The sequence below is a fragment of the Candidatus Giovannonibacteria bacterium genome (assembly GCA_016432405.1).
GTDB lineage: Bacteria > Patescibacteriota > Minisyncoccia > UBA11713 > 2-01-FULL-45-33 > MFHE01.
Genome location: CP066687.1, coordinates 445086 through 651449 on the forward strand (window position 1 = coordinate 445086; position 206364 = coordinate 651449).

The 206364-nt window shown below is 47.1% G+C and carries 214 protein-coding genes, 13 tRNA genes, 2 other RNA genes and 1 pseudogene (1 of these 230 cut by a window edge); 80 read left to right on the forward strand and 150 right to left on the reverse strand.

The window, feature by feature from the left end; all coding sequences use genetic code 11:
- From HYW15_02690 to HYW15_02705, 4 genes are all read left to right on the forward strand, one after another.
- A protein-coding gene (locus tag HYW15_02690) for a matrixin family metalloprotease (GenBank protein QQG42395.1) crosses the window boundary here: on the forward strand, positions 1 to 3 show its 3' end. 966 nt of this gene lie to the left of the window's left edge; only the last 3 of its 969 coding nucleotides appear in the window; the start codon falls outside the window, past its left edge; the stop codon is at positions 1 to 3.
- Between the two features lie 307 nt (positions 4 to 310).
- Positions 311 to 1735 (forward strand): mercury(II) reductase, encoded by a 1425-nt coding sequence (gene merA / locus HYW15_02695; protein QQG42396.1) that lies wholly within the window; start codon positions 311 to 313, stop codon positions 1733 to 1735.
- Entirely contained in the window at positions 1732 to 2154 is a 423-nt protein-coding gene (locus tag HYW15_02700) for a MerC domain-containing protein (protein QQG42397.1), read from the forward strand. Before merA ends, HYW15_02700 begins: the two co-directional genes overlap by 4 nt.
- Positions 2147 to 2722 (forward strand): hypothetical protein, encoded by a 576-nt coding sequence (locus tag HYW15_02705; protein ID QQG42398.1) that lies wholly within the window; start codon positions 2147 to 2149, stop codon positions 2720 to 2722. The genes HYW15_02700 and HYW15_02705 overlap by 8 nt, the downstream gene beginning before the upstream one ends.
- A gap of 113 nt (positions 2723 to 2835) precedes the next feature.
- On the opposite strand, the gene HYW15_02710 is transcribed toward HYW15_02705, so the two are convergent.
- The 3 genes from HYW15_02710 to HYW15_02720 all read right to left on the reverse strand — a co-directional run bounded on the left by HYW15_02710 (position 2836) and on the right by HYW15_02720 (position 5692).
- Positions 2836 to 2907 (reverse strand) — tRNA-Thr (locus HYW15_02710).
- A 15-nt stretch (positions 2908 to 2922) separates the two neighbouring features.
- Positions 2923 to 3007, reverse strand: a tRNA-Tyr gene (locus tag HYW15_02715).
- Positions 3008 to 3010: 3 nt separating this feature from the next.
- Positions 3011 to 5692 (reverse strand): AAA family ATPase, encoded by a 2682-nt coding sequence (locus tag HYW15_02720; protein QQG42399.1) that lies wholly within the window; start codon positions 5690 to 5692, stop codon positions 3011 to 3013.
- 77 nt (positions 5693 to 5769) lie between these two features.
- On the opposite strand from HYW15_02720, the gene HYW15_02725 reads away from it, so the two are divergent.
- Positions 5770 to 6069: a hypothetical protein gene (locus HYW15_02725; GenBank protein ID QQG42400.1), complete on the forward strand. Its 300-nt coding sequence runs from the start codon at positions 5770 to 5772 to the stop codon at positions 6067 to 6069.
- A gap of 75 nt (positions 6070 to 6144) precedes the next feature.
- Here HYW15_02725 and HYW15_02730 read toward each other — a convergent pair whose 3' ends face one another.
- The 14 genes from HYW15_02730 to HYW15_02795 all read right to left on the reverse strand — a co-directional run bounded on the left by HYW15_02730 (position 6145) and on the right by HYW15_02795 (position 16499).
- Positions 6145 to 6426, reverse strand: a complete 282-nt coding sequence (locus tag HYW15_02730) for a type II toxin-antitoxin system RelE/ParE family toxin (protein QQG42401.1) — start codon at positions 6424 to 6426, stop codon at positions 6145 to 6147.
- Between the two features lie 237 nt (positions 6427 to 6663).
- Positions 6664 to 6996 (reverse strand): hypothetical protein, encoded by a 333-nt coding sequence (locus HYW15_02735; protein QQG42402.1) that lies wholly within the window; start codon positions 6994 to 6996, stop codon positions 6664 to 6666.
- Positions 6993 to 7328 carry a hypothetical protein gene (locus HYW15_02740; protein ID QQG42977.1) on the reverse strand — a complete coding sequence of 112 codons (336 nt, stop codon included), beginning with the start codon at positions 7326 to 7328 and terminating at the stop codon, positions 6993 to 6995. Before HYW15_02740 ends, HYW15_02735 begins: the two co-directional genes overlap by 4 nt.
- A gap of 39 nt (positions 7329 to 7367) precedes the next feature.
- A complete protein-coding gene (locus HYW15_02745; GenBank protein QQG42403.1) occupies positions 7368 to 8618 on the reverse strand; it encodes a trypsin-like peptidase domain-containing protein in 1251 nt (416 codons plus the stop codon).
- A 9-nt stretch (positions 8619 to 8627) separates the two neighbouring features.
- Positions 8628 to 8840, reverse strand: a complete 213-nt coding sequence (locus tag HYW15_02750; protein ID QQG42978.1) for a NifU family protein — start codon at positions 8838 to 8840, stop codon at positions 8628 to 8630.
- Positions 8841 to 8851: 11 nt separating this feature from the next.
- Positions 8852 to 9454 carry a superoxide dismutase gene (locus HYW15_02755; GenBank protein ID QQG42404.1) on the reverse strand — a complete coding sequence of 201 codons (603 nt, stop codon included), beginning with the start codon at positions 9452 to 9454 and terminating at the stop codon, positions 8852 to 8854.
- 10 nt (positions 9455 to 9464) lie between these two features.
- A complete protein-coding gene (locus HYW15_02760; GenBank protein QQG42405.1) occupies positions 9465 to 9692 on the reverse strand; it encodes a ferredoxin in 228 nt (75 codons plus the stop codon).
- Positions 9685 to 10332, reverse strand: a complete 648-nt coding sequence (locus HYW15_02765) for an iron-sulfur cluster assembly scaffold protein (protein ID QQG42406.1) — start codon at positions 10330 to 10332, stop codon at positions 9685 to 9687. Before HYW15_02765 ends, HYW15_02760 begins: the two co-directional genes overlap by 8 nt.
- Positions 10329 to 11663: a cysteine desulfurase gene (locus HYW15_02770; protein ID QQG42407.1), complete on the reverse strand. Its 1335-nt coding sequence runs from the start codon at positions 11661 to 11663 to the stop codon at positions 10329 to 10331. Before HYW15_02770 ends, HYW15_02765 begins: the two co-directional genes overlap by 4 nt.
- Before the next feature lie 12 nt (positions 11664 to 11675).
- Positions 11676 to 11957, reverse strand: coding sequence for an Rrf2 family transcriptional regulator (locus tag HYW15_02775; protein QQG42408.1), 282 nt, complete (start codon positions 11955 to 11957; stop codon positions 11676 to 11678).
- 340 nt (positions 11958 to 12297) lie between these two features.
- Positions 12298 to 12567 carry a winged helix-turn-helix transcriptional regulator gene (locus tag HYW15_02780; protein ID QQG42409.1) on the reverse strand — a complete coding sequence of 90 codons (270 nt, stop codon included), beginning with the start codon at positions 12565 to 12567 and terminating at the stop codon, positions 12298 to 12300.
- Positions 12568 to 12642: 75 nt separating this feature from the next.
- A complete protein-coding gene (locus tag HYW15_02785; protein QQG42410.1) occupies positions 12643 to 13908 on the reverse strand; it encodes an FAD-dependent oxidoreductase in 1266 nt (421 codons plus the stop codon).
- On the reverse strand, positions 13905 to 14438 hold the full coding sequence (locus tag HYW15_02790; protein ID QQG42411.1) for an NYN domain-containing protein: 534 nt from the start codon (positions 14436 to 14438) through the stop codon (positions 13905 to 13907). Before HYW15_02790 ends, HYW15_02785 begins: the two co-directional genes overlap by 4 nt.
- 279 nt (positions 14439 to 14717) lie before the next feature.
- Complete coding sequence (locus HYW15_02795; protein ID QQG42412.1) at positions 14718 to 16499, reverse strand: trypsin-like peptidase domain-containing protein; 1782 nt, start codon at positions 16497 to 16499, stop codon at positions 14718 to 14720.
- A gap of 60 nt (positions 16500 to 16559) precedes the next feature.
- Here HYW15_02795 and HYW15_02800 point away from each other — a divergent pair.
- Positions 16560 to 16631, forward strand: a tRNA-Thr gene (locus tag HYW15_02800).
- Here the strand turns inward: HYW15_02800 and HYW15_02805 are convergent.
- Genes HYW15_02805 through rpsB form a run of 3 tightly spaced genes read right to left on the reverse strand, consistent with a single transcriptional unit; the run spans position 16631 to position 18154 of the window.
- Entirely contained in the window at positions 16631 to 16975 is a 345-nt protein-coding gene (locus HYW15_02805; GenBank protein ID QQG42413.1) for a hypothetical protein, read from the reverse strand. The two genes, HYW15_02800 and HYW15_02805, sit on opposite strands and share 1 nt — an antisense overlap.
- Before the next feature lie 7 nt (positions 16976 to 16982).
- Positions 16983 to 17435, reverse strand: coding sequence for a translation elongation factor Ts (tsf, locus tag HYW15_02810; GenBank protein QQG42414.1), 453 nt, complete (start codon positions 17433 to 17435; stop codon positions 16983 to 16985).
- Positions 17432 to 18154 carry a 30S ribosomal protein S2 gene (gene rpsB, locus HYW15_02815; GenBank protein ID QQG42415.1) on the reverse strand — a complete coding sequence of 241 codons (723 nt, stop codon included), beginning with the start codon at positions 18152 to 18154 and terminating at the stop codon, positions 17432 to 17434. Before rpsB ends, tsf begins: the two co-directional genes overlap by 4 nt.
- Before the next feature lie 63 nt (positions 18155 to 18217).
- Between rpsB and rpmE the strand changes: the two genes are divergently transcribed.
- The gene (rpmE, locus tag HYW15_02820) at positions 18218 to 18427 is read left to right on the forward strand and encodes a 50S ribosomal protein L31 (protein QQG42416.1); all 210 of its coding nucleotides are present in this window, start codon (positions 18218 to 18220) and stop codon (positions 18425 to 18427) included.
- Positions 18428 to 18430: 3 nt separating this feature from the next.
- Positions 18431 to 19399 carry a PCRF domain-containing protein gene (locus tag HYW15_02825; GenBank protein QQG42417.1) on the forward strand — a complete coding sequence of 323 codons (969 nt, stop codon included), beginning with the start codon at positions 18431 to 18433 and terminating at the stop codon, positions 19397 to 19399.
- Here HYW15_02825 and HYW15_02830 read toward each other — a convergent pair.
- Entirely contained in the window at positions 19365 to 20804 is a 1440-nt protein-coding gene (locus tag HYW15_02830; GenBank protein ID QQG42418.1) for a GPI anchored serine-threonine rich family protein, read from the reverse strand. The two genes, HYW15_02825 and HYW15_02830, sit on opposite strands and share 35 nt — an antisense overlap.
- Before the next feature lie 97 nt (positions 20805 to 20901).
- Entirely contained in the window at positions 20902 to 21276 is a 375-nt protein-coding gene (locus HYW15_02835; protein ID QQG42419.1) for a hypothetical protein, read from the reverse strand.
- 56 nt (positions 21277 to 21332) lie between these two features.
- On the opposite strand from HYW15_02835, the gene HYW15_02840 reads away from it, so the two are divergent.
- Positions 21333 to 21500: a hypothetical protein gene (locus tag HYW15_02840; GenBank protein ID QQG42420.1), complete on the forward strand. Its 168-nt coding sequence runs from the start codon at positions 21333 to 21335 to the stop codon at positions 21498 to 21500.
- Positions 21497 to 21742, forward strand: a complete 246-nt coding sequence (locus HYW15_02845) for a hypothetical protein (GenBank protein QQG42421.1) — start codon at positions 21497 to 21499, stop codon at positions 21740 to 21742. Before HYW15_02840 ends, HYW15_02845 begins: the two co-directional genes overlap by 4 nt.
- Before the next feature lie 77 nt (positions 21743 to 21819).
- On the opposite strand, the gene HYW15_02850 is transcribed toward HYW15_02845, so the two are convergent.
- Genes HYW15_02850 through HYW15_02860 form a run of 3 tightly spaced genes read right to left on the reverse strand, consistent with a single transcriptional unit; the run spans position 21820 to position 24821 of the window.
- A complete protein-coding gene (locus HYW15_02850) occupies positions 21820 to 23157 on the reverse strand; it encodes a lytic murein transglycosylase (protein QQG42422.1) in 1338 nt (445 codons plus the stop codon).
- The gene (locus HYW15_02855) at positions 23150 to 23824 is read right to left on the reverse strand and encodes a 50S ribosomal protein L25 (protein QQG42423.1); all 675 of its coding nucleotides are present in this window, start codon (positions 23822 to 23824) and stop codon (positions 23150 to 23152) included. Before HYW15_02855 ends, HYW15_02850 begins: the two co-directional genes overlap by 8 nt.
- 25 nt (positions 23825 to 23849) lie before the next feature.
- The gene (locus tag HYW15_02860; GenBank protein ID QQG42424.1) at positions 23850 to 24821 is read right to left on the reverse strand and encodes a D-glycerate dehydrogenase; all 972 of its coding nucleotides are present in this window, start codon (positions 24819 to 24821) and stop codon (positions 23850 to 23852) included.
- Positions 24822 to 24912: 91 nt separating this feature from the next.
- On the opposite strand from HYW15_02860, the gene HYW15_02865 reads away from it, so the two are divergent.
- A complete protein-coding gene (locus HYW15_02865; protein ID QQG42425.1) occupies positions 24913 to 25182 on the forward strand; it encodes a hypothetical protein in 270 nt (89 codons plus the stop codon).
- A gap of 128 nt (positions 25183 to 25310) precedes the next feature.
- Here the strand turns inward: HYW15_02865 and HYW15_02870 are convergent, their stop codons facing one another.
- The 19 genes from HYW15_02870 to HYW15_02960 form a co-directional block, all read right to left on the reverse strand.
- Positions 25311 to 25853 carry a hypothetical protein gene (locus HYW15_02870; GenBank protein QQG42426.1) on the reverse strand — a complete coding sequence of 181 codons (543 nt, stop codon included), beginning with the start codon at positions 25851 to 25853 and terminating at the stop codon, positions 25311 to 25313.
- Positions 25854 to 25935: 82 nt separating this feature from the next.
- Positions 25936 to 26847, reverse strand: a complete 912-nt coding sequence (locus tag HYW15_02875; protein ID QQG42427.1) for a class II fructose-bisphosphate aldolase — start codon at positions 26845 to 26847, stop codon at positions 25936 to 25938.
- Positions 26844 to 27833 carry a carbohydrate kinase family protein gene (locus tag HYW15_02880; protein ID QQG42428.1) on the reverse strand — a complete coding sequence of 330 codons (990 nt, stop codon included), beginning with the start codon at positions 27831 to 27833 and terminating at the stop codon, positions 26844 to 26846. The genes HYW15_02875 and HYW15_02880 overlap by 4 nt, the downstream gene beginning before the upstream one ends.
- Position 27834: 1 nt before the next feature.
- Positions 27835 to 28836 (reverse strand): transketolase family protein, encoded by a 1002-nt coding sequence (locus HYW15_02885; protein ID QQG42429.1) that lies wholly within the window; start codon positions 28834 to 28836, stop codon positions 27835 to 27837.
- A 1-nt stretch (position 28837) separates the two neighbouring features.
- Positions 28838 to 29698, reverse strand: a complete 861-nt coding sequence (locus HYW15_02890; protein ID QQG42430.1) for a transketolase — start codon at positions 29696 to 29698, stop codon at positions 28838 to 28840.
- Positions 29670 to 30320 (reverse strand): hypothetical protein, encoded by a 651-nt coding sequence (locus HYW15_02895; GenBank protein ID QQG42431.1) that lies wholly within the window; start codon positions 30318 to 30320, stop codon positions 29670 to 29672. The genes HYW15_02890 and HYW15_02895 overlap by 29 nt, the downstream gene beginning before the upstream one ends.
- 120 nt (positions 30321 to 30440) lie before the next feature.
- Complete coding sequence (locus tag HYW15_02900; protein QQG42432.1) at positions 30441 to 30881, reverse strand: RpiB/LacA/LacB family sugar-phosphate isomerase; 441 nt, start codon at positions 30879 to 30881, stop codon at positions 30441 to 30443.
- Positions 30878 to 31888 carry a type I glyceraldehyde-3-phosphate dehydrogenase gene (locus HYW15_02905; protein ID QQG42433.1) on the reverse strand — a complete coding sequence of 337 codons (1011 nt, stop codon included), beginning with the start codon at positions 31886 to 31888 and terminating at the stop codon, positions 30878 to 30880. Before HYW15_02905 ends, HYW15_02900 begins: the two co-directional genes overlap by 4 nt.
- Before the next feature lie 382 nt (positions 31889 to 32270).
- Positions 32271 to 32909: a transposase gene (locus HYW15_02910; GenBank protein ID QQG42434.1), complete on the reverse strand. Its 639-nt coding sequence runs from the start codon at positions 32907 to 32909 to the stop codon at positions 32271 to 32273.
- A 40-nt stretch (positions 32910 to 32949) separates the two neighbouring features.
- Positions 32950 to 33918: an FAD-dependent oxidoreductase gene (locus HYW15_02915; protein ID QQG42435.1), complete on the reverse strand. Its 969-nt coding sequence runs from the start codon at positions 33916 to 33918 to the stop codon at positions 32950 to 32952.
- 19 nt (positions 33919 to 33937) lie between these two features.
- Entirely contained in the window at positions 33938 to 34453 is a 516-nt protein-coding gene (locus HYW15_02920; GenBank protein ID QQG42436.1) for a DUF3105 domain-containing protein, read from the reverse strand.
- Complete coding sequence (locus HYW15_02925) at positions 34434 to 35108, reverse strand: DsbA family protein (GenBank protein QQG42437.1); 675 nt, start codon at positions 35106 to 35108, stop codon at positions 34434 to 34436. Before HYW15_02925 ends, HYW15_02920 begins: the two co-directional genes overlap by 20 nt.
- Entirely contained in the window at positions 35109 to 38027 is a 2919-nt protein-coding gene (locus HYW15_02930) for a hypothetical protein (protein QQG42438.1), read from the reverse strand.
- Positions 38024 to 39298: a hypothetical protein gene (locus HYW15_02935; GenBank protein QQG42439.1), complete on the reverse strand. Its 1275-nt coding sequence runs from the start codon at positions 39296 to 39298 to the stop codon at positions 38024 to 38026. The genes HYW15_02930 and HYW15_02935 overlap by 4 nt, the downstream gene beginning before the upstream one ends.
- A 65-nt stretch (positions 39299 to 39363) precedes the next feature.
- Positions 39364 to 40533: a putative glycoside hydrolase gene (locus HYW15_02940; protein QQG42440.1), complete on the reverse strand. Its 1170-nt coding sequence runs from the start codon at positions 40531 to 40533 to the stop codon at positions 39364 to 39366.
- Positions 40508 to 41650, reverse strand: coding sequence for an FAD-dependent oxidoreductase (locus tag HYW15_02945; protein ID QQG42441.1), 1143 nt, complete (start codon positions 41648 to 41650; stop codon positions 40508 to 40510). The genes HYW15_02940 and HYW15_02945 overlap by 26 nt, the downstream gene beginning before the upstream one ends.
- Before the next feature lie 8 nt (positions 41651 to 41658).
- On the reverse strand, positions 41659 to 41823 hold the full coding sequence (locus tag HYW15_02950) for a hypothetical protein (GenBank protein ID QQG42442.1): 165 nt from the start codon (positions 41821 to 41823) through the stop codon (positions 41659 to 41661).
- 69 nt (positions 41824 to 41892) lie between these two features.
- Positions 41893 to 42192, reverse strand: coding sequence for an RNA-binding protein (locus HYW15_02955; GenBank protein ID QQG42443.1), 300 nt, complete (start codon positions 42190 to 42192; stop codon positions 41893 to 41895).
- Positions 42193 to 42272: 80 nt separating this feature from the next.
- On the reverse strand, positions 42273 to 42989 hold the full coding sequence (locus HYW15_02960; protein QQG42444.1) for a PD-(D/E)XK nuclease family protein: 717 nt from the start codon (positions 42987 to 42989) through the stop codon (positions 42273 to 42275).
- Positions 42990 to 43124: 135 nt separating this feature from the next.
- Between HYW15_02960 and HYW15_02965 the strand changes: the two genes are divergently transcribed.
- Positions 43125 to 43805 (forward strand): transposase, encoded by a 681-nt coding sequence (locus tag HYW15_02965; GenBank protein QQG42445.1) that lies wholly within the window; start codon positions 43125 to 43127, stop codon positions 43803 to 43805.
- Positions 43806 to 43829: 24 nt separating this feature from the next.
- On the opposite strand, the gene HYW15_02970 is transcribed toward HYW15_02965, so the two are convergent.
- Positions 43830 to 45020 carry a hypothetical protein gene (locus HYW15_02970; GenBank protein QQG42446.1) on the reverse strand — a complete coding sequence of 397 codons (1191 nt, stop codon included), beginning with the start codon at positions 45018 to 45020 and terminating at the stop codon, positions 43830 to 43832.
- A gap of 8 nt (positions 45021 to 45028) precedes the next feature.
- On the reverse strand, positions 45029 to 46729 hold the full coding sequence (locus HYW15_02975; protein QQG42447.1) for a glycosyltransferase family 39 protein: 1701 nt from the start codon (positions 46727 to 46729) through the stop codon (positions 45029 to 45031).
- A gap of 18 nt (positions 46730 to 46747) precedes the next feature.
- On the opposite strand from HYW15_02975, the gene HYW15_02980 reads away from it, so the two are divergent.
- The 5 genes from HYW15_02980 (at position 46748) to HYW15_03000 (ending at position 49099) form a co-directional block, all read left to right on the forward strand.
- On the forward strand, positions 46748 to 48079 hold the full coding sequence (locus HYW15_02980; protein ID QQG42448.1) for a DUF2079 domain-containing protein: 1332 nt from the start codon (positions 46748 to 46750) through the stop codon (positions 48077 to 48079).
- A 100-nt stretch (positions 48080 to 48179) separates the two neighbouring features.
- Positions 48180 to 48440 carry a GIY-YIG nuclease family protein gene (locus tag HYW15_02985; protein QQG42449.1) on the forward strand — a complete coding sequence of 87 codons (261 nt, stop codon included), beginning with the start codon at positions 48180 to 48182 and terminating at the stop codon, positions 48438 to 48440.
- Positions 48431 to 48502: transfer RNA gene (locus HYW15_02990), tRNA-Asn, on the forward strand. Before HYW15_02985 ends, HYW15_02990 begins: the two co-directional genes overlap by 10 nt.
- 99 nt (positions 48503 to 48601) lie before the next feature.
- Complete coding sequence (locus HYW15_02995; GenBank protein ID QQG42450.1) at positions 48602 to 48856, forward strand: helix-turn-helix domain-containing protein; 255 nt, start codon at positions 48602 to 48604, stop codon at positions 48854 to 48856.
- 21 nt (positions 48857 to 48877) lie between these two features.
- Positions 48878 to 49099, forward strand: a complete 222-nt coding sequence (locus HYW15_03000; GenBank protein ID QQG42451.1) for a Fic family protein — start codon at positions 48878 to 48880, stop codon at positions 49097 to 49099.
- Positions 49100 to 49415: 316 nt separating this feature from the next.
- Here HYW15_03000 and HYW15_03005 read toward each other — a convergent pair whose 3' ends face one another.
- Positions 49416 to 49718 carry a hypothetical protein gene (locus tag HYW15_03005; GenBank protein ID QQG42452.1) on the reverse strand — a complete coding sequence of 101 codons (303 nt, stop codon included), beginning with the start codon at positions 49716 to 49718 and terminating at the stop codon, positions 49416 to 49418.
- A gap of 206 nt (positions 49719 to 49924) precedes the next feature.
- On the opposite strand from HYW15_03005, the gene lexA (HYW15_03010) reads away from it, so the two are divergent.
- The 15 genes from lexA (HYW15_03010) to HYW15_03080 all read left to right on the forward strand — a co-directional run bounded on the left by lexA (HYW15_03010) (position 49925) and on the right by HYW15_03080 (position 59808).
- Complete coding sequence (gene lexA / locus HYW15_03010) at positions 49925 to 50563, forward strand: repressor LexA (protein QQG42453.1); 639 nt, start codon at positions 49925 to 49927, stop codon at positions 50561 to 50563.
- Between the two features lie 6 nt (positions 50564 to 50569).
- Positions 50570 to 52543: an N-6 DNA methylase gene (locus tag HYW15_03015; GenBank protein QQG42454.1), complete on the forward strand. Its 1974-nt coding sequence runs from the start codon at positions 50570 to 50572 to the stop codon at positions 52541 to 52543.
- A gap of 4 nt (positions 52544 to 52547) precedes the next feature.
- Positions 52548 to 53852, forward strand: coding sequence for a hypothetical protein (locus HYW15_03020; GenBank protein ID QQG42455.1), 1305 nt, complete (start codon positions 52548 to 52550; stop codon positions 53850 to 53852).
- 5 nt (positions 53853 to 53857) lie between these two features.
- Positions 53858 to 54430, forward strand: coding sequence for an SLATT domain-containing protein (locus HYW15_03025; protein QQG42456.1), 573 nt, complete (start codon positions 53858 to 53860; stop codon positions 54428 to 54430).
- Positions 54431 to 54493: 63 nt separating this feature from the next.
- Complete coding sequence (locus HYW15_03030) at positions 54494 to 55072, forward strand: hypothetical protein (protein QQG42457.1); 579 nt, start codon at positions 54494 to 54496, stop codon at positions 55070 to 55072.
- Positions 55069 to 56397, forward strand: a complete 1329-nt coding sequence (locus HYW15_03035; GenBank protein ID QQG42458.1) for a restriction endonuclease subunit S — start codon at positions 55069 to 55071, stop codon at positions 56395 to 56397. The genes HYW15_03030 and HYW15_03035 overlap by 4 nt, the downstream gene beginning before the upstream one ends.
- Before the next feature lie 7 nt (positions 56398 to 56404).
- Positions 56405 to 56617 carry an HNH endonuclease gene (locus tag HYW15_03040; GenBank protein QQG42459.1) on the forward strand — a complete coding sequence of 71 codons (213 nt, stop codon included), beginning with the start codon at positions 56405 to 56407 and terminating at the stop codon, positions 56615 to 56617.
- 165 nt (positions 56618 to 56782) lie between these two features.
- Positions 56783 to 57124 carry an HTH domain-containing protein gene (locus tag HYW15_03045; protein ID QQG42460.1) on the forward strand — a complete coding sequence of 114 codons (342 nt, stop codon included), beginning with the start codon at positions 56783 to 56785 and terminating at the stop codon, positions 57122 to 57124.
- A gap of 44 nt (positions 57125 to 57168) precedes the next feature.
- Positions 57169 to 57456, forward strand: a complete 288-nt coding sequence (locus HYW15_03050) for a winged helix-turn-helix transcriptional regulator (protein QQG42979.1) — start codon at positions 57169 to 57171, stop codon at positions 57454 to 57456.
- A 19-nt stretch (positions 57457 to 57475) separates the two neighbouring features.
- Positions 57476 to 57625, forward strand: coding sequence for a hypothetical protein (locus HYW15_03055; protein QQG42461.1), 150 nt, complete (start codon positions 57476 to 57478; stop codon positions 57623 to 57625).
- A 9-nt stretch (positions 57626 to 57634) separates the two neighbouring features.
- Complete coding sequence (locus HYW15_03060; GenBank protein ID QQG42462.1) at positions 57635 to 58132, forward strand: tryptophan-rich sensory protein; 498 nt, start codon at positions 57635 to 57637, stop codon at positions 58130 to 58132.
- Positions 58133 to 58289: 157 nt separating this feature from the next.
- Positions 58290 to 58433: a hypothetical protein gene (locus tag HYW15_03065; GenBank protein ID QQG42463.1), complete on the forward strand. Its 144-nt coding sequence runs from the start codon at positions 58290 to 58292 to the stop codon at positions 58431 to 58433.
- A 286-nt stretch (positions 58434 to 58719) separates the two neighbouring features.
- Entirely contained in the window at positions 58720 to 58908 is a 189-nt protein-coding gene (locus HYW15_03070) for a hypothetical protein (protein QQG42464.1), read from the forward strand.
- Positions 58909 to 59053: 145 nt separating this feature from the next.
- Positions 59054 to 59548 (forward strand): peptidylprolyl isomerase, encoded by a 495-nt coding sequence (locus tag HYW15_03075; GenBank protein ID QQG42980.1) that lies wholly within the window; start codon positions 59054 to 59056, stop codon positions 59546 to 59548.
- Positions 59549 to 59586: 38 nt separating this feature from the next.
- Positions 59587 to 59808 (forward strand): DUF378 domain-containing protein, encoded by a 222-nt coding sequence (locus HYW15_03080; protein ID QQG42465.1) that lies wholly within the window; start codon positions 59587 to 59589, stop codon positions 59806 to 59808.
- Here the strand turns inward: HYW15_03080 and HYW15_03085 are convergent.
- The 18 genes from HYW15_03085 to uvrA form a co-directional block, all read right to left on the reverse strand.
- Positions 59805 to 61298 carry a hypothetical protein gene (locus tag HYW15_03085; protein QQG42466.1) on the reverse strand — a complete coding sequence of 498 codons (1494 nt, stop codon included), beginning with the start codon at positions 61296 to 61298 and terminating at the stop codon, positions 59805 to 59807. The two genes, HYW15_03080 and HYW15_03085, sit on opposite strands and share 4 nt — an antisense overlap.
- Complete coding sequence (locus tag HYW15_03090) at positions 61288 to 62517, reverse strand: sigma-70 family RNA polymerase sigma factor (protein QQG42467.1); 1230 nt, start codon at positions 62515 to 62517, stop codon at positions 61288 to 61290. Before HYW15_03090 ends, HYW15_03085 begins: the two co-directional genes overlap by 11 nt.
- On the reverse strand, positions 62514 to 64277 hold the full coding sequence (locus tag HYW15_03095) for a toprim domain-containing protein (GenBank protein QQG42468.1): 1764 nt from the start codon (positions 64275 to 64277) through the stop codon (positions 62514 to 62516). The genes HYW15_03090 and HYW15_03095 overlap by 4 nt, the downstream gene beginning before the upstream one ends.
- A gap of 32 nt (positions 64278 to 64309) precedes the next feature.
- Positions 64310 to 64822: an NUDIX domain-containing protein gene (locus HYW15_03100; protein ID QQG42469.1), complete on the reverse strand. Its 513-nt coding sequence runs from the start codon at positions 64820 to 64822 to the stop codon at positions 64310 to 64312.
- 60 nt (positions 64823 to 64882) lie between these two features.
- Positions 64883 to 65194, reverse strand: a complete 312-nt coding sequence (locus HYW15_03105) for a cupin domain-containing protein (protein ID QQG42470.1) — start codon at positions 65192 to 65194, stop codon at positions 64883 to 64885.
- A 46-nt stretch (positions 65195 to 65240) separates the two neighbouring features.
- Positions 65241 to 65480, reverse strand: coding sequence for a hypothetical protein (locus tag HYW15_03110; protein ID QQG42471.1), 240 nt, complete (start codon positions 65478 to 65480; stop codon positions 65241 to 65243).
- Between the two features lie 706 nt (positions 65481 to 66186).
- Positions 66187 to 66276: transfer RNA gene (locus HYW15_03115), tRNA-Ser, on the reverse strand.
- Complete coding sequence (locus HYW15_03120) at positions 66263 to 66517, reverse strand: GIY-YIG nuclease family protein (protein QQG42472.1); 255 nt, start codon at positions 66515 to 66517, stop codon at positions 66263 to 66265. The genes HYW15_03115 and HYW15_03120 overlap by 14 nt, the downstream gene beginning before the upstream one ends.
- Before the next feature lie 109 nt (positions 66518 to 66626).
- Positions 66627 to 67361 (reverse strand): hypothetical protein, encoded by a 735-nt coding sequence (locus HYW15_03125; GenBank protein ID QQG42473.1) that lies wholly within the window; start codon positions 67359 to 67361, stop codon positions 66627 to 66629.
- A 6-nt stretch (positions 67362 to 67367) separates the two neighbouring features.
- Positions 67368 to 68255, reverse strand: a complete 888-nt coding sequence (locus tag HYW15_03130) for a M48 family metallopeptidase (protein ID QQG42474.1) — start codon at positions 68253 to 68255, stop codon at positions 67368 to 67370.
- Positions 68256 to 68265: 10 nt separating this feature from the next.
- The gene (locus HYW15_03135) at positions 68266 to 68991 is read right to left on the reverse strand and encodes a hypothetical protein (protein QQG42475.1); all 726 of its coding nucleotides are present in this window, start codon (positions 68989 to 68991) and stop codon (positions 68266 to 68268) included.
- A complete protein-coding gene (locus tag HYW15_03140; GenBank protein ID QQG42476.1) occupies positions 68991 to 69224 on the reverse strand; it encodes a hypothetical protein in 234 nt (77 codons plus the stop codon). The genes HYW15_03135 and HYW15_03140 overlap by 1 nt, the downstream gene beginning before the upstream one ends.
- Positions 69224 to 69781, reverse strand: a complete 558-nt coding sequence (locus HYW15_03145; protein QQG42477.1) for a LemA family protein — start codon at positions 69779 to 69781, stop codon at positions 69224 to 69226. The genes HYW15_03140 and HYW15_03145 overlap by 1 nt, the downstream gene beginning before the upstream one ends.
- A 79-nt stretch (positions 69782 to 69860) precedes the next feature.
- Complete coding sequence (locus HYW15_03150; protein QQG42478.1) at positions 69861 to 70187, reverse strand: hypothetical protein; 327 nt, start codon at positions 70185 to 70187, stop codon at positions 69861 to 69863.
- A 68-nt stretch (positions 70188 to 70255) separates the two neighbouring features.
- Positions 70256 to 71932 (reverse strand): chaperonin GroEL, encoded by a 1677-nt coding sequence (gene groL / locus HYW15_03155; GenBank protein QQG42479.1) that lies wholly within the window; start codon positions 71930 to 71932, stop codon positions 70256 to 70258.
- A gap of 1 nt (position 71933) precedes the next feature.
- Positions 71934 to 72257, reverse strand: a complete 324-nt coding sequence (locus tag HYW15_03160) for a co-chaperone GroES (protein ID QQG42480.1) — start codon at positions 72255 to 72257, stop codon at positions 71934 to 71936.
- 231 nt (positions 72258 to 72488) lie between these two features.
- Positions 72489 to 73049: a hypothetical protein gene (locus tag HYW15_03165; GenBank protein QQG42481.1), complete on the reverse strand. Its 561-nt coding sequence runs from the start codon at positions 73047 to 73049 to the stop codon at positions 72489 to 72491.
- A gap of 131 nt (positions 73050 to 73180) precedes the next feature.
- On the reverse strand, positions 73181 to 76189 hold the full coding sequence (gene uvrA / locus HYW15_03170; GenBank protein ID QQG42482.1) for an excinuclease ABC subunit UvrA: 3009 nt from the start codon (positions 76187 to 76189) through the stop codon (positions 73181 to 73183).
- 146 nt (positions 76190 to 76335) lie between these two features.
- Here uvrA and HYW15_03175 point away from each other — a divergent pair, with 146 nt between their 5' ends.
- The 9 genes from HYW15_03175 (at position 76336) to trpS (ending at position 84800) form a co-directional block, all read left to right on the forward strand.
- Positions 76336 to 77706, forward strand: a complete 1371-nt coding sequence (locus HYW15_03175; protein ID QQG42483.1) for a GIY-YIG nuclease family protein — start codon at positions 76336 to 76338, stop codon at positions 77704 to 77706.
- A gap of 510 nt (positions 77707 to 78216) precedes the next feature.
- The gene (secG, locus tag HYW15_03180) at positions 78217 to 78435 is read left to right on the forward strand and encodes a preprotein translocase subunit SecG (GenBank protein QQG42484.1); all 219 of its coding nucleotides are present in this window, start codon (positions 78217 to 78219) and stop codon (positions 78433 to 78435) included.
- A gap of 9 nt (positions 78436 to 78444) precedes the next feature.
- A complete protein-coding gene (locus tag HYW15_03185) occupies positions 78445 to 80031 on the forward strand; it encodes a peptide ABC transporter substrate-binding protein (protein QQG42485.1) in 1587 nt (528 codons plus the stop codon).
- Positions 80006 to 80722, forward strand: a complete 717-nt coding sequence (locus HYW15_03190; GenBank protein ID QQG42486.1) for a hypothetical protein — start codon at positions 80006 to 80008, stop codon at positions 80720 to 80722. The genes HYW15_03185 and HYW15_03190 overlap by 26 nt, the downstream gene beginning before the upstream one ends.
- A 5-nt stretch (positions 80723 to 80727) precedes the next feature.
- Positions 80728 to 80809: transfer RNA gene (locus tag HYW15_03195), tRNA-Leu, on the forward strand.
- A gap of 19 nt (positions 80810 to 80828) precedes the next feature.
- Positions 80829 to 81308, forward strand: a complete 480-nt coding sequence (locus HYW15_03200) for an NUDIX hydrolase (GenBank protein ID QQG42487.1) — start codon at positions 80829 to 80831, stop codon at positions 81306 to 81308.
- A gap of 10 nt (positions 81309 to 81318) precedes the next feature.
- A complete protein-coding gene (locus tag HYW15_03205; GenBank protein ID QQG42488.1) occupies positions 81319 to 83103 on the forward strand; it encodes a ribonuclease J in 1785 nt (594 codons plus the stop codon).
- A gap of 50 nt (positions 83104 to 83153) precedes the next feature.
- A complete protein-coding gene (locus HYW15_03210) occupies positions 83154 to 83801 on the forward strand; it encodes a hypothetical protein (GenBank protein QQG42489.1) in 648 nt (215 codons plus the stop codon).
- A gap of 9 nt (positions 83802 to 83810) precedes the next feature.
- Positions 83811 to 84800 carry a tryptophan--tRNA ligase gene (gene trpS / locus HYW15_03215; protein QQG42490.1) on the forward strand — a complete coding sequence of 330 codons (990 nt, stop codon included), beginning with the start codon at positions 83811 to 83813 and terminating at the stop codon, positions 84798 to 84800.
- Here trpS and HYW15_03220 read toward each other — a convergent pair.
- Complete coding sequence (locus tag HYW15_03220) at positions 84786 to 86027, reverse strand: phosphomannomutase/phosphoglucomutase (GenBank protein ID QQG42491.1); 1242 nt, start codon at positions 86025 to 86027, stop codon at positions 84786 to 84788. The genes trpS and HYW15_03220 overlap by 15 nt on opposite strands.
- 145 nt (positions 86028 to 86172) lie before the next feature.
- On the opposite strand from HYW15_03220, the gene HYW15_03225 reads away from it, so the two are divergent.
- From HYW15_03225 to HYW15_03250, 6 genes are all read left to right on the forward strand, one after another.
- A complete protein-coding gene (locus HYW15_03225; GenBank protein QQG42492.1) occupies positions 86173 to 86634 on the forward strand; it encodes a hypothetical protein in 462 nt (153 codons plus the stop codon).
- Positions 86635 to 86792: 158 nt separating this feature from the next.
- Positions 86793 to 87359 carry a CRISPR-associated endonuclease Cas2 gene (gene cas2 / locus HYW15_03230; GenBank protein QQG42981.1) on the forward strand — a complete coding sequence of 189 codons (567 nt, stop codon included), beginning with the start codon at positions 86793 to 86795 and terminating at the stop codon, positions 87357 to 87359.
- 95 nt (positions 87360 to 87454) lie between these two features.
- Positions 87455 to 88489, forward strand: a complete 1035-nt coding sequence (gene ychF, locus HYW15_03235) for a redox-regulated ATPase YchF (GenBank protein QQG42493.1) — start codon at positions 87455 to 87457, stop codon at positions 88487 to 88489.
- A gap of 19 nt (positions 88490 to 88508) precedes the next feature.
- The gene (gene rpsF / locus HYW15_03240; GenBank protein QQG42494.1) at positions 88509 to 88967 is read left to right on the forward strand and encodes a 30S ribosomal protein S6; all 459 of its coding nucleotides are present in this window, start codon (positions 88509 to 88511) and stop codon (positions 88965 to 88967) included.
- A 3-nt stretch (positions 88968 to 88970) separates the two neighbouring features.
- On the forward strand, positions 88971 to 89417 hold the full coding sequence (locus tag HYW15_03245) for a single-stranded DNA-binding protein (GenBank protein ID QQG42495.1): 447 nt from the start codon (positions 88971 to 88973) through the stop codon (positions 89415 to 89417).
- The gene (locus HYW15_03250) at positions 89401 to 89613 is read left to right on the forward strand and encodes a 30S ribosomal protein S18 (protein QQG42496.1); all 213 of its coding nucleotides are present in this window, start codon (positions 89401 to 89403) and stop codon (positions 89611 to 89613) included. Before HYW15_03245 ends, HYW15_03250 begins: the two co-directional genes overlap by 17 nt.
- 4 nt (positions 89614 to 89617) lie before the next feature.
- On the opposite strand, the gene recA is transcribed toward HYW15_03250, so the two are convergent.
- Both recA and HYW15_03260 read right to left on the reverse strand, forming a co-directional pair.
- Complete coding sequence (recA, locus tag HYW15_03255; GenBank protein QQG42497.1) at positions 89618 to 90640, reverse strand: recombinase RecA; 1023 nt, start codon at positions 90638 to 90640, stop codon at positions 89618 to 89620.
- Positions 90641 to 90647: 7 nt separating this feature from the next.
- Positions 90648 to 90977, reverse strand: coding sequence for a hypothetical protein (locus tag HYW15_03260; GenBank protein ID QQG42498.1), 330 nt, complete (start codon positions 90975 to 90977; stop codon positions 90648 to 90650).
- A gap of 250 nt (positions 90978 to 91227) precedes the next feature.
- Between HYW15_03260 and HYW15_03265 the strand changes: the two genes are divergently transcribed.
- Positions 91228 to 91584, forward strand: coding sequence for a hypothetical protein (locus tag HYW15_03265; protein QQG42499.1), 357 nt, complete (start codon positions 91228 to 91230; stop codon positions 91582 to 91584).
- 180 nt (positions 91585 to 91764) lie between these two features.
- Here HYW15_03265 and HYW15_03270 read toward each other — a convergent pair whose 3' ends face one another.
- The 10 genes from HYW15_03270 to HYW15_03315 all read right to left on the reverse strand — a co-directional run bounded on the left by HYW15_03270 (position 91765) and on the right by HYW15_03315 (position 109059).
- Positions 91765 to 94005: a hypothetical protein gene (locus HYW15_03270; GenBank protein ID QQG42500.1), complete on the reverse strand. Its 2241-nt coding sequence runs from the start codon at positions 94003 to 94005 to the stop codon at positions 91765 to 91767.
- Between the two features lie 27 nt (positions 94006 to 94032).
- The gene (gene rpoC, locus HYW15_03275) at positions 94033 to 97677 is read right to left on the reverse strand and encodes a DNA-directed RNA polymerase subunit beta' (protein ID QQG42501.1); all 3645 of its coding nucleotides are present in this window, start codon (positions 97675 to 97677) and stop codon (positions 94033 to 94035) included.
- Complete coding sequence (locus tag HYW15_03280) at positions 97659 to 100958, reverse strand: DNA-directed RNA polymerase subunit beta (protein ID QQG42502.1); 3300 nt, start codon at positions 100956 to 100958, stop codon at positions 97659 to 97661. The genes rpoC and HYW15_03280 overlap by 19 nt, the downstream gene beginning before the upstream one ends.
- Positions 100959 to 101277: 319 nt before the next feature.
- On the reverse strand, positions 101278 to 101613 hold the full coding sequence (locus HYW15_03285; GenBank protein QQG42503.1) for a hypothetical protein: 336 nt from the start codon (positions 101611 to 101613) through the stop codon (positions 101278 to 101280).
- A 169-nt stretch (positions 101614 to 101782) separates the two neighbouring features.
- The gene (locus HYW15_03290) at positions 101783 to 102595 is read right to left on the reverse strand and encodes a DUF3800 domain-containing protein (protein QQG42504.1); all 813 of its coding nucleotides are present in this window, start codon (positions 102593 to 102595) and stop codon (positions 101783 to 101785) included.
- Positions 102596 to 102597: 2 nt separating this feature from the next.
- On the reverse strand, positions 102598 to 103479 hold the full coding sequence (gene secF, locus HYW15_03295) for a protein translocase subunit SecF (GenBank protein QQG42505.1): 882 nt from the start codon (positions 103477 to 103479) through the stop codon (positions 102598 to 102600).
- Between the two features lie 2 nt (positions 103480 to 103481).
- On the reverse strand, positions 103482 to 104138 hold the full coding sequence (locus HYW15_03300) for a hypothetical protein (protein QQG42506.1): 657 nt from the start codon (positions 104136 to 104138) through the stop codon (positions 103482 to 103484).
- A 70-nt stretch (positions 104139 to 104208) separates the two neighbouring features.
- On the reverse strand, positions 104209 to 107889 hold the full coding sequence (locus HYW15_03305; GenBank protein QQG42507.1) for a peptidoglycan-binding protein: 3681 nt from the start codon (positions 107887 to 107889) through the stop codon (positions 104209 to 104211).
- Between the two features lie 387 nt (positions 107890 to 108276).
- Entirely contained in the window at positions 108277 to 108819 is a 543-nt protein-coding gene (locus HYW15_03310) for a hypothetical protein (GenBank protein QQG42508.1), read from the reverse strand.
- A gap of 96 nt (positions 108820 to 108915) precedes the next feature.
- Positions 108916 to 109059, reverse strand: a complete 144-nt coding sequence (locus HYW15_03315) for a hypothetical protein (GenBank protein QQG42509.1) — start codon at positions 109057 to 109059, stop codon at positions 108916 to 108918.
- Positions 109060 to 109140: 81 nt separating this feature from the next.
- Here HYW15_03315 and HYW15_03320 point away from each other — a divergent pair.
- A tRNA-Gln gene (locus HYW15_03320) sits at positions 109141 to 109214 on the forward strand.
- 332 nt (positions 109215 to 109546) lie between these two features.
- On the opposite strand, the gene HYW15_03325 is transcribed toward HYW15_03320, so the two are convergent.
- Positions 109547 to 110812 carry a glycosyltransferase gene (locus HYW15_03325; protein ID QQG42510.1) on the reverse strand — a complete coding sequence of 422 codons (1266 nt, stop codon included), beginning with the start codon at positions 110810 to 110812 and terminating at the stop codon, positions 109547 to 109549.
- A 55-nt stretch (positions 110813 to 110867) separates the two neighbouring features.
- Here HYW15_03325 and HYW15_03330 point away from each other — a divergent pair, with 55 nt between their 5' ends.
- The 5 genes from HYW15_03330 (at position 110868) to HYW15_03350 (ending at position 113778) form a co-directional block, all read left to right on the forward strand.
- A complete protein-coding gene (locus HYW15_03330) occupies positions 110868 to 111008 on the forward strand; it encodes a hypothetical protein (protein ID QQG42511.1) in 141 nt (46 codons plus the stop codon).
- A 55-nt stretch (positions 111009 to 111063) separates the two neighbouring features.
- Entirely contained in the window at positions 111064 to 111312 is a 249-nt protein-coding gene (locus HYW15_03335; GenBank protein QQG42512.1) for a hypothetical protein, read from the forward strand.
- Complete coding sequence (locus HYW15_03340) at positions 111305 to 112543, forward strand: DEAD/DEAH box helicase (GenBank protein QQG42513.1); 1239 nt, start codon at positions 111305 to 111307, stop codon at positions 112541 to 112543. Before HYW15_03335 ends, HYW15_03340 begins: the two co-directional genes overlap by 8 nt.
- A 102-nt stretch (positions 112544 to 112645) precedes the next feature.
- Positions 112646 to 113002 (forward strand): hypothetical protein, encoded by a 357-nt coding sequence (locus tag HYW15_03345; GenBank protein QQG42514.1) that lies wholly within the window; start codon positions 112646 to 112648, stop codon positions 113000 to 113002.
- 230 nt (positions 113003 to 113232) lie between these two features.
- Positions 113233 to 113778 (forward strand): hypothetical protein, encoded by a 546-nt coding sequence (locus HYW15_03350; GenBank protein ID QQG42515.1) that lies wholly within the window; start codon positions 113233 to 113235, stop codon positions 113776 to 113778.
- Positions 113779 to 113846: 68 nt separating this feature from the next.
- On the opposite strand, the gene HYW15_03355 is transcribed toward HYW15_03350, so the two are convergent.
- From HYW15_03355 to prfB, 3 genes are read right to left on the reverse strand one after another with little or no spacing between them, the layout of a single operon-like run.
- On the reverse strand, positions 113847 to 114785 hold the full coding sequence (locus HYW15_03355) for an ABC transporter permease (protein QQG42516.1): 939 nt from the start codon (positions 114783 to 114785) through the stop codon (positions 113847 to 113849).
- A gap of 7 nt (positions 114786 to 114792) precedes the next feature.
- Positions 114793 to 115473 carry a cell division ATP-binding protein FtsE gene (gene ftsE, locus HYW15_03360; GenBank protein QQG42517.1) on the reverse strand — a complete coding sequence of 227 codons (681 nt, stop codon included), beginning with the start codon at positions 115471 to 115473 and terminating at the stop codon, positions 114793 to 114795.
- A complete protein-coding gene (prfB, locus tag HYW15_03365) occupies positions 115460 to 116464 on the reverse strand; it encodes a peptide chain release factor 2 (protein QQG42518.1) in 1005 nt (334 codons plus the stop codon). Before prfB ends, ftsE begins: the two co-directional genes overlap by 14 nt.
- Before the next feature lie 122 nt (positions 116465 to 116586).
- Between prfB and HYW15_03370 the strand changes: the two genes are divergently transcribed.
- Together HYW15_03370 and HYW15_03375 are read left to right on the forward strand one after the other, a co-directional pair.
- A tRNA-Thr gene (locus HYW15_03370) sits at positions 116587 to 116659 on the forward strand.
- Between the two features lie 8 nt (positions 116660 to 116667).
- Positions 116668 to 116738, forward strand: a tRNA-Gly gene (locus HYW15_03375).
- A 4-nt stretch (positions 116739 to 116742) separates the two neighbouring features.
- Here the strand turns inward: HYW15_03375 and HYW15_03380 are convergent.
- From HYW15_03380 to HYW15_03430, 11 genes are all read right to left on the reverse strand, one after another.
- Positions 116743 to 117315 (reverse strand): hypothetical protein, encoded by a 573-nt coding sequence (locus tag HYW15_03380; GenBank protein QQG42519.1) that lies wholly within the window; start codon positions 117313 to 117315, stop codon positions 116743 to 116745.
- A 7-nt stretch (positions 117316 to 117322) separates the two neighbouring features.
- Positions 117323 to 117712 (reverse strand): septum formation initiator family protein, encoded by a 390-nt coding sequence (locus tag HYW15_03385; protein ID QQG42520.1) that lies wholly within the window; start codon positions 117710 to 117712, stop codon positions 117323 to 117325.
- Between the two features lie 119 nt (positions 117713 to 117831).
- Positions 117832 to 119679: an elongation factor 4 gene (gene lepA, locus HYW15_03390; GenBank protein ID QQG42521.1), complete on the reverse strand. Its 1848-nt coding sequence runs from the start codon at positions 119677 to 119679 to the stop codon at positions 117832 to 117834.
- Positions 119680 to 120317: 638 nt separating this feature from the next.
- Positions 120318 to 122009 (reverse strand): oligosaccharide flippase family protein, encoded by a 1692-nt coding sequence (locus HYW15_03395; GenBank protein ID QQG42522.1) that lies wholly within the window; start codon positions 122007 to 122009, stop codon positions 120318 to 120320.
- Complete coding sequence (locus HYW15_03400; GenBank protein ID QQG42523.1) at positions 122006 to 124318, reverse strand: tetratricopeptide repeat protein; 2313 nt, start codon at positions 124316 to 124318, stop codon at positions 122006 to 122008. The genes HYW15_03395 and HYW15_03400 overlap by 4 nt, the downstream gene beginning before the upstream one ends.
- A 52-nt stretch (positions 124319 to 124370) precedes the next feature.
- Positions 124371 to 124867: RNase P RNA component class A (gene rnpB / locus HYW15_03405), an RNA gene on the reverse strand.
- A gap of 40 nt (positions 124868 to 124907) precedes the next feature.
- Entirely contained in the window at positions 124908 to 128519 is a 3612-nt protein-coding gene (locus tag HYW15_03410; protein ID QQG42524.1) for a lamin tail domain-containing protein, read from the reverse strand.
- Positions 128498 to 129040, reverse strand: coding sequence for a hypothetical protein (locus HYW15_03415; protein QQG42525.1), 543 nt, complete (start codon positions 129038 to 129040; stop codon positions 128498 to 128500). The genes HYW15_03410 and HYW15_03415 overlap by 22 nt, the downstream gene beginning before the upstream one ends.
- A 122-nt stretch (positions 129041 to 129162) precedes the next feature.
- Entirely contained in the window at positions 129163 to 129978 is an 816-nt protein-coding gene (locus HYW15_03420; protein QQG42526.1) for a hypothetical protein, read from the reverse strand.
- A gap of 66 nt (positions 129979 to 130044) precedes the next feature.
- Positions 130045 to 130263 (reverse strand): hypothetical protein, encoded by a 219-nt coding sequence (locus HYW15_03425; protein ID QQG42527.1) that lies wholly within the window; start codon positions 130261 to 130263, stop codon positions 130045 to 130047.
- Positions 130264 to 130496: 233 nt separating this feature from the next.
- Positions 130497 to 130730 (reverse strand): DUF2188 domain-containing protein, encoded by a 234-nt coding sequence (locus tag HYW15_03430; GenBank protein QQG42528.1) that lies wholly within the window; start codon positions 130728 to 130730, stop codon positions 130497 to 130499.
- 117 nt (positions 130731 to 130847) lie between these two features.
- Between HYW15_03430 and lexA (HYW15_03435) the strand changes: the two genes are divergently transcribed.
- Complete coding sequence (lexA, locus tag HYW15_03435; GenBank protein QQG42529.1) at positions 130848 to 132371, forward strand: transcriptional repressor LexA; 1524 nt, start codon at positions 130848 to 130850, stop codon at positions 132369 to 132371.
- Positions 132372 to 132387: 16 nt separating this feature from the next.
- Here lexA (HYW15_03435) and HYW15_03440 read toward each other — a convergent pair whose 3' ends face one another.
- From HYW15_03440 to HYW15_03500, 13 genes are all read right to left on the reverse strand, one after another.
- Positions 132388 to 133056, reverse strand: coding sequence for a hypothetical protein (locus tag HYW15_03440; protein QQG42530.1), 669 nt, complete (start codon positions 133054 to 133056; stop codon positions 132388 to 132390).
- Positions 133057 to 133132: 76 nt separating this feature from the next.
- On the reverse strand, positions 133133 to 133396 hold the full coding sequence (locus HYW15_03445) for a winged helix-turn-helix transcriptional regulator (protein QQG42531.1): 264 nt from the start codon (positions 133394 to 133396) through the stop codon (positions 133133 to 133135).
- A gap of 149 nt (positions 133397 to 133545) precedes the next feature.
- Positions 133546 to 134004 (reverse strand): hypothetical protein, encoded by a 459-nt coding sequence (locus HYW15_03450; GenBank protein ID QQG42532.1) that lies wholly within the window; start codon positions 134002 to 134004, stop codon positions 133546 to 133548.
- A gap of 95 nt (positions 134005 to 134099) precedes the next feature.
- The gene (locus HYW15_03455) at positions 134100 to 136868 is read right to left on the reverse strand and encodes a vitamin B12-dependent ribonucleotide reductase (protein QQG42533.1); all 2769 of its coding nucleotides are present in this window, start codon (positions 136866 to 136868) and stop codon (positions 134100 to 134102) included.
- A 63-nt stretch (positions 136869 to 136931) separates the two neighbouring features.
- The gene (locus tag HYW15_03460) at positions 136932 to 137750 is read right to left on the reverse strand and encodes an NUDIX domain-containing protein (protein ID QQG42534.1); all 819 of its coding nucleotides are present in this window, start codon (positions 137748 to 137750) and stop codon (positions 136932 to 136934) included.
- A 3-nt stretch (positions 137751 to 137753) separates the two neighbouring features.
- On the reverse strand, positions 137754 to 140237 hold the full coding sequence (gene gyrA / locus HYW15_03465; GenBank protein ID QQG42535.1) for a DNA gyrase subunit A: 2484 nt from the start codon (positions 140235 to 140237) through the stop codon (positions 137754 to 137756).
- A gap of 362 nt (positions 140238 to 140599) precedes the next feature.
- On the reverse strand, positions 140600 to 141028 hold the full coding sequence (locus tag HYW15_03470) for a hypothetical protein (protein ID QQG42536.1): 429 nt from the start codon (positions 141026 to 141028) through the stop codon (positions 140600 to 140602).
- A complete protein-coding gene (locus HYW15_03475; GenBank protein ID QQG42537.1) occupies positions 141025 to 141567 on the reverse strand; it encodes a type II secretion system protein in 543 nt (180 codons plus the stop codon). The genes HYW15_03470 and HYW15_03475 overlap by 4 nt, the downstream gene beginning before the upstream one ends.
- A complete protein-coding gene (locus tag HYW15_03480; GenBank protein ID QQG42538.1) occupies positions 141564 to 142052 on the reverse strand; it encodes a type II secretion system protein in 489 nt (162 codons plus the stop codon). Before HYW15_03480 ends, HYW15_03475 begins: the two co-directional genes overlap by 4 nt.
- Entirely contained in the window at positions 142053 to 142643 is a 591-nt protein-coding gene (locus HYW15_03485) for a prepilin-type N-terminal cleavage/methylation domain-containing protein (GenBank protein ID QQG42539.1), read from the reverse strand.
- A 7-nt stretch (positions 142644 to 142650) separates the two neighbouring features.
- The gene (locus HYW15_03490) at positions 142651 to 143451 is read right to left on the reverse strand and encodes a prepilin peptidase (protein QQG42540.1); all 801 of its coding nucleotides are present in this window, start codon (positions 143449 to 143451) and stop codon (positions 142651 to 142653) included.
- Positions 143452 to 143460: 9 nt separating this feature from the next.
- Positions 143461 to 143952, reverse strand: coding sequence for a prepilin-type N-terminal cleavage/methylation domain-containing protein (locus HYW15_03495; protein ID QQG42982.1), 492 nt, complete (start codon positions 143950 to 143952; stop codon positions 143461 to 143463).
- A gap of 111 nt (positions 143953 to 144063) precedes the next feature.
- Entirely contained in the window at positions 144064 to 145284 is a 1221-nt protein-coding gene (locus tag HYW15_03500; GenBank protein ID QQG42541.1) for a type II secretion system F family protein, read from the reverse strand.
- A gap of 56 nt (positions 145285 to 145340) precedes the next feature.
- Here HYW15_03500 and HYW15_03505 point away from each other — a divergent pair, with 56 nt between their 5' ends.
- Positions 145341 to 145802, forward strand: a complete 462-nt coding sequence (locus tag HYW15_03505; protein QQG42542.1) for a hypothetical protein — start codon at positions 145341 to 145343, stop codon at positions 145800 to 145802.
- A 22-nt stretch (positions 145803 to 145824) separates the two neighbouring features.
- On the opposite strand, the gene HYW15_03510 is transcribed toward HYW15_03505, so the two are convergent.
- From HYW15_03510 to HYW15_03525, 4 genes are read right to left on the reverse strand one after another with little or no spacing between them, the layout of a single operon-like run.
- Complete coding sequence (locus tag HYW15_03510; GenBank protein QQG42543.1) at positions 145825 to 146898, reverse strand: PilT/PilU family type 4a pilus ATPase; 1074 nt, start codon at positions 146896 to 146898, stop codon at positions 145825 to 145827.
- 12 nt (positions 146899 to 146910) lie between these two features.
- On the reverse strand, positions 146911 to 147339 hold the full coding sequence (locus tag HYW15_03515; protein QQG42983.1) for a response regulator: 429 nt from the start codon (positions 147337 to 147339) through the stop codon (positions 146911 to 146913).
- Entirely contained in the window at positions 147336 to 147782 is a 447-nt protein-coding gene (locus HYW15_03520; GenBank protein ID QQG42544.1) for a type II secretion system protein, read from the reverse strand. The genes HYW15_03515 and HYW15_03520 overlap by 4 nt, the downstream gene beginning before the upstream one ends.
- A gap of 5 nt (positions 147783 to 147787) precedes the next feature.
- On the reverse strand, positions 147788 to 149500 hold the full coding sequence (locus HYW15_03525; GenBank protein QQG42545.1) for a type II/IV secretion system protein: 1713 nt from the start codon (positions 149498 to 149500) through the stop codon (positions 147788 to 147790).
- 84 nt (positions 149501 to 149584) lie between these two features.
- Between HYW15_03525 and HYW15_03530 the strand changes: the two genes are divergently transcribed.
- Positions 149585 to 149839, forward strand: a complete 255-nt coding sequence (locus tag HYW15_03530; GenBank protein QQG42546.1) for a hypothetical protein — start codon at positions 149585 to 149587, stop codon at positions 149837 to 149839.
- Positions 149840 to 149985: 146 nt separating this feature from the next.
- On the opposite strand, the gene HYW15_03535 is transcribed toward HYW15_03530, so the two are convergent.
- The 4 genes from HYW15_03535 to pilM are packed head-to-tail and all read right to left on the reverse strand — an operon-like array spanning position 149986 to position 152473.
- The gene (locus HYW15_03535; GenBank protein ID QQG42547.1) at positions 149986 to 150264 is read right to left on the reverse strand and encodes a hypothetical protein; all 279 of its coding nucleotides are present in this window, start codon (positions 150262 to 150264) and stop codon (positions 149986 to 149988) included.
- Positions 150265 to 150266: 2 nt separating this feature from the next.
- Entirely contained in the window at positions 150267 to 150824 is a 558-nt protein-coding gene (locus tag HYW15_03540) for a hypothetical protein (GenBank protein ID QQG42548.1), read from the reverse strand.
- Complete coding sequence (locus HYW15_03545; GenBank protein ID QQG42549.1) at positions 150821 to 151351, reverse strand: hypothetical protein; 531 nt, start codon at positions 151349 to 151351, stop codon at positions 150821 to 150823. The genes HYW15_03540 and HYW15_03545 overlap by 4 nt, the downstream gene beginning before the upstream one ends.
- A 3-nt stretch (positions 151352 to 151354) precedes the next feature.
- Positions 151355 to 152473 (reverse strand): type IV pilus assembly protein PilM, encoded by a 1119-nt coding sequence (pilM, locus tag HYW15_03550; protein ID QQG42550.1) that lies wholly within the window; start codon positions 152471 to 152473, stop codon positions 151355 to 151357.
- 37 nt (positions 152474 to 152510) lie between these two features.
- Here pilM and HYW15_03555 point away from each other — a divergent pair, with 37 nt between their 5' ends.
- Positions 152511 to 153272: a ComF family protein gene (locus HYW15_03555; GenBank protein QQG42551.1), complete on the forward strand. Its 762-nt coding sequence runs from the start codon at positions 152511 to 152513 to the stop codon at positions 153270 to 153272.
- An 89-nt stretch (positions 153273 to 153361) separates the two neighbouring features.
- Here the strand turns inward: HYW15_03555 and HYW15_03560 are convergent, their stop codons facing one another.
- Positions 153362 to 153655 carry a hypothetical protein gene (locus HYW15_03560; GenBank protein ID QQG42552.1) on the reverse strand — a complete coding sequence of 98 codons (294 nt, stop codon included), beginning with the start codon at positions 153653 to 153655 and terminating at the stop codon, positions 153362 to 153364.
- Between the two features lies 1 nt (position 153656).
- On the reverse strand, positions 153657 to 153965 hold the full coding sequence (locus tag HYW15_03565; GenBank protein QQG42553.1) for a hypothetical protein: 309 nt from the start codon (positions 153963 to 153965) through the stop codon (positions 153657 to 153659).
- Positions 153966 to 154161: 196 nt separating this feature from the next.
- On the opposite strand from HYW15_03565, the gene HYW15_03570 reads away from it, so the two are divergent.
- Positions 154162 to 155151, forward strand: a complete 990-nt coding sequence (locus HYW15_03570; GenBank protein QQG42554.1) for an ABC transporter substrate-binding protein — start codon at positions 154162 to 154164, stop codon at positions 155149 to 155151.
- 117 nt (positions 155152 to 155268) lie between these two features.
- Here the strand turns inward: HYW15_03570 and HYW15_03575 are convergent.
- Positions 155269 to 155356 (reverse strand) — tRNA-Ser (locus HYW15_03575).
- A 50-nt stretch (positions 155357 to 155406) separates the two neighbouring features.
- On the opposite strand from HYW15_03575, the gene HYW15_03580 reads away from it, so the two are divergent.
- The 3 genes from HYW15_03580 (at position 155407) to recG (ending at position 158492) form a co-directional block, all read left to right on the forward strand.
- Positions 155407 to 155892, forward strand: coding sequence for a hypothetical protein (locus HYW15_03580; GenBank protein ID QQG42555.1), 486 nt, complete (start codon positions 155407 to 155409; stop codon positions 155890 to 155892).
- An 8-nt stretch (positions 155893 to 155900) separates the two neighbouring features.
- A tRNA-Arg gene (locus HYW15_03585) sits at positions 155901 to 155972 on the forward strand.
- A gap of 402 nt (positions 155973 to 156374) precedes the next feature.
- Positions 156375 to 158492 carry an ATP-dependent DNA helicase RecG gene (gene recG, locus HYW15_03590; protein QQG42556.1) on the forward strand — a complete coding sequence of 706 codons (2118 nt, stop codon included), beginning with the start codon at positions 156375 to 156377 and terminating at the stop codon, positions 158490 to 158492.
- A gap of 2 nt (positions 158493 to 158494) precedes the next feature.
- Here the strand turns inward: recG and HYW15_03595 are convergent, their stop codons facing one another.
- From HYW15_03595 to HYW15_03605, 3 genes are all read right to left on the reverse strand, one after another.
- On the reverse strand, positions 158495 to 160024 hold the full coding sequence (locus tag HYW15_03595; protein ID QQG42557.1) for a glycosyltransferase family 2 protein: 1530 nt from the start codon (positions 160022 to 160024) through the stop codon (positions 158495 to 158497).
- 56 nt (positions 160025 to 160080) lie between these two features.
- On the reverse strand, positions 160081 to 160608 hold the full coding sequence (locus tag HYW15_03600) for a hypothetical protein (GenBank protein ID QQG42558.1): 528 nt from the start codon (positions 160606 to 160608) through the stop codon (positions 160081 to 160083).
- 96 nt (positions 160609 to 160704) lie between these two features.
- Complete coding sequence (locus tag HYW15_03605) at positions 160705 to 161145, reverse strand: hypothetical protein (protein ID QQG42559.1); 441 nt, start codon at positions 161143 to 161145, stop codon at positions 160705 to 160707.
- A gap of 95 nt (positions 161146 to 161240) precedes the next feature.
- Here HYW15_03605 and HYW15_03610 point away from each other — a divergent pair, with 95 nt between their 5' ends.
- Positions 161241 to 161783 (forward strand): RNA polymerase sigma factor, encoded by a 543-nt coding sequence (locus tag HYW15_03610; GenBank protein ID QQG42560.1) that lies wholly within the window; start codon positions 161241 to 161243, stop codon positions 161781 to 161783.
- Between the two features lie 236 nt (positions 161784 to 162019).
- Here the strand turns inward: HYW15_03610 and HYW15_03615 are convergent, their stop codons facing one another.
- From HYW15_03615 to HYW15_03645, 7 genes are all read right to left on the reverse strand, one after another.
- Positions 162020 to 164815: a hypothetical protein gene (locus tag HYW15_03615; GenBank protein QQG42561.1), complete on the reverse strand. Its 2796-nt coding sequence runs from the start codon at positions 164813 to 164815 to the stop codon at positions 162020 to 162022.
- A gap of 6 nt (positions 164816 to 164821) precedes the next feature.
- Positions 164822 to 165478, reverse strand: a complete 657-nt coding sequence (locus HYW15_03620; protein QQG42562.1) for a hypothetical protein — start codon at positions 165476 to 165478, stop codon at positions 164822 to 164824.
- A complete protein-coding gene (locus tag HYW15_03625; GenBank protein ID QQG42563.1) occupies positions 165475 to 165699 on the reverse strand; it encodes a hypothetical protein in 225 nt (74 codons plus the stop codon). The genes HYW15_03620 and HYW15_03625 overlap by 4 nt, the downstream gene beginning before the upstream one ends.
- A 182-nt stretch (positions 165700 to 165881) precedes the next feature.
- Positions 165882 to 165955, reverse strand: a tRNA-Ile gene (locus HYW15_03630).
- Complete coding sequence (locus HYW15_03635) at positions 165933 to 166619, reverse strand: helix-turn-helix domain-containing protein (protein ID QQG42564.1); 687 nt, start codon at positions 166617 to 166619, stop codon at positions 165933 to 165935. The genes HYW15_03630 and HYW15_03635 overlap by 23 nt, the downstream gene beginning before the upstream one ends.
- A gap of 69 nt (positions 166620 to 166688) precedes the next feature.
- Positions 166689 to 168518 (reverse strand): ATP-dependent zinc metalloprotease FtsH, encoded by a 1830-nt coding sequence (gene ftsH / locus HYW15_03640; GenBank protein QQG42565.1) that lies wholly within the window; start codon positions 168516 to 168518, stop codon positions 166689 to 166691.
- Between the two features lie 99 nt (positions 168519 to 168617).
- Positions 168618 to 169511 carry a hypothetical protein gene (locus tag HYW15_03645; GenBank protein ID QQG42566.1) on the reverse strand — a complete coding sequence of 298 codons (894 nt, stop codon included), beginning with the start codon at positions 169509 to 169511 and terminating at the stop codon, positions 168618 to 168620.
- Between the two features lie 206 nt (positions 169512 to 169717).
- Here HYW15_03645 and HYW15_03650 point away from each other — a divergent pair, with 206 nt between their 5' ends.
- Complete coding sequence (locus tag HYW15_03650; protein QQG42567.1) at positions 169718 to 170599, forward strand: cold shock domain-containing protein; 882 nt, start codon at positions 169718 to 169720, stop codon at positions 170597 to 170599.
- A gap of 80 nt (positions 170600 to 170679) precedes the next feature.
- Here HYW15_03650 and HYW15_03655 read toward each other — a convergent pair whose 3' ends face one another.
- Positions 170680 to 170955 carry a hypothetical protein gene (locus HYW15_03655; protein QQG42568.1) on the reverse strand — a complete coding sequence of 92 codons (276 nt, stop codon included), beginning with the start codon at positions 170953 to 170955 and terminating at the stop codon, positions 170680 to 170682.
- A gap of 55 nt (positions 170956 to 171010) precedes the next feature.
- Here HYW15_03655 and dprA point away from each other — a divergent pair, with 55 nt between their 5' ends.
- From dprA to HYW15_03670, 3 genes are all read left to right on the forward strand, one after another.
- On the forward strand, positions 171011 to 171898 hold the full coding sequence (gene dprA, locus HYW15_03660; protein QQG42569.1) for a DNA-protecting protein DprA: 888 nt from the start codon (positions 171011 to 171013) through the stop codon (positions 171896 to 171898).
- 2 nt (positions 171899 to 171900) lie between these two features.
- Positions 171901 to 173910 (forward strand): type I DNA topoisomerase, encoded by a 2010-nt coding sequence (topA, locus tag HYW15_03665; GenBank protein QQG42570.1) that lies wholly within the window; start codon positions 171901 to 171903, stop codon positions 173908 to 173910.
- 78 nt (positions 173911 to 173988) lie between these two features.
- Complete coding sequence (locus tag HYW15_03670) at positions 173989 to 175701, forward strand: bifunctional (p)ppGpp synthetase/guanosine-3',5'-bis(diphosphate) 3'-pyrophosphohydrolase (protein QQG42571.1); 1713 nt, start codon at positions 173989 to 173991, stop codon at positions 175699 to 175701.
- On the opposite strand, the gene HYW15_03675 is transcribed toward HYW15_03670, so the two are convergent.
- Complete coding sequence (locus tag HYW15_03675; protein QQG42572.1) at positions 175694 to 176548, reverse strand: ParB/RepB/Spo0J family partition protein; 855 nt, start codon at positions 176546 to 176548, stop codon at positions 175694 to 175696. The genes HYW15_03670 and HYW15_03675 overlap by 8 nt on opposite strands.
- Before the next feature lie 42 nt (positions 176549 to 176590).
- On the opposite strand from HYW15_03675, the gene HYW15_03680 reads away from it, so the two are divergent.
- From HYW15_03680 to HYW15_03690, 3 genes are all read left to right on the forward strand, one after another.
- A tRNA-Leu gene (locus HYW15_03680) sits at positions 176591 to 176674 on the forward strand.
- Between the two features lies 1 nt (position 176675).
- A complete protein-coding gene (locus HYW15_03685) occupies positions 176676 to 177257 on the forward strand; it encodes an LAGLIDADG family homing endonuclease (protein ID QQG42573.1) in 582 nt (193 codons plus the stop codon).
- Between the two features lie 83 nt (positions 177258 to 177340).
- The gene (locus HYW15_03690; GenBank protein QQG42574.1) at positions 177341 to 178135 is read left to right on the forward strand and encodes a class I SAM-dependent methyltransferase; all 795 of its coding nucleotides are present in this window, start codon (positions 177341 to 177343) and stop codon (positions 178133 to 178135) included.
- An 89-nt stretch (positions 178136 to 178224) separates the two neighbouring features.
- Here HYW15_03690 and HYW15_03695 read toward each other — a convergent pair whose 3' ends face one another.
- The 12 genes and pseudogenes from HYW15_03695 to recO all read right to left on the reverse strand — a co-directional run bounded on the left by HYW15_03695 (position 178225) and on the right by recO (position 193047).
- Positions 178225 to 178710, reverse strand: coding sequence for a phosphatase PAP2 family protein (locus HYW15_03695; GenBank protein QQG42575.1), 486 nt, complete (start codon positions 178708 to 178710; stop codon positions 178225 to 178227).
- A 9-nt stretch (positions 178711 to 178719) separates the two neighbouring features.
- Complete coding sequence (locus tag HYW15_03700; GenBank protein ID QQG42576.1) at positions 178720 to 179541, reverse strand: bifunctional 5,10-methylenetetrahydrofolate dehydrogenase/5,10-methenyltetrahydrofolate cyclohydrolase; 822 nt, start codon at positions 179539 to 179541, stop codon at positions 178720 to 178722.
- A 107-nt stretch (positions 179542 to 179648) separates the two neighbouring features.
- Positions 179649 to 179903 (reverse strand): AbrB/MazE/SpoVT family DNA-binding domain-containing protein, encoded by a 255-nt coding sequence (locus HYW15_03705; protein QQG42577.1) that lies wholly within the window; start codon positions 179901 to 179903, stop codon positions 179649 to 179651.
- Positions 179900 to 181226 (reverse strand): annotated as a pseudogene (locus HYW15_03710) (serine hydroxymethyltransferase). Before HYW15_03710 ends, HYW15_03705 begins: the two are co-directional and overlap by 4 nt.
- Positions 181223 to 184162 carry a leucine--tRNA ligase gene (locus tag HYW15_03715; GenBank protein ID QQG42578.1) on the reverse strand — a complete coding sequence of 980 codons (2940 nt, stop codon included), beginning with the start codon at positions 184160 to 184162 and terminating at the stop codon, positions 181223 to 181225. Before HYW15_03715 ends, HYW15_03710 begins: the two are co-directional and overlap by 4 nt.
- A gap of 21 nt (positions 184163 to 184183) precedes the next feature.
- The gene (locus HYW15_03720; protein ID QQG42579.1) at positions 184184 to 184954 is read right to left on the reverse strand and encodes a TatD family hydrolase; all 771 of its coding nucleotides are present in this window, start codon (positions 184952 to 184954) and stop codon (positions 184184 to 184186) included.
- Complete coding sequence (locus HYW15_03725) at positions 184951 to 186552, reverse strand: methionine--tRNA ligase (GenBank protein ID QQG42580.1); 1602 nt, start codon at positions 186550 to 186552, stop codon at positions 184951 to 184953. The genes HYW15_03720 and HYW15_03725 overlap by 4 nt, the downstream gene beginning before the upstream one ends.
- Positions 186521 to 187561 (reverse strand): AI-2E family transporter, encoded by a 1041-nt coding sequence (locus HYW15_03730; protein QQG42581.1) that lies wholly within the window; start codon positions 187559 to 187561, stop codon positions 186521 to 186523. Before HYW15_03730 ends, HYW15_03725 begins: the two co-directional genes overlap by 32 nt.
- A gap of 2 nt (positions 187562 to 187563) precedes the next feature.
- Complete coding sequence (locus HYW15_03735) at positions 187564 to 188835, reverse strand: insulinase family protein (GenBank protein QQG42582.1); 1272 nt, start codon at positions 188833 to 188835, stop codon at positions 187564 to 187566.
- Positions 188836 to 189466: 631 nt separating this feature from the next.
- Positions 189467 to 190684 (reverse strand): glycine--tRNA ligase, encoded by a 1218-nt coding sequence (locus tag HYW15_03740; GenBank protein ID QQG42583.1) that lies wholly within the window; start codon positions 190682 to 190684, stop codon positions 189467 to 189469.
- Positions 190685 to 190693: 9 nt separating this feature from the next.
- Complete coding sequence (locus HYW15_03745) at positions 190694 to 192568, reverse strand: hypothetical protein (GenBank protein ID QQG42584.1); 1875 nt, start codon at positions 192566 to 192568, stop codon at positions 190694 to 190696.
- Positions 192547 to 193047 (reverse strand): DNA repair protein RecO, encoded by a 501-nt coding sequence (gene recO / locus HYW15_03750; protein ID QQG42585.1) that lies wholly within the window; start codon positions 193045 to 193047, stop codon positions 192547 to 192549. The genes HYW15_03745 and recO overlap by 22 nt, the downstream gene beginning before the upstream one ends.
- Before the next feature lie 19 nt (positions 193048 to 193066).
- Between recO and HYW15_03755 the strand changes: the two genes are divergently transcribed.
- On the forward strand, positions 193067 to 193711 hold the full coding sequence (locus HYW15_03755) for a dienelactone hydrolase family protein (GenBank protein ID QQG42586.1): 645 nt from the start codon (positions 193067 to 193069) through the stop codon (positions 193709 to 193711).
- An 89-nt stretch (positions 193712 to 193800) separates the two neighbouring features.
- Here the strand turns inward: HYW15_03755 and HYW15_03760 are convergent, their stop codons facing one another.
- Entirely contained in the window at positions 193801 to 194049 is a 249-nt protein-coding gene (locus HYW15_03760; GenBank protein QQG42587.1) for a type II toxin-antitoxin system YoeB family toxin, read from the reverse strand.
- Positions 194046 to 194258, reverse strand: a complete 213-nt coding sequence (locus HYW15_03765) for a hypothetical protein (GenBank protein QQG42588.1) — start codon at positions 194256 to 194258, stop codon at positions 194046 to 194048. The genes HYW15_03760 and HYW15_03765 overlap by 4 nt, the downstream gene beginning before the upstream one ends.
- A 129-nt stretch (positions 194259 to 194387) precedes the next feature.
- Between HYW15_03765 and HYW15_03770 the strand changes: the two genes are divergently transcribed.
- Complete coding sequence (locus HYW15_03770) at positions 194388 to 194717, forward strand: hypothetical protein (protein ID QQG42589.1); 330 nt, start codon at positions 194388 to 194390, stop codon at positions 194715 to 194717.
- A 49-nt stretch (positions 194718 to 194766) separates the two neighbouring features.
- On the opposite strand, the gene HYW15_03775 is transcribed toward HYW15_03770, so the two are convergent.
- The 4 genes from HYW15_03775 to HYW15_03790 all read right to left on the reverse strand — a co-directional run bounded on the left by HYW15_03775 (position 194767) and on the right by HYW15_03790 (position 200892).
- Positions 194767 to 198252, reverse strand: a complete 3486-nt coding sequence (locus HYW15_03775; GenBank protein QQG42590.1) for a class I tRNA ligase family protein — start codon at positions 198250 to 198252, stop codon at positions 194767 to 194769.
- Between the two features lie 21 nt (positions 198253 to 198273).
- Positions 198274 to 198531 carry a GIY-YIG nuclease family protein gene (locus tag HYW15_03780; protein QQG42984.1) on the reverse strand — a complete coding sequence of 86 codons (258 nt, stop codon included), beginning with the start codon at positions 198529 to 198531 and terminating at the stop codon, positions 198274 to 198276.
- A 69-nt stretch (positions 198532 to 198600) separates the two neighbouring features.
- Complete coding sequence (locus HYW15_03785; protein ID QQG42591.1) at positions 198601 to 199287, reverse strand: hypothetical protein; 687 nt, start codon at positions 199285 to 199287, stop codon at positions 198601 to 198603.
- A gap of 27 nt (positions 199288 to 199314) precedes the next feature.
- Positions 199315 to 200892 carry an arginine--tRNA ligase gene (locus tag HYW15_03790; protein ID QQG42592.1) on the reverse strand — a complete coding sequence of 526 codons (1578 nt, stop codon included), beginning with the start codon at positions 200890 to 200892 and terminating at the stop codon, positions 199315 to 199317.
- 99 nt (positions 200893 to 200991) lie between these two features.
- Here HYW15_03790 and HYW15_03795 point away from each other — a divergent pair, with 99 nt between their 5' ends.
- The 6 genes from HYW15_03795 (at position 200992) to rplT (ending at position 203393) form a co-directional block, all read left to right on the forward strand.
- The gene (locus HYW15_03795; protein QQG42593.1) at positions 200992 to 201294 is read left to right on the forward strand and encodes a hypothetical protein; all 303 of its coding nucleotides are present in this window, start codon (positions 200992 to 200994) and stop codon (positions 201292 to 201294) included.
- 42 nt (positions 201295 to 201336) lie between these two features.
- On the forward strand, positions 201337 to 201783 hold the full coding sequence (smpB, locus tag HYW15_03800) for an SsrA-binding protein SmpB (protein ID QQG42985.1): 447 nt from the start codon (positions 201337 to 201339) through the stop codon (positions 201781 to 201783).
- Positions 201784 to 201794: 11 nt separating this feature from the next.
- Positions 201795 to 202124: a transfer-messenger RNA gene (ssrA, locus tag HYW15_03805) on the forward strand.
- 76 nt (positions 202125 to 202200) lie between these two features.
- Positions 202201 to 202659 carry a translation initiation factor IF-3 gene (infC, locus tag HYW15_03810; GenBank protein QQG42594.1) on the forward strand — a complete coding sequence of 153 codons (459 nt, stop codon included), beginning with the start codon at positions 202201 to 202203 and terminating at the stop codon, positions 202657 to 202659.
- Between the two features lie 95 nt (positions 202660 to 202754).
- A complete protein-coding gene (locus HYW15_03815) occupies positions 202755 to 202943 on the forward strand; it encodes a 50S ribosomal protein L35 (protein QQG42595.1) in 189 nt (62 codons plus the stop codon).
- Positions 202944 to 203033: 90 nt separating this feature from the next.
- Positions 203034 to 203393 carry a 50S ribosomal protein L20 gene (gene rplT / locus HYW15_03820; GenBank protein ID QQG42596.1) on the forward strand — a complete coding sequence of 120 codons (360 nt, stop codon included), beginning with the start codon at positions 203034 to 203036 and terminating at the stop codon, positions 203391 to 203393.
- Here the strand turns inward: rplT and HYW15_03825 are convergent.
- The 3 genes from HYW15_03825 to polX form a co-directional block, all read right to left on the reverse strand.
- Positions 203383 to 204186, reverse strand: a complete 804-nt coding sequence (locus HYW15_03825; GenBank protein QQG42597.1) for a metal ABC transporter permease — start codon at positions 204184 to 204186, stop codon at positions 203383 to 203385. The genes rplT and HYW15_03825 overlap by 11 nt on opposite strands.
- Positions 204134 to 204811 (reverse strand): metal ABC transporter ATP-binding protein, encoded by a 678-nt coding sequence (locus HYW15_03830; protein QQG42598.1) that lies wholly within the window; start codon positions 204809 to 204811, stop codon positions 204134 to 204136. Before HYW15_03830 ends, HYW15_03825 begins: the two co-directional genes overlap by 53 nt.
- Before the next feature lie 5 nt (positions 204812 to 204816).
- Positions 204817 to 206364 (reverse strand): DNA polymerase/3'-5' exonuclease PolX (gene polX, locus HYW15_03835; protein ID QQG42599.1); only part of this gene is annotated, 1548 nt, incomplete at its 5' end.

A 206364-nucleotide genomic window follows, 5' to 3' on the forward strand; every position in this document is an offset into this window, starting at 1 on the left:
TAAAAGGTGGCGGCACATAGCCGCCCGCTTCAGATTCTTTTTACAAACCGGGGCTGATTAAAAATAAGCGGTTTGATCTCGCTCTATGTCTCATAATTGCGCTCCTTCCAACGAACAAATACTAAAACAAGTTTAACGCGCAGCGCCGAGAAAGTCAATTGCTAAAATTGTTGTGTTTTTTATTTTGGTTTGCTATCATTTGAATGTATATGCAAACGAAAGATATTCAGAAAATTAAAAAAAACTGAAAGACCGAAAGGCAATTCTCCGATGCACCAATGCTTAAGGAGCGACTTGTAACCTAAACACTATGAAAAATTTTGACTTAATCATCATCGGCGGCGGAGCGGGCGCGTTTGCCGCCGCTATCCGCGCCAATGAGCTAAAAGCGAAAACGGCGATTGTGAATGCCGGACTGCCGCTCGGCGGCACCTGCGTCAATGTTGGGTGCGTACCGTCAAAGACGCTTCTTTACGCTGGTGAAGTGTTACATCACGCCAAACATCACGGCGTTCCCGGCGTTGAGCTTGAAGTGAAAAATTTTGATTTTCAAAAAGTCGTGCAAGACGAGCTCTCGCTTGTGGAAAAATTGCGTCAAGAGAAATACGAAAAAGTATTAAAAAATTTAGAGCATGTAACCGCCATCGAGGGCAAAGCAAAATTTGTTTCTCAAAACGAGGTAGAGGTGAATGGAGAAAAGTTGAGTGCGGAAAAATTTATTATCGCTGCCGGATCAACAGCAACAGTGCCGCCCATAGAAAATATCCGCGAAGTCGGATTCGTTACGCATATTGAAGCGTTGCGACTTCCGCGCCAGCCGAAAGAGCTAGTTATCATCGGCGCGGGACCGCTTGGCTTAGAGTTTGCCCAGATGTTCGCTCGCTTTGGCACGAAAGTAACTGTTTTACAGCGCGGCGATTCAATTTTACCGCACTCTGAAAAAACTCTCACCGATCGTCTCACCGAAATCCTCTCAAAAGAAGGAATTACTATCAAAACAAATGTTGAGGTAAAAAGCGCCCGCCTGCGCCAAGGCTCCGGCGGGCAAGCGCGCAAAGTATTGACATGCACACAAACCGACCTGTCCGCCGAAACTTCAGTGGAGGCGGATGAAATACTTTTAGCGGCAGGCAAAACGCCCAACACGCAAGGACTCGGTCTCGATGTTGTTGGCGTTGAAATTGATAAACGGCAAGCAATCGTTGTCAATCAAAATTTCCAAACAACCGATAAAAACATTTTTGCAGTCGGCGATGTTACAAACGGCCCCTTGCGGCTTGAGCCGACCGCCGGACGCGAGGGCACGCTTGCGGCAGAAAACGCACTCAAAGGTGCGGCACTTTCGATTGATTACAACGCCGTACCCTACACCATTTTTACCGACCCCCAACTTGCGGGTGTCGGCTTTACCGAAGACGAGCAGATGAAGCAAATGGGCGTTTGTGCCTGCCGCACGGTTTCGTTTGAAAATGTGCCGAAAGCGATTCTAATGCACCGCACCGAGGGAATGATAAAAATGGCAATTCACCCGCAAACAAAACAAATTCTCGGCGTGCATATTCTTGCGCCGAACGCCGGTGAGCTGATCGCCGAAGCGATGATGCTGGTAAAAAACAAAAATACGATTGACGATGTGGTGAATTCTCTCCCGATGTTCCCGACGCTTTCCGAGGCGATAAAGATTGTCGCACTCTCATTTACCAAAGATATTTCCAAATTAAGCTGTTGTATATGAAAAAATTTTTAAATCTTTTTGGAACCGGGGCATCTGGTATTATTGCCGTAGCAGTGTGTCCTTCCTGCATACCCGCTTTAGCTTCACTCGTTACCTCATTGGGGATTTGGCCATTCTTTCAACTGAAATATATGCAGCCATTGGCGATTATTGCCTTTCTTATCGGGCTTTTTGGCCTCATCTATTCTTGGCGGCGACATAAAAACTTCGTTCCTCTTATAATTGGAATCGTCAGCATCTTTTGGCTTTATGTTGCTATATTCATCAAATTTTATACCATTCTTTACTGGCAGGTTTGGTTTCCTACGCTTTTACTAATTTTTTCTTCCGCGATGAATCTCTACTTTGAAAAAACCTGCGCTTCTTGTAAAATATCTGCAGAGGTCGGGAAAAGCAATCAAGAAAAAATCTATGAATAAAAAAGTGCAATTTATAGTCGTTGGACTTTTCCTGCTATTTATCGGGGGCGTTTTTGTCCTTTCTTCAAAAGAAAAGGCTACCCCCTCTAATGTTTTAGTTCCTCAAACCTTGGCTGCAAAATTTGACTACCTTTCCAAAAACGGCAATTCGTCTTGCTCGGCCACATTCAGAGAATCAATTCCGTCAATGCCGGATACTGCTCGTCTTCAAGGTTCATGTTGCAGTCCTATGAGCATGCACCGCTACAACGAACAGATTGAAGGATTGAAAAAATATAGCAACATACCGGAAATTCCTCCTGACCCTTATGATGTTGAGGTCGGCCTCGCAAAAAAGCTGATGGGTTACTACGATATGAAACTCACGCCAGAAGAACAAAAGGTGTATGAATATGCAATGCAAAACTCCGATGAAAAAGGGCCGTGCTGTTGCAAGTGCTGGCGATGGTATGTGTATGGAGGACTGGGAAAACTTCTTATCCAAAAGTACGGTTTTACTGGCGAGCAAGTTACGGAAGTATGGAATTTGTCTGATGGCTGTGGAGGTGCAGACGATCATTTGCATTGATTGAAACTTTGTAAGCCCGCCAAAAAATCGTCAGCCAAGCGAGTGCATGGCGGAAAAGAGGGAGGGTATGGGGGTCACAGCACCAGAGCAAAGCTCGGAAAGTCTAATTCCGGAGCCAACGGCCGGGATTGAACCGGCGACCTACTCCTTACCATGGAGTTGCTCTACCGCTGAGCTACGTTGGCCTAAAAAATAATTTTTGCGCAGGGCAGGATTCGAACCTGCGTAGCCCTTCCGGGCGCGCGGTTTACAGCCGCGTGCGATTGACCACTCCGCCACCTGCGCCTATTACGCAACTATTTTAACCTTTTTCGGCTTTTCTGGCAAAGGTGCAGACAGTTTTTGGGCGGAGATTATAAACTCGCCGTTTTTGAACTCCACCGAAGCTACGTCTCCTTCCTTGATTTCTTTGGAGATAATTTTCTCCGCCAAGGGATTTAAAATCCTGTTTTGAATAAGGCGGCGCAGCGGCCGCGCGCCGTAATTTGGGTCGTAACCCTCTTTGGCCAGCGCGTCCTCGGCGGACTTCTGCACCAAAATCTCAATGCCCCTGCCGCTTACGCGCCGGGCGAGCTTCATAATCTGTATTTTGGCGATTTGCTTCAGCATCTCCGGCGTCAGGGAATTAAATATGATTATCTCGTCCAAGCGGTTTAAAAATTCCGGACGGAAATGGTTCTCCAGCGCGCGCTGGATTTTGGTTTTAAGCTCGTCTCCACGCTTGGCGGCTTTCCTGTCGCTCTCCGAAACAAACCCCAAACTCCCCATCTCGCGGATAAATTCCCCGCCTATATTGGAGGTCATGATTATAACCGTGTTTTTAAAATTTACGTGCCTTCCTTTGGCGTCGGTGAGGGTGCCGTTGTCCAAGATCTGGAGCATTATGTTGAATACCTCCGGATGCGCTTTTTCAATCTCGTCAAAAAGCAAAACGGCGTAAGGCCTGTGGCGGATGGCTTCAGTAAGATGTCCGCTTTCTTCATAGCCGACGTATCCCGGCGGCGAGCCGATGAATTTGGAGACGGCGTGCCGCTCCATGTATTCCGACATATCCACCCGCACCAGCGCTTTTTCATCGTTGAAAAGAAACTCAGCCAAGGCCAGAGCCAGCTCGGTTTTTCCAACCCCCGTCGGCCCCAAAAACATGAATGATCCTATGGGCCGCTTCTCGTCCGCGATGCCGGCGCGCGAGCGGCGGATGGCCTGGGACACTTTTTCAATAACCTCTTCCTGGCCCACAACGCGCTTTTTAAGCTCGCCCTCCATTCTCAAAAGTTTTTTGGCTTCGGATTCAAGCATCCGGCGCACGGGTACGCCCGTCCATTTTGAAACAATGTCGGCAATGTCCTCTTCAATGATTTCTTCGCGCAAAATGCGTTTTGACCCCTGCAGTTTCCGGAGCTTGCCCTCTTCGGCAAACAGCTTTTTTTGGAGTTCCGGAACGCGTCCGTAGCGGATTTCGGCGACTTTCGCCAAATCTCCCTTCCGCTCCGCCGCCTCCGATTCCTGGCGCAAAACGTCCAAATCCTTTTTCAGCTGGCGGATGGAATCTATGGTTTCCTTCTCATGCTTCCAGCGGAGCTCCAGCCCGCCGGTTTTTTCCTTAAGCTCTCCGAGCTGTTTGTGTATTTTTCTCACTTTTTGCTTATTGTCCGCGACATTTTCTTCCTTTTTCAGCGCCTCCTTTTCAATCTCCAGCCGCATCGTTTCCCTCCTGGTTTCCTCCAGTTCGTTCGGCATGCTGTCCATCTGAAGGCGCAAGGAAGAGGCGGCTTCGTCTATAAGGTCAATGGCTTTGTCCGGCAGAAAGCGGTCGGTGATGTAGCGCGCGGAAAGATTTACTGCCGCGGTTATCGCCGCATCGGTAATTTTTATGCCGTGGTGCAGCTCGTACTTGCTTTTGATGCCGCGAAGAATTGAAATCGTGTCCTCGGTTGAGGGCTCCTCCACGTAAACCGGCTGGAAACGTCTGGCCAGCGCCGCGTCCTTTTCTATATATTTCTGGTATTCCTTTAAAGTCGTGGCGCCGATCGCGTGCAGCTCTCCGCGCGCCAAAGCGGGTTTTAACATATTGGACGCGTCCATAGACCCCTCGGCGGCTCCGGCGCCCACAAGCGTATGGAGTTCGTCTATGAATAATATGAATTTGCCGGAGGCGCGCTCCAACTCTTTCATTACCGCCTTTAAACGTTCCTCAAATTCTCCCCTGTATTTCGTCCCGGCCACCAAAGCGCCCAAATCAAGTGAAATCAATTCCCTGTCTTTCAGGCCTTCCGGAACGTCTCCGGAGGCGATGCGCAGAGCCAAGCCCTCAACGATAGCGGTTTTTCCCACGCCGGCCTCGCCTATCAAAACCGGATTGTTTTTCGTCCGGCGGGAAAGCACCTGCATCACCCGCCTGATTTCGCCGTCCCGGCCGATAACCGGGTCAAGCTTGTCTTCGCGCGCGAGACGGGTCAGATTTCTGGCGTATCTTTCAAGCGCGCGGTATTTGTGTTCCGGCTCGGCGTCCGTAACCCTCTGGGTTCCGCGTATGTCGGCAAGCGCCCGCAAAACCATTTCGCGGTTTAAAGAAAATCTGGAAAGCAAATCTTTCGCGCGCGACGGCGCTTCCAAAATACCCAAAAACAGGTGCTCGGTTGAAATGAATTCGTCTTTTAAAAAGATAGCCGACTTGTGGGCTTCTTCCAAAATTCTGGCCAGCTCCGGCGTCAAATAAATCTGGTGCGCCGGGGAAAGCACGCTGGAGCGGATGGGGCTCTCAAGCTCGCCCATCATCAAATCCAAAAGGCCGGCGTGGTCTATTTCCAATTTGTCCAGCAAAGACGGCACGACGCCTTCTTCCTGCAAAATCAGCGCGGCCAAAAGGTGCGAGCCGTCTATCTGGCTGGACCCGCGCTCTATCGCCAGCTCATGCGCCTTTTTCAAGGCCTCCTGCGCCTTTATCGTAAATTGTCCTAATGGAGGCATTGTTTTTTTATTAACTCTATGCTAGCATAAAAATCAGAGTAAATCAAACCTTAAGGAGGTGTACTATGCTACCAGAAGTGAAATGTGAGGTCGCGAAAGAAGAATGCGATTTTGTATGGCTGAATGCAGAGGCATGTGGGCCAGTTGATCCTATGTGTCATTCTAAGTCGTTGGTAATCCTGGCATACGAGCACTATGAGGACCATCGTTGCTTTTCGCATGCGGCATATGATTTAGCAGAGACCCTCTGCAAACAAATCGGTATTCCGAGAACCGACGTACCCACAAAAGCTTTCAAGTCGCTACGTTTCTTTTTCGCGGCGTATATTTTAAAAAAACTTCATCCACTAGCAATAAAAACACCGCGCGCCTCATAATTATTCTCACCACAGGCTTACCAAGTTTGATAAGCCCTTTTTTTATTTTTATCTACGCCATGATACTTTTTATATTTATTTCTTATACAGTCGTTTGTAAATCTCATCGCGATGTTCAACAAAATATAAAACTATCTCTTTCTTCTCATGGTTTACCCAAAAGAAAACACGCCAGTCGCCAACGCGTGTTTTATGAAGGCCAATTAAATCTTTCGGCAGCCCGCCCATTGGCCTTGGTATCAAAGCAGGATTTTCTGCCAGCCGATCGAGTTTTTCTATAACCCGCCTGGAGATATTGTTATCAAGTTTATCAAGGCTCTTATCAAAAGTCGGAAGAGGCCTAAGGTTATATGCCATATCTCGATCTGACTTTCTCCCAATCAAGAAATTGGCCCTTTTTATGTTCATGGCGCGCCTTGCGAGCTTGGGCGATAAAGTTCTTATTTCGGCTCAACATATAATTCTCGAGTTCGTCTTGGGCTCGCTCAAAATGCTCGGTGGCTTTAACTAAGTCATCAAAAACTTTTTTAGGCAATGTTATAGTCGTTCCATTCATATTATAAAATTAGCACGGAAGAATGAGAAAATCAAGTTTTATGCCCCAAGCCGGACGGCGTAAGCGAATTGCAGGAAGTATTTTTCCAAATCCTCAAGCGAACTTTTGTATTCCGCTCCGCCGGAAATTGCATCGCAAAAAACTTCCCTGGCCCGTGCGATTTCCAAAAGTCGGCCGCGCCAGCGCTTGTCTTCAAGCGTCAGGTCAAAAAGCTCAAGCGCCCGCTCCACAGCGCCGTCATACAATTTTTTATCTTTTGCCCGCCAACTTGCAGCACGCGACACCTCGCTGCCGATATTTCCCATCTGCTCCTTAAGCGAGAGCCGCGACCATCCTCCGTTCGCGAGTTCTTTGTGCGTAAATTTCCTCACGGCTTTACCAATCTGCGCACAATCGCCTTAATTTGCTCTCTGATAGCCGGGCTTTCAATCCCGCGAGAACGGTTCCCAAAAGCCGGCTTTATGTTAACCATTGAATCAAACTCAATAAACTCATCGCCGGATTTTTCAGTGTATAAATTTACCCCCCACGTATTTTCGCGGCTTGAACCTTCGCGCTCAACAAGCAAGGCCTCTTCGTCCGCGTGCAATTCGCCGCCAACCGCCATTATTCCTTGTTTAATGTCCACTACCGCTTTTACAAAATTCCCGAACCCAGCTTTGGCGACTGCTTGAAATTCATTTTTGCCTGTTGGCTCTTTAATTATCTTTACATCCATAATTTTAATCCGTAAACAATAAACTCAAAAATTCTTGCGCTCTTCAAGAGTCAGCTCCAGTTTTATTTCGCGTCCGTCGCGCAAAATTTTGATTGTGACTTTATCGCCGACGCTGTGAAGCTGAATAAGCTTGTTCAAAGGATTATCTATATTTACTTTAATCCCGCCGAATTCCAGAATAATGTCGCTCTCCTTTATCCCTGCCTTGGACGCCGGCGAATTTAAAAGCACTGCATCCTCGCCCCCCGCGCCTTGGGTAATCAGCGCGCCATAATCAACGGACAATTTATTTTTCTCCTTAAGCTGGGGCGTAACAAGCACGTATCTCACGCCGACGTACGGATTTACTATCCTGCCTTTTGTCTGGACGTCGCGGAGCGCGCGCTTGATTTGGTTTATGGGAATCGCAAACCCCACATTTTCCGCGTTTTGGGCTTTGGCCGTGTTTAAACCGATCGCCCCGCCTCTTAAATTCAAAAGCGGCCCGCCGGAATTGCCCAGATTGATTGCGGCATCCGTTTGAATCAACTGCGAAAGTTCCTCCGGCCCGGAAAGCGCGCCGGAAGCGATAATTGTCCGGCGGAGCCCGGAGATTACGCCTATGGAAACCGTGTTTTGAAATTCCCCCAGAGCGTTCCCGATGGCTATCGCCGTCTGGCCTATCCGCAAAGATTCGGAATCGCCCAAATCAATGGGGACATACGTTCCGTCCACCTTAAGTACGGCTGCGTCGTTCAAAACGTCGCGCGCCAAAACTTTCGCTTTTAACTTTCTCCCGTCGTTCATGATAACCGAATATTCCGCTTCGGCGTCTTCAACAACATGCCTGTTGGTCAGGATATATCCGTCAGAAGAAACAAAAAATCCGCTGCCGGAGGAAACCTGTCGCCTCTCCGTGCCGCGCTGGCGGTACTGCGGTATCCTGATGTCGCCGAAAAAATCGTCGTTCGGAAACGGATTTATAAAATACTGCTCAATTACCGGTATATCCTTTGCGGCAACAATGCTCACCACCGACGGAGAGACCCTTTGCACGATGTCTTCAATTAAAACATCTCTGGCCATGGCGTTCGCCTCCAGTTCTTTTTTCTCGTCTTTCTTTAAGGGCTCCGGCAAAGAGCCGATGGTTTTTTCAATGACGCGCTGGACGGTCTGGGTGATGGGCTGCGGCGCCTGGTTAAGCAAGGTCACGGCAACAATGCCTGTAACCAAAGCGGTCACGAAGCTTACCAAAAGCACCAAAAGGACAAGCTGCTGTTTAGACATGTCGTTCATAGATTTATTTTAGTCAACTGCCTCCACTTTTTCAACTCCTCTCACCTTTTCTTTAAGCAACGCTTCAATGCCGGTTTTGAGCGTAAGATTTGAAAGCGGGCATCCCTTGCATGTGCCCTGAAATCGCACCGAAACCACACCATTTTCAAAACCGACAAAATCCAAAGACCCCAAATGCAATTTCAGCATCGGCTTTATCTCTTTTTCCAAAATTTCCTTGATTTCCGCCTCCATTATTTTTTCAAAAAAAACAGGCTGTATTCCGAAATTCGCATGTCTACGTATTTCCAGTCAATGTTTTTGAAAAACGCCTCAATGTATGCCTTGCGGCCCGTGGCGTAGTCAATAAAATACGCATGCTCGTAGACGTCCATGATAAGCAGCGCGAGCATGTTCCACGGAGCGCCTTGATTGTGCGAATCGCAAAGGATGTTTTTTAATTTTTTCTCGTCCAAATCATACCCCAAAACAACCCAGCCGCGCGCGCATAGCCCCATCGCCTTAAATTCTTTCTCCCAATTTTCATAAGAGCCGAAATCACGCTCTAACATTTCCCTAATTTTACCGGAGGGAAGATTGCCCGCACTCACCATGTTATCAAAATATCCCTCGTGCAATTTTACGCCGTTTAGCGCGAAAGTTTCCTCCATTTTTAGTTCCCTAAGTTCGGAGTAGGTCGCATTTGCCGACGAGATATCGACGCTTTTTAATTTTTCTTCAATCTCCCCTATTTTTTTGACGTATCCGGCGTAGAGCACGTCGTGGTGCTCACGCAACTGCTTCTCCGAAAGCCCGTCTAACTCGGTGTATTTTAATTTTTTTATTTCTCGTGCCATAAATTTATAATTATTCCGGATAAATTTTGTTTCCATCCTTGTCATAAAGCGAAATCGCGCGCGTGGGGCAGGACTGCGCCGCCAAAAGAATGGTCTCATCGTCCGCGCCTTCTGAATTAACCACATAGGCCTTGTTTTCATTATCCAGCGCGAAGACCCCGGGGGCAATGGCCACGCAGCTTGCCGCACCAATGCAAAGCTCCCGGTCAACATAAATTTTCGCGATTTTTTTATCCATAATATTTATCCTTGTAAAATCTAACCAACTGCTCAACTTCGGTGATGATTTCCGGAGAGCCGATGCCGACTTTCAACTTTTTCTGGACGTCTTCAAGATTTTGCGCGCCCTCCAGAACCGCTTCCTCTATATCTTTGTCCGTGATATTTAACCGCGCGTCAATCACCCGCGCGCCTTCCACGATAATTTTATCATATTGGCCGATTTTTCTGAAATAATCGTTGGCGGTTTTTTGGAACGCCTTGTCCGCCAAAACCGAGCAGTGGATTTTGCGGTTTGGAAGCCCTCCCAATCTTTTCATCACATCCTGCGGGCGGACTTTGAGCGCCTCGTCAATCGGCAAGCCGCCGTTTTCAGTAACCATCACCGAAAACATTGAGGTCGCGGCGATCGCCGAGGCACACCCGAATGTTTTCCATTTTAAATCTTGAACGCGCGCCGTCGCCGGATCAATCTTCATCCACATCTCCATCATATCCCCGCAAGCCGGGCTTCCCACCATCCCATGCGCGTCGTATTCATTTTCATCTTTCGGCCGTTCCCAAAGCAAATTCCTTGGATGAAAAAAATGCTCTTTTACGATATCCGTGTAATACCACTTCTCCCCGGTGTATTGATTGATAACGTCTATGTCTTTCATTTGTAACTTTGCGATTTCGCTTTAACTTTTAAATTTTCTCCCGCGAATGCCTCGGGGTGGCTCATTGATTTGGCGCCGAGTTTAAGATTTAACGGAGAAACCTTGCGGAGCCATTCCACCGCGCTCGGAAGCTCGCTTAAAACATAATCCACCTCCTCTTTTGTTGTCCCGCGGCCCATTGTAAAACGCATAGACGCGTGCGCGAATTCGTAGGGCTTGCCCAAAGCCAAAATAACGTGCGACGGCTCCAGCGACTCCGAAGTGCAAGCCGAGCCGGTTGAAAAAGAAATTCCCTTCGCGTCCAGATAAAGCACCAGCGCCTCGCCTTCAATATCCAAAATGGAAACATTTATATTGTTTGGGAGCCGCTTCGTCGGATGTCCGTTTAAGATAACTTTTGGAACGCGCTTTTGAAGTTCTGCAATAAAATAGTCGCGAAGCGGCGTCAGGCGCGCCGACTCGGCAAACCGCTCGGCTTGAGCAATCTCCAGCGCCTTGGCCAAACCGACAATCAAAGCCACCGGTTCCGTGCCGGAGCGCATCCGCATCTCCTGCCCACCGCCGATAATCTGCGGTTTTATTTTTACTCCCATTTTGCGGTATAAAAATCCAATTCCTTTCGGCCCGTAAATCTTTGAGCCGTTCACCGTCATCAAATCAACACCCAATCCGCCAGCTGGCGGATTCACGTTCAAATCCAAATACCCCGCCGCCTGGCAGGCGTCGGTATGGAAATAGGGATAAGCTGATTTATTTTGTGCCCTAAATTCTCTAATAATATTCCCGATCTCCGCGATCGGCTGGACTGTGCCGATTTCGTTATTGGCGTACATTATGGAAACCAAAATCGTTTCTGGCCGCAAAGAACGTTTGACGTTCTCCGGTTTTACAATCCCGTCTTCACCGACATCCAAAAAGGTTACGTCAAAATTTTCTTTCGCTAATTGCTGGCATGGCTCCAAAACCGCGTGATGCTCAAATTTTGTGGTTATGATGTGTGGTTTTATCGCGCCGCTCGGGAAAAAACCAGGTTTTTTTGCAGATTCAAAACCTGGTTTTGAGGAGAGCGGCGCGGCCCCAAAAGCAACCCCGAAAATCGCGAGATTATCCGACTCGGTCCCGCCGGAGGTAAAAATAATCTCCTCCGGCCGCGCGCCGATTATTCTCGCAATTGTTTCGCGAGATTTTACTAAAGCATTTTTCGCAAGGCGGCCCTCTTCATAAAGCCCCCCGGCGTTGCCGAACTCTTCCGTCCAAAAAGAATTCATCGCTTCCTTAACGCGCTGGTCCGTTGGAGTCGTCGCAGCATGGTCTAAATACACTCTACGCATAATTTTTAATTTTCAATTTCTAATTTTTAATCTAGTAATCGGGCAAATATTGTAAGGCCTTTCAAAAAAATTAATCAGCTCCGAAACCTGCAAATCTTTTTTAATCAATCTATATCCGCCGCCGATGCCCCGGCGCGCCTCAAGCCACCCCGCACGCCGAAGTTCCTGCGCCACCTTTTCCATATAAGCGGTAGGTAAGCCGTGTTCTTTTGCTACGCTTTTCGCGTCCAAATAAGCCCCATCCGCAACTTTCAGGCGCTCAATCAAAATAACCCCGTAATCAAACTTTTTCATAAATCGGACACTTATAGTCCGATTATAATCCACACTAAAAGCCATGCAATATTGACAAACGCTAATTAAAACTATATTCTAAATATTAGAATAAGATTTGTGAAGGAGGGCTCAATCAATGGCTATTGAAGAATTTGGAGATTGGATGACCGATCATATCTTATTGATATCCTTCCTGGGGCTTATAGCATGGATACTGCTAATAGTAGGCGGGATATGGGTGTATCACTCATTCACTTATTTTTTTTAAAGCCGATATTTCGGCGGCGGACCCTAGACGGAGCACCGCCTATTTTTTTACTTGTGATTCTACAATTCGCGCGAATCGTAGAGTAATAGATTAAAATATTCTTCGCAAAATTTCTTTTACTTTCGGGTGGGAACTCAAATCAATTTTGTACCACACTCTCCCATTCTTGCCGGAGCTTTCAAGAAATCCGAGGTTGTCCAGCGAAATTAGGTGCTTTGAAGTCGCTTTCAATGATATCCCAATCTCGTCTTTAATCTCTGAAACCGTCCGTTCCTTGCCGTCAAAAAGAAACTTTAAAATCTTAATCCGGCCTTCATTCCCCAACGCCTTGAAAATCTTAACCCAAGTTTTTATATTCATATTTTTATATGAAACATAGCACTTTATTATCTGTCTACAATTCGCGCGAATCGGCGGCTCAATATATATCCGATCTTAATCGTTCCGCGAGTGGATTTCAAGCCCTTTTCTCCACAAGCCATATGCCCTCTGCCAGCCCAGAAGCCCGGCCCAATAGCGGAGCGCGATAAATTCTTTTAAAAACCATGGCAAAAAGCCGGAAAAACGGACGCCGTAAAGCTCTAAAAGGGCGTATTTGCCCCCCAGTGGGATTATAAAGCCGGGATGATTTACGCGATAGTGAAGAAGCGTTTTCCTGGCAGCCGTCCTTTTTATATTTTCCGCAACGCATTTCGCTTCCCTTAAAGCGACCGAAGCCGTCATAGGCAGCGATTTGCCGGTTGCCTCGTCAACGCAGTAAGTAATATCCCCCACTCCGAAAACGTTTTCGTAAGGCGCGATTCTTAAATTTTTATCAACCGCGACGCAAGAGGCCTTTTCAAATTTCACGCCCTCCAGCGCCTTGACGGATTCGCTGGCTTTGACTCCGGCCGTCCAAACGAGCAAATCGTATGGGACTTTAGGGCATGCCTCGCCGGCAGGCGGGCCGCCACCCAAAATAATTTCTTTTTGCCCGATTTCTTTTATGGCGCTTTTGAACATAAATTTCACGCCGAGTTTTTGGAGCCGCGCTTTGGCTTTTTTTTGAACCCACGGGCTCGCGCTGCCCAAGAGCGCCTCCGCCGCCTCAACAATCAAACATTCCGCGTAGTAGCGCGGCCTGCCGTGGATTTGGGAGAGCTTATCCATGTATCCCATGAGCTCGCCGGCCAGCTCGCAACCGGTGAACCCCCCTCCGCCTATCACGATTTTTATGAGATGGTTCTTCGGCGCCCTGAAAAAAAGCTCGTCAATTGCGTTTCGGAGCGCGAGCGCGTCAAAAAAATTTTTAAGCGGCAGGGCTTTTTCCGTCATTCCGGGGATGCCGAAATAATTCGTCTCGCTGCCCATCGCGAGCACTAAAAAATCATACCGCAATTTTCCGGTTCTTTTTAAATTTACAAAATGTTTTTTAAAATCCGCGCCCAAAAACTCGTCTTCCAGCACGGAAACGTTCAGGTCATCCAAAAAAATATCCTCCAGAGGATAAATGACGGAAGATTTCAGGTCAACAAAATCAATCGGCAGATGGCCGAAAACCTCCGGCAGATGCGCAGTAGCCACCTCGTAAAGATTGGGATAAAAAGTATGGTAGCGGCTTTTGTCCACCAAAGTAACGCGCAGGTTTTTCTCATCTGCCAAAATTTTCGCGATTTTGACCCCCCCAAACCCCCCGCCGATTATCACGACATCGTGGATCATAGAAATTGATTAATATCTTCTTTTGTCAAAAGTCTTCTTATATCCGAATGTGTAATCAAGCCATAAGATGGTTTATGGCTAAACCCGATATATTCAACTTTCTTTTTCATTGAGCGTACTTTAGCTAATGCCGGAATCAAATCGGTATCGGAGCTAACCAAAATTGCGGTATCATAAAGATTTTCGTAAGCTCCAATCAACAAATCAACAGCGATTTGAACATCAACTCCTTTTTCGTGATAACCGTCGGTTTTAAGCATATGACCGAATTTAACTATCCAGCCGTCTCTTTGAAGTATGCCTGTCAATTTTTGCTGCCCAGTCATTAACTCCTTGCTTTTTGGATTATTGTGTTCTTCGCGGATAGCGCCGATGTAATAATTTTTTGACATCAAAAACCTGCGACCGACAAGAAACCGAGTAATTTTTTCATAATCAAAAGATAATAGATTAGTCAACTTTAACTCTTTCAGTCGGTGATAAAAATTATTGCCGTCAATAATTATAAAAATTCTCTCTTTTTCATCCACAAAATCATTTTAACATAAACAAAACCCCGCACCTACAAGTAAGCGCGGGGGTGGTTAATAGTTCTAGAGTAACAAGCCCTCCAAAAAAGTCAATAGGGCATTATCCACACCCTTCATTTTTCCCGCCCGCCGAAAATCTGCTGTTTTGCTCTCAACAACATTCCAACATTCTGCAGAATGTTGGAATGTTGTTTGTTAATAATTCGCACTTAGCAATCGGATTGCTAAGTGACTGGCGTCTTATTTCTAACGCGGCCCGCCGGAAATCTGCAGATTTTCTCAATCAATAACCTGCCAATTATAACTATCCTTTTTAGTTCGGTATAATTTGCATTTATCCAACTCTAAAGCATCGAGACCTAATTGAGCGCATTGGAGTTCTGGATTGAAATCAGATGAAAAAATAGTGCTTCGTTTAATTGTAATTGTGCTACCAAAAGTTGGCAGAAAGTTAGATAATACTTTATCGCTTATTGCTTGGTTTATGTTATCTGTGTATTCATTTACCTCTACCCATACATAATTTTTTGGAAAGGAACGGTATAAATTACAGGCAAATAAATCTTTGTCAGTAAAACCCAACATAGAACAGCTTAATGATGGATTGAGGTCCACTCTAACCTTAACATCTGTACGAATCTGCACTTCACTTCCTACCGGCGGGGCAGGCTGACCTTGATAATCAATTTTATTTTCTCCTTGTTTGAGCTTTGGGATTATACTTTTGATAAAGTTTATTGGTACAGCGAAGTTAAGCCCTACATCTATTTTAATGCCCTGAATTTTGGGCCCTATACCTGCTACGTGTAATCCAATAAGTTTTCCGTGTTCACTAACCCACCCACCTCCACTACTGCCTGGTTGTGTTTTTGCGTCTGTTTGTAAGAAGGTAAAATTATTGCCGGGCTGCTTGCCACCAATTATCCCAGTCGAAAGCACTGCGCTTGGAAGGTCTAGGGGGTGTCCAAATACTAAAACTTTATCACCAATCATTATGTGGTCTGAATCACCAAACACCACAATGGGCAAATTATTTTTACTTATTCGAACCAGCGCCATATCATTAAACTCATCTCTTCCTATAATTTTTCCTATGTGTGTTTCGCCGTTGCTTAAATAAACTTGCACACTGTCAAAACCTTTCACAACATGCGCAGCTGTTAATATCAAACCATCAGATTCAATTGTTACTCCGCTTCCTACGCTCTCTGAATCCGTAGTAAATGTTTTAATCCGTGTTATTGCAGGTATAATCCTATTAGCTATTTCTGTAACAGTGAGTACACCATTTTCTGTTTTGATTTTATCTTCAGATTTTGGAATACTAATAATATTTCCATACCGATCAACAACCACACCAGTAGAAAGAATGAAGTTTCCTGACTCCTGTGAATTTTGCTGAGTTGTTTTTGCCCCCGCAGTTGATTGGCTTTGTATTTTATTCTCCAACTCTTCCCGCTTTTTTCGTTCTTGCAACAACAAATTACGAAGTTCATCTAACTCTTTTTTTGTTAAGTTCACTTCATTCGATCCCATTTCTGACCCGCCGCCTTCAGATTTATTTAACTCGGCGATTTTGTTGAGTGCTTCTTCTTGGCCTTTTTTGCTGGCTTCAAGAGCTTTCGTTATCGCCTCTTTGGCTTCGTCGGGGACTTTAGACAAAACATCAGCCAAAATTTCTTGGTGCTTTGAGGTATTATTCGCGATTAAATTAAGCAAACTTTCGGCTTTGGTTTCGTCTTTAACTTTTTTTGACGCCTCCGCCGCGAGAGCGATGTTTGCTTCATAGCCCGAAATCGCCGTTTTAACCGCGTCTGAATTTTTATCTCCGGCAACCGCCTCGGCTTCGGTGAGCCGCTTTTCGGCGTATTTAAGCGCCTTCTCCGCTTTTTTCTCGGGATTGAAAGTGAAAAAGAGATTTATCTTTTCAAAAGTCGTAACAAAACCGTATAAAAAACTGCCGGGCTTAATTCCGGTGCTTTGGGCGGCCGAAACAGAAAGAGGAGCTACGAAAACAGCCGTTAGAAGCAAAAAGGAAACAACAAAAGAGAGCTTTTTCATTGGCTTAATTATACGCGATTTATTGCTTTTTCGCAATACGCGGTGTAAAATTAAAAAATTGCCGGAGTAGCTCAATGGCAGAGCAACGGTTTTGTAAACCGTAGGTTGGAGGTTCAAATCCTCTCTCCGGCTTAGCGATTTATATCGGCGTTGTCTCCGTGGCCGTCACCGCTCGCGCCGTTCCCGTTTTCGGGGTTTCCGTTCCCATTCCTTTCTTTTATCCCGCGTATTTTGCTGGCCGTGCGGAAAAGCATGCTTTCGGTCTTCAAAACCCAAATTCTCGCTTCCCTAAGGCGCTTTTCCAAAAACGTGAATGACCTTTCGCGCAAGTGCAAATGCCACGCCTCCGCGGCGTCGTCCACAAGCCCCTCCATAAACTCCGCGAAATTAAACGCGGCGAATTCCTCGCGGTTGCGGCGGATAATCGCGATTATCCCGCCGGCGCTCAAAAGAAAAATTATGGAGTAAAAGATCATGTCAATTTTACACCTCGTACCTTGTAAACCGCGCTACTTCTATTTTTTCCCCGAAACGCCCGATGGCGCGCTTGATTAATTCTTCAATGCTTGTGCTCGGGTCTTTGACATAGGGCTGGGCCATAAGCGCAATAACATCCTCCGGAGCCATTCCAGCGATGTGCAGGGCCAAATCATGCGCCAGGGCCTGAAACTCCGCGTTTTTGGCCACAAAATCTGTTTCGCACCGAAGTTCAAGCAAAACCCCCACGCGCCTGTTTACGTGGATATAAGAATCAATAACGCCGGCGCCGGTTTTGCGCTCCGCTTTTTTAAGGGCTACCGCTTCGGAAGATTTTTGGAGCAGCGCTATTGCTTTGTCCGTGTCTCCTTCCGCTTCTTCCAGCGCCTTTTTACAAAGCGCCACGGACGCCCCAGTGAGCTCCCTTAGACGTTTAACTGAATCCGCGGATACGGTCATAATTGTGTTGTTTGTGCTGTTTGTTCTTTCTCCCTGAGGCCCGCCTCGTAAGCCAAGGCAAGGCGGTCCAAAACCAAAGCGATTGCGGCCGAAGAGTTGTCGTTTAATGGTATGGGGTAATTTACGTCCCGGGGGTCGCAATCAACGTTGAGCAAGGCCACAACCGGAATATTTTTTCTTTCGGCTTCCGCCAGAGCAGTTTTTTCCTCGCCCGGGTCAACAATCACCAGCGCCCCAAGGAGGGATTTAAGGGGCCTTAACCCTCCAAACATTCTAGCAAGTTTTTTGATTTCTATCGTCTTCATCATTTTTTCTTTCTTGGAGTATTTTTCAAATTCTCCGGCTTTCTCTTCCGCTTCAAGCTTCACCAGATGCCCCAGCCGGCCCTCAAAGATTTTGAAATTAGTCAATGTCCCGCCAAGCCATCTCTCAAAAACGTAAGGCGATTTTGTTTTTTTGCCGGCGGCCTCAACATGCGCCCTGGCCGGGGCCTTTGTGCCAACCCACAAAACCGTCCCACCGGCTTTGCCCAGCGCCCTTAAAAATTCTTCCGCCTCCTTGAGCTTGGCTTCGGTTTTAACCAAATCAAAAACCTCCACATTGTTTCTGGTCCCGAAAACAAATTCGGACATTTTGGGATGGCGGCGCGATTTCGTATATCCGATGTGCGCACCGGCGACAAAAAGCTGCTCAATTCCGGCATTTTCCGTAATTTCCATAATACGGTTAAGTATACGCGAAAAACGTTGCAAAAGCAAGCGCGGCGTGTTAAAATGACATTTATGAAAACCGATATACATCCGAAATACCACAAAGCAAAAATAGAGTGCGCCTGCGGCGCGGTTTTTTCAGTCGGCTCCGCGAAAGAAAAAATGTCCGTTGAAATCTGTTCAAATTGCCATCCCTTCTACACCGGGAAGGAAAAATTGGTTGACGCAGCCGGCAGAGTGGAAAAATTCAGGGCGAGAGCCGCTAAAAAATCTAAAAAATAACTCATGGACTTCGAACTGCAAAAAAAACTCGATGAAGCCCTTCGAGAATACGATGCCTTGGAGATGGATGTCGCCGAAAGCTTTAAGTGGACCAAAGATAAAGTGGTGAAGTTCGGAGAGCTCTCAAAACTGAAAGTCATGGTTGACGAATACGAAAAAGCGGACGAGGCCGGAAAAAAAGATATTGAAGAAAAACTGAAAGGCATGCTGGGTCTGGCAACCGGCGAAGACGGTAAAGAGAGAAACAAAGCGATTTTGGAAATTCGTGCCGGCGTCGGCGGAGACGAAGCCGCACTTTTTGCGTCCGACCTTTTAAACATGTATAAAAATTATGCCCAAAAACAGGGCTGGTGCTTTTCCGTTTTGGACGAGTCAAAAAATGATTTGGGCGGGCACAAAGAAGCGGTCGCCGAGATAAAAGGCAAAGACGTTTACAGCGCACTGCGCCACGAATCCGGCGTGCATAGAATCCAGCGCGTGCCGGCTACGGAGAAATCCGGCAGAATCCATACCTCAACCGCTTCCGTGGCCGTTTTACCTGCGGCGGAAGAAAAAGAAATAGAAATAAAAGAGTCAGAATTGGAAGTGAGTTTTTCAAGGGCCGGAGGGCCGGGCGGGCAGAATGTGAATAAGGTGGAAACGGCGGTGCGCCTGCTTCACAAGCCGACCGGAATTATAATATCCTCGCGGACGGAACGGTCCCAGCAGGCAAACCGCGAGCGCGCTATGGAGATTCTTCGCGCCAAACTTTTGGATGAAAAATTGAGAAAAGAAGAAGAGATGCTCCGTAAGGAAAGAAAAGAGCAAATCGGCACTGCCGACAGAAGCGAAAAAATCCGCACCTACAATTTTCTGCAGGACCGCGTCACCGACCACCGCCTTAAAAAATCCTGGCACAATATAGAGCGTATTCTGGACGGCGATTTAGACCCGATCGTTAAGGCGTTGGGGAAGTTTCAACAGGAACCATAGGTTCAGCAGGCAAAGCGTCAATGATACTAAACGGCGCATCGCTGTCATCCACAGTGCAGGAATAATCAGCGCACTCAACAAATATAACGTAATTACCAGAGGGGGGTAAAGATTGGCCATTTTTATCGATTAATTCAGCAAGCGGCGCGACTTTCCAGTCAACAAAACCGCTATTCGGGATGTTTTGAAAAATAATTTGTCCGAATCTGGTCGGCTCATCCAAAAGCCAAATGTTCAAATTGGCAGAAGCGGGAACATCAGAAGAAACCCATTTAATGGTATAAGATTCGCCCGATACTAGATTCTCACCGCCATTCGGTGAGAGAATTGTTAAATAAGGATATCCCTTGGGGGGTTCAAGAGGTTCAACAGGAACGGAAGGAGGAACGGTTTTCACAATGTCTATTCTTGCATGGTCATCGACTCGCCAAGGTTTACTCTCAAGATCAACGGCTCTATAACCAAATACATCAATTACATAGTTGCCTTCTGTTAAATCTTGTGGACAATTCTCCCGAACACAAGCGAGCGTGGAGCCAACTACCCATTCAAAAGAATTTGTGCCTTTGGGAAGTTCTGGCGAAATTGACCAGACGCTGACGGTTTGTGCGTCGCCTACATAGCCAGAAATTTCTATCCCATAGGTTACAAGGTCGCCGCTGTCCTCCCATTGAAAAGTTTGTTTCTCGCCCAATGTCCAAGTTTCCCCGCCGACGGGATAAGAAAGGGTAATAAAAGAGGAAGGTAGGATATAAAAAATGCTGTCGCTGTCATCGAAGACATCATTTTGAGGAGCATCTTTATCTACAACCCGGATTGAATAATCCTTGCCGGCCGGAAGCGTATCTGGAATTTTCCACTCAAAAAAACCTTCGTTTTTAATTACATCAGAAATCATCCCTTCCGGTCCAGCATAAGTATCGTCACCCTTGCGAAGTTTTATATAAACCTGCGGAACTTGCTCGGATTCCCATTTGATAGTATAAGTTTCGCCGCCCTTCAACTTCTCACCGCCATTCGGAGTCAAAACTTTTATAAAAGCTTTCGGACGGGGAGTTTCCTCGCTCTTGGCATTTCCTCCACCTCCTCCACCTCCCCCGCCACCACCTCCGCCGAAACCAGCATAAGGAAGAGCAACCATAAAGCTGCCGCTTGCTGGCTCGTCCTTTCCGGTTTTGTTGCGCAAAACATCTTTGAGCGGTTTCGGCTCCGGCGGCCTGAAAGCCGCGGATTCAATGGACTGCGGAGCCGTTACCTTCAGTCCGGAGGGCAGGGTAAATTCTTTCATCACTAAGTCGAAAAACGCGGCTTCGGCAGGCACAACAAAAACCGCGAGCATAATGATTAAAATCGCTGGGAAATACGGGAAATAAAGGCTTTTTTGACTAAAACTCATATTGGCCATATGATAGCAAACTCACCCCAAAATGTCAACAACAAAAAAGAGGGCCTCCTAGATATGCCGGGGGAAGCCCTCATAAATTATGAAACTGGCGCAAAAATCATTTTTCTACTATTACACTAACTTTTATGAAGGTCCCTCCTTTCCCATCTGTCATGAACTTCACCAGATAAGGGACCATCTTCCCACAGCGCCACAATTGCCAGCGCTCGGTCCACCCGCCTGTACGCAAGCCACCACCTGGGAAACGTTTGCCCTTGGGCGGTTCAATGACATCAGCCCAAAGGATTACTCTTTCTTGGCGGCAGCTTGAGTAAGCCGCCATATCTGCCAAGATTAAAATCCGTGTTGCGTCTCTCTGTAATAAAGTATCTGCCACGGAACCAGGCAATGTCCTCGGTGCCTCGCTTTGTGCTATAGAATCATCCCCCACCATTAGCGCCAGCAAGCAAAAAACCCAAACAGCCACTTTCATGGGATTCTCCTTTCTTAAGATCAAATCCCGTTCATTATTTAGGATATTTAGAAATTTTGCAAGGGGCGCTAACGCTGGGCGAATTGCTGGAGAAGATCAATCTGCTCCTGATATTTCTGCAGGACCGCGTCACCGACCACCGCATCAAAAAATCCTGGTACAATATCCAAAATATTATGGCAGGAAACCTTGACATAATTGTTGACGAAATAATCAGTCGTTGATAGAACGCAAGTTTGTCTTTTCCGAAGATGGGCTTTTAGCCCTAGAAAAGCTAGGTGACGAACTTGGTCTAAAAGATAAAGGCGAGGTAATCAACCACGCGCTTGGGGTGTTAAAAAGCACCGTTGCGCAGATAAAAAGTGGGGGGTTGATAATCTACACCAACCCCGATACCTGCGTCGCCAAAACGATAATTTTTGACGAGCTTGAGGCTTTACTACGCAAAGTGCCCACCACTGCTTAAACCGCGGTGGTTTTTATTTTTAGTTCTATAACAAAATCGACCGATCGGTCAGAAATGTTATATCGAATTAATTTTATCTATCTTTGCGCTAGCTCTTGGAGCAAATCAATCTGCTCCTGGTATTTTTTGGCAATGGCCATGACGTCGTCGCCATAGAAGCGGTAGGCCTTTTTATTCCAATTGCTCCCGGCCAGGTATTTCATAGCGGCTGTCCACTCAGCGTTGTAATTTCCCGCTTTGGCGCCGTTGTCTTTTAGAAGCAAAGCCGCGGCCATAAACGCGTCTTTTGGTTCCCATGGCGAGGGCGGATTATTTCCGGTGCGCCTGGCAACGGCGTTTTTATAAAGCTGCCAAGTCGTTGGGATAAACTGCGCCGGACCCATCGCTCCTCCGCAATATCCGTACCACGCTTTTTTTGAAACCGGCATAAGGTCGGGGTCCAAGCCAAGTTCCGAAGTTATCTGTAAAAACGCCTCTCTTTGCTTGGCGCACCTCGCGTGCGATAAATCTATTCTCCAGTTTCCCTTGCCGACGTTTTGCCCAAGATTTGATTCTTCTGTAATCAGCCCCAGAAGAAACGCCGGCCGCACGCCCGTAGCTTTCTCGGCCAAATCGGCGTATTCCAAGGCCTTTTCAAACGGGATGGACGGCGACCCGACCAAAAGGAAAAGCTGGCTCCGGATGCTTGCCGCGTTTTTTTGCTTGTCTTTGAGGACTTTTTGGTATTCGGATTCTTTCCCCTTGGTGTCTTTGAGCAATTTTTGTTTTTCTTTTTCGTTTTTCTCCAAGGCCTTTTTCTGCAATTCCTGCAAAGCCCGCAGTTCCAACTCTTCCCGCTTCTGTTCTTCCAGCTCGTCTCTGACTTTTTCCTCTTCTATTTTTAAACTGCTGAATTTCGCGAAGGCCTGCTGCAAAGACGCCTGCAGATTGTTAATTGACTGCAATTCCCCGAAGAATTCCGATACGTTGTCGTAAATCAAGGCGAGCTCCAAGGCGGAAAAATTATCGTTTTGCCTGACCTTGCGCAAAAATTCCGTAAGCGACTGCCGGGACGCGTTTATCTCGGCGACCAGCTCTTCAATATTTTTTGATTTTTGGTTTATATCTCCGATTAATTTTTGGATGTTTAAAGTTCTGGCTTTGATTTCCAGTTTGGCTTTGGATATTTCGGCGTTCAAAATGTCTATCTCCCGCTTCAGCGAATCCGCTTCCGCCTGTTTGGCCTGAATCAATCCTTGATATTGGTCTATCTGCGTTTCGTACTCGCGGAGCTGCGTTTCCAGCTCCGCGCGGCGCGAATTAACCAGCGCTGGGTCAATCCCGTTAGAGGCGATGCCTCTAACGGGATCAACCTGGGCGTTGGCCAAAGACGCGGCAAGCAAAAAAACGCTTATTAAATTTATCAGATTACTCATTTTTTGGAGCGGCTTTGCCCGCCACGCCTTCTTCGGCTTCGGCTTTGGGCTTCTTGCTCAAAACTTCAATGGACTCCAAAGACGGCTCTGCGGCGGTTTCAGCCGCCTTTGGCTCTTCCTCTGCCCTCGGGGCTTCAACCACGGCAACCGTCTCAGACCGGCTATCCAACAAAGAAACCGCTGCCGGAATTTTTAAATCGCTTATTAAAATGGAATTCCCTATGGTTTTGATGGCGGATATGTCAACGGAGATTGAGTGAGGCAGGTCATTCGGCAAGGCCTCGATTTTAAGAGAGTGCAAGACTTTAACCAAAACTCCCCCGGCTTTCACAGCCTCCGACTCTCCGACGAACTCCAAAGGCACGTCAACACGGATTTTTTTGTGCATATCCACCGCGTAAAAATCAGCGTGAACGGGCGTATCTTTTAAAGGGTCAATGGCAACGTCGTGTATCAGCACGTTTCTTTTATGCCCGCCTAAAACCAGCTCAATAACGGTGGATTCTCCGGCAAACCTCCAAGTCCTGTTGAAATCCGACTCTTTTACCGAAATCGGCTCCGCCGCCTTGCCGCCGCTATAAACCACGGCAGGCAAAAAGCCCTTGCTGCGCAAGATTTTTACTTTTTTACCCAAAATATCCCGCTTTTCGGCAGTTATTGACTGCATAAACTCAATATTACCCCGAAACGCGCTATTTTACAATATTAGGCGGTTCTTTGCCGGAAAGCGCCGCGATGATATTTTCGGCAGCCAACTCCGCCATCTTATCGCGCGTTGCTTCCGTGGCGGAAGCGATGTGGGGAGTCAAAATAATATTTTCCAATTTTAAAAGCTCGGGTTCAATCACCGGCTCATTTTCAAAGACGTCAAGTGCGGCGCCTTTTATAATATTATTTTTCAAAGCTTCCGCTAAAGCTTTTTCATCAATTACTGGCCCGCGGGAAGTGTTAATCAGATACGCTGTGGGTTTCATAATCTTCAAACTCTCCGCGTTAATCAAATGATGTGTCATCGGCAAAAGAGGGACATGGACGGAAACGAAATCCGCTTCTTTTAAAACTTCCTCCGCGCTCGCCCGAAACTGGGCGTTGAACTCTTTTTCAAAATTCTCGTTTCGCTTCACGTCGTAATAAACAACTTTCATGTCAAAACCGCGAACGGCATGGTGCGCCACTCTGGAACCAATTCTACCGAGACCCAAAATCCCGAGCGTTTTTTTAGAAACATCCGCCCCCAAAAGCATCATCGGCTCCCAACCGTGGTATTTTCCCGCGCGGACAAATCTATCGGCCTCGGCAATGCGGTGAGCAATGGCAAGCATCAAAGCGAAAGTGTGTTCGGCCACGGTGTCAGTAAGCACGCCCGGCGTATTTGAAATCATAATCCCCGCTTTTTTGGCGGCTTCCAAATCAACATTATCAAAACCCACAGCCATATTGGCAAAAATTTTAACGCTTTCTTTTGCCGCCTCAAAAACATCGGCGTCCAATTTATCGGTAAGTAAAGCCAAAACCGCGTCCGGCTTAACTCGCTTAACTTGCTTAATTAGCTCGTCCTTAGTAAGCGCTCTGTCTTCCGGATTTACCTCCACCTCATATCCGGCGCTTTTTAGCTTACTTATCCCCGCCTCCGGAATTTTTCTGGTCACAAATATTTTAGGCATAAGTTTATTGTATCAAATTCAAAACCGCTTCACCTCTTGACAAATTATGCTTTATTTTGCTAGTATTGTAGCTGGAAAGGAGGTGATAAAAATGAAAAAGAGCTTGCGTTTTTTGCTAGTTCCGGTTTCTATTCTTGTGGTTTTTGGAGTGGTTTTTGGAGCCATTTGGACCGGAATTACTTTGACCGGTAGGCGAGCTTACGCCGCGCAAGAAAACTGCGAGAAGCTTTATCAAGAAGCCCAAAAAGCGCTAGAACTAAGTAAAAGTCCGCACATTTCCCATAATACCCACCGCATAGCGGACGGTATCTCAAAGGGCCTTGAATACATCAGATGCCTAGATAAGCTGATTAAGCGCTAAACGCGTCCACGCTGCCGAGGAGAATAGCGATCCTCCCGGCAGTTTTTTTATTTTATTTAGAAATTTATAACACGATAAAACAGCGATACATCGTTTTCTTCCGATCGTGAGAAAACAGTGTATGTATATTAAAGACTAAAAAAATTACGTAAATTTTCGTCTTCAGTAATTTTCGCGGACTCTATCGCTACTAAATGGTTATCCAGATTAAAATCGCTCCACAAATCAAAGAAGTCTTTGGGCAAAGGATATGGATACGCCCAAACGCTTTTTTGAAGCTGGTAAAATCCAAAATCTTGCAATTCTTTTCTGAAAAAATCCCGACGCGCGCGGATACGCTCCGGAATATCAAAAATTAAGAGCCGCCATTTGCCGTCCCACTTCTTCGCTTTAGCCAGTTTTAGTTTGAGAAAAATCCTATCTGCTAATTTTTGACCCCTCTTCGTAAGAGAAAACGCTACTCGCCCGCCTTTCTGTCTTTCGCCAACTATTAAATCACGACTTCTTAGGCGATCAATGGCATTGCGGAAAGAACGTTTATTGGCGTGTTCGCAAAAAGTATGATAATAAGGATGCGGCCAAAATGATTCAATAAAAATTTTACTTACCCCGCCGAGTATTAAAAGCGCGGCATCAGATAAAGTTGGCTCATAGATTATCCTTTTTCTCATGCAATTTTATGATACACTGAAATCCTCCGATCGTACAAATTCAGTGCACTATTGACAACTTATCATAGCTTATAGATAATTTTTATATTCGATCTTCTGCGCAGAATAAAATAAGTTTTTCTTTTACGATTTTTTTGACGGCTTCTCTGGCGGAAGAGTCAAATTTGTATGGCGCGACTTCATCGGGATTTTTGGAAAATTCTTCGCGTAAGGCCATCGTATAAGCCACGCGGATATCTGTGTTTATGTGGATATTCGCGATGCCCGCTCCGATCGCCGCCTTAATCTGTTCATCCGGTATTCCAGACCCCCCATGCAACACCAGCGCGACATTTTTCGGCACTGCTTCCCTTATTTTTTTTATTCTTTCAATATCTAGAGTCGGCTCCCCCAGAGAAAGCCCGTGTATATTGCCGACGGCAATGGCTAGCCGGTTCACGCCGGTGCGCGAAATAAAGTTCTTAGCCGTGTCCGGATTGGTTAAATCTTCCGGCTTGACCGTTATTTTTTCTTTCTGTATTTTTGACTCCCCTCTCAAATACCCCAGCTCGCCCTCAACGCTTATCTGGAAATTTTTTCCACCCGAGGCGGATCCGCCTATGGCGGAATTTTTCGCGTACTCAACAATTTCTTTGGTGCCGGCAACATTCTCTTCATACGGCTCCGCGGATAAATCAATGTGGATTGAATCGTACCCGGCATCCACCGCTTTTTTTGCGGCCTCCACGCTTTTATGATGGTCGGAATTTAAAAAAACCGGAGTGCCAAGCTCTTTTCTAAAGGCATCGCGCAAAGCAACCGCCTCAAAATAACCCAGATGTTTTGCCTCGCCTTCAGATGTTCCGATTATTGCAGGAATTTCGATATTTCGATATTTCGATATTTCGAGTGCTGCTTCGCAGATTGCCCGGAATTGGTCGGACTCCGACGCGTTAAAATGCCCCGTCGCCCAACCTTCTTTCAGCGCTTTATTTAAATAATCATTCAGATTCATATCAACTTAGGAATATAGTCAGCCGGGGCTTCTGATAAATATTTTTCCAATTTATAGCGGGTGAGCAACCCTTCGCGCGCGCCGACATACTGCACAACCGACATGGAATTTATCGGCGCCCAACGGAGTGCTTCTTCAACGCGAAGGCCAAGGCAAAGCGCGACGATAAAAGTGGAAGAAAAAGCATCGCCCGCCCCCGTCCGCTCAAAGGGCGGCTTGGGGTCTGGGTAAGGAGGCATAAACCAAGCGGATGCGCCATCGTAAGCGCAAGCGCCCGCCGGGCCATCCGTAACCACGACGATTTTCGGGCCCAAATCCGCCAGATTCTTCATTAATTTTTTCACGTCTTTCTCGTTTGACTCTAAAATTCTCTGCGCCTCTTCTTTATTGCAGACAAAAACTTCCGTCCGTTTGTAAATGCCCACCAATTTTTTTCTTCCGAATTTCATCTGGAAAGTTCCCGGCTGGAAAGCTAGTTTTACCTTCGGGTGCTCGTTCATATATCTTTCAAAAACTTCGTGAAACGGAAGAGAATTTTCAGCCATTGAGGAAAAATAAACCCACTTGGGGTCGTTAAAATACGGCAGTTTATAATCGTATTCTTGGTGCTTGATTAAAAGAGTGCGGTCGTCTTCGTACCAAAGCACGTAGTGATAATTAGTTTTTTTGCCCGGGTGAGCTATAACAAATTCCGTCCCGACATTTTCTTTTTTAAGAGCGTCCAGGGCTTCCTGGCCAAAGTAATCGTCACCAACATTGGAAATCAGCGCGCTTTGAAGCCCCAAGCGCGAAGCGGCAACCGATGCGTTCGCGGCATTACCAACAGCAGGCACGACATAAACTTCTTCGTAAGGAATTTTGTCCTTGAATCGCAAACAGATCTCGCACTTTTCCTTGTTAATATTGCAATGCACCGACGCGTCTTTCAATTTAATAAACGCGTCGGTCGTGGAATCCCCTATCGCGATAAAATCATACTGCTTCATTTTATTTTTTTCTTTTTAAAACCCTTTTAACCGCCTCTTTGATGTGCGAAACGCCCATGCCAAATGCTTCCACAAGTTCGTTTGGCGCGCCAGATTCTCCGAAGCGGTTCTGCACTCCGATAAATTCCATCGGCACCGGACAATTTTTCGCCAAAACTTCCGCCACCGCCGAACCCATTCCTCCCTGAACCTGATGTTCTTCAACCGTCACCACCGCGCCCGCGTCTCTGGCGGCCTGAATAATAGTTTTTTCATCCATCGGTTTAATTGTGTGATTATTTATCACGCGGATTTTCAGCCCTTCTTTTTCCAAATCCGCCGCGGCTAAAATCGCGTTATACACCAAAGGACCACAAGCAACTATGCTCACGTCCAACTTCTCACTAGAGCCAAAGAGCACTTCGGCTCGTCCCACTTCAAAGGGCGACTCTATTGTAGTAAACACGGGCGTCTTTTCACGTGCGAAACGGAGATAAACCGGCCCATTTATGTCGACTGCCGCCATCGTTGCTTTTCTGGCCTCGTGCACATCGCACGGATTGATTACGGTCATATTCGGAATCGGCCGCATAAGAGCGATGTCTTCAATCGCCTGATGCGTCGCGCCGTCCGGCCCCACGGAAACCCCGGCATGCGATCCGGCAATTTTCACAGGAACATCATTGTAGCAAATCGTTGTCCGGATCTGCTCCCAGTTTCTCCCCGGAGAAAACATCGCGTAAGAAGAAATAAATGGAATCTTGCCGTAATTCGCGAGCCCCGCCGCAACGGTTGCCATATTCTGCTCGGCAACCCCCATCTCAATAAACCTTTGCGGAAATTTCTTTGCGAACAGATGCATCTGCGTTGATTCGGTGAGGTCGGCGCAGAGCGCGACAACTTTTTCATTCGCCTCGCCGGCAGCCAAAAGCCCCTCGCCGTAACCCTTTCTCGTCGGCGCCTGTTCAATTGTTTTGAACTCCAGAATGTTCAGTACTAATTTTACTTTCGGATTTATCGGCATATTATTGGTGCTCGCTTTTTATTTTACCGCCCAGCGTGCGGAGCTCCGCTAAAAATTTCGCGGCCTGCTCTTTATTTGGCGGAATGCCGTGCCATTTGTAATCAAACTCAATTTCTTTAATCCCCTTTCCGGGAATATTGTGCGAAATTATAACCGTTGGCTTTTCATAGATTGCTTTGGCTTCCTCCACAGCGTTTACGATTTCTTCAAAATCGTGGCCGTTGATTTCCAAAACATGCCAGTTGAAAGCTTCATATTTTTCTTTGAGGGGCTCTAAAGGCATAATATCCTCGGTCATCCCGTCAATCTGAATGTTGTTGCGGTCAATTAAGGCGGTCAAATTGTCCAGCTTTAACTTGCCGGCAAGCATTGCGGCCTCCCATGTGTTTCCCGCTTCCTGCTCGCCGTCCGACATCAGGCAATAAACTTGATTTTTCTTTCCATCCATTTTAAACCCGATCGCCATGCCGACCGCCTGCGAAAGACCGCTGCCAAGCGGCCCCGAGGTTATTTCAATCCCGGGCAAAGAGCCGCGGTGCGGGTGCCCCTGAAGACGCGTACCGAATTTTCTTAAAGTTTTGAGTTCTGATATCGGAAAATACCCGGCGTGCGCCATCGCAGCATAGTGCACCGGGCAGATGTGCCCATTGGATAAAATCAGGTGGTCTCTTTCCTCCCAAAATGGATTTTTCGGGTCGTGGTTTAAAATATGAAAATAAAACGCGGTAAAAACATCCGCCATCCCCAAGGTACCGGCCGTATGCCCGCTCCCAGCTTCCAAAAGCATCTCAATAATCGACTGCCTCACAGCATTCGCCTTCTCCTCCAAAAATTTAATTTTTTCTTCGTGCAGATGAAACATTTTCTAGTTCTGCGATTGCTTTTTTAATATTTTTTGACTCAAAAATTGCTTTGCCGGCGACGAGCAGATTCGCACCTTCTTTTATCAGCCGCGCGGCGACGCGCTTGTTCACCCCGCCGTCAACTTCTATTATACACTTTTTGCAAAGCGAGCGGATATGCCCTATTTTGTGGAGAATTTCTTCGCTAAACTCTTGCCCCGAGGGGCCGGGGGGCACAGCAAGCAATTGCAAAACCTCAACTTTTCCTAAGTAAGGAAACAGCTTAAGCCACGGCGTGTCGGGTTTTATAGCAATCCCGGCCTCTTTTTTAGCTTCGTGAATTTTATCTATCAATAACGCGTGCTCCTTAGTCGCTTCTTGGTGAAAAATAACACTAGAGACCGGCTTCACCAGCCATCCATCAATTGTTCTTTCCGGCCGGTCAATCATCAAATGAACCTCCAGTTTTAGTTTGGTTTTAAGCCCCACCAAATCTTTCGGCTCATGCCAGCTGACGTGTTTTGTAAAAACTCCGTCCGACACGTCCAAATGCGCCCATTTTACATATGGTTCAACTTTTTTTATCCGCTTTTTTAACTCCTCAAAATCGGAAACGTTGATTGACGGGATAATTTCGAGCATGTTTTCAGTATAACATAAAAGCAAATGAGCCTTTGAGCGGGTTTTGCCAGCAGGCAACCCCGAGAGCTCCGACGGCTTGGCGTCGGAGCTGCGAGGAAAGCGAAGAGGCTGCATTTGCTTTTAAGAATCTAGTTTAGCAATTCTGCGTTCATGCCGTCCACCTTCAAAATCGGTCTCTAACCATAGCTTCACCGCTTTTTTGGCAATTTCATCGTCAATAAACCGCGCGCCCAATGACAAAATATTGGCGTTATTGTGTTTGCGCGATAATTCCACGATTTCTAGAGTCCCTCCGTAATATACCGCCGCGCGCGCGCCTGTTACTCGGTTAGCCGCCATCGCCTCGCCTTGGCCGGAACTGCCGATGACAACCCCTCGACTATGCTCGGGGTCGTTCGCCACAGCTTCTGCCACTGGGCGAACGAAATCCGGATAATCATCCTCCGGCTCATATTTAAACGCTCCATTGTCTTCAACATCATGCCCCAAACCCGCGAGATATTTTTTTAGCATCTCTTTCATCTCATACCCCGCATGATCCGCCCCGATATAGATTTTCATAAATTCTCCGCCACTCTCCTCACATGCTCCACCAAAGTCGCCGTGTAGCCGGATTCATTGTCGTACCACGAGAAAACTTTTACAAGGTCGCCTGCCCCGACAGAATCATCGGGGCCGCCTAAAACTTGGGTCAAAGATAAATCAATAATCGCGCCGTAGGGCTCGCCGACGATGTCGGTGACTACAATCTGGTCTTCCGTAACTTTTAAAACATGCGCCCAGCGGGGTTTCGCCGCTTCTTTTTTGAAAAGCTCGTTTACTGCCTCGCGCGTAGTTTTTTTCTCAACCAATGCCGTGGTCACGCTAATTGAGCCGGTAATCACCGGCACGCGGAGAGATTCCGCCTGGAATTTTCCTTCAAGCTCCGGGATGGATTGAATCACGGCTTCCGCCGCTCCGGTTGTGGAAGGAACAATATTTAACGCGGCAGCGCGACCGCGCCTCGGGTCTTTCGCGTCCGGCCCGTCCACCAGCTTTTGCGTGGCAGTATATCCGTGGATAGTTGTCATCACCGCCCTTTTAATTCCAAAATTTTCCAGCAAAATTTTAAGAACCGGCGCGACGGAATTTGTGGTGCAGGAAGCATTGCAAGTGAGAGGGTGTTTGTTGTTTTTAAATAAATCGTCGTTTACGCCAACCAGCGCGGTAACCACATCTCCCGTTGCCGGCGCGGTAATGACCACGCGTTTTGCTCCGGCATCCAAATGCGCCTTGGCCTTTTCGCCATCCGCAAAAAGACCGGAAGATTCCACAACAATATCTATACCCAATTTTCCCCAAGGCAATTTCGCCGGGTCTTTCTCCGCCAAAAATTGGACGCCTTGCGGCTCCTTTAAATATCTTCCGTAAACAGAATCGTATTTAAGAAGATAATGGAGAGTTTTTTCATCCGCCAAGTCGTTTACCGCAATAATATCCAATCCGCCAGCTGGCGGACGGGCATCGTAAGCCGCCCGGAAAAACGACCTGCCAATCCTCCCAAACCCATTTATCGCGATTTTAGCCATATTTGTAATTATAGCGCGTTAAATAAATTAAGTGAAATATACTCTGCTAACTTTTGGAGTCAAGATTAAGAGCTTGACAAACTCTATACTAATTACTAAACTGCGCTTAGGAGGGATACAAAAATGGAGTTTTTAATCGACTTTTGGCCTTTGTTATTGATTTGGTTATTTGCTCTTCTGCCCTTGCCCTTCATGTATCGTTGCTATAGAAAGAGTCGAAAAGCAAACGAATCTTTCGGAAAATTCGCAGTCCGTATGGGCTGGAAAGTTTACTAAGCCAAGTTCGATTTCCCTTAAAGCCGCCTAAATAAAGGAGGCTTTCTTTTTTTGCCAAAAATTAGCATCAAATGTTTTGCCACTTGGCAACCGGGTTGCCAAGTGGCTATTCTAGCAACATTTCTTTCATTTCTTCATATATTTTCTTACGCCCTAAAATATCCTGTAGAGAACTTTCTGCAAATTCCTTATATTCGCTTGGCTTATTGAACTGCTCCAATATGATTGATTTAAAACACACATCGTCTTTGTCATCGACATATTCTTTCCAACTCGATCTAAATGACTCGCCTTTTATGCGATGGACTTTATTATTTAAATTTATGTAAGCGCTTAAATGCAAAAAATATTCATTAGAATGGATATGGAGCGCTTTAAATTTTCCCTGGAAAAGACTGCCACTTCTTTTGTATTTAATATTGAAAGATTGAGTATAACCAGTACCCAATCTGTGCATAAATCCGCTTATGCCATTTTCAATACGCTGCCTAAGCATTAAATGATAATGATTGTTATTTAAACAGTAACTAACAACATCGACCAACTTGGCAACTCGGTTGCCAAGTTTAGTTTTATCGCGAAAAGAATTTTCAAATAAACTGCCTATTGGCTTTTGGCTATTAAATTCACGCATGCTTTGCAAAAAACGCTCGAAATCATGAGAGTCCAAAAACACAGAGCGTTTATCCACTCCGCGATTATAAATGTGGTAAAATTCCCCGGTAGCAAAACGGATTTTCCGCATGAGTAAAATTTAGCACTTGGCAACCCGGTTGCCAAGTGGATTAACCAGCAGCGGGGGGTTGTTTTTCGCGTTTAAGTAAATAATTATATGCGGCGAGAGCGGCTTTTACGGCGTCGCCCACCGAAATATTGTTTTGCTTGTAAGGGTCGTCGGTGACATCTCCAGCCGCGAAAATTCCCGGGTGCGAGGTTGAGCCGTGCCGCGGGTCAATTTTTATCTGCCCCCACTGGTCAAACTCCACCAAATCTTTTACTATCTCTGAATTTGGCCGTGAGCCGATTTCTACGAAAACCCCTTCAACGCTCAGCGCTTTTTCTTCTCCAGTTTTTGTATTTTTGTATTTAATCCCCGTTACAAACCCGTTCCCTAAAATTTCCAATGTTTCCGCGTTTAAGATTATCTCTTTAAGTTTCGGATTTTTCTTGATTTCTTCCTGCTCCGCCGGGTCCCCTTTTAAAGCGTCTCCGCGGTGGATTAAATAAATTTCAGAAGCATAAGGAAAAAGGTCAACTACCGCTTCCAGTCCGGCGTTGCCGCCGCCCACAACCGCGACTTTTTTGCCGGAAAAAAGCGGCGCGTCGCAGGTTGAGCAATAAGCCACGCCTTTGCCTTCAAATTTCTTTTCTCCGGGCACTCCGAGTTTTTTTCTTCTTGCGCCGATTGTTAAGATAAGCGTTCTTGCCTCATAAACATTATTTTGGCCGGTCTTGACCTCAAAATCGCAAATTCTATCTTCATCGCACTTGATACTGCGAATCGCAGTTGCTCTCTCCGGCGTCTTTATCTCAACGGCGTCCGGAAAAGCGCGCACGTGCGCTTCAAGTTTTTGCGCGAGGTCAAATCCGGAAATATGCGGCTCGCCTATCCAGTTTTGGATATCGCTGGAAACAAGCGATTGCCCGCCGAAAGAATCGGTAATTAAAAGCGTTTTAAGTTTTTTTCTGGCGGAATACACCGCCGCCGCCGCTCCGGCAGGTCCCCCGCCGATGATTATTGTGTCATACAGCATAAAACATTATGGCTTATGGCTAATCCGGCACCAATTCCGGTCCGGTGTTTTTATATTTTAATATAAAATTTTTAATTATCTCTCCGTTAAAAGAATCAATTTTATGAATTCTCCCCCAACTCACAAGCGCTATGGAAGAATCGTTTTTTTCTCTGGGCGTTAAAATCACTTTGCTTTTGTAACTCCGCACCAAATCTTTAAGCTTTTTTATTTCGTCCGCTGAAATTGACGGCCTGTAAGAAATCCATACTCCGCCGTGTTCTAAATTATGCACTAAATTTCCATCCGAAAGCGCATTATCATAAACTCCCCAACGAGCCGATTTGGCGTAATGAGCGCCGGAAGACGGCGGGTTTGTGCGATATTCAACTTTTGTTCCCTCCGCCACGTGCGCCGCGCCTTCTATCGGAAATGCTTCGCCAATTTCCGGAATGGAAACCAATTTTGAAAAATAGTTAAAAACAAAATATCCGGCCGCGGCCAGAATCAAAATAATTACTGGCCAAACAACAAAATTATTTTTTGAGCTCTTCATCAATAATTTTTTGAAAAACCGGGAACGGCTGGGCTCCGGAAATCAACTGCCCGTTTACGAAAGTTGCCGGAGTGCCGTTCACTCCAACCGCTCTGCCCGTATTTGACGTTTCCTCAACTGCTTTGCGGTACTTCCCCGAATCAAAGCAGGAATTAAATTTTGTTTTGTCCAATTTCAGCTCTTCCGCGAAACGTTTCAAATTTTGGTCGGAAAACGCTCCCTCGTTTTCCCCCCGCTGGCTGTTAAAGAGATGGTCGTGATATTCCCAAAACTTCCCCTCATCCCCGGCGCAGCGGGCCGCCTCGGCCGCCCGGAACGATTCTTCTCCCAAAAACGCGAAATCGCGCCATGAAAACACAGCTTTCCCGGTTTTAACATATTTGTCTTTAATTTCCTGCTCCGCGGTTTGAAAAAATCTTCCGCAAAACGGGCACTGGAAATCCCCGTATTCAATAATGGCGACTTTCGCGGCGGGGTTTCCCAAAACAAAATCGTCTTTTTGGATTTTTAAGGCGTCTGCGCCATCTTTAATCACCTCCCCTTTCCCCTCCTTACCAAGGAGGGGATTTTTGGGGAGGTTAGAATACAAAACCGCCCCGGCGACTATCACGCCGGCTAAAATAATCGCTCCAGGAATTAAAACTTTTTGGTCCATCTATATCTCTCTAAACTCGGGGCTTGTAGAATTTACTTTAAGGTTAACGTTGACCGTGCGGATAAGTCCTCCGCCTTCGCCTTTGATAGTTACTATGTAATTCCCCGGAGCGGTCGTGCCGGGGACGATTACTTTAAACGTCGAGCCGGAAGAGTATTGATTGGAAGGCAAAGTTGTGGGATTAAAAATGTAAACGTCGCTGGGAATCGACGGGGAAACGGAGTTAAATGAAAGAGTAACCAGCTGACCAAATTGGTCGAAAGGCGTGACGGTTATTTTACTTGTGTTGCTGCTTCCGGTGCCGACGCCGGTTACGTTGACGATGACATTATTGGAAGAATTGAGCGAGAAATCAGGCACCAAGCAGTTTGCCGGAGTCGTGAAGTTCGCCGAAGAAGACCAGTCGGACCAAGCACCGGTTGAATCTTTTACCGCAACCCTGAAATAATATTTTGTGCCGAAAGCGAGAACGTTGGCGGGAGTGATGTAGAGTTTATCAGAAGCATCTTTATAGACATCAATCAGCATTGAATTGAAACTTGGATTGTCATCCAGCTGGAGCCGGAAAGACGCCTGTGGATTGTTGTTAGGGTCTGAATAACTCCAGCTTGTCTGAACCTGATTAGACGGGCAGAAGAAACTGATATCCGAACTCAGTCCTGAAGCGCTGGGATTAGTCGCCGAAGGGCAAGATACAGGATTTGTGCAACCGCCTCCGCCGCCACCTCCGCCTCCTCCGCCGCCGCAGTTGCCAATACATCCACCTCCGCCGCCTCCTCCGGGACAACCGGCGTTAGTTAAACAGCTTGTTCCGCCTCCGCCAAAGACGCACTGATTTTGGCCGTTGCAAGAAAATCCTTCGGGAGCCAGAACCGTCACCGAAACAGTGTCTATGTTAGACTGGGCATTTTGGCGGTCAGTTATTCGCAAAACCTGGTAAGTGTAAGTGCCGGGGGCGTCGTTAAAGGTTTTCGTTCCTAAAGAAACATTGCAGGCGGAAGGCGAAGATGGATTATTGATTGTTTGCTCAAAAGTTGGCGATGTTTGTTCAAGGTCAGCATTCCATTCGCATTTGCCGCCGTTGGATACTCCGTTTGCGGCGTCCGTCCATCCATTTGGGTCGGAGCTGCCGGAAGCGGAAAGGTAAATGGCAGTCGGCACTCCCTTTATTACCGTGATTGAATCTGTGAAATTGGAATTGGCTGCGGAAATTTTAGCATCCGCCACCGGGGATTGATTTGCAAACCCAACAGAAACTGTATTAGAGCAAGAGACGGTTTTCTCCTGTGTGCCGGACGTAACTTTGACCGAAGCCGATTTTGTTCCCGTGGTTTGGTAAGTTTTAGTGACGTCTTTTGTGCTGCCGGTGAGATCATCCGTGCCAGACCAGGAGTAAGAGTAAGAGCCGGTGCCTCCGGTTGGAGCCGCTGACCACGTCGCGCTCTGGCCAGTGGTGATGGAAGTCGGCGAAACGGAGCAGGAAGCCGAAAGTATGGGAATTACGGTAAGATTAACGCTCGCGGAAACGCTGCCCCCGGGCCCTGAACAAGTCAGGGTGTAAATGGTGGTAGAAGATGGTGAAACATTTTCAGAACCGGAAATGGCTTTGGAACCCGACCAACCGCCCGAAGCAGAACAACTCGTTGTATTTTGAGAACTCCAGGAAAAAGTGGACGATTGGCCCTGAACAATAGTAGACGGATTTTCGGTGAAGGTGAGAGTGGGCGCAGGAATAACTTCCGGAGCAACATCAATGTTCCAGGAAAAAGTTTGAGAGGAAAACGGAGGGAAAGTATTAGTAACCACGGCAACAGATTCTCTCGCCTCCCCGCCCTCTCCGGAACAAGTAAGGGTGTAGAGCTTGGCTTGATTATAAAGAGCGCCGGTTGGTTCGGAGCCAGAAGTCGGGCGCGAGCCGCTCCAGGCGCCGGAGGCCGTGCAGCTTGAAACCCTTTGGGTACTCCACTGCAAAGTGGCCGAGCCACCGTTGGGAACCGAAGCCGGAGAAGCAGTTAAAGAAATAGAGGCGCCGCATTGATTCGTGCAATTTACGAAGTCGCCCTCATTATCACGCTCGCAAGAAGCATTGCAAGTTTGTTCACTTGGATCGCACCAGTTATAGACTGTGTAGCCAGACTCGGAGTCTTCATAGCTTCTCACATTGCAAGCCGGCCCGGAATAAGAAGGTGGGGGCGTCGTTCCGCTGCTAAGCCGAAAATAGAAGTAATTTCCGCCAAAAGCCGCAAAAGGCGCCGCGCCGATATTTATGCCGAGTGTTGCCGCAGGACCAGCAGTGGTCACCGTGCATTTAGTCGTAAGCTCCCTTATACCCGTGCCCAAAACCTCGCTTTTCACGGCAAAAGGGTCGCAGGAAAGCCCCGAAGCAGAAATAGAAACCTGGGGACGCTGAATTCCAACCACGTAACAATTCCAGTATCTGCCAATGCGGGTTTGGTAAGCCCTGCCATCCGGGCCGCCGCAAAGAGTTTGGGCATCTGTGTGCGCGGAAGAACCATATCTGTCAGAAACCTGCGAAGGGTCAACCGTATTCGCCCACACCGCGGGCGGAGAATCGCCATAGCTTCCCAAAACATTGTAGCTGCCGAGCAGTGTAAGGGTAACGTTCAATCTGTCCCCCGGCTTCAAAACGTCTCCGGAGGCAAGCAACGAACCACCGGCTTTTCTTACTTCCCCCGTGTAAACCACATTGGCAAGAGTGTTGATATGCCCAGCGCACACGCCGCCGCAAGTGCGGTCGTTTTCAAAGCCAAAGCCCTCGGAGCTTGACTGCTGCCCCGGAGTCGTCGCGGCGACCGCGGAGTCTGGCACTCTTGCCTCAAAAGAACCTACAATCAAAAGCGCGCCGATTAAAAACAGGGTTACAAGAAAAGTATGATGATGTTCGCGAATTAAATTCATGGCGTTGGCTGAATGTCTTTATTTCTAAAATGTTTAAGCAGGAAATACAAGGCGGCCGCGGCAATCAAAATGCCCGCGCTCAAAAGATACCAGTTAATTTTTGATTTTAAACAAAGTGGTTCGCTGAACGCGGAGCAGTCGTATAAGATTTCTACGGCGTCCACTAAATTATTTTTGTCGTCGTAAAGCTTGGCCGAAAGCGTCAATTTGTCAAAAGCTGAATTTCTGACATCTTTGGCTAAAACATCTATAGCTCCTGTAATTTGGCCTTCGTATTTGGCTTCGGTTATGGTTCTGCCACTCGGAGTTTTAAGCCCCACCTCCAACTTCCCACCTCCAACCCCATCAGTAGTGTTATGGTAGCAGGCAAAAATAGCGGCCTTATTGCCTGATGCAAGCGGGAACTGCGTTATTCCTACATCATTCAATCGCGGTCTAAAGCCCTCTTTCACAAAGCGGATGTGAATCTCGCTCTGCTTATCGCCCGCTTGAGCTTTTATTTTCAAAAAGTAAACCGGCCGGCCGACAACATCAAGATCGGCTGGCAGAATTTTTGACGCGCCGGCGCCCAAATCAACTTTTTCGCTCCAAGATTTAATCAGGTTTTCTCTGGACGCTGCGTCCCAAGCATAAAGCGAGTAGAAAACGGAGGCGCTAAGGTTTTTGCCGGTCTCATTTTTTAAAGGAACGCCGACTTTAAGAGTTTGAGTATCATCAGGAAACACCATCGGCAAAAATCCGAAAATGCGGTAGTTCTTGCCATCCACTTTGACGCCCGTGCGATCAAATCTTATAGATTTCTCGCCGCTTCCTTCCAGCGTGAAAGTCGTGTATCCTCCGTAAATATCGTCAGTAAAAGAAAGGCCGGAGATGTTAAATTTATTTTGAGTAAGAAAATACGAGGTCAGAACGTAAGTCCCGGCAGGAAAGCCGGATTGAAGCTGGTAGGGAATATTCACGAATTGCCTCTCCCCCGCCAGAAGATTAATGTTTTCTTTCGCGACCCATTCGTCAATAATGTCGTTTCCGACCATGGAGCGCGGGTCAAGCTTGCTGACTCTCAAAATCAAAGACCCGCCCACTAACGGGTGGCTGTTTTTATTTGTGAGAGAGCCTATGAATTTTGCGCCCTCGCCAGCTTTATATATCTGCTTTTCGCCGTGCAAATCAATCTCCACTGACTGGAATTTATAATAGTCAAAACAGCTTTCAGCGGAAGCTAAAAAAGGCAAAAAAACCAAGAAAAAGCTTAAAGCCAAGACCTTGCGCATAAGAGCATTATATCATAAAAGAATTATAGGTTTCCTGTGTATATCTATCCCATGTTGTCCGAAACTTAGTTTCGGTCAAGTAGATAAGCATCTTTTGTGTATTTATTCCCCGCGTCCCAGCTCATCCAAGACGTCAAGCCGGAGTCGTAAACAGCTTGAATCTGTGCGCGGACTTTCGAGGCGTCGTAAGTGGCACCCAAGTCAAAATCCTGAATCCAGGGGCGGAGCTTGGAAGGCGTGGAACTTGCGGCGATCAACCGCTCCACCGCCTTGTTCATTGAAAAGCGCACAACCTCGTAAGGATGCGCCGCAGGATTTTTGTAATTTTGGAACCCCGGCGGGTAATGCGACGGATAAACCATAGGAGAAACATAATCAAAATGCGGGGCAATGTTTTCCAAAACCTGCCCGATATTAAGATCGTCCGGATTGGTGGCAACCATTCCGAAAACGTCGGCGGAGATTGGGACAGGCAAATCGCTTAGCGCGCTATTTAAATAGGCAAAAAATTCTGAAAGGACTTCAACTTTATTTCTTTTGCCCGCTATTGGAAACATTATGTCGGACATGTTGCCGTCCGATGGGAATCTAATATAGTCAAAATTAAGCTCGTCAAACCCCGCCGCCTCCGATGCCCTTGCCACTTCTATTATATAGTCCCAAAACTCGCGCGCGGCCGGGTCAAGATATGAAAGCCCCTTTTTGTCTTTCCAAAGCAGGCCGTTTTTTTTCTGCACGGCGATCTCCGGATGTTTTTTTGTGTAAAACGGGTCCTGAAACACGGTAATGCGGGCGATGACGTAAATGCCGGCGTCGTGCAATTGCTCAATAAAATTCTTCATGTCTCCTACGCGCATTTCCTCCGAGCCAACTTCCTGTATTTTTTGGTTCCCGGTGTTAAAAGAAATTCTGCCGGTGTAATCTTTAATGTCAATCACGATGCTATTAAGTTCGGATTTTTTCACGAACTCAACAAGCTCTCCGCGCCAATCTTTGGTGCCCGCAACCCAGCTGGTCATATAAATTGCCTTCACCGGTTCGGGAGTTTTTACGTGTCTTGGTTTTTCTGGCTCGGAGATGACGGCCGGAGTTGTTTGAAACGCGCTCCCGTCCCCCGCCCCATAAGTTCTCACAAAAGACCACAACGCCGTCGCCACAAGCGCCACTCCAATCACCGCGAGAGCCGCGTCGGAGCGGCCAAGCGCCAGTTTATGAAAATATTTTTGACGTTTCATCTCGATTCGCGCCTTTTTCTATGAGCTCCGACAATATTATTTTATCATTAAACCGGTTGATTAAGGTAGCGCCGGCCAGCTTGCCCGCGCTGAAGAGAAGCCGTGCGCAATTATTGTCTCCGGGAATTATTTTTTCTTCATCAAAGTCCTCCGTGTCGCCCAAAGCGGAGAGTCGCAGGCCCAAATTGGATATGTTGTAAGCGGGCACGGCCCGGAAAATCTTGCCGCCGCCTGCCATATTCAAAGCCGCGGTTTTGCCCTGCAAAAAAGCGTTTGTCCAATTGCCGACGATTCTTTTTTTACCCAAAACAACGTCAAAAAACTCCGCTATGTCCCCCGCCGCGAAAGCATCCTTGTCAGAGGTCTTTAAAAACTCGTCCGCAAGTACGCCCCTGCCCACTTCCAGGCCCGGGAAAATACTCAAGTCGCGGGAAAGGCCTATTCCCAAGCACGCCAGAGAGGTTTTAAAAAGAAAGTCCTCTATATTTTTGTGTATTATAATTCCATGCTTTTTAAAATTTTCCTCCAGAAGCTCGCCGCACGCTTTTCCGAATCTCTCTTCGCCCCAAATGTCTCCTTTCGCCGCAATATGGACGCGGACGCCGGCCAAGCTCAAAATTTCTATAAACTCAAGCGCGATGAAACTCTCGCCGGCGACCAGCGCGCTTTGATGCGCGCCGCTTTCCAATTCCTTTTTTATCAAATCCGCGTCTTTCAAGGTATGCATTCTTAAAATTTTGGCGGACGCCGCAGCCGACAAAAACGGCTCCGGCAGGGGCCGAGGCCGCCCGCCGGAGGCGATCAGAATCCTTTTATAAGAAACTGCCAAGCCCGTCTCCGCCTTCACCTCTTTGCGCGCGAAATCTATTTTTACCGCCCGTGTGGAAGGATAAAAATCCAGCGCGCGTTTTTCATAGTCGCCGATTTTTCTCAAAAAAAGATTTTCGCGCGGGACAAGCCCCTTGATGTATTTGGGAATCATGACGCGCGAATATAAAACATGCGGCTCATCCTCCAAAATGACTATCTTGGCGTGCTGGTCCGCTTCGCGCAAAGCTTCCGCGGCGGCGGTTCCGGCAATCCCGCCGCCTAAAATTAAATAGTCCGCTTTTTCCACAAAATAAATTATAACTGCTTTTCCTCTTTTTCCGATGCCGACCAAAAGGAAAGGACCGCCACCCCTACGCCCAAAATAAACAGCGTTATTTTATGCGCCCCCCAAGGAAAACTCAAATAAGGCAAAAGCATAATCAGAAGCCCTAATATGCCCGATGTCCATTGTTTCCACATGATTTTATAATAACACAAAAAACCAAGCCCCGCTAAGCGGGGCTTGGTTAATTATGAGACACCAAATAATTAGTATCTGCTGCGGAAACCGCCTCCCCGAGATTCGCGCGGCGGGCGCTCGGTCATCGGGCGGGCTTCATTCACCGTCACCCTTCTGCCGTCCAGCTCTTTGCCGTTCCACATCTCAATGGCCTTCTCGGCTTCCTCATCGGAAGCCATTTCCACGAAGCCGAATCCCCTGCTCCTGCCGGTCATGCGGTCCATGACCACGCTGGCTGAAGTGACGGAACCGGCTTGTTCAAAAGCCTGCTTCATGCTTTCGTCGGTGGTGTTGTAGGAAAGACTCCCTACGTATAGCTTTTTTGCCATCTAAATTAAACTAACCTAATAAACTTGCTCTGTAGGCAGACCTTCCCTACTAAAGACAATAAGAAGAGTATACACCTATATTATTCCCAGTTCAAGTAGTCATTTCCCCAACTGCAAAATTTGCAATCGCTGTGCGAGGCAGGTTGCGGGCCGCGCAAAGTTTTCAAAGCCGCTTTGAAAACTTCGTAGGCGGCTTCGGGGTTCACTTCAACTTTCCTCGGCTCAACATTGAACAACACGGCGGTGAAACCGCCACTTGGCGGCTTAGCCGCCAAGTTACTCAAAACCTCTTTTGGCGAATAAAAAAGCAAATACGCGAAATTTTTTGTCTTGTATCCATTTTTTTGAAGCAAAAAAACGTAGCAGTTCAGCTGGTTTTGATAATAGGTGTGTGAATCTTCTTTGGCGGCCCAACCTCTGGTTTTATAATCCACAGGGATATAATAATCGCCGGAAACCAAACAATCATCCAGCGCGCCCATCAGCTCCGCGTACAATTTTTCATCGCGCCATCTAATTCCTTTCATGTTGAGCCGCCATTCGCGCAAAAATTTCGGGTCGTCTAAAAGCTTACCCTCCACTTTTCCCTCAATCTCCGGCGGGAGCAAACCTTTTGCGCGGAATTTATCAAAATATTTTTTAAGCACAGCGTCCATTCCTCCGGGCAAAGACGGAAAGGCACCCGAGGGCCGATGAATCCCGCGGTTCTTCTCAAGCCAAAAGCATTTCGCGCACTCCAAAAAAAGATTCAGCGCCGACGGGGACAAAACTATTTTGCCGTCTTTATTTTTAAGCATAAAAGAATCTTAGCACATAAACAAACAAAAAAATAAAAGTCCTGCGCAAACCAACACAAGGTCTCAATTAACGACATCGCAAGTCGTTAATAACAATTTGACGACTTGCGATGTCGTAGTATAAGCTAAAAATACATGGAACTAACACATACACTAAATCGCGGCGTGGATAAAAGAAAGATTTTTCTTGACCAACAAGATCACTTTCGTTTTATTCATGATCTTTTTGAATTTAACGATCAAGACCGAGTAAACACAACTCACTATAGCTTCAACAAATCTAATGACATCGCAAGTCGTAATATTGAACATAAACCGCGCAAGCTACTTGTGGATATCCATGCGTTTTGTCTTATGCCAAATCACTATCATCTTTTGCTAACAGCTTGCGTCAAAGACGGTATTTCTAGGTTTATGAAAAAGTTAAATATGGGCTACGCAAAATACTTTAATCAAAAATACGAACGCCAAGGAACGCTTTTTGAAGGAAGGTATAAATCTGTTGTAATAAAAGACGAAGCGCATTTTATGTATATCCCCTATTACATCCATTGCAATCCACTGGATTTAAAACATCCGAGTTGGCGAGCGCGAGAACTCAAAAACCCAAAAGCTGCACTACACTTTTTAGACTCTTACCGCTGGAGCAGTCATATGGATTATATCGGCAAGAAAAACTTCCCCTCTGTGACAAACAGAAATCTTTTGCTTAAATTCTTTGGCGGCACGAAAGAATATCAAAAAAGTTTGGCGGGCTGGTTGCGAGACATGGAAATAACGGAAGTAAATGACATTAGAGATTACGCGCTAGAATAATCAATCTAACGACTTGCGATGTCGTTAATGGTTTAATTCGTTAGTGTGCGGCATGCGGTTGGCGAAAAGGAAAAGCAATGAAAGCGCGGCGGCTAAAGCGAAACTTGTTTTAAAAAATGTCTCGGCGGGAGAAAAATATGCAAGGGCTCCCAAAACAGGCAAGAAAACCACACGCACGAGGTGATAAAGAACCTCGCGGCTTAAGATAAAAGCAGATGCATCTGGAAGCGCGCGCGCGATTTTATAATACTGGCTAGACCACGCGACCAAAAGCGCTCCCGCAACCACTTTGCCGGCCACATGGTTCCCAACCATAAATCCGGCTCCCCCGCCAAAAATCCTGGATACCCACGCCACAAATAAAAGCAGTGTTGAATATTTGAGGGTTCTGCGACGTTTTCCCTGGTCCGATAAAAATCCAACTAAAAATGTCACAACGGCAACCGCCAAAAGTCCCAAAGAAAGCGCGCCTCCGAATTTCTCAATATTACCGATCGTGAAAAATAAAAAGAGCGGCCATACAATAAAATCAACCATTCGTTCCATGGCATAGCCAGCGCCAGAGACGGTGAAATTAAAAATGCCGCGGTTTTTCAAAAAGCCCGCAACCTCCGCGGCGCTCAATGCTTTTGGCATTATTCTTTTCGGAAAAAAGAAAAGCGGCAAGATGGCTAAAAAAAGAACCGCGGACCCGGCGAAAAACGCGTAGCGGAATCCAAATATCGCAATAAGCACTCCGCCGATAAACGGCGAGCCGAAAGACACAAGCGAGCTTATCATAAACTGCGTGCCGACTTCCCTGCCGATGAATTCGCCGTCAGAGGCTCCGGAAAAATCTAGATGATATCCTACATTAAATAAAAGAATGTTCGCCGCGTGCGCCAGCGGCAAAGCGTAAAAAAGCCACGCCCATTCGTTCAAATAGCCAAGCCCGAGAAAATAAAGAATTACAAGCGGAATGCTTAAAAACATCATAATCTTGTCGCTCAAAATCTTCAGGAGCGGTAAAAAAGTAAAAGAAAGCGCGGCAAAAAAGAACGAAATCAAAAAATAAAAAAATATGATTTTCCAAATGGGCGTCCCTAGCTGCCACAGATAAATTGGCACGAACAAACTGATCAGCCCCTCGCCGAAATTCATCAGTGCCAAAGACACATTGAGAGCATTAACCTCGCGATTCCCGAAAAAGCGGAAATGCTGCCGGTCAAAAATCATTATTCAAATTATAGCATATCAAAGCGGTATATTTTAAACGCTTCTTCGCCCCGGGGATTTTTTACGCTTATGAAATTCTGCCCGGCGACTGCGCTGCGGAATTCTTTTGAGGGCACGATGTTCGCCGCTTCAATAAAGTAATAAGCCCTAAACCCGGATTTTTTGTAATAATCAAACCCGTTTTCTTCAATAAACCGCAAATAAGTGTCAAAACTAATCACCGGCCAGGCGCGGTAAAAATTCAGCCGGTCAAAAATCCAAAGCCGCGGCCCGTCGTCAAAATTGCCGTAGTAAACAATGAGCGCCGGGTAGGGTTCAAGATTCTTCGCCAGCGCGTCGGCAAGCGCCTTATCCTGCAATTCATTTAAAAATAAATACTTTGGCGTAAACGTGAACGCGGGCATTTTTCCGGCAAGTTCTTTTTCCAGATAATCATTAAGCTCGTTGTAGCCCCAATTATAATTTTCGTAGCGGACTTTGGATGAAAGCCATGGCTGCGGGCCTTTAGGATAGTAGGCAATTTGATTATTGTAGGAGTAGAAAATTTCAAAAGCAAAAACCGCGATAAGCGCAAAAATAGCTATTTTTGCTGAGCCGAGCATTGTTTTTGAGCGGGTTTGGCGTTGCGCCACCCCGAGCGAAGCGAGGAAAGCGAAAAAATAATGCTCGGCGGCACTACCGACGCTCAACGCCATCCACGGCGTAAGCATCGTAAGGAATCGGTAAGCGGGGCCAATGAGCGAAAACAGCAAAAGTAAAAAACCGAAAACAAAAAACAAAAACGAATTGCGCAAAAAAATCAGAGACCCGGCGAAAATAACCAAAAACAGCCAAGAGTTTGTCGCGATAAGCCGCGGGACGAAATTTTTAACCCTCTCCCCCGCCGTCCCGATTTCTTTCCCCGGCTGGGATTGCCACTCCGGATGGGACTGGCCAAAAACATAGGAGAGCTGAAAATCAAAATGCCCCACGGCGCGGTAGAGCTCAATATTGTAAATTATTACCGGGCTGAAAATCACAAAAACAATCAGAGTGCCAAGCCACAGTTTTTTATTCAAAAAATAATCTCGTTTATAAACTGCGAGATAAGCCAAAAAAAACGGCGCCATTATGAAAACATTGTATTTCGCGAGAAAACCAAGCCCTAGAGCTATACCTGTCCAGATTAAGTAATTAGAGTTAGGTTTTCCGACCGCTTTCAAAAAGAAATAACTCGCAAGCAGCATAAAAAATATCACATATGGCTCCTGCATTCCCGTGCGCGAGATATAGACGCCGTTTAATGTCATTGCGAAAAATGCGGAGGCGAGCAGACCGGCTGTCTCTGAAAATAAAATTGCCCCGATCAAATAAACCAAATAAACCGATGCTACCCCAAAAACCGCCGAGGGCAGGCGGAACGCCCAGGCGCTGTCGCCGAAAATATTCATGAAAAAATGCTGAACCCAAAAAACCAAAGGCGGATGGTCGTGGAAAGAAATCTTCGTCCACCAAGGAATATGGGAGTCAACCCCCACACCAAAAGGTTTGGTGTGGGGGTCAAACCATTCCAATGGCGTGGTTTGGTCCGGCGCTTTGTCAAAATCCATCAGACCAATCGCCCGGAAAGCGTAGAAAACCTCGTCGTTCACCGTGTCTCCCCTTTCCAAACCGTAAATCCGCAAAACCGCCGCCAAAATTAAAATTGCGATTAGCCAATATTTCCTCATTTGAGTATTATTATAGCAATGAAATGGCTTTGGGCGGCAATCATCGTTTACCTCGTAATTTTCGGCGCGATGACTGCGCTGCGCCATTACAATTTCCAGACGCAGGCGTGGGATTTGGGCATCTACGCGCAAACCTTCTGGAACACCGTCCACGGGCGGGTGATGCAAAACAGCATTGAAGAAATCGGGCAACATCTCGGCGTGCACCTAAATCCGTTTTTATTTCTGCTCGTCCCCGGATACGTTATTTTTCCAAGCCCTTATTATCTTTTGATAATCCAAACGCTCGCGCTTGCTCTGGGCGCCTGGCCGTTATATCTTCTGGCGAATCATGTCCTGCAAAATAAAAAGCCGGCGCTGGCCGTCTCCATTGCCTATCTTCTCTACCCGGCTCTTCATTGGGTAAACTGGTACGATTTTCATCCCATTGCTTTTTTAACCCCGCTTTTTTTGGCGGCGTTTTACTTCGCCGAAATAAAAAACTGGAAGTGGTTCGCGGTTTTCGCTCTGCTTGCCGCGAGCGTTCAGGAAGACGCGGTTTTAGCAGTCGCCTTTTTGGGAATTTATTTGATTTTAAGAAAAGAATACAAAATGGGAATCGCGACTTTTCTGCTCTCTATCCTTTATTTTCTTATTTCCGTAAAATTTATAATGCCTTACTTTGGCGGCGGGCTTTTGCGCCTGGACCGCTACGACCCGGCCGTTTTTTACTCCCCGGCTTTGCTCTTAAAAACCGCCTTCAGCTACCCGAAACTGATTTATATGTTGAATCTTCTCTGGCCGGTCGCCTTTCTTCCGCTTTTGGCCCCCGCGGCGTGGCTGCTTTTGGCGCCAGGGCTCGCCCAAAACCTGCTCACCCGGTATTCCCCGCAATTTTCGGGAAATTACCAATACGACTCCGTGCTCATCGGCGCGATTTTCATCGCAACAGTTTTCGGGTTAAGAAAAGCCAACAAAAATAAAAAAGTTATTGGCCTTCTAGTCGTCGCTTCGGCTCTCGCTTTCCTGGTCCGCTCCCCTGTCGGATTTCTTAATTTCCCAACCGAGTTTTTCAAAGAAAACCCGCACAGGGACGCAATGCGGAACATGCTCTCGCATGTTCCGGCGGGAGCGAGTGTTGCCGCTAATACCAATCTTGTCCCGCACCTTGCGGACCGCGAACGCGTTTATATGCTCGGCGCGGAGCGCGCGGAGCCGGACGTTGTTTTGATTGACGGCGCGGATTACTTCGGCTTTAAGACGCCGGAAGATTTTCAAAAATACGCCGCCTCATACGCCGCCTCCGGCCTTTACGAAGCGCGGATTTTGGACGACCGCTACTATATATTGATATTGATAAAAACGAAATAATCCGGTATATTAAACGATATTCCCCGGTAGCTCAGCGGTAGACCTGCCTGCCGGTTTACCCGCCGCAGGAGGGCAGGCAGGGCGGCTCACTGTTAAAATTATGTATTTTGTTTACATCATACGCAGCCAAAAAGATAATAAATTTTATACTGGAATAACAAATAATCTAGAAAGGCGCCTTGCTCAACATAATAAAGGCAAGAAATCAACACCTTCCACATTACACCGAGGCCCATTTAAAATTTTTTACTACGAAGCATTTAAAACTCGAACGGAAGCTCGCGCTAAAGAAAAATTTTTAAAAAGTGGCGCTGGACGCGAGTTCAGAAATAGTTTATTATCTAAAAATATTCCCCGGTAGCTCAGCGGTAGAGCGGCGCCCTGTTAAGGCGACGGTCGCAGGTCCGATCCCTGCCCGGGGAGCTCGGGATCGATAAGTCACTGTTTCCGCCTTTTTATTTCACCAAGTTGTCACATGACAACCATTGACTTTTTGGTTGTCGTAAATTACCCTTTGTTTATATGGATAAAGAACTACTTTCCACCACAGAGGTTGCGAAAATATTAAACATAAGCAGGCAGGCCGTATTAAAGAAAATCAGATCCGGAGAAATAAAGGCAAAAAAAATCGGCGAAAACTACGCCATTGATCGGGAAGATTTACCCGTTGAGATTGGGGGCGAGCTTACAGAAGAGAAGAAAAAGATAATTGAAAAAGCAGTCAGAAAAACCGTCCGAGAATACGGCGAAACTTTAAAATTGCTTGGTAAAGAATGAAAAAATTGTCAGCGAAAGAAGTTGAATACGTTTGTTCTTGAAAGTTGCCTCGCTACTCCATTCCATTCATTTGGCGGAAAGAGCGCGTACAAAGGATTGATTGGAAAGGCATCAATGCTTTTTTATTTATTAGTTAAAAATCATCCGTTCCAAAACGGCAATAAAAGAAATCGAAAAATTTATCAAGACATATATGGTCAAATTATCAGATATCGGCCCGGAAGATTAATTTATGAAAATTAAGGATTTATTTATGCTGAGCAAAGTCGAAGCACCAAAATCAGATAGGCCGCGAATACGCCAGTCGGGTGGCGTATTGGAGAAAAATGGAGTTTGTTGGAGAATTTGAGTTTTTTTCTTAAAATTGGTAAAACTTTACAAATTCAAAAGCCCGCCTTTTATTGACGGGCTTTAAGGTTAAAATCGGAAGATATATCACGAGCAATCTTTGGCTGGGCCTCTTAATTCAGAAATTTTGAGCTTCGGAGATTTGCCATTCTAGAGGTGAGTTGCCCGATTGGTACCAGTTCTTTCTTTTAACCCATAAATATACAGCCGTTTATTTGCCCAATTCGTTGTATCTTGGCTGGCAACGCCTAATTTCAGCCGCTTCTAACTGCTCTGCTTCTGCCGCGGAATTACAAATTCTGTAACCGAAATATGAAGCGTCGGACCAATTGTTTTCATTAAGATGGTCCAAGAGCCTTCCGCGAATGCCGTCTAAGCCCGTAGCTTTACCGACATAGACCGGAGTCAAATTTTGACCAGACAAATAACCTATATAATATACGCCGATAACTTTACTTTCCCAACCGCTTACGGTGGTAAGGTCATAGCTATAATGTCCATTATATTCTGCCATGATGTACTGTATTTCCCATTTTTACCGTCTCTGGCTTCGACTGGCCATCGCAATTACGCCAAGAGAGGGCATAATTGGTAGAAATTTTGTTTCCTACTCTTTTATTATAGCATTTTAAAGTCAAAACATAAAATTTAGCTTCAAACTTCAGGTTATCCACAGGCGGATTATTGATTTTGACCAAATAGTCGGGTATCCTTTAGATAGTGAAAAATATCACAACCACAAGACAAAAAGAACTTTTAAGCATAATTTACAAGTATATTAGAGCCGTTGGCTACCCCCCCACCTTGGGGGAGATGCGAGAAAGTTTGGGAGTTTCTTCTAATCAATCCGTGATTGATCTCGTGCGGAAACTTGAAGAGAAAGCCGCAATAAAAAAAAGCGGCTCTGCCGCGCGCGGCATAACCATTTTACCCATGGGATATGAGATATTAGACAAACCATCATTAGCGCCTTTTCTCGGCATTACATCAGCAGGAGCGCCCGTTGAAGCCGTGGAGATTAGCGGCGAATGGAAAGAAATATCCGGAGATGTTGCTAGGCTGCAATCCGATGTTTTTATGCTCCGTATTTCCGGCGATTCAATGATAAATGCAGGAATAGATGATGGGGATGTTGTTTTGGTGCAGACCAAAAAAGAATTTATTTCCAAGGAAGTGGTGCTTGCGGAAGTGGGCGGCGATTCTACCATCAAACGCTTCATTTCAGAAGATAAACCGCCATACGTATATTTAAAACCAGAGAATCCAAAGTATGAAAATATTATTTTTACGGAAGATGTTCGGCTGAAAGGAAAAGTCATATCGGTTCTAAAAAATGATTATTGGAAACCGGTTAAATAAATAACTATGCCGACAAAAAAACCAAACAAAGCTAAAGAAATTATCTCTAAAATTTTTAGAGACGCTGAATTGGCGTTTGGCTTGAAAGAATTTGAAAAGATATCTATATTTGAAATTTTATATATTTCTGAAGATGAGAAAGGCAAATTTTATCTGCAAGATAAAAAATCCGGCCAGCCGCGCCTCGTATGGAACGAAGCAAATCAGAAAGGCAAACCGGAAGAAATTGTCCGTCAGTTGTGGGTTCACAAATTGATATCAGAGTATGGCTATCCTGCGGGCCAGATTGAAATTGAGCGCAGCGTCCAATTCGGCAGAGAAATACACGCGAAAGCGGCAGACATCGTCATATACAAAAAAGATAAAATCACGCCATATATAATTTTTGAAATTAAAGCCCCGACGGAAAAGAAAGGCATTGAACAATTAAAAACATATTTGAATGCCGAGGGCGCGGAAATCGGCGTTTGGTCCAACGGCAACGAGCGCGTGATGTTATATCGCCCATATCCTCGCGAGTTTGACGATTCTCTTTCGGATATCCCGCGTTTTAATCAAACCATTGACGATTTATTTGAAATGAAACGAAAGTGGTCGGCGCTCACTCCGCAGTTTGATTTCACTCATATCATCAAGCGCATGGAAGAGCTGGCGCTCGCCGGCTCTGGCGCCAATGTTTTTGAAGAAATTTTCAAAGTTATCTATGCCAAACTTTACGATGAAAAGATGGCCCGCGATCAAAGAGAAAATGAAGAAGTGCTGTTTAAAAAATACCGCGACCCTGATAAAACATTCCAGGTCATAAATGATGAACTTTTCAGAAAAGCAATTAAAGAATGGCCGGACACCTTTGAACCAACCGACAAAATCCGCTTATCGCCGGATCGGCTTAATGTCTGCGTGGGATTTTTGGAAGGAGTGCGGCTATTTGAAACCGGACAAGGGGAGTATGAGCTTATAGACGCATCCTTTGAATATCTGATTACCGAAGTGTCGCGAGGCAATAAGGGGCAATACTTTACTCCGCGCCATGTGGTTCGAATGTGCGTTCAAATGCTTAATCCAAAACAGGAGGAATATGTTATAGACCCGGCCTGCGGCTCCGGCGGATTTTTGCTTCACTCCATGTATCATGTTTGGGAAAATATGAAAACCGAAGCGGCTCGCAAAAGCTACGCCGCCAAATATGTTTTCGGCTTAGATTTTGACGACAATATGCGCCGGATATCGCAGGCGCTTATGCTTATTGCCGGAGACGGCAAGCACCATATATTCAAACGTGATTCGCTGGACGCGCGCGATTGGCAGAGACCCGAGAGCGAGGACGCGCGAGTTAATTTAAAGCCTTTGCTTTTCCACTTTGATAATCCGGCAGACGAGCGGGAAAATCAAAAAACATACCGCTATTTTAATTTTGATTTGCTTTTCACTAATCCGCCGTTTGCCGGAGAAAATCCGGAGCAGGGACTGCTCCGTCAATACACTCTCGCCAAAAAAGAAGGCGGGAGATTAAAAAATAATGTTGAGCGGCACATTCTTTTTATTGAGCGGACGCTGGATATGCTCCGCCCGGGCGGGCGGATGGCGATTGTTTTACCACAAGGCGTTTTAAACAATACGAATATGGAATATGTCCGCGAATATCTTTTTAATAAAGCGCGGATTTTGGCTGTAGTCGGGCTTCACGGAAACACTTTTAAGCCGCACACAGGCACAAAAACAAGCGTTTTATTTTTACAGAAATGGCCTGAAAAAGACTTGTCCGCCGAAGCCTCGGCGAAGGCGGATTACCCGATTTTTATGGCCGTTTCTAAAAAAGGAGGCAAAGACAATTCCGGCGACTACATTTATAAAAAAGACGCCGCCGGAAACTATGTCCACGACGCTAAAGGCCGTAAAGTTCTAGATCACGATTTGGATGAAATCGCGGAGGGATTTTTGAAATTCGCGAAAGAACAGAAATTTGGTTTTTGTGAATAAAACCATGAGCATTCAAGAGCAATTTGAAAAATTTTACGAAAATATACAATTAACGCCTTCCCAGAAAGAAGACGCAAAAACCAAGTACACAGGAATATGTAAGAAATTACACGATCACTATTATCCAAACGTGGAATACGACGGTAGCTCGAAGTTGTTAATTGGCTCCCATGGAAAACAAACACATATCCGACCCGCAAGAGATGTTGATGTTATTTTCATAATGCCCCCAGAAAAATTTGAGCAGCACGACGATAACCAGTCAAATGGGCAATCTCAGCTTTTACAAGATGTAAAGAAAGTTCTGGAAGAAAAGTATCCCGATACGCCAATCCGAGCTTTCGGTAAAGTCGTTGTGGTAGAGTTTTCCGACACTAAACATAATGTAGAACTACTACCAGCTTGGGAAAACGCAGACGGGACTTTTATTATTCCCAACTCCGAAAATGGCGGCTCTTGGGAACAATGGGATCCGCGTTCAGAAATTCAAAAGATTCAAGATTCTGATTCGAGAACAGGTAGAACAAAAGCTTTAATTCGTATGATAAAAAAATGGTCGGAAAATTGCACCGCAGAATTAAAGTCATATCAAATAGAAAACAAGGTGCTGGATTTTTTTGCGAATGATGAATTTTCAGATAAAGAATATTCGATTTTAGTGAGAGACTTCTTCGATTACTTTTATAAAACAACTAATGATGAGGGCTTACAAAATCACTTGAGTACTGTCTTAAACAGAGCCACAAAGGCTTGCGATTTTGAAAAGGAAACCAAACTTGAAAAAGCTGTAGAAGAATGGATAAAAATTTTCAAGGACGACTTCCCGGCAACATTAGAAAAAAGCACCACAACAACTACGTCTGTTATAGATAGAAATACAAACTTTGAAAAATCTTATCCTTCTGTGAAAGAGGAGTTTCTTGATCTAACCTACGATATAGCATTTGCAATCAATCCAGTCCATCAAGTTAGAATTGATGCCCGCGTTACACAAGATGGCTTCCGGCCAGATTGGTTAAGTTCCTTTCTTCAAAAAAGATTCCCACTCAAGAAAAAGAAGAAACTCATATTTTCGATAATTAAAAATAATGTCCCATCGCCTTATTCCATAATGTGGAAAGTTAGAAATTTTGGAGACGAGGCTAAAAATGCCAATGACCTTAGAGGGGAGATAACACATGATAAAGGATTTGCAACAAAGGAAGAAAATACTAAATACTTTGGCGAGCACTATGTTGAGTGTTACATCATTAAAAATAATCTGTGCGTCGCGATGGATAAAATTATAGTTCCCATTGATAAAAATTAAACATTATGGATATAAAAAATTTATCAATCATTAGGCAATCTTTTGCAAACACTGTCTTTACTCATAAGGTGCAAGAAGTCGCGGCTGAAGATCAGGGAAGAAATGTTTTTAAGGTAAAAATAGCCAACATTATTTTAGTTGGAATTGTTATTGTTTTGTTGGTTGTTCAGGCTTCAAACCCAGAAAATCTCTTGTTCTCATATCTGGCCGCTGGAGTAACAATCGCAGAAATCATTTTCTTAATCATACAGCTTTCTTTCAGTTTTGAACAAAGGGTTGTGATGCATAAAAACTCTGCTCTTAAATACATGGGTCTAAGGGACAGCTACCGCTCTTTGATTGTAGATATTATGAACGAAAGCATAACAACTGAAATACTAGTGACTAGGAGGGATTTACTTCAACGAGAGTATCAAATCATTAGTGACCTTGCGCCACAAACCGGAAATAAAGAATACAAGGAAGCTCAAAAGAGATTAAATAAGAGAGGTGAAATTGAAGGAGAAGAATTTACGTGGTCAGATGGGGAAATTGACAGCTTTTTGCCGGAAAACCTCCGATTAAGTAACTCAAGATAATAATGTAATATTCAATAATCCAAAAGATCACAGCTTAAAGGTATGTATAGATAAAACAAAAATATGAATCCATCATTACCATCTTTACCTAAAATTTTTGATGAATTCTGCGATTTTTTAGAGGAAAAAGTTAAGTGGTCAGAAAAGAAAACAGATTTTACGAAGTTAATATTTGATTTTTTCTCAAAACTGACTAATTCGACGCAGCCGCCCTTTCTCGGGGTTAGAGAATATATGACACTAGATTTTGTTATGCGTCACAAAATGCCGGAATATAGCTTTAATACCCTCGAGCTAGCTCTAGAGCACGAGATTTCACAACGAAAACCGAATGACGTTATATCAAGCGAGGTTCAACATTTAGTTGATATTAAAGCAAAATACAAAATTGGTATATTCTATCCCTCGGTTGGCGATGAAGAAAATTTAAGAATTAAAATCAAGGAAAAAATAGAGCAAGGCAAGTCCCTTTCTGTGCCATGGGAAGAATACTTATTTATTTTTGGTTCACCAACAACACAAGGTGGAGAAAGATGTATTTTATTTAAGGCTACCCATTTTATATGGAATAAACAATACGATCATCAAAATCTTGAAAGTAAGCAGTTAAAAGATAAGTTTATCAAACAGAAAAATAAATGATCACCTACTCAATAATCCAAAAATCACAGCTTGAAGGCGCGTATCGGCTGGATGCAGAATATTATCAGCCGGAGTATTTGGACTTACTTACTCAAATTAAAGATTTTGAAATAAAAAATTTAAAAGAGATAAGCGATATTTTACGCGGCAATACTCCAAAAGAATACGGCGATTACGATACTCCTGTTATTAGGTCGGGCGATTTATCCCACGAGTTTATAAATGATGAAGAAAATTTGTTAAAAGCAAAAAAGGAGAACGTATTTTTTGTACAAAAGAATGATATTTTAATATCGTCTATTGGTTTTGGTTCAATCGGTAAGGTAAATATATTTACAGGACAAAATAATAATTTTGGAACCGTTGCCGAAGTATCGGTTATAAGAAATCCTAAATTAAATCCATTTTATTTGTGGGCTTTTTTAAAAAGCAAATTTGGGCAATTTCAAATAAATCGTGAAATCACTGGCGCAACTGGACAATTACATTTAAATACGGGGAATATTGAAAATATTTTGATCCCTATCATTAATACTCAAGAATTTGAATATTTATATAAAGAAATAGAAAAATATTATCAAAATTCAAAATCTTTTTACTCCCAAGCAGAAAATTTGCTTTTGGAGGAATTAGGACTAAAAGATTTTAAAAATGAGGAGGATTTGTTTTCCATCGTGAATTTGTCGGAAGTTAAAAATGCGAATCGCATAGACGCGGAATATTTTCAGCCGAAATATAATAGGCTTTTTTTGCAACTTAAAAAGTATGACGCGCAGAGGCTTGGTGAATTGGTAACGCTGAAAAAGGGTTTTGAGCCCGGAAGTGAAGCATACCAAGAAGAAGGCAAATTATTTATTCGTGTGAGCAGTCTTTCAAAAAATGGCATAACGGATAAAGACCAAAAATATTTAAGCGACGATTTGTATAAAAAGCTTAAAAAAGATTACGAACCAAAAGTCGGAGAAATTTTGCTTACCAAAGACGCAACGCCCGGAATCGCCTACGCATTAAAAGAACCGATTGAGGGGATTATCGCCGGAGGTATTTTGCGGTTGAAACTAAAAGAAGATATTGAGCCGGGGTATCTAACTCTTTGCATAAATTCGCTTGTTGGCCAAATGCAAGCAGAACGCGACGCTGGCGGTTCAATTATTGCTCATTGGAAACCAGAGCAAATTAAAAATTTACTAATCCCAATTTTATCAAAACCCATCCAGCAAAAAATCGCGGAACTTGTCCAAAAATCCCACGAAGCTCGCTCAAAAGCAAAACAACTTTTGGAACAGGCTAAAAGCAAGGTCGAAGGTTTAATAGAAAGTAAATAAAATCATTATGGCAAGAAAGCGAAAAGCAGATCCAGAAAAAATTAAGAAAATTCTGGAAAATCGTGGCTACAAAGATGGCAAGCCGCCCAGAGGATACGAGGCACATCACATCAAACCGCTCGCAGAAGGTGGTAAAGATACACCCAAGAATATCCGAGTTATAAGAGCGACCAAACACCGCCAAATCCACAAAAATCGGAGAGAAAGAGGTGAGGAATAAGTCCGCGACCACGAAAAACAAATTGACCAGCTCGTCTATAAACTCTACGGCCTCTCTCCATCGTTAAAACTATTGGCTGGCAGGCACCCTGAGGAAAATAGAACCAAATAACATACCAACAAACTTGAGAATGTAAGAATGTTGTATAAATGCTAAAATAATCCCATGACCTCAATTTTAATTTTAGTAATCATTCTTCTAGCTTTCGCAATTTGGGTGCTGGTTATTTTCGCGCGCAAAGAAGCGGGGAAACATGGCACGAACGCAAAAGAAGAATTTGTCGGCATTTGTAAATCGGCAGTTGAGACGGCTTCGCAGAAGGAGGCCCGCAAGCAAAAGGCGCTGGCTATGTTTCAGGAAAAGCAAGAGCTTTCTAACTCCGAAATCCGCGAGCATCTCGGTGTATCCAGCCGCACGGCCGTGCGCTATTTGGATGAACTAGAGCGGGAAGGCAAAATAGAGCAAGTCGGCAAAATCGGCCACGCCGTCACCTACCGCCTAAAATAAAACAACATTCCAACATTCTGCAGAATGTTGGAATGTTGCGGCGAATGTGTTATGTTATAAATATGGTAAAAACTTCAAGACAGCTGGAAAGATATTTTAAGGGCGCGGCCAACCATCGGCGAATTGACATCTTGTTTACGGTTGAAAAAAATGACGGGATTACGGTTGAGGAGATTGCGGATGCTCTAGAGGCAAATTTCAAAACTATTTCCCAGCACACCAAATCGCTTGTCCAAGCCGGACTTTTGAATAAAAAATATCGCGGCCGCCAGGTAGCGCACTCACTTTCTCCCTATGGTAAATTTTTCCTTAAGTTCATGAAATCATTCTAACATTCTGCAGAATGTTAGAATGATTGTGAATACGCCGGGCGGGTGGCGCATTGAAAAAATCTCTGGCCCGGGGATAATCGCTCGCCACGGGGGCACACCCGCCTTCACGCAGGGTTACGGCGGGCAGGCAGCGGGCACAAGCGAAGGCAAAAAGCGTAATAAGCGGTAAAATAGAGCTATGAAGGTAAATAATTTCTTCAAATTGGTTATTGCGATTGGTGTTTCGGAGTTGGCGGGCGTTGTCGGTTCATTTTTTACAATTTCGGCAATTCCGAATTGGTACTCAACGCTGGTGAAGCCGGCGCTGAATCCTCCGGCGTGGGTATTCGGGCCTGTGTGGACAACGCTTTATGCGCTGATGGGCATTTCGCTTTTTCTTGTCTGGAAACAACATTCCAATATTCTTGAGAATGTGAGAATGTTGCGGATGTGGAAAGCTGGTATCGCAGCGTTTTTTGTTCAGCTTTCCTTGAATGCTGTTTGGTCAATTATTTTCTTTGGCCTGCGAAATCCCGGCTGGGCATTGGTTGATATCGTTTTTCTCTGGCTTGCAATCGTCTGGACAATGGTTGTGTTCTACAAAATTTCTCGCCCGGCGGCATATCTCCTCGTGCCGTATATTCTTTGGGTGAGTTTCGCGATGTACTTAAATTACTCCATTTATGTCCTCAATTAACATACTTGATGCATTCGGACTGAAAGTAACCAAACCGATGATCTGGGCCGGTATCATGCTTGCCATTATCGGCGGCCTGATTTTTTACCGCAAGCTATTTATTTGTAATGTGCTACAATGAATACGGTCGAGTAATTAAAATAATTTAAGAATCTTTATGAAAAATATATTTATTGCAGCTGCTGGGATTGCGTTTTTGTTGGCGGTGTATTTATGGTTTACGGGACAAAAGGACGCCGGTGTTTTTGTCGGGTTATGGGTTCCGTCTATTTTGAGTTTGGGCGCACTTTTGCGTAAGTAATATTTTAGGCCAGTGTACGGCCAGTCAATATGAGCGACGCCATTATTTTTACAATAGGATTTTTAATTTCTCTGCTTGTCGCCTACGGAGTTTATTTGGAGTACAAAAAATAGACATCAATTTCTACCAGTAATTCACGATCTTGAAAGGCGAGATGTTGCCGGGTATCTGCCAAATGGCGGTTCTCCGCCTTCGTTGAAACTACGGCGGACAAGTAAATGCGTGAAGCGCGCGGAGCCAAAAATGCTAAATATAGATAGGGCAAGAAAATTAGGAGAATAAATTTATGGTCAAAGTTATAAAACAAAACAATAAAGAGCTGTATCAATGTGAAGAGTGTGGGCTTCATTATGCCGATGATTCGACTTCGCTCACCACAGGCAAAGAAACTGCGGAGAAATGCGAAGCATGGTGCCGAGAGCACAAAAGCTGCAATCTTGAAATAACGGCCCGCGCCGAGGAAAACAAAAAATAATTAAAATATGGCAAAAAATTACATAATGGCAATCATAGTTTTATTAATCCTAGGAACGGGAGGGTATTTTATTTTTAGAAATAATGACCGGAGTGGAGTTGTTAAAAACGAAATTAAAAGCGATAATCAGACAACACAAAATAATATGGAAATATCTAAAATTCAAAATCACATAGTTACAATTGAGACAAACTTGGGGACGATAAAATTTGAAACATACGACGCCGACGCGCCGAAGACAGTGGCGAATTTTATCGCGCTTGCCCAAAAAGGTTTTTATGACGGGCTTACTTTCCACAGAATCGTTAATGGATTCGTGATACAAGGCGGCGACCCATTGGGAAATGGCACCGGAGGTCCGGGATATCAATTTAAAGACGAACTGAACCCGGCAACAGAATCATACAAAAACGGCTACAAAAAAGGAGTTGTAGCAATGGCCAACGCCGGCCCGAACACCAACGGCAGCCAATTTTTCATAATGCTCGCGGATAATCCGCTGCCGCATAACTACACGATTTTCGGAAAAGTTGTTTCAGGGCAGAGCGTGGTGGACGCAATCGGCAGAGTCCCGGTTGATTCTGGCGGCCGTCCGATTTCTCCGGTTGTAATCAAATCAGCAGCGGCTGTGAATAGGTAGACGCAGAAAAACAAGGGCTTTGCTATAATTAAGCCATTATGAAAGGTCTGCATATAGTCGCTTTTACGCTCCTTTTGGTCGGCGGGCTCAACTGGCTTTTGGTCGGGCTTTTCGGCTGGGATATAGGGGCGATATTCGGCGGCCAGAGCGCCTTGGTTTCCCGCGCCATTTACGTGCTGGTTGGGCTTGCGGCGATTTCCGAAATCGTCTCGCATAAATCCAACTGCAGGGCGTGCGGCGGGCCGAGCCCGATGGCCTAGCGGAGTTCGAATACCGCAGAACTTTTATCCTCGTTTTTTAATGAGTAGTTTTTGCTTGCAGCAAGGTAGTTATAAAAAGCCGGGGTTTCGCTTTTGGACAAAACAACGTAGCGCGCTTTGAAATTGTTTTTTAAAACGGCGTAGGTGTCTTCTATTGTTTTTGAGTCGCAAGACGTCGCGGGGCAAGTCCACTCCGCTGTTTTGCCGGTTTCCAAGTAATACGCTTCCCAATAAAGCTTCGGGTCGTAAGCATATTGAAAAATTGGGTCCATGCCGCCGACGTAATAATTTTTCCGGTTCCAGAAAAATAATTCCGGAAAATAATCCCAGCTCGCGTTAAAGACGATGTCACCGGCGCGGGAATTGTTTTTCAGCCACTCCCCCGCGCCCCGGAAGCGCTCCGGGCTCCAATCCGCGGTTTTTAAAAATCTGTCGTTTTGATATAAGCTCTGCCCTGCCATAAAAAGCGCGAGAACCGCCGCGCCTGCCAAGATTGCGGCTTTCCTTTCGCGCGCCAAGGCAATCCGCCAGCTGGCGGAGATAAAAATGACTCCGAAAGCAGTCCAGAAAACAAACGAGCGCTGGGCGACAAATACGGTCATTAAAAAGAAAATGGCGGAAAGAGAAAAACTGCTCCACAAAATTAAACTTTTTTGGGGTTGTTTAAAAAAAATATAAATCGCCAAAAGCCACAAAAGCGTAAACGGTAAAAACAAATAAAGCGCCTGCCAGCCCAAAGGATAAAGCTCAAGCCCGAAATTGAGCGGAATGCCCCTATTTTTTACGAGCATAAGCTCAACTATCTGGACATAAGCAAGTTTCGCGGCGCCCAATGGATTAGGGCGTGCGAGCCAGCCCAGAATAAGCCCGCCCAAGGAAAACAAAATCACGCGCCAGCCAAAGGATTTTTCTTTGAATAATTTTACGGCTGCCCAAACGCCTAAAATCAGAAGCGTTGACCAAAATAAGCTCAAATGGAAAAACGCCACCGCAAAAGATGCCGCAAAAACGCCCCAAACGTTTCCCGTAATCGCAAAAGACAAAGCCAAAACATCAAACGCGAGCGAAAGCGCGTGCGGGCGCGCCGTGGTCATATGAAAAAGCGTGAAAAATCCGGAAAGTAAAAATAAAAACGGCCAGATGTATTTTTTTTCAGCCCCCAGGCGCACCAATGAGAAATAAAAAATTATAAGAAGCAAAGAAGTTATAAAAACTCCTGCAAGACGAATTCCGAAAATCGGGTCAGAAAACCAAGTGAATGGAATCAGCAAAAGATGAAAGCCGTACCAGATGTCCGCGTCGTATTTGCCGATGGCGGAATGCGGCAGCCACGGAAAAGCGGAGTTAAAAATTCCGTTCTCACGATAAATCTCGGCGTGGGCGAAATGATAAAGCTGGTCCCCCTCCGGCCTGACCGGATAGCCGAAATGCAAAAACACGGCAAACAACAAAACCGCCGGAAGAAAAATATAGAATGCTTTAATACTCATGCAGTTTTACAATTTTGTGGTGCTGGCGGATTTTTTCTATGGCCTTGGCTTCGATTTGGCGGATTCTTTCGCGAGTCACGCCGAATTCCTTTCCCACTTCCTCCAAAGTATGAGTGATGCCATCGTCCAAGCCGAAGCGCATGCGCAAAATTTTCTGCTCTCGGGGCATAAGGTCAACCATAATTTCCCGAAGGTGGTCTTTAAGCAGCTTCCGCGCGGCCTCCTGCGCGGGCGTGAGGGTTTTTTCGTCGGGAAGAAAATCGCCGAGCGTTGAATCCTCGTCTTCCTCCCCTACCGGCGCTTCCAAAGAAACCGTGTCCTGCGAAATTTTTTGGATGTGGTGAATTTTTTCCACCTCTACGTTCATCTCCGCCGCCAATTCCTCCGCCAGCGGCTCCCGGCCCAAATCCTGCGTAAGACGCCGTCTCACCTGCTGATATTTTGAGATAGTTTCAACCATGTGCACGGGTATGCGGATGGTTTTCCCCTGGTCGGCAATCGCTCGGGTAATTGCCTGCCTTATCCACCAGGTGGCGTATGTTGAAAACTTATAGCCCTTCCGCCAGTCAAACTTCTCCACCGCGCGGAAAAGGCCCAAATTTCCCTCCTGAATTAAATCCAGCATAGTGAGGTTCGGCGTCCGCCCAACGTATTTTTTGGCGATGGAGACCACCAGCCGCAGGTTTGCCTGCGCCAGCCGGTTCTTGGCGTCCTCGTCGCCGGCTTCAATTTTTCTGGCGAGTTCTTTTTCCTCATCGCCCGAAATTAAGGGTATGCGCCCGATTTCTTTTAAATACATCTGCACGGAATCGGAGGCGGCGACGTCTTCGGGCGCCAGAGCGCCCCGGCGCGATTTCTTGCGCTCCGGTTTTCCTTCCGCTTTCTTCTCTATGGGAATTTCCAAAAGTTCTCTTCCTTCAAGCACGTCCACCCCCGCGGCTTCCAGCCGGGAATAAAGGTCTTCCAAAAAAACCACGTTATATTCAATGTGCGGGAAAGCCGAAAGAATCTCCGCGTAAGTCAAAAAACCGCGCTCTTTGCCTTTCTTAAGGAGCGCCTCAACCCTTTCCTCGCTGAATTCTTTTTTCAGCTCCGCTTTGGTCAATCTCAAGGGTGCACGCCGAGGATTTTTTGCGAGCGCTTTAATCCTCTTGGCCTGCCCGCCGGCAAGGCGGGCCGATTTTTTCGGCTTATTTTTTTTCTTGTCCTTTTTCGTCATATTTGATTCAATTCTTTAGAAACTTTATGGAATTCCCCCAAGAGCGTTTTTAAATTTCCCGCGCCTTTGCGCTCCGCGCCGCTTATCTCTCCGGAAAGCGCAACGAGGCGCTCCTTCAAATATTCTTTTTTCAGTTCCCGCTGGCATTTTATAAATTCAACTTCGGCGTCGGCGAGATTGTTGAGCAAAATCTCGGCGAAGATGGCGGTTTTGTTGCTTTGGGCGAGCAGATTTTGGAAGGCCGGGTCAATCTTTTGGGCAAGCGCCGGATATTCCGCGGCGATGGCTAAAATCCTGCTCTCAAGCAACGACTTTCTATTATTATGCGCAGTTCCCTGTTCATCTCCCAAAACATTTTCTCCCTGGGAAGGAGCGGCGTTCGCCTTTTTTAAAGCCGCCCAAACTGCTTCTTCTTTTATATTTAAAATATTGCTCAATTCCCTCGCCCAATGTGCGCGCTCAAGCTCGCCCAAAGACGCCACAACCGGCAAAACAGTTTTTTGGATTTCTCGTTTGGCTTCCGGGGACGCCGGGTGGAATTTTTTCACGGCCGAATCCAGATAAAATTCAACAATGTGACGCGAACCAGAAACTGCTTTCTGCCAAATCTCCGGATTTTTCGCGACGGCTTCGGCCGGGTCTTTAACGCCTTCGCCCAGCCCGCCGGCCACTCTCACCTCAAATCCGCGCTCCAAAGCCAAAGCAATGCCGCGCTTTGCCGCCGACTCTCCGGCCGAGTCCGCGTCAAAAGACAAAGTCAGCTTATCGGCAAGCCGTTTAACTGTCTTTAGCTGGTCTTCAGTGAACGCGGTTCCCGAAGAGGCCGCGACATTTTTCACTCCGCCCTGCCAGGACATAATCGCGTCCATATAGCCCTCAACCACAACGCATTCTTTTTGGCGCATAATTTCCGTCTTTGATTTGTTGAGCCCGTACAAAGTTTTGCTTTTTTGGTAAAGAAGAGTTTCCGGGGAATTTATATATTTGGCGCCGACGCTTTCGGTCGGCGTCCCGACCCTTTCAGGCGTCGGGACTTCCAATATTCTCCCTCCGAAAGCAACGACGCGGCCGTTATAATCAAAAATCGGAAACATTATCCGCCCGCGGAAGCGGTCGTAAAAATCGCGCTGATTTTTGATCACCAGCCCCGATTTTTCTATCTCTGCCACGGAAAAACTCTTGTTTTTTAAATGAGCACAGAGCGCGCGCCATTCATCCGGCACGTATCCCAACCGGAACTCGCGGATGGTTTCATCAGTCAAGCCACGGGATTTTAAATATTTTAGCGGGCGCGAAATTGCGTCTGAAATTTCCTTATCCCTACCCTCGGTCGCTAACACTCCCTCGGGCGCACGCCCACGCCTAGAAATTTCATCCGCAACTTGCGCGCCCGTCCACAAATTTCCTTCAAAAAATTTCGCGGCTTCCTCCAGAAGCGCGAACTGCCGCGCGCGCTCCGTGCGAAACCGCGGGTCTTCTCTTTTTAGCTCCACCCCGGCGCGCTCCGCCAAGGTCCGCAGAGCGTCGCCGAACTCCACTCCTTCAATCTGCTGGATAAATTCAAAAATGTCCCCGCCCTTGCCGCAGCCGAAGCAATGCCAAATCTGCCGGGCCGGGGAGACGTTAAAAGAAGGCGTCTTCTCGCTATGGAACGGGCAAAGCGCCCTGAAATTGGCGCCGGCTTTGGCGAGCCGGACATACGAGCCCACCAAATCCACGACGTCCACGCGGCTTTTTATTTCATCAATTTGAGAAAGCATAAGGTGCGACCATTATAACACACCTTAATTTTTTACCATATGCCTTTTTCTCTTCTAATTCCCTTAAAATATGCTTCAATCCGCCTGCGGTTTGCCGGCGAGAGCACCTCCGGCAAATTATCAAAATCAAAAAATCCGCGCTCCATTATTTCAAAATTTGGTGAAAATTTAAGGTTGCCGCCGAAATCTTCCGTAAAAAGAACCGTAACCGTGTCCCGCTTGCCCATAAGCCCGTGGTAAGTGCCGAGCTCCCCGCCGAACGAATTAACCGCAAGCCCGGTTTCTTCCAAAACTTCCCTTTTTGCGGCTTCTTCCAGCGCCTCATTCGCGCCCACTCCTCCGCCAGGCAAAGTCCATACTCCGGGAGCGTACCAATGCCGCACCAAAACAACGCGCCCCTCGCGGACAAGAATAACGCGCGCCCCATGCGAAACGTGCCTCCGCCCGAATGCGCGCCGCGCCAAATACCGCGCCGTATGCGCGGTAAAAAGTGCCGCAAGCGAGCAATAAAAAAATATTTTCTTAAGAAACTTTATAATGGTCATTATTTGTTTTTCGGTGTCTGTTTGAAAATATCCGAACGGCTAAAACTTAGAGCCAGGATTTTAGCGCTTGATTTCCAACCAGACTGCGGGTTCACTGCTTGTAACCCGTAAATCGTGTCCGGCGGGTATTACTCCGACTTCGCCGGGGCCAAATTCAATTTCATCACCTCCGGGCATACGGACATGGAATTTACCTGAAACTACGTATAGCATATGGTCGTATGGACAATCTTCCCCATGATACTCCGGCTGTGCCGTATTCCTCTGCAATTTAAGACCCTCTCCCACATCAAGAATTTCAAGCTTCATCGTTTCTTTTGGATTGTAGACTTCATCCGGGGATGTAAAACTCTTCTTAATAATTGATTTCATGTCTCTATTATACTGATTTTACTTTTTGGCACAATGACTTCATTTCCTAACTGGCGGTGTATTCTAAAAATAGCTCGAACGGAATTCTGCCCTCGTCCGCCTTCGACGGACTCGGAATGGGCGGGCGGGCAAAATGAAAGGCGAAGCCGAGAACATTAACAATTTCAAGTTTTTCTTTGGCGGAATACAAATTCGAGCGTGCGAAGCACGCACAAAATTGTTCTTCACAAAAAAGAAAGGCGCCGTACCCGAAAGTCGTGCGCCCATCAAGAGTGGAGTCAGGCATTCGCGGGACTCCGTACATCATGGAGCGGTAGCGAGGATTGGCCATTCGGATCGAGGGCAAAGCCCAACTGAATGAGCTCCGCACGATCCGGCTCGGCAAGAGCAACTCTCGGCATACCTCCTTGGTTGGACTTGCGAAAGCACTCGATCCACTTCTCGGCGAGCCAATCGGCATACGCCTTCTGTCGATCGGGCAAGAGTCCCTCGACTTCCACGCAACGCTTGAATACTGCGTCGCTCACCCCTCGCAACCAGCCACCGCGTGGGTCCGTACGACTGTACCCGAGGCCACACACAGCGATGGTCTGCCCCGTGCGATCACGGATGGTGGCTTCGCCGGTCCCGTAGGAGACGGTGTATTCTCCGTCTCCGGCATAGTGGTCCCCGCGCGAATACTCCGTATACGAATTGACCGTCATTCGCACGTGGACGGTGTACACGTTTCCAGTGAGTATATGCTCATACATACCGTCTACCTCCTTTCAAAGGACTATGAGAACTAATTTAAGATTAGCAGAAAATACTTAATTGTCAACTAAAAACAGAAACCCTTTCGAGTTTCTGTTTTCAAAAAATCTTATGAAAAAATTTCTTTTGCCCTTATTGATAAATCCGTTTCTTTTTCGCCAAAAAAGCCCTTTCAAATCCTAGCCGAGCGGCGCGGAACGCGCCGCGAGCTGACCTCTTCAAATTTGCATTTTCCCAACTGGCGGAAGGGGCGAGATTCGAACTCGCGATCCCGTTTCCGGGATGCTCGCTCTCCAAGCGAGTGCCTTAGACCGCTCAGCCACCCTTCCATAATCCCAATAACTTTTTAAACTTTATTCCACCTTTATAACTCTTGATTTCCAACTCTCTTTGATATGCCTCCGATCTAGAACTATATTCCTCCAAATGAATAATTTTCCATGGCTTGCCATATTTTGTAGATTTTACCTCCCCAGCATTATGTTTGGCTACGCGCTTATTAATATCTTCGGTATGGCCAATATAATATCTATCATTTACTAAACTTTGAATTATATAAATCTTAAACATGCTTTTTAATTATACGCTCTCTGCCGCGTCCGCCCCGCGCCCGCCCCGTTTTGCGGGGCTGCGGGGCTGCGGCATCCCGCCACGCGGGACAAGCGAGCGCACTAGACCACTATGCGACGCCTCCGTTTCTTCGCCCCGTATCACGGCCGTAAAAAATTCCTTTCAACATCAAAAGAAGCCCGGAAATCGCCAGTACCTCGGCGGCCACCACAATACCAAAAGAATAAAACGAAAAAACTGAAAATTCAAAGGCAGAGAGGGCCGCAAGGCCCAGCACAAAAGTCCCATAGGAAAGCCACCTGGAACGCCGGCGCAAAAATTTATCCTCCAGGCGCAAACTTCGAACAAACATAATCAAGGCAAAAAACACGCCGGAGAACCCGCCGATAAGCCCGATGAGCAGGCGGGCCCACGGGGCGCCGCCGTGGCTGAAAGCAATCAGCCGCTGGCCCGCCAAACCAATTTCCCAAATTCTGGCAGCGTCTCCGGACCGCAAACTGACCCAAAACACAACGACTCCCGCCGCCGCCAGAAACAATTGCAGCGGGAGCAAAAATTTCCTCCAGCCGATCAAGGCGAATAAAATTCTTATAAAATAAGAAAGCGCAAGATAAAGAATGAGGTGCCCGAAAACAAAAAAGAGCTGCACGATTTTCAAATCGCCGTGGAAAATAACCGGAGCCGCCAAAAGGGCAAAAAATACGGTAAAAAGCAGGTAAAAATAGAAAAAATCCCTGACTAAGACGTTGGGCTTTTGTTTATGCGACCGCCGCAGGCGCGAAGCGGAAACCAAACAGGCGGCCGCGTTAAATACATCAAAGAGCGAAGAAACAAAAATATTCATGATTTTTTATACGCTCATGGCTCTTAATGCTCTGATTCTTTCTTCAACCGGCGGGTGGGTCATGAATAATTTTGTAATTCCGTATTTTTTGCGAAACGGGTCAGCGAACCAAAGATGTGCCATGGTAGGAGTCGCGTTAGTAACCGACGCAGGCGCTTTTGAAATTTTCTCAAGCGCCCGCGCCAGCCCCTCCGGGTATCTCGTTAAAAGCGCTCCGGAAGCGTCGGCCAAAAACTCGCGTTTCCTGGAAATGGCCAGCTGCATCAAAGTGGCCGCAATCGGCGCAAGAATTAAAAGCGCGACGCCGATTAAAACCAGAATTCCTCCGGCCCTATTGTCATCGCGGTTTCTAAAACTCCCCCACCACAAACTTCTCATAAAAAAATCGGCCAAAAGCGAAATGAATCCGGCCAAAATCACCGCCGCCGTGTTCAAAAGCATATCGCGATTGCCGATGTGCGAAAGCTCGTGCGCCAAAACCCCCTCCAGCTCGGCGCGGTCCAAAACATCCAAAATGCCGGATGTCACCGCGACAATGGCGTGTTTGGGGTCTCTCCCCGTGGCAAAAGCGTTCGGAGACCTGTCCTCAACCAAATAAAGCCGCGGCATGGGGAGCCCGGCCGTGATGGTAAGATTTTCCACGATGTTATAAAGTTCCGGCGCGTCTTTTTTTTGAAGCGCCCGCGCACGGGTCATCATAAGCACGATTTTATCCGAATACCAGTAAGAAATGACGCTCATTGCGGAACTGAAAATTACAGCGAAAAATAAAATGGAGACGTTGCCGTAAATTTGCGAAAATATCCAGCCCAAACCGATAACCGCGAGCAAAAAAACGCCGAATAGCGCGAAGGTCTTTCTGATATTTGAATCGCGATGCGAGTAGATTGTCATTATTCTTTTGTTAACGATACTTCTGTCTAAAAGGTTTATGCTCCACAAAATTTTTTATTGCTTCTTCAACCGTTTGAGGGTAAAGGGCTTTATATTTCTCTTGACGCACGCCGGAATCTGCAAATCCGGGTCGCATCTTGGGTCTTTCCAATAACATTATCACTTCTACAATTTTGTGCCAGATTTTTTCTCCCGGCTCTCCTAAAGACTGCAGTTTAAAAAGCATATTTTCTCGATATTGCTTCAGCCCGTTTCCCAATGAAATCCCAATGAACAATTCAGCCATTCTTTCGCACTTATTGCCAAAGTACCCGACGGCTGATTCCATAGAAGTATACGGTAATATACTCTTTTCTCTATTATAATCTTCAACAATTGAATCTATCACCGATTCCAGCTCACCCTCGTTAAGACGTCTCAATTGAAAAGAAAGCCCAACGCCTTCCAATCGGCCGCTTACTGTGTTTTTGAAATCCTCTGCCAAATCCGATGGATTCTCGGCGTCACCGGATAAAAAGAAATACCCGTCAATATCGCTTTCCGGCTTTGCATATCCCTTAGTCATAGAACCGTACAAATTAAGTGCAAGGACCTCGGGATGATTTTCTTGAAATTTACCGAATTCCTCCTTAAGTACTCGCAATCGCTCTTTAGAAAATGACTCGCGTGACAAGTAAAACCGCTTCTTCTCTAATTTCGGCTGTATTTCTTCATATCTTTCCTTCCATTCAGCCATTATTCTTTTGTTCTCCTTACGTAATTGATAAAAATAACAATCAACACAACTAAAAGCAGATAGAAAAGGAATAAAACAAGGCCCATTGACCAATCAACCATCGCCATCCAAGCGGAAATATCCGTAGGGCCGGAAACGTCAAATCTGGAGACGCCGTAATGCAAAAAGATAATAACGCCGGCAACCAAAAGTATGTCAAAAAGAACCAAAAATCTTGCAAAACGCGCGAGCATCAGAATTTAACGCTAACCGGGCGCTTCTCGGCTTCCGACTCCACTCCGAAAAATTCCATTTTTGAAAATCCAAACCGGCCGGCAATCAGATTCGTCGGAAAAGTGTCAATTTTGGTGTTCAACTCCATAACGTTGCCGTTGTAAAATCTGCGGGAGGCCTGGATTTTATTTTCGGTGTCGGCAAGCTCCCTTTGCAAATCTAAAAAGTTGGCGTTGGCTTTCAAATCCGGATAATTTTCAGCTACCGCGAAAAGAGTTTTCAAATTTAAAGAAAGCGCGTCTTCGGCCTGCGCTTTTTCGCTTAAATTTCTCCCGCCGGAGATAGCCCGCGCGCGCGCTTGGGTTACATTTTCAAAAACCTGCCTTTCATGCTGCATATAGCCCTTCACGGTTTCCACCAAATTCGGAATCAAATCATACCGGCGCTTAAGCTGTACATCAATGTCCGACAAGGCCTCCTTCGCGCGGTAACCCAAAGTCACCAGCCGGTTATAAGCAAAGACGACCCAAAGCGCGATTAAAACGGCTATTCCCGAAATCCAATACACGATGTTCATGACTTAAATTATAGCAAAGGCATAAAAAATAAAAAGAGGGTGTTTGGTTCCCCCTCTTTTGGCGAATCTGTTATTCCGCTTATGTCCAGCGGCCGGCGGCGCGCATAAGCTTGCGCCTTAACCCTTTGTCATAGCGGATCGGATGGCGATCCGTAGCGCGGTTGATACGCTCGCGGAGCAGAGCCGGCACTTTTGCAGCTTTCGCCGCTTTTTTTATCTCATATGACAGATTGTAATAAATAGCCGGTTCGCGTGCAGCGCTTAGCAATGTTATCGGACAATACTTGTCATCATCGCCACCTCCAAGAATAAATCTTAGCATGCATCCTCTGTCCAATACCGTCTTGCACCTTAGCGTCCTGACCGCCGCGCGTAGCGCTTTCAAAAACTGCTTTTCGTCAATCATTTGCCCGCCTCCTTCCGAAACCAAAATTTTGCTTTCTTGGCCTATGCTAGCAAGAGGAACAAATTAAATCAATAGTCCATGTGGCCACCCATGCCGCCGCCCATTGGATGTCCGCCAGCTGGCGGATTCTTTTCCGGAATCTCTGTGACGGCGGCGCCGACGGTGAGATAATTCGCCGCTACGGAAACGGCGTTTTGAAAAGCGATTTTTACGACCTTCAGCGGGTCAATAATGCCGGCTTCTTTGAGGTCGCCGATTTTATTGGTTGCGGCGTTAAATCCCAGCCATTGCGCTTTGTTATCGTCTCCATTATTTGCCTTTTTTTGCTTTACCAATTCATCAATAATTTTATTTACGGATTCTCCGCTATTTTGAATGATGGCCTCTACGGGGGCTCTTAGCGCTTTATTCAAAATCCCGGTAGCGGCCAGGGTAGCAGAAACGGCATGTTCAATAATTTCTCCCTGTGCCGAAACAACCAAATTAAACAGGGCGATTCCTCCGCCCGGAACAATTCCTTCCTCCATCGCGGCGCGGGTTGCCGAAACAGCATCTTCCACTCTTTGTTTTAATTCTTTCTGGGCGGATTCCGTGGGCGCGCCTACTTTAATCACGGCAACGCCTCCGGAAAGTTTGCCGACTCGTTCCTGCAAATTTTTCTTTTCGTATTCCGAGTCCGTCTTTTTAATTTGCGCGCGGATTTGGGCAACTCTTTCTTCTATCGCCTTTTTGTTTCCCTTTCCGCCCACAATCGTGGTGTTGTCTTTGTCCGCCACAACGCGGTGCGCGTGTCCCAGCTGGCTCACCTCCGTGTTCTCCAGCTTCCTCCCCAAATCCTCCGAGATAAATTCCGCGCCGGTCACAACTGCGATGTCCTGCAGCATCTCTTTTCTCCTGTCGCCGAATCCCGGCGCTTTTACGCCCAAAACATTAAGCACGCCCCGGAGTTTGTTGACCAAAAGGGCCGCGAGCGCCTCGCCCTCAATTTCATCGGCAATCAAAACCAGTTCTTTTTTGCCGGTTGCCAAAACCTTTTCCAATAATTTTAAAATATCCTGAATAGACGAAATTTTTTTATCGGTCACCAAAATATAAGGGTCTTCCAGTTCGGCAGTCATTTTCTCCTGATTGGAAATCATGTAAGGAGAAACGTATCCGCGGTCAAACTGCAGGCCCTCAACCATTTCGTGCGAGCTGCCGACGGTGTTGGAATCCTCAATAGTCACAACGCCGTCCCGCCCGACTTTGGACATCACTTCCGCCAAAAGTTTGCCGATCTCCGCGTCTTTTGCCGCAAGCGTCGCCACCTCCTGCAATTTTTTATTGTCGGAAACGTCTTCTTTTTGCTGCTCCAGCGCCTTCACCACGTCCTCGCTTCCTTTTTTAAGTTCCTCGGCGAGCTGAATAACATTAAAGCCCTTTTCGTGTATCGCCCGCTCGCCTTCTTCAATAATCGCGTGCGTCAAAACAACGGCGGTTGTGGTGCCGTCGCCAACGCGGTCGTTGGTTTTGTCGGCGGCTTGTTTTATAAACTCCGCTCCCAAGTTTTCCCATTTGTCCGAAAGCTCAATTTCTTTGGCAACTGTCACCCCGTCAAAAGTCACCTGCGGCGCGCCGTATCCTTTTTCAATAACCACGGCTCGGCCGCGCGGTCCCAAAGTCATCCGCACCGCCTCGGCCAATTTGTCTATGCCTTTTTTAATGGCGCTCCGCGCCTCTTCGTTAAATTTTATTTGTTTTGCCATGTTATTCTATAATCGCTAGAATATCCTCTTCTTTGGCTATTAAATATTCCTTGTCGTCCCCGCCTGCCGACGAGGCAGGAATTTTTATCTCTGTCGGCCCGTATTTGGAAAATAAAACTTTATCGCCGGCTTTTACCGAAAGCGGCTGGAGCGTTCCGTTTTCTAATCTTTTCCCTTCCCCCACGGCAATAATTTTTCCCTCCTGTGGCTTTTCCTTGTCCGCGGTGTCCGGTATTAAAATCCCTCCCTTTGACTGCTTGGCTTTTTCCTCGTCAGACAATGGCTCAATCAAAACCCTGTCGCCTAACGGCTTGATATTAAGCATGGCTTAAAATTTCTAATTTCTAATTATTCTAATTTCTAATCAAATCCCAATTTCTAATGTTTAATTAGGTCAATTAGAAATTAGGTTAATTAGTCATTCCCGCTTTAGCGGGGTTGGCACTCCTGACCTCCGAGTGCTAATGGGTATATTACCAAAACGCCCATATCTTAGTCAAGGTTTCAGGCCCCGCTGTGGATTTAAAAAATGGCATTTCTGCGCATATTTTGCTTTTTATTTAAAATCAAGAATTTTTAATAATTTTTCTGCTATTGCTCTCCTTTCGGGTAAAGATTTTTTAATCGAGAGTTCATATCGTGCCGCAAGGTTAATAATTTTGCTAAAGCTGATTTTGGCCACTTTTTGATTATCAACAAAGAAGATATACATTACTTTTAGAGTTTTTGAATAACATTCCCAAAATTCTAAATTTCTAGCCAAATAATCAAATAAAATTTGATAAATACGGCTCATTTTATATTTCCTCCTTTTATAACCAAAACCAATCGCCCAACAAATAACAGAGTAACGGCTTCGGTACAGATTATTCTTCATTTTTTCAGGGCGATTAGTCAAAGGTGCTATAGTCAAGCCAGCAAAAGCAGAAGCAAACGGTCCTCGTATATACTTTGCCTCAATTAATAAAACTTGTTTTTTTCGTTCGACTTGTAAATCCCATCCGGTTTCTGACATACCTCTTGACCGATCTTTTCTCGTCCATTTTGCCCCTGAGCGTTTGGGGTCTAAAAAATATTTTTCCAAAGGATTAACGACAAATTTTTCTTCTTGCGTCATACTTTATTATCCCAACAATCAATAGCTCTGTTTTTGCTTATTTTGCTTAATTTATTAGGCGACACTTTTTTGCCATACACTGTTTTCTCACGATCGTGGCAAAACGATGTATGTAGGAAATCGTTATGATTTTATAGTATTCTACGCAACCACTCTCCGGTGTATGATTTTTTGTGGGAGGCGATCTCTTTCGGGGCGCCTTCGGCGACCACCTCCCCGCCGTTGCCGCCGCCGTCCGGACCGAGGTCAATTATCCAGTCGGCGTTTTTTAAGACGTCCAAATTATGTTCAACAACCAAGACGCTGTTGCCTTTATCCACCAGTGCGGAGAGAATATTTAAAAGTTTTTGGATATCGTCAAAATGGAGGCCAGTTGTCGGCTCGTCTAAAATATAAAGAGTTCGCCCCGTGGCTTTTTTGGAAAGCTCAAACGCGAGCTTCACTCTCTGCGCCTCGCCGCCCGAAAGCGTCGTCGCCGGCTGGCCCAGCTTCATGTATCCCAAGCCAACCTCAACGAGAGTTTTCAGGCGCTGGTCAATTTGCGGAATGTCTTTAAAAAACTTATGCGCCTCTTCTATTGATAAATCCAAAACATCGGCGATATTTTTATTTTGATACAAAATTTCCAGCGCTTCTTTATTGTACCGCTTGCCGTGGCATTCCTCGCATTCCACGTAAATATCCGGCAAAAAATACATCTCTATTTTTTTAACCCCCTGCCCTTCGCAAACCTCGCATCTCCCGCCTTTGACATTGAAGGAGAAGCGTCCCGATTTGTATCCACGGGCGCGCGCCTCAATAGTCCGCGCGTAAATTTCGCGTATAAACGAAAACACTCCGGTGTAAGTCGCGGGGTTGGAGCGCGGCGTGCGTCCGATGGGTGACTGGTCCACCAACACCGCCTTATCAATATTTTCCAAACCCTCAATTTTTTTATGCTTGCCCGGCTCTTCTTTTGAGCCGTAAAAATATTTCAAAAGCGCCTTTGCCAAAATGTCGGAGATGAGCGAGGATTTCCCCGACCCCGAAACTCCGGAGACGGCGACCAGCTTGCCCAAAGGAATCTTTACGTCAATATTTTTAAGATTGTGCTCGGAAGCGCCTTTGATGGTCAACTTATCCGCACTTGCCTTGGCGCTAGGTTTTGCAAGGACACGCATATTCGCCTGCTGGCGAATTGCTCTGCTCGCCCCGTCGGTCTGCGCAAGGTCTTGCAAAACCTGCGCCTTCGGCTCGCTTTTCACTTCTTTTCTGCCAGACAAATATTCCCCAGTCAAAGTTCTCGCGCGTAAAAGTTCTTTATAAGTTCCTTCAAAAATAACTTGGCCGCCGCGCTTGCCGGCGCCTGGACCCAAATCAATTATCCAATCGGCTTCCTTCATCGTCTCGGCATCGTGCTCCACAACTAATACGGTATTCCCCAAATCGCGCAAATCTTTCAGCGTTTTAATCAGCCGCGCATGGTCTCTTGCATGGAGCCCGATTGACGGCTCGTCTAAAACGTAAATCACTCCCGTCAAGGCCGAGCCGATCTGAGTCGCAAGCCGCACCCTCTGCGCTTCGCCACCTGCCAGCGTCGTGGACTCGCGGTCTATGGTCAGGTAATCCAAACCCACCTCCAACAAAAATTCCAGCCGCCGCAAAATTTCTCTAAGCAACGGACGCAAAGCGCCACCTCCCCCAACCCCCTCCTTCGTAAGGAGGGGAATAAAAAAATTTCTTGCATCCGAAATAGTAAGAGCGGAAATCTCGGCAATATTTTTGTCGGCGTAGGTTACGGCCAGCGCTTCCGGCTTAAGCCGCCTGCCCTTGCAGACGGGGCATTGCTCCACGCGCATGTATTTTTCTATTTCTTCTCTAGTCCATTCCGATTCCGTTTCTTTCCACCTGCGTTTCAAGTTTTCGATTACTCCTTCGAAACCGCCCGGCTCCTCGAAACCGGGTTTTGGGACTGCCAAAAAACCCGGTTTCTTCCCGCCGGGCGGTGTTGAGGAGCGAGGCGAATCACCATACAAAATTATTTTCTTTATTTTCTCCGGCAATTTCGCGTAAGGCGTGTTTAGAGAAAATCCGTGCCTCTCCGCCAAATCAGATAAAATCCACCAATACCAGGATTGCCGCCCGACTTTGTGCGAAGCCGTTGCCCATGCCCTGATAGCTCCTTCCGCCAGTGTCAAATTTTTATTTGGGATAACCAAATCCGGCTCAACCTCCAAGGTGCTTCCCAAACCGGTGCAATGCGGACAGGCGCCGTAGGGAGAATTGAAAGAAAAAAGGCGCGGTTCAATCTCCGGCAAAGAAACGCCGCAATCCGGGCAGGCAAAGTGCTCGGAAAAAAGCTGGTCATTTACCCCCACACCAAAATCTTTGGTGTGGGGGTTTATCAATACCAGCCCTTTCCCAATCTTCAGCGCCGTCTCCAAGGACTCGCGGAGTCGCGGCCTGTCAAGCTCCTTGTCAATGACTAATCTGTCCACCACCACTTCAATATTATGGGCTTGTTTAGGATTCAATCCGCCAGCCGGCGGATTTTCCGCTTCGTCCAAGCGCATTATTTCTCCGTCCATCCTCACTCGCAAAAATCCTCCGCGGCGAACCATTTCCAAAATGCTTTTGTGCTCGCCTTTTTTGCCTCTGACCACGGGCGCGAAAATATCTATCCGCGAGCCGTTCTTTAACCCGCCTGCGCGGGCAGGTTTCAAAATGTGATTTAAAATTTCGTCCGCGCTCTGCCTGCCTATTTTTTTGCCGCATTTCGGACAGTGCGGCTCACCGGCACGCGCGAATAAAATACGGAGGTAATCGTAAACTTCCGTAATTGTGCCGACGGTTGAGCGCGGATTTTTTGCCACGCTTTTCTGGTCAATGGCGATGGCCGGCGAAAGGCCGGAGATGGAATCGGCTTCCGGCTTTTCTTTAACGCCCAAAAATTGCCGCGCGTAGGAAGAAAGCGACTCCACAAACCGCCTTTCGGCTTCGGCGTAAATAGTGTCAAAAGCCAGAGATGATTTTCCGGAGCCGGAAAGCCCGGTGATAACCACGAGTTTATTTTTCGGAATATCCAAATCAATATTTTTAAGGTTATGCACCCTCGCTCCCCTAATCCTTATAAAATTTTTGCCGCTCTCTCTCGCTTCCATAAAGTTTTAATTATAGGACGGATGTCAAGAGATTGCAACTTGCCCCGCAAAGAGTATAATAAGCCCAGAAGTACAGTAGCGAGGTAATCTTTATGGAAGAAAGTCTTTTACGGCTTTCTTTTTTATAGTTATGTTATTATCCATTCATGCTTACCCGAAAGGGCTTTAAAAAAGCGCCGAATGCGCCCGGGATTTACTTTTTTAGAGATAAGGGCGGGAAGATTTTATATATCGGCAAGGCGGCAAATCTGCGCGCGCGGATCAGATCATATTTCGGAAAAGCTGCTAAGCCGCCACTTGGCGGCTTAGCCGCCAAGTTAAACTTAAGTTGGGAAGTTTTGGGCTCGGAAACAGAAGCGCTGATTCGCGAAGCGGAGTTAATTAAAAAACACCTGCCTAAATACAATGTTTTGATGCGCGACGACAAGCAGTATTTTTACGTCGGGTTTACAAAAGAAAAATTTCCGAAAATATTTATCACGCATCAACAAAACCGCGAAGCAAATTATATCGGCCCGTTCACTGAAGGCGGGGCGTTACGCTCCGTCCTCAAAACTCTCCGCCGCGCATTTCCATATTGCACATGCAAAAAATCCCATCCGCGCCCGTGCCTCAACGCGCGGATTGGGAGATGTTTAGGGTTTTGCTGTTTACCTCCCCATTCCCCTCCTTATCAAGGAGGGGACCAAGGGGAGGTCTATAAAAATAACATCCGCGCAATCAAAAAAATCCTTTCCGGCAACAACAAATCGCTTGCGTTCACGCTCAAAAAAGAAATGCATAAGCTCTCCGACGCCAGAAAATACGAAGAGGCCGGCAAAATCCGCGACCAAATCCGCGCGCTGGAAAAAATTTTTGAACACAGGGGAGTAATCAAGCAGGACTTGCCCACAGAGTACCAAAAAGCCCTGCGGGCGCTGGAATCAATTTTAGGCGTATCCGGCATAAACCCCCACACCAAAAAGTTTGGTGTGGGGGTAAATAGAATAGAATCCTACGACATCGCCAATATTCATGGCCGATTTGCCTATGGCTCAATGGCTGTTTTCGCGAACGGCAAAATTCAAAAAAATGCCTATCGCCTGTTTAAAATTAAAACGGTCAAAGAGTCCAACGATCCCGCGATGCTTAAAGAGGTTTTGGAACGGAGATTAAAGCATCGCGAATGGCCGTATCCTGAAATTATTTTAGTGGACGGAGGAAAAAGCCAGCTTAGCGCGGCACTAAAAGCAATACCTCCCCTTGCCCCTCCTTATAAAGGAGGGGATAAAAAGAATAAGCTCCCCTCCTTACGAAGGAGGGGGTTGGGGGAGGTTATAAAATTCATTGCCCTCACCAAAAATAAAAAACATGTCGGCGACCATATTTTTATTTCCGGAAAAGCATCTCCTATCTCACTTGCCCGCCTCCCCGAACCGCTCAAAAATTTTATTTTAATGCTGGACTCCGAAGCCCATAGATTTGCGATTTCGCATTACAGAAAACTCCATCGCAAAAGCTTGACTTTTAAAACCTAGGTGCTAATTTAATCCTAGTTTGGCATGGAAACGGGAATGGGCTTTTAGAGAAACTTGATAGTCCGGTCTGCGGGTATGCGCACTATCATACCCTATCGAGGAGTAGCTAAAAGCAACTTCTATCCAGGAGGATGGAGGGTTCGAGTCCCTCTTTTGGACCGGTCTGAAACGGGGAATTTAGGTAAGCGTAGGATAGGTGGGAGGCGATGAGGTCTTGCCTCTGGGCAAGGATTAGCCAACCTTGAAATACCACCCTTTCTAAAAATCCTAAAGTAAGATTCCATGCTGAACTCGGGGAGAGTGTCCTAGTACCTCTCCCCGTTTTACTTTTTTGGCTCATTGACTTCCCTATTTACACATGCTAACCTTAATAAATAATGCCAGGTAGTGAAATTTCGCATCACGGCGAAGCCGTAAGCAACTACTTTGGCAATGCTCTCAAACGTGATATTGTTTGCAAAAAATAAATATGTTTAGATTATAAAATAATGCGAAATTCTACTACCTGGAATGCGTAATTTACTCCTCTGGGCTCAAATCGTGATTTCAGCGCTCTTGGTCGCGGCTATTTTGCTCCAGCAAAAAGGCGTGGGTTTAGGCGCGGCTTTCGGCGGAAGCGGCCAGATTTACAGGTCAAAACGGGGGCTGGAGAAAGGATTATTTATTGCTACGATTGTACTCGGAGTATTATTCACCTTGACCGCTTTTATCACCCTCATTATCAAATAAATTATCCCCATGCGGGCTGAAATTCTTGTGCTCATTGTGCTCGCGCTCATAGCGCTGGTGTCGTTTCTGGGCATACTTACTGAAATAAATAAAAAATTCGGGGTGGAAACTCCGGCTTTCGGAGGGACGCTGCGCGAAGGCGTTGTCGGGAGCCCGCGATTTATGAATCCGCTTCTCGCGCAATCGGACGCCGACCGCGACTTGGTTTCCCTGCTATATTCTGACCTCCTGCGCCACGACGGCGAGGGTAAGCCCAAGCCGGCGCTTGCGGAAAAATACGAAGTTTCCCCGGATGGACGGGAATACACGGTGACATTGAAAGACAAACTCTACTGGTCGGACGGCGAAAAGCTCACCGCGGACGACGTAATTTTCACAATCAGCATGGCGAAGAATCCGCTTGTACAGAGCATCCGCCGCGCCAACTGGGAAGGAGTTGAAGTTGAAAAAATAGACGAGCGCAGGGTCCGCTTCCGCCTCAACAAGGCCTACGCGCCGTTTTTGGAAAATTTGACGCTTGGTATTTTGCCGAAACACGTCTGGGAAAAAATCCCGGCGTCACAGATATCTTTGGCGGAGCTCAACACAAACCCCGTGGGAGCCGGGCCATACAAAATAAAGTCAGTTGATAAGGACTCTCGCGGCTCAATAGTTTCCGCAACGCTTACCGCAAATAGATATTTCGCTTTGGGCAAACCGCACATCAAAACCGTTTTTTTGAAATTTTATCCCGACGAAGATTCCGCGCTCAAAGGCCTGGAAAGCGGCGCGATAGACGCTTACGGCGCGATATCTCCGAAAAATATAGATAAGCTGGGGAGCAGGACGAAAGTTGAGGATATTTCGCTGGAACGCGTAATCGCCGTTTTTTTAAACCAGGGGGCCAAAAAAGAGTTCGCCTCCGCAGATGTCCGCAAGGCGCTTAACGCCGCGGTGGATAAAAAGGCGCTTTTGGACAGAGGGCTTTGGGGACGCGGGAAAATAATCGACGGGCCGCTTCCGGAAGCAGCGGAAAATAATTTATACGACCCGGATGCGGCGAGGAGCATTGTTAGTAAAAGTAAAAAAGAAATCAGCTTCACGCTTACAACGGCGAGGACAGCGGAACTTCTGGAGATTGCGGAAATCTTAAAAAACATGTGGAACGAAGCCGGCTTTAAAGTTGAAGTAAAAAATTTCCCCGTAGGCGACCTTGAGCAAAGCGTAATCGGACCCAGAAGATACGACGCTTTTCTTTACGGCGAGGAGCTTGTCGGCAAAAACCCCGACCCCTTCGCTTTTTGGCATTCCAGCCAAAGGAACCATCCGGGATACAACATTGCGCTTTACGCCAATTCCCGCGTGGATAAGCTTTTGGAAGACGTCCGTGTTGAGCAAAGCGAAGAAAAGCGCGCCGAGCTTTATAAAAACATCCAGCGCGAGATAAAACGCGACCAGCCGGCGGTATTCCTTTTCTCTCCTTCCTATCTTTACGCAGTTCCGCGCGTTCTGGGCGGGATAGAAATAAAAAGCGTGAATACCGGTTCAGACCGGTATGACACGATTCATAATTGGTATTTAGAAAGAATGTATGTTTGGAAAATATTTATTAAATAGCGCAAGAAGTCCCGACATTTCCAAACGCATGGTTTTTGACATGAAGCCGGTGTTTAGAAATCCGGAGGCGGTCGGGAAAAACAGCGTTTTCTACGAAGTTTATAGAAACCTTGAAATCGTCGGCGGGAAAGTCAGATACGACATTACGGAAATACCGCAGCAAAAAATTGGCGGTGAATTCGCCAAGACATTCGGGCATTACCACCGCGGACCGCAGTCCGACCTTTACGAAGTTCTAGAGGGCCGTGCTTATTTCTTAATCCAACGGTATGAAAACGACCCCGCGGCAATAACGGAGGCCTACATAATAGAGGCAAGCGCAGGAGAAAAAGTTGTGACACCGCCGAACTTCGGCCACCTTGCCATCAATATTGGCGACGCGAATTTGGTTCTGGCTAATTGGGTCGGGCTCGTGGATTACGATTATGAAACCATAAAAAAATACCGCGGGGGATGCTACTATGTCAGAGACGTCGGTGAAGCAATAGAGTTTGAAAAAAACCAAAATTACAAATCCGTTCCGGAAATTAAAAAACTAAAATTCCGCGACCTGCCAGAATTTGGGATTAAAAACGGTGCGGAATATCCGATCTGGAATTTGCGCGAAACTCCTGAAAAATTGGATTGGCTGATAAATCCTGGAAAATATTTAGACCTTTTAACAATAGACAAACTTTATAGAGCAATTTAAGACAAGCCCCAGTGGCGGAACTGGAATACGCGTACGGCTCAGAACCGTATCCCGCAAGGGTTAGAGGTTCAAATCCTCTCTGGGGCAAAAGTAAATACGCAAAAGCATGAAAAAAAACAAAAATGACTACAGCATCTCTGTGTACGCAATAATCAAAAAGGGCGGTAGGGTACTTTTAACAGAAGATCACTATCGACACGGCTGGAAATTGCCTGGCGGCGGAGTACAGCCTAAAGAATTATTGTTGGATGCGTTAGTTCGCGAAACAAAAGAAGAGGTCGGGTTCAATATAAAACCGACCAGTTTAATATATATATCAAACTGGTTCAATAAAGAAAAGGGCGAAGTAAGATTAAGAATATATTTTATAGCTAAAATTAAATCTGGTGTAATTAAATTTCACGATGGCGAAGTAAAAGAAGCAAAGTGGTTTACTAAAAGACAACTCAAGTCACTAAAAGAAAAAGATTTTTTGTTTCCACATCACTATTTCGTCGCTGTTCAATCCTATTTGAAATGCAAGGAAGCAAACATAATCGTGAAGAAAGACGCTAAAAATCGTTATAACTTATTTATTACTAATTAAATAAAAAAATATGCCGCCGAGACAATCGAGACCAAGAATCAGAACATTAAATAGAACCTCCGACCGCAAATTTTATAAAGAGGGCTCGCTTACCGGCCATGAAGCGCGCGGCCACGCCGCGGCTCTTAAGCGCGACACGCTTTATTATGTCCCATTGGGCGGGCTGGAGGAAGTCGGACGCAACTGCTCGTTTTTTGAATACAATGACGAAATCGTAATTATTGACATGGGCATACAGTTTCCCGAGGAAGAAACCCCGGGCGTGGATTGGATTATCCCTAACACGAGCTATCTTGAGAAAAAGAAGAAAAACATCAGGGCGCTTCTCATAACCCACGGGCATTATGACCACTACGGCGCAGTCCCTTATGTGCTGGAGCGGCTCGGAAATCCGCCGATTTATGGCACGCGGCTCATCAGAGAAATCCTCCAAAAACGCTTAAGCGAGATGCCGAATGTCCCGAAAATGCGCTTTATAGAAATAAAAAACCGCGACAAAATCAAGCTCTCCGAGCATTTGACCGCCGAGTTTTTCGGCGTAAGCCACACCGTGCCGGACACGACCGGAGTGGCGTTCCATACTCCTGCAGGCATTATGGTGCATTTCGCCGATTTCCGGCTTGACTACGACCAGGAAGACACGGTTCAAAATATCCAGGAATTTGAACGGCTCTCTAAACTCAGCGTCCATACATTGTTTTTGGACAGCACCAATGCTGACGTGGAAGGCCATTCTGTTTCGGAAAAATTGGTTGAGGCCAATCTTGAAAAAACTTTTCTGGAAGCCAAGGGTCGGATTGTCCTTTCAACATTTTCATCAATGATTACCCGCATGGCCGAAATCGTGAAAATTGCCGAAAAACTGGGCCGCAAAGTCGTAATCAATGGCAGAAGCATGAAAGACAATCTTGAAATCGCCAAACAGCTCGGCTATATCAAATACAAGCCCGGAACGCTCGTGCAGGTTGAAGAAATAAATAAATACAAAGACGATAAAATACTCATTCTCTCAACCGGGGCGCAGGGACAGGAAAACTCCGGGCTGATGCGCATAGCGAACAGCGAGCATAAGCATATTCACATCAAGCCAGGCGACACGATTATGTTTTCTTCCTCGGTAATCCCCGGCAACGAGCGCGGCGTGCAGACGCTCAAAGACAATTTCACGCGCCAAGGCGCGATTGTTATCACAAATGACGACCTTGACATCCATTCATCCGGCCACGCCCCCGGCGACGACCTGACGATAGTCGCTAAAATCTGTAAGCCGAAATTCATTGTCCCCATCCACGGCTTCTATTTCAAGCGCGCCGCCAACATCCAAAATATGAAACCGATAGGCATCGGCAAAGAGCGCATCGTTTTAATGGACAACGGCCAGATTTTAGAACTTGGCAAAAACAGCGCGGTCATTACCGACAAAACCGTTGACGCTTTTTATGTCATGGTGGACGGCCTCGGCATCGGAGACGTGCAGGAGGTGGTTCTGCGCGACCGCCGGATGCTCTCGCAGGACGGCATTTTCGTGGTCATCGCGGCGGTTGATTCAAAAACCGGACAGGTGAAGGGCTCGCCCGACATAATTTCGCGCGGTTTTATTTATCTAAAAGAATCGCATGAACTCCTCGCGCACACGCGCCACCTCGTAAAGCGCGTGGTGGAAGAATCCACGAATAAAATGCATCCGATAAATTATACCCATGTCCGCGACAATGTCCGCGAGCGACTGGGCTCCTACCTTTTCCAAAAAACCAACCGCCGCCCCATGGTATTGCCGGTGATTATTGAGGTATGATTTAAGTTGTGATACCTGTCTCGACCTTAATCTACATTTTTAACGGCACAATGGCTTTGTGGTATGGGCTTAGAAACCTCCGCGCTTACCAACAAACCAAAAATGACTACTCTTTGATGTTTTTCCGGGTAGGACTCGGGGTGGCGATTGCGGAATATTTTTACGGCATTCCGCTTTTATTCCTTCCTATCAATTCCTATTTGAATGGTTTATCTTATCTTTTAGCCATATTCCCGCTTTTTGTCGGTCTTAATTATGCGCTGCGTTTTATTTTGAAAGCGTGGGACTATCACAATACCGAGAAAGTGGTTGCAGTTCTAATTCCCTTTGTTGTGTTAATTTTCTTTTTGTTTCATCTGCACGCCGTCCCTATGCCCCTCTATTTTCTTCTAGGCTTGTTCAGATTTGTCGACTGGCGCGTACTTTATCCTTACGACCTGATTTGGGCCGCGCTGCTTTTCTTGACCACGGTACTTCCCGGCATTTATTTCCTTGCGGTGAAAGTAGAGACAAAAAAGGCGTTTCTGAAAAAAATTCTGTTTGGGATTGTGTTTGTTCTCGGCGGTTTAGGCGGGATTGTGATTGTGGTTTTTTCGGGTTATCCCATATTGCTGGTTTGGGCATTTATAATTCAGTTTATTGGGTTTTCCGCTTTGGGAAGCATTTTCTTGGTTGATATTTTTCTGAAAGAAACCTAAAATTATACAATGAAACAAACAGTGGTAAGCGGGGTCAGGCCAACGGGAGATTTGCACATAGGAAATTACCTCGGGGCCATTAAGCAATTTGTGGAACTTCAAAAAAAATACAAGGCGTATTTTTTTATAGCGGACCTGCATGCCATCAACGAGCCACAGGACCCCGAAAAATTGGGGAATCAAACACTGGAAGTCGCGGCGCTTTATTTAGCTTGCGGGCTAGAACCCGCCAACACAACGCTTTTTCTCCAATCGCATATCTCGGAGCATCTTGAGTTAGCCCATATTTTAAGCACCATCACTCCGGTCGGAGAACTTTCCCGCATGACGCAGTATAAAGACAAAGTTGCTTCCGGAAAACCGGCTAATTTGGGCTTGTTGGCGTACCCGGCGCTTATGGCCGCGGATATTTTAATCTACAACGCGGACGCCGTGCCGGTCGGCAAAGACCAGCTGCAACATTTGGAATTCGCTCGGATGATCGCAAGAAAATTCAACGCGCGATTCGGAGAAACTTTCAAAGAGCCGAGGGCGTTAATCCAAAAAGAGGGCGCGCGCATAATGGGTTTGGATGACCCTTCAAAGAAAATGTCCAAATCGGCCGCAAGTTCAAATAATTATATCGGAATTTTGGATAGCGAAGAAGAAATTCGGAGAAAAATAAAAATCGCCGTGACGGATTCCGGAAAAGAAATAAAATTTGAGCCGAAAACAAAGCCAGCCATCTCCAATTTGCTTGCTATCTACAGCAACGTGGCGAACGTATCTATTTCGGAGCTTGAAAAAAAATATGCGGGCAAAACATATGCCGATTTTAAGTCGGATCTAGCGGACGCGCTAGTCAAAACCCTCTCCCCTATCCAAAAAAAATATAAAGCGCTGGCCAAGGACAAAGAAAGTGTTCTTAAAATCCTAAAAAACGGGGCGGATGCGGCTAAAGACGCGGCCGAGCTGAAAATGCACGAAGTGCGCCAAAAAATCGGGTTACTTCATTATTAAATCAGCTAGAATTTTTCTTTTTTCTTCCAGAAGCTCCGAAGTGGACGCCTCAATATTTAAACGGAGCAGGTCTTCGGTGTTGGACGGGCGCAAATTGAACCACCAGTCGGGATATTCTATCTTGATTCCGTCCGAATATGACGCCTTGCCGTCAGTAAAATGCGCAGCGACTTTGTCTATTATTTTTTCCTTATCTTTTATTTTGAAATTTATTTCTTCGGATTTAAAATAGCGCGCCAGCGGCTTGATGAGCTCGCTTAATGGCTTCTTAGTTTCTCTCAACAAATCCAACACGGCGAGAGCCGCGAAAATCCCAGAATCGGAGTAGAAAAAATCGCGGAAATAATAATGTCCGGAAAGCTCTCCGCCGAAAACCGCGTTTTCTTTTTTCATCAGCGCCTTAACAAATGAATGCCCCACCCGGCTCTCTACCGCGACTCCGCCGGCCGCCTCTATTTCTTCCCTAACCGCTCTGCTTGAAGGAATATCGTAGATGATTTTCTCGCCGGGCTTGGCGTATTTTCGCGCCAAAAGCGCCGTAATCATGTCTCCGGGCGCTGCTTTCCCGCTTTCGTCGCGGAACATCACCCTATCTCCGTCAAAATCAAAAGACTCTCCGGGTATCTTATCCGCCAGCGCAAATTTAATAATATAAGATTTTAAATGCGGGAAGCTCCCTGCCAGAAATTTGGTATATTCATCTGAAAAATCTTTTTTAACAACACTCCCGCGATTTTCAGAATTTTGGAAAATACCGCGCAGAGAATCATTTTTTATTTCTTCCATCCCCGAGCCGGCGCCGATAGAAACCGCGGATTTTTTTGAGAGCTTCATGCCATTAAATTCCGGCGGGTTATGCGAAGCAGTAATCATCGCGCCGCCGTCCGCTTCTGTTTTATTTAAGATGAAATAATGCATCGGCGTTGTCGTCAGCCCTGCGTCAATAATTTCCGCGCCCTCATCCGAAAGCCCGTCCGAGAAAGCCTCTTTAAGCGCTGGTGATGATTCGCGCGCGTCGGAGCTCACAACAATTTCCAACTTCTCATCTCTTACTTCTAACCTCAAATACCGCGCAAAAGCGCGGGCTATTTTATACGCCGCGTCTTCATTGATTTCTTCCGGATAAATCCCCCGAATATCATACGCCCTAAAAATCCCCTCGGGGGGTAGTGAAGCGCGAGCTCTACTACCCCCCTCGCTCCACGACTTTTGCGCAATTTTGTGCATTACCTTATTCTATAATTTAGGCCTATTTTTAGACACTTGACACAGCATTTGTTTGGGTGTATAATAGGAGCAAGATGGCGTGACGCCGTCTGGCCTAAGGGAATAGGCCCTTAAGCCAACTTCTTTGACAAGAAGGGGGTGCTATATGTTTGGAAAAGCAAAGGTCCAGAAAATGGACGTAACTGAATGGTTCTATGCCGCCATTAAAACAACTGAGAAAGTTTTAGTATGCGCGGTAAAAGACATTTCTCCAGATTCATTTCAGAGCAACGAGCTTTATAGCATGAACATCAACATAGTTGCTAAGCCAGGAGAAAAGAGTTGTGCAGGAGACACAGCAGTAGAAAGACGAGAATTTAGACTTCATTGCAAGTTTAAACTAGCATCTTATGGTGGCCACGGAAGTGCCAATGTGATTTTATACTTCCGCAAGATCAGCACAAGCCAAGTTGACCTTTGGGACGACGAACACAGCTACGCCCAAGTCAGATTTGGCAGTCGCGGAGATTACTTCTTTGTAATAGAGGGGTTATTTTCAGAACCTCGCATCACTGAACGCGCCTCCTCATCTCAAGTGGGTATAGCAAAATGCTTTGAAACGGGATAAGGTCATCACCTGCTTTGCCGCCGAGGACAGTGCGCCTCGGCGGTTTTTTTATTTTTACGACGAACGCGCGTTAAAGCCACGGTAAAACCGTAGTGCAAATTTCACCGCTATAGCTGTCAAACTTGCACTAGTAATTGGCACGCGCTACTATGGCATTAATGCGAAAACGTTATTCAGAACTGCGGATAGGTCCGACGGCTCAAAAAGTGGTGCTTTTGCTTTGGGGCGGTTTAGCGCTTGGGCTTACGCATTCCCCGCGGCAATACTTTAAAATTATAAAAATGATTGGCAAAGAATGGCATAATATTAACCGGCGAGCGCTTTACAACGCCATAAAAAGTTTATACCGCTCTCGTCTCATAGATGCCGAAGATAATGCAAGCGGCGTCACCACACTTGTCTTAACCGAGCGCGGCAAAAAGAAAGCTCTGACCTATCAAATTGACGAATTGAAAATACCGCCGATGAAAAAATGGGATCGCAAATGGCGCATAGTTCTTTTTGACATACCGGAGAGCATGAAAAAAGCCAGAGACGCCTTGGCAAGAACACTGAAAAACGCCGGGTTTATAAAATTTCAAAAAAGCGTATTTATTCATCCATTTGAATGTAGAAATGAAGTTGATTTTATTATAGAATTTTTTAACGTAAGACCCCATGTCCGATTTATTACAGCGACCGAAATCGACAATGAACTTCATCTGAAGAATAAGTTTAATTTATAACGATTATTGTTTACGAAATCCAATTACAAGTTTCAGCGCTATAGCTGTCAGATTTGCACTTCAGTTTTTAGTGCGGCGGTGATAAAATAGCGTGCATGAAGATAGGAATTGTCGGCCTGCCAAATGTGGGAAAATCGACGCTTTTTCAGGCGCTGACGAAAAAACAGGTGGATACTTCAAATTATCCATTCGCTACCATTGACCCCAATGTAGGTGTGGTTAGTGTGCCGGACGAACGGTTGGGCCAGCTCGCTTCGCTCTGCCGTTCAAAGAAAATTGTCCCAGCAATAATTGAATTTGTTGACATCGCGGGGCTTGTGAAAGGCGCGGCCGAAGGCGGGGGTCTGGGGAATAAATTTTTATCCCACATCCGGGAAGTAGACGCAATTTGCCACATTGCGCGCGCGTTTGAAAATGAAAATATCGCCCATGTTGCCGGCAAACCCGATCCCCTTTCCGATATTGAGACAATTAAAACCGAGCTCGCACTGAAAGATCTGGAAACTGTCGCGAAAATAAAAGCCAACGCTCAAAAAGAAGCAAGGAGCGGCAAAAAAGAGGCCGCGGAACTTACGCAAAATCTGGAAGCGCTGGAAAAGTTACTGCAAGAATCTACCCCCCCTCTCCCCCTCTTGCCAATCGCAGACCAGTATCAGCTTTTGTCTTTCAAGCCAACCCTCTACGTTTTTAATATTTCTTCAAAAGCCAATCTGCCTCTGCCGAACCTGCCGAACGCCATTTCATTGGATATCGGCCAGGAAAACGATATTTCGGCGATGTCTGATAAAGAACGGCGCGAACTCGGCGTCGAATCAGAACTGCCCAAGCTTATAAAAGCCGCTTACGAACTTTTAGGGCTTATAACTTTTTTTACCACCGGCGAGGATGAAACCCGTGCTTGGACAATCCCCTCGGGTTCAACAGCCAAGCGCGCCGGGCGCGCGATTCACTCTGATTTTGAGGAAAAATTTATCCGCGCAGACGTGATTTTGTGGGAAAAGCTCATGGAAGCCGGCTCCCTGCCCGACGGCAAGGCGGGATGGGCAAAAGCCCGGGAACTGGGATGGCTGCGCTCCGAAGGCAAAGAATATATTGTGAAAGACGGGGATGTAATTGAATTTAAAATATAACTATGCTACCATAAACCCAATGGACAAAAGCCAAAATTTATACGAAATTGCCTATCTGGTAAGCCCGGCCTATTCGGCGGAAGAGGCCCAAAATTTTCAGCAGACCGTCAAAAATCACGTTCAGGCGTTGGGCGGGTTTATTGACCATGAAGGAGAACTCCTAAAGCGCCGGCTATTTTACCCGATAAAAAAAATGGCGGAGGCGTATGCGGCAGGATTTCGTTTTACTCTCGGCCCGGAAAAGATCGGCGAATTAGAATCACGCCTAAAAGCGCCGCAAGTGCTAAGATCAATGATAGTCCACACCAAAAGACAGCCCGCTAGAACTTTCAGACCGAGAATAGAAAAAGTTTCCGACGCGGAAAGACCAAAGCTTAAACATGCTATCGCAGTGCCAAAACCGGAGCAACCAAAGCTTGAATCCGCCGCCGACATTGAGGAAATAGATAAAAAATTAGAAGAAATCTTGGGAAAATAATTTATGAATTTAAATAAAGTATTTTTAATAGGAAACCTTACCCGGGACCCGGAGCTCCGCACCATGCCCAACGGCAATCCGGTGACGAGCTTCGGGCTTGCCACAAACAGGATGTGGAAAAGTAAAGACGGCTCGCAACAAAAACAGACGGAATTTCATAACATCGTAATGTTCGGGCGCCTTGCGGAAATCGCCAAGCAATATCTGCAAAAGGGAGCCATGGCAATGATAGAAGGCAGGATTCAAAACAGGTCCTGGGAAGGGCAGGACGGCCAGAAAAAATACCGTACAGAAATCATCGCCGAGGCCATGCAGATGGGGCCCAGGGGCGGAGGCGCTGGCAAGCCAACCGCCGAAAGTCCCGCTAAACAGGAAGAAGACGCCCCGGAAGTTTTAGCTACGGTCGAATACCCGGAAGACGAAATCAAACCAGATGAAATCCCCTTCTAAACAGTGTTATTTTTGCGCGGCCAATATCAAAGTGGTTGATTTTAAGGACTCGCAGATGCTCCGGAAATTCATGACCCCGCAAGCGCAAATTCAAGGGCGCAAAAAGACGGGGGCCTGCTCGCTCCATCAGCGCAAGCTCTCCAAGGCCATCAAGCGCGCCCGCCAAATGGGCTTCGCGCCCTTTATCTCCCGATAAATTATTATTGCCCTTCGGCTTTAGTTTTCTCTTTTATTGCCTTAACCAGCTCCTGAGCGGTTTTTTTGTTCTCGTGGAGATGCTGCCGGGCGGCGTCGTAGCCGCGGCCTAAAGATGTGCCGGCGAAGCTGTACGAGGCGCCAGATTTGGCAACCACGCCGTGTTTTTCTCCGAGCCCCAAAAGATCACCCTCGTAGGAAATTCCTTCGTTGTACAAAATGTCAAACTCGGCGATTTTAAACGGCGGCGCGACTTTGTTTTTCACAACCTTGGCTTTTACGCGGTTGCCTATGATGTCCTCGCCTTTTTTAATCTGGGCGAGGCGGCGCAAATCAATCCGCACCGAAGAATAAAACTTGAGCGCGTTGCCTCCGGGAGTGGTTTCGGGATTTCCGAACATAATCCCGATTTTCATGCGGATTTGGTTTAGAAAAATTACGGCAGTGCTGGACTTACCGACTACGGCAGTAAGCTTCCGGAGCGCGTGCGACATAAGCCGCGCCTGAAGCCCCACGTGCTGCTGGCCCATATCCCCTTCTATCTCCGCTTTCGGGGTAAGCGCGGCAACCGAGTCAACAATGATAACATCAATTTTTCCTGAACGCACTAGTGACTCAATTATTTCCAGTGCCTGCTCGCCGGTATCGGGCTGTGATATTAAAAGGTCGTCTATGCGCACGCCGATTTTTTTAGCGTAATCCGGGTCCAGCGCGTGCTCAGCATCAACGAAAGCGCAGATGCCGCCCTTTTTTTGGGCTTCGGCGACTACATGCAAAGCCAGTGTGGTTTTCCCCGATGACTCGGGGCCGAAAATCTCAATAATCCTTCCCCGCGGCATTCCGCCGACCCCTAAAGCCATATCCAACGAGAGGGCACCGGTGGGGATGACGTCAACATCCACCTTGGACACGTCTCCCAATTTCATCAGAACTCCCTCGCCGTATTTGGACTGCAAATCCTTCACCGCCGCCTCCACATCGTGCCATTTATCCGCCCGCGAATCTTTGTCTTTTATTTGTTTTGCCATAATAAAACTATTTTACCACCACCCTCAAAACTTTGCGAGTTTCGTTACCGAAGCGGTCGCGCGCTGAAACGCCGATTTGGTTGAGCCCCGGCCAAACCGGCAAATCATCTTCAAAAATCCCCCGCTCGTCGGCTTGCTTCTCACGGCCGGAAATCCAGACCTTCAGCATCGGCGCCGTGCGCCCAGCGATGTGAATCAGGCCGCCGGAAACAGCTGCCCCGTCTTGGGGCTCAAAAATTTCAAGTTTCGGCGCGAAAAGCACCCCCTTTGCTTCATAAAAAAAATATCCCCCAGCCAAAATTATTATCCCCAAAAAAATCCAACGCCGAATGTGCATAGAGATATTTTACAACTTTATAATTCGGTTTTACTACTTGACAATAATCAACACCGGTGCTAAACTCGCATAAGAAACATAAAGGGGGTGTAATGTGATCAATATATACTCACTCGGTATTGAAGAAATTAACAAAATAATCTCGGCAGCAGCTTTTGCTGTTAGGGAGGCCAATTTCTTATTTTCTAACACTAGCAACTGGACAGATCGCAAGGGCGGATATTTCTGTCTCGCTGGGCCAGGGAGCGGATTGCCGCAACTTATAGTGCCTATTGGGAACATCTCCGAGGAAAAAGCAGAAAAGTATCTTTCTTTCTGCCAAGAAAAAGCTAAGCGCCTAGCACAGCATGCCGAACACCTAAGTAGTTGGGAAAGCCGGTGCCCAGACCAAAACCGATGGGGCGGGGCAGTCCGTGTCGGCGATTTTATCTTCTCAATGTCTGGTTTCCCAGAACTGGGCGATGAGGCGATTATGCTTGCCACAGCGGGGATATACTATAAAGGGTGGCAATCGCCAAAAGCAATTGACACTATAAACATCATCGCAGAGCGTAGCCAAAACCCCTATTGGTCAAATCTGCTTGCGTTTTTGAGCCGATGGATATAATCACTAGCCCTGACCAATCAAAAATCAAAGTTAGTGTAGGGCACATTCTCATCGCCGCTTGACTAATCTCTAGCCAGCGGTTTTTTTATTCCGAAGCGCATCGGAGTTTACTAAGTTTACTAAAATTATAGAGCGATCGTTTTATAATTTTAGTAAAAGAATATTCACTAATTAGCGGGTCTAAAAATCAAAGTTAGTGTAGGGGACATCTCCATCATCACCAGTTGCTTTTTTAGCGGCGGATTTTTTATTTTCAAATTCTTCGGCTTCTTCTTCGCCAACAACATCCTCATTCCGCTTGGCAGTTTCACCGTTAAGCGGCTCTCCAGCCGGCCTTTTAACCAAAACCTCTCTCGGCTTCGCTCCTTCGCCGGGGCCGATGACGCCGCGCTCCTCCAGCATATCCAAAAGCCGCGCGGCGCGGGCATAGCCCACGCGAAGCCGACGCTGGAGGTAAGACGCCGACGCTTTTTGCGCTTCCACCACCAATTTTTTCGCTCCCTCGTAAAGCTCATCGTCAACATCGTCTTCGTCCCATTCGCTAGCTGGCGGGCCGTTTCCTCCGGCGGGCAATTTTATGTCCAAATCAATCTGCTCCGCCTCAAACTTATCCCCCGCTTCGGCGGCATAGCTCGCCACTTTTTTCACTTCACGCTCCGAAATAAACGCTCCCTGGATTCTTTTCGGCTTTGACGTATCGCCGGCCAGATAAAGCATGTCTCCGTTGCCCAAAAGCTTCTCCGCGCCGGACATATCCAAAATCGTCCGTGAGTCCACGCCGGAAGCAACCTGCAAGGCGATTCTGAAGGTAATGTTCGCTTTTATAAGCCCGGTAATCACCTCCACAGACGGGCGCTGGGTGGAAACCACTAAATGAATCCCCACGGCTCTGGACATTTGCGCCAAGCGCACGATTGATGCTTCCATCTCGCGCGGATATGTGGCCATAAGGTCGGCCAACTCGTCTATAATGATTACGATATTCGGCAAAACCTCCTCGCGATTTTTCTCTCTAACCATCTCCGCGTTGTAAGAATTTATGTCGCGCGCGCCGGTTTCCGAAAGTCGTTCGTATCTTCTTTCCATCTCTCTCGCCGCCCAGCGCAGGGAAATAATGGCTTTTTTCGCGTCGGTTATAACTGGCGCGAGAAGGTGAGGAGCGGCATTGTAAATCGTAAGCTCAACCCTTTTTGGGTCAACCATCAAAAAACGGAGAAACTCCGGAGAATTTTTATAAAGCAAGCTGACAATTAAAGTGTGAATGGCAATTGACTTGCCCGAACCGGTCGCGCCGGCAATTAAAAGGTGCGGCATTCTGGCAATGTCGGCAAATATCGCCCGCCCGGAAACGTCTCTGCCCAAAGAAAAAGTCAGAGGTGCCGCGTTTTTAAATTCATCCAAAGAAAGTAAGCTCCGGAGTCCCACGAGAGCGATTGACCTGTTGGGAACCTCTATGCCAACCAAAGATTTTCCGGGAATCGGCGCCTCAATCCTCAAAGGGTGCGCCGCCAAAGCCAGCGCCAAATCGTTATGAAGGGCTGTGATGCGGGAAAGTTTAACTCCCTCCGCCGGCTTCAGGGTGTACTGCGTAACCGAAGGACCGATGTTCACCTCGGACATCTCCACATCAATGCCGAAGTTCTGCAATGTTCTCTTTATAATGTTTGCATTCGCTTTTATGTCGCCAGACGAGGGCGTTCCCTTATCGTCTTCCAAAAGGTCAATAGGCGGGACGGTGTATTCAAACGACTTGCTTATGTCCAAACGCTGCTGTTTATAAGATTTTTTTCCGCCAAAGGCGGAAAAAATATTTTCTTCTTCATCCTTTTTTTCTTCAATCTTCGCGGGGGGTAAGGGGGACACGGAAGGAGCAGGCAGCGGCGCGAAAACTCTCTCTTCAGCCCTTTTTTCTTCTTTTTCTCCCTTTTCTTTTCTTTTCGGCTTTAAAGAAACATTTAGAGCGATTAAAAAGGACACCAAAAGAAATGCGGAGAAAATAAGAAGCGAGGCCCAAAAATCAAAAAGCCGGAGAAATGGGTAAGAAACCAAAAAGCCGGCGTATCCCCCAGTATATTCCCCGAAAACGATGTCCGCGAGCCCCAGCGAGCTTAATAGAAACAAAGTCCCGCCGACGGCAGTGGCGGCGACGAAATGCTCGCCTAAGGCGAGCAGAAAAGAAACGCCTGATAGAAAAAACGCCAGAGGCGCAAGAAAAAAACCTTTGCCGAAAACAAAAAAAAGCGACCGGCGGGCGGCGTTGCCCACCATCCCCGCCCCGCCAAAATAAGCCATTGCCAAAATAGCGGAAACCGCGAAAGATAAAACCGCCCACAAAGAATGCTTCGTCTCCGGCTTTAAATTATGGTGCCAAGCCCCAATCCCCGCTCCGCTTTTCCCGTTATTCCGTTTCTTTTTGGCCATTTACTTATTATAGCAAATGGACAGCGATTATTCCTCCTCTTCTTTTGCCGCCGCTTCCAGCTTTTTGAGGTATTCTTTTCGGTAGCCGGTGCCGGCGGGGATAAGCCGGCCGATGATTACGTTTTCTTTAAGCCCGCGCAGCTTGTCTTCCTTCCCTTCAATAGCCGCGTTGGTCAAAACGCGCATTGTCTGCATAAATGACGCGGCCGAAAGAAAGCTCTCGGTGGTCAGAGCAACATTGGTTATGCCCATCATCAGCTGCACCGCCTTCGCCGGCAGGACTCCGGCACCGCCTTCTTTTCTTGCTTTTATGTTTTCCTCGCGAAGTTTTGATTTTTCAATAATTTCCCCGACTGCCAGTTTTGTTGACCCCGGGTCTTTGACTCTTACGCGGGAGAACATCTGTCTGACTATCGCCTCAATGTGCTTGTCGTTTATTGAAGCGCCCTGGAAAGTGTAAAGCTGCTGGATTTCCGACAAAATGTAGTTTTGCGCCGCTTTCGCGCCCGCCACGCTCAAAAGTTCTTTTATATCAACGGAGCCCTCCGTGATGCGCGAGCCCGGTTCAACTTTTTCGCCCGGGGAAACAAGTATTGTCCTGCCGAACGGCACCAAAAACTCAAACTCGCCCCCTGCTGCGTCCCCCAGAATTTTTACCATTTTATCCCTGCTGCCGCCGTTAGTGTCTCCGGCATCCGCGACAGAAAGCACCGTGCCGGACGCGTTGGAGATAATCGCCGGCGCTCGCGGCGTGCGGAGCTCAAAAATTTCCTCCACTCTCGGAAGGCCCATGGTAATGTCCGCCGCTCCGGCGATACCCCCCACGTGGAAAGTTCTCATTGTAAGCTGCGTGCCGGGCTCGCCGATGGCCTGCGCGGCGACTATCCCTACTGCTTCCCCCAACTTAACAGGGGTGTTGGAGCCGAGATCATATCCGTAGCAAAGCTGGCAGATGCCGCGCACGGCCCTGCACGAAATCGGGGACCGCAAAAGCACGCTCTGAATGTCCAAAGAAGCAATTTTCTCGGCATCGGCCATGGTAAGCAGATGTCCGCGCTTAAAGAGCGGCTTTTTGGACTCCGGGTCGGCGATATCCGCCGCCAAAACCCTGCCGAACACGCGCGTCGCGAAGCTTTTGCCAAGCCGCTCGTAATCTGCTTTTCTGACCTCAAAACCGACTTCGTCTTTGCAATCCGGCTCGCTTATTATGATGTCCTGCACAACGTCCACCAAGCGGCGCGTCAGATATCCCGCCGCCGCGGTTTTAAGCGCGGTGTCGGCCGTGCCTTTTCTGGAAGCGTGGGTGGATATAAAATACTCCAAAACCGCCAGCCCTTCCTTGAAGCTCGCAAGTATTGGGAGCTCAATCGTGCGCCCGGAGGGATTAACCACCAAGCCCTTCATTGAGGCCAGCTGATTTATCTGCGCCCAGTTGCCTCTCGCGCCGGAGGAAACCATATACTGAACCGGCCCGAAAGGATCCAGCGCCCCCGGCGCGAGCTTATCCACCTCCGTTTTAACGTTCGTCCACACCTCTATTATTTTTTCATAGCGCTCGCGGTCGGTGAGCAGGCCCTGTTCGTATTGTTTTTCTATGACGCGCGCTTCCTCTTTCGCTTTTTCAATAAACGCCTGCTTTTCCTGGGGCACCTGTATGTCATCCATCCCCCAGCTAATGCCGGATTCCGTGGAATGCTTAAAGCCCAAGGATTTGATGCGGTCTAAAATGCCGGGCGTCTCGTCAATTCCGTATCTTTGTATCAGATTAGAAACCAGCCGATCCAAGTCCTTCTTTTTCATCTCCTGGTTCAAAAACGCAAAATCCCTTGGCAGGACGCTGTTGAAAAGCAGCCGCCCGACGGAGGTTTCCAGTATTTCTTTGCCGGCACTCTGGTATTTCGGCGTTTTGGTGACTTTGACGAAAATTTTCGCGTGGATGTCCACACGCTCAAAATCATGCGCCAGGATTGCCTCGTTTGGCGAAGCGAAATACTTGCCCTCGCCCTTGGCGCCCGGCCTGATTCTGGTGAGATACGCAATGCCCATTACTATATCCTGCCTCGGTGTTGCCACCGGTTCGCCATTGCCGGGCTTGAGCAGATTTCTGACAGAGGCGATGATGTCGCGCGCCTCTTTTTGCGCTTCATCCGTCAATGGAACATGCACAGCCATCTGGTCGCCGTCAAAATCCGCGTTAAATGCCTCGCAAACCAAAGGATGAAGCTGTATGGCGCTGCCCTCAACAAGTATCGGCTGAAACGCCTGTATGCCCAAGCGATGCAGGGTCGGCGCGCGGTTTAAAAGCACGTATTTGTCTTTAATGGCATTTTCCAAGCTTTCCCATATCTCCTCTTTCAAATCGTCAATAAGCCGCCCCGCGCCTTTTATCGTGTGCGCCAGGCCGCGGCTTATCAAATCGTGTATGACTAGGGGCCTGAAAAGCTCAAGCGCCATATGTTTTGGAAGTCCGCATTGGTGGAGCTTTAACTCCGGCCCTACCACTATGACAGACCTGCCGGAGTAATCCACGCGCTTGCCCAAAAGATTCTGCCTGAATCTCCCCTGCTTGCCTTTCAACATATCCGCCAAAGAGCGCAGCGGCCTTTTTTGGGCTTGCGAGGTGGCCGCCGGACCCTGCGTGCGCTTGATGGAATTATCAATCAGGGCGTCCACGGACTCCTGAAGCATTCTTTTTTCGTTTCTAACAATCACTTCCGGCGCTTTTATCTCCAGAAGTTTTTTTAAGCGGTTGTTTCTGTTTATCACGCGGCGATAAAGGTCGTTTATGTCGGAGGTCGCGTGCCTGCCCCCCTCCAACTGCACCATCGGGCGCAAAGCCGGCGGAATGACGGGTATCACCGTAAGGAACATCCATTCCGGCCGGACGCCGGACCTCAACATGGACTGCGCGAGACGCAATCTGCGCAAAATCTTTTTTTTCTGAAGAGGCGAGGCGCTCTCCGCTTCTGCAGAAAGCTGGGGGACAAGCCGGCTTAAATTAATCTCTGACGCGAGCTTACGGAGAGCTTCCGAGCCGATGCCCGCCTCAAAAATGTGCGCGTATTTTAAGCTGAAGCGGTGATATTCCACTTCGGAGATAACCGCCTTCTCGCAGAGCCCCTTGATTTCGCCGACGGTGGCGTCGTAGACGGATTTAAGTGCCTCCGCTTCGGCCGGGGCGGCCGACTTCATCTTGGATTTAAATTCTTTCTCAACCGCGGCCAAGACCTCTTTCCTTGCTTTTTCGTCAATCTTGGTAATAACGTATCCACCGAAATAAATCACTTTTTCCAAATCCGGCACGGACATGTCCAAAATCAAGCCGATTCTTGAAGGCACCCCCCTTAAAAACCAGATATGCGAAACGGGGGAAGCAAGCTCAATGTGCCCCATTCTTTCCCTGCGGACGATTGACCTGGTCACTTCCACTCCGCATTTGTCGCAGACGATTCCCTTGTACCTGACGCGCTTGTATTTTCCGCAATAGCATTCGTAATCTTTCTCCGGCCCGAAGATGCGCTCGTCAAAGAGCCCGTCTTTTTCCGGGCGCTGGGTCCTGTAATTTATGGTTTCCGGTTTTGTGATTTCGCCTCTGGACCAGCTCAAAACCTTCTCGCGCGAAGCGAGGCGGATTGCCAACGATTTAAAATCAGCTATTTTTTGCGACTCCATGTTTTTTCCTCTTCTTCTAAAATATATTCTTCAAAGCGCTCTTTTTGCCGCCCCTTGCCTTTTGACTCTTTTCCGGCGCTTTCATCTTCATCGCCGGGCGCTTCTTCAACCCCTCTAAGCTCAACGTCCAGGGCAAGCCCCTTAAGCTCGTTCACCAAGACATGGAAAGACGCTGGGACGTTCGGAGCGCGGAACGGCTCGCCGCGCACAATCGCGTCGTAAGCCGCCGCGCGCCCCAGAACGTCATCCGATTTTATGGTCAGCATTTCCTGCAGGGTGTGCGCGGCGCCGTACCCTTCCAATGCCCAGACCTCCATCTCGCCGAATCTCTGCCCTCCGCCCTGCGCTTTGCCCCCCAACGGCTGCTGGGTTATCAAAGAATACGGCCCGATTGAGCGCATATGGAGCTTGTCTTCCACCATGTGCGAAAGCTTCATTAAATAAACCATCCCGACAGTGACTTTTTGGTCAAATTCCTTTCCGGTGCGCCCGTCAAAAAGCCGAACTTTGCCGTCTTCGGGAAGGCCTGCCCTTCTAAGCTCCGACTTAATTTCAGTTTCCGTCGCCCCAAGCAGAGTGGGCGTTATTGCCATATAGCCCAGTTTTTCCGCAGCCCACCCCAGATGGGTTTCCAAAATCTGGCCTATGTTCATGCGCGAGGCGACACCCAAAGGATTTAAAATAACGTCAACCGGAGTGCCGTCCGCGAGGTATGGCATGTCTTCCTGCGGAAGAATGCGGGAAATTACTCCCTTGTTGCCGTGGCGGCCGGCGAGCTTATCGCCGGGAGAAACCTTCCGCATCTCCGCCACTTCAACCCTGATTTCTTTGATGACTCCGGTTTCAAGTTTGTCTCCCTTTTCCCTTGAGAAAACTTTAATGCCGACCACGCGGCCGTGTCTGCCGTGCGGGAGGCGGAAAGAAGTGTCTTTTACGTCTCTTGCTTTTTCTCCGAAAATCGCGCGCAGAAGCCGCTCTTCCGGAGTAAGGTCGGATTCGCCTTTCGGAGAGATTTTCCCCACAAGTATGTCGCCGGCCCTTACTTCCGCGCCGACGCGGATGATGCCGTCCTCGTCCAAATCCTTCAGTTTTTCCTCGCCGACGTTGGGAATGTCGTGCGTGGTGATTTCCGGCCCAAGCTTGGTGTCCCGGACGTCCACCGTATAATCCTCAATCAAAACCGAGGTGAAGGTGTCGTTTTTTACCAAACGGTCGGAAAGAATAATTGCGTCCTCAAAATTCGCCCCGCCCCACGAAAGAAAAGCCACAAGGAGATTCTGCCCGAGCGCCAGATGCCCGCGGTCGGTAAGCGAAGTATCGGCAAGCACGTCGCCTTTTTTTATTTTGTCGCCCAATTTCACGGAGGGGCGCTGGTGTATGACTGTTGACTGGTTAGACCGGACGAAATTCACCAATTCGTAAGTTTTTGTTTTGCGACCTGATTTAACCGTGACGGATTTGGCGTCAACCGCGCTTACCACGCCGTCCATATCCGACATTATCAGCCGGCCGGAATCCCGGGCGGCTTTTTCTTCCATGCCGGTGGCAACCAATGGCGCCTGGGGGCGCACGCAGGGAACGGCCTGCCGCTGCATGTTTGAACCCATCATGGCGCGGGTTGAGTCGTCGTGCTCCAAAAACGGCACCAGAGAAGTGGCTATGGAAAACGCTTGCTGGGGAGAAACGTCTATATAATCAATCTCCGATTTCGCTATCAGCGCGGGCTGGCCATTGGCACGGCCCTCCATTTCTTCGTCCAAAATATTCCCTTCCGAGCCAATGGCGACTCCGGCTTGGGCGATTTTATGCCGGGCCTCTCCAAAAGCCGTAAGATAATTGATTTCATTCGTTACTTTGCCGTTTATGACTTTTCTGTAAGGTGTTTCCAAAATCCCGAAATCGTTTACCCGCGCGTATCCGGCCAGATAGTTGATAAGCCCGATGTTCGGCCCCTCGGGTGTCATAATCGGGCAAAGCCGCCCGTAGTAAGAAGGGTGAACGTCCCGAACCTCAAATCCGGAGCGTTCTCTGGTGAGCCCGCCCGGCCCCAAAGCCGAAACCCGGCGCTTATGCTCAAGCTCGGAAAGAATATTTGTCTGGTCCATAAATTGGGAAAGCTGGTTTGTCATAAAAAATTCGGATATCACTGCGGCGAACGGCCGGGCGTTTAAAAGCTGGGCGGGAGTAATCGTGGCAAGGTCGGAGGTGGACATGCGGTCTTTTATCGTCCGCTCCATGCGCGCGAGCCCGATTCGCAATCTTTGCTGGAGCATTTCGCCCACCGAGCGCACGCGGCGGTTGCCCAAGTTATCAATGTCGTCCGGCAGGGACAATGGATTATTATTTAAAGAAATCACCTCCGAGAGTATGGCTACCAAGTCCTCCTTGTTTAAAATTCGCGGGTTTTTGACCTTAACACCGGCCAAAGAAGGCAGGCGCTGGCCGAGCTTGTATCTGCCGACGGCCGACAAATCGTACCTCTCCGGCCCGAACATGGCGCCTATGAGCTCGCGGGCGTTGTCGGGAGTTGCCAGCTCGCCCTGGCGGATTCTTTTGAAAATTTCCACGTAAGAGTCGTCGGCCGTTTTAGTCGGGTCTTTTTCCAGAGTTTTGTTGATGAAAGAAACCTGCCCGTCCGGCAGGCGGGCCTCGCCATTGTCTATGGCGGAAAAAGCATCTTTTATGTCCTCGTTTTTCTCCAACCCGAAAATGCGCATGAGGGCTGTGGCGGCGATTTTTCTTTTGCGGTCAACTTTTGCGTAAATAGCCCCGTCACTTTCCGTTTCAAACTCCAGCCAGGCGCCGCGCGAAGGAATGACTTTCGCGCCGAAAAGCTTCCTGCCTTTGGAAATATTCACCAAAGTAAAGTAGGCGCCGAAAGAGCGGGCTAGTTGCGAGACAATCACGCGCTCAACGCCGTTTATCAAAAAAGTCCCGCGGGGTGTCATGAGCGGCATATCCGCCAAAAATACTTCCTGCTCCTTTTTTTCTCCCGTGCGCTTGTTGGTAAGCCGAATGCGGATTCTCAAAGATGACTCAAAAGACAAGTTGTTGACTCTGGCGTAGTTTTCGTCGTACTTCGGCTCGTCAAAAGAATAATCCAGAAATTCCAGGGCAAGTTCCTCGCCGGTGTAATCTACAATTGGCGAAAACTCGTCCAGAATCTCGCGAATCCCTGTTTTTAGCAGCCAATTAAAAGATTTCAGCTGCATTTCAGCTAAATCGGGCAGCGAGGCCAACGGCTCCCGATAGCGGGAGAAGTATTTTTTATTTATTCCCATTTTGCTCTTTTATTGGCCCGAATAAACGCAAAACAGCCCTCTTTTGGTTCACCCCGCCGGTGAGGCGGGGCAAGACGAGGACTTTTTAGATTCTCTTTAGGTGCGGATTTTTGTATTCAAAGCGACAGGAGCTATTTTAGCGTTTCTTATAAAATAAGGCAAATTTTGCCTGTGGACAAAGCCGACGCCTATTGGGGTCGGCTCTCCGACCGCAGCGTCGGAGCCACCTTAATGCACAAGTTGCATTCTAGCAAACCCTATTATCCGTGTCAAGTCCACCTACCTACAAGTTGTGATTTTGGGATAATGGAGTAGGTGATCATTTTTTTGGAGGCAGAAAACCCATCTGTGGTTTTTCTTCGTTTGATCTAAATTGAAGCAAAATGGCATCTAGTTTCATTAAAAGCAAGCCGCGCTCGCATTTCTTTTCTCCAAATCCTTCAAAGCCGGACCGCCTAGATATTCCGCTTGTATACTCTAATACTGATTCTGGAACTTTAAAATCACTAAGTGAATAATTATTTTCTACTTCCAATTGACTAACCAAAGAATTATAATGGTCAACATACTTTCTGCTGATATGCTTTTCCTGTGGTAGATTTTCTCGCAAAGCGAGAAGTTGATTATATATCTTCATTAATGTATCGCTAGTCATGCTAAAAGCTAAATTTTTGCTTTTATAAATCCCCTAAATCGTAGCAGATTTTGGGGTTTTATTCAAGCGTGGTTTTGGGTTTTGTTTATCAATAGTTATCCACAGGACTTGCTTTTGAAAACTGCACATGCTAGCATGGCTATACAGTATCGAGAAAAGGCGTCGACCGTTAGGACGATGGCCTTTTTTCATTTGTAACGCTGGGCATAATTGTGTCTATAAATTGCGCATCTTTATCAACAAAAATATTAAAATTTCGATTACGAAACCCATTGATAAAATTAGTAGTCGTGCCGAGATTATTTTTAAAATGCTCTAAAAACCGGCGCTTATATTTATCGCCGTTAGCAATTTCTTTAGTAGCCAATCTAAGATCATAATTTATGGCGCCAACTATTAAATCAGCTGTTTGTAGGAGATCGTTGGATTTAGAATCAAATCTACACACTCCTGCGATAGCAAGTCTTTCAAATTTTTCATTTAATTTTCTTTTTACATTAACCTCAAACCTAATATCTTTCGGGGTAGTAACGTGGTCGGCGATAACAATGAGAATCTCGTTCTCTGATACCGCAGACTCAAGCACTCTAAGAGAGATATCTTCATATGCCTGCCAAGGATTAGCCGCAAAAGCCCTACTAAAATATTCACCTTTTTTGTACAAAGAATAAGAACTAAAACGCAGGCTTTTCGCATCGAACAATGCATCTAACGCAAATTTGGCAAATTCAAAATTTCTATTAGATAATTTATTAAACTTCATTTCGTCAAAAAAATTTCTTTTCCTGCGTTCGTAAAGCAATTTGCTTTGTAAATAATATGGTTGTGAACATTTAATAAATCCTAAAGTAAAAAATGTGTCTCTTGGGTTATTTAAACTGCCACTCTCGTCTAGAAAACAAAACTTGCTCCAAATGCTTTTATAATCACCTAAGGTTAGGTCTGATCCTTTTTTATCTGCTTGAAAAAGTTTCCCGAACATACTTAAAAACTAACGTGTTTTAGTGCCCACTTATTCCATGTCACCAATAGAAAACTGGCGATGAAGATGGAAGAATATGTGCCGAAGAAAACGCCGACTAAAATGGCGAGGGCGAAGAATTTTGTGCTTGCGCCTCCAAGAAAATAAAGCGCCAGCATCACAATCATTACCGTAAGCGAGGTATTAATTGAGCGGCCGATGGTTTGGCGCAAGCTTGTCTCAACGATATTTTCAAATTCTTCCCTGGCTCCGGATTTTTTTAAATTTTCTCTAATGCGGTCAAAGACCACAATCGTATCGTGCACGGAAAATCCTAAAATAGTAAGAAGCGCAGTCACAAAAAGCGTGTCCGCGGTGACGCCGTAAAAGCGCCCCAAAACCGCGAAAAGGCCGGTGGGGATGGAAACGTCGTGCACCAAAGCAACGAGAGCCGCCAAGCCATATTTCCAAGAAGATATCGGCCGCGACACTTCCCGAAAAGCCCAGGCGATGTAGAGAGCAATCATAAGCATCACCAAAATAATCGCGTAAAGCGAATTTCGTTTTAACTCCTGCCCGATTGTCGGCCCAATAGAAGTAAATTGTTTTTCTTCCAGTTCGCCTAGTTTTCGGAGTTCCGTCAGTATCGCCTGGTGCTCCTGCTCGCTGATTGCCGGCATGCGCAAAATTAACCCCCTCTCGCCCACAGGCTGAATTATAACTTCCGGTAAATTTATAGCCGGCCTTGATCCGCCGGCTGGCAGATTATATTCCACCTCCATTAAAGTCCCGCCGGTGAAATCTATTCCCAGTTTCAGCCCCCAGACCCAAACCGCCAAAAAACTCGCCAGCACCAATATCCCGGAAAACGCGTAGCTTATTTTTCTCGCGTCAATAATGCGCATGTCTAAATCTCCCCCGCGCGATAAGAAGTAAGAATCCCCCGCAGATAATTGTCGCCTGGATTTTTGTTGATGCCTTCAAGCAAAACCGGCTCGGCTAAATTTTTCTTTTCTTTATAAGAGAGCGTGTAAAGGTCAAAAAGATTTTTGTATCCGGCGACGTAATCCGGTTTTACATCCACGGCTTTCCGCAGATATTTTTCCGCTTTGGGAAAATCATGCAAATAATAATGATAAAGGTCGCCGAGGTTGGAAAAAGCGATATAATCATTCGGGCGGATTAGCGTTGCGTATTGCCAGGCCAAAGACGCGCCCTCGTAATCGCCCAAGAACTTGCGCAAAATCCCAATCTGCAGCCATCCTTGAAGATAATTCGGCTCGCGCTCCAGCTGTAAGGACATCTCTTTTAATTCTTTTGCTACCGCTTCGTTCCCAGAAGGAATTTTTCTCTCCAAAGCTTGCTTGGCTAATGTTTCAAGCTCATTCGGCTCGAAACCGCCTGACGGGAAGAAACCTGGTTTTTGGGAAGTCTCAAAACCAGGTTTCGAGGAGTCAGGCGGTGTTTCCCCTGGCGACCTAATATCCCCCCAAATAAAAAAACTTGCCGATCCGAGAGCGGCTGCCGCGATTACCGCGACTGCGATGATATTTCTTGTGGACATAGAAATATAATATCCAATTCAAAAACCCCCGTAAAGGGGGTTTTTGAAACTTAGTTCACAAGCCTAAGATTTAATTGGACCGTAAGTTCACCTGCGTAGCGCCAGTTGCCGGCAACCCGGTAACCTGGTAACCATTGGTGTAATCCTGGTCAAACCTGGTGTTGTTGGTTGTCGTTGAGATCGGAGACCAGATGAAGTCGTCGTTGGCGTCGCCCGCCGTTCCGTCATAGCTGTCAATCCTTGCCGCGTTAGCCATAGCAACGTTCGCCGCAGGGACGTTAGTCACGGTCGGGTAGGCCGCGTCGCCCATCAGCTGAACCGAGACGTCATCGTTGTTTGTCGTTCCAGACTCAACAAGCGAAACGGTAGCAAGCAATTCAAAGTACCTGGTCACGCCGCTGGAGATAATGTAGGTGGTCGTAGCGGTGTTACAGCCTCCGGCGGTCAAACCCTTGTCAGGATATATTCTGACATCTCGCGGTCCTTGTGTCGTGGTTACCAAGCCGCTGAAACATTGGCCGCCATTGATAAGGCCGGTTGAAGTGAAGTTGGTGTCGGTGTTGCTGAATCCGGAGTCAACGTAAGCGTACAAACTATAGAGCGAGGTTGTAGCGCCCAAAGAGGACGATCCCATGCGGAAAGTCATTTTGTAGAGCGCGATGTCGCCGTTATTAGCCGTTACCGCGAAGCGGTATAGCTTCTGGTTAGCAGTTGTTCCGCCCTGGAGAATCGTGTTCGGCAATGCCTGATAAGCCACTGTCGGGTAGGCCTTCATAATTCTCACTCCCTGCGAAGACCCGGCTGAAGAGCCGTTGACTCCGGACGGACCGTTAACCGTGCTGCCCGAAGCGACTCCCGTGCCGTAGTTGCCGTTGAGCCCGACGTTTGCTCCGTCGTAGTCAACAATGAGCAAGTCGCCCGAAGCGGTCAGAGGACCGGATACGCTGACTGCGGCAATGTCTCCTTTGACAGTGAGTGTTCTGGCTCCGTCTTTCGGAATTCTGAAGGAACCGGTAGCGATCGCGCTGGAGGTGGCATTGTCAATCGTCGGGAAGACAGCAGTCCCTACTTGGAGATTGCCATCCCACAAGGTTACCTGCCTACCTACCAAATCAATCGGCGTGTTGGTTGCGGCGCTGGAGAGCATAAGGGCAACCTGCTTAAGGTCAATGTCTTCGTTTGAAGCGCTGAACTTAATTTTGACAAGCTCAACTCCCGTCTGCCCGGCGCCTACAATTTTGTAAGCCGGGCTGTTGGGGTCAAGCACAACCGCCAGAGTCCCGCCTGAAGAAGCGGCCATTTCCTGCCCAATTGAGGTGGTTACAGTTTGCGCGATGGTTTGTCCGGAGGTAAGTCCTGAAACGCCAGTCCAGTCGTTGGAGTGAGCGCCGTCGTCGCCGTCAGCTCCGCCGATGCCCCAAGCGTACTTGCCCGTGGCTCCGCCGATTAAGTCGCACTTCAGCCCCAGGGTCTTGGAAGTCCCTTTTGACACGGTGAGTCCCGTGCCGCTGAAGGTGAAACTGGTTGAAGAACCGGCGGCTGTCGGGTTCACACTGCTGGTGACAACCGTTGAGCCGTCATAAAGCTTACAGTTGGTAACGTCTGTCGCCGCCCCGCCGGCGCGGAAAGCGTAAAGAATCGGAATGTTGGTCAGCCGCAAATCCTCGCCCGAGCCGGTTCCGTCCAGGATGTAGTTGGCAAAGAGGAATTGGCTGGCTCCGGCAATAATCGTCTGCGCGATCGGCACGGAGGAAACGCTAACCGTCAGCGCTCCGGTTTTCACCGTCATTGTGTTGCCGCTGATAGCCGAAGTCGGAGAAGGCGTTACGCTGTTCCCCGTCACCAATCCTTTCACGGTCGCCCAGTCGTTGGACGGAGTCGTGGAGGCCTGAATGGTCGCGTTGTTGGCAACGTCGGTGCCGACTTTGCCTTTAAGGGTCAGGGTGTGCGTGCCGGGCTGGAAGGTAACGGTGTCGGTAAAGACAACGGAACCCGTGCCGGCGCTGGAAGTGTTGGCGCTGTCGGCGGCGGTGCCGTCAACAGGGCCGGCCAAAACTGCGCCGTTTTGGTCAACCAAACTGACATTGGTCAGGTCGTTAACGTCCGCGTCGGAGCCGCCTGAAGTTATAGTGAAGTTGAACCCGATTCTGCCGACGGAGATCGCCTCTCCCTTAACCTCAACCGTGAACCCGCCGAAGGGCTGGTTTGCCAGGTTGACGGCTATGTTTTGGGCGGAAACCGTAGTCGCGGTAGACACAGTAATGGTACCGGTTGTAACGGTAACCTGCGCGGCGTCATACCACGGGTCTTCGGTTGAACTGAACGCGGCGGTGTCATCCGTAGGATCGGTGGCTCCGGTCTGCGGAGGAGTTATGCCGTATCCGTAGTTTTCTCCGATGAGGCCTATGTCGGTCCTCTTGGCGACGTCAAAGTCAACAGTCCTTCCGGAACCGCCAACGATATCGCCCTTAATCGTCATTTCCTTGGAAAATCCTTTGTCAACAAGGATTCCCTTGCCTCCGTTGTCGGTAAATGTGGTCGTGTAATACTTGCCGTCGGACGAAACAACGTTTTCGTAAGCCGTTCCGTCAACGTAGGTCTTTACATTGGCCAAATCGCCCGCGCCAATGGAGCCGGTCTGGTTCCACCTGATGAATTTAAGATAGATTTTTTCAGCCGAGCCCGCGGTTACTTTAATCGAAGAAAAGACATATGCTGTCTCGCCGACTTTCTTGCTCTGGGAAGAGCCGGGGTCCAGAGAACCGCGTTGCAAGGTAACCGAACCGATGGTGAGCGAGGTGTTGACCGTGTGCCCGGTGCCCGAAAGAGGCAGCGCGCCGTCAACAGTCGCGGCCGAAGAGTTAACTTGCTTAAGAGTCAGGTAAGCAACCTGTCCGGAGTTAGAGTTGTCGGAGGTCTGCGCGTTACCGGCAATCGTCATAGTCCGGGTTGCGCCCGCTTTTACGACGAATGGTTCGCTCAAAGTCGTCTGGTGCGAAGAGTTCAGGGTTTTTGCAATTCCAAGCTGACTGCCCGCTTCGTCCAAAAGGACTATTCCGGCGAAAGCGTTGTCGTTTGCCAATCCTGTTCTCTCAACCACCAAAGAGTTAACTGTAATGTCCTGTCCCGCTGGAGCCGTGAACTTAACCACGGTGAATGGGACGCGCGTGGCGTTTATCGGGAATAAGCTTGAGTTTGGATGTGCGCCCGCCTCAACCTTGATTGTTCCCGAAGCCGCCGGCGTGGATGGTGTGGACGGAGTTGAAGGAGTGCTGGGAGCAGCAGCTCCGCCGGCCAGCGAGTTGTACTTGGCTCTTGAAAGAGCTCCGAAGTAACCTGCCGCCGGAGAAACTCCGTTAGCCGCCTGCCATGCAGAAACGGCCGATTGGGTTACAGACCCAAGATATCCTGTAGCGCCGCCAGCAAAAGTGAAGTGACCGGTTGAGGTCAAGTAGTTTTGCAAGCAGGTTACATCATCTCCTCGCGCTCCCATTGTAAGATCGCGAGTGAAGCCGCAAGCTCCTGCTGACGGCGCAGCCGGCGTGCTCGGCAGGCCGCGAAGCGATGAGTTAACATTCGCTCTCGTAGTAGCGTCAACGCCGAAGCTGTCCAAAAGCGACAGGATGGAGCTGATTTGAGCTTCAGTAAGAGCGGCGCTGGCTACCGCCGGCACGAGCATGGCTCCGCCGGAGAGCAAGCCAATTGTGGCCGCACTCACTAAAATTGAAGTCAATTTTGCTTTGTATTTCATAACTAATATTCTTTTAATAATTTCGCCGGCAGGAATATTTTCGACAAAATATCCGCTTGCCGGGTTTTCCGCTGATAATCAATTTATCGACCTTGTTAACTATTCTGAAATTTACAAACTAAACTTTTTATAATTCCGAAACCCATATTCATTTTTCAAGGTTCTCTTTTCCAGAAGTAAGTCGTTTAGCTTCTGGCACCCTGCCGCCAAATCTTAACGTGGTAGCAAGATGCCATAAGCCAAGAAACTCTCCGCCACGGAGCGGGTTTTTTAGCCCTATTTTAACCTAATCCCTTATTGCGGTTTTATTCGTATTCATCCCGCGTAATTTAAGTATAACATAGCCGATAATCACCGATGCAAGCGCCCGTTGTGGATAACCCTTTTTCAGATAAAATACCTCCTCCAGCGCTTCTCTCCATCTTGCTTTATTGCCCCGGAAGCCACAAGCGAAGAAAGCTCCCTCTGCACTGTTTTCTCGCTGATTTGGCCTCCCAGCATTTTAGCCAGTTCGCCTGCGCTTCTGCGCCCATTTTCTCTAAGCTTGGCCAAAAGCAACTCATGTCTGTCCGATACGCGGCTTATTGGCTTACCTATCTGCTTAGAATCAATGCCAGCGATGCTGTCCAATAGATTCCTATAGCTGTCCGATAGAAACACGGCTTCGCGCATGAGTTCTGAATACGCCTTGGTCAGAACCTCAAAATTTGCTTTTGAGATAAACGTGCCCGAGGAAGCAAGCTCCAGCTTCAAAAGCATGCTCTTGGCCATCCTTTCCATTCTGGCAATATCCCCCGCGTCTGCACCCATAATCTCCAGCGCGTTTTCGCGCAAAGCCCATTTTAATGGCTCGGCGTCGGAAAAAAGGTCGGTAGTCCGGTATAACGCTTCGGTTATTTTAAGCGCCTTTTCTTTAAGATTTTCCGACATACCAATAGTTTATCCGCGCGCGATTTCCCGTCAACTTCACAAATACGGAAAAAATGGTGCAATAAAAAAGGGCTGAAAGCCCCATTGCTTGATGTCTTACGGTCTGACACTGAAACTAGTGGTTAAAAGGTGTCTGATTATTAAGCCGCTGATGGCAAACATCGCGACGATAAACGCAATCAGCCAGCCGCTCATTTTTTCTTGGGCTTTTCCGCCCCCATTCTTTGTTAGTTCAGTCATAGTTCACCTCCATCCTCCAATCTAATATAGAAGGCGGGTTTTATCAAATCCGAAATTCTGCTAATATGGCTTCATTATTATTGCGGGGTCGGCTAATGGTAGGCCATGCGGCTCTGAACCGCAGAATCTAGGTTCGAATCCTAGCCCCGCAGCCAATTAAATACGATAAAAACAACAACAAACTTTTGACATTATTTTACCAAATCTGATACACAAAACAAAATCCGGAGTATCCCGGATTTTGTTTGTTGACTACTTTTGTTTCTCTGAACCTGGAGGTGCTTGCGGTTGAGGGGTTTCGGGGGTTTTTTCTTCAGATGTTTCTTCGCTCATCGGAACGTTACAGGTCGGACAATTTCCCGCCTGTTCCGACTCGTGGCCACACTTTGGACATTTGTATTTCATAATCTTATTTCAAACTAATTATGTCTTTTTTGTGCCGCAACTTACGACTATCGCCACGACCTTTTTATGATAGCAGTTTATTTTACTTTAAACAAGATTGGTAAAGTTTGAGATGATCTAAAACGAGACGGGGGAACAAAAACTTCTTCAAAACAGTTTTCCGCGCATATTCTCCCAACATTTTTCTTTTCTCGGGATGAGATAAAAGAAAAACTATTTTTTCAGCCAAGTCCTCGGGGGTTTTCGCCACAAAGCCGTTTTTCCCGTCCCGAATCTGTTTGCGGATACCGGACGCCGTACCGCCGATCACCGGTTTCCGTTTCCACATAGCTTCCGTAACCACCAGGCCGAATCCCTCCTTGATAGAATTTTGAATAATCACATCGGCGGCGTTTTGCGCCATAACGGTAAATTTCAGAACGTCTTTGCCCTTCGCGTTAAAAAATAAAAAAATATCGCGGGATCTGCCGGCGACAGCGGCAATATCTTTGTAAATTGTAGAAGAAGCCGGGTTATCATTTGCCGTATTGAAACCAACCAAAGCCAGCCGAGCTTCGGGATGCGTTTGTTGCACTATACGGAATGCCTGAATGACTCCGAGCGGATTTTTCCAAATATCAAAACGCGAAACTTGTACGATAAGCGGGCAATCTACCGGTATGCCGCCGTGCTTTTTGAGATACAATCGCGCCTCGTTTAGAGCAACGATTTTCTGTTTTGGCGAGAGGGGGTCAATGGCCGGGGTGAAAATTTTCACTTTACGGCGAGGCAAATCGCCGTTGACAAAATCGCGGTTTGAAAAAACAATGCGGCGGTAAGACGCAATGCAGGGAAATAACTTTTTCCAAACGGGTCCGAAGACTGCGGATGTATCAATGTGACTGAAGTATATTTTGTGTTTATTGAGATGTGAACGGCACCCTGCGAGAAGCGGCTGGGGATCGTTGATAACCAAAACGTCGCAATCGATTTTATCAAGTTCTCCGGCGATAAGTTTACTCGTTCGTTCGTACTCTTTCCATTCCTTGCCAGTTATTTTAACTGCCGCTCCTTGCATTGCGTCATGAATCTTATTGGTTACGGAGAAAAAACTATTGCCTATTTTTGGATTAATAACATACCAGTCGCCTTCTATGCCCAAAGCACGCAGATAAGTGATCAAGCTTTGCAAAATCTCGGCCACTCCGCCGCCCTCTGCCGTCGCGTTTATATGCACCACCCTTTTGCCCCGCATATAGGCGGCTTGCCTTACCAACTTTTTTTTCTGGGGCGCGGGAGGATATTTTAAAAAATCAGCCGGACGGATCTGTTTTGAAATGGAAATTTTTTCTAAAAATAGGGGCTTCATGTTTTTTATTATATCTCCAAACAATTTAAACGTGAAGAGGTGCTATAATAAACCTATGATGGGATATGGGTATGGGTTCGGGTCTATGATGGGAGGGGGCGGCCTTTTCGGGTTTTTCGGCGTGCTGACCTGGCTGGTCTGGCTCGCCGTGGGAATCCTCCTCGCCGTCTGGCTCTGGAAAAAAATCAACCAATAGTCGGGTAATCGCAAAAACCATTGCTTTTTGGGGCGTTTTCTGCTATCATAAGAGTGTGGTTAAACGTAAAGACCCGGTATTGGAACAAAACAAAGCAGTCGTAACTCTTGCTGATTTTCTCGCCGCCTACAATAAGAGCGCGCCCGATGGTTTTCCGCGCGCGACTCCGGAGATTTTGCGGAGATTTCAAGCGGCGCACGCTTCGCTTTTTTCCGCCGGAGGCGGAAAAAACGCCAGAAATTGGTCAATAGAAAAACACAGAAAAAAACTGATGGACTGGCTCCCCTCTTATCACGATGCTTAATAGAAACAACCCTGCGTCTTTCTACGGCTTGGGCATCGCCCCGGCGCTTTTGGAAATTCTTGGGCGCCTCCATTTTAAAATTCCCACCCCGATTCAGGAGCGGGCGATTCCCGTCGCCAACGAAGGGAAGGATTTAATCGGCATCGCCCAAACCGGCACCGGCAAAACCTTGGCCTTCGGCATTCCCATGATTCAGCGTATCGCCCAGACAAAAGCCAAGGGGCTGATTCTTTTGCCGACAAGGGAGCTGGCGCTGCAGGTTGATGAAGCCATCCGAAAAATCGGGCGCACTCTGGGTCTCAAAACCGCCGTGCTCATAGGCGGCGCGGCCATGCGGCCCCAAATAGACGCCCTCCGCCGCCAGCCGCACATTATAATAGGAACGCCCGGGCGGATTATTGACCACCTGGAACAAAAAACTCTTTCTTTGGAAAAAATCGCCATACTTGTTTTAGACGAAGCGGACAGAATGCTGGATATGGGTTTCGCGCCGCAAATCAGGATAATTTTAAACAAAGTGCCGAAAGCGCGGCAGACAATGCTTTTTTCGGCAACCATGCCGGACGATATCGTGCGCATTGCCACCCAGCACATGAAGCTTCCCTTCCGCGTGGAGATCGCGCGGCCGGGAACGGCGCCTGAAAAAGTGGCGCAGGAATTATTTATCGTAAAAAAAGAAGACAAAAATAAATTGCTGGCGAAATTGCTTTCCGAATACCGCGGTTCGGTTTTGATTTTTTCGCGCACAAAATACGGCGCGCAGAAAATCTGCCACGCGCTGCGGAACATGGGCCACCGCGCCGCTGAAATTCATTCCAACCGTTCGCTTGGCCAGCGCCGGGAAGCGCTGGAAGGGTTTAAGTCCGGCAGATACCGCGTGCTTGTGGCAACGGACATCGCCTCGCGCGGAATTGATGTCGTGGGGATTGAAGTGGTTATCAATTACGATTTACCTGATGACCCCGGAGATTATGTCCATAGGATTGGAAGAACCGGCAGAGCTGGCGCGCCCGGGCGGGCGATTTCTTTCGCCACACCCGACCAAAAAAGCGCCGTCCGCGATATTGAAAAACTTCTCCGCACGGCGATTGCCATATCAAAGCACCCGGAATTTTCGGAAGAGAAATTTATAGAATACAAAATTATCCCGCGTCATTTTTCACATAAGCGCTTCGGCCGGGGCTTTTCGCGCCCGTCCTACGGCGGCAGAGGCGGATTTTTCAGGAAATAAAATAAAAGCCATTAAATAAATAAAAGTGTATAGGTTGACTCAAAAGTAAATAAACGCTAAGTTTTGGATAGAAACGGAGGTGCAGCCATGTCAGTAAGAGGAATGATACGAAAGGAGCTTGAGAAAAAATTAAAGGAGCATCGGAAAGAGGCCTCCCGCTTGGCAAAAGACCTTGGCTACCTAAAACGCGCAAGATACCTCGCTTTCTACGTGTTCATCGGAACCGGATGGGAAGAACGAGCCCCAAAAATTCACTTTAAGGCCCGCGGCGAATTGAAAAACGTAATGTGCGCCGCTCTTGAAGAATTCAAGCGCAAAAACGGCAATGGCGCCGCGCAGGGCAAATATGTATGCGTGGTAACGGCGCTACTGCCAAACGGCAATCCGGTTTTTATCCATGACAAATTTTTCAAGTCCTATCTTGAGAAATACGGCAAACCCTCCCAGCCCGGCGCCTAGCTCGGGCTTTTTTTAATATGATAAAATAAGGAGATAATGTTAAAAACGTAATTATGGACATAGTATCGCACAAGCTTTGGGGAAGCGCGGTGTTCGGAAGAAAAATTAAAAAACGCAAAAACGCGCTTTAAAATCTATACTACGCAAGTTGGACGATAGGCTAGAATACGTAGTATGCGTATTAAAAATAGAGAGGTGTAAAAAAAATAAAAAAGCAGTATCATTACCCAATGGACATCATATCGCACGGGCTGTGGACGGGGGCGATTGCCAAAGCCGCCAACGAAAAAATAAAAAAGCCGCTCAATTTCTGGGCGGCGGTTTGGTGGGGCGTTTCCCCGGATTTGTTCGCTTTTACTATCCCGTTTTTGGGGCTTTTGTGGAATTTTACTTTCCGCGGCGTGAATCTCGCGGACATCCCAGGACCGTCCGCAACCGAGCCGCCGTCCTCCGGCACTTTATGGATTTTCCAGCTCGCGACCGTACTTTATAACATCAGCCACAGCGCCATTATTTTTTTGATTGTTTTCGGACTGGTCTGGCTGGTTCTGAAGCGCCCGGTTTGGGAGATGGGGGGATGGATTTTCCACGTTTTTCTGGACGTGCTGACCCATTCTTTTCGTTTCTTTCCGACACCGGTCTTCTGGCCGCTTTTCGGCTGGAAATTTAACGGCATTTCCTGGGCCAATCCTCAGTTTCTTGCCATAAATTATGCTGCCCTGATTTTGCTTTATCTCTGGTTTTTTGTAATTAAAAAACGCAAAAACGCGCTTTAAAATCTATACTACGCAAATTGGACGATAGGTTAAAATACGTAGTATGCGTACTAATGAGTTAAAAAAAGCTAAACCTTAAGGTGGCGCTTCACCGCGAAGTAGGCCGAAAGCACGCCTAAAAGGACTCCCGAGATTAGCAAGATAAAGAAAATCTGGAAAATGTTTTCGGAAAAATACGTAAAAATATTGAATCCGCCGAAAAGCGCGGAGGTTCTTGCACCGGCAAACCAAAAAACCGGATAGAAAACCGCCAAAGTAAACGCCGCCGCTATCACCCCGTGTATCACCCCCTCAACCAAAAACGGCCCGCGGATGAATTGGCGCGAAGCGCCGACCAATTGCATCACGGAAATCTCGTCGCGGGAATTGTAAATCGCAAGCCGCACGGTGCTGTAGGCGACCATTAAGGATATTACCGACAAAATCAAGCTGACTGCAAGCCCGGCGCGGCGGGATGCGGCGAGGAGCGCCGAGAGCTTGTCAATCACAAACTGGTTTTGGCGGTAAGTTATTTTCTTCTCTCCCGAGTCGTCCGTATCCAAAATATTGTCGTACCGCCCGCTCTCCAAAAACTTGCTTATTGAGCCGTATTTTGCCGGGTCTTTCGCTTTTATCTCAATGCTCGGAGAAAACGGATTCTCGCCTACAACCTCCAAGGATTGCAAAATGATTTCGTCGCCCTTGTGCCGTTCCTTAAAAACAACAAGCGCCTCCTCCGCCGAAACATATTTTACCGAGCGGACTTCCGGCAGCGCCTCCAAGTCCTTTTTGAGCGCCAAAATCTGCTCCTCTTTGGCGGACGGCTTGAAATAAGCGCTGATGTCCACTTTTTCTTCCAAAGAAGAAATCACGCCGGAAAGAAATGAGCTCCCGACGACGACCGAACCGATCACAAAAATTGAAAGCGACATAACCAGCACCGTGGCCAAACTGACCACGCCGTTCCTGAAAAAATTAATCACCCCCCACTTCAGAATCCTTCTGAAAGTTATCTTATCCATCGCCATTATTCAATTATAGCACATATCTCCCGCGCTGTTCGTCTCGGACGACTTTGCCTTTTTCCAGCGTCACCACCCGGCGCTCCAGAGAATTGATGATTTCCTTGTCGTGGGTGGCCAAAATAACCGTCGTGCCCAAGTCGTTTATTTTTTCCAGAAGGCGGATTATATCCCAGGTATTTAAAGGGTCCAAATTCCCCGTCGGCTCATCGGCGATAACGACGTCCGGGCGGGTCACAATGGCGCGGGCGATGGCGACGCGCTGTTTTTCGCCGCCGGAAAGTTCGTGCGGGAAATGCCAGGCCTTGTCCATAAGTCCCACAAGCTCCAAAACCTGCGGAGCGTCCTGTTTTATGTCGTCATCGCCTTTTCCGGCCGCCTCAAGCGCGAACGAAACGTTTTCGTAAGCGGTTTTTTGCGGCAGGAGCCGGTAGTCCTGAAACACAACGCCCATTCGCCTGCGCAGCGCCGGGAGCTCTCCCGGAGGGACGGCGTGCACGTCGCTGGATTCAAAAAAGACCTTGCCCGATGTGGGCCGGTCTTCGGCCAAAAGCAGCTTCAAAAGCGTGGATTTGCCGGCGCCGGACTGCCCGACTATTGAAACAAACTCGTTCGGCGAAATCGCAAACGAAACATCCTCAAGGGCAATTGAGGTCGGAGAATAAACTTTTGAGACCTTATCAAAATAAATCATTTAATTCTGATTCTATAAAATTATCCAGCTCGCCCGCAAGTACCCCCTCAACATCGGCGGTTTCGGCGCCGGTGCGGTGGTCTTTCACCAATTTATACGGGTGAAAAACATAGGAACGGATTTGGTGGCCCCACTCGGCCTGCGGAATCTGCCCACCCCTCACCAACTTTTTCTCCGCTTCGGTTTTGGCAATTTCCAATTCATAGAGCTTCGCGCGCAAAATATCAAGCGCGGCCTTGCGATTTTGGGCCTGCGAGCGCTCGGCGCTCGCGTGCGCCGAGATGCCCGTGGGTTTGTGCAAAATCCGGACAGCAGTTTCCCTTTTATTCACGTTCTGCCCTCCGGGGCCGCCGGCCCTCGCGAAGCTTACCTCCAAATCTTCTTCTTTGAGCGGAGCTTCCGCTGGGTCGGTTATCTCCGGCAAAATCTCAACCAAAGCGAAGGAGGTGTGCCGTCTTTTATTCGCGTCATAGGGCGAAATCCGCACCAGGCGGTGCACGCCGTATTCTTTCTTCAAATAGCCGTAGGAAAATTTTCCCGCAATCCTTGCGGCGGAGTTTTTTATGCCCCCGAATTCGTTCGGATGCGTGTGCAAAACCTTAAAGCTCCATCCTTTTCGGGCGGCGAATTTCTCGTACATTTTAAACAAAATGCCCGCCCAATCCTCGGCGTCGTCGCCTCCCGCACCCGCGAAAATCCGGAGGAGCGCGCTTCCTTTGTCATATTTGCCGGAGAAAAGTTCCGCGCGCTCCAAGGCCAGAAGACGGCTTTCCAGTTTTTTCGCTTCATCCAAAATCTCCGCCTTCGCGTCAAGCTGCGCCAGTTCCCAAAGCTCCTCGGCTTCTCCTATGATATCCTCCCAGGCCTTTACGTCAGCTTTGACCTCCGAAATTTCAGAGGAAATTTTCTGCGCCCTCGCCGAATTCTTCCAAAACTCGGGGTTTGACGCCTCCGCCTCCAATTTTAAAAGGTCTTCCCTTTTTTGGCGCAAGTCAAAGACGGCCCGCCGCGCGGCGGACCTTTTCTGTCAATTCCTGAATATACTTCCTGTCTTTCGCTTCCATATTCAAAGCATATCATAAATCCCAAAAAAATGCTAGAAAAGAAGAGCGGGCCACCTTAGCTCAGTTGGCAGAGCAATGCTTTCGTAAAGCAGAGGTCCCCGGTTCGAATCCGGGAGGTGGCTAAAAAAGCGCGGGTATAGTTTAGTGGCAGAATGATTGCTTCCCAAGCAATAGATCGGGGTTCGATTCCCCGTACCCGCATAAATTATTTAATTTTCACATCCCCATCTTGCCAGTAAAATCCCGGGTAGTAAATTTTCACTGCCGTGTTTTTTTTGAGCGCCAGCCAAGTCCCGGAGAGCTTTTCTTCGTCGCCTTTATAATAATCGGTAAGGGCGTCGCGCTTTGCTTGCGGCAACAAAACGAATTTTTTAAAATCCTCCAGTTTCAAGCCGTAAAGCTCTTCGGATGCTCTGCCCAAAGAGCTATTCTTGCCGTCTTTTAAAACCGTCTCCGCTATCTCCTCCGCTTTTTTAAAAATCCCCGGGTCGGTTTTTGAAATCATCTCGTCCAAAAAAAGATTATCCGCCAGCTCCGCCAACGCCAGACGTTTTAATTCCCGCACTTGCGTCGCGGGCGCATCGCGCGCCTTGCTCCGGGGAGAAGCGCGCTCCTCAAAAGTTTTGAGCGCCCCGTAAACGCTCAAAAACTCGGCGTAGCTTGCCGCCCGCCCGCCCACTTTCAAAACCGGCAAAAAACTAAACCCCATTATTGCCGCGCCGCCCAACAAGAGCAAAACAACCGCCAAAACAAAATATCCCTTTCTAAAAATATTCATGCTCGCCTTAGAAAATTTTATCTTTCAACGCTTGCCATAAAACCCCGAACCATTTCCTTACCGAACCTTCCGGCGACGACGCCTCCGCCTCGCCGAGAAAAATAACCACCGCTTCGCCGGGTTTTTTCAAATTAAACCGGCCCCTGGCGTCGCGGTCCGCGCCCTCTGGCGTTTCCAGCTCCGCGAGGCGCTCTTCATAATTTTTTCTGGATGCCTCCGCTTCGGCGATTTTTTTCTCCAAATCCTTGATTTCCCGCTTTAGCGCCAGCTCAACGTTGAATGTCTTCCAGGCGCCCGCCAAAGCCACAAACATCAACGTCCCCACGATTAATATTACCGGCCAGGAGAAAATTGACCGCTCAATCTCTTTTTCTTCTTGAAAATCGCGCAACGCCATGATACTCTATTTTTATCATGAAATTCGGCTCAAAAAAAGCAAAAATGGTGTGGAATACGATAACGGTAATCGCCGTCATCGCCATGCTGGCGTTTTTGATAGTGCCCTACTACATCTAATCATCTCTTGATTGCTTTGAGATAAACCTCCGCGGGGATTTGGTAATCAGCGCGCTCTTTCAGACGTTTTTTGCCTTCTTTTTGCTTTTTCCAAAGCTTCATTTTCCGGCTTCTGTCGCCCCCGTAAAGATGCCCCGTGACATTTTTGGAAAGCGCCGGAAGCGAACGCGAAGCCAAAATCCTCCCGCCGGCGCGCGCCTGTATTTTGAGTGCGAAAACCGCCCGCGGCAGAATTTTGCGGAGTTTTTCCACCGCCTCTCTGGCTTCCTGCTCCGCGCGCCGGCGGGGAATTATTTTTGAAAACGCCGGCTGGATTTCCTCGGCTATAAGCACGTCCAGCCGCAGCAAATCCGCCGGCCGCGTATCCAAAAATTCGTAATTGAGTGAAGCGTATCCGGCAGAGACGCTTTTTAATTCGTCAAAAAAATCGCGCATCAGCTCCCGAAGCGGCATTTGGGCGCCCAGCTTAACTCTGGACTCCGAAAATTTATGCGTGTCTCCGACTCTCGCCTCGTGCGCTTCCAGCAGTTTCAAGACCTTCGGCAGGCGCTCCGGCGGAGTAAGTATTTCAATCTTGAGCCACGGCTCCAAAACTTCCAAAATCTCCTGCCCGCCTGCCTGCCGGCTAGGCAGGTCCGGAAATTTGCTCGGCGCGTATATTTCCATCGTCCCCCGCCTTGTTTTTACGGCGTATTTTACCGTCGGCGAAGCGGCGATCGTTTTTATTTTAAAATCGCGCGCAAGCTTTTCCACGACAATCTCCAGATGCAGCTGCCCCAAAAATCCGCACCTAAAGCCCCGTCCCAACCCCGCCGCGGCGGGGCCGCCGGATTCCTCCTCAAAAAAAAGCGCGCTGTCCAGAAGCTTCAGCCGCTCAAGCGCCTTTTTCAAATCCTCAAAGGCGTTCTGATCCTCCGGATACAAACTTGAAAAAACCACCGGCCTTGGCTCGCGGTAACCCGGCAAAGCATTAAGCGAGCTGCCATCTTCCAATATTGTGTCACCAACGCGCACCGCTCTCGCTTCTTTTATCCCAGTGACGACGTAGCCAATCTCGCCCGCGGACAGGATTTCCATAGGCGAAAGCTCCGGCCTGAACACCCCGACCTCGCTTGCGGCAAATTTAATATTGGAATGAACCAACTTTAATCTACTGCCTTTCCCAATCTCTCCGCCAAAAACCCGCACATGCGCGACTATCCCTTTATGCAAAGAGTATTCAAAATCAAAAATTAATGCCCGTGTTCCGCCGCCCGGGAAAACACTCGGTGTTTGAAGCCCGCCAACACCGAGTGTTGAGGAGGGCGGCGGAATTTTTTCAACAACTTTCTCAAGCAATTTTTCCACCCCCTCGCCGGTTTTCGCGGAAAGTTCCAGAATCTCCCCGGCGGACTCACCCAAAAGATTTTTGATTTCTTCTTTTGTCTCCGCGATTCTTGCCTGCGGCAGGTCAATTTTATTTACCGCCGGAATTATTTTCAAATTAAGCGATTTCGCCAGCTCCACGTTGGAGAGCGTCTGCGCCTCCACTCCCTGGGTCGCGTCCACAAGCAAAACCGCGCCCTCCGCGGCGGCCAGCGCCCTAGAGACCTCGTAGTTAAAATCAATATGCCCGGGCGTGTCAATTAAATTCAAAATATACGGCTTATGGCTTACGGCATATAGCATTCTAACCGGCTGCATCTTGATTGTTATCCCCCGCTCGCGCTCAAGCGGATGCATATCCAAAAATTGCGCGCGCATTTTGCGGGCTTCAACTGTCTTGGTAATCTCCAGCATCCTGTCGGCCAAGGTGGATTTTCCGTGGTCAATATGCGCGATTATGCAGAAGTTCCTGATATTCGGCATAAATAGAGTTTATAGAAAATTTTAAAAATAAAAAAGAGGAGAAGAATTTTTTCCTCCCCTCTTGTTTCTGACCATCCTTTATTAAAGCGGCGCTTTAGACAATGTCGGCCCCGGACGCTCGTAAACTTTCTCGAGTCTCCGTCTTATCTCCGCAATCCGAGAGTCCTTAAACCACGACCTTGTAGCTTTTAGATCTGCGATCGCTTTCCCGACAATCTCCCGGTATTCGATAAGCAACAGCCCAATGTCGTTATCGTCGACCTGCCTTAAGCAAAAAAATTCAAAACTCTTGAAAACGATTTTTTGGAGTTGCTCGCTAAGGATAACGGCGATCCGGAAATCATCGCAATCTATATACACCTCGTTAAAATCCCGTACCGTCCGATAAAGAACGGACTGACCGAATTGGTCAGAGATGTATGGGGAAATTCTATCAGCTACCACTCGCGGCTCTAAGCCACCTTTCCATTGCACTCCAGCTCGATGCATATATCCTCCATTGCCGTTTTTTGACCTAAGCAGGCAAACGGCCGCCGTTATTCTTCCAATTTCTTGGAATACAGCTAGGCATAAAAGACCAAGCATTCTAGAACCCATAATACACCCAAAACAATATTTTGTCAAGTGCCTGTCGTGGCTCAAAGCAATCTTTCCGGTTCGGGGGCGGGGACCATGTCTGCTTTGCTTTTTTCTCTCTCCAAAAAAATATCCAGCAAGCTTCCGGAAAATTCTTTCAGTTCTTTGCTACCCAGCGCCCAAAGCGACGCCGCCGTCGCCAAAATCCCCAAAACACCGGCCAAAAACCCTTGCCCGAAAACCCCAAAAAATGTGTGCAGGTCAAAAACGCGCGAAAAAATATCCAGCCCCAAGTAAGCCGCGAGTCCGCCCACGGCGCTCGCGGAAAGAACCTGCAAAAACGCCCGCCCAATCCCGCGCCAGCTAAACCCCACGAAAACATTTTTAAAAACAAACGCCAGAAAAATGAAATTAAAAACACTGCCCGCCAAAATCCCCAAAGGCAAAGACACGGCGCGTATGTCGGAGATGTCTTCTATCCGGAGCAGGGAGCCAAAAACATCTTTTAAAAATCCTCCCTCCCCGAGCGCAGCCGAAAACCAAAAGACGGCGCCCACGGAAAGAACCGACGACACGGCATTGATGATAAGCGGCCTCCACGATTCCCCCTCCGCGTAAAAAGCGCGAGTTAAGAGCATAAATACACTTTGAAAAACTATGGCTAAACTCAATATTGAAAGCGCCGCGGCTGTAAGCCGCGTATCGGTCCAGCTGAAAGCCCCGCTCCCCAAAACAACCCTGACTATCTGCGCCCGCAGCACCAAAATCAAAACCGCCATCGGCAGAGTCCAGAAAATTATATGCCGCATGGCCGCGGAGAAATGTTTTTCAAACTCCTCTTTTGATTTTTTGAGAGACGAAGCAACCAAATCCGGAAAAGCGGCCACGCTGTAAGAAAGCCCAATGATCGTCACCGGAATAAATTCCAGGTTGAGCGCCAGATTAAACACGGCGATGCTCCCCTGCGAAAAAGTTGAGGCAATGCCGGTTAAAATAAAAGTGGTGATTTGTGTAATCTGGAGCCCCAGGGTTCTGGGCAAAGAAAGCCGGGCGATTTTTTTTATATCTTCGCTCCATATTTTTCCAAACCGGAGAGAAATTCCAAGCCCCCGAAGCGACGGCGCCTGCGCGCCGAGGTGCAAAAACGCCCCAAAAGCAACCCCCCAGGCAAGGCCCGAGATGCCAAAAAAATCATAGAAAACCAGTATGCCCAAAAGTATCCCGACGTTGTAAAAAACAGGCGCGAGGCCGTAAGCAAAAAATCTCCTCACGGCCTGCGTCGCGCTGGACAAGATGTTTGAAAGGCCCAAAAAAAACGGCGAGAGGAGTAAAATGCGGGAAAGCAAGACGGTGCGGCCGATCTCGCCTTCTGAAAATCCCGGCAGAGAGCGGTCGGTTATCCACGGCATCAAAAAAAACGCCGCGGCGCTCAAAATAACCACAAAAAAAGAAAAAAAGGCGAAGATTGAACCCAAAAGCTCTTCTGCGCCTTTCTTCTCCTCGCCGAATTTTTTTAAAAAAATCGGGATAATCGCGGTTGAGGCGGTAAAAAGCAGCATAAAAGTGTAAAGAAAGTCCGGCACGCGGAAAGCCGCGTAGTAAATGTCAAGTTCGCGGGATGCGCCGAAAGTCCCGGCGAGCGCCCTGTCTCTTAAAAGCCCGAGGGCATCGGCCAAAATGCCGAAAAATCCGAGCCAAAAAGCCGCGTGGTGGACATTTCCTAAATCGGCGTGGAAGAGTTTTACGAACCTCATCGCCCTTTCACTGGCGGCTCGCTTCTTTTCTCCGGAGCGGGGCCTGCTATGCCGGCGAGCGCAGCTTTTTTGGCGCGTAGGTTGGACAAAATCTGCTTAACCTCGCCGTTGTCCGGGTTGAGCGCCAGAATTTTTTCAAATTCTGAAACCGCCTCCGCCCTCCTCCCGCCGCGGTCGTAAATCAGCCCCAAAAAGTACCGGGCGTTGGAATAATTCGCGTTAATTTCAACCGCGCGCCCGAAAACTATCTCCGCGTCGCTTAAGCGATTGGCTCGGTAATACAAAAGCCCGAGCTGAAAAAGCGTTCCGATATCGTTGGGCGCCAAAAGCGCCGCCGCCTCTCCTCTTTTTATGGCCTCCGCGGCCTGGCCTTCCGCGTCGTAAACCTGCGCCAAAAGGAAATGGCCTTCAACATAGTCGGGTTTTAAAGAAACCGCCTTCAGCAAATTCTCTTCGGCTTTTTTCAAAGAGTCGCGATTGTTACGCATAGCGGCGTCGCTAAGATAGACCACGGCTTTGTCTCTCCAAAGAAGCGGATTTGAGGGCGCGCGCTTCAGCGCCTCGTCGTATTGCGCCTGGGCCGCCTCCATTCCGCCGGCGGCGCCCAACTGGACCAAAAAGGAGTAAATCTGCCCAAGCGCGCGGTAATTCAAAAAGTCCTGCGGCTCCGCCTTTTCGGCGGCTTGCGCCGCCGAAACCGCGCGGTCAAGAAAATCTTTAAAGCGCGACCCAAGAATGTCCGGGGGCGTTGCCCTGTCCTGCAGCAAAAGCTGGCCCTTAGACATATAGACCTGCGAGAGCGTGCGGAGGTAAAGATCATTGGCGCCGTCGGTTTGCGCCGCAATCAATATTTTTCTCTCCGCTTCGTCCAAATTTCCGGCGTTTATCGCCTCCAGCCCCTTGGCGTAAGCAAGCTGGCCGACATAGCGGACCGAAACCAAGTAAAGCCCTAATGCGCCCAGGATTATAAAAAAGACGACAACAAGCGCCGAAATAAATCCTCTCGGCCCTTCTTCTTTAACCAAAGAAAATTCGTAAATTTTAAACGCCCCGGAGATGCGCAGCGCCGCCAAAAGAAGCCCCATGGCAAAGAATCCCAAGGCCGCCAAAACATACCCCGCAGAGTAAAACATAAACATCAAAATCGCCAAGGAAAAAAGCAGGAACGCCGCGAAAACCAAGGTCTCCGCGCGCGAATCATGCGCGGAAGCAAGCGCCTTCAAACCCAGATACCAAAGCCAGCCAAAAAACGCGAGCAGCAAAGCCCATCCCAAAACGCCCGTCTCTCCAAGCGCGCTCAAAATATAAGAGGACCCGAGAGTAAAGCGCAGCCCCCAAAACAAAGTGTTATTGACTTCGGCCGGCTTGTATTTATCCCAAAGGTAGCCGAAGGACGCCGGGCCGGTTCCAAAAACGGTGTTTTCTTTAAGCGCTTTCCCCGCAACCTGCAAAGTGGCGCTGTGGGAAACTCCGACTTCCAAGGGCGCCGGGAAAGCAATTGAGGAAGCGATGAGCGCCGTAAATAAAAAAGCAAAAAGCGCGACCAAAAGAAGCGCCAAAGGAAACCCGACTCCGGCGAGCGAAGTATTTTTGCGCCAGATGCCGTAGCTCAAAAGCAAAATCGCAAAAAATCCGATAATGCCCCAAAGCACCGGGAAATTAACCACCAGTACCAAAAGCAAAGAAAGTAAAAACAGCGCCGCCATAACCCACCTCGCCGCGCCGGACGAAACAGATAAAAAAGGATAAAGCAGCATAAGAAAAAACGCCGCCGTAAATCCAACGCTGTTCCATGAGCCAACGGGATTAAAAGCGCGCGCCGCGAAAAGACCGCCTAAGGATTGGCCGAGCCCGAAAACGGAAAATATCCATACCATTGCCAAAAAGACAGTGAGCCCCAAGCCCAGAGCGACCATGAGCCGCGAGAAATGAGCCGGCTCGGAAAAAAGCGTCATTATCATAAAACTCATCAAAGAAAAAGTAAGCAGCGCCAAAAAACTGGAGGGCTCGGCGGCAATTCCCCAAAGCGAAGCGCCCGAGCGGGAAATAACCGCCGAAGCCAAAACGGAAAGCAAAAACGCGCCCCATATTATAAAAACATGATGGTACGGCAGAGAAACGCTGCCCGCTCTTATGGAATGCGCGAGGTATAAAACGAAAGACAAAAACACCAAAACCGAGACCATGAGCAGTTTGTTGAATTCAACCGGAGCTATGGTTACGGGCAAAAACCATACCGGCAGTAAAAAAGCGAGCGCCAAGAGGCACCACTCTGCCGCTTTGTGTAGAGAATCGCTTGATATAGTCATATAGAAGATTATAAAAATAACCCAGCCCCGACGCAAGGTCGGGGCTGGGGATTTGGATTCTCCGCTCATAAGCCGAGTTCTGTTTAAATAGCCATCTGTCTGGTCCCGCGATTGCTCTGCGGGATCTAGCGTCCGACTACCGAGGTTAACTCGACGTCGGACTTGCACCGGGCCCCGACGTAAAGCCGGGGTCCCGACTTCGCTATCAAAAATTTTAATAGTGCGTCGGGACAAGTGTTTTTCACCGCGCGCTGTCACCAACGCGCGCTGTGAGCTTTTACCTCACCTCTTTTCACCCTTGCGCTATCAACGCTTCCGGCTTTAGACCGAAAATGATGACGTCCGCGGTATTGTCTCTGTGACACTCTCTCGTCCCGCCGTTGGCGGGAGGTGGCCGTTAGCCACTGCCTCTGCCAAAGTTGCCCGAAGCGCAGCGAGGCCGCAACTTTGAGCATCCCGACTTTACGTCGGGATTACCTTAGCGGTGCTCGGACTTTCCTCCCTTCCCAAAGCTTGCGCATTGTGGCGGGCGGCTATCCGGCGAAGAATCTTCCTACATTATAGCAGCGTCCCAAAAAATTGCAAGCATCTAAAAAGCGTCTGCCGGGGACTTGTCGGTTGTGTTTCCGCTGAAAGTCGCGCCAGTCGCCTGAATCGTTGAGTTGGAAGAAGAAACCCCCAGGAAGTTATCGGAAAACGAAACTGTGTTCAAAACCACTCCGGCGTTGGCGGCAACCAGCGCCGTTGAATTGCTCGCGGGCGAGGCGTGGTTATTAAATTCAAAATTGGTGAGCGTTGAGGTCGCGTGGTCGTAAAGCCGCATTCCGGCCTTGTAATTATTCTCAATCCGCCCGTCCGACAAACTGACGCTCCCGCCAAAAACTCCGATGCCCGCTATGGCGTTAGGGTTGCCTCCCGCGCCATATCCGCCGTAGCGCAAAGTGAACCCGCCGCCATACATATATCCGCCGGAATTTACCACAATGCCGTACCACTCGCCGGGCGCCGTGTCCGCCAAAGAAGTGAAAACGATACTGCTTTTGCTCGCGCCTTCAAGTTTTAACGCGCCGTTTACGGTGAGCCGCGAAGAGCTGTCCTCGCCGGCAAACCGCGCGCCCGCTTCCAAAACCAAACCCGCTCCGGCGGAAATTTCGGCATTTGACGAAGAAATTGTTAGGTAAGCCAGAGAATTAGAAGCGAGCGTCGTCGTCCCGCCCGCTGCAGAAATCGTCCCCAAAAGCGCTATGCCGTTTTTGCCGTTGCCCGCGCCGGAATTCCCAGAAAAAGTGCTGGAGCCGTTTGATGAATACAAAGCGTAAGAAATATTATTGTTAAAAATATTATTCGCGTAAGACGCGGCCGCCCCTTCCGCCTTTGCTCCAAAATAATTTTCCGAAAACGTGTTTCCGGAAACGGTCGGCGCTCCGCCCACGACGTAAAACCCGACGTTATCCGCCGTCGTCGTGCCCACAGAGAAGGTATTGTTCTGAATTGTGGAGTTAGAAGTCGTCAATCTTGCTCCCGCCGAAAAAGAATTTTCAAAAATTGAATTGGAAATGGTTATGGAGTTGTCAATAACGCTCAAAAGCGCTCTGCGTTCCTGCGGGATATTGCTGGCAAACCCGCCGCCGTATTTAAAACGGGTATGGCTTACGCTGGAATTCTGGCTGCTGGAGGTAATCCGCACGTTTCTCCAGCTGCCCGCCGCGGGAGAGCCCGACAAAGCGGTAAATAAAATATTGTTTGCCGCAGTGCCGTCTGATTTTAGAGTGCCGTCCACAATCAAATCAGCCGAGTCGCCCATCTTCACCGTAACTCCCGGCTCAATCGTCAAAGTTTTGCCGCTCGCGATTGTCAGAGTTTCGTTGTCTTTTATAATGTAGGTTCCGAAAGATTGTTTTAACGTTTTGTCGGAAGATAAAGTCGCGCCCTGCGAAATTAAATAATGAAGTGAGTTGCGCGCCCGCGGAGTCGCAGTAAGCGCCGCGCCCGCCGAATCCAAGCCGTTTTTCACAACGCCGTTTGATGTCCCCCAGTTCCCCGTGTCCGTCCCCACGGCTTCCATATCAATTCTTTCCATTGATGAATAAGTCGGCGAGGCAAGTCCTCCGCACCAAGCGTTGGAGCAAAGAACAGTTTGGTCAATCGTCGTTGATGCGCGGGATAAAACCAAAGTTTCTCCGCCGTTCCCAAGACCGGAGCCCGCACCCGAGCCGGAAAAAGGCGCAGTGAGGTCGGCGGTCACGTCGCTTACGGTGTCATTATCCGTCCTTTCTATTAAATAATATCCTCCGGCGGAAATTGTTCCCGAAAGATTAATATACGGAACGCCGTCGCCCGCGTATAAAACCCAATTCGCGATACTCACGCTTTTTGAACTTCTATTATAAAGCTCAATCCACTCGTCGGCGCTGTTCGCAGAAGTTCCCGCCCAGGCGATTTCATTTATGACAACAGGGCGAGTGAAAAACACGACCGTCTTAGTCGTTTGCGCGCTCTCGTTGCCGGCATTGTCCACCGCTTTTGCTTTGAAAATATAAGTGGAATCGTCCGCGGGCAAAGAATAAATTGTGGAAGTCGCCGTGGTGCTCGCAAAATTAAATCCGTCGCAACTTACACCTCCCACTTCACACCTCACATCGTAATGATTCAGGTCGCCCGCGGCGCTGGACCAGGAAACAGTGGCGGTTGAGCTTGCCACAAGGCATTCGCCGGCAACGGAAGCCAGCCCGGGGCATTCCGAAACGTCCAAAGAAATATCCGGAGCGGTTGTGTCGGAAGCCGGAGTTTCCGCAGGCGGCGTCGGCGTGCCTCCGCCAAAGCCGGGAGAACCGCCTCCGCCCGCCGCCTGCAACTGCAAAAAAGGCGGTAAATCCTCATTCGGGGACTTAGTTTCCAAGTTGGCTGCTTCACTTGGTTGTTGGACAACCAAATTGGTTACGCCGCCCGGCGAGAGAACACTGCCCGACTCCTCGAAACCTGGTTTTGAGACTTCCAAAAAACCAGGTTTCTTCCCGTCGGGCAGTTTTAAGAAGTCGGGCGGCTCACTTGGCGGTGAAACCGCCAAGTGGGGCTCAAATGCGCTTTGAGGAATCTCTTCAACCAACGGCTTCGGCTCTTCTTTATTATTTAAACCGACCGCGCCGCTAACTTGCGACGGAAGCAAACTCGCCACCCTGTCAAAAATCGTTTTATTTTTCGCCAACAATCTTTTGTTCTCTCTCTCCTCCTCAACCGCCTCAAAAAACAATCTCACCACCCCAACCCCATGCAAAACCGCTTGTTTGGAAAGATGAGACCAGTAGTCATTCATTACATAAGTATTATCGTCAAATTTAGTTATAAATTTTGAGTTATCTCCTTTCAGAGTCTCTAATTTAACCAAACGCAATTTCTTGCTATCAAGTTCTCCGTATGCAAAGTAATATTGAACCCCATCAATATGTTCTACACTGATACTCTTGATAATTGGATTAAAATACTCTTTTGATTTTTCTGGCGTTGTATCCTTGCTAAAAAAATTATTATTAGAATAAGTCGCCATTGAATCAAAATATTCCCCAAGAGAAGAAAAACGCGCCGGTTGCGAACCACTATGATATATCATAGTGGATAAACCGGCCATGGTTTCCGCATTCCATTTACTCGCCCAGTGTTCATAGGGGCTTGCCTGATGAAAAAGCTTATCGGCATAAGGCGGGTGCGCATCGTTTCTGGTATGGTCGGGCACGGACATATCTTCAATCAAATGCAAAATGTGCCCCAAGCCGTCCAGCCCGCGCGATTTGTCCACCCAGACATAATCATAAACCGCGCGGTCCCAAGAATAATCTGTAGGCGCTCCGAAAACCCCGGTGATTGCCCCGGCCAATGGCCGGAAAACGCTCGCCTGCGCCAAAGTGTTCTGGGCCCAGTCCTTCGCGGAAAGCTGTCCAAACAAACCGCGGTTATAAACAGGGTCATAAAAATGATGCAGCGCCCTTGCTCCGTTGTCTTCTCCGACGCTCCCTATCTCCACCGCGCTTCCATCAACCTCGCCCATTTTAAGATTCGGATAATAAGAGTTAAATGCTTTGACAATTTCTTGCGTCAGCGCCCTATGTGTTGTTTCCGGCGAGTATGCCAGTGTAAAAAATGGGGACAGCGCCAGCGTCCCCATGATTAGAATTTTCCAAATTTTCAGAGTTCTAAAATTTTCCATAAACCAGTGGGAAAATGCCCTAACCTGATAGTGTTGGTAATATTACCAGCCGGGACATTAAATTTTTGTCCTTGTAATTCTACAATACCACCATCGGAATAAATTGTGTACTCAAAAATCGCTATTTTATCACTAGATTCTTTTAGATTTTGTTGTGCATTCTCAAAATCTTTTAGAAAATTTGATGTCCTATTATTTATTTGCATTTCTTTTAGATCTATAGTGGCTTTTTCTTGTTCCTCAATCACAAAATACTTCGCCGCCAAATCTGTGTCCCCCTTTTTCAGAGCGTCAATAAAAAGCGCCAGTGTTTCTTCCGGCGTTTTGCCGCCGTAGGTATCCTCTTCATAAAGTTTTTTCAGCGCCTCGTATTCGTTTTGCGCTTTCTTCGCGTTCCACCAATCGCGGAGCGCCCCTGAATTATCGTAAATCCCGGCGCCATAAACCGCCAAAAATCCCAGCGCCAAAATCCCCAGCATCCCCGCGAAAAATTTCCAAAAATGCTTGTTTAATGAACTCATAACTCAAAAATAACTCACAAAGCCTAGCCAGTCAACATTAGTTTTCATCTACTAATTTTAGCATAAAACCCTGCCCCGTTAATTTTCTCGCCTCTCCGCCGAACACCGCAATTTCACTTTTTTTATTTCTTTTTACTCTTTTTTAATCTTTTTTCTATTTTCCTTAATCTTGCTTCAAGTTTTTTAAAATTTTCGTTAATTAATATTCTAGAATCTCTTATTAAATCTGTTGCTTTAATTTCTTTAATCATACTTTCTTTAGACAAATTAGCTATATTTTTCATTGTAGTTTCAAGATTATTAATAATTTTTTCTCCAAGTATAGTAACTTTTTTAGAATCATTATGCAGTTCATTAAATTTCCGATACTTATGAAGGGCTTTATGAGTTATGTCGTTGCGCATAGAATTAAAGTTTTCTAAATCGCTCACCAACATGCTGTCATTTAAAAAAACGCTTAAAAAATGTATAAGTTTGCCCAGTGTCTCTTTTTGTAATTTTTTACTGGAAAGTTTTATCCAAATCTTTGTTTCAAATAAATGGCTGTTGGAAATACAATCGAGATTTATGATGGACTGTATAAATATCAATAAAGATATTACGTTATATGAGATTAAATTTTCTTGTAATACCAGTCTTGCATAATTCGATTTCTCCTCTCTGAGATACTTTAGAAAATCTTCACGGAATCTCTCCCTCTCATCTAGATCACTAACAATCTTTTTAACTAAATGTTCTCTTTCTTTTTGCCAAAATAGGCCGTTTTCTATTTTGTTGCCATCCTCATCTTTGATAAGGCCGCCTAGTTTATCATAATGAGCCAAAATCTTTTCTGGCGTAGCATTTTCTCCAGCATCCTTTTTAGCCCTATCGTATTTATCGCTATTATTATTGAGCGTGTATTCTCGTCCCCGAACTTTGATTTTTATTTCTTGCATAATGTCTCCTAGTTTTTTGAACAAACTTATTAATCCCCTAAATCTTAGCGGATTTTGGGTTTTTATTCAAGCAGTTTTCGGTTTTTTGCGCGGCACGCCGCAATGCTCGGCAATAATTGGAGCGTCAATCCAAAAAATGATTTCTAAATAAGCATCCGCCATCTTAGAGGCGATTTGTTCCATTGTGCCGTCGTCAACCTCCGAAACGTCAAAACCTATCCCTTCTAAATCTTCCCGGCAAATAGATGTAATAGGAAACTGTTTAAATTTTTTATTATTGGCCATACTAATAAAATTTATTATTTAAGCGCATTTTTGATTTTAGCGAGGATTTCCGTACCACATCGGAAGCAAAAATTTTTAAGTTTTAGGCCTATTACATTAACCTTTTCGACGCGTTCTGGATAATATATTTCACCTTTTCGAATTTCACCGCCGCATGTATTACAAAAATGAGAAACCCTTGCTTTTGTTTCCTTTAGAATTTTTAAATTATTATATTTGCTCACGCTATCAAACTAGCTTAAGTATTTTCGCGGATCATTTTTATATGTCCACTCATTCTGGATTTCGCCATTCAAGCCGTGAATTTTCACTTGGCTTGGTTGCATAGACTTAGCCAATGCTACAGCCGTTCTAACAGCGTCTGCTTTTTTAGGAGTAGAGATGACGGGGAAGCTGACGCCAGCTTGCTTCACGAGCCAGTTTTCAGAAGTATTGTTGTGCACAACATGTAAAACTTTTCTTGCCATGGTATTAGGATTTTAGATTAATAATCTCGACCATTTTCAATTATAATACCAAACTACCGAAAATAAACCGAAAGTTATCCACAGGCCAATAGCAACCGCTTGGTATAAAATAAATATATGCTCACCCCTCGTCAAAAACAGGTACTGGATTTTGTAAGCTCCTACACCAAAAAGCGGGGTTTTGCGCCCTCCATTAAAGAAATGGGGCAAAGGATTGGCTTGGCCATATCTACAATTCATCAGCATTTAACGGCGCTGCAAAATAAGGGTTATCTGCAACGACAAAAAAATCAAAAAAGAGGCATTGAAGTATCTTCATCAGAGAAGCTAGTAAAAATTCCTTTATGGGGAACAATAGCCGCAGGCGAACCAATCCATGTATTTGAAGCACATAAAGAAGCCATTGCTGTCCCAAAAAGTAAAATCCCCTCTTCATCGGAGGTCTACGCCCTCCGCGTTGTGGGCAACAGCATGATTGATGAAAATATAAACGACGGAGACGTCGTTTTGGTGCGCCAGCAAGAAACTGCCGAGAATGGAGAAAGGGTAGTGGCTCTCATTGATAATCACGAAGCAACCTTAAAGAAATTTTATAAAGAGCGCGGACATATTCGCTTACAACCGGCAAACAAAAACATGGAGCCGCTTATTTTCAGAAATGGGAGGGATGTTTCAATACAAGGAATTGTACTTGATGTTATCCGTGAAGAAACACCAATATCTATTGTCTTTCCAGAAATTAAGACGGAAATCAAACAATATAAAAAACTTCCTATTAACAAAATAATTTTAGGAGATGCGATGCAAGAATTAAAGAAACTTCCTGATGAAAGTTGTGATGTTATCGTTATTGATCCCCCATACAATATCGGGAAAGATTTTGGAAATAATCTTGATAAGCGAGAACTGAGCGAATATGTTGCGTGGTGTAAAAAATGGATAAATGAATGCGTTAGAGCAATGAAACCAACTGGAACAATGTTTATTTATGGTTTTAGCGAAATTTTAGCCCATCTTTCTGTTGAAATTCCTATAAATAAACGCTGGCTTATTTGGCATTATACAAACAAAAACGTTGCCTCACTCAATTTTTGGCAGAGAAGTCATGAAGCAATTATCTGTGCATGGAAAAACAAACCAATTTTCAATAGAGACGAAGTTAGAGAGCCCTACACGGAGGGGTTTTTGAATGGGGCCGCAGGAAAAATAAGAAAGGGCACATTAGGGAGATTTAGTGGGAGCGGTGTAGAAACTGTTTACAAAGCCCATGAGGGCGGCGCGTTGCCGCGAGATGTCATCAAAGCTCCTGCCCTGGCTGGAGGAGCCGGAATGGTAGAAAGATGGTTTTTGTGCAAAACGTGCGATGATGTTTTTGAACCGCGACAATTGAAAAAACACAATGGACACAAAATAATTAAACATCCCACGCAAAAGCCCCTTGAATTATCAAAAAAATTGATCGCATCAGCTATGCCTAAAAAGGATGGCGTTGTCTTAGTGCCATTTGTCGGTACTGGTTCGGAGTGCGTAGCGGCAAAAGAGTTAGGCCAATCGTATATTGGATTTGAAATCAATCAAGATTATATAAAAATTGCTGAAAAATTTTTGAGCTCCACTAACTTTGCGCCAAAATTATTTTAAATAATTTTATATAAAATCAGCTATCGCTTTTTAAATAATTAATAAGTCCTTTCCCCAATTCTTTAATAGATATAGAAATATTAATTAATTTTTCATCCTTAGAAAAATAATTGAGTGGGATTAAATACCATAATTGATCAGACATTTTAAATACTATTTTAGCAGCAAGGCCCAAACCTTGTTTTAACTCATAGCCTGTTTTTGTTTTTTTCCAGTTGTTTTTGTTAAGCATTTTAGTTGGAGCCAGTTTGATGGCTGGGGTTTTAATAACATTATAGATTATGCGTTGATGCTCTTTATCTAATTCTCGCGCGCATATTAAATAAAAGTCGAAATTATTGTGTTGAGCTTTTATAAAAGCTAGTTTCTTTTCTAATGAGCTAAATGTGGTTAAACGATAAGACGATAGCGTAAGAAAATTATTTTTTATAACGCTACCCTTGGCAGAAATTTTTAGAATAGAACCATTAATTTTTGCCTTAATATCAACACTTTTTTCATGCGATTGAGAATTCCATACAACTTTATCGTCTCCATAGAGAAAGACAAGGGCAGCCCATATAAGTTCTTCCCAACTTGTATCTTTAATTGGAAGTGTTGTTGTACTAGATTTAAATTTTATTAGTTTCTCAATAGTACTTGAGAATTTTGTCTCATTAAAACTCATATAATCAAATTCTCCCACAAAATCATTTATTTATCAAACCAAACCCCGCCTCCCTATCTATTCTCTTATTCTCACGAATTAGCCGGAGTATAATTTATAAAATAGACAAAATATATTTTGCCGCGTGCCGAAGCGCGCCGAGGCGGTAAAAAACCTGAAGGCTTCTTTGGTCACGTTCCAAAATATCAGCTGCAGCGAGCACCGACAAGTGCCGGGAAGTTGATTTAAACGACAAACGAATTTCTTCGGCAATGTCCCCAACCGGCGCCTCCTTAACCTTTTTTAAATACCGCAAAATTTGCAGCCGTCTTTTATTGGCCAGCGCTTTTAACGCCTTTTCCAGCTCTTTTTCATTCATAGTAAACATACTAGCATATCCCCCAACTATTCTCTAATTCTCACGAATTAGCCGATAGAGAATAGAGAATTAATACTTTTACCAAAAAATTAAAAATGCCCTGCGGACTGTTTCGCAAGGCATAGAGAGGCGATTTCTCCGGGAAACCGCTACTCAATGAGCGCTTTGCCGGCGCTTTTGAGAGCCATCCGGGTGCGAACCCACCAGCGAAGAATTGGCCGGTGGTTTTTAAGCTCCGCCTTGAGTTTCGCAATTTCCTCGCGCAGCTCTTTGACCTTTTTCTTCAGAAGCTCCGTGCGAGCCGAGGCGCGGCGTTTCCCTCTCTTAGAATTGAGTTGAGCGCGCATTCTATAGTTGGAAGCGAGAAGATTCTTAATCCATCTCTGCGTCCGTTCCCAAGTTTTATCGCCCGCGCGCTGGCTCTGTTTAACGCCGCCTTGCGCCACTACGCGGTAATGCCATGTTTTCACCGCGCCGGGCGTTATTTTTCTCTCCAGCACCGCGCCTATCTCTTCCGCTACTTTGGACCAGAGAATCTTGCCATTGTTGTTGTGTTTCTCAACCACGCGCTCCACGAGCGCGTTCTCGCCGTCTGAATGCTTTTTCATACCTTTCCCCTCCTTAAAAATAGCGTTTTATTGCCCGCCAAGATTATAGCAAGCACTTAAAACGTGTCAAGCATAAAAAATCCGGATGTATGCCGCTATGAACAGCTCCCCAGATTCTCTCCGCAGGAGGGGCAGGTGTAGCAGCTTCCTGTGCGAATCATAATCGCGCCGCATCTGCAGGCAGGCGCGTCCTGATAGGCGAAAATTTTTGCGCGGTCGTCCGCGGACGCCAAAACCGGCGCGGAGAGCTTTAGCTGTTCTTTGAGCTTAATCGGCTCCGCGACAACCGCTTCCGCTTCTTTGGAGTGCGGATAGATGCCGAAGGCCGCCTGGTCTTCGGGCGAGAGGAAATTAATCGCCAAAAACTTGCCGATGTAATCCAGAATTGATTTAGTAACCGGAATATCCGGGTTTTCGGTGTAACCGGCCGGCTCAAAACGCGAATGGACGAATTTTCTGATGATGGTTTCCACCGGCACGCCCGACTGCAAAGCAACCGACATCAAAACCCCGATGGCATCCAGCAGACCGGAGATGGTTGAACCTTCTTTGGCGACCCTTATAAAAACCTCGCCTAATTTCCCGTCTTCATAGAGCCCGCAGTGGATGTATCCTTCGTGCCCGGCGATAGAAAATTTATGGCGGATGGATTTTACGTTTGACGGCAATTTTTTTCTTTCCGCCTTCGTCCCGCCAAGCGGGACTTCGGCGGACAAGTCCACTTGTTTAGTGCGAGAAGTGTTCAGGGGCTGCGCTCCTTTGGATTTGTCGCGGTAAATCGCGATTGCCTTAAGTCCCATTTTCCAAGCGTCAATGTAAGTGTTCATAATATCCTCAACCGTCGCCGACTCGGGGAGATTCACCGTTTTTGAAATCGCTCCGGAAATAAATGGTTGGGCGGCGGCCATCATGCGGATGTGGCCGGAATAATGTATCGCGCGCTTGCCGCCGGGCGCGTTCACGGCGCAATCAAAAACAGCGACGTCTTTTTCTTTAAGATGCGGCGCGCCTTCAATTCCGTCATGCGCCAGGATATAATCCATTATTTCTTTAACCTCTTTTTCTTTGTAACCCAGATTTTTGAGCGCCGGCTCAACGGAAGTGTTTACGATTTTCAAAAATCCTCCGCCGACCATTTTTTTGTAAGCAACAAGCGAAAACGCCGGCTCAATGCCCGTGGTTGTCGCGTCCATCATGAAAGAAATCGTGCCGGTGGGAGCAAGGACGCTCACCTGGGAATTGCGCACGCCGAAAGTCCGGCCGTGCTCCAGCGCCTCCGCCCATGAGCTTTGGGCGGATTCCCAAACGCCCGCCGGCAAGTGCTTTTTGCTTATTTTTTTTGCCTCTTCGCCGTGCATGCGGATTACTCCCAGCATCGGCTCTCTGTTTTTTTCGTAGCCGGAGAACGGCCCCACGGCTTCGGCGACGCGCGCGGAAACATTGTAGGCCCCGCCAGTCATCATTGAGGTTATGGCTGCCGTCCAAGCCCGCGCCGTGTCGGAATCATAAGGAAGGCCCATCTGCATCAAAAGCGCGCCGAGGTTCGTGTAGCCCAATCCGAGCTCGCGGTAGGCGCGGGCGTTTTGTTCAATTTTGGGAGTCGGGTAGGAAGAGTTGTCCACGACGATGTCCTGCGCCGTGATAAAGATGCCGACTGCTTTTTTGAAAGATTGGTGGTTAAATTCACTATTTTTAAAGAAAGAAAGCAAATTCAGCGAAGCCAAGTTACAAGCCGAATCGTCCAGGTGCATATATTCCGAGCAGGGGTTGGAGCCGTTGATGCGGCCGGCGTTGGACGCGGTGTGCCATTTATTTATTGTGGTATCAAACTGCATGCCCGGGTCGGCGCAATGCCAGGCCGCCTCGGCGATGAGCTTCATCAAATCACGCGCGCGCACGCGCTCCGCCACGCCTTTTTCTTTTACGAAATTCAGGTTCCAGTCCTTGTCTTCCAGAACCGCGTTCATAAAATCGTCCGTAGCGCGGACGGAGTTGTTGGCGTTTTGGAAAAAAATATTCGTATAGACGTCGCCGTCAATGTCGTCATTGTAGCCCATGGCGATGAGCGCTTTGGCTTTTTCTTCTTCTTTCCATTTGGAAACAATGAAAGTTTTGACGTCCGGGTGGTCAGCGTTTAAAATAACCATCTTGGCGGCGCGGCGTGTTTTGCCGCCGGAGCGGATCGTGCCGGCAATCGCGTCCGCCCCTTTCATAAAGGACACCGGGCCGGAGGACTTGCCGCGGTTGGAGATGTTTTCTTTGGAAGAGCGCAAGGGAGAGATATTGACGCCCGAGCCGGAACCGCCCGCGAAAATGAACATTTCTGTCCGATACCACTCTGCAATGGACTCCTTGTCGTCCGTAATGGACAAAATGAAGCAAGCGGAGCATTGAGGGCGCTTTTCTACGCCGACATTGAACCAAACCGGCGAATTAAAAGAGGCGTATTGGTTGACCAATAGCCATTTAAGTTCCTCGTTGAAAATCTGCGCGTCCTTATCGGATGCGAAATAACCATCTTTCCTGCCCCAGTCCGTCATCGTATCGGCCACGCGGTCTATAAGCTGTTTTACGGACCACTCCCTGCCGGGTTTGCCAACGTGCCCTTTAAAATATTTCTCGGCAACAATGTCAGTCGCCGTCTGCGACCAGAATTTCGGGACTTCAACATCGCGCTGTTCAAAAATAACCTCGCCTTTGGATGAGGCGATGCGCGCGACGCGTTTTTCCCACTCTATTTCATCGTAGGGATGGACGCCTTCCTTAGTAAAATATCTCTCCAGCTTTAATTTTTTGACGCCGCGGCCAAAAAATGTTCCTGATTCCACTCCGTCTTTAAAAATTACATCTTTGGCGCCGCTCATCTGCTTATTTTATACTTATTATTATCATAATAAAAACGGCGGCTGTGGATAACTAAAAATTTTTTATAATTCCATAGCAACCAGCCCGTATTTTTTTATTTTTTCTTTGTAGTCGGAAAAACCAGACCACATTTTTATTAAATCTTTTTCCGAAAATGCTTCCGGATTGATTTCCCACGGCTTATATTTTTTCAAAAGAGTTTTGATGGTTTTAAAAACTTTAATTTTCTTCACTTTTCTCTCAATTTTCTCTTTTCCGCATACTAAAACGAGTTTGTCGCCGGTTTTTATTGTTCTAAATCTTTTTGAAGCCGCTCTTGTCTCAATTTTCTTCTTGCCGTTCTTGATCGCCAAAAAAATATCTTTATTTATTGCCCTAAACCGCAAAATAATTTTTTTATTTTCCATATATTCACCAATTCTCTGAAAATTGTTTTTGTTCACCTGAAAAATATTCCGATATACGTCGTTTCGTCGCAACAGAAGTTGTTGATGGCAAATTATGAACATCAAAAAACCGCTTTCTTTAATTTCAAGATTCCATTTCTTTCCTTTGTCTTCCCATTCCTTTTCCTCCGCAACTAAAATAGTTACGGCATCATGCTTTCCTTCTTGAGTATTTAAATATGTGCCGAGTATTCTCTCAAATTTTTTTATTTCTATATTTGCTTCCTCTCTAACTTCTCTCTGCGCTGCACCCTCCGCATTTTTGACTTTTTTAATTCCGCCGCCCGGCAACACCCACAAATTTCCATATCTATGTTTGACAAGAAAAATAGATTCGCCTTTTTTTATAATTACGCGAACGCCGAAAGTTTTAATTTTGAAAGTGCGCCAATACCATTTTCTTAAAGTGTGCAATAAGTCAAATATTTTTTGCATGTTCTAAAGCAATGTCACCGAGGCCACCGCGTCTCCGGCGTTCACTTTCATTATTCTCACACCTTGAGTGGCGCGGGAAAGCGAAGGAATCTGCGACAAGGGCGCGCGGATGACCTGCCCCTTTTTGGAAATCGCGATAATTTCCTGCTGGTCGTCTTTCACAACCTGCACCGAAACCAAGGGGCCGGTCTTTGATGTGACTTTGCATGTTTTGACTCCCGAGCCGCCGCGTTTTTGGAGGCGATATTGGGTTATGTTTGTTTTTTTGCCGTAGCCCAGCTGGGAAACAGACAAAATCTCAAGTTTTTTGGCGCCTTGAAGCAGAATATCCATCCCGACTATCTCGTCGTTCTTTTTAAGGCGCATTCCGCGGATGCCCCGGGCGGTTCTGCCCATCGGACGGATGTCTTTTTCTTTGAAACGGACGGCTTGGCCGAGCTTTGAGGAGAGCACAACCTCCTCTCCGGGCATTACAACTCTGGCGAAGCGCAGAGTGTCGTTTTTTTGGAGGTTAATCGCGCGGATTCCGGAATGACGCACGTCTTCAAAATCTTTTGAATTAACTTTTTTCGTTACTCCTTTTTGCGTTGAGAGCATCACGTAGCTCGCCTGGCCCTGCCTGCCGGCAGGCAGGCCTTTTTTTGTTTTCGGAACCGGCAAAACGGAAGTAACTTTCTCGTCTGCAGACAAAGAAAGGAAGTTGGCAATCGCTTTTCCTTTGGATTGGCGCGCGCCCTCCGGGATTTCGTACATTTTGGTTTGGTAAACCTTTCCGAGATTAGTGAAAAATAAAAGATCGTCATGAGTGTTTCCGGCGACAAATTCGTAAGCGACATCTTCTTCTTTGGTTGTGACGCCGATTACTCCTTTTCCGCCTCTCCGCTGGAGGCGGTATTCGTCCGGCTTGATTCTTTTTACGTAGCCCCCTTGCGTTAAAATTAAAATCGTTTCCTCCTCCGGGACCAAATCCTCGGCGGAGATAATTTTCGCCGCCCCGGCGACGATTTTTGTTTTTCTCTCATCCCCGTATTTTTTCTTGATTTCGGAAAGCTCCGTTTTTATGACTTCGTCAATTTTTTTGGAATCCGCCAAAAGCGCTTTTAATTCTTTTATCAGTTTTTGCTTTTCTTTGAGCTCGTCTTCAATTTTTTGCCGTTCCAAGCCAGCCAGGGTCTGCAGGCGCATTTCCAAAATCGCCGCGGCCTGCTTGTCAGACAAATCAAATTTCTTGACCAAATTTTTGTGCGCTTCCTCTTTATCGTCCGAACTTTTGATTGTCTTGATTACGGCGTCAATGTGGTCCAGCGCTTTTTTGAGGCCAAAAAGAATATGCTCTCTATCCTCCGCGCGCGCGAGGTCAAAGCGGGTTCTTCGCCCAACTATCACCCTCCTGTGCTTTATAAATTCCTCCAAAATGCTTTTGAGTGAAAGAGTTTTTGGCTGCAGCCCGCCTTCCACCAAAGCGATCATATTAAAATGGAAAGCGCGCTCCAAATCCGTGTGCTTGTAGAGATTATTTAAAACTTTCTGCGGGTATGAATCGCGCTTGAGGTCAATGGCGACGCGGAGCCCCTCTTTGTCGGATTCGTCCCTTATGTCGCGGATGCCTTCCAGTTTTTTTTCGTGCACCAAGTCGGCCATCTTCACAATGAGCTCAGACTTGTTCACCATGTAAGGAATGGAAGTGATGATTATCTGCCACTCGCCGTTTTTTCTTTCTACGATTTCCGCGTCCCCGCGGTTTATGACGCCTCCGCGGCCTGTCACGTATGCCTGCAAAATTTCTTTTTTGTTGAAAATAATCCCTCCCGTCGGAAAATCCGGGCCTTTCACGAACTCCGTGAGGTCTTCAACCGTCGCTTTGGGATAATTCATCAGATGAAGCACGGCATCCACAACTTCCATGATGTTGTGCGGCGGGATATTCGTCGCCATGCCCACGGCAATGCCGACGCCTCCGTTTAAAAGAAGCTGGGGAACCGCGGCGGGCAGGACTTTCGGCTCCCATTTTGAGCCGTCGTAATTCGGCAGAAAATCAACCGTTTCTTTTTCAATGTCGCGGAGCATCTCGGAGGCGATCGCCGACATTCGCGCCTCGGTATAGCGCATTGCCGCCGCGGAATCGCCGTCTATTGAGCCGAAGTTGCCCTGGCCTTCAACCAAGGGGTAGCGCAATGAAAAGTCCTGCGCCATTCGGACCAGAGAATCATAGACGGCGGTGTCGCCGTGCGGGTGATATTTGCCCAAAACCTCGCCGACCACGTTGGCTGACTTTTTGGTTTTGGCTGAATGCGTGAGCCCCATCTCGTGCATGGCAAAAAGAATCCGGCGATGCACCGGCTTTAATCCGTCGCGGACATCAGGCAAAGCCCGCGCCACGATGACGGACATGGCGTAGTCCAAATAGGACTCCTGCATCTCGCTTACTATCTCCCTTGGCGAAACCGTCCCTATCGCCTGTAATTTTTCAGGTTCCTTTTGAGCCATTTTATTGACTTAATTCTAGCATAAAATCGCCCTGATTCCTAGTGGAAAAGTTGTCCCCAAAACTTGACAAAAACCACCCCTTTTGCTAGGATACAAAAGGAAAATAAAACAAAGAGAGGAGAGTCAAATGGCGGAAACTTCACATATCGGCGAACTGCGCGCCAAGGCCAAATTCGTTACGCCCGACGGCAAAGAAATCTGCGTGGTGTGCCACGAAGAAACCGACGTGGACTTCGCGACGCCAGTTGACCAGCGCCAGCATTATGTTAGGGGATGCGGCCAACACTGCGAAAAGTGCTGCCAAGAGCACCATCTGTGCGGACAGGGCGACCTAGCTCCTTAGCTAGGTTCTTTTTTTTATTTTAATATTTTACTTCCAATCCTCTTTGCACGGTGCGCGGGGATGACGCGCCGCAAGCGACATTTTCGCCCAAAGAAGTTATGATTGTTTCCGACCCGGCTTTCTGCACCCGCATGTGCGCGCAGGAATCGTTGGAAAAATTGAGGTCAAAAACCGAAAGCGCTGACCCCCCGACCGTGACGGTGTTTCCGGCGCAACTTATTGAGTTCGAAGTGGAAGTTGAAAACGCCTGCCGTTTGATGTCCCAATAAAGCGCGCATTCCACTCCGGAGTCGGCGGCATAAAGCGCAACCAGAGATTCTTTGGCGGTCCCAGCAATGCCCAGCTCCCCGAAAATTATGGTAAAGATGCCCAAGCCCAAAGCCAAAGCGATTGTGGAGATGAATACCGCTAAAAGCAAAGTGACTCCTTTTTTAGAAACGGGGCTCATATTCCGATTTTTCGCTGGCTTACGGTTGTTTGTAAATTAAACTCCGAAGCGGACCGGCCGCTCCCAGCGACGCCCTTGATTACAATGGTAATCCGTGGCTGGAGATTATCCGCCGCCGGAGAACCCAAAACGTAGAACGCAAGCGTGCTTATGGTGACATCCGGCGATGTCATTGCGCCGGAAAGAACCCCGCCGGCGAATTTTTCAATCTCGCCGCCGGAGAGCCGGTAGCTGATGTTCTCGCCCACCGCGTTTTTATAAGTCAAAGCCGGACCTCCGGCGGCGCAGTCCTTGGGTGTTGGAACCGGCGGGAGGTCGTTTGAGTCCGCGCCGCAGTAAAAAGCGTCTCCGGTGCGGATGTCTTTAGCCATTGTCTCCAGCGCGAAGCGCAGGTTGTCGTAGGCGGAACTTAAGGAAAATGTTTTTTTTTGCGCATCGGTCAAAGAAAGAAGCGAGCTTGTTGAAAGCAAAGCCGCGACGGCGAAGACGCCCAACGCCACAATCATCTCCAATAGCGTAAATCCTTTTTTATCAATCATTGCCAGTTGAGCATGTACTCTTCTAATTCAAATGATTGCTGGCCGAACCTTTCTTCCCAGGAAACTTTTGATTTTATTTTAACTTCGTCCGTGCCTATGGTTTCTAAAGTAATTTTTCTTATAAAAATCGTTGGCGTGCCGGCGCCGTAACTATAAAGGCCGGAAGCTGAAGCCAGATTAAGCGCCGGGCAGGAAGCGCCGCAGGAATCTATCTCCGAAGTTACGGCGTCTATTTTGCAGCTATTCGGAGTAAGGCAGGCGTTCATGCCAAAAAGCCAATTCCGGCCTCCCAAAACATTGCTTGAGCGGTAATTGCGGATAAGCTCAATCCCCTCCTGCGCCAAGCTGGCCGCCAAAAGGCCGTTCTTCGCCTGCGAAAAAGATTTTATGCTTGTTGAGGCAAGCGTCAGCGGGCCGACCACGGCGATTATTAAAATCGCTACTGCGACGGTGGTTTCTAAGAGCGAAAAACCCGGCTTTTTCATTTATTCAATTGATATCTGCCCGGTAGACCTTACCACGACCTTTTTTGAAACAGTCCCGTCGGCGGAATCCAAGCGCACCTCGGCGTAATTATAATCCGCGCCGATGCCTGTTATGAAAATTGCCGGCCCCGGGCGGACGTATAAGATTGAAAGCTCCGTCAAATCGCACCCGGAAGAGCATATGCCCGCGTCAAACCCGCGGAGCCATCCTATGCTTGCCTTGCTTTCAATAAGTATGCTCCCAACCGTTTCCTCCACCGGAGCGGAGTCGTAATATTTCGTGCAATTCGCGTCGCCGTAAATAAAATAATGGGTTTTATCGGCCATAGAAAAAAAGAGACCGTATCCCGGGAATTTGACGGGCGGATTTTGACAATAGGGGTCATCGTTGAAAGACGAGTTAAATTCCCGCACCGCGAGCGCGTAGGACTGGGCTTTGCGCAAAGAAAGCGCGAGCTTGCTTGCCTCATGATCAACCGCGATTTGCCTCTGAAATCTCGGGAAATTCGCCAACATCAAAGAAGAAATAAGCCCCATAACTCCCAAAACGACGACTACTTCAATAAGAGTAAAGCCGGAAAATCGCTTCATTAGAAAATTATATCATAATATCGTAAAAAGCGCGGAAAAAATCCGGGAAAAGCCAAACGGCGAATACGGCGCCCGCCAAAAAGGGCGCGAAAGGAATCTCGCTTTTAAGCCCAAACTGTTTAACGCCGAAAGGCAATCCGATTGCCAAGCCACTTGGCAATCGGATTGCCAAGAGAAGAACGGCCCCGAAAAGCCCCCCAAGCCAAAAAGACAAAAAGAGCATGCCAAGATTTAACGGCCAACCCAAAAAGAGAGAGACCCAAAAAGCGGCGTCGGCGTCTCCCCTGCCCATCCAGCGCCCGCCGGAAGCGCGCCACAAAAGATAAAAAAGGAGCGCTATCAAAAAAGAGGAAGCGGCATCTTTTGTGAAATCGCCCCGGCTTACAAATTCAACCGCCGAGAACGCCGCGAAGGCGTAAAGAAAATGCGAATCTATTATTTTATTTTTAAAATCGTAGGCGGCCAGTAAAAATAGCAAAGAGAAAGCGGCAAAGTAAAACAACCATGAAGTTAGAAGTTGGAAGTTAGAAGTTGGAAGCTTAGAATAAATCAAGACCCCAATTATTCCACTGCTAATCTCCACTATCGGGTACTGCCATGATATTTTGCTCCCGCAGTAAGAACATCTTCCGCGCAAAGAAACAAAACTCAAAACAGGGACATTCTGCCACCATGCCAATTTTTTCCCGCAAGAAAAACACCGGGAGCCGTTTTTCACGATTGACTCGCCGGTGTTTTTTCTCAATAAAACTACATTAAAGAAGCTCCCCAGAATCAGGCCGAAAATAAAAACGAAGAGTTTCTCCACGCTTTCATTTTACGGCTTTACGTCGTAGCAAAGCGCCCCCGTGTCAGCCGCGTTGCACTTACCGCTGTCCGCTCCGGAGAAATCAGCTGCGCTCCCGGTGCAGGCGGTGCCCGCCGAGGCATCAGCGTCTGAATTTTTAGCAGGGTTGGTGCTTTCCTCCAAAGAAGTTCCCAAGTGATACGAAGTGCAGGAGCTGCCGCTGCCCAAAGCAGAATAGCTGTAAGCAGTGCTGCCAACCGGGTCAGTCGGAATCTGGGCAATGCATGCCCCTCCGCCGCAGCCGGTCGTGAGCCCGGACAAAGCAGTCGGGTAGTTGCCGGTGTTGCCGTCAAAATAAAGTTCAAGCGCGACTTGAAGCTGTTTGACGTCCGCTAGGCGCCTGGCGTCGCGCGACTTTTTGCGCGCCGAGTTTAAGGAAGCCAAAACAACCGAGGCCAATATACCGATAATGGCGATGACCACTAAAAGTTCAATGAGCGTAAACCCAAACCCGCCGGCCATGCCCTTTACCCCGTCCTTTTTCATAGATCTAAACATAAACAAGTAAATAATACTGCTAAATTAAGAGAATCGACCTCTCAAGGTTAATTATAGCAAAAATAAAGCCGGACGCTAGAAAGCTGTGGATATGTTATAAATGGGCACCAGGACCGCCGCGACCAATATTCCCACTCCCAAGCCCAAGGCCACAATCAAAACCGGCTCAATCAAGCTCACCAAGTTGTCTATAAAGTTATCCACATCTCTTCTGTAAAATCCGGCGACACTTTTTAAAATATAATCCAGCTTGCCCGTCTCCTCGCCTATCCTTATCATCTGCGAAAGGAGCGGCGGGATGTCCTCGTATTTTGAAAATGACTCGGAGATCATATTGCCGCTTTTCACAGATTCCATTGAATCCAGAAGTATTTTCCTGTAGATTTCGTTGCCGACTACTTCGGAGGTAATCTCAAGCGCCCGGACGACCGTGATGCCTCCGGAAAGCAGAGTGTGGAGATTGTCCGATATGCGGGAGAGGTAGATTTTTTTATAAAGCCCGCCGATGAGCGGCGCGGCTATGACCAGGCGCGAAAAATAAATTTTGCCATTTTCGGTCTTGGCGTATCTGGCGAGAAAAACGCCGAGCGCCGCCAAAAGCAAAATCAAAATGATTCCGAAATTGCGCAGGAGGTCGGAAAACCCGATGATGATGCGCGTGTATATCGGTATCTTCTGGCCCGATTCCACAAGAATGTTCGCCAAATTGGGGACGACGAAAATAAGCATCATCGCCATAACGGCGATGAAAGCCGAGAGCACGAATGCCGGATAAATCAGGGCGTTTCTGGCTTTTCTGGCAAGCTCATAAGAGCGCTCAAGGTAGTCCGCCAGAAAACGGAAGATTTCTTCCAATTTTCCCGACTCTTCGCCTGACCGGACCATCGCCACGTAAAATTTTGAAAACACCTCCGGCCGGCGCGACATCGCCTGCGACATCGGCATGCCTCCCTGAATGTCGTCCAAAAGGTCGGAGATGTTTTTCCGGAGCGCGCGGCTTTCGGTTTCTCCGATAATGATTTTTAAGGACTCAACCACCGGCACTTTCGCTTCAAAAAGCGTGGAGAGCTGGCGGGTTAAAATCACCACGTCTTCCATCGGGATTCTTTCAAAAACGCCGAGCCACTCGGCGATTTTGCCGACTCCCATGCCCGCGGCGCCTTCAATCGGCTCAATTGAAAGCACTAAAAAATTTCTCTGCTGAAGGGAAGACACGGCCAAGTCCACGCTCGCCGCCTCAATCACGCCCTCCGTCGCCCCGCCTTCCCCCGTCCTTGCTTTATACCGGAATTGCATATTGACTTTATTTTAACATATATGCTAGGATGCATCTAGAAAAGGAGGGTCTTATAATGGAAACAATTACTATTGTTCTTTTGAGCGCCTTCGCTTACTTGGTAATCGGCTGCCGATTCGCCAAGTTTAACCAAGCACTGTGGAACGCGAAGATTTCCGGCTCTGGTTTTAATCCGAATGTGAACTTCTTTGGAGAAAAAACACACAAAATCTGTGAGAACCTGATGTTTATCTCGCTCTTCCCGGTGACAACATTCTTTGCCGCGATAAATCAGCTTGGCGCGAGCCCGCTCTCATTTTGGCGCCGCCATATGTGCGATAAGAAATACGATCGCGACCTCACTTTTGTAACGATTTTTTGGCCGGCAAAGCTTGTGTTGAACACGGCAACGATTACTATCTTGCTCGCCGTTATCGTACCAGCTATGTTTGTTGTCAGCATCATCTATTCCTCGCTTACAATTTTCTCGGAAAAACCGATCGCCGAAGAAAAACCGAGAGAGGCCACTGCCAAGTAGGCCTTTTTTATTTTTACAAAAATTACTTCCCCGCCAAGATTCTTAATTCCTGCGGATTGAGAGAAAACAGCAAAGCGTTTTCCATTGTTATCTCGCCCCTGCGCACAAGCTCAATCAAAGAGCGGTTGAAACTGACCATTCCGGCCTCGGCGTTGGTCTCTATCACCAAATCAATCTCATGCACTTTATTTTCGCGGATGAGGTTGCGGACGGCGGCGTTGGAAATCAAAAGCTCGTAAGCAGGTATCAGCCCGCCCGAGACGCGCAGAATCAGCCGCTGGGAAAAGATGCCAATGAGAGTGCTCGCAAGCTGCGTCCGAATCTGCCCCTGCTGGTCTCCGGGGAAAGTGTCTATGATGCGGTCAATTGTCTGGGCGGCGTTGTTTGTATGAAGCGACGAGAGCACCAAGTGCCCCGTCTCGGCCGCCGTCACGGCGGCCGACATCGTCTCCGGATCGCGCATCTCGCCTATCATGGCGACGTTTACGTCCTCGCGGAACATTGAGCGCAGCGCCGTGTGGAAATCCTTCGTGTCCAGCCCGACCTCCCTTTGGTCAATGATTGACCTGTCCGGGGTAAAAATATATTCAATCGGGTCTTCAATAGTGATGATGTGCTCGGTGCGGGTGTGGTTAATCATATCAACCAAAGCCGCCAAGGTCGTGGATTTGCCGTGCCCGGTCGGCCCCACCACCAGGAAAAACCCCTGTTCTTTTTTGGAAAACTCCGCCAAAACCGGCGGGATATTCAGCTCTTCCAGAGTTTTTATTTTATACGGGACTATTCTCAAGGCGGCGCCTATAAAACCCTTTTGGAAATAAGAATTCACCCGGAAGCGGATTTTGTCTTTGTAAGAATAAGAAAAATCCTTTTCCTTGCTCCGCAAAAATTCCTGGAAGTTTTCTTTGTCCATCATCGCCGCAACCAGCCCTTCCGTGTCGGCAGACGTAAGAATCGGCCTCTTGGCAAGCGGGACGAGTTGTCCTGAAATCCGGAGCACCGGGTGCCTGCCCACGGCAAGATGCAGGTCGGATGCACCCTCTTCCGCCACCTGCGTTATCAATTCCTCCAAAAGTTTATTGTATTCGGTCGCCATTTTAAAGCTTATTTAAATATGGAAATCACCGGACGCGCCGGATGCCGGCCCGCCGGATGCCTGCGTCTTACTGCCCAAAAGCCCCCTCACTTTCGCCACAACCTCCGACGGCGTGAAATGCGCTTTTACTATGTAATCGGTCGCGCCAAGCTTAAGCCCCCGTTCAACGTCCTCCTTTTGCCCAAGATTCGTCAAAATCACAATGACGGCGTTCGGCGCGAGATTGTCTTTTTTGAGCGCGCGCAGCACGTCAAACCCGTCCATTTTTGGCATAACGATATCCAAAAGTATCACGTCCGGTTCTGCGCTTTTGGATTTAGCGAGCGCCTCCTCGCCGTTTTTCGCAATATCAACCGCGAAGCCGGACTCCTTGAACTTGATGGCGTACATGTCCAAAAGGAAAGCGTCGTCGTCAACTATCAAAACCTTTGTCGGGTTCATGGGTTTACCGTCTGCCATCCGGGATTCTTGCCCCTGATGGAATTAGTTTCTAAAAAATACCGGATGGTGTAAGAAATGCCGTCCGCGGATTGGTAGCAGTATAAAAACGAGTTTGCCCCGCCGCAGCTCCCAGAGCCGGTGTATTTTGGGTCCAATGGCATAGTTTTTATCGCCCCTTCCGAAAGAAGCAAAGACGAAAGGCAATCATTGCTGCCGTCTATCGCGGTTTCCTGCTGGCAGACGGGATAAACGTTTTTTTGGTTTATGTAAAGATTAAGCGCGCTTTGTACGGATTTAATATCCTCCTCGCGCCGGGCATCTCTCCCCTTGGCGGCGGAGGGAGAAAACAAAACCATGGCGATAGCCGCCATCAGCCCGATAATCCCCAGAACCACCAAAAGCTCTATTATGGTAAACCCCCGTTTTTTAAGCGCTATCCCCATATCTTCTATATTACTTCCAACAGCTCTTCCAGTCCAATCTTGCCTTCCAGCACCCTCAAAATGCCGTCTTGACGCAAAGTTGTCATCCCTTGCTTCCGGGCCTCTTCTTCTATTTTCGGCTCCGGAGCTTTTTCAAGGATAAGCGCCTCCAGTTCCTTGGTTGCTCCTAAGACCTCAAAAATGGCGATGCGCCCTTTTGAGCCCTTGGGGCAGGTTCCGGAAATCTTCGGCCGGTAAATCGCTTTCGGCAGTTTGATTTTTTTCTTTACGCCGTCGGGCATCGCTTCAATCTCTTTTAAAATGACTTCTTTCGTCTTGCCTTCCAGCGGCACCTCTTCTTTGGAATCTTCGCAAAGCGTCCGCACCAGCCGCTGGCCTATGGCCATAATCAAAGTCGGGGCGATGAGATACGGGTCCACCCCCATGTCTATGAGCCGGGGAATAACCCCGACCGCGGTGTTGGTATGCAAGGTCGCTAAAACCAGATGCCCGGTAAGGGCGGCGTGTATGGCAAGCTGGGCGGTTTCTTTGTCGCGTATCTCGCCTACCATTATAACATCCGGGTCCTGGCGGAGAATATGCCGAAGGCCCTCCGCAAAATCGTAGCCGATTTCCGGCCGGACCTGCGATTGGTTTATGCCCTGGATGGCGTATTCAACAGGGTCTTCCAAACTGACCGTGTTCCAGCGGTCTTCGTTTAAGGATTTAAGCATCGCGTAAAGCGTGGTTGATTTTCCGGAACCGGTGGGGCCGGTGAGCAAAATCAGGCCGTAGGGCTCGGAGAGGGCGTTTTTGACTTTTTTGTAATCGTCTTCGGAAAAGCCGAGGTCGTCCAGGGTCTTAATCCCGGTCTCGGGGTCCAAGATGCGGATGGCGACTTTCTCGCCGAAATAAGTCGGGAAAGTGGAAACCCTGAAATCAATTTCGCGGTTTTCAATTCTCGCGCTGAAGCGGCCGTCCTGGGGCTTTCGCTTTTCGTCCAGCTGCATATTGGTGAGGATTTTTACGCGCGAGACAATAGAGTCATGCACTTTCATCGGCAAAAAAAGACTGGTATATAGAATGCCGTCCACGCGGAAGCGAACGCGGAGCTTATCCCTGCCCGGCTCAATGTGGACGTCGGAGGCCCGGCCCTCGGTCGCGTGCCGCAAAATCACCGCCACCATTTTTGTGATGGGGGCTTCTTCAACGAACGAGGTTTCCGCGCGCTCAAGCGCTTTCGGCAAAGTCGGCTCCTCGGAAAGCGCCACCTCAAGCTCGCCCAAAACTTTCGTCACCTCGCCGGAGATGCCTTTGTACTCTTCAAGCACGCCAGCCAGGTCGCGGCGCGAGATGAGGAAAATTTTAAACGGCTGGTTGAGCCGGGCCGCGATAAATTTAAGCGCTTCTCTGGCCTCAATGTTGTCTGGGTCAATCATGCCGATGGAAATCATCCCGTTTTCCTGCCCCACCGGCGCGAACTGGTAATGCCGGGCGGATTCCTCCGGAATATTTTTTAAAAGGTCAAAAGGAATTTTTTTGCCTGCCAAGGACAGCACCGGGATGCCCAGCGCCTCGCCTTTGGCGTTTAAAATTTTCTGCTCGTCCAATCCGCGCTCCAAGAGCTCCTCTTCAATGGAGATGTTTTTGCTCCGCGCCATTTTTTTTACTTCGGTCGCCTCCTGGAGCGTAACGTCTCCGGAAGCCGCCAAAACGTCTAAAATTCCCTTCGCCGCCATGGAACTATTTTAGCATATTGACAAAATCAAGCCATTTGCTAAGAATAAGGCAGACAAAATAAACGAAAGAAAAGGAGAGCGGATATGGGACTTACTGAACTTGCGGCAAAACATTGGGAAGGTATGCAAACCGCGGATAGAAAAAAGCTTCTGCGAGAACTGGAGTTGACCGCTCACGATCTTGACGGCTACACCGTCGCCGAGGCTTCCGAGACCGCTGACTTCAATTCGTTGCCACTTATTGTCCGCGGTTGCCTTATCACGGCAGTAACTCTTGACGGGTTTTCCGTAGAGGAGCGCTTATCCCGAGTTGAAAAAATGCGAAAATCGCGAGATTAATCCGTACGGGTTCGCCCGGCGGTTTTTATTTACTAAAATTATGGAGCGATCGTTTTATAATTTTAGTGAACCGCACTATTTACCAACTTAGACGTCAGACGTCTAAATGAGGGCGAGTCCACCCTCATTTTTTTATTTTTAGTTTTTTATCTCCTCCCCGGAGCAAAGGGGTTGGTCTTGCCTTTTGAAACGCCTTCCAAAGATGTCTTTGGGGCGGCTTCCAATTCCAGAAATTGCGCGTCGTTGAAAAATGCCGTGTCTATTTTTATGTTTTTGAGCCGCCGCACCAGCTCCAACGCCGGCCCTTCCGTCTCGCCCCCCTGGCTTATGGCGACTTCCCCGCCGCCGGATGACAGCAGCCACCAAACCGCTCCCGCGATTAAAATTAAAACCGCTGCTCCGGTTATTATATTTTTATTCAGCATTGTCATCTTTGGTAATACGATTTGGCTTTTAAGGTGAATTCAAAAAGGTTTGAACTGCCGCCGGCGAAAGATATGTCGGTTATGTCCGCCACGCGCAGATTTTTCTCCAGCGCCGCCAAAAAGGACCTGAAGGATTCGTAGGACGCGGAAAGGGTGAAGCTGTAAGAAATAACGTTGGCGGCGGCTTCTTCCTTGACCGCTATCCTCGCCGGCCCCGCTGTCTGCGGGGCGGTTGCCTGGGAATCTTTTATGAAATCAATTCTCCTTAAGCGCACTCCCCTGTCTCTGGCTATTCTTTCCAGCGCCACCAAAATATTTCCGCTGTCGGGCTTAGGCGGAAGCAAGTCGTAAAGCCGTTCTACTTTGCTCCGCGGAATGGAATTGTAGGCATCTAAAAGCTCGTCCCTCAACCCTTCCAATTCGTGAAGGCGCGCGAGGGTGTCTTCAATCGCGCCGATTTCGGCGCGCAGCCCCGAAACGTCGCTCCAGATCGGGCGCGCCGCCCAAAAAATCAAACCCACGGCGGCCGCCAGAAAAATTATTGTAAGAGCGGCTTTCATTTTTTTAAAGCAATATTTAAAGTAAAGCCGACCGCTCCGGTTTCTCTAAGCGAAAGATTCCCAAAAGTGGCGCTGGCAACGTTCGGCAGCGCCTCAAAAGCGCTGGACTGGGCGGAAACGTCGGCGTAGCTCGCCGCTTCCCCGGTCAAAGTAACAGTGTTTTTTTCGGCCGAGTAGCCGAAAGTGGCGAAACTTGCCGAGGGAATCGTATTGGCTTCTATCATGTCAAAGGTCGCCGAGGTTTTTTGGTGGCCACGCAAAATCACCCGCGCTGCGGAGATAGAGTTGGAAACCCTTTCCAGCTCCGCTATCAAAGATGGTTCAAAAGCGACCTCCAGTTTTTGCAAAACCGATTTCTGGCGCGCAATATTGTTTACCAGATAGTTTCTGTAAAGATAAAGCCCGCCGGTCAGAAAAGCCGAGGCCATAAAAAGTATGAAAGCAATCCGCAAAAAAACTCCCAAACCGCCCGGGGCATAAATCTGGCTTTGCGGCAATTTTTTTGGTATTAAAGATTCTTCCGCCATTTTTTAAAACTCCCTTAAGGCGAGGCCCACGGCGCTCGCGAAGGCCGCGCCAACTTCTTTTAACGCCGGCTCCAAAAATGCCGGATAAACAACTTTTGAAAAGGGGTTCGCGACTAAAACTTCCACCCCGAATTTTTTTACAAACACATCCCCCACCCCCTTAAGCATTGCTCCTCCGCCCCCCAAAACCACTTTGGACACCGCCCGGCCGCCGCGCCTTTTCCAATCCAGCAAAAACCTTTCGCCCTCGGAAGCCCAAAGCTCAACTAAGGGCTCAATCACCGAGGCCACGCCTTCCGTCTCCGGCCGGCGGATTACTCCGCTTTCCCTTTTTAAAATCTCCGCTCTCTCCCAATCCACCCCCAAGGACTGCGAAAGCGCCAAGGTAAGCTCCTGCGAGCCGCGGTCAAAGCTGTGCGAAGCCCTTACCACTCCGCCGTCGGCGATTGTCATCTTCACCGAAGAAGCGCCTATATCCATCAAAAGCACCGCCCCGAAATCGCGCTTTAAAGCCGCGCGGGCGAAAGAAAACACTTCTATCTCAAAGGCGACCGCGGCGAATCCTGCGCCGTCAAAAATGCCTTTGTATTTCAAAATCGTTTCTTTGGGCACGGCAGCCAAAAGCACTTTGTGGAATTTTCTTTTTCCGGAGCCGATTGAAGTTTCGGAGGCCTCTCTGCTCTCCGGCGGCAAAATCCACCAATCCATTATCACTTCGCTTACAGGTATGGGAATATATTTCCGCGCTTCGTACGGCACGGCTTCTTTCATATTTTCCTCGCTCATCTCCGGCAAATCCATTGAGGTGAGAAAGCTGTCTTTTAAAGGAATGGAAACAATGGCCGCCTTGGCGCTCACTTGTGACTCCCGCGCGATGTCTTTGAGCGCCTCGGTAAGCTTGGTGTCAATAAGCCGAACCGACCGGCTGACGTTGCCGTCGCCGTATTTAGCAAGCGACAGCTCTCCATAGGTCTCCAGAATCGCGCGTTCACGCTCCTTCCGAAGCTGAACGAGCTTAATGGAAGACGTTCCGATATCTACGCCCAAGAACCGGCTTTCACGCTTAAAAAGCTGGGATGGGTTTTTTAGGCCAAACTTTTCCAATAGCGACGCGAAATCCATTGCTCATAATTCTAGCATCTGATTTAATAATACCACAATGAACGGCTTCCGTGAAAGGATTATCCACACATCCCGCCTCATCGGCGGGCGGGTTTTAGACCTCTTTTTCCCCCAAAAATGCGTTTCCTGCTCCAAGCCCGGCGAGACATTGTGCGCCGCCTGCCGCAGCGCGCTCTTCAGGCCCGGCGGGCAGTGCTTAGTATGCGGGTTCAGGAATAACGACGGAAAAATTTGCCGCGAGCACCGCCTGGGGAAGTTAAAGATTCTTTGGGCCGGGAGATACGACGGCGCGCTCAAAGACGCGGTCTGGAATTTAAAATATAAAAACAGAAAAGCGCTGGCGGAGCCGCTTGCCAAGATGCTTTTTCAAAAATTCTCCGAGATGTTTCCGACTGCCTTGCCAAGTCAAGGCGGGGATTTCAAAAACGAAAATTTTATAATCGTCCCTGTCCCGCTCCACAAAAACAAATTGCGCCGGCGGGGATTCAACCAAGCCGAGCTTTTGGCCCGCGGGTTTTCAAAACTTTCCAATATCCAACTCCTAACCGGCTCACTTCTAAAAATAAAAGAAACCCCCGCGCAGGTGGATGTCCAAAACAGAGAAACGAGATTAAAAAATCTGGATGGGGCGTTTTCGGCAGATTCTGAAAAACTTACGGCTTACGGCGTAGGGCATAAAGCAATTATTTTAATTGACGACGTTTCAACCACCGGCGCGACTCTAATCCATGCTTCAGCCGCGCTTCAGCGCGCAGGCGCCCAAAAAATAATCGGGCTTGTTGCTGCGCACGGGGGGTAGTGATCCCGCACAGCGGGACTACTACCCCCCACGGATAAAAAAGAGGCGGCCGTTCTTAACGGACGCCCCAAAAACAACTTGCTTTAGAGTTAGAGGACTTCAGAAATCTGGTCTCGTTCGACCCAAACATGTTTGCCGTCGTGTAAATAATCCACATCCGTTACTTCGACGTCGGTCTCGAGGTCAACCGTGGCTTTTGCTCCAAAATGCAGCGGTGGCTTAAGGCCAGTAATACGCCCCTCGCATGAGATCAGCCCGAAAATAAATTTGACTCTCTGGCCAATCTTTAGAGGAATGCAATACTTCTCATGTTTCTTTATCAACTTGCTGTCTTTGGAGCTTTCCCCACATATCTCACAATAGAAAACATAAAACTTTTTCATTCTATTCTCCTTTCCAGCGCTTCCACAATTCTCGTGCTTGTTTTCTTGACTCGCGGTCGATGGCTTCCGGGTCGCCGCCCGCCGCCCGAATCAAGCGGTTGATATCTTCGTCGGTGTACAGCTTAAATATAATTTCATCCGCCACGGCTTCCGGAAGTTCTGCCGGCTTGACGTCCTTGCCATACTTGCAGTTTAGGCCAGTCCTGCATGGACCTACGGAGCGGACCTCTGTCTTTCCGGACACCTCGCCTCTTTCTGGTGTCGCCACATAATAATGTTTGACACCGTCGCATAGTTCATAGTGTTCCATTCTTGGACCAATCGTACCCGATGTATGAGACATGCCGTATTTCTTCCAAGTTACGTCCATATCAACCTCCTGTTTGAGAAAAATATAACCCAAAGCCATGCTAGCACATAGCTCCGGGTTTAACAAGATGCAGGTTTTGCGTAACCATCATCGGGCTTGTTGCTGCGCACGGAGGATAGCGGTAAAATGAAGGCATATGTGGAAAAAACTGTTAGTCCCGGCTTTAATCGTAATCGTGGCGGCGGGCTTAATAATATGGCTGGCGGGGCCAAGCCAAAAACAGCCCAAAAACTACAGGATAGGAATTATAAAACCCTCCCCCTCTCTTGAGCCGGCCGTAAAAGGATTTAAATCCGAGATGGCAAAATTGGGGTATAAAGAAGGTGTGAATTTGGAATACGTCGCGGCAGAGGCGGCGCAGGACAAAGCGGCCACCGAAGAGCGCCTCAAAGCATTAATTGAGTCCCCGGTGGATTTAATAGTCGTAACCGGCGTGCGCGAAACGCGCTCAATCAGGGAAGCCACGGAAAAATTTTCTCCGTCGCTCCCCGTCGTGTTCGGAGTGGTTTCCGATCCGGTTGGCAGCGGCGTCGTTAAAGCCATCCAAAGCTCCGGCAACAATCTAACGGGGGTCACCCCGGCCAATGAGATATTGGTCGCCAAGCGGGCAAAGCTGGTTTTAGGCCTTGTGCCGTCAGCCAAGCGCCTGGTTATGGCCTGGAATAATCCGAACACCAGCGGAATAGAAAATCTTCGCGCGCAAATAAAAGAGCTCGGGGTGGAACTTTTTGACAAAAAAGTCAACGACGCGAAAGAATTAGATAATTTTTTGGCGACGTTCAGGCCGCGGCCGGGCGATATTTATATAAGAGCGACGGACACCGTAAGCGCGGACAGGGTCAAAGAAATTGTTGAATGGGGGCTGAAAAATAAAGTGCCGGTTTCCGGCACCAACATCGGAGACGCGGAGCGCGGCGCCTTTATGAGCTACGGGGCGGATTATGAATCAATCGGCTTTCAGGTGGCGCGGCTGGCTGACAGAATTTTCAAAGGCGCCAAGCCGTCCGAATTGCCCATTGAGCCGCCGGGCAAAGTTGAATTGATAGTAAACTCCCAAACCGCCGAAAAGCTGGGCATCACAATCCCCCAATCCGCCGCAATCGGAGTGAATAAGTTCATTAAGTAAAATCCTCCGCTGTTACCTCAAAATAACCTTCAGTAATTCAGGAAATTCCTCTTCTTTTTTGAATTTTTCATAATCCGGTTCCCATTTATTTTTTTAGTACCCATAATTTTTGAATTTCGGAAGCGGGAGGATTCGAACCTCCGAGGGGCTTTTGGCCCCTAACGCATTAGCAGTGCGCTGCTTTAGACCGCTCAGCCACGCTTCCATAACTTCTGTAATTTAGCACAAAAATATATATTTTGCTATAATAACTCTATGGATCCGAAAGAAGACCAAATCGGCAAGATATTCATAAGCTGGGAGGCGCACGAATATTTCCACCACGAAAAAGGCAACGACTGGTATTGGTGGACAGGGCTTGCGGCGCTGGTTTTGCTGGGGCTCGCGATTTACCAGAGCTCTTTCCTTTTCGGCGTTTTGGTTTTGGTGGGCTGGTTTACAATCGTGCTCTACGCCGTCCGCCCGCCGCGCACGCTGAAGTTCTCGCTCGCCGAGCGTGGGGTCTTGGTGGAGAAAACCCTCTACCCATGGCAGACGCTGAAGTCCTTTTGGATTTTTTACAACCCGCCGCTGCACAAGGATTTGTCTTTGGAATCAAAAAAAATGTTCGTTCCGTTCATCAAAATCCCTTTGGGCAAAATGGAGCCCCAAAAAGTCCGCGAGATTGTAATAAAATTCCTCCCCGAGGTTGAGCAGGAAGAATCGCTGATTGACAATCTCTCCCATTTGGCTAGGTTTTAATCGTGTTTGTCCCCATAGCTCAACGGATAGAGTGTGGGTTTGCGGAACCCAAGATCGAGGTTCGATTCCTCGTGGGGACGTAAAAACATAAAAAAGCCACGTATGTGGCCTTGATATCGGGCTGGTTTTTCATTTTGCAAGAGTAATTTTAAACCCGATGGAGTCGAGTGAGTATGGCGAACTGAACGGATCCACAACTTTTCTCACGCCCGGGGAAATAATTTTTCTGATGCCACGGAGATTCGCTTTCTCCAGCTTTCTCCGTCCGGCACCAGGACGATACCGATAACTCTACCTTTTTCGTCTTTCAAAATCTCGTGCTTTATCTGCATAAGCTCTCCTCCCTTGGATTTAAACAATCTAGAAATAAACTAGCAAATCCATTAAACTTGTCAACCCATAAGGTTACTAAGGTATTTTGACGATCGTTTAGTTACCTTAGTAACTAGTAATAAAGCGTGAAATAATTTAAACTTTGCAATATGGATTTGGCCACTCCTCTTGAGCAAATTTTTAAGCAACTGACGCCGAGGCAGAAAGCGGCGCTGAAAAACTTGGGGTTAAAAACGGTTCGCGATCTTTTGTACCATTTCCCCTACCGCTATGAAAATCCGGCGGATTTAAAAAAAATCGGCGAAGTTTTTGAGGGCGAAAAAGTGCGCATTTGGGGGCGCGTTAAAAAAATTGACTACGAAAAAACCTGGAAGAAAAAACTGAACATCGCCTACGCCACGGTTGAAGACCCGACCGGGCGGATTAGGATTGTCTGGTTCCGCCAGCCCTACATCGCTAAAATGCTCCCGGAGGGGGCTTGCGCCATTTTTTCCGGAAAAGTAGCGATGCGCGGGCAGGAAAAATATATCGCCAACCCGCTTTATGATATCGTCCCCTGTAGCGTGATACCGGCTTTTTCACGCGAGGATGCCGCAAAACTCCAGCCACTTTACCCCGCCACGGCGGGACTTTCCTCCCTTTGGATATCCAAGGCGATTTCAAGAATACTGCCCAAAATTGATGTCACCGAATTTTTGCCCAGAGAAATTGTCGGGAAATACCATCTGCCGGAATTAAATACCGCGCTCCGCTGGGCGCATTTCCCAAAAACTGAAGACCACGCCTCGGCCGCGAAAAAACGCTTCGCGTTTGAAGAAGTTTTTTTGATGCAGCTCCTCCGAATGTCGCAAAAAGAGGAAATCAAAAAGGCCTCGGGCATAAAACTCACGGATATTGACTCTCTAAAAGACGAATTTATTAAACTATTGCCTTTCGGGCTGACCGGCGCGCAAAAAAAAGCGGTTGAAGAAGTTTTAAAGGACTTAAAATCCGGCCATCCCATGAACCGGCTTTTGGAAGGCGATGTGGGAAGCGGCAAAACAGCCGTCGCCGGCTGCGCCGCCTACATCATCGCTAAAAATGGCATGCAGGCGACTTATATGGCGCCGACGGAAATTTTGGCGAGGCAGCATTTTGAAACCTTTTATAAATTGCTCACGGGCATGGGAACAAAAATCGGGCTTTTGACTTCATCCATCTCCGAAAAATTCCCTTCAAAAATAAATCTGAAGCTCTCCACGCACGTCTCCAAAAGCCAGCTTTTAAAATGGGTTCGCGAGGGCGAGATCCAAATTTTAATCGGCACGCATTCGCTCATTGAAAAAAGCGTCGTGTTTAAAAAGCTGGGGCTCGCGATGGTTGACGAACAGCACCGGTTCGGCGTCATGCAGCGCTCGCGGCTTTTTAAAAAGTCTTCTTTAGCCCCTCATTTTTTGACTATGACCGCGACCCCGATCCCCAGAACGCTGGCTCTTACAATCTACGCTGATTTGGATGTTTCTTTAATTGATGAAATGCCCGCAGACAGAAAGCCGATTGAGACAAAAATTGTCCCGCCAAAAGAAAGAAATTTGGCGTATGAGTTTATAAGAAGCAAACTTGCCGAAGGCGGCCAGGCGTTTGTGATTTGCCCAAGAATTGAACCAAAAGACCCAAGCAAAGAAGGATGGATTAAAGCAGAGATGAAATCCGTTAAAGAAGAATATAAAAAACTGAAAGAAAAAATCTTTCCGGAGCTTGAAATCGGAATCATGCACGGTAAGCTCACTCCCAAAGAAAAAGAGGGAACCATGCGAAAGTTCCGTGAAGGAAAAATTAAAATCTTGGTTTCCACTTCCGTGGTTGAGGTCGGAGTAGACGTTCCCAACGCGACAATAATGCTCATTGAGGGCGCGGAGAGGTTCGGCCTTGCCCAGCTTCACCAATTTCGCGGAAGAGTGGGGAGAGGCGAAAAAAAATCTTACTGCTTTATTTTGGCCGGGAGTTATTCGGCCAATATTTTCAGGCGCTTAAAAGCGCTCACAACCGCCAAAACCGGGTTTGAACTCGCCGAATACGATCTGGAATTCCGCGGTGCCGGCGAGCTTGCGGGACATCGCCAATGGGGCATCTCCGACATTGGGATGGAGGCCTTGCGGAATTTAAAAATGGTGGAAGCCGCCCGCACAGAAGCCCGCGCGATTATTGAAGAAAGGGCTTTAGAAAAATATCCGCTTTTACAGGAAAAAATAAGGCGGCTCCAGACAGAACCGCTGCATTTTGAATAAAATTATTTCCTGTGTTTCGGGGTTATCCAAAAACCCATATATTTGCCGAGCATGAGGCGGGTCTGGGCGTCTAATGCGGGAATCGCGCCGAAGGCGATGATGGTAAACGGCACCAAAATCCATTGTAAAACCATGCTCATCGTCCGCAATTTTCCATAATGCGGCGGGCGCGGAGGCAGAAGCTGCATTGAAATTATCGCTGAAGTAACCAGCCCCACCATCGCGAAAGTCATAATCGTGCGGGTGATTGTCGGCAGATTGTACGCCAAAACCAAAGTGTTAAATTCCCTTCCCCCCAAAAACACCGGGAGCCATCCTAAAGCAAAAAGCAAAAGCGCGTTCGTGGACCAGGACCAGTATCCCTCAACCATATTAAAAATATAATATGCCTTGGTACGGAAAGGGATTTTTTTATTCTTCAAAAATCCGAAGGCGACGTAAGGGAAATTCTCCACACCCCACGCCCAGCGCCTTTGCTGGCGGTAAACGTTTTTTACGGTGCGCCAAAAAGTCGGCGCCAAATTCGCGTCCATAGAAACCGGGTAAGAAAGCGGGATGGATTCGTATCGGCCGTCATAGAAAAGAAGTGAATTCCAGAAAATCCGCGAATCCTCGGATACGATATTTGTCTGCCAAAAATCCAAATCGACAAGCGTTTTAAAGCTCATGGAGTGCGATGAAAAGGTGACCATGCGCTCCGGCCGTTCCTGCTGCATCATCTGCCAGAAAGTGCCAGATGTCGCGACAACCCGAGAGAGCGCCGGCGCGGCCCAGATGTTATTGTTGAAAACCGGCACTGGCTGATAGGAGGCCTGTACCGGATTTTTTGCGGCAAGAAAATGCCAGGCGAGACACTCAAAATACTGCGGATAAATCTGCGTGTCTATGTCAAAGGAAGATACAATTATGTTTTCGTAAGGGATTTTTCGCGGGTCTATAAAAATCCTTTTTGCTTCCCTGGCCGCCCAGGTTTCATTCCCCCCTTTGCCCGGTATCTCGCCCTCCAGGCCCGCGGAATGCATTGTTGAGAAAATATTGGGCAGCGAGCTGCCGAATTCAGCCAAAATTTTCTCCGCCACTTCCCTGCCGTGCCCGCCGTACCGCTCCTCGTAAGAGAGCGCGATTATCATCCTCTCCTTTGGCCAGGCACTTTTCAAAATCGCCTCAACGGAGCTTTTTACCACTTCGCGGGATTCGTTGGCCATCGGGAAAACAACCAAGTGCCAGACATGTTCCGCGCGTAAGCGGCGCAATCTTTCCGCCCAGTCAGTCCCGAGGTGCATTTTCATCCTCCCGGCGTTTGCCCGCAGATGCAGCGACAAAAAAACGGTTTTCACAAGCCAGTAAAGGTCAAAAATAATTATAAAAAAGGCGGCATAGACCGGAATAAAATAAGAAGCCAAAAACATTCCCGAAAGCGTCCCCCACGCTAAAGCCCCCGGAAAGATTTCCAGCGCGCGGTAAATCAGCCGGTCCCTTCCCGCGAGTTCCGGCGAGAACGCTATTTTCAGATAAGATTTTTTATTTTCCATTATGAAATTAAGAATATCAAAAAACAACAAAATAAAAAGCCCGACTTGCGCCGGGGCTACTGCAAAAAAGCTATGCGCGGCAGCTCAACTTTTCCGTTCGCCACCTCTTCGGGAAGAGCGACTGAAGCAGTCAAAACCTGTTCGTTTTTGTAGATTACTTCAATCTTGGAAGATTCCCTCAACTTTAGATCGGCGCGGAGCATGGCGTCTCTCCGAAACATATCTTCTATTAAAAGAATCCGCTCCCAGGGATATTTTCCGTAATCGTAAAACATTTCTATTTTTTCCGCGCCTGTTTGCTGGATGCCGCTCCATGACCCTTTTCTGCCGGAAACTTTTCTTCGCACTAATTTTAGAAGACTGTCGTGCAAAAAATTAATCTGGAACTCCGGACCTTCCAAAACTATGGCCGGCCAAGAATCAAACACATCTACCGGCGACAAAACGACGACGGGGCTTCCGGGAAAAACATCTTTGAGCACAACGCGCTGGTCATCGGCAAAACCTAAAAATGGCCTTGAAGCAAATATTCCGCGTTTTCTGTTTTTAAAAAGCTCGTCCAAATACGTTTTGTCAAAAGCCATATTATGCCCCCTTCAATCTCCAAAATCTAATTATGAAACTATCACATGTAATAAAAAATAAAAAGGGTTGGTGATAACGCCAACCCATTACACAGCTCAAGAAAAAGCAAAAGAGAAATGGAGCTGCCTGTTTTCCTCAAGGCACCAAGATTCAGGTATATCCTGTTGGGATTCCCCCAAATCATAAAAATGAGGCAGCCACCTTTCTATAAGTTCTCGCAATGGATCGTCCTCTGCTAAATCATCGGCCTCTATCCCACCTCCATTAAGCGCCTCCTCCAGTTGATCTTGAAATTTGCCATAGTGTATGCACATATCAAACTCTTCTTCGTCAATTGCATCGGTTAGAAGACGCCAATCTCCATCGCAGCGGAGGCATAATTTAAAATCTAAAAATCCGTTCCAAAATCTGCCTTTCCAATATATATACTTCTGGCCCGGCGCTATCGCCTCGTGGCACTCGCCGCATTCATGTTCTTTTCTGGCTGTCCTTGTTTTAATATCGTAAAATTCCGGCGGATCGCACCCATTACACATATACATATAAAGGTTCCTCCTATACAAAGTATACAATTCCCATATTTGCAAGTAAACATCAATGGCAAAAAAGGAGTATTATAAGTATAAGCGCTATGGAGAAAATAAGGGAAAATGAGGACGAAATTTTGGTAAAAAAGGCCCAGGAGAGCCCCGAGGCCTATGAAGCGCTTTACAAAAAATACGGCAAGCGCGTTTACGATTATTTCTGGTACCGCGCGGGACGGATAAAAGAAGTAGCCGAGGACTTGGCGCAGGAAACTTTTATAAAAGCGTTCCAAAAACTCCCAAAATTCCGCCTGCGCGCCTATTCCTATTTTTCCTATCTTAAAACCGTCGCCCACAATACGCTCGTAAAATATTATAAAAAACCGAAAGACGTATCGCTTGAGAGTCTGGACGGGGAAATTGCGGGCGAGTCGCCAATTACCAAGCTTGAGGAAGCCGGGGAAGCGAGGATTCTTTTGGAAAACATGGCCCGCCTCCCCAAATCGGAGAAAAAGATAATGCTTTTAAGATACGGGTGGGAGCTTTCAATAAAAGAAATAGCCCAAAAGACCGGCAAGAGCGAAAACGCGGTAAAGCTGGTCATTTCGCGGGCTAGGAAGAAAATTGCCGGAAAAATCGGGAATAAATGACACCTTTTCGCCCCCCGGGGGTTATATATAGTGAAGACCTGCAAATTAACAATTTAATACGAACCGTAAATAAAAAGCGCCCAACCGGACACTTTATCATGTGAGATTCGCATCCCGCTCGCCTAAGGGGAAAACTGGCCTGTCGGCTTAAGCATCCTTCAAGGCAAAAAACAAACGCACAAACCCTCCAATTTTCATACACCCATCGGAGGGTTTTTGAGTTTTAGAGAATTACTCTATGCGAGCGGTGTTTTAATCATTGATATTATTGAATCAATTTGCTCTCTCAATGTTTTATCTCTAGTTATTCCATCACTGATTTTCTCAAAAGCATAAAGCACAGTCGTATGATCCAGCCCAAATATCCTTCCAATGGAAGGGAAAGATAAACCTATCATCGTTCGAATAAGATACATGGCGATTTGTCTTGCATGGGCAATTGTGCCTTTTCGTGTCCTTTTCTTTATTTCTACCAAGCTAAGATTGTAGAATTGAGCAACCGACGCAACAATTTTTTTAGCAGTGAAATTTATTTCTTTCTCTCTTTCTTTAATATAATCTCTTGGATCTTCATCAGAGTAATAGTACTCACCATATTTTTTAGCAAGAGCTTTGTTAACTATTTGGCGAACGCGCTCCCGAGTAATCTCAAATCTTTGCGCAATCTCTTCCAAAGTGTGCGGTCTTTGATCATTAAGACCAAATCGCATTTCAACCATTTGTTTTTCTCGGTCCTCCATTCCCTCAACAAGGTCTTTATCGCCAAGAGTTTGTCCCTGTTTTGCTTCTTCAAGTTGTTTTTCTCGTCTTGTTTCCCATGCCAACGGCTCTTCCACAAAATGGTCATAAATTCCTGGCCCAACCTCAAACTTCTTTTGAGCAATGTATACAGGGATATCGATAGCAGGTCCGTAATTTTGTGGAATAGCACCTTTTTGATAAGCTTCCGGGATCATTGCTCCTAGCGATTCGCTTAAAATAAGCTCCGCCAAATATAGTTGCGCTTCACGAGATTTCTCTACATCGCGCTTTTGTGGATTATCCCCAAAATAATATCTGTTGATGGGGTGATTCGAGTTGATAAGTATAAAGCCCTGAGTGGGACTTCCTAGCATTGGGTCGTAAGTGGTCTGTAGATGTTTTGGCACCCCATCATCAAAGTCCCAATCCTTAAATTTACCAGTCGGGCCGGTTGGCGAAGGTTTGATGCGATCCTTAATATCTATCCGGCATTGCGCCGAATAATCCTCAAAATTTGCCTTAACAATACCAGATTCATCATTCTTTTTGCCCACAAAAGGCACTTCAATTTTTGCCACTTGACTTGTGCTACGCATTCGGCGCGGCACCACGACCCATCTGTATTTTAGGGCTATTGAGTTGTTGGAACTTGAAAGAGAGATTTTTTTGCCGATCTTTATAACATTCAAATCAACATAAAGATTCAATGTGCTTTCTCTATTCGCTGTAGTTCTTATGTAATCTGGACTAAAAACAATACCGTTTTCTGGATACACTATCTCCTCGGACACAATAGAAACCACCACCGAAGCGCTACGTTTTCCACTTTTTGCTTCTAATGTATCGGCAGTCCTCGCATTCGCACCAGTAACAATGATGGTCTTCACGAGGATGTCATTGCTATCCTCCGGTGCGTCGTGGACCTCAATTGTAGTCGGCGAAAAACCTATTTTACCTCTTGAAGATTTAAGAGATATTTTAGAACTGGGCTTGATAATTCGGGTATCAATGAATAGTTGTAGGCCATAGCGCCTTCCTGCAGTGATAGTTATGTTACTCCTAGCAAACTCAATACCTCCAACAGGGCGCGCCTTTTTCTTTATACGGATAACGCCGTTTGTATCTTCCCCAGTAAGTTGAGCATACAACTTGTTAAGTTCTTCAAGGGCCTTACGGTGATTCTCTTTTGTTATTTCGGAAACACCCTCGTCGGACCTTCTACGTCTTTCTTCATTGAGAATTGGGTATAACCAATCTTTCACTTCTAAGGCAAGTTTTTTGTAGAAGTCATGTTGGGTATTAAATCCATCCCGAGAATCGGAAAGTATCGCTTCGGGATGTTTCGGATCATTGATTTTATTGAGAATGATTTCTCTTGCTCCAGTCAGTTTCATGAAGCCGAAAAATTTGTCTGCACCCGGTAAGCTATCCCAACCGAAAAATGTTTGGGCGTATACGGCTTCTTTATTATCATGAACCAACAAGCCGTTTTCTCTTTCGTCTCCGACGATTTGAAGCGGCGTAGAAGATTTGTACAGTTCAACATCAATTTTCACGGGGTTATATTTCTCGAATTGCAAAGTAAATTCCTTATGCTCAACCAAATCACCCTTCGGAAATTGATATCTAATAACACTTTTTTTAGTGCCTTTCTGGTCCTTGTAAATTAACTGGACCGAGCGTCTATCACTTGAGTTGATAAGGCGAAGCATGAAGAAAACACCCACCTTTTTTATTAAGTTGTCATAGTCGTGTATGGTGGTATTATCAAGTACAAATTCGGCAACCGTTCCATGTTTGCTGTTTATACCCCATTCCTTAGCTAGTTTTTCTGCTAGCTCTTTTTGTTTTTCAACACTAATAAATGGTCTTTCTTTTTTCCAGTAGAAGTTGCAAATGGAGGCTTCGCCGTCCTTGACAGATTTTATTTTCCCCTCGCGGTGGTAGAAAAGGACATCCGAAATACCTTGGCCAAAAATTCCTCTCGAACTAAAGCCTTCATAGGCCCCGCTCTTTGCTGCTCCATATTCTTTAAATTTCTCCTCTAGTTCAGCGGTAGTCATTCCTTGGGCATGGTCTGTTATACGGACTAATCTTTTCGTCTTATCAATAAAAATAGTAATCGGGAACACCTCTCCGCCATCGTCTTGGCTCGATTCAATTATTTTCCTGTAGCTATCATCGGAATTGGTAATTGGTTCTGTTAGGGTTTTCAGCAAGCTTTTCCCGACAGCATCCGAAAATTGCCGTTTTATATACCGTGAAGCATATTGTACTGCGATTTCGGTCATATCAGTTTAAAAAAGTAGGTTGCTAAACTTTTTCTCAAGCCAAGACAAAAATTCCAACACCTCTTTATCTTTTGTCGTTGTGGCAGAAACTTTAAGTCGTTTCAAGTGTTCAGCCAAAAGCTGCTTTGGCGTATATGGTGCAGCTTTCAAGAAAGCAAAAAATTCATAATTATTGACTTCCTCATTTGCGAACCACTTCTTAAAAGCTTCTGATACTCGTATTTCTCGTATATCATCACCGGGGGACTTTCCTCTTGATTTGCTAACTATAATGGGCTTGCGGTCCTTTCTCGGTAAAGGATTCTTCAGTGAACCGGAAACTTGTTTTGCCATTTCGCGTCCCAAGTCAGTCAGATGAAAGCCGTTTTCAATATTACCTGTTGCCCAATGTTTTCTCTTTTGGTCAGTCAAGCGCCGTAGTGCTTTACTGATTCGGTTAGTATCTGGATATTGAATAAAGTTAGCCATTGAAAACTTTCTAGGAAACAATCTGAATAAACCGACAGCAATAAAATCAAAATAGAGGGGTATCTTCTTTCCTTCAAGCGCGTAAAGCGTATAAACCACTAGACGGTCTAAATCAAAACTATCGTAGTTCACGAAAGGAAAATGTTTTACCCCAAGCAACACCCTTTTTATATTTATACCGTTTTGATTTTTCATAATTTAAATTCTTTATTTTTAGGAAAGTGAAATTTTGCTTTGGTCTCGCGGACTCGGCGCTCAATTTCGGAAAATATTTTGTTCACCTCTTCTTCGGTGTATTCATACGCACTTCTGTTAGAACAATTACCTAAAACTTTAAGTCTTTGAAGGACTGAATTTGTTCTTTGCGTCCCTAAGCGCTTAAACCTTTCCCGTTTTTGCTCACGATTATTGTCCATAGCTATTATTATAGCTTATTGTATAAATACTCACAATAGTTATAAGGATAGTCCACCCTTATTAAAAAGTCAATACCCCCTACTGTGGATAAGATTCTTAACCAAAAACCCCTCCCGCAATGCGGGAGGGGTTTTGAGTTTTAAAAAATCCTTTTATGCGAGCGGCTGTGGTTTTCACTTTTTGGGCCAGGATGGATTCGAACCATCGCTCCCCGTCTTATAAGGACGGTGCTTTAAACCGCTAAGCTACTGGCCCTTTTTGAAAAATAATCGCGAATAACTTCTAGACCCATAAAAATCCTTTTTGCCAACTTAGCATCTCCAATTATAACATTACAAGTGCCATGGCCGAATCCCCCTTTATAAGTTAAAGAACTGCGTTTAGTTTTCTTGATATAAGGTTTTGTAAACTGCGAGAAAGGAATTTTAAGTTCTTCGGACCAAAATTTAATCTCTCCCCGAACATTCATATCTTCATAAAGATGCAATTTAATTCGCAGCTTGTTTTTTGGGACATTTAAGATTTTCGTAAGCCAATGTATAAATATTTTTAAAATTGCAGGATCAGTATTTGATAATGAAAGTTCATACTCCTTTGTTTTACCTCCCTCTCCAAGATATAGAAATAGTCCGCCTATAAATATTTCTTGTTGAGATAGAGGTAAAATTATATTTTTTTCCTTAATATATATTTCCCTTAAAATGTTCTCTCGTTTTCTCCGGCGAGTTTCAATGTAATGTTCTATCCTCGCTTGATTCCAATCCCTTAATTCCCGAATCCTTTTCACAGACAAAGGATGGTTTCTAAGCCAGTAGCTAAGGGTGGATTTGCTCACTCCCAACACTTTCTTAATTTGGGCGTAGCTTTGTCCTAATTTGCGTAAACGCAGGGCTTTTTGCCTTTCTTTTATTTTCGCCATAAATAAAACGAACCTGTAAATATTGTTTACATTATATCATAATAAAGGTTCGTAAAAAAACAGCTTATCTTACGCGACTCCGTGGGCGCGGGTGAATTTGGCAAACTCGTCTCTCTCCACGGTTTCCTCTTTTATGAGTTTATGGGCCAGGGCGTCCAAGGCGTTTTTGTGCCTGGCCAAAACATCCTTGGCGCGCTTTTTCGCGTTTTGCATAAGCCGCGAGACCTCTTTGTCTATCAAAGTCGCCAAGGTTTCGGAGTAATCACGCTCCGCGCTAAAATCTTTTCCTAAAAACACGTACTCTTCGCGGCCGCCGAAAGCCAATGGGCCAACTTTCTCCGACATTCCGTATTTGGTAACCAAGGCCCGCGCGAGGTCGGTAGCTTTTTTAAGGTCGTCGTGCGGTCCGGTGGTAATCTCCCCAAACACAAGCTCCTCGGCGACAAACCCGCCCAGAGAAATTGCGAGCTCCGAAAGAAAATGTTTTTTTGAATAAAGATGGCGGTCCTCAATCGGAAGCTTCAGTGTAAAGCCGGCCGCGCGGCCGCGGGAAATTATGGAAATCTTATGCACCGGGTCGGCCTCAGGCGAAGCCGCCGCAACCAAAGCGTGGCCGGCCTCGTGGTAGGCGGATATCTCCTTTTCCTTTTCGGAAAGCACATGGCTCTTTCGCTCCGGCCCCAAAAGCACTTTCTCTATTGAGTTTATGAGGTCCATCTGGGTAATTTGCTTTCTGGATTCGCGCGCCGCCAAAATCGCCGCCTCGTTCACCAGATTCGCCAAATCCGCGCCGGAAAAACCCGGCGTTCGCTCGGCGATTCTCCGCATGTTCACCTCTTCGGCGAGCGGCTTTTTGCGGGAATGAATTTTTAAAATCTCCTCGCGGTCGTTAATGTCCGGCAAATCCAAAATCACCCGGCGGTCAAACCTTCCCGGGCGAAGCAGCGCCGGGTCCAAAACATCCGGCCGGTTGGTGGCCGCCATGACTATCACCGACTCGTTTGTTTCAAAGCCGTCCAATTCCACCAAAATCTGGTTTAATGTCTGCTCCCTTTCGTCATGCCCGCCTCCCAAGCCCGCTCCGCGGTGGCGCCCTACAGCGTCAATCTCGTCCACAAATATGATAGAAGGCGCTGATTTTTTCGCCATCTTAAAAAGATCTCTGACTCTGGAAGCCCCCACGCCCACGAACATCTCAACGAATTCCGAGGCGGACATATGGAAAAATGGCACACTCGCCTCCCCGGCCACGGCCTTGGCCAGCATGGTTTTCCCGGTTCCCGGCGCGCCCATCAAAAGCACCCCCTTGGGAATCCGTGCGCCGATGTCTATGAATTTTTTGGGAGAGCGCAGAAAATCAACTATCTCCACAAGTTCCTCTTTTGCCTCTTTGGCGCCCGCGACGTCTTTGAATAAAACCCTCTCTTTTAAATTATTGGGTTGGATTATCCGCGCGCGGGACTGCCCGAAAGTGAACGCCTGGATGTTCGCCCGCTGGACCTGGCGCGCCGTCATCCAAAAAAAAGCCACAATCAAAAGAAACGGCAAAATGAAAGGCAAAAGGACTCCCAGCCAGTAAAGAAGCCCGCTGGGATTTTGGACATCAATTGAAACCTGGCGCAGTTTTTCCTCCGAGACGCCGTAGTTTTTGAATGTCTCCGAAAGAGCGGCCTCGTTTTCTTTTTTTGAGCGGAGCTCGGAGTCGTCTTTTAAGGTTACATCCAAATCCGAATCCCGGACGACGATTTTCGCGACCTCGCCCGCGTTGATTTTTGCCACCAGCTCGGAGAGGGAAATTTCCCTGACCTCTCGGAACATTCCGGCAAAAGAAGTATATAAAAACGCCAGCATCATAAGTATCAAAAGCGCGCCTACGATATTTTTTGACAAGAGTTGCATAGATTTACATTTTAGTATGAAAATTATTAAAAGTCAAAGGCCCCCGTCTCGTTTGAGCGGGGGCCGAAAGCCATCACAGCTTTCCAGCCGCAAAAGCGGCTAAGACTCGGAATTGGCCAGGCGAGAGGCGGCGGGACCCTGCTTCTTTTTTTTCAGAAACTCGCGGATGCGCGTGTTCACGTCATCCAGTACTCTCAAGCTCTTGCAAAGCGCCACCCCCTGCTCGTTTGCTCCCCAGTACCAATGGTCGCAGAGTTGGCGATGGTGATCCGGGCAGTTCTTAACAGTCCAGGACACGGCGGCATTGCTGAAAGATTGATGCTTATCCGACCATTCCTTAAGCTGCTGCGCCGGGACACACTCCATCCACCCGTCCTTCTCAACGAACCGGTAGAGATGCCTCGCATAGCCGTCTTTGAGCTCGTTTATGGTCTTATCGCTGATCTCTCCGCCGGCCTTGAGTTGCTGAAGCGCATCATTGCCTTTCTGAACCAGCGCTTTAACTTCCTCGTGGACCCTGCGGAATTTCAGAAGCTTCGCCGCGAAGGGGTTTTTTTTGTCCTCCTCGCTAGCTTTTTGCATCATCTCTTTCAATTGCGCTGCCTTGGCGCGCAGTGTCATGATTGGAGGCGTGTCCTCAAAGATGTCCAGAAATGTGTTATTTTCCGTCATCTTTTTGATACGCGCTTCCACCTGCGCGAGCTTCTCGGCGGCCGCACGGTAAACATTTTCCCCTTTTTCAATGGCCTCCATTTGCTTGGCGACGCCCTCAACGAACGCGGCATTGGAGCGCTCGATGGCGTCATTGTCCAAGTCCTTCATCAGGGCCTCCACATCGTTCACATCCATACCGCCATTGCTCGCCGCCTTCAATTCTCCAATCTCTCGCAGACTGCCCACAGTTTGGGGCTTTTTATTATTTTTCATAGCCGCTCCTTCTTGGCCTATCGGCCGGTTTTTGGGCGCAAAGCGCCCGCCACTGAAATAAAGCATTTTTGACCGCTACGCTGCAGACATTCAACCCAACTCTTAACGCGCCTAAAAACGCCTCCTTTCCGAGTATATATTAGGTTGTAAATCCTAGCCCATTATAGTCCAAAACAAATATTTTGTCAATAGGGGGTATTGACTTATAATGTGTTTGGGTGTATAATGGGGGCAGAGTCGGATAGGCTCAAAATTTACAAAGGAGGTGGCCAATGGCCATTGCGGAAAGAATAAAGGTGATAGTAAGATGGTTCAACAGTAAGAGGGGTTATGGTTTGGGTGATGGGGCTAACGAAAAGGTGTATATTCTACACTTTTCCCAGATCGCTTCTCACGGAACTGGGTTCAGAAGTTTGGACCCAGGCGAAGAAGTTGAAATCACGCCAGTGCTTTCAGGCGACCCGACCAAGGGGCCGAGAGCGGAAGACGTCAGAAGAATCACGAAAAAGCTCAAACCTCTTTCCAGCAAGGCGCCCGAGTATCGTTTTGAAAAAACGCGGCGCTTTCTGGAATTGACCGTGGGTTGGGATAACAACATTGTTTTCCCAAATCCACTGGGCGGCTGCGACAGGGATTACGTCTCCGGCAATGTTGAGGCATTTTACCTCGGCGCGCCGGGATACTACAGAGAGCTTCCGCCGCTTTCTGTTGAGCTCCAAAAAACTATGGTTCGTGGGAACACAGCCATAGTTGGAGTGAACGAAGACGGCGGGGTTTTGCCGAGACGGTTTCTCTACGACTTCCGCCCGGGGCACTTTGTTCTTGCGGTTACGGTAGATGGTGGAAAAGTATATGCGGAGGCAAAGCAAATAAGCTTCCGCATGCAAAACAGCACCAATTCCATCGCTCCGCAAGACCATGGCGTCTGGGTCGTCGCGGATACCGTGTTCAAAAAGGTCTTTGAGGGCCTGCCGGACACGGAGAATGAGTACGAGCTCAAAATGGCAATTCGGGACCAGATACCCGACCCCGAAAACTTTGAAACCAAAAAAAGGAATACGAGTATGAAAGTTTTCGGGAAAGCCATAGCCCAATGCATTTTAGAGCTCAAGCCAGACCCGGTCGTAGCCCAAGCCGCCCAAGCCACCGCCTAATCCAACCACTTCCGCAATCCGCCAACTGGCGGAGCGGGAAAGAAAAAAGGGGAACGCATCGTCGTTCCCCTTTGCCATTTCTAGATGCCCCAAGTTGGATTCAAGGTTTTGATGCGCGGCTGCTCTTCCCCTTTTGGATAGGCAGTATAAGCCAGGATTGCGCCGGTTTCAACCGTTTTTTTATCAATCACCTGTCTCCAAGTAAACGGGATTGTATGTTCTGGCTTGGCGCAGTCTTTCGGGCATTTTAGCTCCACATCGTGGAGCGTTCCTGTTCCGGTTTTCCAATCAAAATAGCGAACTTCACCTTTTCCTCTTAGCATATATTTCTCCTTCTTCCGAAAATCTGTTTTCATTATACTCCTTTCATTTTATTTGTCAAACAATATTTTTTGTGCTTATATAAATCTTATGGCGGAAAATATTAATGAAATTAAAATCGGGGGCGCCGGATATCCGGAGGCGCTAAAGGAGATTCCCTTTCCGCCCAAAAAAATTTCCATTTGGTCTTCTAACGGCCGACTCCCTGCTTCTAACTTCTATATTTCTATAGTAGGCACGCGGCGCTCATCCGCTTACGGGGAAGAAATTTTAAGAAAAATCCTCGCTGGCCTCGCGCCCTACGGCTTCGCAACCGTTTCGGGGATGGCTACCGGGATTGACACAATAGTCGCCAAAGCAAGTTTGGAAAATAAAATGCCGACGATTGCCGTCTTGGGCTCCGGCATGGCACGTGAAGTATTTTATCCGTCAAAAAACTGGGCGCTCGCCGAGCGTATTGTGGAGGAAGGCGGCGCGATTCTTTCCGAATACGAGCACGATATGAAAGCGACGCTTTGGAGCTTCCCGCAGAGAAACCGGATTATCTCCGGCCTCTCCTCGGCAACGCTGGTCGTGGAGGCGCCGGAAAAAAGCGGGGCGCTGATTACGGCGAAGTTCGCCTTGGACCAAAACCGCGATGTTCTTGCCATCCCCGGCTCGGCTTTTTCTACAAACTCCTCCGGCACGAACAAGCTTATAAAACAAGGCGCGGCGCTTGTTGAATCGGCGGAGGATGTTTTGCGGGCTTACGGGATTGAGGAAGTAGAACGTCCGACGTCCGATCGGACGTCGGACGTCCAAAGATTGGATTTATCTCCGGAGGAAAATAAAATTTTAGAAATTTTGCTGGAGCCGCTGGATATTGACTCTTTAATCAGAAAGAGTAAAATGCCCTCTCATACCGCGCAGTCCGTAATCGGACTTCTGGAAATCCGCGGTATCATTAAAAAACTCGGCAACGAATACGTAAGAACATAAAGATGAAGCTTGTAATTGTTGAATCGCCAACTAAAGCAAAGACGATTTCCCAATTTCTTGGGAAAGATTCCGCCACGGCGGGCGAGTTTGTTATTGAATCAAGCTACGGGCATGTGCGCGATCTGCCGAAGTCGCAGCTCGGAGTGGACGTGGAAAATAATTTCCAGCCGAAATACATTGTCCCCTTAAAAGCCAGAAAAAACGTAAGCGCTTTAAAGAAAAAAGCGGCTAAAGCCGAAAAAATAATTCTGGCGACGGATGAAGATCGCGAAGGCGAAGCCATCGCCTGGCATCTGCTCTCCGCCTTGGGGCTGGAAGACCGCCCCGAGGATAACATTCTGCGGATAGTTTTTCATGAAATAACTAAAAAGGCGATAGAAAAAGCGCTGAAAAATCCGCGCGATATAGACATGCACATGGTCAACGCCCAGCAGGCGCGGAGGATCTTGGACCGGCTGGTGGGCTACAAGCTTTCTCCGTTTTTGTGGCAAAAAGTGGCCCGGGGGCTTTCAGCGGGGAGAGTGCAGTCCGTTGCCGTGCGGCTGATAGTTGAGCGCGAAGCAGAGATTGATGCGTTTAAAAAAGAAGAATATTGGACGATTGAAGGAATTTTTTCCGCCAAAGGCGGATCCGCCTCCAGCGGAAAAAAAGACGACAATTCTTTTAAGGGTGAACTTTATAAGATTGGCGAGAAAGTGCTGGAAAAATTTGACATAAAAAACGAAACTGAAGCCAAAAAAATCTTGGATAAGTTGGAGGGAAAAAATGCCGAAGTTATTTCCGTGGAAAAAAGCGCGGAAGAGCGCCACGTCCCGCCGCCCTTTACCACCTCAACTCTGCAGCAGGCGGCTTTTCAACGGCTCCGAATGTCCGCCAAAGAAACCATGCGCAACGCCCAGCGCCTCTACGAGGAGGGCTACATAACTTACATGCGCACGGATTCGCTGAATCTTTCGCAGGAATCGCTCTCTGAAGCCGCCGGCTGGATTAAAGAAAACCTCGGCGGCAAATATTTATTACCGAAGCCGAGGATTTTTAAAACCAAATCAAAATCCGCCCAGGAAGCGCACGAAGCCATCCGCCCCACGGACCCTTCCCGCAGGCCGGAAGATTTAAAAAAATCCACCGACCCGAGAGAAGCAAGGTTATACGAGCTTATCTGGCGGAGATTCATTTCCTCACAGCTCCCCAGCGCAGTTTTGGAAAACACGAAAGCAGATATTGATATTGACGGCCATACTTTCCGCGCAAACGGCACGCGGCTTGTCTTTGACGGATTTTTAAAAATTTATCAGATGAAGTTTTCGGAAAATATCCTTCCGGAGCTTAGAGAAAAAGAAGGATTGAAAACTGAATCAATCGCGCCGATTCAGCACTTTACCGAGCCGCCGCCCAGATTCAACGAAGCGAGCTTGGTAAAAGCATTGGAGAAAAACGGCATAGGCCGACCATCAACCTACGCGCCGACCATAGCCACAATCCAAGACCGCGGATACGTGGAAAAGGACGAGCAAAGGCGGCTCCGCCCGACCGAAACCGGGAAAATTGTAAACGCGATGCTGGTGGAAAACTTTCCGGAAATAGTGGACATCAGCTTTACGGCAAAAATGGAAGAGGGGCTGGACGAGATTGCGGAAGGGCGCAGAGAATGGCCACCGGTCATCCGCGAATTTTACGAGCCGTTTTCAAAACACCTTGAAACAAAATATGAAAGCGTGGATTCCCAAAAAATTGAGGAAAAAACTGACGAGAGCTGCCCGAATTGCGGCAAACCAATAGTCATAAAACGCGGAAGGTTTGGAAGATTCATGGCCTGCTCCGGCTTCCCGGAATGCAAAACGACAAAAAAACTACCGGAGCCGGCCCTCAATATAAAATGTCCGAAGTGTCTTGAGGGCGACGTCGTCCGCCGCCGCGGCAAAAAAAACGGGCGCTATTTCTTCGGCTGCTCTAGGTGGCCCGCCTGCGACTTCGTTTCCTGGACACTACCCGGCAGGGAAAAGAAAGAGTAAACCCCCACACCAAAATTTTTAACATGCCGCAATAGTATGGTTGTAGATTCTTTGGTGTGGGGGTAAAGTAAGAACACAATGGAGTGGGAGGAATACGAAAAAAAACTGCGCGAATTGGGGTATAAAGATGAAGCTATAAGCATTATCAAATCCGCTTTCGCTTACGCCGCGAAAATACACGCCGATGAGAAGCGCGCCTCCGGCGACCCTTATATCACCCACCCCATGGCGGTGTCCTTAAACGTCGCCAAAATTAAAATGGACGCCCCGACCGTCGCCGCCGCGCTTCTTCACGACATCGTTGAAAATAAAGGGATAAAGCCGGAAGAACTAAAAAAGCAATTTGGAGAAGAAATTGCTTTTTTAGTTGACGCCCTGACAAAAGCCGAGCGCGTGCAATACAGGGGGGTTGAGCGCGCGGTGGAATCTTTGCGCAAAATGTTTTTGGCGCTAGCCCAAGACATACGCGTGGTCATAATCAAGCTCATGGACCGGCTCCACAACATGGAAACGCTTAGATTTCTTCCTTTGGAAAAACAGCGCCGCATAGCGATGGAAACCTTGGAGCTCTACGCCCCGCTTGCGGACCGCTTGGGCATCTGGGAAGTGAAAGCAAGATTGGAGGATTTGGCTTTCTCTTACGTTTATCCGGAAGAATACAAATGGCTGATGTTTCAAATTAAAAATAGACGGGAAGAAGACGAAAAGTATCTGGAAAAATTGAAGCCCACCGTGGAGTCGGAGCTCAAAAAAGAGAACGTAAACGCCGTGCGCGTCACCTGCCGGGCGAAGCATTTCTACAGCATCTGGAAAAAACTCATAAAACACGAAATGAATTTTGACAGAATTTTGGATTTGGTTTCAATGAGGATAATTTTGCGAAATAGCGAAGATTGCTACCGGGCGCTTGGAATAATACATAAACTCTGGAAACCGATGCCCGGAAGAATTAAAGATTACATCGCGCTCCCCAAATCCAACGGCTACCGAAGCATCCACACTACGGTTTTCGGGCCGGAAGAAAAAAAGGTTGACATTCAGATAAGAACCGCGGAGATGGACGATGAAGCGGAGCACGGCATCGCCGCGCACTGGTTTTACGAAGAGCAAGGCAAAAAATCGGTCACGAAAAAATTGGGAGATAAAAGATTTTCCTGGGTCAGCCAGTTGCAGGAATGGCAAAAAGCGCATGCCAACGCGCCGTCAGCCGAAGCGCTCGCGGCGCTTAAAATTGATTTTTTCAAAGACAGGATATTCGTTTTCACTCCGAAAGGCGACGTCGCAGACCTGCCGGAAGGAGCTACGCCGATAGATTTTGCCTACCATATCCACTCGGAAATCGGCGACCATATGTCGGGGGCAAAAGTGAACGGCAAGCTGGTCCATTTTTCGCACCAGCTTAAATCCGGCGACCGGGTAGAGATTCTCACCCAAAAAAATAAAAGGCCGACTTCCGACTGGCTAGAATTTGCCAAAACGTCGATGGCTAAAAACCATATAAGATCCGCCCTAAGAAAACTCGGCGTAATGGAGCCGGTGAAGAAAAAATTACCGCTTCTGGAAGCGGTTGTCACAGCCAAGGACCGGCTGGGTCTGTTGAAAGATTTGTCCGCGGCATTCGCGCGGCTCGGCATAAATATAGTCGGAGTGAAAATTGACCCAAAAAATAAAGCGTATCCTAAAACGTTGTTTCATTTTCACCCCAAAGCCGGCGTGCCGAATTCCAGATTACTCACCGCGCTCCGGCAAATCAAAAGTGTTGAAGACGCGGCAATCAAAGAAGTTAAATAAAAGAAGCAGGCGCCGGAACTATTTTATCCGATATTGATTTAAGCTCCTCATCCGAGAAAAATTCTATATAAATCTTACCTTTAGGCCCGCGCTTTTCTATGTGCACTCTCGTGCCCAAAACACTTTCCATTCTCTCCTGAAGCGCTCTTGTTTCAGGGTCCAAAAAAGCGCGGGCCTTCTCGCGCGCAATATTTCTGGCGGCGCGCTCGGCTTCGCGCACGGACAAACTGCTCGTCAAAATGTTCTGGTAAAGCTGGTTTTGGTCGTCCGGATGGCCGGAGAGCATAAGAAGTGGCCTGGTGTGCCCCTCGCTGATTTTACCCGCGGCAACCGCTTCCTGCATCGCCTCCGGCAACTGGAGAAGCCGCAAGGTGTTTGCGACAACCTCCCTGCTTTTGCCGATTCTCTCCGCCACGTCTGCTTGGCGCAGTCCGAATTGTTCAATAAGCCGCTTGAAGGCGCGCGCTTTTTCTATCGGGTTTAAATCCGCGCGCTGGAGATTTTCCACCAAAGCAAGCTCAAGTTTAACTTTGTCCGAAGTGTCGTCCCGTATAATCGCGGGGATTTGCGGAAGGGCGATAATCCTCGCGGCGCGCAGCCGCCGCTCGCCGGCCAAAAGCTCGTATTCAACGGACAGGACTTGCCCCGTTCCCTCTCCGCTTAATTCCTTTCTGGTAACTACGATTGGCTGCAAAACGCCGTACTCGCGGATTGATTCGGCAAGTTCTTTTAAGGAACTTTCGTCAAACTCCCGCCTCGGCTGCAGTGGATTGGGCTTGATTTTATCCAGCTCTATCCAAAAAACTGATTCTTTAACTTTTGCCGGCTGATTGATTTTTTCGTCCATTATGTTTAAAATAACAAAACGAAGAAATTTGTAAATACGCGCGCCTAGGTGGCGGAATCGGTATACGCGAAGGTCTCAAAAACCTTTGGGCGCAAGCCCTTGGGAGTTCGAGTCTCCCCCTAGGCATTTGGAAAAGAGATTAAGCAAAAATAAAAAATTAAAAGCATACGTTGTAGGCCTAGCTCTTGGCGACGGCAATCTTTCCAATCCCAATGGACGGGCTGTAAGATTGCGTATAACTTGCGACAAGAAATACCCAAACCTTATACAGAATATTTATAGTTCTGTTCAAAAACTTTTTCCAGACAATAAAGTCGCGGTCGTTAATCATAAAAGATACATAGATATAAGTTGTTATTCCAATAAATTAGAATCTATTTTGGGATGGAAAGCTAAGGGCGGATCAAAATATAAACAAAACGTTTCTATTCCCCATTGGATAAAGCTTAATAAAATATTTGCGAGAGAATGCCTTAGAGGATTGCTTCAAACAGACGGATCTATTTATCGCGACCGCGGATATCTTATGGTAAATTTTGTAAATCACACACCGGCCTTATCAAGAGATGTTTTTTTATTGATGCAAAAATTGGGATTTAAGCCCAATATCCAGAAATTGAGAAATAAAAACGGCTCAACAAAACATACTATCAGAATATCAAAAGATACAGAAAGATTTATAAACATAATAAAGCTTTCGAAAAGCTAGAAATAAAAATAAGCATATGCTATACCAAAAACATCGGCTCGAACCATATTTTAATTTTGGGGGAAGAAAAATTTTTAATTCTTATGACTAAATCTAAAAAGCAATGGTGGAAAACTTTGTTCGATGAGAAGTATCTAAAAACATACATTGATACTGTTACTCCCGAACTCACTAAACGACAAATTCCCTTTTTACTAAAACGACTCCAACTCAAAAAGGGCGCGGAAATTTTGGATTTGGCATGTGGACACGGCAGACATGCTATCGAGTTGGCAAAGCGTGGATATAAAGTTACTGGCTTAGATTTTTCTAAGCACTTTATTGACATCGCCAAGAAAGACGCAAATGAAAAGGGTGTGAAAGTTAATTTTATCCAAGGCGATATGCGTAATCTCTCTTTCGTCAATAAATTCGACGCTATTATAAACATATTTACATCTTTCGGATATTTCGATGATGAGAGCGACAATGAACTTGTGCTTCGAAAAATTTCTCGTGCCCTTAAACCAAACGGAAAATTTTTGATTGAAATTAATAATGCTATGGGCAAATTAGCTCGCATGTCACAGGAAGGAAAAACCGATAAAAAAACCGGATTTTTGACTAATGTAAAAAAAGATAAATTATCGAATAGTCTCATAGTTACAACGAAAGATGAATTTAATCCTGCGACAATGCGATGGTCCATGACACGAACATGGAAAGAAAAAGGTAGGTTGAAAATTTACAAAACAAATGTACGTATGTTTTCTCCACCCGAATTAAATAATATGATGAAGCGAAATGACTTGCGTATTGAAAAAACGTGGGGAGATTTGCAAGGTTCTCCGTTTGGTTTTGCCGCTCGTCGTTTGGTTGTATTAGCGCGAAAATCATAGTTGTTTTTGAATTTGAATTTGCCGCCAAAGAAAAACTTGCTTGTCCGCCACAGCCCGAAGGGCGACGGCGGAAAATTGTCGGGTTTTAATTAATTCAAGTATCCTGCAAAATTCTTTAGTAAAATTTTAACCAGCCAAGCGCTTAAAATGCCGATAACCGCGCCGCCCAAAATATCCGATGTCCAATGGATGCCGGCGGCGACGCGGCTGAAGCTTATCGTAAGCGCCGCGGCGTAAAATAAAACTCCCCACCATTTTTTGTAAAAAAACACTCCGGTCGCGAGCGCGAAGAAAAACGCGGCGTGTCCCGAGGGAAAAGCTCCGCCCGGGGAATGCTGCATTAGCTGGTAAACATTGCCCAAAACTTCAAATGGCCGCGGGCGATCGTAAAAATAGCGGATGATGTCTGTAAAAATAAACCGCGCAACCAACGCCGCGGCGAAAGAATGAATTATCATCAATAACTCCCGTTTTTTATCGCGCCCTAAAACGTAAAACGCCAAAATTCCAACGCCCACCCACCAAGGCAGATATTCCGCCATAAAAATAATTGTTGTTTCGTAAGACAAATACATAAATATATTTTAGCTTTTTTTAATCAACTCCACCAAATTCTTAAAAAGCATAGCCACTGTCAAGGGACCGACTCCGCCCGGGACCGGAGTGAAAATTGATGCCTTATCAGCGACTTTTTGGTTAAAATCTCCGAGCAGTTTTCCAGCAGCTTCCGATGTTCCACAGTCAATCGCTATAACTCCATCTTTTACCATTTGCGGGCCTACGAGATTCGGCTCCCCAACTCCGGAGATTATTATATCCGCGTCCGTCGTATGCAACGTCGGGTCGGCTATATTTTCGTCAATCACAGTCACTGCCGCGCCCTGATTGATTAGCCAATTCGCAGCCGGCTTGCCCACCAATCGCCCGGCGCCGATTACAACCGCTTTTTTGCTTCTCACATCAACATTATGTTTATCAAAAATATATTTAATCGCCCCGACAACCGGCGGCAAAATTTTGCTTCTGCCTGAAGAAAATAAACCAACGCTTTTTGAAGAAAGCATGTCCGGGTCTTTTCCCGGCATTATCGCGTCTAGAATATATTGGGGGTTTATTTGCTTGGGCAATGGCAGCTGCACAATCACGCCAGTATTTTCTTTAATATGCACGATTTCCGCTAATTTTTTACGCAGCTGATTTGTTGAAATAGTTTCCGGCAAATCGTAAATCCTAACGTCAATTCCAACCGCCTCGCCGAATTTCTTTTTCTGCTCCAAAAATTTTTCAGTAACTTTATCATCTCCGACTTTCACTACAGCAAGCCGTATTTTTTTATTTAACCCAAAAACTTCCGCTTTCAATTCGGCCTTAATCTCCTCCGCCAATTTTTTCCCGTCAATAATCATGGCGTCCTCAAAATATCATGCGCGCCTACCCTTCTGCTAATTTTTTTATATTATCTGGGAGCGCCGCGTAATCCTCATCAAACGACTTAGTTGTGAGGATATGCATATTATTTTTTTGATCGTATTTTGGTTTTCTTTAAATGCCCAATTAAATCTCGCGCGGAAAAAAATGGGCCAGAAACCTTTCCTTTAACTATATCTTGGTCCGCCTCCAGTTCTTTTTTTTGCCACTCCGGCGTCCAAAACCACTCTTCGCCTTTGCGTATTTGCACGGCTTTTTTAAGCATATTAAACTCTTCGTACTCCTTTTTGGGTATTAAGACAAACTCTCCCTTTTTTGGAACTGTGATTATATTGTTCACATAAATACTATATCATACCCAACAAAAAATTCAAAATATCGCGATTTATACCCCGTTTCGGCTTTTATTTCTTCAGTCAACTTTTCTCCATCAATAATCATAATTTTTCAAAATCTTATCTATTTTTTGAGCGATTTTTTTCATGTCTTCTTCTTTCATCCCTTGAGTAGTTACGGTGGCAGCGCCAATGCGGATGCCGGATGGGTCAAAGGGAGAACGGGTGTCGTAGGGAATCGTGTTTTTGTTCACGATGATTTTTTTTGCCTCCAAAAGCTCTTGCGCGGTTTTGCCGGAAAGCCCACTTGCCCAAGTGTCCACCAAAAATAAATGCGAATCCGTGCCGCCGGAAATTATCCGCCAGCCGCGCCTTTGAAGCTCGCGCGCCAAAGCTCGCGCGTTTCTCACAACTTGCCTAGCATATTTTTTAAAATTCGGGTTCATTGCTTCTTTCAGGCAAACAGCCACTGCCGCAATCTGATTTTCGTGCGGCCCGCCTTGTAAACCCGGGAAAACTGCTTTATCTATTAAATCGCTTATTGAAAACCTCCCCTTTATCCCCTCCTTGGTAATGAGGGGAGGGGGGAGGTATACATCTCTTCTTGAAAAAATTATCGCGCTTCTCGGCCCGCGCAAGGTCTTGTGCGTTGTTGTTGTAACAACATCCGCGTATTTGAATGGCGAGGGATATACTCCGCCGGCAACGAGCCCAGCGAAATGCGACATATCCACCATTAAAAGCGCTTTCACCTCGTCGCAAATTTTTCTCAATTTTTTAAAATCAATAACTTGCGAATAAGCCGTAAATCCGGCGACTATCATTTTTGGTTTCGCGCGGCGTGCCGTTCTGCGGATTTCATCGTAATCCAAAAGTTCCGTTTTTTTTGAAACGCCAAAATGAATCCAATTCCAAAGTTTTCCGGTCGCCGAAACTTTATGCCCATGCGTCAAATGCCCGCCCATTGAAAGCGACATTCCCATAATCTTCCCACCCAAAGGAACAAGTGCCAGGTATACAGCAAGATTTGCCGGCGAGCCAGAATACGGTTGGACATTAACGGACCATCCGCCGGCTGGCGGATTTAGAGATAATTTGAAAAGTTTTAGCGCCCGTTCCTTCGCCAAATTTTCAACTTTGTCTACAATTTCATTTCCGCCGTAATACCTTTTACCCGGATATCCCTCGGCATATTTGTTTGTAAAAACAGAGCCCAGCGCCCGCAAAACATCTTTTGAAACATAATTTTCAGACGCGATTAAATTAATCACGCCGCGCTGTCGTTTCTCCTCCAGTTTTATTAAGCGTTCTATCTCTTTATCTTTCATATCACAAAATTTATAAGCCGTTTTGGGACAAAAATAATTTTACTCGGCTTCTTATCGCCCAAAATAAATTTAACTTTTGCGCGAGATAAAGACAAGCGCTCTGCCTCGGCTTCCGTGATATTCACAGGCGCATCAAACTTGTCGCGTACCTTGCCGTTGATTTGGACGATCAGTTGGAAAGTGTTTTCTTGAATTAATTTCGCGTCATATTTTGGCCATTCTTCAAGATGAATAGATTTTTTATTGCCGAGCTTTGACCAAATTTCTTCAGTAAGATGCGGAGCGAAAGGAGCGAGAAGTTTGAGAAAATAATAAAATTCATTTTCAAAAACATCTCCTGTATGCTCATAACTCTCAAGCTCATACGACAAAACCATTAAATGAGAAATTGCCGTATTAAAATGGAATCCATCTATATCCTCGCTTACCTTTTTTATGGCCTTATGAATGCTTCGTTGTATTGATTTAGTAGTTTGTTCATGATCGAATGGAAGATGTTCTTTAAGCATTTCTTCTCGGCTTTTGAATTTCTTTTTACTTATCTTATCGGCTAAGGAAAGAACTTTATTATCCAAAAATCTTTTAATTCCTAGAATCCCTTGCGGATTCCAAGGATACGAGCCGGCTTCGTTATACGGGCCGATAAACGCCAAATACATCCGTACCGTGTCCGCGCCAAATTTGGCGACATATTCGTCCGGGTCAACCACGTTGCCTTTTGATTTGGACATTTTCTGTCCGTCCGGCCCTAAAATAATCCCGCGGTTTCTTCTTTCTTTGTACGGCTCATCCCCAAGCTCTTTGGGGATTAGCCCTAAATCGTACATCGCCTTATAAAAAAATCTGGAATACAAAAGATGCATAGTCGTATGCTCCGCGCCTCCGGAATATAAATCCACCGGCATCCAGTCTGCTGCCCTGAGCTTATCGAAGGGCTTCCTGCTGTTGTTTGGATCCGTATATCTCAAAAAATACCATGATGAATCAACAAAAGTATCCAGCGTATCGGTTTCGCGCTCGGCCTCGCCACCGCATTTCGGGCATTTCATTCTTAACCATTTTTCGGCTTTAGCTAAAGGAGATTTTCCTTCTCCGGTCGGCAGATAATCTTTGATTTCCGGCAATAAAACCGGCAAGTCCTTTTCCGGCGCGGCAACCGCGCCGCATTTTTCGCAATGAATTATCGGGATCGGCACTCCCCAATAACGCTGGCGCGACACAACCCAATCCCGAAGTTTGTATTGCGTTTTGATTTGTCCACCAACAAACTTTGTAATTTCCAATTTTGCTTCTTCAGAATCTAGATTAGAAAATTTACCAGAATCAATTAATTTTCCTCCGCCCAGCCAGATATAACTATCGCTTTTTAATCTCTCCCAAAACATTTCTGAATATCGAGAATCGCCAGCAACAGAACCTTTTTTCAGAAACGGCAACACATCTTTTTCATTGACCCACAAGATATCATGCTTCTTGTATTCTTCATCTGACACAACTCCTTGCGTGCCGTCAATAAGCTCCAAATACATACCATATCCAAAAACATGCTGGTTTAAGTGCTTATGTGGAGCGTAAAAATCAGAAATATTTGGCCCACCAAGATATTTTACAAAACGAACTTTTGTATATCCAGTTTCTTCTTTTATTTCCCGAATCATCGCATTTACATAATCTTCATTGGGTTCAACACCCCCAGTAATGAATCCGGTCCAACCATTTTTCCAATCAAGCATCAAATATTTATTTTCAGACCAGTGCTTAACAATTCCAACCCCAATAATTCTATTTTTAGTTTCAACTTCAGATCGCGGTTTGCTATTTTTAGTTGTGTCCAGAAAATATGGGGCGATAACATATTTCACCGGGATTTTAAACTTATTGGCAAACTCAAAATCGCGCTGGTCGTGCGCGGGGACGGCCATAATCGCGCCGGTTCCGTAACCCATAAGCACATAATCTGCGATCCAAATGGGAATTTCTTCTTGGTTTACGGGGTTAATTGCTTTGACACCCTTTAATTCAACTCCCGTCTTTTCTTTTTCTTCTTTTTGCCTTTGCAGCTGTGTCTTTTGCTTGGCTTTCTTAATATACATTTGGACTTCGTCCCAATTTTCAATTTTCAATTTCAAATTTTCAATTAAGGAATGTTCCGGCGCCAATACCATATAAGTCGCCCCGAAAAGCGTATCGGGACGAGTGGTAAAAACTTTAATTGAAAATTGAGAATTAGAAATTGAAAATTTTATCTCTGTGCCCTCCGACTTTCCTATCCAATTTTTTTGGGCTTCTTTGATTTCTTCTTTCCAGTTTAATTTTTCAAGACCAGCCAAAAGTTTTTCGGCGTAATCGGTAATTTTAAGCATCCATTGCTTCATATTTTTTTGCACAACCTCCGAGCCGCACCTTTCGCACTTTCCGCCAACTACCTGCTCGTTTGCGAGCACGGTTTTATCTTTTGGGCACCAGTTTACCGGCGTCTCCGCCTGGTACGCCAGCCCTTTTTCAAAAAGTTTTAAAAAAATCCACTGGGTCCATTTGTAATATTCAGGGTCGGAAGTAATAACTTCGCGGGCCCAATCAAAAGACGCGCCCATGGACTTAATTTGCTTCCGCATATAATCAATATTTTCATAAGTCCATTTTTTGGGGTTAATTTTCCGCTGGATGGCGGCGTTTTCCGCCGGAAGACCGAAGGCGTCAAAACCGATCGGGAATAAAACATTTTTCCCCTCCATCCTTTTTTTCCGCGCGAAAATATCCGGCACGGAAAAAGCGTACCAATGGCCGGTATGGAGATTCCCCGAAGGATATGGAAACTCTACTAAAGCATAAAAATTATCAGCTCCGTTTTTTTTGTCGGGCGTTTTATAAATCCCCGATTTTTCCCACTCCTTTTGCCATTTCTTCTCTATTTTTTTATGGTCATAGGAAGCCATATTGGCCATTATACCTATTTTTTATCTTAATCCAAAAATCTTTATAGCGTTTTTTGTTGTAACTCCGGCAACTTTTTCAAAATCTTTGCCCAAAATCTTAGCGATTTTTTGAGCGACTTCCTCCACATACAACGGCTCATTTCTCTGCCCCCGATGAGCCGTTGGGGCGACGTACGGCGAGTCGGTTTCCAAAAGAATGCGGTCTAACGGAATAAATTTGATCAATTTTTCGTACTCGCGGGCAAATGTAATCACTCCGCCGAAAGAAAAAGAAAATCCCAAGTCCATAAGCTTTTCGGCGTCTTCTATTGTGCCGGAAAAAAAATGGCAAACACCGGGGGAGATTAGCCTCCCCACATTATCTTTAAGTATTGCGATCAAATCAGAAAATGCTTCTCTACAATGGATCATCAGCGGCTTTTTAATTTCGCGCGCAAGCCGGATATGCTTTATAAAAACTTCTTTTTGCTTTTCTTTTGTTTCCTCGGTCAAGCGGTAATAATCCAGCCCACACTCTCCTATCGCCACGATTTTGGAATCCGCAGCCAACTTTTTATAAAAATCATAATTAAATTCCTCGCGGATTTCAGTCGGATGGAGCCCGGCTGTCGCGAAAACCCCCGGCTCATATTTATGAGCTAAACCGACCGCTGCTTCGGACATGCGCCAGTCCGTGCCAATATTCACCATCCAAATACCCGCATCCAGCGCGCGGCGGATAACGGCGTCGCGGTCGCCGTCAAACGCCGAAAATTGCGCGTGGGTATGGACATCGATTAAGCGCGGGGTCATTTTTTTAGCCGCGGGAAGAGATGAGCAGCTTCTCCCACTCTAAATTCGCTCCAGCCCTTGTCTAATTTTCCATCCGCGCCCAAAGTTTTTAAAATTTTCTCCGCGGTATCGGGCAAAAAGGGCCTCATCATCCAAGCACAGGACGCCAAAGAATACGCCAGATGCCACAAGACGGCTTTAGCTCCTTCCGGGTCAGATTTTAATTTTTTGTACGGCTTATATTCTTCCACATATTCATCCATCCTCCCCAAAAATATCCAAACGGTTTTTATCGCCTGCGAAATATCGTAGGACTCCATCGCTTTTTTGTACGCCGGCCAAAGCATGCCGTCCACGACGGATGCCGGAGTGGTTTCCTCAAAAGCAAATTTCGCGGCGTCGCTTGCCAGAAAATTCAAATTTTTCTTCAAGGGATAATTGGCCAACTTAGATTCTTCCGGTTTGATAACCGCCGGGAAAGTGCTCAACATTTTTGCTACTCTGGAGAGCAGGTTACCAAGCCCGTTCACTAAAAAGCCGTCGTAAACGCTTTCAAAATGCTCCGGCGAGTAATCACTGTCGCTGAAAGTTGAAATTTCATGCGCCAGATAAAATCTCACCGCCTCCGCCCCGTACTCCTCAATCAAAGGAAACGGGTCAATCACATTGCCGACACTTTTGGACATTTTTTCGCCTTTTACGTTAATAAATCCGTGCACGAAAATGGTTTTAGGGAGCAAAAGCCCCGCCGACATCAGCATCGCCGGCCAAAAAATCGTGTGGAACTTAACAATATCTTTGCCGATGACGTGGACATCGGCAGGCCAATATTTCTCAAACCTCCCATCTTCTCCGCCGTACCCCAACGCCGTAATATAATTCGGCAAGGCGTCGCACCAAACATACATCGTCTGCGAAGTGTCCCCCGGCACCGGCACGCCCCACAAAATATCTTTGGATGGGCGTGAGAAACTTATGTCGCCGATTTCCTCCAGCATATTAAGCGTTTCTGTTTTGCGCCAATCCGGCAAAATTTGAAGCTCGCCGGATTCAATTTTTTTCTTGAGCGTTTCTTTATATTTCGTGAGTTTAAAAAAATAATTTTCTTCCTCCACCGCTTCCGGCGGTTTTTTGTGCAACTCGCAAACCCCGTCTTTTAAATCCTTTTCCGTAACAAACGCCTCATGGCCCACGCAGTAAAGCCCCTTATAAAAACTTTTATAGATATCGCCGGAGCCGGCAAGTTTTTTCCAAAGAAGCTGCGCGCCCGGCCAGTGCCGTTTTTGGTCGGAAGTGTGGATAAAATCATCGTTGGAAATGTTAAGCTTGCCCAGCAAATCCTGAAAAATTTCGGCCAGGCCATCAACAAATTCTTTAGGCGTTTTCCCGGCCGCCTCCGCCGCTCTCATAACTTTAGCGCCATGTTCGTCAGCTCCGGAAAGAAAAAACACGTCTTTTCCCGAAAGCCGGTTGTATCTTGCCAAAGTGTCCGCCTGCAGCGCTTCCAGCGCGAACCCCAGATGCGGCGGGGCGTTGAGATAAGGGATAGAAGTTGTAATATAAAATTTTTCTTTCTCCGGCATCAGTTTATCTTGGCCTGGCTTTTTTCGCCGCGACATCGTTTAAAAACTCAACCAGCACCGAAGCTATCGGCACGGAGAGAATTATGCCGTAAAATCCGCCCAAGGTGCCGCCGACCACCAGAGAAATCACGACCAAAAGCGGCGGGACGCCGATGGTTTTTCGGACGACCAGAGGATAAATAAGATGGTTTTCAAACTGCTGGACGATTATAAAAAGCCCCAAAACCATGAGCCCGGAAAGGGGCGCTTGTATAAATGCTATGGCAACCGCAGGGATGGCCGCCATCACCGGCCCGAAAACCGGGATTATTTCAAAAATCGCCGCAAGTATGGCCAGAGAAATTGCGTATTTGACGTTTAAAATCGTAAGCCCCAAAAATACCATAACCCCCACCAAAACGCCGAGTAAAATCTGCCCCTGGAGCCACCTGCCTATTTTTCTTTGGGACCTCCGCCAAAGGTCCAAAATGTATTCTTCGTCTTCCAAGGGAGTTACGACGCGTAAAAAATTTTCTATGCCGTGCTCCTGCACGGACAAATAAAAAGAGATTACTATAAGCAAAACCAGCGACAAAATCCCGCCGAACAAAGCCGTGCCCGCGGAAAAAACCCCCGGCGCCAGCTCAATAATATATTCTTCAATAGAAACCGCCGCGCCCGCCACAAATTTGCTGAACTCCTGCGGGATTTCCGGGAAAAGCAGGAAAAATGTTCCGCGCGGACCGACGGCTCCTTCTATGTAAGCAGGAAGCGCGGAGAGAAATTCCAAAATGTCGCCGAAGAGCGGCGGAACGATTAAATAAAACACCAGCGCGAATGTCAAAAACGCCGCCAAGTATATGAAAACTACGGAAAGCACGCGGGGGGCGCGGTATCTCGCGAAGAAATGATTCGCCGGCTCAATGGCGGAAGCAATAACTATGGAAAGCAAAAGCACCGCGATAAAATCGCGCAATAACCAAAGCGCCCACAAAAGCAAAACCAAAAGCGCGGCCTTAAGCATCGTCCAAAAGGAAATTTCTATGATTTGGTTTTTCTGCGGCATGGCTAAAGCGTGTTTAAAACTTTCTCAAAATCAGCCGTATTTTCTTCGGGGGTAATGGCGGCAAGATTGACTTTCTCGCGCCTGAAAACGTCCCTTACTACTCCCATGATATCACTTCTCCTTACTTTCTCAATTTTCGCCAAAATCTCCTGCGGCGTCATTATCTTATTATAAAAAAGTTCCTGCGAGGCCAAAAAGGTGGCAACCTCGTCAGTGGACTCAAATGCAAGTGACATGGAGCCGCGGGCGTATTCCTTGGCAAAGTTTATTTCCCGTTCCGTCACTCCTCTTGCTTTCAGGTGCTTCAAAATACCAACTATTTTCTTAACCGTCTTTAAAAAATTCGCGTGGGCCACCCCGGCCGTAGCCAGCAAATACCCCGTGTCCGTGGCTTCGTCGGGAGAAGCGCCTACGTAATAAGCTAATCCTGCTTTTTCACGAATTTCCCTAAACAAGTAACTGGACATGTTACCGCCAAAAATCGTTGTCAGAACCTGAAGAGCGTATCTCTTCTCGTCGTACATATCATAAGCCCGCAAAGCAAGGCGGAGGTGCGTTTGGTCAACATCTTTTTTCTTGAATTCCACGGCGGGTTTTTTTTGGCGCTCAAAAACTTTTTCTTTGCGCAATTTTCTTGCTTGGGGCATTTTTAAAAACGCTTTTTCAACTTTTTTGAAAACCGCGTCCGGCTCCACATTGCCAGCAACGGCGATCACGGCGTTGGAAGTAATATAGTGGCTTTTTTTGTAATTAATAATATCCTCGCGCGAAATTCCTTTCACCGTATTTGGCGTGCCAGCGATATCCCATCCCGCCGGCTGGTCGCCATAAAGCAGTTCCTCAATAAGCTCATAGGCCTGGCGCTGGGGGTTGTCTTCATACATTGCGATTTCCTGCAATACGACTCCCCTTTCTTTTTCAATCTCCGTTTTTTTAAAAATCGGCTCAATTAAAATATCCGAAACAATATCCAGTCCGATATCAAAGTGTTTGGCGGACGCTTTTACGTAGTATCCAGTATATTCCTTAGAGGTAAATGCGTTTTTTTGAGCGCCGATGCGGTCAAATTCGCGGGAAATTTGATCTGGAGTCGGCCTGCTTTTTGTGCCTTTAAAAAACAGGTGCTCCAAAAAATGCGAGATGCCGTTGATTTTTTTTGTCTCGTATTTGGAGCCCGTCCCGAAAAGCGCCCACAATGTCACCGCCTCGGTGTCCTTCATCGGCGCCACCACGCACCGCAGCCCGTTTTTGAAAGTTCTCTTCTCAAACTTCATTCTTTAAATTCTAACACAAAATTATAAAAACAATAAGGGCGAGTCTCGCCCTTATTTATTTCTTTCAATTATCCTTTTATCTTTTTGGGGCGCCCTCGGGAATCAGTAAAAACAAATAGGTTATTAAACCCACAATCAATCCACACCGATCGCTACCCAAATCCCTTCGCTATGAAAATATGCCAATACCGCAACAAAAACGGCGGTGCCGAGCGCCCAACCCAATTTATTAAACATTTGTCCTCCTTATCTGCACTAGCTCCACTTAAATTCTTATCTCTGTTTAAATTATAATCCCATCAAAATACTTATCAAGCTCGGCAATTTTATGGCGTTCTTAACAAAATGTGCCGATCGGTCAAGTTTGTTAAGTTATGAAAAAACAATAAGGGCGAGTCTCGCCCTTAGAATGCCTTAATTATCCTCTGGCGGGCTGTTTTTCGAAAGCTGAAGTTGCCTAGCCACCAATATACTAACAGCGCACAAAGCAAGAAAAATCATTGCGATTGCCCCAGGAGGACTCGCCAACGGAGCCTCTGGAGAATAAAGACATATATTAACCACGCTAACAAAAAAGACGATCGCAAGGATATAGAAAAATTTTATCATAAACTAGCCCTCCAATCTGAATCTACCTTAGCATTTCTTCAAAGTATCTGTCAAGTCCTGTGGCTGAACAGCGGATTTGTTTGCCGGCATCGCGGGCGCGGACGGTGACAGTATCATCTTCCAAGGTCTGGTAGTCAATCGTCACGCACCAGGGCGTGCCGATTTCGTCTTGGCTGTAATAACGTTTGCCGATGTTACCGCGGTCGTCCCACACAATGGGAAATGAGAAGTGAGAAGTTAGAAGTTTGAGATTTTCGTAAACTTCGCGCGCTTTTTTGACCAAGTTTTCTTTGTTGGAAACAAGAGGAAACACAGCAACTTTTATAGGGGCGAGTTTCGGCGGGAGTGAAAGCAGAACCCGCTCTCCGTCTTCGCGGTATACCGACAAAAGCACGGCAAACAAAGTCCTGCCCAATCCGAAAGTCGGCTCAATCACGTGCGGGATAAATTTCTCTCCCGAAACGGGGTCGGTATAGCGCAAATCAACCCCGGAGTATTCCATATGTCTCTTTAGGTCGTAATCACAGCGATACGCAAGGCCGTAAAGCTCTTTTTTGCCGAAAGGCCAGTCAAATTCAAAGTCAACTGTGCGCTTGGAATAATGCGCCCGTTCCCCCTCCGGCACATCAAGCTCGTGGACTTTTTCTTTATCAATTCCGACCTCTTCTATCCAAGCCCGCATTTCTTTCCGCCATTCCTCAAAATATTTTTCCCATTCCGGCTCTTTCACAAAATATTCAAACTCCATCAAATCAAACTCTCGGACTCTAAAAAGAAAATCGCGCGGCGCGATTTCGTTCCTGAAGGCCTTGCCGATCTGGGCAATACCAAAGGGCAATTCGGGGCGCATGGTATCCAAAACGTTTTTAAAATTAACGAACATCCCCTGCGCGATTTCAGGCCGCAGATATGCGGCCTTCTTTTCGGGTTGAACCGCTCCAATCTCGGTTTTAAACATCAAGTTAAAACGCTGGCCTTCGCCGAGCGGGTCAGAAAATCCTTCCAAATGCCCAGAGGCCTCCCAGACACGCTCCGGCATTAAGACGCTGGAGGCAAGTCCGAACATGTCTTTGCGCGAGCTGACAAAACGTTTCCACCAGAGCTCCTTGATGTTGTGCGCTAGTTCCGCGCCCAAAGGACCCAAATCCCAAGTGCCGGCAAAGCCCCCGTAAATCTCCGACCCCGGGAAAATAAATCCCCTTCTTTTTGCAAGCGAAACTATTTTTTCCAAATCGGCCATACTCTGCGATTATGGCACAACCCTTTTTTGATTTAAAGTGACATTCGGGTCGTCCGGCAAATCGGTGGTTATTTGCTCGTCCGAAGAAAACAAAATTTGGTTGGTGAACGTGTCCCTTCCGGAAGCCGAAACCTCGTTTATGATAACCGGAACCGTGTCCGCTTGGTTCGGCGAAGGCGTAAGGCCGACCTGAAAAGCAATCTGCGTCGCCGGGCGCAAAAATCCCGTGCCGGCCAACACTCTCCCCGCCTTCCAAATTATTTCCCCGCTGGCTTTATCAAAAGACACATCCGCATCCCCCGGCAAAAGCGCGTTTTTGAAACTCATGTAAGGCGGCAGGGAGGACTTGACTACGACGTTGTCCAGGTCGTTCACCATGTTCGCCAAAGACCAAACTACGGTATAAGTGGTTTCCTCGCCGACTTTCGGCGGAAGAGGGCCGGTATTGGGCATCGGAGAGCTTGAGTAAAGCGCGCGCGAGATAATCTGCAGTTTTGAGGAAATTTTAACGTCGTAGGACGACTGGCCGGAAACGTCAACGCCCTCAAATCCGGGGACTTCCCCCGCGCCCGGCTTGAAAATCACGGTGATTTTTACGCTCGGCCGCGCCGAATCGCCGGAGAGCGGAAGCTGGCTTTTTATTTTGAAAGAAAAACTGACGCTGTCTTCCTCTTCCGGAGCCAATACTTTAAATTTTTCATGCGTGGAAGCCGTCCACAAAACGCTCTTTGACGAATCGCGGTATGACCCGCCCTCAACCCTTATTGACCCGATGTCAATCGGATTTCCAGCGCCTTCCATTTTCGCCTCCAAACTTGCGTTCTTCACCTCCGCGGGCAGATTGTTTTTTAATTTTAAATCAATGGAAATCGTGTCGCCCGGGTAACTCACATAAGTATTCTGCCCATTCGCCAAAATGGCCGCTTCCATAAAAGGCGCGCGCAGAGTAACGGACTCCGAGGTCTCATCGTAAGGAAGAATCTGCTCGCCGTCGCCTTGTTGGAAACCCAAAACCGCCCTGAAAATTTTTGATTCCAAATTACTGCCCCTGATTATGCCTTTTATTTTAATAATTCCGGTCTGGGAGGGCTTCAGATCACCGACAACCCAAATATTTTTGTTTTTTGTCGGCGCAGGAGAAGCGGAAAGATACTCAAAGCCCTCCGGCAAAAAAACGCTCAAGAGAAGGTTCGGCACGGTCTCTTCCGATTGCGAGCCATAATTCACTTCCAGCTCAACTTGCTGGCCTATGCGCAAATCCGGGGGAATTTTAAACGAAACCGCAACCGCAGAGCGCGCTATGGAAAACCTAAAGGCCGTGTCGGACGCAAAAACCGCGCTGCTCTCTTTGGGCCGATATTCCAAGACGGCGGAAACTTCTTTGCTCTGGCCTCTGCCGCCGAAAACGTAGGCGTCAAAGCTCTCAAAAACGCTTTCCCCCGGGCGGAGCGGCCCCAGCGAACGGCGCTCCCGAAAAACGCCTTTGGGCGGCTGGCCGCTTATTGGCACTGCGCCCTCCGGGAAATTAAAAATCAAAGCCGCGTCTTCCAAAGCGGAACTATTTTTATTGGTAATCCTCACTTGCCAGGTGATTTTGTCTCCACTTTTTATATCTTTGGCGCCCTCTATTTTTATCTCAACCCTTTCGGAATTAAAAATCGCCGGCGAGCCGAATATAAAAAATAAAATTCCCAATAAGACCAAAATTGCAACAGCGGCCAGCGACCACAAAAACCACTTGCTCCTTTTGGCCTCCATGGCAGTTTCCCGCCAGAAAATTGTTTTTAATCTCTGCGGGCGCGCAAGCTCCGGAGGAACTATTCTCTCCCCGAAACTTTCTTTTTCTTTGTAAAGCCGTTTTTTTAATTCTTCAAGTGAGGCCACAACTTTATTATACGCTCTTCAAATTCCGGTGGCAAAGTGCCGCCGTAGCCCTCATGTTTAAAAAAGTCGCGGAGAAAATTGAGCGCCTCAACCTCACTTTTTGATGTTTTAAAAAAATCCAGCAGAATAAAAAATAATTTCTCGTCCGAAGCCCCCGGAAAAATAACCACGTCAATCACCTGTAAAATTCTGCCCATAACGGAAAGCTTGTCCGCGTCCGAAAACCAATCATTATATTTAGCGATAATCTCGGCGTCCATCAATGTCGGAATTCTTTCTCCATTTTTAACGAATTGCATGCGGATATGGTTTAAAGTATCCAAATGCGGATTCAGCTTTGAAGCGGTTTTCCGAGCTCCTTTCGCGAGCGCGTCCATCTTGCCGAAATCGCGCGTTAAAACCCTCACCAAAAAATCCGCCTCTCCAAACGGCATTTTTTTAATAATCAATCCTTCAGTTTTAAAGTATTCGCTCGCCATGCTACATTATTAAGTGTATATGAATAACGACTATCTCGTAAAACCAAAAAGGGCAAATGGGGCGGGAGTTGTGCTCATCCAGGAATGGTGGGGCGTGAACCAGCAGATAAAAGGCGTGGCCGACCGCCTGGCCGGCGAGGGCTACTTCGTATTGGCAGTTGACTTGTACGAAGGCAAAATCACGGAGAGGCCCGAGGAAGCCGAGGAAATGAAAAACGCCGTAAAAGACGAGTTCGCGCTCCGAAGAGTCGGCGAAGCCATAGAAAAGTTAAAATCGGAGGGCATCGCGCCGGCAAAAACCGCGGTGTGGGGATTTTGTTTTGGAGGGTCAGTTGCTTTCAAATCCGCGGCGGCGGACTTGGGCGCCGGGGCTTACGTAATTTACTACGGCAGCATGGTTACCGACGACAAAGCGGTTTTGGCCAAAATCCAAAAACCAATCTTGGGAATCTTCGGCGGGCAGGACAAGGCCATCCCGCAGCTATTAGTGGAGAGCTTTCAAAAAAATCTAAACGAGCTCGGAAAAACAAATGAAATCTACGTTTATCCCGAAGCCGACCATGCGTTTTTCAACGAAGAGCGTCCAAAATACAATGCCGCCGCCTCTGCCGATTGCTGGGGCAAAACCCTTGCTTTCTTCAAAAAACACCTAAAGATATCTTAAGCTCCTGCGATTCATGCAGGGTGATTGATTTCAGATTCGTCTCTTTGGCTAAAGTTTTTTCGTTCTTTTTGGCGGCTTCTAAAATTTCTTTATTTTCTATAATGTTTAGTGATCTGGAAAATCTCTAATTCCTCATCTTCAATGAAATACAGCGCTCGATATTTTTTATCAATCCGAAAAGAATAAATGCCGCGATGCTTCGGCTCCATAAGTTCCGAATTAAGCGACGGATGTTGAGGATTTATTAAAAACAAAGCAACGGCTTTTTGCCATTTCTTTTCAAGACGCCATTTTTTGATTCGCCGCAAGACGTGCTTTCCAAGTGGCCTAAGTCTCATTTTTTGGCTTTACTGGATTTTTCTAGTCCGCTTTTTAAGTCGCGCAGAAAAAGCTGGGAATATAGCCCGGTTTTCTTAAAATCTTCCACGATTTCGCTTATCGGTTCTGATTTAATTTTTTGAAAAAAAACGCCAGCAAGCTCTTCGTATGCTTGAGCTCTCTTTCGTAAAACATCGTATTCTAGTTTTGGGATGGTAACAGTACTCATTGCCAAAAGGATAGCATAATATGACAGCGTTTCAAGTCTTGACAGATAAACTAATTGGGTGTATAATGGAGCCAGGCACATTGGAATAGGCGTAAATATAGGCTCAAATCAAAAAGGAGGGGGTTATTTATGAAGAAGATTTTTGGCGTAATTCTTGGAGTTGTGATCAGTGCGGCAATCTACTTTAATATAGGCTACGCTGCCGCAAAACTCTGGGATAATGTTTGCGTAAATGGCGGCAAGGCCACAACCACAATGGAAAAAGTGATCACGATAGACGGCGACTTGCTGTTGCAAAATTGTGATAACAACAGAGGGAATGCTGGGCATATGGACAACGTAAACTTTATCGCGCACACAATATTCTGGCCATTCTTTTCCGTTGTACTCCCATTGCTTGATTATGCAATCTATTACATTTTCTTCGGTGGCATGGTTAAGCTTATTGGATTGGGGTAATGACAGCATTTTTCTCAAGGGGCAGCGGAAATCAAACGCTCCCCTTTTTCTATTGCAGCGAAATTTTTGTTTCTTGAGATTCGGAAAATTGGAGAGACTTTAAGTTTGTTTCTTTAATTAAATCTTTTTCGTGTTTTTTGGCAATCTCTAAAGTTTCTCTGGGCAAGGAAATTTGGGCGGCAACTTTATCTTTTGGTTTAAGCCCCGCGGCCTTCCTTGCGGCTTGAATTTCGCGGATGAGGTCGCGGAGGATTCCTTCTTCGCGAAGTTCGGGGGTGATTTTGAGATCAAGCTCGAATGGAGGGGCATCTTGACCTCTGCCTTTTTCTAAAACAACTTCTTTAACATTGATTTCGTCTTTCAAAATTTTCACAAGTTCATCCCAATACTTCGGCGCTTTGCCGTCGTATTTAATTGAAAACCTTTGTAGTGGCTGGCGCACTCTTATATTTTCTTCCGCGCGTTTCGTTAATGCCGTAGACGCAAATGATCTTACAAAACTCATGCCGCTCAACAAATCCGTGTCTATTTTTTTATTTGAGGAAGGCCAATCCTCCAAATGCACGCTATTTTTATTCCCGAGCTCCATCCATATCTTTTCGGAAATAAACGGCGCGAAGGGCGCGAGGAGTTTTGAAACTTCACCCAAAAGATATGCCAAAACGGAGCTGGTTTCTCCGACGCTCGGCTTTGCCGAGGTCGGAGCCCCGACTCCTTCAGACGTCGGGGCTTTCATCACATCGCGAATTCTGCGGACATACCAGCGCGAGACATCTTCAACGATAAAATTTTCCAAATCACGCGCCGCGCCGACGATGTCGTAGGCGTCCAGTTTTTTTGTGACGATATTAATTGTTTCTTGGAGTTTGAGAGTGGCCCAGCGGTTAATCAATAACCCCACCCTCTCCCCCCCTCCCCTTCGTAAGGGGAGGGGGTTGGGGGAGAGGTTGCCTCCACCGCTCCTGCTGCCGCCAATTTTCTCGTAAAGTTTCCAAAATTGCAGCACGTTCCACAAAATCATGAAAAATCTCCGCGAAGCGTCCTTGACGTCTTCATCTTTGAAAAATTTGGAATCCCACGGCTGGTTGATTGTAAAAAAATACCAGCGCGTCGCGTCCGCCCCGTATTTTTCTATCAGCGCCATCGGGTCAACGACGTTCCCCAGCGACTTGGACATTTTCTTGCCATTTTTATCCAAAACATGCCCGAGCGAAATCGCGTTTTTATACGGCGCACTTTTGCCCAAAAGAGCGCTTACGGCCAAAAGACCATAAAACCACCCCCGCGTCTGGTCTACCGCTTCAACTATATAATCAGCAGGGTAATTTAATTTTTTAGTTTCAAACGGATAATGATTTTGCGCAAAAGGCATACTTCCGGAATCAAACCACGCGTCAATCACCTCCGGAATTCTCCGCATCTCGCCTCCGCATCCACATTTCAGTTTAACGTCGTCAATAAAGGGCTTATGTAAATCCAGAACTAAATTTTCGTCCCGCGGGAGCGCTGAAAAGTTAGGGCTTAATTCAATAAACTCCGCGGTTTTTACAAACTGGGGGCGCTTTTCGCTTTCCAGAAGCGACTCCGTATTATTTTTGCCTTCCGCAGCCGCCCAAAGCATCCAAATAGAATCCTCGTGGCTTATTATTAAAATAGTTTTATTTTTATACCTTGATTCAATCTCGGAAAACGCATCCCAAACCCTTTTTTTAACGTCCATAAACGATTCCCCGCCCGGCGGAGCTTTTGTGAATTTATCCAACGGATTTTTATAATAAACGTGATATTTGGCAGGGTCAGTATCATCAAAAATCCCCCAATATGCTTCCCCGAACCGTGGGTCAATTTTGACATTTTCCTGACTCACCCCCAACTTTTCTCCAAGAATCCGCGCGGTTTCCTGCGCGCGCAAAAACGGCGAGGCGAAAATAATGTCTATCTTGATTTTTTTCTTGAGCATCTCATCTGCCGCCGCCCCAACTTGTTTTCTACCCCGCTCGGTGAGGCGGTAATGGTTTTTATTGATGTCGCCATTGACAATGTTTTTTACATTGCTTTCTGCCTCGCCGTGTCTCATTACAAAATATCTGTTTCCGGAAGTCACTGCGCGTTTTTTTAATTCCTCAATTGAGCCGACGGCTTCCCATTTTCCGCATCCGCCAGCTGGCGGACCGCACTTCCAAACCGGCAAGGGCGTTCCCCAAAACCGCTCGCGGGAAAAAGCCCAGTTCTTTTTTTCTTTCAGCCACTCGCCCATTCGCCCGTCTTTAATATGCGAAGGAAGCCAATTTATTTTTTGATTATTTCGCAAAAGCTTCGGCCTGACGGCGTTTACATCCACCCACCAGGTTTTGCGCGCAAGGTACATCAGCGGATTTTTACATCGCCAGCAAAATGGATAATCATGTTCGTATGACTCGGTTTTAAAAAGAAGCCCGCGCGATTTTAAATCGTCAATTATCATCTTGTCCGCTTTTTTGAACCACAAATTATTCCACGGCTTTCCTGGAGTTTGCATAATGCCCTGTTCGCTTGTCGTAGCAAGAACAGGCAAATCATATTTTTTGGAGAGCGAAAAATCGTCGTCTCCGAAAGCCGGCGCTATATGCACTATTCCCGTTCCTTCCTCGGTTGAAACAAAATCTCCGGCAACAACACGGCATGGCGCCTTATTTGGATAAAGCGGTTCGTATTTTAGACCAACCAAGTCGGCTCCTTTGATTTTTTTAATAATTTTGTAATCTGCGCCGATGATTTTAATTCGCTCTTCGGCTAACACCAACTTCTCGCCTCTAATCTCTAACATCACATATTCAACTTTCGGATTTACCGCCAAAGCAACGTTCCCCGGCAGAGTCCAGGGAGTTGTGGTCCAGACAAGAAAGTAAGAGTTTGGAAATTGGAAACCTGCCCGTCCGGCAGGCGGGTTGGAAATTGGAAATTTAACGTATACCGATTCTTCTTTTACTTCTTCATACCCCTGCGCAAGCTCATGTGAAGAAAGCGCTGTCCCGCAGCGCGCGCACCAAGGAACAACTTTGTAGTCCTCGTACAAATACTTTTTTTGGGCAAATTCTTTGATAACCCACCAGAGAGATTCTACATAATTATTTTCATAAGTGATATAAGGATGCGCCATGTCTATCCAAAAGCCCATCCGGGCAGTCAGCTTTTCCCAAAGTTCTTTGTATTTCCAAACCGACTCTCGGCATTTTTTATTGAAAGCGGCAACGCCGAATTTTTCTATGTCTTTTTTATTTTTCAGCCCCAAGGTTTTTTCCACTTCAACTTCAACAGGTAACCCGTGGGTGTCCCACCCCGCGCGGCGCGGCGCGAAAAAACCCTTCATGGTTTTGTATCTTAAAACTACATCCTTAAACGCGCGCGATTCAACGTGGTGCACGCCGGGAACGCCGTTGGCCGTCGGCGGCCCTTCAAAAAAAACGAAGTTTTTTTTACCCTTTCTTTTAGAAACGGACTTCTCAAAAATCTTATTTTTCTCCCAAAATTCCAAAATTTCCTTTTCATCAAACATACCAGGTAGTAGAACTTCGCGTTATGCTTTATAAAAATATTCTTTTAATCGACGCTTTAACATTCTAGCGCCAATATTGGTTTTTAGATATTTTTCTCGACGCCCAGCATCAACCTTATTAAGACACGCCTCGTAATAAATAAGCCGCCACGGCCGAAATGGCTTGGTCGAAAAATTAAGTCCTCGATTATGTTCATCCAACCTTTTCCTAAGGTCGTTCGTGTAACCTATGTACAACTTGCTATTTTTTATGCTTTCCAACACGTAAACATAGAACATAATCGGACGCGAAGTTTCACTACCTGGCATAAAAAAAGTATAACAAAAAAATAGCCGTTTCGGAAACGGCTAATGGACCCCGAGGCGGTTTTGTATCTCTTGCCGAAGAGTTGGGCGGATTTTGTACTCCGCCAAGATTATTTCCAAAAACTCCCTCTGCATTGCAGGCGCCACCCCTTGAGCCAAAATATACATAGCGATCCCTCCAACTTCTTCATCGTCAAAGCGAAACCCGCCAGCGCCCGGCTTGACCATGATGTAGCGCCTAGCGTGAGGGTAGTGCGCCACCAACCCCATGAGAATTTGCCGCCCCAGCGCTTGATAAACAGGGTCTGGTGCGCCACCGGTGCTTGCTACATTCATCATAAACCGCCGCCGGCAAAGGTCTTCTTTTTCCTGATTACGCTCCATCAACGCAGCGGCTTGGCAGAAAAATAGCTCCCGTCTGAACATGTGAATCTCCTGCTTCTCAACGTCGAGATACAGAATCGCCATCCTTAAAATGGCCTCCGCTTTCAGCGGCGAGTCGGGATATTTCTCCAAAAATGCGCTGAACCGACCCACCTGCGCCACGAGCATGGCGCGGTAATCCGGAACAAGGGTTCCATCCTTGATCCAAGGTATCGGCCCCGACGCCAACCCTTCAAACTCCGCAAAATCCGGCGGGCGCTCTTGGGCTTGCGCCAAAATCGAAGAACTGCCAGCCAACACTAAAAACACAAACAATCCAGCTATAAAACCGCTTAATTTGTTCATAGAGCTATCCTCCCTAAAGCCATGATATCACATCTTCTCCGGCGCGGCAATCCCCATCAAAGAGAGAGTGGTTTTGATAGTTTTTTGCGCCGCAGAAACCAAAAATAGCCGGGCTTGCGTTAATTCGGGGTTTTTAGAATCAACCACATGATGCTTTTCATAAAAATTTGTGAAAGTTTTCGCAAGCTCATAAGCGTAGCGCGGCAAGCGGTGGGCTTGGTAATCTTCCGCGGTGTCTTCAATGATTTCCGTAAGTTGCAGAATTTTCTTGATGAGAGTAAGTTCTTCGGGTTGGGTTAGCAGATTGAGATCCACTTTTTTTGATTGCCCCCCTTTTTTTAAAATACTGCAAGCCCTCGCATGCGCGTACTGCACGTAATAAACCGGATTTTTCTTGTTTCTTTCTTTAGCCAAATCCAAATCAAAATCCATATGCGTATCCGGGCTTCTCTCCAAAAAAAACCACCGCGCCGCGTCCACACCGACTTCTTTCAACAAATCGTCCAAAGTTACAAATTCTCCTGTTCTTTTAGACATCCGCACCTCCTTGCCGCCGCTCGTAAGCCGCACCAGCTGTAGCACCCTAATGTTAAGTCTTTCTGGATTAACACTTAACGCTTCAATTCCTTTTTTCATTCTTTCAACGTAACCATAATGATCCGCCCCCCAAACGTTAATCGCCAGATCAAACTTTCTTTTTATGAATTTATCGTAGTGGTACGCCAAGTCCGCCAAAAAATAAGCATATTCCTGATTTGATTTAACGACTACGGCGTCCCCCAGCCATAACGCTCCTTCTCTTTCTTTTAATGCATTTTTTTTATTTAAAAATTCCAATGTTTTTTTAAGTTCTCCCTTTTTGCGCATATCCGCTTCCGAAAACCAGACATCAAATTCAATGCCGGCTTTTTTGAGAGATTTTTTGATTTCTCCTAGCAAAATTTTTGCCGCGGCTTCCGCCGTTTTGCCTTTTAGTTTCTTTATGTAATCGCCCTTGTAATATTCTTCTTTCGCCGGTCCGCCAGCCAGCACTTTGCCCGCCGCCGCTAAAATAGACTCGCCCAAAATTCTTATCTGGTTCCCGGCATCGTTAATATAGTACTCTCGCGTAACTTTATGCCCCACTGCCTCCAAAACATTCGCCAGCGCGTCTCCGTAAAACCCGCCTCGCCCGTTGGCCATTGTTAATGGCCCGGTGGGATTTGCCGAAACGAATTCGATATTTATCTTTTTTATCTTGGTCGAAAAACTCTCGGATAAAAATTTTAGGTGTGGGCGCGCGCCTGCCCGTCTTCGGGCAGGTAGGGATAAGAAATTTTTAGATGAGAGTTTTTTGACCAACGCCCCGCGCGAAATAAAAAAATTCAAAAATCCCGGACCGGCGATATCTATTTTTTCAACCCACTTAGCAATCCGATTGCTAAGTAACTTATTTTTCAAATCCTCCGCGACATCGCGCGGGTTTTTCCCAAGCTCCTTTGCCAATACCAGCGCGATGTTGGACGAGTAATCTCCGTGCTCCGGGTTATCCGGCTTTTCAGCGCTAAAAACCGCTCCCGGCGGCGTAACGCTTTCTATCCCCTTCCGTATCTGCGAGCGCAACATCGTCTTAACTCTACTCCAAAAAATAAGACAAAAAAAGGCCGCCGGGCGGTGTTTACAAATTCTAGATTTCTGCTATTGTAGATATAGGAGGATAAAATAATGCGAATAACCAGATGGTTTGTGGAGCCGCTTGATTGCGGTTTCACCAACGAAGTAATCGCGCGCTATATTCCCAGCGAAAATCACAAACAAGTGGATGAAAAGCATTTATGGGAATGCCCGTACGCGTTTATAGAGCAGCTCAAAGCCAGCCGTTCCAGATGGGGAGTAAAATTCAAAATATTCAAGCAAGAGGGCGGCGGGAAGATGCGCAAGTTTGACGAGACGATCTTTTCAAAAAAAAGAAGACTCGCCCAAAAAATAAAGGTGGGGCTGGCCCGAAGCTGCCTAGACCGTTCATAAGAACGGTTTTATTTTTTCTGCGTGTTCTGTCAAAATGGATTTATGACAACCTTGGCGGAAAACCGAAAAGCAAAGTTTGAGTTTGAAGTTCTGGAAACCTTTGAGGCGGGGCTGGAGCTTTTTGGGTATGAAGTAAAATCAGTCAAAGGGCGGAGGATTAGTTTGGAGGGTTCTTACGTTTTTCCGCGGCGGGGCGAGTTTTATCTGGTAGGCGCGACCATCGCGCCATATCAGCCCAAAAACACGCCCAAGGATTACGACCAGGCACGTGAACGGAAGCTCCTCCTGCACAAAAAAGAAATAAATTATTTGATAGGAAAGGCCGCCACCAAAGGTTTGACAATCCTCCCTCTTCGGGTATATACTAAGGGCGCGAGGATAAAGCTGGAAATGGCCATTGCGCGGCGGCTGAAGAAACATGACCGAAGGGAGCGCATTAAAGAAAGGGAAGCCAAAAGAAAAATAGACCGCGAGATAAAAGAAATTTAACATTTAAATACGGGGATGACAGGCCTCGAGGAAGAGCGAAGCGCCAAGCGCTCAGGCAGAGTTTGCGAAAGCATCTCTTAAAACTGCTTTCGCGATCAATAAGTGCAAACTTATTTAACAAAGTCGTAAATGCGTTGAGACCAATGCAGCTTGCGACTTCCTACGCTTAACAAAGCATAGGCATCCGTCTCTGATTCTCGCTAGGAGGTCGCGGGTGTTATAAGCGGGACTCCCCCGCCGAGCGGGCGGGAAAAACAATCTTCGGCTGAAAAGCTGATAAGCCTGTAAACCGCCGGTTCCGACCTTTTCCGACCCGGGTTCAACTCCCGGCATCTCCATTAAAAATAAAAAACATAGTAATATAATCTTATCCAAAGACTACGGCTCAACAAACAAATAACCGCGCGCGAGGTGCGGGTGATAGACCAAGAAGGGCAAAACCTGGGCGTTTTGCCGACGGAGGAGGCCATTCGGCGCGCGCACGAAGCAGGACTAGACCTTATTGAGATTTCCCCCACCGCACAACCTCCGGTAGCCAAAATAATGGACCGGGGGAAATATTTTTACGAGCAGGAGAAAAAAAGGAGGCAGGCAGCGAAAAAACAGCGCGACGTTGAGATAAAAAACGTGAGAATCGGCATCGGCACCTCGCTTCACGACCTTGAAATCCGCGCCAAACAGGCCGACGAATTTTTAAGAGGAGGCGATAAAATAAAAGTTGACCTCTTTTTGCGGGGGCGGGAAAAATATCTGGACAAAAAGTTTCTGGAAGGACGCATTGAGCGCTTTTTGGCCATAATCCCCAGCCGGTTTGACAAAGAGCCGGTAAAAAAGGGGCCGAGGGGGCTCTCCTTGACCATCTCACCTAAGAAGTAGTAATATAATGCAAATCCACGAATGGTATCCGAATGCAACAAATAATTATTCGTAGTTTGTATTATTCGCATAAGATTTATAGATTAGTATTATTTATGGCGAAAACCAGAAAATCAATATTAAAAAGGATGCGCATGACCTCTTCCGGAAAAATTTTGCACGGCGGTTCCGGCATTAATCATTTTCAGGCAAAAAAAAGCCGCAGGAAACAACTTACCAAAAAGCGCTCCGCGCAACTTGATGTTATCCAAAAAAAGATGGTAAAGTCGTATTTATACCATTAACGAATTTCCAATTCTCAATTTTCAATGAAAATTAAATAATTGATAATTGATTGAAAATTGCAAAATTGAAAATTAGAAATTAAACAAAATATGAGTAGAGTCAAGCGAGGAAAAATAGCCCTAAAACGCCGCAGAAAAATATTGCGGCAGACCAAGGGTTTTCGCTGGCAGAGAAAATCCAAAGAGCGCGCCGCCAAGGAAGCCCTCTTGCACGCGGGCGTTCACGCTTTTGGCGACCGCAGAAAAAAGAAAAGAAATTTCCGCGCGCTTTGGAATATCAAAATAAACGCCGCCGTCCGCCAGTTGGCGGATAAACCCAGTCTTTCTTACAGTAAATTTATATATCAACTCAAAAAATCCGGCATCGGGCTGAACAGAAAAATCCTCGCCGAACTCGCCGAAAAACATCCGGAGGTTTTTAAGAAAATTCTTACGGAAATCACCTTCTGAAAAAGATTGAGATAAAAAAGAGGGCGCCGGAGACAAGGATGAACGCCGGGCCGGGAGGCAGGCCGTAAAAACGCGAGATTAAAATACCCAAAACCGCGCCTAAAACTCCTAAAATCGCGGAGAGCGTTATGTATTGGTTCATGCTGTGGGCGATATTGCGCGAAGTCGCGGCGGGAATAATGATAAGCGAGCCCATAAGCAAGGCGCCGACAAATTTAATTCCGACCGCGACAGTCAAAGCAAAAATCAAAAGAAACGAAAGCTCCAGAAGATGAGGCCGGAACCCGGCCGAGAGCGCGAGATCCGGGGAAATCAAAGAAAGCGTGAAGCGGCGGGCGAAAAACAAAAGCAGTGACATTATAATCACAGCGCCGGCCGCGGCCAGCCAAAAGTCCAATTGGCTTATTCGGGTAATGTCTCCGAATAAAGCGTCCAAAATCTCCTCCTCCGGAGTAATCAGCGCGCCGATAGCCAAAGCCAGAGTGAAAAACACGCCCACCAAAGTATCCACCGGCAGTTTGGTTTTGTGCTCAACCGCCCAAATGCCCAAAGTGCCTAAAACCAAAAACGTCCCCGCTCCTAAAAATAAATTAAAATTAAGTAAAATTCCAAGAGCTATCCCGGGAAGCGCCACGTGCGAGAGGGCGTCCCCCACCAATGCCATCCGGCGAAGGAGCGCGAAAGAACCAAGCATGCCCCCGGCGGCCGCGATCAAAGAACCTGCTACAAAAATTTGTAATTCAGGAGTGAGCATGGTGGTAAAACTTTCTGTCTCCGCCGTATAATTTGGCAAGCTCCGCGGGCGTCAAAACTTCGCCAGGAACACCGAAGCATACTTGCTGGCGGTTTAAACAAAGCACTTTGTTGGCATAACGATACACCACGGTAAGATCGTGAGAAATCAAAATCAAAGCAAGATTATGCTCTTCTTGAAGCTTATGCAAAAGTTCATACACCGTCCTTTGGCCAGCGACGTCAACGCTCGCAGTTGGCTCGTCAAATAAAAGCAAATCCGGGCGGCCAATAATCGCCCAGGCGATAAGGACTCTTTGAAGCTCTCCAGAGGACAGCTCCCCGATTCTTTTATTTAAAAAAGTTGGCGCCAAATCAACTGCTTTAAGCGCTTTTTCCGGCGCCGAGCGGCTTCTTAAAGCCAAAAATTCTTTGACGGTAATCGGTAAATCTCTTTCCAAATCAATTTTTTGCGGGACATATCCTATCCGCGTTTCCGGGCTTAAAATTACCTCGCCAGTGTAGCGCGAAGCACCAAGGATAGCGCGGAGTAAGGTCGTCTTGCCTGAGCCGTTTGGGCCGATGATCGCCAACGCGTCCCCGCGTTCCAAATCAAAAGAAATATCGTCCAAAACGGCTTGCTCTCCGTAGCGCACGCTTAAGTTTTTGATTTCCAAAATTGGCATTTACTTTACTTTAACATTTTCAGCATCTTCTCCAAAGGCCAAGCGTTGATGATGTCCTTTTTTTCAGCCCAGCCGCGGCGGGCTTGGGAGATTCCGATTTCAAGAAATTTGAAATGCGAGGCGGAGTGCGCGTCTGAATCAATGGACATTTTCACTCCGGCCTCAACGCATTTTCTTATGTACTCGTCTTTGATATCCAAGCGGTCAGGATAAGCGTCAATCTCCAAAACAGTCCCGGTGCGTTTGGCGGCTTTTATGATTTCATCAACATCAATATCTATCGGCTCGCGCCGGTTGATTACCCGGCCGGTTAAATGAAAAATAATATCAACGTTGGGATTTTCCATCGCCTTAATCACGCGGCGCGTCTCTTCGCCGCGCGAAAGCTTAAAATGGCTGTGCACAGCCGCCCCCACAACGTCCAGCTTGGCCAAAACTTTATCTTCAATATCCAGAGAGCCGTTCTTACCGATATTTACTTCAGCGCCTTTTAAAATTTTAAAATTCTTAAATTGTTTATTTAGCTTATCAATTTCCGCCATCTGCTTCAGCAATTTTTTTTCATCCGCGCCGCCGGTCATGACCAAAGATTTTGTGTGGTCGGTAATTACGATATATTCCAAACCCGCGTCGGACGCGGCTTTTGCCATTGTTTCAATAGAGTCCTTGCCGTCGGTCCAGTTCGTCTGCGTCTGCAAATCTCCTTTTAGTTCACCGTAGCCGATTAGCTTAGGCAGTTTACTTTTTTTAGACAATTCAATCTCTCCGACGTTTTCTCTCATCTCCGGCTCAATGTATTTAAGGCCCAATTTTTCGTAAATTTCTTCTTCAGCACGGCCGGCAACCCGCTTTTTGCCGCGCCATAGCCCATATTCATTAAGTTTTAATCCTTTATTAATCGCCATCTCGCGAAGCGCAATGTTGTGCTCTTTGGAGCCGGTAAAATAATTCAGCGCCGCCCCGTAGGACTCCTTCGGCACGACTCTAAGGTCGCAATCCAGTCCGTTTTTTAATTTTACCATCGTCTTGGTTTTGCCTTTGGCTAAAACGTGCGCAACTTGCGGCAGAGCTGTGAACCTGTCCGTAACTTTTTCCGGAGTTTTTGATGTCACCAAAATATCAATGTCGCCGATGGTTTCCTTCCTCCTGCGGGTTGAGCCGGCAACCAGCGCCTCCTCAACCTCGGGAAAGGACTGAATCAGTTTTTCCATAGCCCGGATTTCCGGCAGCAAAAAACCTAAAACGCGTCTTCCGCCAGATTTCCTTAAAAATTCAATGCCGCGCAGAATTTTCTCTTCCGATTTTTTGCCGAATCTTTCCAGTTTTGCGATTTTACCTGCTTTAGCTGCGCGCTCCAAATCCTTTAAATTTTTTATTCTTAATTTTTGGTATAAAATCTTTACCATCTTCGGCCCTACGCCCTCAACCGCCGTAAGTTCCGAAATATTCACCGGAATTTTCTTCTTTAGTTTTTCGTATTCGGCAAATTTACTCCCGCGAAGAAGCGTTTCTATATGGTAAGCGATGCCCTTGCCCACTCCGGGTATATTAAG

Coding starts and splice junctions, on each gene's coding strand:
- HYW15_03455 (QQG42533.1), bottom strand. CDS start 136,868: ATGAGCGGCGCCAAAGATGTAATTTTTAAAGACGGAGTGGAATCAGGA.
- HYW15_03300 (QQG42506.1), bottom strand. CDS start 104,138: ATGTCCACAAGAAATATCATCGCAGTCGCGGTAATCGCGGCAGCCGCT.
- HYW15_03650 (QQG42567.1), top strand. CDS start 169,718: ATGGCCATTGCGGAAAGAATAAAGGTGATAGTAAGATGGTTCAACAGT.
- HYW15_03380 (QQG42519.1), bottom strand. CDS start 117,315: ATGAATATTTTTAGAAAGGGATATTTTGTTTTGGCGGTTGTTTTGCTC.
- HYW15_02760 (QQG42405.1), bottom strand. CDS start 9,692: ATGGATAAAAAAATCGCGAAAATTTATGTTGACCGGGAGCTTTGCATT.
- HYW15_03210 (QQG42489.1), top strand. CDS start 83,154: ATGGCTTTGTGGTATGGGCTTAGAAACCTCCGCGCTTACCAACAAACC.
- HYW15_03445 (QQG42531.1), bottom strand. CDS start 133,396: ATGAATGAAAAAGAGCTGGAAAAGGCGTTAAAAGCGCTGGCCAATAAA.
- HYW15_03425 (QQG42527.1), bottom strand. CDS start 130,263: ATGGCCAATAATAAAAAATTTAAACAGTTTCCTATTACATCTATTTGC.
- HYW15_03350 (QQG42515.1), top strand. CDS start 113,233: ATGGACATCATATCGCACGGGCTGTGGACGGGGGCGATTGCCAAAGCC.
- HYW15_03740 (QQG42583.1), bottom strand. CDS start 190,684: ATGGCCGATTTGGAAAAAATAGTTTCGCTTGCAAAAAGAAGGGGATTT.
- tsf (QQG42414.1), bottom strand. CDS start 17,435: ATGACCGTATCCGCGGATTCAGTTAAACGTCTAAGGGAGCTCACTGGG.
- HYW15_03735 (QQG42582.1), bottom strand. CDS start 188,835: ATGAAGTTTGAGAAGAGAACTTTCAAAAACGGGCTGCGGTGCGTGGTG.
- ftsE (QQG42517.1), bottom strand. CDS start 115,473: ATGATTTATTTTGATAAGGTCTCAAAAGTTTATTCTCCGACCTCAATT.
- HYW15_03070 (QQG42464.1), top strand. CDS start 58,720: ATGGTCAAAGTTATAAAACAAAACAATAAAGAGCTGTATCAATGTGAA.
- HYW15_02890 (QQG42430.1), bottom strand. CDS start 29,698: ATGTTTCATCTGCACGAAGAAAAAATTAAATTTTTGGAGGAGAAGGCG.
- HYW15_03595 (QQG42557.1), bottom strand. CDS start 160,024: ATGGAAAATAAAAAATCTTATCTGAAAATAGCGTTCTCGCCGGAACTC.
- HYW15_03145 (QQG42477.1), bottom strand. CDS start 69,781: ATGAACATCGTGTATTGGATTTCGGGAATAGCCGTTTTAATCGCGCTT.
- HYW15_03775 (QQG42590.1), bottom strand. CDS start 198,252: ATGTTTGATGAAAAGGAAATTTTGGAATTTTGGGAGAAAAATAAGATT.
- HYW15_03695 (QQG42575.1), bottom strand. CDS start 178,710: ATGTATTTGTCTTACGAAACAACAATTATTTTTATGGCGGAATATCTG.
- trpS (QQG42490.1), top strand. CDS start 83,811: ATGAAACAAACAGTGGTAAGCGGGGTCAGGCCAACGGGAGATTTGCAC.
- HYW15_03050 (QQG42979.1), top strand. CDS start 57,169: ATGTGTTATGTTATAAATATGGTAAAAACTTCAAGACAGCTGGAAAGA.
- HYW15_02915 (QQG42435.1), bottom strand. CDS start 33,918: ATGCTGTATGACACAATAATCATCGGCGGGGGACCTGCCGGAGCGGCG.
- HYW15_03515 (QQG42983.1), bottom strand. CDS start 147,339: ATGAACCCGACAAAGGTTTTGATAGTTGACGACGACGCTTTCCTTTTG.
- HYW15_02905 (QQG42433.1), bottom strand. CDS start 31,888: ATGGCTAAAATCGCGATAAATGGGTTTGGGAGGATTGGCAGGTCGTTT.
- HYW15_02705 (QQG42398.1), top strand. CDS start 2,147: ATGAATAAAAAAGTGCAATTTATAGTCGTTGGACTTTTCCTGCTATTT.
- HYW15_02925 (QQG42437.1), bottom strand. CDS start 35,108: ATGGACCAAAAAGTTTTAATTCCTGGAGCGATTATTTTAGCCGGCGTG.
- HYW15_03020 (QQG42455.1), top strand. CDS start 52,548: ATGAGCATTCAAGAGCAATTTGAAAAATTTTACGAAAATATACAATTA.
- HYW15_03565 (QQG42553.1), bottom strand. CDS start 153,965: ATGGAACACTATGAACTATGCGACGGTGTCAAACATTATTATGTGGCG.
- HYW15_02985 (QQG42449.1), top strand. CDS start 48,180: ATGTATTTTGTTTACATCATACGCAGCCAAAAAGATAATAAATTTTAT.
- ychF (QQG42493.1), top strand. CDS start 87,455: ATGAAGATAGGAATTGTCGGCCTGCCAAATGTGGGAAAATCGACGCTT.
- HYW15_03815 (QQG42595.1), top strand. CDS start 202,755: ATGGCGAAAACCAGAAAATCAATATTAAAAAGGATGCGCATGACCTCT.
- HYW15_03160 (QQG42480.1), bottom strand. CDS start 72,257: ATGCTTAATATCAAGCCGTTAGGCGACAGGGTTTTGATTGAGCCATTG.
- HYW15_02900 (QQG42432.1), bottom strand. CDS start 30,881: ATGAAAATCTATATCGGGGCGGATCATGCGGGGTATGAGATGAAAGAG.
- HYW15_02865 (QQG42425.1), top strand. CDS start 24,913: ATGAAAAAGAGCTTGCGTTTTTTGCTAGTTCCGGTTTCTATTCTTGTG.
- HYW15_03035 (QQG42458.1), top strand. CDS start 55,069: ATGATCACCTACTCAATAATCCAAAAATCACAGCTTGAAGGCGCGTAT.
- HYW15_03785 (QQG42591.1), bottom strand. CDS start 199,287: ATGAACAAATTAAGCGGTTTTATAGCTGGATTGTTTGTGTTTTTAGTG.
- cas2 (QQG42981.1), top strand. CDS start 86,793: ATGCGAAAACGTTATTCAGAACTGCGGATAGGTCCGACGGCTCAAAAA.
- rpoC (QQG42501.1), bottom strand. CDS start 97,677: ATGGAGTCGCAAAAAATAGCTGATTTTAAATCGTTGGCAATCCGCCTC.
- HYW15_03450 (QQG42532.1), bottom strand. CDS start 134,004: ATGAAAAAGCATTCAGACGGCGAGAACGCGCTCGTGGAGCGCGTGGTT.
- HYW15_03535 (QQG42547.1), bottom strand. CDS start 150,264: ATGCTGAATAAAAATATAATAACCGGAGCAGCGGTTTTAATTTTAATC.
- HYW15_02860 (QQG42424.1), bottom strand. CDS start 24,821: ATGCCTAAAATATTTGTGACCAGAAAAATTCCGGAGGCGGGGATAAGT.
- HYW15_03090 (QQG42467.1), bottom strand. CDS start 62,517: ATGACGAAAAAGGACAAGAAAAAAAATAAGCCGAAAAAATCGGCCCGC.
- HYW15_03400 (QQG42523.1), bottom strand. CDS start 124,318: ATGACTATATCAAGCGATTCTCTACACAAAGCGGCAGAGTGGTGCCTC.
- merA (QQG42396.1), top strand. CDS start 311: ATGAAAAATTTTGACTTAATCATCATCGGCGGCGGAGCGGGCGCGTTT.
- HYW15_03730 (QQG42581.1), bottom strand. CDS start 187,561: ATGCCGCAGAAAAACCAAATCATAGAAATTTCCTTTTGGACGATGCTT.
- HYW15_03120 (QQG42472.1), bottom strand. CDS start 66,517: ATGTTTAAGATTTATATAATTCAAAGTTTAGTAAATGATAGATATTAT.
- HYW15_03060 (QQG42462.1), top strand. CDS start 57,635: ATGAAGGTAAATAATTTCTTCAAATTGGTTATTGCGATTGGTGTTTCG.
- HYW15_03700 (QQG42576.1), bottom strand. CDS start 179,541: ATGATTATTGACGGGAAAAAATTGGCGGAGGAGATTAAGGCCGAATTG.
- HYW15_03755 (QQG42586.1), top strand. CDS start 193,067: ATGAATAACGACTATCTCGTAAAACCAAAAAGGGCAAATGGGGCGGGA.
- HYW15_02910 (QQG42434.1), bottom strand. CDS start 32,909: ATGCGGAAAATCCGTTTTGCTACCGGGGAATTTTACCACATTTATAAT.
- HYW15_03500 (QQG42541.1), bottom strand. CDS start 145,284: ATGCAATTCCGGTATAAAGCAAGGACGGGGGAAGGCGGGGCGACGGAG.
- dprA (QQG42569.1), top strand. CDS start 171,011: ATGGCGGAAAATATTAATGAAATTAAAATCGGGGGCGCCGGATATCCG.
- HYW15_03430 (QQG42528.1), bottom strand. CDS start 130,730: ATGGCAAGAAAAGTTTTACATGTTGTGCACAACAATACTTCTGAAAAC.
- HYW15_03260 (QQG42498.1), bottom strand. CDS start 90,977: ATGCACATTCGGCGTTGGATTTTTTTGGGGATAATAATTTTGGCTGGG.
- HYW15_03505 (QQG42542.1), top strand. CDS start 145,341: ATGGAAACAATTACTATTGTTCTTTTGAGCGCCTTCGCTTACTTGGTA.
- HYW15_03765 (QQG42588.1), bottom strand. CDS start 194,258: ATGAGTACTGTTACCATCCCAAAACTAGAATACGATGTTTTACGAAAG.
- HYW15_03245 (QQG42495.1), top strand. CDS start 88,971: ATGAATTTAAATAAAGTATTTTTAATAGGAAACCTTACCCGGGACCCG.
- HYW15_03560 (QQG42552.1), bottom strand. CDS start 153,655: ATGAAAAAGTTTTATGTTTTCTATTGTGAGATATGTGGGGAAAGCTCC.
- HYW15_03185 (QQG42485.1), top strand. CDS start 78,445: ATGCGGGCTGAAATTCTTGTGCTCATTGTGCTCGCGCTCATAGCGCTG.
- HYW15_02935 (QQG42439.1), bottom strand. CDS start 39,298: ATGCGCAAGGTCTTGGCTTTAAGCTTTTTCTTGGTTTTTTTGCCTTTT.
- pilM (QQG42550.1), bottom strand. CDS start 152,473: ATGGATTTCGCGTCGCTATTGGAAAAGTTTGGCCTAAAAAACCCATCC.
- HYW15_03005 (QQG42452.1), bottom strand. CDS start 49,718: ATGGCAGAATATAATGGACATTATAGCTATGACCTTACCACCGTAAGC.
- HYW15_02780 (QQG42409.1), bottom strand. CDS start 12,567: ATGAATATAAAAACTTGGGTTAAGATTTTCAAGGCGTTGGGGAATGAA.
- HYW15_02825 (QQG42417.1), top strand. CDS start 18,431: ATGGACTTCGAACTGCAAAAAAAACTCGATGAAGCCCTTCGAGAATAC.
- HYW15_03715 (QQG42578.1), bottom strand. CDS start 184,162: ATGGCTTCCTATGACCATAAAAAAATAGAGAAGAAATGGCAAAAGGAG.
- HYW15_02960 (QQG42444.1), bottom strand. CDS start 42,989: ATGCTTAAAAATAAAGACGGCAAAATAGTTTTGTCCCCGTCGGCGCTG.
- HYW15_03105 (QQG42470.1), bottom strand. CDS start 65,194: ATGAAATCAATTATTAAGAAGAGTTTTACATCCCCGGATGAAGTCTAC.
- HYW15_02745 (QQG42403.1), bottom strand. CDS start 8,618: ATGAACGACATGTCTAAACAGCAGCTTGTCCTTTTGGTGCTTTTGGTA.
- HYW15_03475 (QQG42537.1), bottom strand. CDS start 141,567: ATGATTGATAAAAAAGGATTTACGCTATTGGAGATGATTGTGGCGTTG.
- HYW15_03305 (QQG42507.1), bottom strand. CDS start 107,889: ATGAAATACAAAGCAAAATTGACTTCAATTTTAGTGAGTGCGGCCACA.
- HYW15_02955 (QQG42443.1), bottom strand. CDS start 42,192: ATGGCAAAAAAGCTATACGTAGGGAGTCTTTCCTACAACACCACCGAC.
- HYW15_03645 (QQG42566.1), bottom strand. CDS start 169,511: ATGCTTTATTTCAGTGGCGGGCGCTTTGCGCCCAAAAACCGGCCGATA.
- ftsH (QQG42565.1), bottom strand. CDS start 168,518: ATGCAACTCTTGTCAAAAAATATCGTAGGCGCGCTTTTGATACTTATG.
- HYW15_03030 (QQG42457.1), top strand. CDS start 54,494: ATGAATCCATCATTACCATCTTTACCTAAAATTTTTGATGAATTCTGC.
- HYW15_03570 (QQG42554.1), top strand. CDS start 154,162: ATGTGGAAAAAACTGTTAGTCCCGGCTTTAATCGTAATCGTGGCGGCG.
- recO (QQG42585.1), bottom strand. CDS start 193,047: ATGGCGAGCGAATACTTTAAAACTGAAGGATTGATTATTAAAAAAATG.
- HYW15_03655 (QQG42568.1), bottom strand. CDS start 170,955: ATGAAAACAGATTTTCGGAAGAAGGAGAAATATATGCTAAGAGGAAAA.
- rplT (QQG42596.1), top strand. CDS start 203,034: ATGAGTAGAGTCAAGCGAGGAAAAATAGCCCTAAAACGCCGCAGAAAA.
- HYW15_03420 (QQG42526.1), bottom strand. CDS start 129,978: ATGCAAGAAATAAAAATCAAAGTTCGGGGACGAGAATACACGCTCAAT.
- recG (QQG42556.1), top strand. CDS start 156,375: ATGGATTTGGCCACTCCTCTTGAGCAAATTTTTAAGCAACTGACGCCG.
- HYW15_03470 (QQG42536.1), bottom strand. CDS start 141,028: ATGAGCCCCGTTTCTAAAAAAGGAGTCACTTTGCTTTTAGCGGTATTC.
- HYW15_03330 (QQG42511.1), top strand. CDS start 110,868: ATGATGGGATATGGGTATGGGTTCGGGTCTATGATGGGAGGGGGCGGC.
- HYW15_03200 (QQG42487.1), top strand. CDS start 80,829: ATGAAAAAAAACAAAAATGACTACAGCATCTCTGTGTACGCAATAATC.
- HYW15_03085 (QQG42466.1), bottom strand. CDS start 61,298: ATGAGTATTAAAGCATTCTATATTTTTCTTCCGGCGGTTTTGTTGTTT.
- HYW15_03125 (QQG42473.1), bottom strand. CDS start 67,361: ATGAATATTTTTGTTTCTTCGCTCTTTGATGTATTTAACGCGGCCGCC.
- lexA (QQG42529.1), top strand. CDS start 130,848: ATGCTCACCCCTCGTCAAAAACAGGTACTGGATTTTGTAAGCTCCTAC.
- HYW15_03040 (QQG42459.1), top strand. CDS start 56,405: ATGGCAAGAAAGCGAAAAGCAGATCCAGAAAAAATTAAGAAAATTCTG.
- HYW15_03830 (QQG42598.1), bottom strand. CDS start 204,811: ATGCCAATTTTGGAAATCAAAAACTTAAGCGTGCGCTACGGAGAGCAA.
- topA (QQG42570.1), top strand. CDS start 171,901: ATGAAGCTTGTAATTGTTGAATCGCCAACTAAAGCAAAGACGATTTCC.
- HYW15_02995 (QQG42450.1), top strand. CDS start 48,602: ATGGATAAAGAACTACTTTCCACCACAGAGGTTGCGAAAATATTAAAC.
- HYW15_03310 (QQG42508.1), bottom strand. CDS start 108,819: ATGTCGGAAAATCTTAAAGAAAAGGCGCTTAAAATAACCGAAGCGTTA.
- HYW15_03355 (QQG42516.1), bottom strand. CDS start 114,785: ATGGCGATGGATAAGATAACTTTCAGAAGGATTCTGAAGTGGGGGGTG.
- HYW15_02795 (QQG42412.1), bottom strand. CDS start 16,499: ATGAAAAAGCTCTCTTTTGTTGTTTCCTTTTTGCTTCTAACGGCTGTT.
- HYW15_03600 (QQG42558.1), bottom strand. CDS start 160,608: ATGGCTTTTGACAAAACGTATTTGGACGAGCTTTTTAAAAACAGAAAA.
- recA (QQG42497.1), bottom strand. CDS start 90,640: ATGGCAAAACAAATAAAAGACAAAGATTCGCGGGCGGATAAATGGCAC.
- HYW15_03095 (QQG42468.1), bottom strand. CDS start 64,277: ATGCTTTCTCAAATTGATGAAATAAAAAGCCGCGTGGACGTCGTGGAT.
- gyrA (QQG42535.1), bottom strand. CDS start 140,237: ATGGCTCAAAAGGAACCTGAAAAATTACAGGCGATAGGGACGGTTTCG.
- HYW15_03530 (QQG42546.1), top strand. CDS start 149,585: ATGGGACTTACTGAACTTGCGGCAAAACATTGGGAAGGTATGCAAACC.
- HYW15_02980 (QQG42448.1), top strand. CDS start 46,748: ATGAAATGGCTTTGGGCGGCAATCATCGTTTACCTCGTAATTTTCGGC.
- HYW15_03175 (QQG42483.1), top strand. CDS start 76,336: ATGCTTACCCGAAAGGGCTTTAAAAAAGCGCCGAATGCGCCCGGGATT.
- HYW15_02965 (QQG42445.1), top strand. CDS start 43,125: ATGGAACTAACACATACACTAAATCGCGGCGTGGATAAAAGAAAGATT.
- HYW15_03780 (QQG42984.1), bottom strand. CDS start 198,531: ATGTTCTATGTTTACGTGTTGGAAAGCATAAAAAATAGCAAGTTGTAC.
- HYW15_03340 (QQG42513.1), top strand. CDS start 111,305: ATGCTTAATAGAAACAACCCTGCGTCTTTCTACGGCTTGGGCATCGCC.
- secF (QQG42505.1), bottom strand. CDS start 103,479: ATGCGCATTATTGACGCGAGAAAAATAAGCTACGCGTTTTCCGGGATA.
- HYW15_02730 (QQG42401.1), bottom strand. CDS start 6,426: ATGGCATATAACCTTAGGCCTCTTCCGACTTTTGATAAGAGCCTTGAT.
- HYW15_03675 (QQG42572.1), bottom strand. CDS start 176,548: ATGGACGAAAAAATCAATCAGCCGGCAAAAGTTAAAGAATCAGTTTTT.
- HYW15_03345 (QQG42514.1), top strand. CDS start 112,646: ATGATACGAAAGGAGCTTGAGAAAAAATTAAAGGAGCATCGGAAAGAG.
- HYW15_02970 (QQG42446.1), bottom strand. CDS start 45,020: ATGATTTTTGACCGGCAGCATTTCCGCTTTTTCGGGAATCGCGAGGTT.
- HYW15_03395 (QQG42522.1), bottom strand. CDS start 122,009: ATGAGGTTCGTAAAACTCTTCCACGCCGATTTAGGAAATGTCCACCAC.
- HYW15_03610 (QQG42560.1), top strand. CDS start 161,241: ATGGAGAAAATAAGGGAAAATGAGGACGAAATTTTGGTAAAAAAGGCC.
- HYW15_03150 (QQG42478.1), bottom strand. CDS start 70,187: ATGATTGACGAAAAGCAGTTTTTGAAAGCGCTACGCGCGGCGGTCAGG.
- HYW15_03720 (QQG42579.1), bottom strand. CDS start 184,954: ATGACCCCGCGCTTAATCGATGTCCATACCCACGCGCAATTTTCGGCG.
- HYW15_03285 (QQG42503.1), bottom strand. CDS start 101,613: ATGACTAGCGATACATTAATGAAGATATATAATCAACTTCTCGCTTTG.
- HYW15_03520 (QQG42544.1), bottom strand. CDS start 147,782: ATGGGGATAGCGCTTAAAAAACGGGGGTTTACCATAATAGAGCTTTTG.
- HYW15_02850 (QQG42422.1), bottom strand. CDS start 23,157: ATGAGTAATCTGATAAATTTAATAAGCGTTTTTTTGCTTGCCGCGTCT.
- HYW15_03635 (QQG42564.1), bottom strand. CDS start 166,619: ATGGCGAAAATAAAAGAAAGGCAAAAAGCCCTGCGTTTACGCAAATTA.
- HYW15_03540 (QQG42548.1), bottom strand. CDS start 150,824: ATGAAAGCCGCTCTTACAATAATTTTTCTGGCGGCCGCCGTGGGTTTG.
- HYW15_03325 (QQG42510.1), bottom strand. CDS start 110,812: ATGAAGCCCCTATTTTTAGAAAAAATTTCCATTTCAAAACAGATCCGT.
- HYW15_03580 (QQG42555.1), top strand. CDS start 155,407: ATGGATCCGAAAGAAGACCAAATCGGCAAGATATTCATAAGCTGGGAG.
- HYW15_03625 (QQG42563.1), bottom strand. CDS start 165,699: ATGGACAATAATCGTGAGCAAAAACGGGAAAGGTTTAAGCGCTTAGGG.
- HYW15_02940 (QQG42440.1), bottom strand. CDS start 40,533: ATGAAACGTCAAAAATATTTTCATAAACTGGCGCTTGGCCGCTCCGAC.
- HYW15_03385 (QQG42520.1), bottom strand. CDS start 117,712: ATGGCGTTGCGCGATTTTCAAGAAGAAAAAGAGATTGAGCGGTCAATT.
- HYW15_03545 (QQG42549.1), bottom strand. CDS start 151,351: ATGGCGGAAGAATCTTTAATACCAAAAAAATTGCCGCAAAGCCAGATT.
- HYW15_03605 (QQG42559.1), bottom strand. CDS start 161,145: ATGTGTAATGGGTGCGATCCGCCGGAATTTTACGATATTAAAACAAGG.
- HYW15_02875 (QQG42427.1), bottom strand. CDS start 26,847: ATGAATCTGAATGATTATTTAAATAAAGCGCTGAAAGAAGGTTGGGCG.
- HYW15_03525 (QQG42545.1), bottom strand. CDS start 149,500: ATGGCGGCGAAGGGAATTTTAGACGTTTTGGCGGCTTCCGGAGACGTT.
- HYW15_02930 (QQG42438.1), bottom strand. CDS start 38,027: ATGAATTTAATTCGCGAACATCATCATACTTTTCTTGTAACCCTGTTT.
- HYW15_03690 (QQG42574.1), top strand. CDS start 177,341: ATGACTAAATCTAAAAAGCAATGGTGGAAAACTTTGTTCGATGAGAAG.
- HYW15_02855 (QQG42423.1), bottom strand. CDS start 23,824: ATGCAGTCAATAACTGCCGAAAAGCGGGATATTTTGGGTAAAAAAGTA.
- HYW15_03140 (QQG42476.1), bottom strand. CDS start 69,224: ATGCTCGCGCGTTTTGCAAGATTTTTGGTTCTTTTTGACATACTTTTG.
- HYW15_03110 (QQG42471.1), bottom strand. CDS start 65,480: ATGCCTGACTCCACTCTTGATGGGCGCACGACTTTCGGGTACGGCGCC.
- HYW15_03075 (QQG42980.1), top strand. CDS start 59,054: ATGGAAATATCTAAAATTCAAAATCACATAGTTACAATTGAGACAAAC.
- HYW15_02950 (QQG42442.1), bottom strand. CDS start 41,823: ATGTGGAAACAATGGACATCGGGCATATTAGGGCTTCTGATTATGCTT.
- rpsB (QQG42415.1), bottom strand. CDS start 18,154: ATGGAAATTACGGAAAATGCCGGAATTGAGCAGCTTTTTGTCGCCGGT.
- HYW15_02835 (QQG42419.1), bottom strand. CDS start 21,276: ATGAAAGTGGCTGTTTGGGTTTTTTGCTTGCTGGCGCTAATGGTGGGG.
- HYW15_03270 (QQG42500.1), bottom strand. CDS start 94,005: ATGGCCAAAAAGAAACGGAATAACGGGAAAAGCGGAGCGGGGATTGGG.
- HYW15_03100 (QQG42469.1), bottom strand. CDS start 64,822: ATGACCATTATAAAGTTTCTTAAGAAAATATTTTTTTATTGCTCGCTT.
- HYW15_02785 (QQG42410.1), bottom strand. CDS start 13,908: ATGATCCACGATGTCGTGATAATCGGCGGGGGGTTTGGGGGGGTCAAA.
- HYW15_03795 (QQG42593.1), top strand. CDS start 200,992: ATGCGAATAACCAGATGGTTTGTGGAGCCGCTTGATTGCGGTTTCACC.
- HYW15_03220 (QQG42491.1), bottom strand. CDS start 86,027: ATGCACAAAATTGCGCAAAAGTCGTGGAGCGAGGGGGGTAGTAGAGCT.
- HYW15_03770 (QQG42589.1), top strand. CDS start 194,388: ATGAAGAAGATTTTTGGCGTAATTCTTGGAGTTGTGATCAGTGCGGCA.
- HYW15_03510 (QQG42543.1), bottom strand. CDS start 146,898: ATGGCGACCGAATACAATAAACTTTTGGAGGAATTGATAACGCAGGTG.
- uvrA (QQG42482.1), bottom strand. CDS start 76,189: ATGGAAGCGAGAGAGAGCGGCAAAAATTTTATAAGGATTAGGGGAGCG.
- HYW15_03725 (QQG42580.1), bottom strand. CDS start 186,552: ATGTCGCGGCGAAAAAAGCCAGGCCAAGATAAACTGATGCCGGAGAAA.
- HYW15_02770 (QQG42407.1), bottom strand. CDS start 11,663: ATGCGTAGAGTGTATTTAGACCATGCTGCGACGACTCCAACGGACCAG.
- HYW15_02895 (QQG42431.1), bottom strand. CDS start 30,320: ATGCTCGAAATTATCCCGTCAATCAACGTTTCCGATTTTGAGGAGTTA.
- HYW15_03135 (QQG42475.1), bottom strand. CDS start 68,991: ATGGCTGAATGGAAGGAAAGATATGAAGAAATACAGCCGAAATTAGAG.
- HYW15_03225 (QQG42492.1), top strand. CDS start 86,173: ATGTTTGGAAAAGCAAAGGTCCAGAAAATGGACGTAACTGAATGGTTC.
- HYW15_03415 (QQG42525.1), bottom strand. CDS start 129,040: ATGAGTTCATTAAACAAGCATTTTTGGAAATTTTTCGCGGGGATGCTG.
- HYW15_03410 (QQG42524.1), bottom strand. CDS start 128,519: ATGGAAAATTTTAGAACTCTGAAAATTTGGAAAATTCTAATCATGGGG.
- HYW15_03460 (QQG42534.1), bottom strand. CDS start 137,750: ATGCAAAAAATATTTGACTTATTGCACACTTTAAGAAAATGGTATTGG.
- HYW15_03130 (QQG42474.1), bottom strand. CDS start 68,255: ATGACAATCTACTCGCATCGCGATTCAAATATCAGAAAGACCTTCGCG.
- rpsF (QQG42494.1), top strand. CDS start 88,509: ATGGACAAAAGCCAAAATTTATACGAAATTGCCTATCTGGTAAGCCCG.
- HYW15_03485 (QQG42539.1), bottom strand. CDS start 142,643: ATGAAGCGATTTTCCGGCTTTACTCTTATTGAAGTAGTCGTCGTTTTG.
- HYW15_02870 (QQG42426.1), bottom strand. CDS start 25,853: ATGAGAAAAAGGATAATCTATGAGCCAACTTTATCTGATGCCGCGCTT.
- HYW15_02830 (QQG42418.1), bottom strand. CDS start 20,804: ATGGCCAATATGAGTTTTAGTCAAAAAAGCCTTTATTTCCCGTATTTC.
- HYW15_02880 (QQG42428.1), bottom strand. CDS start 27,833: ATGAAGCAGTATGATTTTATCGCGATAGGGGATTCCACGACCGACGCG.
- HYW15_02700 (QQG42397.1), top strand. CDS start 1,732: ATGAAAAAATTTTTAAATCTTTTTGGAACCGGGGCATCTGGTATTATT.
- groL (QQG42479.1), bottom strand. CDS start 71,932: ATGGCAAAACAAATAAAATTTAACGAAGAGGCGCGGAGCGCCATTAAA.
- HYW15_03205 (QQG42488.1), top strand. CDS start 81,319: ATGCCGCCGAGACAATCGAGACCAAGAATCAGAACATTAAATAGAACC.
- HYW15_03045 (QQG42460.1), top strand. CDS start 56,783: ATGACCTCAATTTTAATTTTAGTAATCATTCTTCTAGCTTTCGCAATT.
- HYW15_03620 (QQG42562.1), bottom strand. CDS start 165,478: ATGAAAAATCAAAACGGTATAAATATAAAAAGGGTGTTGCTTGGGGTA.
- HYW15_03065 (QQG42463.1), top strand. CDS start 58,290: ATGAAAAATATATTTATTGCAGCTGCTGGGATTGCGTTTTTGTTGGCG.
- HYW15_03315 (QQG42509.1), bottom strand. CDS start 109,059: ATGACTGAACTAACAAAGAATGGGGGCGGAAAAGCCCAAGAAAAAATG.
- HYW15_03015 (QQG42454.1), top strand. CDS start 50,570: ATGCCGACAAAAAAACCAAACAAAGCTAAAGAAATTATCTCTAAAATT.
- HYW15_02755 (QQG42404.1), bottom strand. CDS start 9,454: ATGGCACGAGAAATAAAAAAATTAAAATACACCGAGTTAGACGGGCTT.
- HYW15_03480 (QQG42538.1), bottom strand. CDS start 142,052: ATGAAAAAGCCGGGTTTTTCGCTCTTAGAAACCACCGTCGCAGTAGCG.
- HYW15_02805 (QQG42413.1), bottom strand. CDS start 16,975: ATGATCTTTTACTCCATAATTTTTCTTTTGAGCGCCGGCGGGATAATC.
- lepA (QQG42521.1), bottom strand. CDS start 119,679: ATGCCGAATATCAGGAACTTCTGCATAATCGCGCATATTGACCACGGA.
- HYW15_03290 (QQG42504.1), bottom strand. CDS start 102,595: ATGTTCGGGAAACTTTTTCAAGCAGATAAAAAAGGATCAGACCTAACC.
- HYW15_02920 (QQG42436.1), bottom strand. CDS start 34,453: ATGAAGAGCTCAAAAAATAATTTTGTTGTTTGGCCAGTAATTATTTTG.
- HYW15_03025 (QQG42456.1), top strand. CDS start 53,858: ATGGATATAAAAAATTTATCAATCATTAGGCAATCTTTTGCAAACACT.
- HYW15_02885 (QQG42429.1), bottom strand. CDS start 28,836: ATGCCGATAAATCCGAAAGTAAAATTAGTACTGAACATTCTGGAGTTC.
- HYW15_03670 (QQG42571.1), top strand. CDS start 173,989: ATGGAGTGGGAGGAATACGAAAAAAAACTGCGCGAATTGGGGTATAAA.
- HYW15_02975 (QQG42447.1), bottom strand. CDS start 46,729: ATGAGGAAATATTGGCTAATCGCAATTTTAATTTTGGCGGCGGTTTTG.
- HYW15_02775 (QQG42408.1), bottom strand. CDS start 11,957: ATGAAAAAGTTTGATTACGGGGTTATTTTGATTGAGCGCCTGAAAGTT.
- HYW15_03280 (QQG42502.1), bottom strand. CDS start 100,958: ATGGGAATAAATAAAAAATACTTCTCCCGCTATCGGGAGCCGTTGGCC.
- HYW15_03165 (QQG42481.1), bottom strand. CDS start 73,049: ATGACGCAAGAAGAAAAATTTGTCGTTAATCCTTTGGAAAAATATTTT.
- HYW15_03055 (QQG42461.1), top strand. CDS start 57,476: ATGATTGTGAATACGCCGGGCGGGTGGCGCATTGAAAAAATCTCTGGC.
- HYW15_02720 (QQG42399.1), bottom strand. CDS start 5,692: ATGCCTCCATTAGGACAATTTACGATAAAGGCGCAGGAGGCCTTGAAA.
- HYW15_03250 (QQG42496.1), top strand. CDS start 89,401: ATGAAATCCCCTTCTAAACAGTGTTATTTTTGCGCGGCCAATATCAAA.
- HYW15_02765 (QQG42406.1), bottom strand. CDS start 10,332: ATGAAAGACATAGACGTTATCAATCAATACACCGGGGAGAAGTGGTAT.
- HYW15_03760 (QQG42587.1), bottom strand. CDS start 194,049: ATGAGACTTAGGCCACTTGGAAAGCACGTCTTGCGGCGAATCAAAAAA.
- HYW15_03555 (QQG42551.1), top strand. CDS start 152,511: ATGAACGGCTTCCGTGAAAGGATTATCCACACATCCCGCCTCATCGGC.
- HYW15_03615 (QQG42561.1), bottom strand. CDS start 164,815: ATGACCGAAATCGCAGTACAATATGCTTCACGGTATATAAAACGGCAA.
- smpB (QQG42985.1), top strand. CDS start 201,337: ATGACAACCTTGGCGGAAAACCGAAAAGCAAAGTTTGAGTTTGAAGTT.
- HYW15_03790 (QQG42592.1), bottom strand. CDS start 200,892: ATGTTGCGCTCGCAGATACGGAAGGGGATAGAAAGCGTTACGCCGCCG.
- HYW15_03080 (QQG42465.1), top strand. CDS start 59,587: ATGAAAGGTCTGCATATAGTCGCTTTTACGCTCCTTTTGGTCGGCGGG.
- rpmE (QQG42416.1), top strand. CDS start 18,218: ATGAAAACCGATATACATCCGAAATACCACAAAGCAAAAATAGAGTGC.
- HYW15_03190 (QQG42486.1), top strand. CDS start 80,006: ATGTTTGGAAAATATTTATTAAATAGCGCAAGAAGTCCCGACATTTCC.
- HYW15_03495 (QQG42982.1), bottom strand. CDS start 143,952: ATGGCCGGCGGGTTTGGGTTTACGCTCATTGAACTTTTAGTGGTCATC.
- secG (QQG42484.1), top strand. CDS start 78,217: ATGCGTAATTTACTCCTCTGGGCTCAAATCGTGATTTCAGCGCTCTTG.